Origin of the sequence: Paraburkholderia sp. J11-2, from assembly GCF_905220185.1 — a bacterium.
Lineage (GTDB): Bacteria > Pseudomonadota > Gammaproteobacteria > Burkholderiales > Burkholderiaceae > Paraburkholderia.
This window is the reverse complement of record NZ_CAJMYY010000008.1, coordinates 112,804-306,152: the sequence shown is the minus strand read 5'-3', so window position 1 is coordinate 306,152 and position 193,349 is coordinate 112,804. Positions and strand designations below refer to the sequence as shown.

Below are 193,349 nucleotides of genomic sequence, written 5' to 3'. Positions count from 1 at the left end.
AGCGTTGGCCGTGCGGTTCAGGTTGAAGCTGAACTCCATTAGCGGCCTCCGTTAGCGAGTACAAGCGTGGGCGCGAGCGCCCCGGCGCAGGCGCGCGCTGCGCGGCGGGTCGTTCGCAATGTGTGGTTGAACTGGTTCATGTCGAAGCACCGGCGTTGGGTTTATTGCGTGAACCCCTCGCGCGGCGCGTATGGCCGGCCGGGCCGGCTCGGCATACGCGCGGGGGTTCGTGTACATCTCGTCTGATTCAGACCCGAAACACGCGCGCTCGCAGGTCTCGCCAGCGCGCGGCGAGTCGCGATTCCCGGCAGGGCGGCGGGGCGCTCGCGCGCTCACGCGCGCCGAGCACATCGGGATGGAGGGAGTGCTGCGTGTGCTGCAGTTGCGACAGGTGCGGCAAAAGAAGGCCGAAGTTCATACTGGTTCTCCTGGCGTCACAGGGGACGCATCGGGGAGGAAAGCCAGCAGACCCGGCAGAGCGCAATCTTTCAGCGCGCGGCGGCTCGCGTCTGCCCGCTTTCCTCAGTGCAATTCAAAAGGAAGCGGCATAACGGATAACTGTCACTGTCAGACATCGGAACTCCTTATCGTCACGGCGGCTGCCCTCGGGCGCTTGCCTCGAGCCGGCGGCCCGAACGCGAAGCGCCTGGCAGGCGCGCATGTGTCGATCCGCGCGTCGCGCAAGAGGGCGCAACGAACGAACCGTGCCGCAAGCGCGCATCGATCAGGGCGGGCTTACGGCGCGATGTCGGCCATCCGCGACGCTCGATACGTTCGAGTCGCTGCGGCGTCGGTCGACGCTAATCAAGAGTGCACGAGGATGTACTGCTAGACGCGCACCATCTGCCTGGCTGGCAAGACGGCGGCTGAAAGAAAGGGAGCGCGGACGTCCTGCCGGTCAGGCAGCGAAACTGTTCGAAGATCGACAACTGCTACTGTCCAAGGCGTCAGCCCCTTTTGTTAAGACGGGCGAATTTTAGGCGCGCCACCTGTCCGAAGTCAACACGATTCGCGTCCGGCGTCAAATCTCGTGCCAATGTCGCCACAGCGCCGGCTGGTGGCGCGAATCGCGGCGTCAATTGCGCCATCCATTGGGCTGCCAATCGCGTCGATCCGCTCGCCTCTCAAAAACAGGGATCGTTCACTTTACCCTACTGCTTACTGCCTCAACCCGGCCGCAATGCGCATACCCGCCGCGCCCACGTCACGCGCTTTTGCGCAATGCCTGCTGGCTGGTTTCACCGGCGCCCATGCGCTCGAGCCGCTCGCTTGCCTCGGTCAACGCCCACAGCGGCGCGCTTTGCAACTGCCGGTCGTATACCGCCACGAGCTGCGCGACCGCCTCGAAACCCGCTTCGTCCAGCTGCCAGCCGCCGCCCGTGTTGCCGCATTCGAAGCAGGCGATCAGCGCGGCATCGGCCGAGCGCACCTTTTCCGGTTCCAGAATGCCGTATCCGGCCTCCGCAATCGATTGCGCGAGCACGTGTGCATGGAGCAAGGCGCGTGCGTCGTCGCCCGTGCCGCCGCGGCGGATCGCAGCGAGCGCGAGATGCACTTGCAGTGCGAGTTCGTTGGCGACCGCGTGCGGGATCGGCAGCAGCATCGACTTGCTGCGTCGGGGGCGACCGGCTTGCGAGCGCTGCGGAAAAGGGATGGTCCTGGCCATGGAAGGGCAAGTAAGAGTCTGTTCCGTGCAATAACGGCACGCCGCGCCGAAGGTTAAGCGTCGAGGCGCAAATCGAATGTAACGATCAGTGACAGACATGCGCCGCGCATCTGCTGGCGAAAGGACGGCACGTTGACCGTGGCCCCGCGGTGACAGCGCTTTAGCGCGGGCTGCCCTCGCCCCCAACCTCGCCGCCGGCCTGCCCGCGCCGCGCGGCCATGAACGCCTCGATATGGGCGATGGCCTGCTCGCATTGCTCGAGCGTCAGGAGATGAATCGACGGATTGGGCAGGTCGAAGCCCAGTTCCTCCCCCAGCCAGCGGATGGCCTTGCCGCGCGCTTCGAAGGCGTTGACCTTGTCGCGCCGCATCTTCGCGGCCACCAGCGGTTCGAGCGCGTCGTGCAGACGGCTCTTGGCGTCGCGCAGGGCGGCGTTGGCAAGCCGGCCGAGCGGCACGTTGCGCGTGCTGCGCGCGGGCACGCCAATCCAGGCCTCACAGGGCGTGCAGACCCACAGCGGGCCGTGATCGTCGCGGTACGGGTAGGCTTCGTCGGCAAAGCGCGCGAGCACCGCTTTCGCGCCACAGTAATCGCACAGTGGCTGCGGCAGCGCCTTGACGGGACGGCCTACGCGCATGCGGCGCTCCTCGGGGCGATGGTCGATGAATGCATGACTTGACGGGTGGATGAGCGAAACGGTGGCTCGCTGCGAGCGGGCCCCGGAGAAAGGATAACGGCAAACACCGGCGCGCGGCATCGGCGGGACGGCGCGCCGCAGCCCGCGGCGCGCGTATGAACAGGCCCTAGTTCGCGCTCTCGGTGGCGCGTGTTTCTTCGCGTTCGAGCGAGCGCGTGTCGCGCAGGGCCGGAAAAAGCCGCATCCATAGCAGCGCAACGCAGATCGTCGCCACGCCGCCCACGAGGACGGCGCGCTGCGCCCCCCACCAGCCCGCCGTGAGCCCCGATTCGAACTCGCCAAGCTGGTTCGATGTGCCGATGAAGAGCGAATTGACCGCGCTCACGCGGCCGAGCGTTTCGTTGGGCGTGCGCAACTGCACGAGCGACGTGCGCACGACCACGCTCACCACGTCCGAGGCGCCCAGCACCGCCAGCGCCATGAGCGACACGACGATGTTGTGCGAGAGCCCGAAGGCGATCGTCGCGCAGCCGAACACGATCACGCCGCCGAACATCGCAAGGCCCGGCCGGCGCCGCAGCGGAAAGTGCGCGAGCCAGATCGAGCCCGCCAGCGCGCCCGCGGCCGTCGCCGAGCGCAAGAGCCCGAGCGCGATGGGCCCGGCGTGCAGGATGTCGCGCGCAAACACCGGCAAGAGTGCCGTCGCGCCGCCGAACAGCACCGCGAACAGATCGAGCGACAACGCGCCGAGAATAACGGGCTGCGAACGGATGAACGCGATGCCCGAGAACACCGATTCGAGCGTGACAGGCGTGCGCGCGGGCGGTTTTGCGCGCATCGGAATCGTGCCCGAAAGCGTGGCCGCCGCCGCGAACGCGAGCGAGCAGGCCGCGTAGGCCGGCGTCGCGCCGATGCCGTAAAGCAGCCCGCCCAGCGCCGGGCCGACGATGTTCGCGGTCTGGTTCGCCGAGGTCGACCAGGCGGTTGCATTAGGGAGTTGAGCGCGCGGCACGACGCCCGGGAGCAAGGACGAAATGGCGGGCGACTCGAACGCGCGCGCGGCGCCCACGCACGCGGCGAGCACGTAAATGAGCGGCGCGCTCAGCCAGCCGCCGATCGTGCCGGCCGCGAAGGTCAGCGCGGCGGCGCATTCGATGAGCTGGCATACGGACGCGATGCGTCTGCGGTCGTAGCGGTCCGCCACGTGGCCGACGACGAGTGTGAGGCAGAACATCGGCAGGAACTGCGCGAGGCCGACGAGACCGAGCGCGAACGCGCTATGCGTGAGCGCGTAGATGTGCCAGCCCATGGCGACGGCGAGCATCTGGAACGCGAGCGACGACAGCACGCGCGCGCCGTAGAAGCGCTGGAAACCGCGATTGCGCGAAAGACTGGGCGGGTCGTCGGACGCCGCCTCGGGAGAGGGTGTGGTCATTGAACAGCGGAAAAAAGCGAAAAACGGGTGCGTGCGCAACGAGGCAAAAGCGAGGCGCAAAACGGCAATTCTAGTTCATACGGCTTGGAGCCACAGAAACATGACGCCGTGCGATTCATGCGCTGCGTCTCTAAATCGTTATATCCTATAGAATACAACGAACGAACATCCAGCAGACGGAGGCCGCAAGTGGCGAGTAGTCGGCGCCTCGTAAGCGCAACATCGATATCGCAGGCGCGTGGCGCACCCGCGCCAGCCGGCGCGGACGGCTTCGCAGCCACGATCACCACGCTGCGTCCCGCGTCGGGGCACGAGCGTGCGGAATTGATCCGCGACGTGATCGACGCGTTCCGGCGGTTGCGCAACAGCATCGAGCGCTTCGAGCGCATGCTCGCGCGCGGCGACGCCGGCTCTGGCGGTCCTGGCGCCGGCAGCGCTCACGCCGCGCACGTCGGCGCTTCGCTGCAGCCGCTCCTTCTCGCGCTCTCGCGGCGCATCGATCTTGCCCGCTTCGCCCGCCAGCGCGAACTCAAGCGCGCCATTCGCGACGCGCGGCGCCTCGACAAGACGCGCGATGCGCTTTTCAGCGACGCATTCTGTCTCGATACCGAAGCGCTGCGCCGCACCGTGGCCGAACTCGAGCGGCTCGACGCGGCTTTCGTCGGACTCGGCGTCGAGCATGTCCTCGCGCAGCACGCGAATGCGGCCAATGCGCGTTCAGAAGCGCATGCATGCGAGGCGGTGGCGGACCGCTCTGCCGCCAAAGCCCAAGCCATCGCTGTCACCGCCGTTGCGACAGCGCTCGTGCGCGAACCTGCCGCCTGAAGCGCACGCCCCGGCCGACAGCCGATAGTCGTTATATTCCATGGTATATTGCGCTGAAGGCGTGAGCAGCCGGAGGCGCCTGGCCGCGTCGAGGCACGCTCGCCGCGTACGCCCATGCACAGCCCCGTGTCGCGCACCGGATCAGAGGTCACCATGCACGCACCGCCGTTCCGCCTCGCCCGCACACCGGGCGGCACTCCTGCCGAAGAGACCACGCTGCGCGCCCTGGGAAGCGCAGACTGCTGCGGCCCTTCGCAAGCCGAACTCGCCCGCGCGCGGCAGCGCACGCGCCTGGCCGAACTCGACGCCCATCTGCACTGCTCCATCATCGGCACCTGCCTGAGCACGCACGAGCTGCGCAAGCTCGTCCCGAAATTCGCCCGGCTCGACGCCCAGCACGCGAGCGATCTCGAGATCCACCATGCCGCGGTCGAGCTGGCGATAGAAGGCGGCGCGGGCGCCAAGGCATTGCAAAAAGCGCTCGACACGCGCTATGCAGGCGCGTTGCGCCGTTTCGCCACTGCGCGCGACGCACAGGCCGTGCTCACGCTCTGGAATGAATCGCTCGCGAACGGCGACATCCCGCCTGCGTACTGGGCGCTGATGACACATCCGGCCACGACGATGGAAGTGCGCCAGGCCGCGTTCGGGGAGTTGCACATGCTCTCGCACCTGGTTGGCGCCGCCAATCGCGCCGACTTGCGCCGCCTCGTCGCGCTGGAAGCCGAGAACGCCGAACTACAGGCCAGGATCGAGCGCCAGCAGGCGCGTCTGCATGAGATGAGCCGTGAACGCGATGCGGCGCGCCATGCCCTCGATGCACAAACCGCGCAACTGGCGGCGCAGCGCGAGACAACACCGCAGCAGGCGCAGCTCGAAGCGCTGCAGGAAGCGCTCGCGGCACGCGACGCGCGGGTCGCGCTGCATACGAGCCGCCGCGAAATCGCCGAGCAGCGCGCGAATGCGGACGCCGCCGCGCTCCACACACTGCGCGCGCAACTCGACGAAGCCCATGCGTTGATCGACGCCTTGCGCGCCGAGGTCCACGCCATGGAGCAGACAACGCAAGCGCACGAAGACCCACAGGCCCAACACGCGCTTCCCGAGAATGCGCTCAGGGGCCGCCGCATCGTCTACGTGGGTGGCAGGCCCGGTTCGAATCACGCGCTCAGGCGCTGGGTGGAGTCGGCGGGAGGCGAACTGACGGTGCACGACGGCGGCGTGGAGGATCGCAAGGGGCTGCTCGCAGCGGCGCTTGCGAACGCGGATCTGGCGGTGTTTCCCGTGGACTGCATCGACCACGATTCAATGAGCACGCTCAAGCGCGTGTGCGAACGGCATCAGGTAACGTGGCACCCGCTGCGCACGGCAAGCCTTGCCAGCTTCGTCGAGTTGATGGTGCGGCTGCATGCGAACGCAACGCCCACGCTCACCGCGGTGCCCGTCTCGCGTTTCTGCTTGCGCCACGGCTAAGCGCCTGACGCTGGCGGCAGTGCGCCGCCGCGTTACGCCAACTCAGCTTTTGATGAGTTTGACGAGTGATTCGATCTCGGACTCGCAAACCGTTGCGGCGCGCGCCTCGATGCTGCGATACAGGCGAACGATTTCTTCGCCGACCGGCGTGAGCATGCTGCCACCGCCGCTCTGCCCGCCATGCTCCGAAACCGTGGCTGGCGACTCCAGCGCGCGGTTGAGTTCGTCCATCAACAGCCACGCGCGCCGGTACGACATGTTCATGCTGCGCGCCGCAGCCGAGATCGAGCCATGCTCGCGAACGGCTTCGAGCAGCGACACCTTGCCCGGCCCGAGCGCGATCGTGCCGTCCTGAATGATGCGCATACGAAAACGCACCTCGGGTTCACCCGGTTTCTGCGCCTGTGCGGTCGCGGGGGCGTCGGTACGCGGTTGATCGTTGGGGGACTTGGTCATGCGCGCAAGCATACACGATGCGTGCCGCGCGCCGCTCCCCTGGACGGCTAACGCCCGGCGGGAAAGCAGAAACCGAAGTCCTCGCAGCCGGGGCAGCCAGGCGCAGGACCTGGCGTGGTGCCCGATGCCCGCGCGAGTTCGCGCGCCAGCAGTTTCTTCCAGCGCAAGCCTTCCACGTTGCGCGCCACGACTTCGGGGAAAAAGCGCTCCAGCATGCGCGTCACGTCATCGCGGCCACGCAGGCCAAGATCGCGCCAAAGATGATCGGGCCGCAGACACGCATGGGCAATGATTGCAGCGAGGCAACGCACATCGTCGGGGTTGGCTTGCGGCGCGGCAAGCGCAACGAGAAAGGCATGCATTGCCGTGGCGAATGCAGCATGCGACGCCTCTGTCACAGCGTGCGCGTGCAGCGCATCATTCGTCACCGTACACACGAAATGCCGTGCGCCGAGCGCCTCGATCTGCGCGCGTGATAACCCAAGCAACGGCAATTCGCCGCGCACCTCGCGCGCCGCAACGAGCCGCGCGAAGAGCCAGGCATCCGGCGTACGCGACGCCGCTGGCGCACCCGTCAGGGCGTCACAGCGCGCCGCGGCCAGTGCATCGAAATCGCGCGACGGCGGCGGCGCAGCGGATTCGTCACTCATCGCGCTCACGTGCGATTGCAGCCGCGCATCAACCGTCTACACCGACGATCACACTCGATGCCTTGAAGAGCGCCGCAGCCTGCTTGCCCGCCGCGAGGCCGAGACGATCGACGCTGTCGTTCGTCACGATGGCTGCGATTTGCGCGCCGCCCGGGGCCGCGAGCACGACTTCCGCATTCACCGCGCCCTTCGTGACCGACGAAACCGTACCGGCGACGACATTGCGCGTGGACACCTTGCTCGTATCGCCGTCGACCATCAGGATCACCGACGATGCCTTCACGAGTGCGAAGGCCGGCTTGCCGGCGGCAAGACCCAGCGAAGCGGCGCTGCCATGCGTGATGATCGCGACGATCTCGAGGCCGCCGTCGGCCTGCAGCGTGACTTCGTCGTTGACGGCGCCGGCCTTGACCGCGCTGATCTGGCCGGAGAAATGATTACGGGCGCTGGTACGCATGAGGGCCTCCACAATTGAACAGGACATTGAACCGGGAAAAGAACTGGACCCTCAGTTTAGCCGTGTCAGTGTGACGCGCACAGGCATGGATCGCCAAAATAGCCATTTGGATAAGCACATGATCACAGCAGTCCATCGTAATATATTGGCCTTTATAACGAACGGGGTGTCGAACATGTTTATCCGCAAGCTGGTGGCCTCAGTCGTCGTGATGAGCGGTGTGATGGGTGCAATGGGTGCAAGCACCAACGCATTCGCCGACGAATCCGATGTCAATGTGCTCTATGCAGGCTCGCTCGTGAACCTCATGGAAAAGAGCGTGGGCCCCGCGTTCGAAAAGGAAACGGGCCTGCATTTCAAGGGCTATGCAGCGGGCTCGAACAAGATCGCCAATGAAATAAAGGGCAAGCTGCGCCGCGGCGATGTGTTCATCAGCGCGAGCCCGAAGGTCAACGCGAGCCTCATGGGCGAGGCCAACGGCAATCACGTGACGTGGTACGTGAATTTCGCCGAATCGCCGCTCTTGATCGGCTACAACCCGAAGAGCCGTTTCGCCAACGACTTCAAGACGAAGAAGTGGGATCAGGTGCTGCAGGAACCGGGCATTCGCCTTGGCCGCACCGACCCCAAGCTCGACCCGAAGGGCGCCTTCACGGTGGAACTCATGACGAAGGCCGCGCAGGCGTACAACCAGCCTGACCTCGTCGAGAAGACGCTTGGCTCGCCGGACAATCCCGAGCAGGTGCTGCCGGAAGAAACGCTCGTTGGCCGTCTGCAGTCGGGTCAGCTCGACGCGGGCTTCTTCTATTCGACCGAAACCTCCGACCTGAAGATTCCGGCGATCCACCCCGCGCCCGAACTGAAGATCAAGGCGAACTACACGCTCACGATCCTGAACGACGCCCCCAACAGCGCCGGCGCTGCGCGCTTCGTGAACTTCCTGCTTTCGGCAGAAGGCCGCAAGCTGCTCGCCGAGCACGGCGTGGACGTGACGAAGCCTGCCGTCAACGGTCAGGGCCAGGCAATCCCGCCGTCGGTCCAGGCCGTGATCGACGCCGCACAGCAATGACACAAGCCGCGCAGGTTACTGCGAACGTTGCAGTGAAGCGCTCGCAGCCGCTCTGGTGGCTCGGCGCGCTGCTCGCGGTCTACCTGTGCGCGCCGTTCGTCGCAAGCATTCCGCAGATCGGCCAGGCGGACTGGGCCGGCGTCGACTGGCACGCCACCTGGTCTGCGGTCGGCGTATCGGTGGCGAGCGCGAGCGTGGCCACGCTCGTCATCTTGCTGGGCGGCGTGCCGCTCGGCTACTGGCTCGCACGTTCGCGCGCGCGCGGCATCGCGCTCGTCGGCTTCGTCGTGCAGTTGCCGCTCGCGCTGCCGCCGCTCACGAGCGGCGTGCTGCTGCTGTTTCTGATCGGGCCGTATAGCAGCATCGGCCAGCTTTTCGGCGGCTCGCTCACCGACTCGTTCACGGGCATCGTGCTTGCTGAGACCTTTGTGGCCGCGCCCTTCCTGATCGTCGCGGCGCGCTCGGCGTTCAACGCCGTCGATCCCGTATACGACGACGTCGCCGCCACGCTCGGCCATCATGCCGCCAGCCGTTTCTTTCGCGTCACGTTGCCCATTGCGTGGCCCGCCATCCGCGCGGGGCTCGCCCTCGCCTGGCTGCGCGCGTTCGGCGAGTTCGGCGCGACCGTGATGGTCGCGTATCACCCGTATTCGCTGCCTGTTTATACCTATGTCGTGTTTGGCGGCCAGGGCCTGCCAGCGATGATGCCGCTCCTCTTGCCCACGCTCGGCATTGCGATCATCTGCGCGGTGCTTTCCGTCTATAGCCGTGGTGCGCGCTCGACGCTGGCGGTGAACCTCGACAACGGCGACGAACTCACCAGTATCACGCCAGGCGCCACCGCGTCTGATAGCGCCGACCTGCGTCTCGCCTTCGCGGCGCGCCGGCACCTCGGCGCGTTCACGCTCGACGTTTCGTGGCAGCCGCAAACCCGCCGGCTCGCGATCATCGGCCCTTCGGGCTCGGGCAAGTCGCTCGCGCTGCGCATCGTCGCCGGGCTCGAACGCAACGACGCGGGCTGGGTCACGCTCGGCAAGACCGACCTCGGCGCGCTGGCGCCCGAGCGCCGCCAGATCGGCTACATGCCGCAGGACTACGGACTCTTTCCGCACATGACGGTGGCGCAGCAGCTCGCGTTTCCCGTCGATGCCGATGCGGCCAGCGCACGCTACTGGCTCGCGCACCTGGGCCTCGACGCGCTCACCGAGCGCCTGCCGCACCAGCTCTCGTTCGGCCAGCGCCAGCGCGTGGCGCTTGCGCGTGCGCTCACGCGGCACACGCAACTGCTGCTGTTCGACGAGCCGTTCGCCGCGCTCGACACGCCGCGCCGCCGCCGCCTGCAGCAATCGTTGCGGGCGCTGCAGCGCGAGGTCGGCGCCGTGACGGTGATCGTCACGCACGACCCCGACGAAGCCGCCCTGCTCGCCGACGAAGTGCTCGTGCTCGAACAAGGGCGCGTGCTGCAGGCGGGCGCCGTGGCCGACGTGTTCCAGCAGCCCGCCACGCTGCGCGTAGCCGAATTGCTCGGCCTGCACAATGTAGGCGAGGGCATCGTGCGAGCGGGCGGCACGATCGAAACGCCGACGGGACTGCGCCTGCCGTGTGCCGATCCGTCGCTCGCGGTGGGCTCGCGCGTGATGTGGCGGGTCTCGCCGCGCGCGCTCGTCGCGACGCAGGAGGGCGCGTGGCAAGGGCGCATGGCGGGCACGTCGCTGCGTCACGGCGACCGCTACGTTGCCGTCGAGATCGCGGGCGTTACCTTCGATATCGCCGCTGAAGATGCGCCGGCGTCGCAATCCGGCGACCTGCGCTTCACCATCGACGCGAACGGCGTGCTCGCGTGGCCGGCGCACGGCGCCTGACCCACGACTCCTGAAAACGCTCACCTTTCGCGCCGAAGTGCGAGGCCCGATGTCGAGGTCGAAGACGAAAAAGCCCCTTTTCAAGGGGCTTTTTGCTTAAACGGTTAGCGATTCGAAGCGCAATTTTGCACCGTTGCTCACGGGTCCCGAAAACGCTCACCTCTTCGCCTCTCTCGCTCACTCGCGCAAGGTTTCGATTGCTAACACCTGGTACTCAGCAATATTCGCATCCCTTAACCTGGGACTACCAGGAAAATCTTGCGCGCTGGAACCAGGCTCTCCTGCACTTCGGGATCACGAAACGTCCGCGGCAGACAGGCGGCCACGGTGATGACGACATGCTTTGTCAACGAACCGTCGCAATCCCCCGCACACCGCTCCCGAATCTTCTCACCTATGACCGTACGGCCGCGCTCAGATCATGAAGCGGCTGTCTTCGACGAGCACGCGCGGCAACGGTTGAAGATCGGTGCGCGCGAAGCGCACCAGTGAGAACGCGCGCAAACCCTGCGGGCTCGCCGGCAGGTGCGCGAGAGGAAATATGATCGAGGCGCTGTTGTCCGGGCCGCCATTCGGAAGCAGGACGTTCATCGGACTCAGGCAGATCTCGCGCATTTCGACGTTTGTGTACTGCGCGGGATTCGCGAGTACGTTGCAGATCACCGAAAGCTGGTGTTCGAGCGCTTCGCTCTTCAGGCCGAGCGCGGCGATCTCGCGCTCGTTCTGCGCGATCTGCGCCTCGACCTTCGCCACTTCGGCGACGTTTTGCGTGGCTTGCTCGCCCAGCATGCGTTGCGTGCCCGCGCCGTGACGCGTGAGCAGTTGCAGGCGCGTTCTGAGCAGCGCGCGCTCCTGTTCCAGCACGTCGCGGCGCGACTCGTCGGCGCCGATCTGCGCGAGGCCTTCGAGTGCGATCTGCTCGACAACGCGCTCCACGATCTGCTCGCGAAGTTCACTTTCGGTTTCGCCGCACACGCGCACCTGGTGGTCGTCGAAACTCAGCGTAGTCTGCATGACATCGGTGTGCACCTCGTCGCCATACTGCTCGACACCGAAGGCACGGCGCTCGTTCAGCGCCATGCTGAGTACCGCGTAGGTCTCGCGCGCAAGCGGATGGCTCTCGAACCATGCATGCAGTTCAGGCGAGCGGCTCAGCACATGGGCAACCTCGTCGGGCGCAGCGAAAAACGCGTGGATATAGGGGTCGCTCGACCATGTAGCGGCGCTCGCTTCGTGTGCGTGCGGCATGCGGTCCACCACGTCGCGCACGTATGCGACGGACTGAGCCAGTGCCGGCGCAAGCCGCTCGCGCCACTCGGGCACAAGCCTGAGCGTAGGGCTGAGCACGAGCAGACGCTCGATCAGCGTCTGGATTTGTGGCGATTGCGGCACCTGCTTCGCGCGGGCACGCGGCCAAAGCCTGTCCAGGATACCCATGGAAAACTCCGTTGCAGACCGCTTACGCGCGGTGGCGGTGAAGCGCAGGGCGCATAACGAACCCTCTTGTCGCAAATGACTATACCGCGAATCACAACCCGCTCGCGGCGCCGCTGCCGCAGCGCAGCAACGGCTCGCGTTGCGTTCATGCTCCCGGAAACACTCACCTTTGCGTGAGCTCACACGGGCCGCATCGGCTGAGCCGGTCCGCCGACGTGCGAAACGGTGCGACGAAAAATCGCGCGCCGCACACTGCAGTGAGCCCACTCTCCCGCATATGCTCACCTTCAGTTTTCCTTACGTTGCTCGCCTTGCAACGCATGTTTGTGCCGTGCTTCGGCGCCGCTGTTCCCGTAAGCGCAGAACGCTCAGCATTCGGCGCAAGCCTTCTCGCACCTATTTTTACCGCCAAACAGCGCGTGCACATTAGTTTGCTATCCGAATCAATTACCCGGCTACTGATTCGCCACCGTCGAGCGCCGCCTCGTGGCGCGAACGTTCGCTACGCCCATCGGCCTTGCGGCATGTTCCGCCATCCTCTAGCAGGTGTTTGCGCCCCGCGAGAGCAAAGGTGAGGCTTTTCGGGAGGAGCGCAGCGAGTTCAACTCCTGGAACTCCTCACCTATCGTTGTATCGGTGAACTCACGATGCGGCGAATGACTCACCGCCGCACGCGCTCAACGATATTTTTTCAGCTCGGCATCGGTAATCGGTTGCGCGGGCAGATTCAGCATGCCCGGCAGGTCGTTCAGTTTCGGCAAGCCGCTGACATTGGCCCAGCGGCCGCCCGATCCCTGATAAATCAGCGTAGGCGTACCGTCGAAACCGAGGTCCTGAAAGAGCTTGATGTTGTTGTCGAGCTTGTTCTTGTCGGCCGCGGGAATGTGTGCGAGCGGTGCGATGCCGCCCGATTCGTCCTTCTCCGAGTAGTGCGTTTCGAGTTCCTTGAGCAGCGCGGCGCCATCTTTCGCTTCCAGCAGCGCGGCCGCTTTGCCCGCCGAATCGGCCTTCAGAAAGCCCATAGGAATCCAATGCACCTGCAGGCCCGCCGCTTCATACGGTTGCAGCGCTTTCCACACCAGGTGACAGTAAATACAGTTTGGGTCCATGAAGACATAAAGCGTCGACTTCACGTTCGACCCATTCGCACCTTCGACGATCGCACTTGCATTCTGCAAACTCGCGGCGGCCGTTGCGGGCAACCAGGTGGGTTCAGGTGCGTCGGCCGCCATGGCGCCAGCGCTCAGGGCCAGTGCGCCTGCGGCGATCAGCATGCGAGTGAACTTCTTCATCCTTTTCCTTTGACGTGGGTAGCGCGTCGCGTCTCGCGCCCGGTAAAGCGAAGGCTCGTATCTTAGGGTCAGGCCGTGGCGCGCGCCTGACGCCAATATGACAAAGGCGTCAGGTTATCAGCAAAGGTGAGAGTTTGCGGGAGGACGTCGAGCCCTAGAACTTGAAGCGCAACTGAAACCCGATGGTGAAGGGAAGATCGTCAGAAGGTATCGGCGGAATGACGATGAAGTTCACGCCCACGCGCTTGTACGCGACCATCACGATCGGCGCGACCACGGGCCCGATCGTATGGTCGTGGCCAAGGCCCCAGTTGCCGTAGTTGTAGCCGGAGATGATGCCGCCCATCGCCGCGAGCCTCACAAAGCCCCAATGCAGGAATTCGGGCGCCCACACCGCGCCGCCATAGTACGAGGGCCGGCGCAGCGAATTGCGAAAACCGCCGGCCGTGAGCGCCCACGTGTCGCCTGGCCAGCATTCAATGCCGAGGCCCGGGTTGAACTGTTCGAAGTCCTTGTCGGGATGAATGTGGTACGAGCCGACCATTGCGTCCACCCACAGGCCCGAACTACACCAGTTTGCCGCATGCGCCGACTGCGCGGTGCCGAACAGCAGCAGCGGCAAGAGCAGCAAAGCTGCAGTCGCGCCGCGTTTCGTTTGCTTCGCTTTCGTTGTCGCCTTCGTTGTCGCCTTCGTTGTCGCCTTCGTCGCCGCGCCCGTTATCGTTTTCGTTGCTGCGCCAGCTTGCTTCTGCCAAAACCGCATGGGCTCTCCGTCCTTTATTGCGCCGATCCGCGAGGGCGGTCGTCTGTTTTCTGATTGCTGGTTCGCGGTGAATGACGAACTGTACCGCAACCCGATGCGTGCGCAATGGAGCCCTGGCTCGGATCGGGCGACTCGTTCGCCGCTGGCATGGTGCCACCGGCGCGAGTCGTTCCGATGAAAGCGAAGCGTCAGAGGCCGAGGTCGGAGAGACCCGGATGGTCGTCGGGACGGCGCCCGAGCGGCCAATGATAGAGGCGATCCGCCTCGCGGATCGGCAGGTCGTTGATCGATGCGTGACGGTGCGCCATCAGGCCGTTCGCGTCGAATTCCCAGTTTTCGTTGCCGTACGAGCGGAACCAGCTGCCCGAATCGTCATGCCACTCATAGGCAAAACGCACCGCGATGCGATTCTCCGTGTACGCCCATAGCTCCTTGATCAGGCGATAGTCGAGTTCGCGCGCCCATTTGCGCGCGAGAAATTCGACGATCGCCGCGCGGCCCGTCACAAACTCGGCGCGATTGCGCCACACGCTTTGCGGCGTGTACGCAAGCGAAACGCGTTGCGGGTCGCGCGTATTCCAGCCGTCTTCGGCGGCGCGCACTTTCTGCATGGCGCTCTCGCGCGTGAACGGCGGCAGCGGCGGGCGCACTTCGGGCGAATCACTCATGGTCTTGCTCCTTGCGTTGGGCAGTGCGCCGGGATGGTGCGCGTCATGTAGATCGGCTTTCGGAACGGTTGCGGGATTCGGCAGCGCTTTTTGGCGCGAGGGCTTCGAGCAACGATCGGCCTGCCGCGCGCGCATCGAGCGCCGCATCGGCGTCACCGCTCACGAGCGCCACGCCGATCGCGCCATCGATCAGGATCAGCCATTGGCGCGCGAGGCGTGCGGCGACACGGCGATCGACGCCGACGCTCGCGGCCCACGCATCGCTTTGTTCGCGCACGAAGTCGAGCAGGCGCGCCTTGTGTTCTCGCGCGACCACGCGCGCGGGGTCGTCGGGCGAAGCGATTTCGCCAGCCGCGTTGAGAAACGCACAACCGTGAAAGCCTTCGGACGTGAACCACTCGCGCAATACGTCGAACATGCCGATGAGGCGTGCCTGCGGCGTGCGTCCGCGCGCGAGCGTGCCGGCGATGAACCAGCGCATCCAGCGTTCGTCGCGCCGTGAGAGCGCGGCCGCAACCAGCGCGTCCTTTGATTCGAAATACGTGTAGAAGCTCTTGCGCGCCGCCCCTGCCGCGCGAACGATCGCATCGACGCCCGTTGCGTGAATGCCGCCCGCGTAGATCAGCGCCTCGGCGGCGTCGAGCAGGCGCGCGCGCGCGTCGAGCTGCGGCGCTTCCGTGTTCGCTTCTGTGTTCGGTTCGCGGTTCGCTACAGCGGGCGGGCTCATGGCTAGTCTCGTTTCAGTGGGAGAATGATCGTTCTCCGATCCCGTAATGTAGAACGATCATTCTCCCAAGTCAAGACACCTTGCTGTTGCGCGTGCCGCGCAGCGCGCTGATGCGATTCCAAAGTGCGCGCCCCGAAACCGCGAACACGGCGGCCACGACCAGCGTGAGGCCCAGCACGCGCGTGGGAGTCAGCGGCTCGCCGAGCAGCACCGTGGCAAGCGCCACGCTCGACACGGGCGCCACGGCTGTGAAGACCGCAGCCTCGCCGCCTGGCACTCGCGCAGCGCCTGCGTACCAGAGCCAGAATCCGCCGACTGTCGGCACGAGCGCGTAGTAGGCCACGCCGAGCACGGCATGCAACGGCACGGTGTGGGCCGCGCCAAGCCAGCCGGGTAACGCACACAGGCCCGATACGACGAAGCCGATCCCCGTCATCGCGCTAGCCTGCGCGAGTGGCGGCCACGGCCGCGAAAGCCTTTTGTTTAGCAGGACGAACAGGCTTTCGCACACGACCGCACCAAGTATCATCGCGTCGCCCGTGAGCGAGCGCACGCCATCGCGGTGTTCCCCAGGCGCAAGCGTGACCAACGCCACGCCGAAACTCGCGATCGTCACCGAAACGAGCGTGCTCGCGCGCAGCCGCTCGCCCAGCACCAGCGCCGCCGTCAACGCGCACACGGCGGGAAGCGTGCCGAGGATAATGCCGGCGGCGCTCGCGGAAGTCCGCTGCGTGCCCGCAATCAGCAAGACCGTATAGCCGACGCTGCCAACGGCAGCCTGCGCGACGAGCAACAGCGCGTCGCGCAGGCCAGGACGCGGGAACCTCGTGCCGGTCAGACGCATGAGCAGCAGAAAGACCGGCAACGCAATGGCAAAGCGCAGCGCGGTGCCGGACAGCGGATCGAGCCCGGCGCCAATGGCCTTGCTGGCAATGACCGTGCTGCCCACGGTAAGCATGGCCGCCGTCAATTGCCAATGGGCGACGGATCGGGGGGAGAAGGTTAAGCGCCGCGCGCTTTCGCGCGACGGCAATCGTATCGACATGGAGCGCTCCTCGTGGTGATACGCCTGTATAGGCTCACCACGGCGCGCCGTCTTGGATCGTTGTGCGTCAGCGCTCGAGGCGCATGGGACTCATGCTGCGCGCGCGAGCCGGTAGCGCCCCGGCGAAACACCGAACTGCCGCGCGAAGGCGCGGTTCAGGTGGCTCTGGTCGCAGAAACCGGCGGCCAGCGCGGTCTGCGCGGGCGCCGTGCCCGCCTTGAGCAAACGCCGCGCGAGCGCCACGCGGCGATGCAGGATGTAGCCGTGCGGCGCGACGCCGAACGCACGCAGAAAGCCGCGATGGAGTTGGAATCGGCTCAGCCCCGCCGCCTGCGCGAGTTGCGCGAGCGAGAACGGCCGGGCCGGATCGGTGTCGATCATGTCGCGCACGCGCGCAAGCGATGCCGGCGAGCACTGCGCCAGCGCGCGGCGGTGGCCGAGCGCCTCGACGAGACGCGTCATGACTTCGAGCGTGGCGGCGTCGAAAGCCATGTGGGAGAGGTCGCCGTTTTCGTCAGTGACGTGGGCGAAGGCCGCATTGAACAGCGCACGCCAATGCGGCTCCCTGATCACCGGCGCGTGCAGCGCGAAAGCGGCGTCGTCGCCCTGCGTGATGTCGCCTTGCAGCGCGTCGACCCAGCGCGGCTCGAAATACAGCATGCGCCACGTGCGCCCGGCGGCGTCGAGCGGGCGGCCGTCGTGCACCTCGCCCGGATTGACGAGGATGAGGTCGCCCGGCACGGCCTCGACCTCGCCCGCGTCGCTCAACGAGACATGACCGCCTCGATCGATTACGCCAATGCCGTACTGATCGTGCGTGTGACGCCCGAACGAGCGCACGGTCGCGGCGGTCATCGCGTCGACGTCGCGCACGAGCGTGGCGTGAAAACACACGGCGTGGTTCGTGGCTGGCATGGATCGGCTCTCCGCGCTTCGGGCTCCAATGGGCGTATGAAACCCGAGTTTCGCGCGGCGCGCAATATGCGCGTGACCGGGACGGGCAGCGCGATCCGTCCCCGTCGCGTTATGCTTCGCGAAGCGCGTGGAAGAAACACGCGCCGTCAAACGTACTGACGAGTATCGACGAGTTAAAGGGAGCAGAGATGAAAGACCGGACGCCTGTGTCGCTTGCGCGCCTCGTTTGCGGCACGCGCCGTGCCTTCTTGATGGCACTGTGTGCTGCGAGCCTCGCCGCGTGCACGCCGCTGCGCGTGGTCACGCACAGCGTGAGCCGCACGGAAGCCGACGTGCCAGCGGGGCGCTACGCGATGGACGCGCATCACTGGAGCGTCGTATTCGACGTCGATCATCTCCATTACTCGCGCTTCGTCATGCGCTTCGACCGCGCGCAGGCAACGCTCGACTGGACGGCAGGCGGCCTCGAAACCGCCACGCTCGACGCGGTGATCGACGCCACGAGCCTGAACACCAACGTCAGCGCGCTCGACGCCATGGTGAAGGGCCCACAGATGCTCGACGTGCAACGCTATCCGGAGATTCGTTTCACGAGCACGCACTTCACGCGCACGGGCGAGGCGCGCGGCACGCTCACGGGCAATCTCACGATACGCGGCGTGACCCAGCCGGTCACGCTCGACGTCACCTTGAACGGCTACGCGCCCAATCCGCTCACCAAGCAGCCCACGCTAGGCTTTGCCGCTACCGGTCATTTCAACCGCTCGGCGTTCGGGTTGACGAGCTGGTATCCCGCCGTGGGCGACGAGATCGGCGTACGCATCGAGGCCGAATTCGCGCAGCCGGTGCCGGAACAGCCGCAGTAAAACCGCCGCGCGTTCAGGCCGCGGTCCAGTCGAGAATCACCTTGCCGCTTTCGCCCGAGAGCATGGCCGCGAAACCCTTCTCATAGTCGTCCACGCTGAAGCGGTGCGTGATGATGGGCGAAAGATCGAGCCCGCTTTGCAGCATGGCGACCATCTTGTACCAGGTCTCGAACATCTCGCGGCCGTAAATGCCCTTGATTTCCAGCCCCTTGAAGATCACCTGGTTCCAGTCGATGGCGGTTTGCGCGGGCGGAATGCCGAGCAGCGCGACCTTGCCGCCGTGGTTCATCGACTCGAGCAGCGCCGTGAACGCGCTCGGCACACCCGACATTTCGAGGCCCACGTCGAAGCCTTCGGTCATGTGCAGTTCGTTCATCACATCGCGCAGCGACTCGCGCGCAACGTTCACGGCGCGCGTCGCGCCCATCTTGCGCGCGAGTTCGAGCCGGTAGTCGTTGACATCGGTGATGACGACGTTGCGCGCACCCACGTGCTTCGCGATCGCCACAGCCATGATGCCGATTGGCCCCGCGCCCGTAATCAGCACGTCTTCGCCCACGAGGTTGAACGACAGCGCCGTGTGCGTGGCATTGCCGAACGGATCGAAGATCGCCGCGAGCTCGTCGGAGATCTCGGGCGGAATCTTGAACGCGTTGAAGGCCGGAATCACCAGGTATTCGGCAAACGCGCCTTCGCGGTTCACGCCCACGCCCGTGGTGTTGCGGCACAGGTGGCGCCGCCCCGCGCGGCAATTGCGGCAAAAGCCGCAGGTGATGTGCCCTTCGCCCGACACGCGGTCGCCGATCTGGAAGCCGCGCACCTCCTGGCCCATCTCGACGATCTCTCCCACGTACTCGTGGCCCACGTGCATCGGCACCGGAATGGTTTTCTGCGCCCAGTCGTCCCATTTCCAGATATGGATGTCCGTGCCGCAAATCGCCGTCTTGCGGATCTTGATCATCACGTCGTTGTGCCCGACTTCGGGCTTCTTCACGCGCGTGAGCGTGAGGCCAGGCGCGCGTTCGAGTTTGGCAAGTGCTTTCATTTGATTCGCAATCCTTGTTAAATCACACCGAGCTCTCTGCCAACGCGCGCAAATGCATCGACGGCGCGCCCGATCTGCTCGGGCGTGTGCGCTGCGCTCATTTGCGTGCGAATGCGCGCGCGGCCCTTGGGCACGACGGGATACGAAAAGCCGATGACGTAGACGCCCTCGTGCAGGAGCGCGTCAGCCATTTTCGTGGCGACCTGTGCGTCGCCGAGCATCACGGGAATGATCGGGTGCTCGCCGGGCACGAGCGTGAAGCCGAGCGCGCTCATGTCGCGGCGAAACTGGGCGCCATTCTCGCGTACGCGGCGGCGCAGTTGCGCACCTTCGTCGCTCGCAATCAACTCGAGCACGGCAAGCGATGCGGCCGCAATGCTCGGCGTAAGCGTGTTCGAGAAAAGATAGGGACGCGAGCGCTGGCGCAGCAGGTCGATCACTTCCTGCTTCGCCGCGATATAGCCGCCCGATGCGCCGCCCAATGCTTTGCCCAGCGTGCCGGTGATGATGTCCACGCGCTCAAGGACGCCGCAGTGTTCGGGCGTACCGCGCCCATGCTCGCCGATGAAGCCCACCGCGTGCGAGTCATCGACCATCACGAGTGCGTCATAGCGGTCCGCGAGATCGCAAATGCCCTTGAGGTCGGCAATGATGCCGTCCATCGAGAACACGCCATCGGTGGCGATGAGCTTGTAGCGAGCGCCCGCTGCGTCGGCTTCCTTCAGCTTTGCTTCGAGGTCCGAAAGATCGTTGTTCTTGTAGCGATAGCGGCGCGCTTTCGAAAGACGCACGCCGTCGATGATGCTCGCGTGATTGAGTTCGTCGCTAATGATGGCGTCGTCTTCGCCGAGCAGCGTTTCGAAGAGGCCGCCGTTCGCGTCGAAACAGCTGGAATAGAGAATGCAGTCCTCGGTTTTCAGGAATGTCGCGAGTGCGCTTTCGAGCTGCTTGTGCACGGTTTGCGTGCCGCAGATGAAACGCACCGACGCCATGCCGAAACCATCGCGCTCGAGGCCGTCTTTGGCGGCGGCGATGAGGCGTGCATCGTTGGCGAGGCCGAGGTAGTTGTTTGCGCAGAAGTTGAGCACATCGCTACCGTCTGCGAGCCGGATGTCGGCCGACTGCGGCGTGGCGATCACGCGCTCGTTCTTGTAAAAGCCATCCGCGCGGATCTGGTCGAGCGTCGCGCGCAAGTGGTCGAGATACGGGGTACGCATGAATCGTGCTCCTCACATAGCTGCGGACTACCGCGGTTTTGCCTGCGGTTTGCTATAGTCGCCGTCAGCTGTTAGCGAAAAATTCCGTTATTTCGAACTCATGTTCGATATGTCGAACGCACTCTAATCGATGAGGCCGTGAATGGCAAGCACCCGTAAATCGCGCGCCGCACCGGCGAACGCTCTTCCTGACGCGAGCGCGTCGGCTGCAACTGGCACCCTGCCTGCGTCGGCCGTATCCGCCGCCGCGCCGCCGCGCGTGGGCGAGCAAATCCAGCGGCTGCGCTCCGAGCGCAAGATGACACTCGACGACCTCTCGCGCGCGGCGGGCGTCTCAAAATCCATGCTATCGGAAATTGAGCGCGACAAGGCGAACCCGACCATTGCGGTGGCCTGGCGGCTCACGAATGCGCTGGGCGTCAAGCTCGATTCGCTGTTCGCCGCCCCGAAGGCGCCCGAGGCGATCGCCGTGGCCGGGCCGCACGACATCCCGACGCTGCACGGCCACGACGCCGGTTACCAGTTGCGTGTGTGGGGACCGATCGAGCTGGCCGGCAACTTCGAGTGGTATGAGCTGACGCTCAAGCCGGGCGGAGCGCTGGTTTCGGCCGCGCACGAACCGGGCACGCGCGAACATCTGACGGTGCTGCAGGGGAGCATCGAGGTGGAAGCGGCTGGCACCAAAGCGCGCCTGAAGGCCGCAGACACGGCGCGCTATATCGCCGACCAGCCGCACGCCATCCGCAACGCGGGCAAGGGCGAAGCGTGCGCGCTGCTGGTGGTGATTCACGGCTGACCGAGCGCCTCACCGCTAGCTTTAGCCGAACGGACGAGGCTGCGCGATCGGTCCGACTACTGTATATTTATACAGTAAAAGACCGACCGGAGCCGTCGATGTCCCTCCCAACCGAACTGCCGCGCGAGCACGATCTGGCGGCCTTGCGCTTTCAGGCCGCCGCGCGCGACCTCGAACTGATCGTGCGCAACATCTCGCAGCGCTATATCACGCGGCAGGTGCCGCTCACCTGGCGGCTGCTGCATGCCATCGAGGCAGAAGCGCTTGCGGATCTCGGCTTCGCCAGCCGCCACGACGCCCTCATGCTCGGCCTCTTTCAACGGCCCGGCGACCTTGCCTGGCCGGAAACCGACGAAACTGTCGACTTCGGGCAATCCAACGCATTGCCAGCGGTATTCGCATTCGCGGTCTCGGCCTATGAGCGCGCCGCGCAACGCGCGGAAGAATCGCGCCGACACGCGAAGCACAACGACGCTGGGCGGCGTGCCAGGCCTTGGGGTGGTTGATCGCTGGCCGCGGACGCATCGCGCGGAACGAATTCAGTGCGATGGTCATTCGATCGCTATAATGGGCTCGTAACGCAACTAACGGAATGATAGAGATGGCGTCCTCCACTTCCTCACGCGACCTCTTCGACCAGCAACGCCAGGACTGGCAGCGCGACCCCGTCGCCGCATTCGACGCATGGCTCGCCTCGCAAGACTTGCGCCGGTCCTCCGCCGAGGTCTATCGCGTGCAGTGGGGACGCTTTCTGGAATGGCTCGCGCTCAAGCGCAAGACCGTCATGACCGTGGATACCGGCACGATCGCCGAATTCGTTGCAAGCCTCAATGTGAAGAAGCCGCAGCGTCTTCGCTACCTGCGGCTCATCGAGCGCGTACTCGATCACGTGCGCGAAATCGAACTCGCCTCCACGAACCCGGCGCGCTTCATCGCCCAGGACGGCGAAGCCGCGTGGCGCAACGCACGCGAGAACGAGCCGACGGGTTTTCTTGGTGCCGTCGAGCGCGCCGCGATCATCGGCCAATTGTTCTCGCCGCTCGTCGAGCCTTCTGCGGCAAAACGATGGCGCGAACGCCGCGACCGGGCGCTCGTTGCCATCTTCCTGGGCGGTGGATTGAAAACGGGTGACGCCATTTCACTCACGCTCGACTGCGTGGCGATCGGCTCGGAATGGGTCACGATCGAAGCCGCCAACCCGGCATTTACGCGCGTCACGCGACTGACGCCATTTGCCGTCGATGTGCTCGGCGCCTGGCTCGAAGCACGCAGACTGGCCGGACTGCCAGGACAACTGGTGTTTCCGGGCTCGCCGTCCGGACGTCCCATGCACAAGGCCACCGTGCTTCGCGCCATCGACGCATTGATGGAAGCCGCCGGCGTGGCCGAAACGCGCGCCGAGCGCGCGAGTCCCCAAACCTTGCGCAACACGTTCGCGGCGGACCTGTTCGAGCGCGGCGTGGATACGGATCAGGTAGGGCAGTGGCTCGGTTTCCTGCAGCCGATCTCCGCGGGGCGGTTGCATCGCGCATGGAAAACGTGGGCGGAACGCGAGGCAGCGCAACACGCTTCGGCAGAAAGCGATAAGACGTGAAACGTCGCGTCGGCGCGTGGTTCAGTAGTTGCCGAACGCGTACGCGTCTCCCGTAAAAGCTCACGTCTCCAGGCCGGGCTGGCTTGGCGCATCGTCCAGTCAGCGCTCAGGAAGTCTGTTCGTGCGAATGCTTGCCGGCCATGAAGCGCGCGTACGCCGCAAGCTTCGACGCCCCCGTTCCCGAGGTGTGCTCGCACTCGGGGCAAGTGAATTCGAAACCATCGTCCACTTCGGACAACTCCGGCTCTCCTTCGTGACAGTTCGGGCAACGCGCCGGCAACGCCACGTGACCATCGACCGAGGTGCCGAGGCTCGCCAGATCGGTTTCGCCCAACCGGCCCGAGGCGGCGAGTGAACAGAGCACGGCCGCGATCGACGCGTCGAGTCCTTGCTGGCCGCGCAATACCGTGACTTGCCGGGTGAGCACGTCCACTTCGTCAGACCGTTCGCGCAGCACGGCGTCCAGCCGGTCGGCGCGGGCCTTCGCCGTCGCCAGTTGCTGGATGAAATCGAACTCCTTCTTGCTGGCATCGCGCTGCGCCGCCTGCCAGGTCGACGACATCGAGCGCAACGAATCCAGTTCGACCAGCATGGGCTTGACGCGCCGTTCGGCCTCGGCAAGCGCATCCTTGATCTGCTGCGCGTAGTGCTCGGTGCTCTTGCGCATCTCTTCGTGCAAACCGTCAATGCGATCGCGCAAACCCGCGTTGGTCGTCTGTTCCACCTCGACGCGCTTGCGCAGCGCGTCGTTTTCCGTCTCCAGACGCTGTATCAGGACTTCGCGGTTGCCATGCGCCGCGGCGCCATGCGCGGATGCAGCGGCAAGCTGACTTTCGAGTTCACGCACCCGCTCATAGGCTGCTTCCACGCGAGATTCGCTGCGTTGCAGCATTTCATCGGCGGCCGAGCGACGGGCTTCGGCCTCCCGGGTCGCCTGCTCGGCATCGAGGCGACCGGCCTCGAATTCCGTGCGTTCTGCCTGCAGGGCATCGCCTGCGAGCGCCAGTGCTTCCTCGAAAAGCGCACCGAGCAGTTCGCCTGCGCGTTCCTCGAGTGCGGGCGGAATCGCTCCGGCGCCCACACGCACTTTTGACGTCGCGCGAATGCGCTGCCAGAAAAGATCGATGTCCTTGGGGATGTCGCTTGCACTGCCTGTCTGGGTCAGTTCCCGAACGGCAGCCATCGACGGCTTGATTTCGAAATCGAAGAACAAGCGTTTGCAGGCATGTAAGGAAAGCTCCTGCCTGCGCGCGCCGTTGTGGCGCAAATTCTCGATTTCTTCGCGGATTGCCTGGCGGTCTTGGTCTCGCATATTCGTCTTCTCGGCAGGGGAGTGGACGAATAATAACAAATTACGTTCTATTTGCTACGTTTTTAAGTGTCGATACTGCTGGAGGTGGCCAAAGGTCATTGCGCAGGCGTTTTCTGACGATGCAAGACGAGATCGACTGGGTCTTTCCGTGAAACAAATCGAAGTTTGTTTCATAAGCCCTTGTAAATGCGCGTTTTTTTGGCCTTATTTTACGGCTATCCAATGTTTCACGCGAGCGGACTTGTGGACGTCGTCAAGGTGGTTGGATTGGGATGTGGATATCTCCAATCGCTCGCGGGGGGATTCTTGCTTGAGAGATATAAAAGTAAACACCCTTGATACCGGTTAAAAACGTTAACGCCACGGCAAATCCTTACCTGGCGGGGCTTTCCGGGCGATGAGGTGAAGCTTTACGGGACCCTGGGTGAGTGCCTGCGGGAAAGTTCGGTGACGGGCTTCGGGAATACCGGTGAGCCACTGCAGGAAAGGACGTGAGCGGGTTCGGGAGCGGGGGGATTCTTGACTTCCCGGCAAGGGTGAGGCAATGCGGGAGGCCATGGGCGGACAGGTCGCGCGTAGCTGGGCTCGACGGCGATGTTACGGGAAATGCAACGGTGAGCGGGTTCGGGAGCACGAATTTGCGCCATTTTTCGGCTAAATCGAGGGGCTGCAACGCTTGGGGTGAGAAGTATCGGGAAAAAATGCGGATCGAAGGTGAAGTTTTTCGGGAGCCGGAGCCCGAAATCGGGCGAAATGGGGGCTTCGAGGGTCCAAAGGTGAGCCTTTACGGGGGCGTGTACGCGAGCCGGGCGGATTTCCCGGCTGCCTGTCACGCGTTGCCGGGGATTTTTCTCGTCTAAAGGTGAGAATTTTCGGGAGATTTCCGCAGTGCCGCGAAACTAGCTGCGGCCGTCCGGTCAAGTTCGATAAGGTGAGGCTTTTCGGGGGCCTTTTTTTGCGGATTTCACGGCCAAGGTGAGCAAATTCGGGAGAAAGTTGGTGTTCACTGCGTTGCAGACGCCGAAAATACGCGGGTGCGGGTGGTGCTTCTCTCCATTGGAATCCTGCATGGGTGAGATTATTCAGGAGCACACTTTTGGCAAGCGCGCATCTGTCCGAACGTACTGTGTTCGCCTGAGGTGAGGTAATACGGGAGTCGATATCGCCTTCCCGGGTCCGCCGCGCATGTGGATAAGTCCCGGAATTCATTGATTTTTTCTTTCTGATGCCCTATGAGGTGAGAGTTTCCGGGAGGCGCCGTGACGGTGCAGCGCAACCGTGCCGGAATGCGAAAGGTGAGGACTTTCGGGAGCTGTTGCGGGCTGACTGCAGCAACGACGGCCTTTGGGAGCGGGTCGATGTGTTCAGTCAACACGGCAAAAGGTGAGTGTTTCCGGGAGACATCGGGGCACGCAACGGCGAACCTCGACAATTTTGACCTTCGATTGCCGTGGCGCGTAGTTTTTGGCTTCGCAATCTGGACTTTCTGCCTGCCTTGCACGTGCGACGCGCGTGTTTTGCTGCGGTGCGATCGCTTTGCAGCAGATTTTTTGGCCAGCGACCGCTCCGAAGCCCGGATTTCGCTGCCTGCGACGCACTTTTATCACTGGCTGCACGAAAATATTTAAGGTGAGCGAATACGGGAACAGATGGCGACCCTTGGGAGGCCATCGGAAATACAGGATCGGGCCGGACCACGCATGACGCAAAGCGCCCCGCTGGATGGGCGTCTGGCCAAAGGTGAGGCAATACGGGAAGGCGTCGCGGTGAGCGGCGCGCGCGATATGCGCATCACCGGCAATGGTGAGAGAGGCCCTATAGACGCCTATCACCACAGACGGTATCCTTTCGCGAAATTCTCTCCTCGACCCGACGCATGGCCACGAAGCGCGTGAAAAAGACCGATGTGGTAAGCCCCAGCTCGGCGGAATTGCGCAAGGCCGTCGAGGCGATCGCGATCCAGCCGAAGAGTGGCAAGATCACCCTGCTGACTCGCAAGCTGTTCAACGTCCTGCTGGCCGTCGCCCAGCAGGCCGACGAGTCCGGCGATACCTACCGTGCGCTGCTTTCCGACATCGTCGCCAACTCGGCGTTCGATTCGAACGATACAGCGCTCGTGAAGGAGCACCTGCGCCGTATGGTGTCGGTGCAGGTCGAATGGAGCCAGGGCACGTCGAGCCAGAAGCCCGGTCGCAAGTGGGGGATTTCCACGCTGATAGCGGATGCGGAAATTCTCGAGGACCCGCAAACCCGCCGTGTCTGGGTGGAGTTTTCGTTCGCGCCGAAGATCAAGAAGAAGCTGCTGGATCCGGTCCAGTACGCCCGCCTTAGCCTGCAGTTCCAGAGCCAGTTGCGCAGCAGCGCGGGACTTGCGCTCTATGAGATTTGCGTGCGCTATTTGACCAACCCCAGCCATCTGACGATGCGCGAGACCTGGGAGTGGTGGCGCCCGATCCTTTCCGGTACCCCGGATACCGAAGCGGGCGACGAAGCCAAACGCGAGTACAAGTATTTCAAACGCGATTATCTGCGGCCTGCCATCGCCGAAGTCAACGCGGTGACGAACATCTTCGTCGAGTTGATCGAGCATCGCGAAGGGCGCCGTGTTGCCGAAATCCAGTTTCGCGTAACCGAGCGCAAGCAGCCGATGCTCGCGCTCGACGAGCATCCGAATGTGTTCGACAGCACGCTTGTCGATCGCATGGTGAAGATCGGGATTCCGCTCAAGGAAGCGCAGTCGCTTTACGCCGACAGCGAGGAAAACCGCATTCGCGCCGCGTTGCAATTGACCGAACAGCGTATGCGCAGCACGAGCCTGCCGCCGGTGCGCAGCGCTGCGGCGCTGTTCAAGGACGCGCTGAAGAAGGGCTATGCGCCGCCGGTCGAGACTGCGGCAGGCGCCACACCGGCCGTTGGCCGCGGCGCGTCGGCAGCTGTTGCCGCCGATGATCCGAAGGCGCGACTGCTCGATGAATATGCCGCCTATCGGCGCAAGGAAGCCCGCTCGCTCTACGAGGAGCAGGGCGACATGGAGCGCGAGCTTGCGCGTCAGTCATTCGAGACGGATGAACTGCCAGGGCTGGGTTCGCATTTGCGCGATGACTGGCGTCGTCGCGGACTGGAATCGAAACTGGCCGATACGGCGTTTTTCGACTGGCTCGCGCGCAAGACCTGGGGCGAACCGACCGACGGCGACCTGCTCGCGTTCACGCTGAGCCAGACGCGCGCGGCCTGACCGTCATGCAAGGCCGGCCCGCGCAAGGCGGGGCGGTGGGGGTGGGGCTTTGGCCGATTCGAGCGACGTAGAACGCCCCCCGTCTCATTGTCGACGGTCTGCCCGATGCGTGGCAGTCGTCGACAAATTTTCCAAACTTATTTCGTCTTCAGGATCTGCTCGATCTGCTGAAGAATCGCGTCGCGTCGATCTTTTGCGAGTCCCTTCAGGCGCAACTCGAGGCGGTCGTCCCCGTATGACTTCAGGTCACCGACAGCCACGCCGTCCAGTTTGATCTCCAGCCGTTGCGCGTAGCGTTGCCGCCCAGCCGGCTTCGGGCTTTCCTGCGCGCTCGCCCGGCCTTTCACGATATCCGCCACCTGGCGCGTGCTGAGGTCGTCGGCAACGATGCGGTTGATGAGACGCAGCGTGGCGTCCGTGCCGCGCGCGCCGTGATAACGGCCAACCTGATAGGCCATGTTCGAGCCAAACCGGTCCGGGCGCGCCACCATTTCCTGCATGACCAGCTCCGGCAACTTGCCGATCGACAGCGCAACCGCAACCGTCGATTCGTCGAGGCCGAGGTGATCGGCAAGCTCGCGCTGACTCTGAAAGTGCTTTTCATCGATGAATCGCTTCCACACCACCGCGTTATCGAACACGGTTTGCGAATCACGCTGAACGTTCAGGTCGTAACCGAGCTTGTAGCTCTGAATGCCGATCGGCAGATCGATGACGATTGCCTTGACGACTTCCTTGTTTGCTTCTTTCAGCGCACGCACGCGACGGCCGCCATCGCTCACGTAGTAGCTGCCCGGCGCTGCGTAGTCAGGAATCACATGGATTGCCTGCTGCTGCCCTTGCTTCGCGAGATTGACAGCCAGTTCTGCGATCGAAGCCTTCAAATAGAAGTGACGCGGATTGAAGGGGCTCGGCTTGATGTCCTTGAGCGGCAACTCGATGATCTGCCCGGGACGGTAGCTGTGTGCGATACGCCAGGCGTGATACTCGGCCGACTCGTTTTCGAGGCCCGGTGCTTCGTCGAGAACGGGCTCGACCGCAGATTCAAGGCCAGTCACAAGGGCGGGCTGACTCGAGCGCCCAGCCACCTCTCGCGTCTTTGGCTTGTCCTGGACGAGTCCGTCGATGGCGTTGAGGCGGTCGAGTGCCGTGCGCTTTTCGCTGCTCGTCGTATCAGGCCGAGCCTGGAAGCCTTTGGCGAATTGGGAGGGTTTCATTCAGGGTCCTTTATGCGCATAAAGTCAGGGGAGCATGGCCGCAATCTCGTCGGCGCATGCGCGCACTTCCACTGCGGCGAGGCGAGCGCCGCGGTCGTTCATTTGCAGAACTGTCTGGCCGAGTGCCATTGCCTGCTTGTATGCCTCACGTGTGGGAATCTGCGTTCTGAGCAGTGGGAAACCGAGTTCTTCAAGGGCGCGCTTCAACTCGCGAGTCAGCATGCGCTTTTCTTCGGTCTTGTTCAGCAGGAATACGGCGCGCAGATCTTCGTTCATGACCTGGGCCTGCTGGATGAGCTTCACGAGGCCAACGCTCGACCAGTAATCGGCGGGAGAGGACGAAGTCGGAATGACGGCAACAGTAGCGGCCAGCAGCACCACGCCGGAGACCTTCTCAGTGATCGACGGCGGGCAGTCCACCACGATCACGTCGTAGTCGTTGACGAACTTCTTGATCTCCCGGTGAATCTGGCCACCGGCTTCGGAGAGATTGACGACCGGGAACGGGATACCCGTGTCGCCATCGGCTGACGCACTGGCCCAATGGACCAACGTGTTTTGACCATCGGCATCCACAACCAGCACCCGCTTCCCCTTCTCGTGGAAGGCCGCGCCGAGATGCATCGCGATCGTGCTCTTACCGACCCCGCCCTTTTGTTGCGTGACTGCGATTATCTCTGCTGCCAATTGGTATTCTCCTTTTTGCTATTAGCATGGGATTTTACCTGGAATGTTTTTCAGTTCAATGATTTTTGGTGTAATTCGCAACTGAATTAGCCATTCGGACAAGGTTTATGCGCATAAAGCTCGTGCGAAGGTCAGTGGATGCCGCATCGCGGTCGCTTTGGGTTATGAAGCCCCATCGATCACACGCTAGATGCATGGCGGACCTGGGAGAAATACTCGTGCACTCAAAGACGACCGCACGCAGGTCACCGCTCTTTATGCGCATAAAGTCAGTCCCTATCCCCCTATCGCATCTCGCCCCTCACAAGCGCGCGACCGGAAGATCTCACCGCGAATCCCAAGTGCAGCCACATGGCTGCAATACGTGTTAAAGGCGTCAGGCCTTCGTCGACTGAGGCTTCATACGTCTACCCGCCCACCCTCGGTAAAATCACAGCGAATCCACGGCCTCACCGAGGCTCACCCACCACTCCCCTCTCGTACAGCAGACCCCATGATCACGATCTACCATAACCCTCGCTGCTCCAAATCCCGCGCGGCTTGCGAACTGGTGTCCACCTCGAAGGCGAATGAGCCTGTCGAGGTGATTGAATACCTGAAGCAGCCGCTCACCGTCGACCAACTGAAGGCGCTGCACGCGATGCTGGGCGGCCCGCTGCTCGACATGATCCGCACTGGCGAAACCGAGTACTCAGAGCTTGGTCTGGATGCGCCTGGTGTGACAGATGATCAGTTATACGAAGCAATTGTGCGGCATCCGATTCTGCTTCAACGACCCATCGTCGTACGCGACGGACGCGCCGTGATCGGCCGCCCAACTGAAAACGTCGCAGCGTTGCTCGGTTGAAATCGCCGGTTCGCTCACGCACGACAAGCGGGCGAAAACGCGAGCGTAGGAGCCAGCGTGCAAGGGCGAGACGCAATCAACGCCATGCACGCACCGGAATTGCACATTTGCTAACCTGCAGACGAATCCCACGCGAGGCCCGTATCTACCGGCCCTTCGCGCAAGTTGTCCACAAGCTTATCGACAAAAACTGTGGATAAAATCGCGCTACCCCTGGTTATCCACAGCGGTGCACGGCGCGTGGCCAGGCGCGCGCGCATCGCGAGAACTCGCGCGCGTCTATGATGATGTTTCCTTTCACTGCGCTTCGCGCGCACCTCCGAGGAAACCGAAATGGCTTACAAGATCGCAGTTGTGGTCGGCAGTCTGCGCAAGGAATCATTCAACCGGCAACTCGCGCACGCGGTGACGTCGCTGGCCCCCGCGGATTTCACTTTCGAGTATCTCGACATCGGCGTGCTGCCGCTCTACAGCCAGGAATACGACGCAGACTATCCCGAGGTGGCGCGCCGTTTCAAGCAACAGATCGAAGCCGCCGACGGGTTGCTCTTTGTCACGCCCGAATACAACCGCTCGATTCCGGGTGGGCTGAAAAACGCGCTCGACTGGGGGTCGCGGCCGTGGGGCACGAATTCGTGGCGCGGCAAGCCGGGCGCGGTGCTCGGCACGTCGCTGGGAGCGACCGGCACGGCGCTCGCGCAACAACATCTGCGCAACGTCCTCGCCTATCTCGACGTCGCCGTGCTCGGTCAGCCCGAGATGTTCATCAAGCACGACGCGAGCCGCATCAACGAGAAAGGCGAGATCGTCAGCGAGGACACGCGCAAGTTCCTGCAGGGCTTCGTTGACACGTACGTGGCCTGGGTCAAGCGCCAGCTTGGCCGCTGACGCCTGATCACACCAAACGTACCTCACACGCCGTATTGCGTGGGCGGCCTCAATGTAACGTGCGACGCTGCCCCGGCATGTCCTTGTCGTGCTCGGGCGTGTCTTCCTCGTACTCGAGGAATTCGTCCGGAATCTGCGGCGCGGCGCCGGCGGCGGGTCGCGTTGCTTCGGGCGCGGCTGGAACATCCACATGATGCGCGCCCATCACCGCTCCGGCGCCGGGCGCACTCGCAGAAGTGAGCACGGTCGCCTCGGCCTCGCTCGTCGGCCGTATCGGTTCGGCGGTGGAGGCGAACGTAGGCTCGTCAGCGGGGTGTTTGCGCGCTGCTTCCGTTTGCGCCGCACGGCGTCGCAGGGCGTCGGCGAACTCGGAGAGCCCCAGTTCATCGAGCGCCGAGTGCTCGCGCGCGACTGGACTGTCCGTCGCTGGCCATGCCCATGGTGAGCCGCGTAGCACAACGTCCGTCGCGTGCTCCTCGCGCAGCGTTTCGTAGGCGAGATTGGCGTGCGCCTCGTCGCTCACATGCACGCCGATGCGCACCGGCTCGCCCGGCGGCGGCGTCATGCCGGTCTGGGCCTCGGTGGTTCGGCGCACGTCGCCCGTCGTCGAGAAAAAACCTCCCACGAGCCGCTCGATGCCAGCCAGCACGCCCTCAGTGCGCGCCGGCAGGTCGATGTCGCCCGCCGCGAAGCCGCGTTGCAGCAGCGCGTCCTGCGCGTGACGTGCTTCGTCGTAGGTTGGGAAAACGCCGGTCACGGTTTGTTTCATGGCAGCCTCCTTCGCCAGATGGCGACGCCCGCTCACATCATGCGCCGATTGTGCATGGATGGTGCATCGGTCGGCGCATGCTGGGCGTGACGTCTAACCGCCTGATTCTGCGGGTCGCGCTGCCTGCCGCAAGCCTCGTGCCGCGAGGCGGGTCACGCGTGTCCGGTCATGCCCGCGGGCTCTGGAGTGTCGTGTCGTGCTCGCGCTTTGCACGCGCCTGGCGGTCCTCGCGAATCGCCTCGAGCATTTTCTCCAGCAACGCGATGTCGAACGGCTTCGACAGTACACGCACATCGGCATTGCGCGTGCGCTCGAGTTCCTCCGCGTAACCCGTCACGAGGATCACGGGTAGCTCCGGCTCGAGCCCCTGCAGCGCCTCGGCCAGATCGATGCCGTTCATCGTCCCCGGCATGTGGATGTCGGAAAGCACGAGGTCGAAGCGCGGCGCGTGCTCACCCTCGGCAAGCGGCGCTTCGACGCGCTGCAGCGCACTCGCGGCGTCGCTTGCGCAGGTCACGCGGTGGCCCATCATCTGCAGGAGTGCCTCGGTGCCGGCCGCGACTTCGTCGTTGTCCTCCACGAGCAGCACGTTCAGCCCAAGCTGGACCTGGGCGCTCTCCTCGCGCGGCTCGCCCGGACGCTGCGCGGGCGGCTCGGCGAGCGAGCGCGGCAGATACAGATGCACTGTCGTGCCCGCGCCGATTGCGCTGTCGATCGCGGCGAGGCCGCCGGTGCGCTCGCAGAACGCAAACACTTGCGGGAGTCCGAGGCCGGTGCCCGTGCCCTTCGATTTGGTCGTGTAGAGCGGTTCGAACGCGCGCGCGAGCACGTCCGGCGGCATGCCTGTGCCCGTGTCTTCGAGCGCAATGTGCACGAAGTCGCCGTCGAGCGGGAAACCTTCGTCGGGCCGGAAGCTGATGTTGCGCGCACGCACGGTGAAGCGGCCGCCGTTGGGCATCGCGTCGCGCGCATTCACGGCCAGATTGATCAGTGCAAGCTCGAATTCGGCCACATCGACGAGCACGGGCCACACATCGTCATCGACTTCGACGACGAGCGACACCTTCGCGCCCAGCGACGCGCGCAACAACTCGCGGGCCGCCGGCAGCCAGCGCCCCACATGGATCGTCTCGTTGCGCAGCGGCTGCTTGCGCGCCACGCCGAGCAGCTGGCGCGTGAGCGACTGGCCGCTCTTGAGCGCGCGCTCGACCGCCGAGAGTTCGCGCTCGAAGCCCGCCGCGCCGCGCCGCCGCGCGATCTGCACGTTGGCCGACACGATCATCAGCAGGTTGTTGAAATCGTGCGCGACGCTGCCCACGAGGTTGCCGAGCGCTTCCATCTTGCGCGATTGCCGGTAGGCGGATTCGATCGAGCGGCGCATCGAGGCTTCGGCCTGCCAGCGCTCCCACGCCTCCTCTTCGGCGGCGAGTCGGCGCAGCGAAAGCCAGATCACGCACCACAGCGCGATCGACGGCGTGAACATCGAGATGATCAGCACGCTCAGGTGCCGGTACCAGGCCGCCCAGATCGCCGGCGTGCGATACGCGCAGGTCACGTAGACCGGGTACGCGCCCACGCGCCGGAACGCGAGGATCACGTTGCTGTCGAGCAGCGTGGAATGCATGCGCACGACGCCGGACTCCGTGCCACGCATGAGCGCGGCGCCGAGCGGCGAGCGCGGCGTGATGACCGACGCGTCGGCGCGCGGCGGCGGATCGAAGGCGAGGATCGTGCCGTCGCTGCGCACGAGGCCGAGCGACATCGGCGAACCGGGACCGAGCAGGTCGCGGTAGAACGAGCTGAAATAGCCGGGGCGCAAGGCGACCGAGACGAGACCCGCGAACTCGCCGGCGTCGTTCAGGCGCGCCACGCCCATGTTGAACACGGTCTCGCCGCTCACCTGGCCCTGCATCACGCGCGAGACGTGGTCGATCACGCGGCCGTCGCGGATGCCGGTGAAGTCGTCGCGCGCGGCAATCGACACCGGCGGTGGCGGCGAGTAGCGGCTGCTCGCGAGCAGATCGCCGTCGCCCCCGAAAATCGACACGGCGGCCACTTGCGGGTATCCGCCGCCGATCGCGTCGAGTTTTTCGTGGATCTGCGCCTCGCTGGCGCGGATGCCGTCGTCGTTCAGGCCGCGCACGAGGTCGACCACGCGCGCGTCGAGCGCCTCGTTCATGTCGAACACCTTGAGTGCATGCTCTTCGGCCACGCGCACGGTGCGCAGCGTGGTGTCGGTGGCGTCGGCTTCGCGCGCGCGCAGGTCGTTGTACGCCATGGCGGCCACGTAGAGGCACGGCAGCACGATCGCCGCGACGAGCAGCGCGAGCAGCGTGCGCCGGCGCACCGTGAAGTCGTGACCCGGCGCGGCCGGAAACGGCGTGTCGTCGGCGGGGGGCGGCAGGGAGGGGCGTTCGTCTGGCCGCTCGGGCCGGTCAGCAATCATCGTACGGAAAAACAGGGAAAAGACGGCTGGGCATGCGACATGATAAACGACCGCGATGACGCCCCGACGGCCAGCGGATCCCCGGCGTGCTGCAAAAATCGGCTGGCAAGCGCGCTGCCCAGGGGGTTTCCTCTCGCTTCATGCCGAATTCGCGAAAATCGGCGAAGCGCAAACGTACCACAAAGGGATAATCGACGTCCTTCATTTAAGGGATTGATCATTTATTTCCATAAATTAGTCGAAATGAGTCGATTTTGTTCGTTGATTGATTAACGGCGAGTTGCATTTGATTCAATTTGATTCGAGAATCGCGGACACGAGATAAATAACGCATTCGCATGTGAGCCATGCCAGCCGACCAGGCGCATGGCCATGCTACGGGGTGGCTGCAGGCATGCAGACGAGGGCCTTCATGACCGGCGCACGGGTTGCCGGTATCCATTGGGCGGCGGCAGAGCGATGGCGCGGCCATGCGCCTTGCGCCGACGTGCCAGCGCGCGGATCCGTTCATGCGTTATGCATTATTCGGCGGGTTCGCAATTTTCTTTGAAGTTTTCCCTAAAGTAATTGCCCGTGCCGCCGTTAATCCGTCGAAACGCACTCCGTCCAACGCACACTCATTCAGCATATCCATGTCCTTGCCCATCGTGATCGCCGATGACTCGCTGTTAGCCCGCAAGGTGCTCACGAAGGCGCTGCCCGAGGACTGGGACGTTTCGATTTCGTACGCGGCGAACGGGCACGAAGCGCTTGCGCATTACCGCGCCGGCCGTGCGGCTGTCATGTTCCTCGACCTCACGATGCCCGACATGACGGGCTTCCAGGTCCTCGAAGCGTTGCAGCACGAAGACCTCAACACGTTCGTGATCGTCGTTTCAGCGGACGTCCAGCCTCGTGCCCGTGAGCGCGTGCAGGCGCTCGGCGCGGCGGCGTTCGTCGCAAAGCCGGTAACCCAGGAGGCGCTGCTGCCCATCCTGAAGGAGTACGGGTTGTATGCCTGATCGAGTGTTCACGGAACTCCAGCGCGACGCGCTCCAGGAGATCGCCAATCTCGGCATGGGGCAGGCAGCGACGCGACTGTCGGGGCTGCTCAACGCCTTCATCGAACTTTCGGTGCCGCGCGTGCGCGTGGTCGCCGTATCCGAGGCCGCGGCGGCGCTGCGCGAGATGACCGGCATCGACGGTCCGGTCGCGGCCGTGCGCCAGGGCTTTCGCTCGGAGATCAAGGGCGAGGCGCTGGTGATCTGCCGCAGCGGCGAGATCGCCGAGCTGGGGAGCCTTGTAGGCGGCCCCTACGCCACGATCGGCGACGACGCGCTCACCGAAGAAGAACTGATGTTCGACGTCGCCAACGCGCTCACGGGCGCGTGTGTCTCGTCGATGCTCGACCAGCTCGGGCGCATGCCGGTGTTTTCGCAGCCGGGTCTTCTCGGCGAGGCGATCATGCTCGACGAGGTGTTCCAGCCCGGCCTGCTCGCCTGGGACGTCGCGCTGCTCGTCGAAGTCAATTTCGCGCTGGAAGACCAGCGCTTTCGCGCCCACCTCGTCATGCTGATGGCCGAGGAGTCGATCCATGTCGTGAGCCGGGCCATCGACGCGTTGTTGCATAGCCTATGAACGAGCCATCCGGATTGCCATCGCTATCGGACCTCGTTGTCGAACGGGTGGGTTTCGGCATTTTCGTGGTCGATCGCGACATGAACGTGCTGAGCTGGAACCGCTTCATGCAGGACCACAGCGGTGTCACGGCCGAGGACGTGATCGGCCGCTCCATCTTCGAACGCTTCCCCGATCTGCCGCGCGCGTGGCTCACGCGCAAGGTCGAGAGCGTGTTCCAGCTGGGCAGCTTCGCGTTCAGCTCGTGGGAGCAGCGCCCGTATCTGTTCCAGTTCGACCACGACCGGCCGATCACGGGCGGTGTGGACTACATGCAGCAGGACTGCACCTTCATGCCGCTCATGCGCGGGCGTGACGTGATCGCCGTGTGCGTGACCCTCTCGGATGTCACGCACGTGAGCGTCATGCAGCGCGAGCGCGAGGAGGCCGTGGCCAAGCTGCGCGAATACGCCGATCGCGACGGCCTGACCGGCATTGCGAACCGCCGCTATTTCGAAACACGCCTCGCCGACGAATTCCTGCGCTGGCAACGCTATGGCGGCGAGCTTTCGATGCTGCTGTTCGACCTCGACCACTTCAAGCGCATCAACGACGAATTCGGCCACGTGGCCGGCGACACGGTGCTGCGCTCGATGGCGCAGCGCGTGTCGGGCGTCGTGCGCAAGCAGGATGTGTTCGGGCGCTTCGGCGGCGAGGAATTCGCGTTGCTGTTGCCGTGCACGCCGCTGGACGACGCGCTCTATGTGGCGGAGAAGATTCGCCGCACGATCGGCGACGAGCCGATCGAGGTGCAAGGCGTGATCGTGCCCGTGACGGCCAGCGTGGGCGCCGCCACCGCGCGCACGGGGGCGCCCGACTACGAAGGCATGATCAACGAGGCGGACGCCGCCCTCTACACCGCGAAACGCCAGGGGCGCAACCGCTCGGTCGCGCTGGCCTGAGACTTGCCCGGGCCGCAGGCGGCTGCGGCCTCGATCCGTCTCATCGCCCCGTGCTTCGGGGTACGCACTCGCATGCTATGCGCCCCGACTCAACTGCGGCGCCCCTCAAAGGTTGATATACTTTTGCCCGTTTCCGGCCTTGCGCGCCCCCTGGCGGGCAATTTTAGGGTCGGGTGCCTCGCGCGTGTCCGCGCGCGCGGGCGACCCGCGGCAATGCGGGCCCGAATAGAGTCGAACGCCCGTTGAGGGCGCCCCCAGCGGAGATCGTCTTGGCTGTTTCCAATCTCGTCGTGGACGATACACAACAAACCGACGCCGCCGCCGCTTCGTCGGGCAGCTCGTTTTATCTGGCGATGCGGATCCTGCCTCCTGCGCAGCGCGACGCCATGTATCAGGTCTACGCCTTTTGCCGCGCTGTCGACGACATCGCGGACAGCGACCTGCCGCGCGCCGAGCGTGCGGCGGGGCTCGATCAATGGCGCGCCGACATCGATGCGTGCTATGCCGGCACGCCGCGCGCCTCGCTCGCGGCGCTCACGCGTCACATCCATACGTTCGGGCTTCAGCGCGAAGACTTCCACGCGATGATCGACGGCATGGCCATGGACGCCGCCGAGGACATCTGCGCGCCCGACGAGGACACGCTCGACCTGTACTGCGACCGCGTGGCGAGCGCCGCGGGCCGCCTGTCGGTGAGAATTTTCGGGATGCAGGAGGAGCCGGGCCGCCTGCTGTCGCACCATCTGGGGCGCGCGCTGCAGCTCACCAACATCCTGCGCGACATCGACGAAGACGCGGACATCAACCGCTGCTACCTGCCGCGCGAGCTGCTCGCGCGCGAAGGCATCGCGGCGGGCAATCCGCACACGATCGCCGCCGACCCGTCGCTGCCGCGCGTGTGCGAGACGCTCGTGCAACGCGCCCGCGCGCACTTCGCGCAAGCCGACGCGATCATGGACGCCGCGCCCCGTGCGCAGGTGAAAGCGCCGCGCATCATGTCGGGCGTCTACCGCGTGCTGCTCGAGCGCACCGTGGAGCGCGGCTTCGACCTGCCGCGCACGAAAGTCAGCAAGCCGCGCGCACGGCTGATGTGGATCGTGGCGCGTTACGCGCTGTTCTGATGCCGCGGCTAGTCCACGTCATCGGCGCTGGGCTTGCGGGCCTCGCGACGGCCGTGCGGCTTCAGCGGCGCGGCGTGCAGGTGGCGCTCTACGAGGCCGCCGGCCAGGCAGGTGGACGCTGCCGCTCGTACTACGACCGCACGCTTTCGGCGACGCTCGATACGGGCAACCATCTGGTGCTGGCGGGTCATGCGCGCACACTCGAATACGTGCGCACGATCGGCGCCGGCGACGCGCTTTCCGGCCCCACCGAGCCCGGCTTCGCGTTCATGGATATCGCGGCGCGCTCGCGCTGGACGGTGCGCTTCTCGCGCTCGCGCATGCCGTTCTGGATTGGCGACGCGCGCTCGCGCGTGCCGGGTACGCGCGCCGCTGACTATCTGGGGCTGCTGCCGCTCCTGTTCGCCAAGCCAGGCCGCACGATGGCGCAGACCATGCGCTGCGAAGGCGTGCTGTGGGACCGGCTGCTGCACCCGTTTTTTCTCACGGCGCTCAATGTCGAGCCGCGCGTGGGCAGCGCGGAACTGGCGGGCGCCATGCTGCGCGAGTCGCTCGCAGCGGGCGGCGAGTCGTTCCGGCCGCTGGCGGCGCGCGGCGGACTTTCGAGCGCGTTCGTCGATCCGGCCTTGCGCATGCTTCAGCACGGCGGCGCGGCGATTCGCCTTGACTCTCCGCTCAGGGAGATCGTGTACGACGACGCGGCGGGCCGTGTCGCCGCACTCGATTTTCCAGACGGGCGTATAACGCTCGCTCACGACGAAGCCGTGGTGCTGGCCGTGCCCGGCGCGGCCGCCGCCGCGCTCGTGCCGGCGCTGCAGACGCCGCAGCGCCACAATGCGATCGTCACGGTGCACTACGCCGTGCCGGCGCCGCCGGGCCTCGTCACGCCGATGGCGCTCGTCAACGGCACGGCCCACTGGCTGTGCACGGCCGAAGGGCGACTCTCGGCGACGATCCACGACGCGCACGACGTGCTCGACCTCGATCCCGAGGTCATCGCGCGCCGCGTGTGGGCCGACGTGGCCGAGGCGGCTTCGCTGCCGCTCGAGCCGCTGCCCGCCTGGCGCGTGTGCGCCGATGCGCGCGCGACTTTCGCCGCGGTGCCCGACGAAGAGTGGCGGCGCCCCGCGACGCGCACGCGCTGGAACAATCTGATGCTTGCAGGCGACTGGACGGCTACCGGTCTGCCCGCGACGATCGAAGGAGCGATCCGCTCGGGCCGCAAGGCCGCCGAGCTGCTCCTGACCGAAAATTTGGAACGTAGATGAACGATTTATCCCAAGCCATGCCGACCGAAGACCTCGCCAGCCCCCTCACGGGCGCTGACGTTGCCGACGCGCCGGCCGTGGCGATGCCCGCTCCCACGTTTGCCGGTGAGACGGCCGCTCCGGTCGCCGCACCGCTGGTCCCGCTCGCATCGCTCGACGCCGCCGTCGCGCGCGCGACCGACGCGATCCTCGCCGACCAGCGTGCCGATGGCCATTGGGTCTACGAACTCGAAGCGGACGCGACGATTCCGGCCGAATACGTACTGCTTGTGCACTACCTCGGCGAAGAAGCGAACCTCGAGCTCGAACAGAAGATCGCGAGCTACCTGCGCCGCATCCAGTTGCCGGAAGGCGGCTGGCCGCTCTTCACCGACGGCGCCATGGACGTGAGCGCGAGCGTGAAGGCTTACTTCGCACTCAAGATGATCGGCGACGCGGAAGACGCCGAGCACATGGTGCGTGCACGCGAGGCGATTCTCGCGGCGGGCGGCGCGGAGCAGGTCAACGTGTTCACTCGCATCCTGCTCGCGCTCTTTGGCGTGGTGACATGGTACGCAGTCCCGATGATGCCCGTCGAGATCACGTTGCTGCCGCAGTGGTTCCCGTTCCATCTTTCGAAGGTGTCGTACTGGGCGCGCACGGTGATCGTGCCGCTGCTCGTGCTGGGCGCGAAGCGCCCGGTCGCGCGCAACCCGCGCGGCGTGCGCATCGACGAGTTGTTCCGCGGCGCGCCGGTGAGCGTAGGCCTGAACGCCCGCTCCCCGCATCAGAGCAAGGGCTGGTTCGGCTTCTTCCGCGCCGTGGACGGCGTGCTGCGCGTGACCGATCCGCTCTTTCCGAATTACCTGCGCCAACGCGCGATCGACGCCGCGGTGGCGTTCGTGGACGAGCGGCTGAATGGCGAGGACGGTCTGGGCGCGATCTTCCCGGCCATGGCCAACGCCGTGATGATGTACGACGTGCTCGGCTATCCCGCCGATCATCCGCATCGCGCCATCGCGCGCCAGTCGCTCGAAAAGCTCGTGACGGTTCACACCGAGGAAGCGTACGTCCAGCCCTGCCTTTCGCCGGTGTGGGACACGTCGCTTGCGGCGCACGCGTTGCTGGAGACTGGCGAGGCGCGCGCCGAGGAAGCCGCGCGCCGCGGCCTCGAATGGCTGCGTCCGCTGCAGATTCTCGACGTGCGCGGCGACTGGATCTCGCGCCGTGAGGCGGTGCGTCCGGGCGGCTGGGCGTTCCAGTATGCCAACCCGCACTACCCCGACGTCGACGACACGGCCGTGGTCGTGGCCGCGATGGACCGCGTGGACAAGCTCGACAACACGAAGGCCTACGACGCCCCCATCGCCCGTGCGCGCGAATGGGTGGTCGGCATGCAGAGCAGCAACGGCGGCTGGGGCGCATTCGAGCCGGAAAACACCCAGTACTACCTGAACAACATCCCGTTCTCGGACCACGGCGCATTGCTCGATCCGCCGACCGCCGACGTCTCGGGCCGCTGCCTCTCGATGCTCGCGCAGCTCGGCGAACTGCCGGCCGCGAGCGAGCATGCGCTGCGTGCATACAACTACCTGCTCGACGAGCAGGAGGCCGACGGCAGCTGGTACGGCCGCTGGGGCATGAACTACATCTACGGCACGTGGACGGCGCTGTGTGCGCTCAACGCGGCCGGCCTCGCGCACGACGACCCGCGCATGAAGCGCGCGGTGCAGTGGCTCGTGCAGATCCAGAACGACGACGGCGGCTGGGGCGAAGACGGCACGAGCTACAAGCTCGAATACCGCGGCTACGAGCGCGCGACGAGCACCGCTTCGCAAACGGCGTGGGCGCTGCTCGGCCTGATGGCCGCGGGTGCAGTCGATCATCCGGCGGTCGCGCGCGGTATCGACTATCTGCAGAATACGCAGCAGGTCCACGGCCTCTGGGACGAAACGCGCTTCACGGCTACGGGTTTTCCGCGCGTGTTCTATCTGCGCTACCACGGCTATCGCAAGTTCTTTCCGCTGTGGGCGCTCGCGCGCTACCGCAACCTCAAGCGCGCGGGCGTGACGCGCGTCACGGTCGGTCTGTGAGCGTGGCGGCTGGTGTCAAGGCGCGCGCCTTGCCTGTGATCGCGGTGGCGGGCATGGCCTTCGAGGCGGGCATTGCCGCGGGTAAAGGCCAGGACGGCGTGCGCGCCGTCTACGCCGCGCGCGCGGATCTGCTACAGAGCGCGCTCGCGGCGGCGCTCAAGGACGGTGCGGCCGGCATCGTCAGCTTCGGCACGGCGGGCGGTCTTGCGCCCGATCTCGAGCCGGGCACCCTGGTGATCGCGCAAGCGATCGACGGCCCGTTCGGGCGCGTCGCGACCGATCCCGCCTGGAGCGCGCGCATGGCCGACGCGTTGATGGCCTCGCCGCTCGCGGCGAAAACCCGGCGCGGCGTGGAGGCAGCCGTTGCCGCGCCGCTTACCGGCGCGGCGGACAAGGCGGCGCTGTTCGGTGCTTGCGGGGCGCTCGCCGTCGACATGGAGTCGCATCTGGCCGCGGCAGCGGCAGCCGCGCATGGCGTGCCGTTCGCGGTGTGCCGCGCGATTGTCGATCCGGCCTGGCGCAGCTTGCCAAAGGCAGCAATGGCAGGCTTGCGCGACGACGGCACGACCGCAGTGCTCCCTGTCCTGCGCGAGCTGGCGCGCGACCCGTCGCAACTAGGCGGCCTGCTGCGCGTGGCGGCCGATGCAAAAGCGGCACGCCAGTCGCTCAGCGCCGCGCGGCAGGTGCTGACGGCCAGCGGCGCTTTTTTCCCGGAATGACCTTGGCGGGTTATTGAAATACCTAGGGTAAACCCCTATCTCTGGTAACATCTCAGTGTTAACCCTATATTTGTTTCCACGAATTGGGGGCGAATCACATTTCGGGGAGTTACCAGCCATGAATTTTCATACTCGCAAGTGGGTCAAGCCTGAAGACCTGAATCCGAACGGCACGTTGTTCGGCGGCAGTCTGCTGCGCTGGATCGACGAAGAAGCGGCGATCTACGCGATCTGCCAGCTCGACAACCAGCGCGTGGTGACCAAGTTCATGTCTGAGATCAACTTCGTGAGTTCGGCGCGTCAGGGCGACATCATCGAGCTTGGGATAACGGCCACGGAGTTCGGCCGCACGTCGATCACGCTGCGCGCCGAAGTGCGCAACAAGATCACGCGCAAGAGCATTTTGACGATCGAAAAGATGGTGTTCGTGAACCTCGGCGCGGACGGCGTGCCCGCCCCGCACGGCCGCGAACGCATCCGCTACGCCGACGAAGCGTACGAACGCTATCGCGAGACCGTGCAGACGTCGGCGGACGCCACGGCGTTGGCGGCGGCAAACGAGGCCGAGCGCCTGGCCGAGAGCGAAGACGCTTCGGTGCACTGAGCGGTATGCACGGATGAATGAAAAACCCGGCAATCTGAAAAGGTTGCCGGGTTTTTTTTGCGTTTGCATGCTGCCCGCCAGAAGCAGGCCGTCGCTATACCGGGTTCAGGGCGCCGACGCCGGTGTCGCAGGCACCGCCGTCACACCCGAAGCCGGCGCGGCAGCCGAAGCCGCAACCGGCGCCGATGCCGTAGCCGGTGCGGAAGCGGCCGTACCCGCCGTCGCAGCAGCACCCGCACCGGCGACAGCCGCTGTTGCAGCCGTGCTCCCCTCGCCCGGATCGTCGTAATTCGGCAGACCATTATTTGAAGCGCCAGTCGCGCCAGTGGCAGCACCACCCGCACCGCCCGACTCGCCTGGATCCTCATAATTGGGCGCGCCGTTCTCGTTCGGCTTGCCCTCGCCACCTTCGTCGCCCGGCTCGCCGTAATTGGGCAGCGGCGCATTGTTGCCGGCACGTCCGCCGCGAATCAGCGATTCGCGCTGCTGGCGGTACGCGTCGCGCACGAACGAATACGGGTCGAGCGCCGCCTGCTTGAGCAGGTCGGTTGCGCCGAGCAGGTCCGCCCGCGCGCTGATGAACTGCGCGAGATACATCGGATTGCGCACCGCTGGCTCAAAGTAGTTGATGACGTTGAACTTCACGTCCACGGCCATGCCGATACCGTCGCGCACCGAGCTTGGCCCGAACAGCGGCAGCACGAGATACGGGCCGGCCGGCATCCCGTAGTGGCCCATCGTGAGGCCGAAGTCCTGATGATGCTTGGGCAGCCCCGCTGCCGTCGCGAAGTCGATCAGGCCGCCCAGACCGAAGGTCGTGTTCATCGCGATACGCATGAGATCCTCGACGGCGTCGGTGATCTTCAGCTGCAGCACGTTATTTGCGAAGTTGTCGACGTCTCCGATGTTCGAGAAGAAGTTCGTGATCGCCTGGCGCAGCGGCTGCGGCGTCACCTTCTGGTAGCCCTTGGCGACCGGCTGCGCAATGTAGGTGTCGAGTTTGTCGTTAAACGTGAAAATCGCGCGATTCGCGGGCTCGAACGGATCGCCCGGCTTGCGGTCGGGGCCCGTGGCGCAACCCGACGTCACGAGGAGCGCCAGGCCCGCCGCCGCCATGGTGAGCGCGGCTTGTTTCTTCTTCATTGATCGATCCCCTGAATTTCAGCTCTCGCGCGTTTTGCGCGCGGTTTGCCCATCAGCACCGGCTGGAACACCACGGCGCCGATCAGCGTACAGAACAAGGACAGCGCGAGCAGCTTGCCCATGCTCGAGGTGCCCGGATGATGCGATAGCCACAGGCTCCCGAACGCCGTGGCCGTGGTCGCGGCGGAAAAGAGCACCGCGTGCGTGAGGCTCGAATGCAGGAGGCCGGTTTGCCCCGCGCGCCAGGCCATCACGAAATAGATTTTGAACGCGACGCCGACGCCGAGCATCAGGGGAAGCGCGATGATGTTCGCGAAATTTAGCTGAATTCCAAACACGACGCACAGTTCGAGCGTAACGAGCGCCGATACCAGCAGAGGAATGAGCGTGCGCAGCACGTCGCCGAAATTGCGCAGCGTGATCCAGAGGAGCGCCGTGATCAGCAGGACCGACCACCCCGCCGCCTGGAAGAACGCGAGGATGATCACGTTCGCCGAGTGCAGGATCGAGATCGGGCCACCGATCGCGTTCGGTTCCGCCGCCTTCACAGCGTGTGCAAAGCGCGCGAGCATCGCGTCGTCGTTGGAATCGACACCGGGCGGCACGCGCGGCGCCACGTCCACGATTGCCTGGCCAGTCGGCGCCACCCAGTCGCGCACCATCTCGGGCGGCAGATTTTCACGCGTGATTTCCGAGGGTTGCAAGAGGCGCGCGAGCTGCGCAAACGCGAGCTTGAGCGTGAGGCTGAAAGCGGTTTCCGCGCGGTCTCGCGTGGCCGGGCTCGCGCTTGCGAGCTTGTTGAGCGAGTCGGACAGATGCTTCGCCTCGGCCGCGCCCGGCCCGGGATGGTCGCTCGCGGCGAGCGAGAGCTGGTTGGCCGCGCGCTTGAGCGTCTGCACACGCACCTCGTCGGTCACGGGCGTGGACGGCTGCTGCGTGAGCGCAGGCAGAAGCTGCTGCGCGGCGCTCGAGATCAGCATGAGCTTTTGCTGCTGATCGTCGGGAATGAGCGTGCTGAGCGTCGTCGCACGCGCCACTTCCGGCAGCTTCGAGAGCCGCGCGGCGATCTTGTCGGCTTCTTCGAGCGACGGCGCGAGCACGCTCACGTCGTTGATCGAGATGACGGGCGAGTCCTTCAGCGCGAGCAGCGTCGCCATCGACTCGGTATGCGGATCCTTCAAATGCAGCGGATTGAAGTCGAAGCGCAGATGCAGCAGCAAGGGCGTCGCGCCCACGATGACGACGAGCGTGGTGAGCAGCACCGGCTTGCGATGCTCGGCGAGCCATTTGTCGACCGGTGCGAGGAACGCGAAGCCAGGCGAGGCGCGCTCGCCCTTCGGGTTGAACACGCGAATGAGCGCAGGCAGCACCGTCATGTTGCAGATGTACGCCACGAACATGCCCACGCCCGCGATCTGTCCGAGTTCCGAGAGGCCCTTGTACGCGGTTGGGAGGAAGGAAAAGAAACTTTCGGCCACGGCGATCGCCGCGAGCGTGAGCGGCACGCCGATGGTGCGCGCGGTCTTGAGGAGCGCGGCGTCGAGCCGCTCGTCCTGAAAGCGCTCCTCGCGATACTTCACGCCGAACTGCACGCCGAAATCGACGCCTAGCCCCACGAACAGCACCATGAACGCGACCGAGAGCATGTTGAACGAGCCGATCATCATGAGGCCGAGCGCGGCCGTGATGACGAGGCCGATCACGAGCGTGATGAGCGTGGCGCCGATCAGCTTGCCCGAGCGCAGCGCGAGCCACAGGATGGCGAGCACGACGATGATCGTGATCACGCCGTTGAGCGCGGCGCCGTCCTGCACCGAGGCGAATTCGTCGTCGGCGAGCGGCTGTTCGCCCGTGAGGCGCACGCGCGCGCCGAATTCGGTGTCGAGATGAAGCGAGGCGGCGGTCTCGCGGATCGCCTGCGCTGCGTTCGCGCCCGCCTTGAGTGCGGCGAAATTGAGCACCGGCTGCACGGTGATGAATGCGAACGCGGGCTTCGTGGCCGAGTCCTTGTCGACGAGCGCGCGCCACGAGAACGCAGCGGGCTTGCCGGCCAGGACGTCGTCGACGACATTGGCGGCGCTGCCCAGCAGGCTTGCCATTTGCGGCAATTTGATCTGGCCGATCGTGAGCGGCAACTGCAGCGTGGTCGTGAGCGTGCCGGCCAGACCCGCGAGGCTTGGGTCCTTCGCGAGCTGGTTCACGAGCGGGCGCGCCTGCACGAGCTGGCCCGTGGTCGAGAGCACGGTGGCGGTGGACGGAAAAAGCAGGCCGTTGTGCTGGAAGAACGGGCCGCCCGCGGGCTGCGAGACGGCGCTGAATTCGCGCGAGTCGGCTTTGAGCGCCTGCGCGAGCTTGTCGGCGGCGGCGTCGGCGAGCTCGGGCGCGTCGGCCTCGACAACCACGAGCAGCGAGCTTGCACGCTGCGGGAACGCCTTGTCCTTGGCTTCGCTCAACGCGGCCCATTCGGCCGTGTTCTCGACGAGACCGCTGACGTCGGTGTTGATCTTGAAATGCCTTGCGACGTACACGCCGCTCAGCACGGCGAGCACGATCGCAAGTGCGATCACCCACGCCGCGCGGCGCACCGACCAGGCGACGAGGCTAATGATGAATGGCTTCAGCATACAGGCGAGGGGGCCCTGTCAATGGGGTTCTTTGACGCGAAACGCACAAGTATACCGGCCCCGCCCGTCCTGGCGCGGCTCATGCACGCCGAGCGTGAGGCGGCGCCCCGGCAGCGTGTGCGCCAAAGCCGTTATACTGGCTCAGCCGGCCGCGCGACAGTTGCGTGAATGCGCGCAAAGCGCACGCACCGAACCGCACTGAATCGCACTGTACCGGCGCCTGAATTTCACTGTTCCAGAAGAGCGTATGAAACGTTACCTGACCGCATTTATCGTCGCCGCCTGTTTCACGGGCGTTTCGGGCGCCGCGTTCGCGCAGACCTCGCCGGACGCCACCGTCAAGGCTGCCGTGGAAGGCACCGTGAAGGCGATGCAGGCCGACCCGCAGGCACGCGGCGGCGACATGAACAAGATCACCCAGGTGGTCGAGACCCATTTCGTTCCCGCCACCGACTTCAAACGCACCACGCGTATCGCCGTTGGCAAACCCTGGGCGACGGCCACGCCCGAACAGCAGCAGAAGCTGTATGAGCAATTTCAACTCCTGCTCGTGAAAACGTACGCTTCGTCGCTCTCGCAACTTCGCGATACGCAGGTGAACTTCAAGTTCGCGCCGTCGAACACGGGTGCGGGCGCAAAGGACACCGTGGTGCAGTCGCATGTGATCAGCAACGGCGGCGACGACGCCATCGACTACCGCCTCACGCAAACACCGAGCGGCTGGAAGATTTACGACATCAACATGATGGGCGCGTGGTTGATCCAGGTCTACCAGACGCAGTTTGCCGACCAGATCGCCAAGGGCGGCATCGACGGCCTTATCAAGTTCCTCGTCGACCACAACGCGCGCAGCTGATCGCCAATCTGTGGTTGCACACGCATTGTGCCTCTGAGGGCGCTTCGGTTGATCCGAAGCGCCCTTTTCACTTCCTGCGGTGCTCCACCGCGAACTTGATCAACTCCGCCTGGCCTTCGATCTCCAGCTTGCGCTTGAGATTGAGCCGGTGGGTTTCCACTGTGCGCACCGAGAGCCCCTCGCGCTGCGCGATCTGCTTGCTCGATAGCCCTTGTGCCAGTGCGTCGAGAATGTCCCGCTCGCGCGGCGTGAGCCGCTCCACCGGCGTGCTGCGCGCCGACGCCTGGATCATGCGTGCACTCAACCCCGCGCTGAAATACGTGCGGCCGGCCAGCACCGCCTCGATCGCCCGGATGATCTCGGTGGCCGGCGAATCCTTTAGCACGTAACCGCTCGCGCCCGCGCGCACCGCCTCGGTCACGTATTCGACGTTGTCGTGCATCGAAAGCATGAGCACGCGGATGGCCGGAAAGCGCTCGTGGAAGAGGCCCGCAAGCGCGATGCCGTTCACGCCGGCCATGCCCACGTCCATCAGCACGAGATCGGGTTCGAGCGACGCGGCGAGCGCGATGGCCTCGTCGGCGTTGCCGGCCTCGCCTGCCACCTCGAAACCCGGCACGGCTTCGAGCCGTGCGCGCAGGCCGTCGCGCACGAGCGGATGGTCGTCCACGAGGATGAGGCGCGCGGGCCTCGCGTCGGGGCTCTTTGATTCGTTCACGTTTGCATTCGTCATCGTCATGTCGGCGTTCTGGATACGGCGGCGGCTTTCGGCGCGGCATTAGGCGCAACAGGCACCCATGCGGTGACGAGCGTATGGCCAGGCTGCGAGGTGATGTCGAGGCGGCCGCCCAGCGACTCCAGCCGCTCGCGCATGTTGCGCAGGCCCAGGCCCGCGCGCGGGTCGGCCAGTGCGTGCGCCACGTCGAAGCCGCGGCCATTGTCGGCGATGCCGAGCGTCACGCCGTTCGCCGCGACTTCGAGCGTGAGCGCGGCGCGCGCCGCCTGCGCGTGCCGCACGATGTTGGTGAGCGCTTCCTGCGCAATGCGAAAGAGCACCGTGTTGACGGCGTCGGGCAGCGCGCTCGCTTGCGCCTTTTTGCTCGCAGGCTTCGGCGCGGCTTGCGTGAAGGCGATCTCGATACCCGTTTGCTCGGCCATTTCGCGCGTGAGTTGCTCGAGCGCCGCGGCGAGGCCCAGGTCGTCGAGCATCGAGGGGCGCAGTGCGTGCGAGATGCTGCGCACTTCGCGCAGCGTGTCCGAAAGCCGCGAGAGACCGGTGGCGAGCGACGCTTCGGCGGCGGGCACCCGCGTTTCGCCGCGCTCGAAGCGCGCGAGCGCCGACTCGAGCAGCAGCTTCACCGAAACGAGCATCTGGCTAATGCCGTCGTGCAATTCGCGCGAGAGCCGCGCGCGCTCCTGCTCCTGGGACTCGACCACCTGCTGCGCGAGGCGCTTGAGCTTGGCGTCGGTGCTGCGGTGCTCGCTCACATTGAGCACAAGCGCGCCGAGCGCGATCACGAGCACGCCCGCGAGCGCGATCACGCCGAGCCACTGAATGGTGTGCCTGATATTCGCGGAGGCGCGCTCGTCGATGTGCGCGAGCGTCGAATCGACGTCGTCGAGATAGATGCCGGTGCCGATCATCCAGCCCCAGCGCGGCAGCGGCACCACGTAACCGAGCTTCGGCGCAAGCTTGCCGGTGGACGGCCGGTGCCACATGTAGCGCACGTAGCCGCCGCCGCGCTGGGCCGCGGCAATCAGCTGCTGGATCGTGAGCGCGCCTTGCGGGTCGCGCAGGTTCCAGAGATCCTGGCCGACGAGCGCGGGCTCGCGCGGATGCATGAGCGAGCGGCCGTGCATGTCGTACACGAAGAAGTAGCCGTCGGGGCCGAAGTCCATCTTTTGCAGCACGGCTAGCGCGGCTAGCTGGCGATCGGCTTCGTCGGCGGGCGCGGGCAACGCGGTGCTGGCGTTCTCCTCGGGCGCGTAGAGCGGCGCGATGGCGCTCGTGGCCAGCTCCACGTAGTGGCGCAGCTCGATCTCCTTGCTCGACAGATAGGCGCTTTGCATGGTCGCGTGCTGCGTTTGCGCGAGCTGCGTGGCCTGCTGGCGCACGCCGATCCCAATGCCGGCAATGGCAGCGAGGAACGGCACGACCGCAAGCAGGAAGATTTTCGTCTTCAGGCGGCGGTCGGCGAAGAAAAATGGGGCGGGCATGACGGTGTTCGGGGGCTGAGTCTGCAAGCATAACCGGGCGCGCGCGGCGGGGCCGGCAATCCACGCGGTGTTTAAAAGCGCGGGTCTTCAAATGATGGAGATTGTTGAGCGGCGATGATAGCGATTCTTCCGCCGTTTCCCGGGAACCGGTCATGATCCATCCGATGCCGGTCGATACCCGGCTTGGCTGCGCTGTGCTTTCGTCGATCGTTGAGCGCGCAACGAATCGTTGCTCTGCCTACGTAGTTCTACGTAGCGCGCTTACGTAGTTGTCCGGTTGTGGCTGTCGGTCTGAAAGCGAATACTAGCGCCCACAGCATGGCGCAATGCGTCATGCATGCGCTGGCACTCACCGGCGCGCCTGGGCCCGGTCCTGACGCTGGGCAAAAAGCCAAAACCATAAATGCTTTGCATGAGACCAGAGTCAGCGCTTAGGCGCTAACACTGGTCGACACAGGAGACACCGCATGAGTCGGACATCCAGTTTTGTCGTCTGGACGCTGGTCGCGCTGCTTGGCGCCTTCGCGTTCGGCACCATCGCGCTCGCGCACGGCGAGCGAATCAGCGCACTGTGGATCGTGATCTGCGCCGTGTGCGTCTACCTGATCGCGTATCGCTTCTACAGCCGTTTCATCGCAAGCACCGTCCTGCAACTGGACGGACTGCGCATGACGCCGGCCGTGCGTCACAACGACGGGCTCGACTTCGTGCCCACCAACAAGTACGTGCTGTTCGGTCATCACTTCGCGGCGATCGCGGGCGCGGGTCCGCTCGTGGGCCCGGTACTCGCCGCGCAGATGGGCTACATGCCCGGCATGCTGTGGATTCTCGCGGGCGTGGTGTTCGCGGGCGCCGTGCAGGACTTCGTGGTGCTGTTCCTCTCCACGCGCCGCGATGGCCGCTCGCTCGGCGACCTCGTGAAGATGGAACTGGGCCCCGTGCCTGGCGTGATCGCCCTCTTCGGCACCTTCCTCATCATGATCATCATTCTCGCGGTGCTCGCGCTGATCGTGGTGAAGGCGCTCACGAACTCGCCGTGGGGCACGTTCACCGTGGCCGCGACGATTCCCATCGCGATCTTCATGGGCCTCTATGTTCGCTACATCCGCCCGGGCAAGATCGGCGAGATCTCGATCATTGGTTTCGTGCTGCTGATGGCGTCCATCGCCTTCGGCCAGCACGTGCACGATTCGCCCACGCTCGCCGCCTGGTTCACGTTCACGGGCACGCAGCTCACGTGGATTCTGATCGGCTATGGCTTTGTCGCTTCGGTGCTGCCAGTGTGGCTGCTGCTCGCGCCGCGCGACTATCTCTCGACGTTCCTGAAAATCGGCACGATCCTCGCGCTCGCGATCGGCATTCTGATCGTCGCGCCGGAACTGAAGATGCCGGCCTTCACGAAGTTCATCGACGGCACGGGTCCGGTCTGGTCGGGCAACCTGTTCCCGTTCCTCTTCATCACGATCGCGTGCGGCTCGGTGTCGGGCTTCCATGCGCTGATCTCGTCGGGCACGACGCCCAAGCTGCTCGATAACGAAACCAACGCGCGCTTCATCGGTTACGGCGCGATGCTGATGGAGTCGTTCGTCGCGATCATGGCGCTCGTGGCTGCTTCGGTGATCGAACCGGGCGTGTACTTCGCGATGAACGCTCCGCTCGCCGTGCTCGGCACGACGCCGGACGCCGTGGCGCACACCGTCGGCCAGTGGGGCTTCATGCTCACGCCGGAGATGCTCACGCACACCGCGCAGGCCGTAGGCGAGACGACCATCGTCGCGCGTGCGGGCGGCGCGCCCACGCTGGCCGTGGGCATGGCGCAGATCCTGCACCAGGTGATCGGCGGCGAAGCGATGATGGCGTTCTGGTATCACTTCGCCATCCTGTTCGAAGCGCTCTTCATCCTGACCGCCGTCGACGCGGGCACGCGCGCGGGCCGCTTCATGCTGCAAGACCTGCTCGGCACGTTCCACCCCTCGCTCAAGCGCACGGAGTCGCTGCCGGCCAACCTGATCGCCACGGGCTTGTGCGTGGCTGCGTGGGGCTACTTCCTGTATCAAGGCGTGGTCGATCCGCTTGGCGGCATCAACACGCTGTGGCCGCTCTTTGGCATCTCGAACCAGATGCTCGCCGGAATCGCGCTGATGCTCGGCACCGTCGTGCTCTTCAAGATGAAGCGCGAGAAGTTCGCATGGGTGACCGCCGTGCCGACGCTCTGGCTGCTCATCTGCACGCTCACGGCTGGCTGGCAAAAGATTTTCGACAGCAACCCGAAGGTGAGCTTCGTTGCGCACGCGCAGAAGCTTTCGGCGGCGATCGCAGAAGGCAAGATCGTCGCGCCCGCGAAGTCGCTCGAGCAGATGCAACGCATGGTGTTCAACGACTATGTGGATGCCGCGCTTTCGGGCCTGTTCATCTTCGTGGTGGTGAGCATTGTCGTGTACGGGCTGATCGCGATTGCGCGTGCACGCCGCATGGACCGCCCGACCGTGCAGGAAACGCCTTACCAGGCGATGCCGGCTGGCGGCGCTGCGGTCGCGGCGAATCGCGTGCACTGATCGGCGTTACGCCACTGAACGGAGCACACCATGTTCTCGGGACTTCGCGACAACGTACAAACGGCTGGGCGCTATCTCGGCCAGGCCATGCGTTTGATGGTCGGATTGCCCGACTATGAGGGCTACGTCGCGCATATGCGCGCGACGCATCCCGACCGCCCGGTGATGACCTACGAAGAGTTCTTCCGCGAGCGGCAAAACGCGCGGTATGGCTCGGGCGCCGGGAAGTGCTGCTAACGCGCGACTGAGCGGATACGTTCAAAGCAAGGCGCGACGGCGAAGGCCGCCGCGCCTTTTTTTACGCCTGTAATCTGCCCGGATCGGGGCGCAATCAAAAAGCGCTCAATTCTCGCCGCGCGGCTGCCGTTAACTTTTACGAAGCCCGTGGTGACGACATCGCACTCTCAACACCTGCACCGTAAGGTCTACGAATCAAAGAATCTTTCATGATCTTTCATCGAATCGGCGCAGCATGGCTCACGGCCGCCCTCACCGCAACGGTTGCGCCCGTTTGCGAAGCGCAATACACCACCGACTGGATTGCGAACACCTACGGCGCCAACGCGACGCACGTGGGCAACGTGGCACGCTCGATGTGGGTCGCGCCCGAAGGCGTGATCTATACGTCGTCGATGTGGGATGAAAACGAAGGCGGCGTGGCGATCTACCAGAACGGCCAGAGCCTCGGCTCGATCGGCGGCCACGGCGACTTCCAGGGCGGCGCGATTACTGGCAACACGACCTCGCTGTTCGTCGCGATGCAGTACAACACCACGTATGGCAGCGGCAACGTCGGGCGATACAACCGCGCGAGCGGCGCGCGCGACCTGCTGATCGCCGTGAGCGCCGATACGACCGAAAAGCTTGCCGATGTCATCACCGGACTCGCGACCTCCGGCTCGCTGCTCTATGCAAGCGATTTTCCCGGCAACCGCGTGCGCGTGTACACCACGGATGGCGTCTGGCAACGCGACATCGGCGTGGCGGGTCCTGGCGCGCTGGCGCTCGACGCGAGCGGCAATCTGTGGGTCGCGCAAAAAAGCGCGGGCGCCGTGCTCGAATTCAGTGCCGGCGGCCAGCTCCTGAACACGATCCAGTTGGCATCCACGGCGCGGCCATCGTCGCTGTACTTCGATTCGCAGACCTCACAGTTGATGATCGGCGACTCGGGTCCCGACATGAACATCAAGAACTTCAGCGTAACAGGCGCGCCTTCCCAAACGGGCACGTTCGGCATTCGGGGCGGCTACCTCGACACGACCACGGGCATCAAGGGGCAGGTAGGCGACAAGCGCTTTACGCGCGTGGTCGGTCTCGGCAAGGATTCCGCGGGCACGCTTTACGTGCTGAACAATCCATGGGGCGGCTCGTGGGACCTGGGCCGCAACGGCGGCACGGATCTGCAGGCTTACGATGGCACCGGCACGCTGCGCTGGAAGCTCCAGTCGCTCAACTTCGAAGGCAATGCGGCACCGGACCCGGGAACCGACGGCGCGACGTTCTACGGTGGCATGAACATCTATTCGGGCACGGCTGGCGGCACTTTCGTCGCCAACACGATCGACCCGTTCACCTATCCCTCCGACCCGCGCATCAATCTCGCAGACGCCGCGCGCGGCGAGCATTTCGCGCAAGTGGCGAGTGTGGGTGGGCAGCGCATTCTCGTGGCCGCCGGTCAGAATCCCGATACGTTCTATTTCCTCCACTTCAACGCGGCAAGCGGCTATATCGCCATTCCCGATTACACGCTGCCGGGGGCGGCGTTCAATACGGCGGCCCCGGTGCGAAACGGCTTTTGCCTCGACAGCAAAGGCGACCTCTGGGTGGGCCTCGACAAGACCAACGTCATTTCCCATTACCCGCTAACCGGCTTCGACTCGACCGGCAAGCCGCTCTGGGGCGCCGCGCTCACTACGCCCATTCCCGCCACGATCTCGCGGCTCACGCGCATTGTCTACCTGCCCGAAAGCGACACGATGATACTCACGGGAGAAGACGCCGGCATTACCGACTGGACTGCGATCGGCACGCGAGTGGAGGTGTATCACGGCTGGCTGGCGGGCAACACGAGCGCGCCGAATCCGGTGATTACGCTCACGAGCGCGAATCCCAAGTCGATTACAGCCGCCGGCAACTATCTGTTCGTGGGTTACGTGCACACCGTGCCCAACATTGATGCCTTCAACCTCACCACCGGCGCGATCGACACGACGCTCATCAATAGCAATCCGAATGCGGTGTACGTGGGCAACGATGTGGATTCGATGTATGGCCTGCGTGCCTATCTGCGCTCGACTGGCGAGTACGTCGTGACGAAGGACAACTACAACGCCGCGAGCGTCGTGGTGTATCGATGGACGCCTGCGGCGTCGAGCGCGACAGCGGCGGCGACAACGGTATCGCCTTTCTAGCCCGAAGTGGCGCATGAAGGGCGCGCTCGTTTCATTGCGCGTCGTCTTCGGCCTCGTGCAAGTGCGCGTGCTTCAGGTCCTCCAGAAACGCCCGCACGATCGGGCTATGCCGATTGCGCTTTTGCGTGACCACATGAAACGTGACCTCGTAGCTCAGCTGCTTTGGATTGAGCGCGACGAGCAGGCCACGCCGCACATGCGGCGCCGCGAACTGCTCGGGCAGGTAACCGAGATGGTGTCCGGAGAGAATCAGCAGGGCAACGGCCTCCATGTTGTCGGCCTGCGCGGTGACCTTGCTTTGTGTCGTCGAGTGCTGGGCCTCGGGTGTGGGATACGTGCGCCATACCCATTCGAATTCCGCGGCCTCTAGCGGATCGAGTTGCCCCGCGCGTTCGAACAGCGCATGCCCGCGTCCGCAATACGCGATCTGCCGCTCGATGAAAAGCGGCGTGTATTCGAGCGTCGGTACGCGGTGCCAGAAATAGCCGACCGCAATTTGCGTCGCGCCGTTGAGCAGTTGTTCCTCCAGCTCGCCCGGCGACTTCACCGAAATCGAGAAACGCACCGCTTCGTCGCGTTGCCGGAACGAAGCGATCGCCTCGCTGATGCGCGCGTTCTGACTGGTCGGCGTATGGCCGATCAAGCCGATGCTCAAGGTCCCCACGAGCTTGCGGTCCAGGTGCCGCGCCTTGAGCGTGAACTCTTCGGCGGCGGCGAGCAGCGTGGTCGCCAGTTCGTAAAGGCGCGCCCCTTTTTCCGTCAGCCTGAAACCGCTGCGCCCGCGCTCGCAGAGCCGGTAGCCGAGCCGCGTTTCGAGCGTCGAGAGCTGCGCGCTGATGGTGGGCTGGCTCACGTTCAGCGTGGTCTGCGCAATGCTCACGCCGCCGGCATCCGTCACGGCAACGAAGACGCGCAGCAGGCGCAGGTCGAGATCGGTCAGGCTGCCGAGCATGGATTCTCCAGGGGAAAACTTCGATACATAGACTGAAGTCTATGTGAACAACGACGAGATCGTTATTCATCTTTCATGGACGCGCGCTTACAACTGCGGCTATGGCCGTTTCGAATGATACGGCACGGTAAATGAAAGTGGAGCGCCATAATGTCTGATCAATACTTCCAGCCGCTCAGCGGCAATGCCATGCCCCGCTGCGGCGGGATCGCGACGATGATGCGCTTGCCGCAGGTCGAGAACGCATCGGGCCTCGACGCCTGCTTCGTGGGCGTGCCGTTCGACCTCGGCACCTCGAACCGCACTGGCGCGCGCTTTGGCCCGCGTCAGGTTCGCTCGGAGTCCGTGCTGCTGCGCCCGTACAACATGGCGACGCGCGCGGCGCCGTTCGATTCGCTGCGCGTGGCCGACATCGGCGACGTCGCGACGAATCCCTACAATCTCGCCGACTCGATCACACGCATCGAAGCCGCCTACGACGCGATCCTCGAACACGATTGCCGCCCGATCTCGCTCGGCGGCGATCACACGATCACGCTGCCGATCCTGCGCGCGATTCATCGCAAGCATGGTCGCGTGGGCCTCATCCATGTGGACGCGCACGCCGACGTCAACGACACGATGTTCGGCGAAAAGATCGCGCACGGCACGCCGTTTCGTCGCGCCGTGGAGGAAGGGCTGCTCGACTGCGATCGCGTCGTGCAGATCGGCTTGCGCGGGACCGGCTACGAGGCCGAGGACTTCGACTGGTGCCGCCAGCAAGGCTTCAAGGTCGTGCAGGCCGAGGAATGCTGGAACCGTTCGCTGGCGCCGCTGATGGAAGAAGTGCGCGAGCGCGTGCAGGGCGGTCCGGTCTACCTGAGCTTCGACATCGACGGCATCGATCCCGCCTATGCGCCGGGCACCGGCACGCCGGAGATCGCCGGGCTGACCGTGCCGCAGGCGCTCGAGATCATCCGCGGTTCGTGGGGGCTCGATATCGTCGGCGCGGATCTCGTGGAAGTGGCGCCGCCGTACGACCCGTTCGGCACCACGGCGCTGCTCGGGGCCAATCTCGCCTTCGAAATGCTTTGCGTGCTGCCGGGCGTGAAGCGCCGCGACTGAGCGCTCGCGCCCCTGCGCCGCCTGAACACACTACGAATATCTGGAGACAAGCAGCATGAATGTTCACGAAAACGCCGGCCTCGCGGCCGAGACGGCCGGGCTCGAAATCGAGAGCCGGTCGATCGACTACATTCCCGAGCGCGAGCGTCACGCGAAACTGAGCAGCCAGGGGCCGTTCTGGTTTCTCGGTAACTTCCACTTCTTCACGATCTCGATCGGCTTCGTCGGCCCGAGCATGGGCCTTTCGGCCGGCTGGACCACGCTCGGCGGCGCACTCGGCATCATGTTCGGCACCATCTTCATGGCGTTCCACGGCTCGCAAGGCCCGGAGATGGGCCTGCCGCAAATGATCCAGTCGCGCGCGCAGTTCGGCTATCGCGGCGTGGCGCTCGCGCTGCTGGCCACGCTCTTCGTGTTCGTGGGCTTCAACGTCGTGAACATCTCGCTGATCATGGACGGCCTGAAGAACGTGTTCGGCGTGAACCCTGCCGTGGTGGCGATCGTGGCGTCGCTCGCGGGCGGCGTGCTCGCGATCTACGGCCACGACCTCATGCACAAGGCGTTCAAGTGGGCGCTGATCGTGACGCTGCCGCTCTATGCGTTAGTGACGATCGCGCTTGCGTTCGGCGCGGGCAAGGGCGCCGCTGTCGTTCCCGCCGTGACCGCTGCCGCGCATCCTGGCTTCAGCTGGGTCGCATTCCTCACGCAGTTCGCGATTGGCGCGAGCTACAACATCTCGTACGCGCCGTATGTCTCCGACTATTCGCGCTATCTGCCGAAGCACACGAGCCGTGCGAAGCTGATCTCCGCGATTTTCCTCGGCGCCTCGCTCTCGGGTGCCTGGATGATTGGTCTCGGCGCATGGCTCGCGCAGCAGCTGAAGGCCTCGGATGCACTCGTCGCGCTGAATCAGGTGGGCTCGTCGCTGTTTCCGGGCTGCGGAAGCCTGCTTGTCATCGTATCCGTGGCGGGCTTCTTGCCGATCATCGCGCTCAATACGTACAGCGCGATGCTCACGCTGCTCACGGGCGTCGACTCGTTCCGCAAGATCAAGCCCACGCGCCGCGCCCGCATTGGCGCGGTGATGACGATCAGCGCGATCCTGTTGGTCTGCACGCTTTCGATCAAGGGTAACGGCGTCGCGCTGCTCAACACGTTCCTCGTGCTGATGCTGTACTTCCTCGTGCCGTGGACCGCCGTGAATCTCGTCGATTACTTCTTCGTTCGTAAAGGGCGTTACGCGATCTCGCACTTCTTCACGCCGCAGGGCATCTACGGCGCGTGGCAGGCGCGTGGGATTGCTGCGTATCTGATCGGCTTCGCGGCAATGGTTCCGTTCTTCGCCATCGTCGATAACGAATCGGGCAAGGAGATCTTCGTGGGTTACTTCGCTCACCTGATGGACGGCATCGACCTTGCATGGCTCGTCGGGCTGATCGTGGCGGGCGCGAGCTACTATGTGCTGAGTCGCTCGCTCGATCTGCGTGCGGAAGAGAAGGTGATTCGCACCATCAAGGAAAGCGACATCGTTGCGATGGCGCGGCAGTCGGCAGGGCATTGAAAGGGCACGCGGCGCGCAGATGTGCGCCGCAAAAAGACAAAGGGCGCAACGGTCATAACCGTTGCGCCCTTTTCGCTTTCGCGCCTTGCGGCGCGAAAAGGCGTATTAGCTCGCCGCGACCGTAACCGGCTTCTTCGTCTTGGCCGCGTTCTTGATCTCGTCGAGCTTGATCTCGACGTGGCGGGAGAACACGTACTCAGCCGGACGCTGACCATCCAGCGAAATATCCTTCGCGAACGCGCCTTGCGTGCGCGGACCCGTAAGGGCGACGCGCGCGGCCTTGAGCGGATGCGCCACCGTGTCCATCACGGCGGTCGCTTCGAAGCCGCAGTGGACCATGCAGTCCGCGCACTTCTCGTACTTGCCCGTGCCGTACTTGTCCCAGTCGGTGGTTTCCATCAGTTCCTTGAAGGTCTTCACATAACCTTCGCCGACCAGATAGCAGGGCTTTTGCCAGCCGAACACCGTGCGCGCCGGGTTGCCCCACGGCGTGCACTGGTACGTCTGGTTGCCCGCCAGGAAGTCGAGGAACAGGCTCGACTGGCTGAACGACCACTTCTTGCCGTTGTTGCCGCGCTTGAAGATCTCGCGGAACAGGTTCTTGGTCTTCTCGCGGTTCAGGAAGTGCTGCTGATCCGGCGCGCGCTCATAGGCATAGCCCGGCGAAACCGTGATACCGTCCACGCCGATCTCGCCGACCGTGTCGAAGAACTTCGCCACGCGCTCGGGCACGGCGTCGTTGAACAGCGTGCAGTTGATGTTCACGCGGAAGCCGCGGCGCTTCGCTTCCTTGATGGCCGCGACGGCCTTGTCGTAGACGCCTTCCTGCGAGACCGAGTGGTCGTGCGCTTCGCGGTCGCCGTCAAGGTGCACCGACCAGACGAAGTACGGGTTCGGCTGGTAGTCGTCCATCTTCTTTTCCATGAGCAGCGCATTCGTGCAGAGATACACGAACTTCTTGCGCGCCATGATGCCCTTCACGATCTGCGGCATTTCCTTGTGCAGCAGCGGCTCGCCGCCTGCGATGGAAACGACTGGCGCGCCGCACTCATCGACGGCTTCCAGGCATTCCTCCAGCGACAGGCGCTGGTTCAGGATGGGATCCGGATAGTCGATCTTGCCGCAGCCATTGCAGGCGAGATTGCAGCGGAACAGCGGCTCGAGCATGAGCGCGAGCGGATAGCGCTTGTTGCCGCTGAAATGCTGGCGAAAGATGTACGAGCCAACGCGGACTTTTTGTAGCAGCGGAATAGACAAAGCGTGTCCTCCTTAAACTTCGCGCGCGACGAGCGGTTGCAAGAGCTTCGACGGCAGCTTGAATTCGACTTTTTCTTCACGGCCCGCCATCGTCGACACCTCGACAGGCCCCAACGCGCGAAGCGCGTCAATCACGTTCTCAACCATTTCTTCAGGCGCCGATGCGCCGGCCGTGATGCCGACCGTTTGCACATTGGCGAACCACTCGGACTTCACTTCCGAGCCGTCGGCCACGAGATAGCTCGGCACACCCGTTTCGCTGCCGATTTCGCGCAGACGATTCGAGTTCGAGCTGTTCGTTGCGCCCACGACGAGCAGCACGTCCACCTGATCAGACAGTTCGCGCACCGCAGCCTGGCGGTTCTGCGTCGCGTAGCAGATGTCGCGCGTGTCCGGGCCGACAATGTCGGAGAACCGCGCGAGCAACGCGTCGATGATGCCGCGCGTGTCGTCCACCGAAAGGGTGGTTTGCGTCACGTACGCGAGCGGTGCATCGAGCGGCAGATCGAGCTTCGAAACATCGGCTTCGCTCTGCACGAGCAGCACGGTGCCGGGAATCTGGCCGATCGTGCCTTCCACTTCGGGGTGACCGGCGTGGCCGATCAGGATCAGCGTGCGGCCCGCCGCAACGTACTGGCGGCCCTGCACATGAACCTTCGTGACGAGCGGGCAAGTGGCGTCGAGCACGTCGAGGTCGCGTTCCTCGGCGGCACGTTCCACCGTCTTCGCCACGCCGTGAGCACTGAAGATCGCCACGGCGCCTTCCGGCACTTCGTCGAGCTCTTCCACGAAACGCGCGCCCTTGTTGCGCAGGTTTTCGACCACGTGACGGTTGTGGACGATTTCATGGCGCACGTAGACCGGCGCGCCGTGTTTCTGCAGTGCGCGATCGACGATTTCGATGGCGCGGACAACCCCCGCGCAAAAGCCGCGGGGTTGGGCAAGGATCACTCGCATAAGGTGGCGAACTCCGACTGCCGCGTCAGGCGAGCGAATCGGTAAAAATGACCTGATCGCCGGCGGCTGTCTAATTATTAAGGATGCAAAAAGTCCGCCAAAGGGTGACGGAGTAAAAACTAGACGCGCATTTTAACCCCTTCGCCTTTCGTTTGCTGTGCAGCGCACTCGCGGGTGCTGCGTGCGCGCGACGGTGGCGCCCGGGCCGCGTCTATTTTTTCCCGAAAAGCCCCCCGCGTGGCGCTCTTGCGGCATGCGTCACGGCCTGCGCAAAGCGTGTCGCGCCTGCCGCACAGAACGGTACGCGAAGCCGGTGCGTCGGCGTTGCGCGGTGCAACATGCTCCGGGAACCCTTAAAATATCGCGTCCTGCGGGTCGCCTGGATGGCGCCCGAGGATACGACCCCATTCTGGACGCCTCGATGGAACCCGACCACTACGACGATTTTCCGGTAGCGCGCGTACTGCTGCCGAAGGTGCTGCGTGCGCCTGTCGGCGTGATCTACCACGTCGCGCGCACGCTCGATGACATCGCGGACGAAGGCGACTGGAGCCCCGAAGAGCGCCACATGCGCCTCGCCGATTTTCGCGAGGGCCTGAACGCGGTGGCCGAAGGCCGCCCGGCGCGCGTCCATCCCATGCTGTTCGCGAAGCTCGCCGAGGTGGTGCGCGAGTGCCGCCTGCCGCTCGCACCGTTTTACGATCTCGTCGCGGCGTTCGACCAGGATATCGACATCACACGTTATGCCGACCGCTTCGAGCTGCTGGACTTTTGCCGGCGCTCGGCGAATCCGGTCGGCCATCTGATGCTGCATCTGATCCACGAAGCGACGCCCGACAATCTCGCCGATTCCGACGCGATCTGCACCGCCTTGCAGCTCGTCACGTTCTTGCAGGACGTGAGCGCCGACTGGGCGCGCGGCCGCATTTACCTGCCGCTCGCCGACCGCGAGCGCTTTGGCGTGACCGAAGCGCAGATCGCCGCCGGCAAGGTGGACGACGCCTGGCGCGCGCTGATGGCGCACGAGGTGGCGTGCGCGCGCTCGCTCATGTTGAGCGGCGCGCCGCTCGCGCTGCGCGTGCCGGGGCGCTTCGGCCTCGAGCTGTGCAGCGTCGTGCATGGCGGACTGCGCGTGCTCGAAATCATCGAGCGCGGCGGCTACGATGTGTTCCGCGCGCGGCCTGCGCTGCGCGCGCCCGACTGGGCCGTGGTGCTCCTGCGCACGGCGGCCATGTGGCTGTCGCGCCGCGTGGGCGCGCGCGCACCTTCGATCGAGAGTAACAACGCATGATTACGACCATTCTGTTTGCCGTTTCCTGTCTCTCGCTGCTGATCTGGCTCGTGCTGCTGTTCGGGCGCGGCGGCTTCTGGCGCGCCCGCCCGGCCGCACCGCTGCCGATCGTCGAGCCCGCGGCCGGCTGGCCTGCCGCGTGCGCGGTCGTGCCGGCGCGCAACGAGGCCGACGCGATTGGCGAGGCCGTCAGCTCGCTGCTCCAGCAGGATTACGGCGGCGAGTTCCACGTCATCGTGATCGACGACCACAGCACCGACGGCACCGCCGAAGCCGCCCGCGCCGCCGCGCTCGCGCTGCAGTGCCCGGAAAAGCTCAGCGTGATTACGGCGAAGCCGCTGCCGGCAGGCTGGTCGGGCAAGGTCTGGGCGCAGTCGCAGGGCATCGAGGCCGTGCGCACGCTCAAGCTGCCCGCGGACTACTTGCTCCTCACCGACGCCGACATCGGCCATCCGCCCGAAGCGCTCGCGCAGCTTGTGGTGCGCGCGCAGGCCGAAGGCCGCGACCTCGTCTCGCTGATGGTGCGGCTGCGCTGCGATTCCTTCTGGGAAAAGGCGCTGATCCCGGCGTTCGTGTTCTTCTTCGCGAAGCTCTACCCGTTCTCGTGGGTCAACAACCCGAAGAACCGCACGGCGGCCGCGGCCGGTGGCTGCATGTTGGTGCGCCGCCAGGCGCTCGAAGAGGCAGGCGGCATCGAGTCGATCCGCGCCGAGCTGATCGACGACTGCAGCCTCGCCGCGCGGATCAAGCATCGCGGCGAAGGGCATCATCCGATCCGGCTCGACGTCGCCGCGAAGAGCGTGTCGCTGCGCCCGTACGATTCGTGGAAGGACATCTGGAACATGATCGCGCGCACGGCGTTCACGCAGCTGCATTACTCGGCGTGGCAGCTCGCGGGCACGCTGCTCGGCATGACGATCATCTATCTCGCGCCGCCCGTGGTCGCGCTCGTGCTCGGGCCGAAGGGCTGGCCCGCGTGGATTGCCTGGGCGCTGATGTGCTGCGCTTACTCGCCCATGCTCGCCTACTACCGGCGCTCGCCGCTGTGGGCGCCGTTGCTGCCGCTCGTCGCGCTGTTCTATGTAGGCGCGACGTTCGCTTCGGCCTGGCGCTTCTGGCGGGGCAAGGGCGGTCAGTGGAAGGCGCGCGTGCAGGCGCCGGTGCAGGGGCGTTGATCTAGTCAATTTGATCCAAAATGGTTACTTTGCACCAAATTGACTTCTTTGGATCATTTGGTCTATTCTGTTTTGCAGCCGGGCATCGTGCACGTGAAGGGCATGGCTCTGCAGTCTTTGCGCTAGGTCCAAGTGGCACACGTTGAGTTCGCGCCGTCGCCCGATTAATCGATAAATTAATCGGGCCAGGCTCAGGACCACGCGCGGTCAAGCGCGGCGAATATCCCCTGAGAGAGGCAGCTATGAATAGCACTACCCTCGTAACTTACAGTGCGAGGGACGCCAAGACCCGTTTCGGCGAAGTTCTGGACGAAGCCCTTGGCCGCCCCGTAGGCATCACGAGGCACGAGCGGCTAACCGCATACGTGGTGTCGAAGCGCGACTTCGAAAGTCTGCGTGCGCGTGTCCAGGAGCTGGAAGAAAAGCTTTGGCTGATCGAAGCCGAGATCGCTCGCAGGGAAGGTTTCACGAGCAGCGACGAGGTTGCGGCGTTCCTGCGCGATGCCAGGAACTCAGTGAATGAACCTAAGGATCACGAAGCACGCACTGAAGGCCTGCCAAAGCCTTGATGCGAAGCAGTACCGCCAGGTCGTTTCCGCGATTCTTGCGCTTTTGAGCAATCCGGAACCCCACGACAGCCAGCCATTGCGTGGCGCAAACGCGGGCGAACGCAGGCTCGATGTTGGCGAATATCGTGTGGTGTACGCCATTGCCGGCGAAACGGTCGAGGTGCTCGTCGTGGGCAAACGCAACGGCGACGAAGTCTACAAAATCTGGCAACGCATGTCGTAATCGCAAAGAAGGGCGCCTCGGCGCCCTTTCTCTTTTGCTGTCCGCCCGCGCGTTAGCGCTGTGTGAGCATCATGTACATCTGCACGGCGATATCGGGCGAGAACGTGAACGGCACCCAGCCGTGGCCCGTGTGGCGCAACACCAGCAGGCGGTCGCCGTTGGATTGTTTCTGCACGGCCATCATCGGATTCTTCGTCGATGCGAAACGCCAGCCTTGCGGAATGCCCGGCGGCGGTTCGGGCTGCATCGAGGCGCGCGCGTTCGACAGCTCCTCGATCATCTGGCCGACCTGCAGCGCGTTGAGCGTTACCGTCTGGCCGCCGATCGTCAGCGTGATCTCGTTCTGCGACGGGCGCGCAACGTGCAGTTCGGGCTGCGCGGGCGCAGCGTTCGTCGCTTCGTTGGCCGCCTCGGCAGCGGGTTCGATGGCTTCGGCGGTTTCGGTCACGGTTGCACTTGCAGCTTCAACGGCTTCAACGGTTTCTGCGGCCGCGGGCGCGGCGGCGTCGGCATGGCGGTCAGCATCAACCGCGGCCGTATCGACGGCAACGGTTTGCGGCTGCTCAGCGACGGCTTGCTCCGCTTCGCTGCTTGCAACGGGAGATTCCTGCTGGGGAACTGCGGCGGCGCGTTCATCGGCGCGCGGTGCGTGCGCGGCGGCGGCGGCCTGAAGGAGCTGATCGACGCCCGCTTCGAGCACGCCAATCTGGTCTTGAAGATTCATGCGAGCTTCTCAGGTAAGACCCGCGATTCTACCCGTAGCTCACGCGCATTGCCCTTCAGGCGTTGTACGCATGTTGCAAGAAAAGTTGTAACAGTTTCCTCAGCCTGGCTCATTTCGCGTTCATTTCGCGCTTATTTCGCGTTCAGGTATCCCGCTTCGCGGAACCACGCGAGCGCATCCTTCAAGCCCTCGCGATACGGCCGCGCGCGATAACCGAGCTCGCGCTCCGCCTTCGCCGACGTGAAATACATCTTGTTTTTCGACATCTTGAGTGCGTCGACGGTCACGAACGGCTCGCGCTTCGTGAAGCGCGCCACGGCTTCCGCGCCCATCGCAAGCGGATAGAGCGGCCAGCGCGGCAGCGCGATCGTCGGCGGTTTGCGGCCCACCATGCCGGCGATGTCGGCGAGCATCTGCTGCAGCGGCAAATTCTCCCCGCCGAGGATATAGCGCTCGCCAATGCGCCCGCGCTCCAGCGCGAGGAAGTGGCCGTTCGCCACGTCGTCCACGTGCGCGAGATTCAGGCCGGTGTCGACGAAGGCGGGGATCTTGCCCGTCGCCGCTTCGACGATGATGCGGCCCGTGGGCGTGGGTTTCACGTCGCGCGGGCCGATGGGCGTGGACGGATTGACGATCACGGCGGGCAGGCCGTCGCGCTCGATCATGCGCTCCACGGCGCGCTCGGACAGCACCTTGCTGCGCTTGTACACGCCAATGGCCTGCTCGGGGGTGAGCGGCGAGGTTTCGTCGGCGGAGTTGCCCGAGCTCGTGACCTTGAGCGTGGCCACGCTGCTCGTATAGACGATGCGCTCCACGCCCGCGTCGAGCGCCGCGCGCATGGTGGCTTCGGCGCCTTCGAGGTTGGCGCGTTCGATTTCGTGCGGATCGGGCGCCCACAGGCGATAGTCGGCGGCCACATGAAAGAGGTAGCGCACACCGGCCAGGGCCTGGCGCATGGAGGCGGCGTCGCGCATGTCGCCGGTGACGATCTCGGCGTCGAGCGCTTCGAGGTTCTTGCGCGGGCTCGTCGCGCGCACCAGCACGCGCACGGCAAAGCCCTTTTCCTGCGCGATGCGGGCGACGGCCGAGCCGACGAAGCCGGACGCGCCGGTGATCAGGACGAGATCGCGGTTGGCGCGGGAGGTGTCGGTCATTACAGGGTCGTTTCCATGTTCGGTGATGGCGCTGCGGCGTGGCACGGATTGTACGTGGCGCGAGCCCGGCGCGTGTGCGCGTTGGCGTCTACAATGCCGACCGTAAAGCATGCATGGAGAAACGAACAATGAGCGAACCGGATCTGGATACGCGCCTCGAAACGTACTACGTGCGCGTGCGCGGGACGGTGCAGGGCGTGGGTTTTCGTCACGCGACAGTGCGCCAGGCGCACGCGCTGCGCATTCGCGGCTACGTCGCGAACATGGAGGACGGCTCGGTCGAAGCCGTGATCCAGGGCACGGCGAACCAGGTGGACCGCATGCTTTCGTGGCTGCGCCACGGGCCGCCGGCCGCACGCGTGAGTTCGGTGGAAAGCGAGGAGCGTGTGACCGAAAAACGTTACGAACGCTTCGAGCAACACTGAGAATCGCGCAATAAAAAAGCGGTGCGCCAGGTAACTGGCGCACCGCTTTTTCGTTCCTGGCGCCGCTTACTTCACGGCGAGCAGGCTCTCCGCGAATCCCCATTCCTTCTCGACCCACTGGCGCGTGCATGCGAAGCCCGCGTCGGCGGCGATCGCCGGGATTTCATCGGCGTGGTACTTGTGGCTGCTCTCGGTCCAGATCGTCTCGCCTGCACCGATCTCGACGGCGAGATTCGCCGCGTGCACCTCGGCGTGCACGTCGCGCTTCGCGCGCAGATGCATCTCGATGCTGCGCACGTCCGGATTGAAGCGCGCGACGTGCTCGAAGTCGCGCAGGTCGAAGTCGCCGTCCAGTTCGCGGTTGATGCGCGCAAGCAGGTTCAGGTTGAACGCGGCCGTCGCGCCAATGGCGTCGTCGTAGGCGGCGATCAGCGTATCGACGGGCTTCACGAGGTCGGTGCCGAGCAAGAGCGTGTCGCCGGGGCGCAGCATCGCGCGGATGTCGCGCAGGAAGCGCGTGGCCGCAAGGCGCGCGAAGTTGCCAATCGTGCTGCCGAGAAAGAGCACGAGCAGTTGCTCGCCTTCTTTGCGCTGGCGGCTCACCTCGGATAAACCAGCGAGATAGTCGCGCTCGTAACCGACGATCGAAATGCGCTCGATATCGGCCAGTTCGCGCCGGCACAGCTGCAGGGCGGTGCGCGAAATCTCGATCGGGCAGTAGGACGTTGGGCGCTTGCGGCACAGCGCTTCGAGAATGCGGCGCGTCTTGCGGCCGCTGCCGCTGCCGAGTTCGGCGACTTTCACGTCGGAGGGCAGCGCCTCGACGATCTCGGCCGCGTAGCGCGTGAGCAGACGCTCTTCGCTGCGCGTGACGCCGTACTCGGGCAGCACGGTGATGACTTCGAAGAGGGCCGAGCCGACTTCGTCATACAAATATTTCGAAGGCAATTCCTTTTGCGGCGAGCGCGTCAAACCCGCACGCACTTCGGCGGCGAATGTGCTGGCGGCGGGGGAAAGGGCGAATGCGCGGGCGGGGTCGACAACGGCGGGGCGGGGCGCAGAACGTAGCATGCGGGCTCCAGGGGGCGTTGGACGTTAGGGACGGCGTCGTGAAGCGTGAATCGCGGCGACCGGCGAAGGCGTGGCGCTCCGGGACAAGCGAGGCGCGGCTCCAGCGGCCCCGGTGAAATCTCGCTCGTCGAAGCGAATTCCAGCCGCGAATGCCAGCCAGTCAAGGCGCTGGCGGGCTGGCATGGCGAGACTTACGTTCTAGTCCATCGTTGCGCGATCTGCCGGACTAAATTCCTCGGCCAGTGCCTGGCCCGCAAGCGCGCACGGCATGTGCCCGCCTTGTCCGGCACGGGTTTGCGCCGCCTGCCGGCGTCAAAACGCGACTAGAATGCGGTCTCGCCGACGGCAACGCCGGCACGCGCCTTATTCAATAGCCAATTCAAATGACAACGTTTTTACCCGCGCGCGCGAAATTTACGCGCCGCGCCGCTCGCGATCTCTCCGCTTTTGCTTTCCTTACCCGCGTGTTCCGATGAACCAGTACGAACCCGGGCGCGGTATTGCGCTTTCCGTGGGCGCTTCGGCGCTGTTCGCGCTGATGTCGGCGTACACGCTCCTGCTCGCGCCGCTCGGCGGCCTCGATATTTTCGCGTGGCGCGTGATCTGGACCGCGCCTGGCGCGCTGGCCCTGCTGGTGCTGCGCCAGCGCGCGCCGCAATTGCGTGCGCTCGTCGCGCGCATGGTGCGAGAGCCGCGCACCGCGCTCGCGCTGGTGGCGAGCGCCGCGCTGCTGGGCTCGCAGCTGTGGGTGTTTCTGTGGGCGCCGCTACACGGACGCATGCTGGAGGTGTCGCTCGGCTACTTTCTGCTGCCGCTCATCATGGTGCTGGTGGGGCGCTTTTACTATCACGAGCGCCTCGAACCGCTGCAATGGCTCGCCGTGGCGTGCGCCGCCGTGGGCGTGGCGCACGAGTTGTGGGCCACGCACGCGTTCTCCTGGCCCACGCTGCTCGTCGCGTTCGGCTATCCGCCGTATTTCGTGCTGCGCCGCAAGATTCACGCGGACTCGCTCGTCACCTTTGCCGTGGAGATGCTGCTGCTCGTGCCGGTGGCGGTGCTCGAAGTGCGTGCGGGCGGCTCGCTCGCGCTGCTCGACGCGCACAAGTTTCTCGCCTTCGTGCTGCTGCCCGGACTCGGCGTGCTCAGCACCGTCGCGCTTGCGTCATACCTGAAAGCGAGCCGTCTGCTGCCGATGGCGCTCTTCGGCATCCTCGGCTATGTCGAGCCGGTGCTCCTCGTCATCGTTTCGGTCACGCTGCTGGGCGAGCATCTCGGCATGCGCCAGCTCGGGACTTACGTGCCGATCTGGCTCGCCGTCGCGCTCACGGCGGTGCACGCGGCGCGGCTCATACGGTTCGAGCGCTGAGGCTCGCTCAACGGCCGGTCACTGCCGCGCTTCCTGAGCGCGCGGCGGGTTGATGCGCGTAGGTCCCACCTTCGCCTCGATAGCCGCACGCAGCTGCGGGCGCCAGCCGAAGCTGAACAGCGCTTCGGCGAGCACGAAAAGCGGGCCGATGATGAGGCCGATGAGATCGTCGACGAAGGCCGGCTTGCGATGCTCCCACGCAATGTGCCCGACGAACTGGAAGATCCAGCCAACCACGAACAGGCCCACGCCGCCGGTTAGCCACGCGGCGGTGCCTTGCTGCGCGAGCCATGCGCCGAACGCCACGCACGCGGCGGAGACGACCGCCATCATGAGTCCGAGCGGCACGTCCAGCACGAGGTAGTAGATCGTTGCAGCGCCGAACAGCAGCCACGCAGGCGACACCGGAACCGGGAGGCCAAACGCCGCGAGCGCGATTGCCGGGCGCGAAAGCAGCACCGCAAGCGCGAGCACGATGAGCGGAATGCCGACGAAATGCGTACCGATGTTGCGCGCGTCGCGGTGATACGCCGCGTACTGGGTGAGTTGCTCGGTCAGGTTACGCATGGGTGTCTCTCTGTCTCCAAAATCATTATGATCGTCGGGCTTACGGGCGCAAACCTTCGGCTAGCCGACAATTGCGCCGATTGCGCCGCTTTTTGTGGGCCGCCTGGCCCGCTTGACCTGCCCCGATGCCTTCACGTTCCACCCCGCCAACCACCGCCAGTTCACCGTCCGCTGTCGCCGCGCTCGAGCGCAGCGCGTGGTTCCGCGGCGCGCCCGCACCGTTGCGCGACGCGCTGCGCGCGGCAGGGCGCGTGCGCACGCTGCAGGCAGGCGAGCGTCTCTTCATGCGCGGCGACCCGGACGACGGCATTTACTGCGTGCTGGAAGGCGCGGTGCGCGTGGGGGCGGCAAGCGTGGCGGGCCGCGAGGCGCTGCTCGCCGTTGTTGGGCCCGCACACTGGTTCGGCGAGATCACGCTCTTCGACGGCGGCGCGCGCACGCACGACGCCTACGCCGAGCGCGACGCCACGCTCTTTCACGTGCCGCGCGCGGCGCTCGTGGCGCTGCTCGACGCAACGCCTGCGTACTGGCACGCGTTCGGCTTGCTGCTCGCGCAAAAGCTGCGGCTGGCGTTCGACGCCATTGAGGAAAGCGCGCTGCTGGGTGCTTCCGCGCGCGTGGCGCGCCGGTTACTACTGCTCTCGAACGAATACGGGGAGGCGGCTGCCGCGCACGGCGCGGCGCGCGCGCGCCTCGTGATCAACGTGCCGCAGGAGGATCTCGCGCTGATGCTCGCGCTCTCGCGGCAAACCGTGAACCAGATCCTGCGCCAGTTCGAGCGCGAAGGGTGGCTCGCGTTGCGCTACGGCGAAATCGAGATCGTCGATGCCGCGGGCCTCGCGACACAAGCACAGTGATGCCAATGTTTCAGCATCAATACGCGTCCATATCGATTCACATTGATGAATTACATCAATATCAACGGAGCACTCGCACTTCGTTTGCAGCCACATCGCGTTTGCGCCGACAATGACGCGCGTTCGGCGCGCCCGGCCGCGTCGCCTTTCTCTTCCACGCACTGCTGATATCGCTTCATGAACGACCGCGTCATCGCCGCATTCGACTTTGATGGCACCATCACCACGACCGACAGCTTTCGCGCCTTCATGCTCGACGCCGCCGGCCCCGCCCGCTTCGCCGTCGCCGCGCTGCGCTGCCTGCCTTCGCTGATCGGCGTTCCGCTCGGCTGGTCGCCGCGCGGGCCGACCAAGGCGCGCTTCCTGTACGCCGCCATGGGGCCCGTGCGGCGCGAGGCGCTCGAAGCCGCTGCGCAGCGCTTCGTCGAGCGCCGTCTGCCCGCGCTGCTGCGCCCCGAAATGCTCGCGCGCGTGGCCGAACACCAGGCGCTCGGGCACGAGGTCGTGCTCGTGAGTGCGTCGCCGTCGATCTATCTGCGCATCTGGGCAAAGACGGTCGGCATCGACACCGTGCTTTCGAGCGAGCTCGAATGGCGCGATAGCGTGTATACGGGCCGTCTGGCGGGCAACAACTGCTGGGGCCCGGAAAAGGTCGCGCGACTGCGCGCGTGGTGGGGCAAGCATGCGCCCGCCACGCTCTACGCTTATGGCGACAGCCGCGGCGACAAGGAAATGGCCGAACTTGCACAGTACGCGTGGATACGCGGCGATTCGGCGTTGCCGCCGCTCGCGGCGGCGGGCGGCTTCGACACGGCGTGAAGGGTTCGGCGCGCTGCATCGGCGCGAGATCGACGCTAACCTAGCGCAACTAACCAGGACGAACGGAGGAGACACACCAATGAACGGACAATGGACCCAGGTGAAGTCGCATGACGGCGGCGAATTTCGCGCCTACACGGCGCTGCCGCCCGAGGGCAGCGGTCCCGGCCTCGTGCTGCTGCAGGAGATCTTCGGCGTCAACGGCTACATGCGCGCGCTCGCCGACCGCTACGCCGAGGAAGGCTACGTCGTGATGGTGCCGGACCTGTTCTGGCGTCTGGAGCCGAACGTCGATCTCGGCTACGAAGGCGCCGACGCGCAAAAGGCGTTCTCGCTCTACGAGCGCTTCGATGTCGACCTCGCGATGCAAGACGTGGCGCAAACGCTCGCCGCGCTGCGCGCGCATCCGCAGCATCGCGGCAAGGTCGGCACGGTGGGTTTCTGCCTGGGCGGCAAGCTCGCGTACCTGAGCGCGACGCGCACCGATGTCGATTGCGCGATCGGCTACTACGCCGTGGGGCTCGAAAACAATCTGGACGAAGCCGCGCGCATCACGCGCCCGCTCATGCTGCACTTCGGCGCCGACGACGCCTACTGCGACGCCGCCGCGCGCGAACGCATTGCAGCGGCGCTCTCGGACAAGCCGGGCGTCGAGCTGTATACGTACCCGGGCTGCGATCACGCGTTCGCTTCGCCGGCCCGCCCGCAGTACAACAAGCCGGCTACGATGATGGCGTACTCGCGCACGCTCGCCATGCTGCGCCGCGTGCTTGGCCCGATCTACGACTTCAACGCGCTGTGGGAAGAGCACTGCTATCACGAGTTCGTCGCGCGCAACCCGAGCGACGTGATGCCGACGATGGTCGCGCAACCCTACGTCAACCACATTCCCACGATGACGGGCGGTGTGGGCCACGACGAGCTCAAGCGCTTCTACACGCACCACTTCGTGCATTCGAACCCGGAAGACACGCGCCTGATCCCGATCTCGCGCACGATCGGCTCGGACCGCGTGGTGGACGAGTTCATCTTCTGCTGCACGCACGACCGCGAAATCGACTGGCTGCTGCCGGGCCTCGCGCCCACGGGAAAATACTTCGAAGTGCCGATGCTTGCGGTGATCTGCTTTCGCGGCAACAAGCTCTATAACGAGCACATCTACTGGGACCAGGCGTCGGTGCTCGCGCAGATCGGCGCGATCGATCCCACCGGCCTGCCGATCGCGGGCGCGCAAAGCGCGAAGAAGCTGCTCGACGAAACGCTGCCCTCGAACACGCTCATGGCGCGCGCCTGGAGCGAGAGCGAAGGCAAGCCGTTCTAACGCGCGCTGCGCGTAAGTGTTATCAATTGAACGGATTGTCGACGACGCCGGGCTTCTCGTCCGGCTCGTCGGCGACCTTCGCGGGCAGGTGCGGCTCGGCCTGCAGTTTCTTCACGACGTCGTCGAGCGCCGCCTTTAGCGCCAGTGCGGCGGCAAGGCCGCGCTTGTCGCGCGTAAGCTCCAGCGTGCCGGCAAGCGTCACGCGCGTCGTGCCGTTCGTGAGCGTGAGTGCGTCGCCTTGTACGTTGAGCACGTCGCTGTCGTTTGCGTATGGGTCGAACACCGTTTGATCCTCCTTCTGCGTGACGGGGGCGCGCCCCCTGGTAGCGGCGCGATGTCGGGGCCCGCATTATAGGGAGCCTGACGCGCCACCTTCAATTCTCTTCATCGATTCCTGTCTGTCGCTTCGTTTTTTCTGCCTAAGTTTGTGGCGGACTTGTCGCGTCAATGTCAAAGCCACACGCATACACGCCGCGCGCGCTGATGCAGGTCAATTCGCTCGCGCTAAACCACGGCATCCACAGGCAAACCAACGATGATGACGCACCCGCGCCCGCAAGCGCGGACGGTCTGTTTCAGTGCGAGCAAGGGAGTCATCGATGGGAATTCTGGATAAGGTATCTGAAAATGCGGGAGCGGACACGGCGGACAACGCCGCTCCGCAGGCCTGACGATGCGCGGCCAGCATCAAGAGGCCACGCAGCGCGCCATGGCCTCGCGCGTCGTAGTCGGCGCGACGCTCGCATTAGCCATCGCGCTTGAATTCACATTGAGCGGCTGCACGATCACGCCGTGGCGTACCGCAGCAAGCGACGAGGCCGGAACGGCCGCGGACACCGGCGTCACGACGACCGCCGTGCCGCCTCCGGCGGTTGCCGCGTCGACGTTGCCTGCGAAGCCCGCTGCGGCCGAGGCGAGCCCCTCCGGCTTGTATCGCGTGAAGTCGGGCGACACGCTCTATCACATCGCGAAAGCCTCGGGCCAGCGCCCGGCCGACCTCGTGAGCTGGAACAAGCTGCCCGCCGACGGAAAGGTCCAGGTGGGGCAGCTCTTGCGCGTTGCGCCGCCCGCGGCCACCGCAGCAACCACCGTCGCGCCCGCGAATACGCCCGCGAAGCCTTCCGCCGCGCAAGCGACCAAACCGGCAGCCACGCCCGCAACCGCAACGGCCACCGCAGCGAGCGCGCCGCCCGCCGTCACACCGAAGCCCGCCGCCGCGCGCAGCAACGCCCGTTTCATCTGGCCGATCGAGGGCAGCGTTGCGCAGCCCTTCAAGGGGAAATCGAAGGGTGTGGTGATCGCCGGGCCGCCGGGCCAACAGGTGAAAGCAGCGGCGTCGGGGCGCGTGGTCTATGCCGGGAGTGGCATGCAGGCGTACGGCAAGCTCGTCATCGTGAAGCACGACGCGCGTCTAGTCACGGCCTACGGGCGCAACGCCAGGCTGCTCGTGAAGGAGGGCGACGCGGTGAAGCAGGGCCAGGCGATTGCCGTGAGCGGCACGGACGGCGCTGGCATCTCCACCCTCATGTTCGAGGTGCGCGAGAACGGCAAGCCCGTCGATCCGCTCGCACAGTTGCCCAAGGCACCTCAATAATTACGCAGGATACCGAATCAAGATGAAGAGAAGGGAATTCCTCACCGGCTCGCTGGCCATTGCCGGATGGCTCGCGGCGAGCGCGGGCTGCACGACGACCTCGGGTTCCGCCGATGCCGATCCCGCTACCGAGAATGCCGTTGCGCGCCGTGAGATCGACACGGGCATCGACGAAACACTCGCACGCCTTTATCGCACCGTGCCGGGCGCGCGTGAACTCATTGCCAAGGCGCGTGGCGTGCTCGTGTTCCCAGAAGTCGTAGGCGCGGGTTTCGTGATTGGCGCCGAATACGGACGCGGCGCGCTGCGCGTGGAAGGCCGCACGCTGGGCTACTTCACGACGATGGGCGGCTCGTTCGGCGCCCAGATCGGGGCACAGTCGCGCGCCGTCGTTTATGCGTTCATGACGCGCTCCTCGCTCGACCGCTTCAAGCGCAGCAGCGGCTGGAGCGCGGGCGCGGATGCCACCGTCGCGCTCGTGAAAATGGGCGCCAACGGCAAGATCGATACCTCGACGGCGGTGAATCCCATCGAAGCGTTCGTGCTGACGAACGGCGGCTTGATGGCGGGCGTTTCGCTGGAAGGCTCGAAAGTCTCGCGGCTCGATATCTAACGCTTCAGCAGCGCCGCCACCGCCTTACCCAGTTACCAGCCCCATTTGCTCACGGCAAAGCCGCGGCCGTTGAACGAGACCTTTTCCTTCGCCGCGACATCCGCCGGAATACCCGGGAACGCAATGCCGCTCTGCGATTCGAGGTCGCGCACCGAGCGCACGTCATAGCGGTCGACAGCCGTATTGTCGGCGACGATGGCGAACGCGAGCTGCTGCGAAGGCACGTACACGACCTTGAAGATCTGCGTGGGGACGAGCACGCGCGTCGCGCCGATGGTCTGCAACTGCGCGCCCGTGAAGAGCGGGCCGGTCACGACATAAGCTTCGCCATACTTCGATGCGAGCTTGCGTACGGCGGTTTCGATATGCGCCCAAAGGCGCTGGTTATTGTCGCGATTCTGCGGAACGATATTGGCGAGCGAAAACGATTCCGCCATCGCCTGCGCATTCCAGCGGTTGCCTGCCGGGCTCATGTGGCCGCGGTCGAAACCGCTGCGCTTGTAGTCGGCGAGCGTCGCGCCTTCACCTTCGGGCAGGCGGTCGTCTTCGAAAAAGCGGTTCGTGCGCGTCATGTCCTTCGCGGCTTCGAGGTGATCGCGCGTGAGATGCTCGGCGGACCACAGCGGACCGTGCGTGACGCCCGAATGCAGCACGACGAAATCCGAGTAGCAAAGCATGCGCGTCTTCGGCGCCATGCGTTGATTCGTGAGCGTCGGGAACTGGCCGCCGGGCACGAATTGCGAACAGGCCGGCGCGGCGTAAGCGTGGCTGGCGGCGGCGAGCACCAGCGAGGAAATCAGTGAGGCGAACAGCTTCTTCATCTAGGGGGCTGGCGGGAACGGGGTGGTATCGAGCGGGCGATAAAGCGGGCTGAAAGTATAGCGGGCGCATGGACGCACTTGAAGGCGGGAGCAAAGCGCGGCGCAAAAAAACGTGCGCCCGCCGGGTGGGCGGGCGCAAGCAAGACGTGAAACAGAATCAGATGCAATGAGCGCGGCAGCGTTGCGTTGCTGCGCGAGGAGCGCGGCGGCAAATGATGCCGCCTGCATTCAATCGATTACGTCATCAACCACCATTCAGCCTGCAAAAAGCGAATGCTCGGCGTGGACCATCTGGCGGTCCACCGCCTGGAGGCGCCATTGGCCTTCCATCGGCGAGTGTGAGGATTCGCACGACCAGGTCGCGTCGCCGTGTGCGGAACTGATTTCCTGGCGGCGATTCACGTGCAGACCGCGTAGCGTGCACAGCGGCTCGTTTTCGAGCGGCGCGCATAGCGACGTGACACCATTCACGTCGCGCAATTCACCCCATTCTGGCAGGTCGATCCCTTCATGAGACTCGCGGGACCAGCGTTGCTGGTCGGTGTCGAGCCAAAGCACTGCATAGTCGTGATTGACGGTCGGATCGGAACCGTTGATCAGGATCGTAAGTCGCATGGCATCTCCGCAAAGTTGATCGGGTGCGTCGGCAAATTCAAAGTCTAGGACGACTCCGCTCGCGCGCAAAGTGAAGAGTGCAGGACAGATCGTCGCGCGCACGACGCGTGCCTGGACTGGCCCCGTTTATGCAGGTTGGTGCCCGAGTAAACCCGGCTACGCTATCGCGAGGATTGAAATTCACAATTGGGAACGCAAACGCCGCAACCTAGATTAATAGTGCGGCGGAGTCGCCCCCCCATGCTGCATTGCACGAAGGCGAATTGCGTCGCGTCCCCACATTTCAGGTCGAACCATGGAGGCACAGATGTCACAGCTAAAGGGCTCGAAGACGGAACAGAACCTCAAGGATGCATTCGCCGGTGAATCACAGGCCAACCGCCGTTATCTGTATTTCGCAGCCAAGGCCGACGTAGAGGGACAAAACGATGTCGCGGCGCTGTTTCGCTCGACCGCCGAAGGCGAAACCGGCCACGCGCACGGCCACCTCGAATATCTGGAAGCGGTAGGCGATCCGGCCACCGGGCTGCCGTTCGGCAGCTCGCGTTTGAATCTGCAGTCGGCGATTGCAGGCGAAACGCATGAATACACCGACATGTACCCCGGCATGGCCAAGGTCGCGCGCGACGAAGGCTTCGACGAAATCGCGAACTGGTTCGAGACACTAGCCAAGGCGGAGCGCAGTCACGCCAACCGCTATACGAAGGCGCTGGAAGTGCTGGCGGATTGAGCATCGACGCGTGCTTCCCGGCACGCATCCATGACGCGCGCGCTTTTGTTTCGCGTGCCGGGCAAGCACCGGCGCGCGTACGCGCGCGCTCGCCCGGCCGCGTATTTGGCTGATAAATAAAAGAAGGAGACGTCATGCCCCACAAGGAAGGCAGTCTCGAAGCGCCCACGCGCCATCCGCTCGACTGGCGCTCCGACGCTTTTTACGACCAGGGCCAGCTCGATACGGAACTCGCGCGCGTGTTCGATATCTGTGCGGGCTGCCGGCGCTGCGTGTCGTTATGCGGTGCGTTTCCGGCGCTCTTCGATCTCGTCGACGAAACCGAGAGCGGCGAAGCGCACGACGTCGACAAGGCGTCGTTCGACAAGGTCGTCGACCAGTGCTATCTGTGCGATCTCTGCTACATGACGAAGTGCCCCTATGTGCCGCCGCATCCGTGGAATGTGGACTTTCCGCATCTCATGCTGCGGGCCAAAGCGGTTCACTACCGCAAGGGCGAAGTGAAGCTGCGCGACCGCGTGCTTTCGAACACCGACGCACTCGGTCAGATCGCCGGCATTCCGGTCGTCACGCAAACAGTCAATGCGATCAACCACACGAAGGCGATGCGTGGCGCGATGGAAGACATGCTGGGCGTCGATCGCAAAGCGTGGCTGCCCGACTTCGCGACGCACAAGTTTCGTAACGTTGCAAAACGCGCGGCATCGAGCGAGGTGCGCGACGGCGAGCGCACGCCGGGCAAGGTCGCCATTTACGCGACCTGCTACGTGAATTTCAACGAGCCCGGCATTGGCCACGATCTGCTCGCGGTGCTCGACCACAACGAGATTCCCTACGAACTGGTGAAGAGCGAATGGTGCTGCGGCATGCCGCTGCTGGAGCAGGGCAATCTGGAGGGCGTGGCGCACAAGCAGTCGCAGAACATGCCGATGCTCGCGCGTTACGCGCGCGACGGTTACGCGCTGATCGGCGCGGTGCCGAGCTGTGTGCTCATGTACAAGCACGAACTACCGCTGATGTTCCCTGACGACGCCAACACGAAAGCCGTGAGCGACGCGTTCTGGGACCCGTTCGAGTATCTCGTGGCACGTCATCGCGACGGCCTGCTGAAGACCGATTTCCGCGCGCCGCTTGGCAACGTGTCGTATCACGTGCCGTGTCACGCGCGCGTGCAGAACATTGGCCGCAAGACCTTCGACCTGCTTTCGCTCGTGCCGGAAACGAAAGTGACGGTGGTCGAGCGCTGTTCGGGCCACGCCGGGACGTTCGGCGTGAAGAAGGAATTCCACGCCATGTCGATGAAGATCGGCACGCCCGTATTCAAGCAGATGGGTCAGGCCCAGCCCAACTTCATCTCGTCCGATTGCCAGCTTGCGGGGCATCACATTGCGCAGGGCATGGAAGAGAACCAGCTCGGCGAGCCGCCGCTCGCGCACCCCATTACCCTGCTGCGCCGCGCCTATGGCATCTAGGCCCCGGCGCAAACACGCAACCTACACGAGGCACGACTCATGACGATCGCGAGAAATTCGTTGTTGACGCTGGAAGCCTACGCCCGCGTGCGGGGCGATATGCGCAAACGCATCATCGAACACAAGAAGCAGCGCGCGGTGCCGCTCGGCAATCACCTCACGTTCCTGTTCGAGGACGAAACCACGATTCGCTATCAGATCCAGGAAATGCTGCACATCGAAAAGATCTTCGACGAAGACGGCATTCAGGGCGAACTCGCGGCCTATCTGCCGCTCGTGCCCGACGGCGGCAACCTGAAGGCGACCATGCAGCTCGAATATGAAAGCGAAGTCGAGCGGCGCGCTGCGCTCGCGCGGCTCATCGGCATCGAGGACAAGGTGTTCGTTCAGGTGGAAGGCGAGCCGCCCGTCTACGCGATCGCCGACGAAGACCTCGAACGCGAAAACGCTGAAAAGACCTCGGCGGTGCACTTCGTGCGTTTCGAACTCACGCCGCAGATGAAAACGCGGCTGCGCGAAGGCGCCGCGCTCACGATAGGCTGCGATCATCCGAATTACCGCGTGCCGACGCAGACCATCGACGGTGAAGTGCGCGCCTCGCTGCTCAAGGATCTAGCCTGAGGTGCTTCAAACGTCCTTGCGGTACATGACGAAGCCAGGCTTCACGGCCACGTCGTCGTAAAGCCGCATTGCCGTGTGATTCGTCTCGTGCGTGTGCCAGTACACGCGCGACGAATTCGACGCCTTCGCGTGCGCATACACGGCTTCGATCAGCGCGCGGCCCACGCCCTGGCCGCGCGCATCCTCCACGGTGAAGAGATCCTGCAAATAGCAGATCGGCCCTTCCAGAATCGTGTTGCGGTGATAGATGAAATGCACAAGACCGAGCACGCGCTCGCCGCGCACGGCGATGAACGCGTGCATGGGCTCGTAGCCGTCGAAGAAGCGCGACCACGTTGTGCGCGTGATGTGCTCCGGCAGCGCGGTTGCTTCGAAGCGGCCGTAAAAGCGGTTATAGCCGTCCCATAGCGGCAGCCATGCGTCGAAATCGTCGGGTGCGACGGCGCGGACTTGAAGCGTCGTGTCGGTCATGCGTTGTCTCCTCGTTTGCAGGCTTGCCCAAACCCCCAAGCGTAAGCGACTTGTGGCACCATTGTTAGTCCCACCGAAATCGAAAACTATGGAGCCACGGGATTGGACTACGCGTTGATGATGGCGGCCTATGCGAAACGCGCCGTGCGCAAGCTCACGCAGCAGGACCTGCTTTACGAGAGCCTGCGCCGCGCGATTCTCGACGGCGACATTGGCCGCGGCACGCGCCTCGCGTCGAGCCGTGCGCTCGCAGAGCAACTCGGCATTGCGCGCAATTCGGTGCTCTATGCGTACGAGCGGCTCGTGGAAGAGGGCTTTGTCAGCGCTACGCGCCACGGCTCGGTCGTCAACGCGGTCAATGCGACTGCGGCGGCAACGCCTGCGCAGTCCGCGCTGCGCGAAGATCCTGCGCCTGCGCCTGCGCTCGCGCGCCGCGTGCGCAACCTGCCGCCGCGCCGCATGGGCCGCGACGGTCCCAAGGCGCTGCGCCCGGGCGTGCCCGCGCTCGACGCGTTTCCGTACGCGCAATGGCGCGCCGCCGTCGAGCGCGCGCTGCGCGAGTTGCGTGCGCATGACCTCGGTTATGGCGACAGTGCGGGCATGCCGGCGCTGCGCCAGGCCATTGCGCAATATGTGCGGGTGTCACGCGGCGTGCGCTGCCAGCCCGGCCAGGTGTTCGTCACGGATGGCACGCAGTCGAGCCTCGACTTGTGCGCGCGTCTCTTCGCGGACGAGGGCGAGCGCGCGTGGATCGAAAATCCCGGCTATCTCGGCGCGCGCGTGGCGTTTGCCGCTGCGGGCCTGCAGCTCGTGCCGATGAGCGTGGATGCGGCGGGCATGGCGGCCCGCGCCGAAGACTGGCGCGAGCGGCCGCCGCGCCTCGTTTATCTCACGCCGTCGCACCAGTATCCGCTTGGCTGCGTGCTGAGCCTCGAGCGGCGGCTCGCGCTGATCGAGCAGGCGCGTGCGTGCGGCGCGTGGATCGTCGAAGACGACTACGACAGCGAGCTGCGCCACGATGGACCGCCGCTGCCGTCGATCCAGGGCCTGGCCGACGACGCACCCGTGATCTATCTCGGCACGTTCAGCAAGACGCTCTTTCCGGCCCTGCGCATCGGCTTCATGATCGTGCCGCAGCGTGTGGCGGCGCAATTCGCGCAGGCGCATCACACGCTCATGCGCCAGGGTCGCGTGGCGGAGCAACTGGCGCTGGCGGAATTCATCGAAAGCGGGCGCTACGCGCGCCACTTGCGGCGCATGCGCAAGCTTTACGAAGAGCGCCGCGACGGCCTCGTCGCGGCAATCGACAAACATCTGGCCGGCATGATGACGGTGTCGGCGGACGCGGGCGGCATGCATTTGAGCGTGCGCCTCGACGTGCCGCTCAGCGACGCCGAGGTGAGCGAAGCGGCGCGCGCACAGGGGTTGCATCTCTCGCCATTGAGTGCGTATTGCGTCGATGCCCCGGACGCCACGCGCTACAACGGCTTCCTGCTCGGCTATGCGGAAACGCCGCCGTACGTTGCCGACACGCTCATGCAGACGCTCGCGCGCATTGTGCGCGAACGTCTGGCAGCGGCCTCGCCACTTACTGATGACCCGCGATCACATGAGGCAGATAAGGCGCTTCAAGCGTCTTGATCTCATCGCTGGAGAGCTTGAGCGAGAGGGCGGCGATGGCGTCTTCGAGATGCTGCGGCTTCGAGGCGCCGATGATCGGCGAAGTGATGCCGGGCTTGTGGAGCAGCCACGCGAGCGCGACCTGTGCGCGCGAGACGTTGTGCGTACGCGCGATGGTTGCGACCGCAGCGATAATGGCTTTATCCGCGTCGGCGCCGTAGAGCGTCTTGCCGAACTTGTCGGTTGCCTCGCGTTCGCTCGTTTCGTTCCAGTCGCGCGTGAGGCGGCCGCGCGCGAGCGGGCTCCACGGCATCACGGCAATGCCCTGATCGGCGCACAGCGGCAGCATTTCGCGCTCTTCCTCGCGGTAGAGCAGGTTCACGTGGTCCTGCATGCTCACGAACTCGGTCCAGCCGTGCAGGCGCGACGTGTAGAGCGCCTTGCTGAACTGCCACGCGTGCATGGACGAAGCGCCGATGTAACGCGCCTTGCCTGCCTTCACCACGTCGTGCAGCGCTTCGAGCGTTTCTTCGATCGGCGTGTCGTAGTCCCAGCGATGGATCTGATAGAGATCGACATAATCGGTGCCCAGGCGCTTGAGACTATGATCGATTTCCGTGAGGATGGCCTTGCGCGACAGGCCCTGGCCGTTCGGACCGGGACGCATGCGGTTGTACACCTTCGTGGCAAGCACGATGTCGTCGCGCTTGACGAAGTCGCGCAGCGCACGCCCGACGATCTCCTCAGAGGTGCCGTCCGAGTACGTGTTCGCGGTGTCGAAGAAGTTGATGCCGGCGTCGAGCGCCTGGCGGATGAGCGGACGGCTGGCTTCTTCGCCGAGCGTCCATGGGTGCGTGCCGCGCTCGGGCACGCCGTAAGTCATGCAACCGAGGCAAAGACGCGAAACCTGCAGCCCTGTCGAGCCGAACCTGACGTAATCCATTGCTGTTGCTCCTGGCGAAAAGGCGATTCAAGCAGAAGAAGTGCGTGCGCCGCGCGAGCGCGGCGGACTTTCGCAAGGGTATAACAGGCGGGGAGAACGTGCAGAGCGTGCCGCTTCAGAACATTTCCATTACACGGTGATAAAGCATGCCGACTTCGAGCGCGGGCCGCCGCCACGCGGGGCCGCCGGGGAAGCGCGCGTGCCGCAGTTGCGCGAACAGATCGAACGAGGCGCGCTCGCCCACGATGGCCTGCGCAACGAGACGCCCCGCAATGCCCGTGAGCGCCACACCGTGCCCCGAAAAACCTTGCACGTAGTAATAATTCGGGTCGATCGCGCCGAAGTCGGGCGCGCGGTTGCGCGTGACATCGACAAAGCCGCCCCAGGCGTATTCCACGCGCGCCGCGGCGAGTTGCGGGAACGTGTCGCTCATGCGCGTTTGCATGGCCGCGGTCAGGCGCTCGGGCGCGGCGCCAGTCGAATCGGCGCGGCCGCCGAACAGCATGCGGTCATCCGCCGAGACGCGGAAATAGTCCAGAAAGAAGTTGTTGTCGCACACGGCTGCACGTTGCGCGATCAACGAGTCGGCCAACTCGCGCCCGAGCGGTTCGGTCGCGATGATGTACGACGCGATCGGCGCAATGCGTGCGGCCACGGCGCCTGGCAAGACGCCGCCCGGCGCGGCGTTGCTGCACGACACCACGAAGCGGCAGCGCACTTCCCCGCGCGCGGTTTTGACCACGGGCCGCTCGCCGCGCACGACTTCGAGCGCGCGCGTATGGGCGAACAGTTGCGCGCCTTCGCGGCGCGCGGCGGCAGCAAGGCCAAGACAGTACTTGAGCGGATGAAGATGCCCCGAAACCGGATCGTAGACGCCCGCGATATAGCGCTGCGACGCCACACGGGCGCGCGTGGCGTCGGTGTCGAGCCATTCGAGGCGGTCGTAGCCCCAGCGCGTGCGCGCCGCCTCCATCCACGCGCGCAGATCGGGCACGCGCTTGGCTTTCGTCGCGACGGTCAGATAGCCCGGCGTGAAATCGCAATCGATGCCGTAGCGCGCAATGCGCTCGCGCACGAGGCTCACGCCTTCGATGGAAAGCGCCCACGCCGCGCGTATGCCCTGCGCGCCGAGCTGCTTTTCGAGCACTTCGTCTTTCGCGAAGCCCACGAGCGTTTGGCCGCCATTGCGGCCCGAGGCGCCCCAGCCGGGACGATGCGCGTCGAGCACCACCACCGAAAGGCCGCGTGCACGGCACTCCAGCGCGACCGACAGCCCGGCGAAGCCCGCGCCGATCACGCACACGTCGGCGTCGAGCGCGCCTTCCAGCACGGGGTCGTCGTCGGCGGGGCGCGTGGCGGTGGCTTCGTAGTACGAGTGGCGGGCGAGAGCGTCCGCCTGGGCGTCGAGGTCGAGTGTCATCAAAGCAGGTCCTTCATTCGATACCATGCCATCGCGAGCACGAGGGCAGGGGTTCGCAGTGTAGCGCCGCCGGGGAAATCGCGGTGACGGATCTTGCCGAACAGGTCGAAGCGCGCGGCCTGGCCGTGAATGGCTTCGGCGATCAGCGTGCCCGCGAGCCCCGTGGTGTTCACGCCGTGGCCCGAGAAGCCCTGCGCGAAATACACCGTGGGCGAGAGGCGGCCGAAGTGCGGCGCGCGGTTCATCGTGATGTCCACGTAGCCGCCCCACGCGTAATCCACCTTCACATCGGCGAGTTGCGGAAACGTCTTCAGCATGTCGCGGCGCATGGCTTCGCCCAAATTAGGCGGCGCGAACGTGGAATAGCTCACTTTACCGCCCCAAAGCAGACGCGTGTCCGGCGCCGGACGGAAGTAGTCGAGCACGAAGCGGCTGTCGCATACGGCAGTCTGAGCGGGCATCAGCGTATTCATGCGCTCGGCACCCAGCTTTTCGGTCGCGATCACATAGGTGCCAACGGGCATGATCTTGCGCGAGAGCGCCGGTGCGAGATCGCCCAGATACGTATTGCATGCGAGCACAACGAATTTCGCGCGCACGTTGCCACGCGCGGTTTCGACTACATGCCCGCCGTTTTCTTCGCGCAGGCGCGTGACGGGACTGTTCTCGTACACGCGCACGCCGGCTTCGGCGGCCGCGCGCGCGAGGCCGAGCGTGTAGTTGAGCGGATGCAGATGGCCGCTATCGGGATCGTAGAGGCCGCCCGCGTAGCGCGACGACTGCACGTAATTCCCGACGCCGCCGCCATCGACGTAACGGAAGCGGTCGTAACCGAAGCGGCTTGCCGCCTCGTCGCGCCAGCGCTTGAGCGAATCCACGTCGCGCGCCTTGTTGGCGGCGGTGAAATAGCCTTCGGTGAGCGCGCAATCGATATTGTGCTGCTTGACGCGGCGCTTCACGATGTCGAGTGTTTCGAGGCCCATGTCCCAGACCTGACGGACCTCGGCTTCGGGCATGAACTGCGCGAACGTGTCGATATCGCAGGCAAACCCGCCAATCAGCTGCCCGCCGTTACGCCCGCTCGCGGCCCATCCGACCCGCGACGCTTCCACGAGCGCGACGCGATAGCCGCGTTCGGCGAGATTGAGTGCGGCGGAAACGCCCGTAAGGCCCGCGCCGACCACGCAGACATCGGCGTCGATCGCGCCTTCCAGCGCGGGGTGCGCCGTGGTGTCGTTGGCGGTGGCCGCGTACCAGGACGGGGCATGTGGCTGATTGGCGAATTTGAGCATAAAGAGAGCGTAGAAACAAAAAGCGGGCGACGGCCAGGAACCCTGAATGCCGCCGCCCGCCCCAACTTCATCAGAACGAGTAGATGAACTGCGCGCCCAGCAAGTCGTTGCTCTTGCCGTACGAACCGTCGTCGTGCAGGAACACGCGCTGCGTGGCCCAGTCGTGGCGGTATTCCACCTTGACCGTGATCTGCTGCGTCGGGAAGAACAGCAGGTCGAGCGCCACGTCCTGGCGCGTCGCGCCCTTGCACTCGAAGCCGAAGCCGCCGCCCGCCTGCGAATTCGCCAGGCAGTCCGCACCAATGCCGAAGCCGTTGGCCGTGTCCATGCCGTTCGAATTCAGCACGATGCCGCCGCCACCGCCGCCGTTCTTGCTGTCGACGAGCAGGTCGTAGCGTGCGGTCACGCCCATGCGGCCCACCACCGGCGCGTTGAACTTGCGGTGCGCGAGCAGCGAGAAGCCGTACCACTGCGCGTTGCCGCCGTTGAACGCCGCGCGCTGCTGCTGGCCGTAATCGACTTCGGCGTTGTACTGGATGTCCGCCTGCGTGTAGGTCGCATCCACTTCGCCAAACAAGAAGTAGCCGCCCGAGCTCGATGCCTGGCCACCCACGCCGTACACGGCCTGGCCCGTCGTCGAGTCGAATGCGCTCGGCAGCGTCTGGCGGCCAATGTTGAACGAGCCGCCAATATCGAGTGCGCTCGACCACGTGTAGTCGGCACGCGCCGTGAACGTCGGGATCTTGTTGCTCGTGGTGATCGGGTCGCCCAGCGCGTTCTGGCCCGTCTGCACGACCGCGCCATTGGTGCGGTACTGCTCGTTGCCAACCATGAACTTGAACGCCCACTGGCTGCCGTCCGGCGTGTAGTTCCAGCCGACGCCCACATAGCTGCCCGGATCGGAGAAATCGTAGAGCAGGTTGTGCGTGAGCGTGAGCATCTGGTTCGACTGCTGCACCTCGTAGCCGCCAAAGCTCGGCATGAGACCGGCGACGAACGTACCCGTGGAGGTCACCGGCACGGTGACGACCGCGGTATTCAGGATGTTGTTGCCGATCTCGCCATGCTCGTTCTGCAGCAGCGTGATGCCGTTGCCGCGGTTGGGCATGAGCGTGATTTCGGCCGAAGGCGCCATCGGGCCCACCCCGAAGGTCTTCTTGATGTCGAGGTAGACATCGCCGAACGTGCTGTTGAAGTAGTTATACGCGCCCGTATGGTTCGCGAACAGGAACGACGAGGTGCCCGGCGCGCGGTTGTAGATATACGTCGGGTCGATATAGCCGGTGATCGAAAGCCCGGCGAGCGGACCGGTATTGGCGGCGTCGGTAAGCGAATCGACCTTGAGCTGCTGGCTCGCGATCTGCTGCTTCATCGCATCGACCTGGTCGTTGGTCAGGTTCGCCTGCGCCTTGCCGTAATCGGGCGAACTGATGTCCACGACCGGAGCGGCGGCGGTGGCCGGGACGACCGGCCCTGCGGCTGCGGCCTTCGTTGTCGTCTTCGATTGCGCCAGTTCGGTCTTGAGCGATTTCACCTCTTTTTGCAGGGCGTTCAGCTGCGCCTGCAGGGCCTTGATCTGATCGCTGGTCGAGTCCGCTAGCGCGAGCCCTGGCAGCGCCCCGGCCACCAGCAGACAGATTAACTTCTTCTTCATTGAAATTCTCCTTGTTGGTCGTTATTGCAGCTACTTCAACGTGCGGGTACGGGACGGCGGGCGGCGTACACCGTCCCGCTAAATGTGTTCGTTATTCGACAGGCGCCATCACGCCGCGCGCCGGCCAATCGGCGCACCCACCGCGCCGGCAGGGGCGGCCGGCGTCAGGGCTTCGGCGGGCTCGGGCTGGACGAAAGCGAGTTGCATGTCGCGCAGGCGCTTTCTCTCGCGGGCCGCCATGATCTGGTTGGCCGCGATCACGCCGATCGTCACCGCGCTGATAAAGAGCGTGGCGAGCGCGTTCATCTCCGGATTCAGACCCAGACGCACGCGCGAGAACACCACGAGCGGCAGCGTGGTCGAGCCCGGGCCCGAGAGGAACGCGGAGAGCACGAGGTCGTCGATCGAGAGCGTGAACGAGAGCAGCCAGCCCGAAATGAGCGCTTGCGAGATCAGCGGCAGCGTGATCACGAAGAACACCTTGAAGGGCGTCGCGCCCAGATCGAGCGCGGCCTCCTCGAGCGACTGGTTCATCTCCTTCACGCGCGACTGCACGATGATCGCCACGTACGACACGCACAGCATCACGTGGCCGATCCACATGGTCAGCACGCCGCGGCCCTTCGGCCAGCCGAGGAACTGCTCCATTGCGACGAACAGCAGCAGAAGCGAAATGCCCTGAATGACTTCGGGAATCACGAGCGGCGCGTTGATCATGCCGGCGAAGAGCGCGAAGCCCCTGAAGCGGCCCATGCGCGCGAGCACGTAGCCGGCCCACGTGCCGATCACGACGGAGGCGAAGGCCGTCATCAGGCCGATCTTCAGCGACAGCCAGGCGGCGCTCAGCAGCTCGTCGTCCTGCAGCAGCGCGGCATACCACTTCAGCGAGAAGCCGGACCACACCGTGACGAGCTTCGACTCGTTGAACGAGTAGACGATGAGGCTGATGATCGGGATGTAGAGGAACAGAAACCCGAGTGTGAGAACGCCGGTGGAGAGCGTACGGTTGGGCTTGATCATTTGCCTTCCTCCAGTTGCTTGACCTGGTTGTGCTGGAAGAGCGCCATCGGCACGAGCAGCAGCAGCACCATCGCGACCGTGACGGCGGAGGCCATCGGCCAGTCCATGTTGTTGAAGAACTCGTCCCACATCACGCGGCCGATCATCAGTGTGTCGGCGCCCCCGAGCAGTTCGGGGATCACGTACTCGCCCACGGCCGGAATGAACACGAGCAGGCTGCCCGCGATGATCCCGTTCTTCGAGAGCGGCAGCGTGATTCGCGTGAACGCGACCCAGGGCTTCGCGCCGAGGTCATAGGCGGCCTCGAGCAGCGTGAGGTCCATCTTCACGAGGTGCGCGTAGAGCGGCATCACCATGAACGGCAGGTACGAATAGACCATGCCGATATAGACGCCCGCGTCGCTGTGATAGAGGCGCAGCGGTGAATGGATGAGGCCGATGGCCATGAGCGTGTGATTGAGCAGGCCGTCGTCCTTGAGGATGCCGATCCACGCGTACACGCGAATCAGGAACGACGTCCAGAACGGCAGCATCACGCCCATCATGAGCAGGTTGCGCGTGGCGGGATTCGAGCGCGCGATGTAGTAGGCGATCGGATAGCCGAGCAAGAGGCAGAAGAGGGTGGAGACGGCCGCCATCTTCAGCGAGCTGATGTAGGTGGCGATGTACAGGTCGTCCTGCAGCAGGAAGGCGTAGTGGCCGAGCTGCAGGGCGAAGTGCACGACGCCGTCCTTCATCTGGACGAGGTTCGTATAGGGCGGCACCGCCATCATCTGGTCGGCGAAGCTGATCTTGAACACGAGCACGAACGGCACGGCGAAGAACAGCGTGAGCCACACGAACGGCACGCCGATCACGGTGGTGCGGCCCGAGGGCACGAAGCGCGAGAAGAAGCGCGCGAGCGTGCCGCGGCGAGCGTCTGCGGCTGCCCGGCCTGACCCAGGCGTGGTGGGAATAGTGGTACTCATGATTCGGGCCTCCTTACTGCGTGAGCACGACGCCGCTGGCCGGCGACCAGGACACGTAAACATCGTCATTCCAGGCGGGCGCGCCCTCATTCATGAGGTGCGAGCTCGAGAGGTTCGAGACGACGACCTTGCCGCCTGGCAGACGCACGTGATAGAGCGAATAGCTGCCCATGTAGGCGACGTCCGTGACCACGCCACGCGCCCAGTTGTGCTGCGTGCCGGGTCTTTCGCGCGTCACGCGCACACGCTCCGGGCGCACCGAAATGCCAACGGGCATGCCGAGCGGCCCGGTCACGCCGTGGCTCACGTACATGCGCGTTTCGAGATCTTCGCTTTCCACGAAGATGTGATCGGGCTCGTCCTCGACGACCTTGCCTTCGAACAGGTTGGTCGAGCCGATGAATTCGGCCGAGAAACGGCTGTTGGGGAATTCGTAGACTTCGCTCGGCGAGCCGATCTGCACGATGCGGCCTTCGCTCATCACGGCAAGGCGGTTGGCCATGGTCATGGCCTCTTCCTGATCGTGCGTGACCATCACACAGGTGACATCGACTTTCTCGATGATGTTCACGAGTTCGAGCTGGGTCTTCTGGCGGATCTTCTTGTCGAGCGCCGACATCGGTTCGTCGAGCAGCAGGAGCTTGGGGCGCTTCACTAGCGAACGTGCAAGCGCCACGCGCTGCTGCTGGCCGCCGGAAAGCTGATGCGGTTTGCGCTTCGCGTAGCGGCCCATCTGCACGAGGTTGAGGGCGTCGGCCACGCGCTCGCGAATCTCGTTCTTCGGCACGCCTTCCTGCTTGAGGCCGAACGCGACGTTCGACTCCACGCTCATGTGCGGAAAGAGCGCATACGACTGGAACATCATGTTGACGGGGCGGCGATACGGGGGCAGCGACGCGAGGTCTTCGCCGTCGACGTAGATGCGGCCCGACGTGGCCGTTTCGAGGCCCGCGAGCATGCGCAGCAGGGTGGACTTGCCGCAGCCGGAGCTGCCGAGCAGCGCAAAAAGCTCGTTCTTGGCGATGTTCAGGCTCACGTTGTCCACGGCGGTGCTGTCACCGAACTTCTTGACGACGTTCTCGATACGCACGAACGCGTCGTTCTTTGCCGGGTTCGCGTTGGCGCGCAGAGCTTCTGGGGCGTTGACTTTAGACGTCGAATTCATGATCTGATCTGGGTTCCTATCTGATCGCAGTACTCGGTTTTCAGGCGCGAGGCGACCCGCACGGGGCGCACGGGGCGACTCGCGATTAGTACTGCGAACGGAGCTCGGGAATGGCTCGCGCGCGTCGTCAAAAAAGGGGGGCGGCGCTGCGCGGCCGGACTTCGGAATTGCGCACTTCAGGCGGAGAGGGGTCGAGCGATCCCTCTTCCGCGTTGTCTCCTTCTTGTTTCCTTCAGGGGATGATCGGGGTCTCAGTGGCCCGTTTTCAACTGGGCCCACAGGCGGTTTTCAAGGCGCAGGATGTCAGCCGGCATCGGCTTCATCAGCGTCATCTTCTTGAGCACGTCTTCCGGCGGGTACACCGTCGCGTCCTGCGCCACTGCCGGGGTGACGAACTGGCGCGCGGCCTTGTTCGCGGTCGGGTAGAACACTTCGTTGGTGATTTGCGCGTTGACCTTCGGGTCCGAGATGTAGTTGATCCACTTCATCGCGTTCTCGGGGTGCGGGGCGTCCTTCGGGATGACCATCACGTCGAACCACAGCAGGCCGCCTTCTTTCACGTTCGAGAACTTGACGTCATACGAGCGCTTGGCTTCCTCGGCGCGGCGGTGCGCAATGCCAACGTCGCCCGACCATGCCACGGCAACGCAGATATCGTTGTTCACGAGGTCGTTGATATAGCCCGACGAATTGAACTGGGTGATATACGGGCGGACTTTCTTCAGCACTTCGAACGCGGCCTGGTAGTCGGCGGGGTTCGTGCTGTTGGGGTCCTTGTGCATGTATTGCAGCGTCGCGGCGAAGACGTCCACGGCCTGGTCGAGGAACGACACGCCGCAGCCCTTGAGCTTCGAGAGATTTTGCGGATCGAGCACGAGCGCCCAGCTATCCACGGGCGCGTTCGGACCGAGCGCCTTTTCCACCGCTTGCTTGTTGTAGCCGATGCCGTCGGTGCCGAACGCCCAGGGCACGCCGTACTGATTGCCCGGATCGGCGTCGGCGATCATGTGCATGAGCACGGGATCGAGGTTCGCGAGGTTGGGGATCTTCGACTTGTCGAGCTTCTGGTACACGCCGGCCTGAATCTGCTTGGCCATGTAATTCGAGGTGGGCACAACGATGTCATAGCCCGAGCTGCCGGCGAGCAGTTTGGCTTGCAGCGTGTCGTCGCTGTCGTAGTTATCGTACTTGACCTTGATGCCCGCTTCTTTTTCGAAGTTCGGGATCGTGTCCTTCGCAATGTAGTCGGACCAGTTGTAGACGTTCAAATCGCCGTCGGCCGCGTGCGCGGTCTGGCTCGACACGGCCGTGAGGCCTGCACACGCTGCGAGGGCCGCAAGCGCGACCGCATGACGAAGATGACTAACACTCATGTTGCTTTCCCCTGAAGATGAAAATTGGCGGGAGGCCCAGCACCCCGTTGCGCCGCCCGCCTTGGACAAGTCGCGTTAAGAAAGACCCAGTTGTTGCGCAGTTGCGTCGATGGCTTTCTTGGCCTTCGACACGATTTCATCGATCTCTGCCCGCGTGACGACGAGCGGCGGCGAGAGCAGCATGCGATCGCCCGTGGCGCGCATGATGAGGTTGCCGTTGAAGCAGAAGTCGCGGCAGAGCGTGCCCACGTCGCCGCCATTCGCAAAACGCTTGCGCGCCTTCGGATCTTCCGCGAGTTGCAGACCCGCTACGAGGCCCGCACCCGAGATGTCACCGATGATCGGATGATTGCCGAAGGTTTCGCGCAGGCGCTGCTGGAAGTACGGGCCCGTGTCGTTCTTCACGCGCGTCACGATGCCTTCGTCGCGCAGCAGCTTGAGGTTCGCAACGGCCACCGCGGCGGCGACGGGATGCCCTGAGTACGTGAGGCCGTGATTGAAGTCGCCGTTCTCGATGAGCGCTTTGGCCACGCGGTCGTGAATGCCCACCGCACCCATCGGCACATAGCCGCTCGTGAGGCCCTTGGCCATCGTGATGAGATCCGGCTCGAAGCCGAAGTGCTGATGCGCGAACCACTCGCCGGTGCGGCCAAAGCCGCCGATCACTTCGTCGGCGCAGAGCAGGATGTCGTACTTGCGGCAAATGCGCTGAATTTCCGGCCAGTAGGTTGAGGGCGGGAAGATCACGCCGCCTGCGCCCTGGAACGGCTCGCCGATAAAGGCGGCCACGTTCTCCGCGCCCACTTCGAGAATCTTCGCTTCAAGCTGTTGTGCACGCGCGAGACCGAACTCTTCGGGCGACATGTTGCCTTGCGCTTCGCCATAGAAGTACGGCTGGTCGATATGCACGATGTTCTCGACCTTCGAAGGCATCTGCTCGTGCATGTAGCCCATGCCGCCCAGCGTGCCGCCCGCGATCGTCGAACCGTGATAGGCGTTCTTTCGCGAGATGACGACTTTCTTCGAGGGCTTGCCTTGCGTGAGCCAGTACTGATGCACGATGCGCAGCACCGTGTCGTTGCCTTCGGAGCCGCTGTTGCAATAGAAGAAGTGGTTGAACGGCTCGGGCGAAAGCTGCGCGAGCAGCGCCGACAGTTCGATGACCGGCGGGTGCGTGGTCTTGAAGAACGTGTTGTAGAACGGCAGTTCCTGCATTTGCTCGTAGGCGGCGTCGGCCAGTTCCTTGCGGCCATAGCCCACGTTCACGCACCAGAGCCCGGCCATGCCGTCGATGATCTGGTTGCCTTCCGAGTCCCACAGGTACACGCCTTTCGCCTTCACGATCACACGGCTGCCCGCCTTGTTCAGCGAGCCCATGTCCGAAAACGGGTGAATGTGGTGCGCAGCGTCCAGCGCGCGGTATTCGCTCGTCGAGCGCGTCGTGCGTGCGGCCTGGGCGCGCAGCGTCGTCGGCGCTTCCTGCAGCGCGCTGGCGGGGGCGTCGATTCGATAGTTCATTGCTGTGTCTCCTTTCGTTTACACGTGCAGCAGCAGGTGCTTGCGTTCCCACGAACTGATCACGCGGAAATACGCTTCGTATTCGGTTTCTTTCAGGGCGAGGTAGGCGCGCACGAACTTCTCGCCCAGGATGCCCATGAGCGGTTCGCTCGCGCTCATCAACGTGAGGCCTTCTTCCAGATTGCGCGGCAACTGGTAGGGCAGCGAATAGCCGTCGCTCACGAGCGGTTCCGTGGGCTTGAGGTGCTGCGTCATGCCCAGATAGCCGGCCGCGAGCGTCGCGGCGATCGCGAGGTACGGATTGGTGTCCACGCCCGGAATGCGGTTTTCCACCCGGCGTGCGGCCGGCGACGAGTACGGCACGCGAAAGCCCACGGTGCGGTTGTCGTAGCCCCACGCCACGTTGATCGGCGCGGCCATGAAGCGCGAAAGGCGGCGATACGAGTTGATGTACGGCGCGAAGATCGGCATCAGCGCGGGCGTGTACTTCTGCTGACCGGCGATATACGCGTAGAACATGTCGGTCGGTTTGCCGTCCGGGCCGGTGAAGAGGTTCTGGCCGCTTTCCGCCGAGACGAGGCTCTGGTGAATGTGCATGGCCGAGCCCGGCTCGTTCTCCATGGGCTTCGCCATGAAGGTGGCGTACATGTGGTGGCGCAGCGCCGCTTCACGCACCGTGCGCTTGAAGAGAAACACGCGGTCGGCGAGGTTCAACGGATCGCCGTGCAGGAAGTTGATCTCCATCTGCGCCGCGCCCACTTCGTGAATGAGCGTATCGACTTCGAGGCCCTGAATATCGCAGTACTCGTAGATATCTTCGAAGAGCGGATCGAACTCGTTCACTGCTTCGATCGAATACGCCTGGCGGCCCGTTTCCGGACGGCCCGTACGGCCGATCGGCGGCGTGAGCGGAATGTCCGGGTCCTTGTTCATGTCGACGAGATAGAACTCGAGCTCCGGCGCAATGACGGGCTTCCAGCCCTTTGCCTCGTAGAGTTCGAGCACGCGGCGCAGCACGCGGCGCGGCGAGATTTCAACGGGCGAGCCGTCGAAGTGCACGCAATCGTGGATCACCTGCGCGGTGGGATCGATGGCCCACGGAATGATGCGGATCGTCGAGGGATCGGGCACGCACACCATGTCGGGATCGGTGACGCCGGTGAGGCTGCCGTCTTCGGGGTAGTCGCCCGTCACGGTCTGGATCATCACGGCTTGCGGCAAGCGCATCGATTCACCCGATTCGAACTTGCTGCGCGGGATGATCTTGCCGCGCGCAATGCCCGCCATGTCGGGGATGATCGCTTCGATTTCGGTGATGTGGTGCTTTTTCAGGAATTCGTCGATTTCATGCATGATCTTTCTCTCTGTTCTGTATGGGCCGGCATCAGGCGTGGGCGGCGCGTGGCGCGTGCGCCACGTCGTGTCCGGCCCCGCCCGGTATTCGGGCCAGCATGTGGTTGCGGCAGGCCTCGCCGAACGCGTGGAAGATGGCGGTGGAGAGCGCGTCGTCGGCGTGTTTCCACTCGGGGTGCCATTGCACGCCAAGCGCGAAACTGTGCGCGTTCGCCGCGCTCACGGCTTCGATGAGCCCGTCGGGTGCGAATGCCTCGGCCACGAGGCCCGCACCCAGCCGCTCGATGCCCTGGCCGTGCAGTGAATTCACGCGTGCTTCGCGTGCGCCACCCGCGAGCCGTTGCAGCAGACCGCCTTCCACGAGCTTCAACGCGTGCGCCGGACCGTATTGCGTGTCGAGCGGATCGTCCTTGTTCTCGCGATGGTCGTCGTAGCGTGCAACGTTATGCACCTGCTGATGCAGCGTGCCGCCGAACACCACGTTCATCTCCTGGAAGCCGCGGCAGATGGCGAGCACCGGCACGCCCGCCTCGATCGCGGCGCGCATGAGCGGCAGCGTGGTGGCGTCGCGAGCGGGGTCGTGCAACGTGCCGGCCTCGCTCGCCGGGCCGCCATAACGATGCGGCTCGACGTTCGAATAGCTGCCCGTGAAAAGCAGTCCGTCCACGGCTTCGAGAATGTCGGACGCAGCCTGCCGCTCGCCAAGGGCGGGCAGCACGAAGGCGAGCGCGCCTGCGCCATCCACCGCTGCGGCGATGTACTTCTCGCCGGCAACGTGTGATGCGTGCGCTCCCATCATCGTGCGGTCGGCGGTGACGCCAACTAATGGTCTGGTTCGCATGACTAATGATTCGCTTGCTTGCCCGTGCGGGACATATGAATGCGACGGGCGTGACATGACCTTGCAGCCTTGCGGGACGCAAAACTACAAACCCTGTGTGCTCCGCGCGAGCGACGCTAACGGATGGCGCTGCGCGTGGAGATCATGTAAGCGGTTCGCTTCTTGCCGTTGTGAGGCGCGACTGTGTTCAGGCGTGCACAGCTACATCGTGCAGGCGCGACGAAACACCTCGCAACCCAACGACGGCGAAGAAAACGAACAGCGCAGGAACGAGAGGCGCTAGGGCAGGAGCGACGCGACTTCATCCGTGTGGACGGCAATGAAGGCGCGTGCGGAGACCGAGTTGTGACGCCGCACAGAGCGGCGGGAAAGGATCGTGAAGACGGACAGGAACAGGCGAGAGGCAAGCCTGCCGCTACTGCCGTCGGCGATGGCGGTGCAGTCACTGCGAAGACACCTCGCATGACTACGATCCCACCTCACCAGAGGGCCACGGACTCTCACAATAACACTCGACTGGTTGCGTTGAAAAAGACGTTTGGTCCAAGCATTCGAGGTCGTCAATTTGAGCGAAGCTTTAAACATTGAGCGACTTCGATGTATTGCTTTCCAAACTCAGCCGACTCGCTATGTTTCTCGCATAAAACGCGTTTTTTGCGTTGCAACGCGGCAGAAACGATGCAGTGTTCGACCTGTGGTTCAGCATATACGAGCCAAAAAGGGCGTCAATTATTTTTTCAAGTTTTTGATGTCAGCACTTTCCCCGAGGGCCTCGAGAAATAGCACGCTGTGCGAAATATTGGCCCCTGTCCTTATATTTCGAATAACTTACAGGGGTTTGTACTGACGCAAAATAAAGCAAACTGATTAGAATATTCAACACGTCCACCGCGTCACCTGCACGCCCTGCTAACGGTCCTTCATCGTGTCCGAGTCTGCCTCTGTTTCATCCGAAGTCGCCACGCGTCTGCGCTACGTTCGCAAACGTTATGGTTTGTCGCAGCGCGAACTCGCCAAGCGTGCGGGTGTGACCAATGGCGCGATCTCGCTGATCGAGCAAAGTCGCGTCAGCCCGTCCGTCGGTTCGCTCAAGAAGCTGCTCGAATGCATTCCGATGAGCCTTGCCGAATTCTTCACATTTGATCTGAGCGAGGGGACAGAAGTCGTGTCGCGGCGCGGCGAAATGCCGAACCTCGGCAACGAGTCGATCGAGTTCTATCTGGCCGGCGCGAGCATGAAGGACCGCAACATGGGCATCATGCGCGAGGTCTATCAGCCGCTGGCCGACACTGGCCCCGAAATGCTGGTGCATGCGGGGCACGAAGGCGGCGTGGTGGTCGCCGGGCAACTCGAGCTGACCGTGGAAGGCACGACCTGGCTGCTCGACCCCGGAGACAGCTACTACTTCGAAAGCCGCTTCCCGCACCGGTTTCGCAATCCCAGCGCGAACGAAGTCTGCGAAGTGGTGTCGGCCAATTCGCCGCCCACCTTCTGACTCCCTGATCGCGCGAACCCGTTTCACCTGGCGCCGCGGTGCGGCGCGCAAGGTGGATCGCAAATCATTGAGGCATCCTGATGGAAAAGAAAACTCTCGCTTATTGGCAGGACAAGGCCGCGACGCTATCGATCGAAGGCCGCGCATTCATCGACGGCACGTACCGTGACGCGTATTCGGGCCGCACGTTCGACTGTGTGAGCCCGATCGACGGCCGGGTGCTCGCAAGCGTCGCCGATTGCGGCGCAGCCGACGTCGACGCCGCGGTAGGCGCCGCGCGCCGCGCGTTCGACGAAGGTGTATGGGCAGGCCTGAATCCGCGTGCGCGCAAGGCCGTATTGCTGCGCTGGGCTGCGCTCATGCGCGAACATCTCGACGAACTGGCGCTGCTCGAAACGCTCGATGCAGGCAAGCCGATTGGCGACACGACCACCGTAGACGTGCCGGGTGCCGCCTACTGCGTGGAATGGTTCGCTGAAGCCATCGACAAGGTCGGCGGCGAAGTCGTGCCCGCCGATCATCATCTCGTGGGCCTCGTCACGCGCGAACCCATTGGCGTGGTAGCCGCGGTCGTGCCGTGGAATTTCCCGATCCTGATGGCTTCGTGGAAGTTCGGCCCTGCGCTCGCCGCGGGCAATAGCGTCGTCCTCAAGCCTTCGGAGAAGTCGCCGCTCACGGCCATTCGCGTGGCGCAGCTTGCGCACGAGGCGGGCATTCCTGCGGGCGTGTTCAACGTGCTGCCGGGCGGCGGGGAGCCTGGGAAGCTGCTTGGCCTGCATCGCGACGTGGACTGCATTGCGTTCACCGGATCGACGAACGTGGGCAAGCAGATCATGCAGTACGCAGGGCAGTCGAACCTCAAGCGCGTGTGGCTCGAACTGGGCGGCAAGTCGCCCAATATCGTGCTGCACGATTGCCCGGATCTCGACCGTGCGGCAAACGCAGCGGCAGGCGCCATCTTCTACAACATGGGCGAGATGTGCACGGCGGGCTCGCGCCTGCTCGTTCATCACGAAATCAAGGACGTGTTCCTCGCGAAACTTGTCGAGGCCGCGAAAGCATACAAGCCTGGCAATCCTCTCGATCCGCAAGTGTCGATGGGCGCGATCATCGACAAGATTCAGCTGGATCGGGTGCTGAGCTATATCGAGGCCGGCCGCAAGGATTCGAAGCTGCTGACAGGCGGTGAACGCGTGAATGCGGAGGGCGGCGGCTTCTACGTGCAGCCCACGGTGTTCGACACGCACCACGACACGAAGATCGCGCGCGAGGAAATTTTCGGACCGGTGCTCTCGGTCATCACGTTCAGCACGATCGACGAGGCGGTGCGTATTGCCAACGACAGCGACTACGGGCTCGCGGCGGCCGTGTGGACCGCGAACCTCACGCACGCGCATGAAATTTCGCGCCGCCTGCGTGCCGGCACCGTGTGGGTGAACTGCTACGACGAAGGCGGCGACATGAACTTCCCGTTCGGCGGCTTCAAGGAGTCGGGCAACGGCCGCGACAAGTCATTGCACGCGCTCGAAAAGTACACGGAACTCAAGTCCACGCTCGTGCGGCTGCGCTAACGCTCGTTACCGCTCCACCAGCGCGCCGAGATTGGCGCGCACTCTCTGCAGCATCGCACTGAACTGCTCAGCTTCTTCAGGCGTGAAGCCCGCCAGGGCTTCCGCCTGCACCTCGTCGCCCACGCGGCGTGCGCCCGTGAGCACGCCTTCCGCCTTGGGCGTGAGGCTCACCAGCAATTCGCGGCGGTCGTCCGGGTTGGGCGTGCGCTCGACCCAGCCGCCTTCTTCCATGCGCTCCAGCAGCCGCCCCGCGGATATGGGCGCCACTTCCAGCAGCTCGGCAAGACGTGCCTGGTTCATGTCGCCGTAGTGCGCCAGGTACGCGATCATGCGGCACTGCGCGCGCGTGAGTTCGAGCGATGACTTCGCAAGCTCGTCGTAACGTTTGCCGTAGAGCCGGCCCACGTCGACGACCAGGAAGCCAAAGCGCCTTTCGAGGTCGGTAGTCATCGCGCGATTATACGGGCGTGTGGCTTGCGCCTTCGCGCGAGCGTCCTCCGGCTGTCGATACCGATTGCGTCCACAGGTGCGAGTCGTATAATAAGCAGGCTTATTAATTCGACGCGCTCCGCCCCCAATCTAAGACAGCCGCAAGACAACCGCACGATGACCGCAGTCATGCAGGACGGTTCCGCCGCGCAGCATCGGGCGGAGCCGCGCAAGGAAGCCCCGCTCAATCGCGGCATGATCACGCTCTCGATCATGCTAGCCACGCTCATGCAGACGCTGGACAGCACGATCGCCAATGTCGCGCTGCCGCATATGCAGGGCACACTGTCCGCCTCGCAGGACGAGATCACCTGGGTGCTCACGTCGTACATCGTCGCGGCGGCCATTGCCACGCCGCTCACGGGGTGGCTCGCCGATCGCTTCGGCGTAAAGCGCCTGTTAGGCGTGGCGATTGCGGGTTTCACCGTGGCCTCGGCGCTATGCGGGCTGTCCGAAACGCTCGGGGAGATCGTTGCTTCGCGGCTCTTGCAGGGCGTGTTCGGCGCGTCGCTCGTGCCGCTCTCGCAGTCCATTCTTCTCGACATCAACCCGCGTGAGCGCCAGGGCCAGGCGATGGCGGTCTGGGGCATGGGCGTGATGGTCGGCCCGGTGCTCGGGCCCACGCTGGGCGGCTGGCTAACCGATAGCTACAACTGGCGCTGGGTGTTCTTCATCAACGTGCCTGTGGGGCTGTTCGCGTTCTTTGGCGTCTCGACCTTCATGCCCGCGCGTGCGCCGGGCCGCACGCAGCGCTTCGACGTGTTCGGCTTCGCCACGCTCGCGCTCGCCATCGGCGCGCTGCAGGCCTTGCTCGACCGCGGCGAGCAGCTCGACTGGTTCGGTTCGCTGGAAATACGCATCGAAGCACTGGTGGCGGCGATTGCCTTCGCGTTCTTCATCGTGCATACGGCAACGTCAGGGCCCGGCACGTTCTTTCGCTACCAGCTGCTCAAGGACCGCAACTTCGCGACGGGCACGCTCTTCATTTTCGTGATTGGCGCGGTGCTCTACGCCACGCGCGCACTGCTGCCGCCCATGCTGCAGAACCTCATGGGCTATCCGGTCGCCACCACGGGGCTCGTTACCGCGCCAAGCGGCGCGGGCACGATGGTTGCCATGCTGATAGCGGGGCGCATGCTGAAGCGCGTGGACGCGCGCGTCATGCTGCTGTTTGGCTTCGTGGTGTCCGCTTATGCGCTATGGCAGATGATGCAGTACACGCTCGTGCTGTCGCCCTCGGATATCGTGTGGCCCGGCGTGGTGCAGGGGTTTGGCCTCGGCTTCGTATTCGTGCCGCTTTCCGCGCTGACTTTCTCGACGCTTACGCCGCAACTGCGCGCGGACGGCACGGCCACGTATAGCCTCATGCGCAATATCGGCAGCAGTATCGGCATTTCGATCGTGCAGACCTTAGTCACGCGTAGCACCCAGATCGCGCATTCGGACCTCGCCGCGAACATCACGCCGTTCAATCCGGCGGTTCAACAGATGCTCGAAAGTGGTTCGCGGTACGATCTCGCCGTGCTCAACCAGTCGATCACGCAGCAGGCCCAGATGATCGCGTACCTCAACGACTTCAAGATGATGTTCGTGGCCACGCTGCTCGTCATTCCGCTGCTCTTTCTGATCCGCACCGGCCCGAGCGCCGCCACCGTCGATACGAGTCACGCGGCGATGGACTAGCGCAACCGTTTGTCTTTCGTTTCACCCTGGCGCGCGGCACGTCCGCGCGCTTTGCATTCACGAATCCCGATGCTTTCTGCCGTTTCCATTCTCCTGCCCGTTTTCGGCCTCATATTCGCGGGCTTCGCCTGCCGTCGCACGAATGTACTCGGCCCCGCCGCGGCATCCGAGTTGAACCGCTTCGTCGTGTGGCTCGCGCTGCCCGCGCTGCTCTTCGATATCCTTGCGCACGCAACGTGGCACGAGCTGTATCAGCCCGCATTCGTTGCGGCGTTCGGTCTTGCCGGGCTCGCGGTGTTCGCGGCCGTCGTGGGCGTGCGCGTGTTCCTCGGCCGACCGCTCGCGGATGCGAGCATCGATGGGCTCGCCGCCGCGTATCCGAATACCGGCTACGTGGGCTTCCCGCTGTGCATGATCGCATTCGGGCGGTCGAGCCTCACGCCCACGACCATCGCGACGATCCTCGTGGTCTGCGTGTTGTTCGCCATCGCGATCGTGCTGATCGAAACGGGCCTGCAAAGCGAGCGGCGTCCGCACCGGCTCGCCATCAAGGTCGTGCGCTCGCTCCTGCGCAATCCGCTACTGGTCGCGCCGGCGCTGGGGGCGGTGGTTTCCGCCGCGCACGTCACGCTGCCTGCGAGCGCGGAAACGTTCCTCAAGCTGCTGGGCGGCGCGGCGAGTCCGTGCGCGCTCGTGAGCCTCGGGCTCTTTCTGGCCGAGCGCCGTGCGAGTGGTGACGCGCCGCGCGAGTCGTCGTGGTGGCTCACGCTCTCCAAGCTGGTCGCGCAGCCGCTTATCACCTGGTGGCTGGCAGAGCGTGTATTCGGGCTGTCCGACCAGCTCGTGGAAATCGCGGTGCTGCTAGCGGCGCTGCCCACGGGTACCGGCCCGTTCATGCTCGCCGAGTACTACCGCCGCGAGGCGCACGTGACTTCGCGCACCATTTTGCATTCCACGCTGGGCTCGCTCGTTACGCTCACGCTGATCCTGCTGCATCTGCACCACGGCTGAAAGCCGCCGCGGCACGATGCTTGCTGGCATGTAAGCCACAACCATCGATCAGGAGAATCGACGATGAACTGGCTACGTCGCTTAAGCGCCGCGCGCGCCTCACTCGTCATTACCGTCGTGTTCACTGCGGCTGGCATGGGGGCCTGTACGCTGGGCGGCGCCGCCGCGGGCGGTTATGTCGGCAACCGGGCCACCAACGGCAGCGCGGTCGGTACCGTAGGCGGCGCCGTGGCCGGCGGCGTGATCGGACATGAACTGAGCAAGTAGGCGAAGTCTCGCGCATCTCGAGATGTTGCGCCCCCACGCGTGCGAGGGGGCGCCGCGCGTCTGTCTGCAGCGAGACAGGTGATTCAATTAATCGATCGAAATTCCACGCAATTCTAATTGCGAAAAATGCAAACGGGAGTTTTTCGTCTAGCCGATGAAATAAGAATTTGAGTTCTCTGAATGAAGATGAATTGAAATTTGCAGTCGCTCTGAATTAACCCAATCCTGTTGTGAAATGGCTGTGCTTGGCCAATATCAAGCACAACAAATTGCTGGGCTCCGCCGATCTGGCTGGTGACCGGAGGGCTTGAACCGGGCATGACACGGGCGTGGGACGCGCCTGCGGTGCGCAGCGCCATGAAGCCTTCTGTCGAAGAACGGGTGTGCTTCTTTGACGATCCTTAATCGTCATCAAACCGCATTTTTCTTTGCGAATTTAAAATATTTTGCTGATTAATGTTTTCGCGCGCACTGACAGATTTCTGTTTAATCAGGTGACTATTTGCCAAATAGATTTGGCTAGCCTATGTGCGTCCCGTTTCAACACGTCACTTCGACGCCAGCTCACAAAGGATACTCATGCAAGACGTAAGATCCAAGGCTTTCGCAATGCCGATCACCAACCCGGCGTATCCGATAGGCCCTTACAAGTTTGTGGACCGGGAGTTCCTGATCATCACCTATCGCACCGACCTCGAAAGTCTGCGCAAGGTCGTGCCCGAGCCGCTCGAGGTCACCAACCCGATCGTTAGCTACGAATTCATCCGCATGCCCGACTCGACCGGTTTTGGCAACTACACGGAAAGTGGCCAGGTTATCCCCGTCACGTATCAGGGCCAGCCGGGCACCTATACGCATGCGATGTACCTCGACGACCATCCGCCCATTGCCGGTGGCCGGGAGCTTTGGGGTTTTCCGAAGAAGCTCGCTTCGCCCACGCTTGCGGTTCACTCCGACACGCTGGTCGGCACGCTCGACTACGGTCCCGTTCGTGTCGCCACTGGCACGATGGGCTACAAGCACCGCGAACTCGACCTGGCCGACCAGGCAAAGCGCCTTGGCGCGCCCAACTATCTGCTCAAGATCGTGCCGCACGTGGACGGCTCGCCGCGCGTATGCGAACTCGTGCGCTACTACTTGAAGGACATCAAGCTCAAAGGCGCATGGACAGGGCCTGCCGCGCTCCATCTCACGCCACACGCGCTCGCGCCCGTCGCGGAATTGCCTGTACTCGAAATCATCGAAGCCCGTCATCTGGTCGCGGACTTGACCCTGGGCCTCGGTGAAGTCGTGTACGACTATCTCGCGAAGTAATTCACAGTCCGATTACTTCACCGCGCCAAGTGCGAGCCCCTTCACCATGTAGCGCTGCAGCCAGGCGAACACGACCGAAACCGGCAGCGTGGCCGCGAGCGTCGCCGCCATGACGAGCTGCCATTCCACGGTGTACTTGCCGGCCACCATGTCGGTGACCTGCACCGTGAGTGTCTTGTTTTCGGGCGAGCGGATCAGCGTGTAGACCACGGCGAATTCGTTCCACGCGCTGATGAATGTGAAGATCGCCGTGACCACCACGGCCGGCACCGCGAGCGGCAGGAACACGCGGAACACGGCGCCGGTACGGCTGCAGCCTTCGAGCCATGCCGATTCCTCCAGATCGCGCGGTACGGTCTGGAAGTACGACGAGAGCATCCACACGGCAAACGCAATGTTGAAAGCGGCGTACGAGACGATCACGCCGATCTTCGAGTCGACGAGATTGCCGTCGCCATACGGAATCATCGCGGCGAGCCGGAACAGGCCGACCACGAGCAGGATGGGCGAGAGCATCTGCGTGACGAGCAGGAACTGGCGATAAAGGCCGCGCCCGCGGAACGGGAAGCGCGCGAGCGCGTAGGCGGCCGGCAGACTCACGGCGAGCGCGAGCGCCGTGGAAAGGCAACTCACCACAATGCTGTTGCGCAGCGCGACACCGAAGTTCGCGGCCTGCCACATGTCGACGTAGTTTTGCCAGCGCCACTGCATGGGCAGCCAGCGCGCCGGATAGACGAACACTTCCGAAGCCGGCTTGAACGAGGTGAAGAACATCACCGCGAACGGGAACAGTACGGCCACGACGAGCGGCGAGAGCGCGAGCCAGCACCAGATCGAACGTTTGAGCTTGCGGTTCATGCGAGGTCTCCTTCGGCGCCGCCGCGTTTGGCCTGCAGGCGCAGGTAGACCACCGAGAACGCGAACAGGATTACGAGCATGATGAGCGAGACGGCAGCGGCTTCGCCTGGTCGTCCTAACCGGAAGCCGAGTTCGTAAAGGTACGTGACGAGAATGTGCGTGCTGTCGTCGGGGCCGCCTTGCGTCATGACCCAGATGATCGGGAACGAGTTGAACACGTAGATCACGTTCAGCAGGATCGCCATGTTGATGAACGGCTTGAGCAGCGGCAGCGTGAGCTGGCGGAACTGCTGCCAGGCACTCGCGCCGTCGATGCGCGCGGCTTCGTAAATATCGCCCGGCACCGAGGAAAGGCCGCCCAGCAGGATCGTGGTCGTGAACGGTATCGACACGAGTATGCCCACGCAGATCTCGACCGGGAACGCATACTCGGGCGTCGCAAGCCAGTGGATCGGCCCGGAAACGAGCCCGAGCCGCTGCAGCGTGACGTTGACCATGCCGTAGTCGTCGTTGAACGCCCAGCGCCAGACCACGGCCGTCATCGTGAGCGAGACGGACCACGGCAGCATGACGATCGTGCGCGCAATGCCGCGGCCGTAGAAGTCCTGGTTGAGCACGAGCGCGACGGGCACGGAAATTCCCACGGTGCCCACCACGACGAAGAATGTCCAGATCAGCGTGTTCCTGAGGGCGCTCATGAACACCCGATCGCCGAACACGTTATAGAAGTTCTGCAGACCGCTGAAGCCGCGGATCTGCCCGAAGCGCGATACATCGTGCAGCGACTGATACACGATGTTGAAGATCGGATAGCTGATGATGAAGAGCGCGAGCACGAGACTCGGCACGATCAGGAGCCAGGGCGCGCGGGGCGCGGAAACGGCGCGGGGTAGTCGGCTCATGCGATTTCGTGCGCGTGATCGGTCGGGGGCATCGCCGGCCGCTGCGGTGGCGGGCGAGGGCTTCAGGGGACCCGTAGTCATGTCGAATCGTCAGTGCTTCGAAACGTCGGTTCTCAGGCGTTGCGGCGCGCGCCGGGAACTTCGGGCGCGCGCCGGTTTTGCCGTTAAGGCTTGCTTGCAGACTGGTTTGCCAGACTTACTTGCCGAGCGACTTGTTCGCTTCGGTGGCCGCCTGGTTCAGCGCGTCGGCAGGCTTGGCCTTGCCGAGGTACACCGACTGCATGGCGTTGGTCACGGCCTTCGCGGTGTCTTCCCAGCCGGTCACGGTCGGCGCGAACTTCGCATGCGGCAGCAGTGCGATAAAGGCCTTCGTGTCGGGATCCTGGAACACCGGGTCGGTCGCTTCAGCCTTGGTGGTCGGCAGGAAGCCTTCCGTGCTCGTGAACTGCACGCGCGGCTCCTTCGTGAACAGGAAGTCCAGGAACTTCCAGGCGCTCTGCTTAACCTTGGAGTTCTTGAACATCATGATCGAGTCGGTCACCGCATAGGTGGCCGGCGTCGTTGCAACCGGGATCGGGTCGATGCCGTACTTGATGTTCGGGGCTTCCTTCTTCAGCTGCTTGGCGAGGAACGGCGCCGAGATCATCATCGCCACGCGGCCCTGCTTGAAGAGGTTCTGCACGTCTTCACGGCTGTAGCCCGTCACGCCCGGCTGCGTAAGACCTTCGTCGATCATGGTCTTGTAGAGCGTCGCGGCCTTCACGCCAGCGGGCGAGTTGAACGCCGCCTTGCCGTCCTTGCCCACCACTTCGCCGCCGTGGGTCCACAGTGCGTAGTAGTAGTACACGTCGGTTTCGATTTCCTTGCCCTGCAGACCGAAGCCCGCAATACCCTTCGCCTTGAGCTTCTTCGAGGCGTCGACCACGTCGTTCCAGGTCTTCGGGCCGTCCGGATAGCCAACCGAAGCCAGCATGTCCTTGTTGTAGTACAGCGCGCGCGCCGAAGCGGCGATCGGCAGGCCGTAGGTCTTGCCGTTGATCTGACCCGGAGCGAGGAACGGACCGATGAAGCGGCCCTTGAAGTTCGCGTCCATGTACGGGTCGAGCGGTTCGGCGATGTCGTCCTTCACGAAGTCGAGCAGCCAGCGCGTGCCGATGATCGCAAGGTCGGCGTTGGCGCCGCCGGAGATGTCCGTTTGCAGCTTCTGTTGCAGCGAGTCCCAGTTCACGTCTTCGATCTTGATCGTGATGCCGGGGTTGGCGGCCTCGAACTGCTTGGCCATTTTCTCGAAGTAAGGGGCGGTGGCGTCGCTGTAGTGGGCGACGGTCACGCGGACCGTGTCGGCGTGCGCCGCGGCGGTGATGCCGGCGAACGCTAGCGCGACGGCGAGCTTGCCGAGCATGGTGGTTGCACGTGCCTGAAACGACATTCTCTCTCTCCTTGTCGATGGGAGTTGGCGCTTTAGCGCTTGGTCCCATCCCATGCGGGGTTGTTGTTGCTGGTGGTTTTTCCTGCTTATGCCGCCGCCTTGACCCGGCTGCTGGGTTGCGTTGTTTGAAAAAATCCTACAGGATGAAAAAAGCGTTGTCACCTGGTAATCTCGATATTGTTTCGGGTGCCGGAATTTGCATAACATGCTGTAAAACAGGGGAAATTCATGCGCCGCAGCAGCGCGGTGTGGTTGGTATAAACCCGCATACGGGCAACCGCACGTCATTCGTATGTAGGAAATTTTCAGGCTTGCTGGCAGGACTGGCGGGCCTCATGGAGAGTCGACATGAGCCGGGTGGTGCTGGTGACGGGGGCGAGCGGCGGCATAGGCCGCGCGCTGTGCAAACGGTTTCTGGAAGCGGGTGACACGGTGCTCGCGCTCGACCGCGACGCTGCGCTCGTGCAACAACTCGCGGCGGAATTCGGCGCACCGGGCGCGGCGCGCCTCGAGCCGCTCGTGGCCGACGTGAGCGATCAGGCCGCTGTGGCCCAGGCCGTGGCGCGCGGCGTGGCGGCGCGCGGCCCGGTGGACGTGGCGGTGGCGAACGCGGGCGGCGCGCTCGGCACGACGCTCGCGCACACCGACGCCGCGAGCTGGCGGCGCGACATCGACCTGAACCTGAACGGGACCTACTACACGGTCGAAGCCGTGCGCGCCTCGATGATCGAACGCCGGCGCGGCGCGCTCGTGCTGATCGGCTCGGTCAACGGGCTTTCGGCGCTCGGCCACCCCGCGTACAGCGCGGCGAAGGCGGGCCTCGTGAGCTACACGAAGGCGCTCGCGATGGAGCTGGGGCCGCACGGCATACGTGCGAACATCGTCTGCCCGGGCACGGTGAAAACGCCTGCATGGCGCGCGCGCGTCGAGCAGCATCCGAAGATCTTCGAAGAACTAAGCAAGTGGTATCCGCTCGGCGACGTGGCCACGCCCGAGGATATCGCCGACGCCGTGCAGTTTCTCGCTTCGCCGCAAGCGCGCGTCATTACGGGCGTGGCGCTGCCCGTGGACGCGGGCCTCATGGCCGGTAACCGGCTCATGGCGAACGAACTGACGCTCGACCCGTTCTGAGGCGCGCACGCGGGCGCTTTGACCTGGTAAGACCTGAAAAGACTTCACGCAAACGAGGAAAGCATGGCAGCGGTACAACTGAACGGCATCTACAAGCGCTATGGCGACACCCAGGTCGTGCACGGCGTTGATCTCGACATCGAAGACGGTGAATTCGTCGTGCTCGTCGGCCCCTCGGGTTGCGGCAAGACCACGGTGATGCGCATGATCGCCGGTCTCGAAGACATCTCCGGCGGCGACCTGACCATCGGCGGCACGCGCGCGAATGCGCTGCCGCCGCAGCAGCGCAACATCTCGATGGTGTTCCAGAGCTACGCGCTCTACCCGCATCTCTCGGTGTACGACAACATCGCGTTCGGTCCGCGCATTCGCAAGGAGCGCGAGGACGGGTTCAAGCCGCGCATCGAAGCCGCCGCGAAAATGCTCAACCTGTCGAGCTACCTGGAGCGCTTGCCGCGCGCGCTTTCGGGCGGTCAGCGCCAGCGCGTCGCCATGGGCCGCGCAGTGGTGCGCGAGCCTGCGCTCTTTCTCTTCGACGAGCCGCTGTCGAACCTCGACGCCAAGCTGCGCGTGCAGATGCGCACTGAGATCAAGGCGCTGCACCAGCGCCTGCGCAACACGGTGGTGTACGTGACGCACGACCAGATCGAGGCGATGACGATGGCCGACCGGATCGTCGTGATGAACGCGGGGCGTATCGAACAGATTGGCCGGCCGCTCGACCTTTACGACAGGCCGGGCAACCTGTTCGTGGCGAGCTTCCTCGGCTCGCCCTCGATGAACTTCGCGCAAGGCACGGTGATGAGCGACGCGCGCGGCACCGCGCTCGTGCTCGAAGACGGCGTGCGCATCCCGCTGCCGGAAGGCAAGGCGCAAGCGGGCGCGCGCGTGACGCTCGGCGTGCGGCCCGAGCACATCGAGGCGGGCGGCGACGTGCCGTTCACGGTCGACGTGATCGAGCCGACTGGCGCGGAGACCCATATGTACGGGAAAATAGGCGACACCACATGGTGCGTCACGACTCGCGCGCGCCCGGACGTCAATCCGGGCCAGCGCATGACGCTAGGTTTGCCTTTGGCGCACCTGCATCTGTTCGATACTGAAAGCGGCAAGCGGCTCGATTGAAGCGGAAGCACGCATCGAAATACGGATAGCGGGCCAAGGGTCTGCTCACATGAATAACAGGCTTGCGAACGTGCCTGGCCGCCAGAAGGGCCGATCGCTGCGTCATGCTCCTCACGAATACGTTGAGTATTCGCTTCGTCGCAGTCCTTGCGCTCGGCCCTTCTGGCGGCCAGCGCAAGCCTGTTATTCATGTGAGCAGACCCTCGTACCTTTGACGGGAAAAACAGCTTGCCGGTCTCCAACCTGATCCATCACATCCGCAACGTCGCGGAGTCGCTGCGTCCCGCCGAGCGCAAGGTCGCGGAGATGGTGCTTGCCGACATCGACTTCGCCATGCGCGCGAGCATCACCGAGCTCGCGTTGCGCGCGGACGTGTCCGAGCCATCCGTCACGCGCTTTTGCCGCGCGGTGGGTGCGCACGGCCTGCGCGACTTCAAGATGCGGCTCGCGCAGAGCGCGGCGGGCAACGTGCCCTTCGCACTCGCCACGGAGATGACGGGCGGCGAAGCGGGCGGCGCGCAGTGGGCCGGCGAGGTCGGCACCTTGCTCGACAAGGTGACGGAATCGGTCGTCCAGGGCGTGACGCATGCGCGCGCTTCGCTCGATACGGCCGTGTTCGAGGCTGCGGTGGCGGCGCTCGCGAGCGCGCGGCGCGTGTACTTTTTCGGCGTGGGCGCGGGTTCGGGCCTCGTTGCGCAAGACGCGGCGCTGCGCCTGCTGCGGCTCGACATCGCCGCGAGTGCGTTCACGGACGCGCATTTGCAGCGCCTTTACGCGGCGCTGCTCGAACCGGGCGACGTGGCGTTCGCGATCTCGCAGTCGGGGCGCAGTGTGGAGGTGAACGAGAGCATCCAGATCGCGAAGGAGCGTGGGGCGACCACCATCGCACTCACGAGCGCGGGCTCGCGCCTCGCGTGGGTGGTGGACATTCCGCTGCTGCTGCGCGTGCCCGCGGCGGCGGATGCGCATGCGCCCGCCGTGGTGCGCATCGCGCATCTCGCGGTGCTCGATGCGCTGGCGCTGGGCGTGTCGCTCGGGCTCGGGCCCAAGGCGCTCGAGAAGATGCGCGACGCGCAGGCGCGCAGCGAAGGCGAAAGCCCCGGTACAGAGAACCTTGGATCGCCGCCGGGCGCAGCCTGAGCTTCGCCGCCAACTGTCTGGCTCGTCAGTTGGACTTCATCAGCTTGATCACCAGCGTGCGATTGTCGCGCAGAACGCTCACCTGGCCGGTAGCCGGGTTGGACAGCAGCTCGATCGTGGGGCCAAGGTCCAGCTTCGCAACGGATGTCTGGCCCACCTGAGTGATCAGGTCGCCGACCTTGGCGCCGCTGCGGGCCAGCCTGCCGTCCGGCGCGAGCGAGGCGATTTCATAGCGCTCGCCCGCGCGCAGCAGGACGGAACTTGGCGGCGTAATCGCGCTGTCGCGCGGCGCGGCGGGAAGATCGAAGCAGAACCGGTTGCGGCGGAAATCCAGTTCGAAGCGGTCCATTTTTTCCAGCGTGCCAAGCCCAATGCGCGGATCTTGCGAAGCGTCGCTCACCACGAGCTTCGGCAACGTCTTCTGGCCGATGGTGAGGCCGGCAAGCAGACCCTGCCGGTTATGACTAACGCGATTCGTCACGTCAATGCCGGACACCGTGCCGACATTGGGGAACCGCTTCGCTTGCACGAGGACGTCGAACATGTCGGCCGGTATCGCCACGTCGGCGTCGTAGCCGGTGTCCAGGATGAAAAATCTGGACTCGCCGTCGAGCGAGAGGCTGATGATCGGCGTGCGCTGTTGCGGATCCAGCGCCATGAACGTGCATTGCTGCCACTCGTGGGCAGGGGCTTCATTGCTGTAGGCCGTGAGATGGCCATCGACGTAATCCGCGCGCCACGTCAGGTTGCGCATGGTTTCGCTTCCGATAATGCCCTTGACGGGCGCATCGTCCACCGACGCTACGCGGCCCAGATCTCCCAGGAGGGCCGGCGCGCCCGCGGGCATGGACCAGTTCTGGATGCGCAGCGCGGGGGAAATGCCCAACTTGAATTGCCTGGGATCACTGAGCGTTCCGGCTGACAGGGTTCCGTCGCCGGTCGGGCTGTTCAGCGCCCCTTGCTTGAGGAGCGCGGCTTCGGTTTCCTTGGTGATCGGCGTTGCGGCCAGCGGTCCTTGCTCCGGCAACGCGTTCAGCGTTGCACCGGTATCGAGCAGCAGCGGCAAAGACCGATTGTCCGCGCCTTGCGCCTCCACGACCCACTGTCCGTTACGCTGGAGCGGGATGGAAAGCAGCGGCGTGCTGGCGGCGGTTGCAGCCGGTGCGGTTTGGGCATCCTGCTTGCTGTGACAGCCGAGGAGCAGCGTGCAGAGCACGAGACCGGCGCTCGCGCGTTTCAGGTTGGGGAGATTGGCATACTTGAGCATGGACGCGGTGCCTGACGGTCGTTTGAAAGGCGATCACGATAGTCGGTGGCGCGCGTCTTGAATTCGGTGTCTTAAGTTTTGTTGTGCACTGTCAAATCCGCAGATTCAGACGCCTTGTTCGCCCTTTTCGCGCGGTTTGAGCCGTACCGGCATCGTGTCGGGCACCATCGTGAATGCCTGCACCTCCTGAATCTTCGCGGGATCGATCGCCAGTTCGATCGTGAACGACTTCATCAGCATCGAGAGCGCAAGGCGCATTTCCACGGTCGCGAGATGGCGGCCCGGGCACACGCGCGGCCCCGCGCCGAATTGCAGATACGCGCGCACGTCGTGGGCTTTTCCATCATCGGATTCGCGTTCTGAGCGCTTCATCCAGCGCCACGGATCGTAGCGCTGCGGATCGGCGAAGTTTTTCGCATCGAGCATGGCGGGGCGCGCGACGAAGAACATGCGCGTGCCCTTGGGCAGCGCCACGTTGTCCACCACCACATCCTCCAGCGGCTCGAACGAATGCACGGACGCCACCGGGCGCAAACGCGTCGCCTCGATACAGATCGCCTCGAAAATATCGAGGTCTTTCAACGTCGCGTAGTCGGGGCAGACCGGCGAATGTCCGAGCACGCGCGAAGCTTCGTCGCCGAGATGCTGCTGTAGCGCTGCATCGGCGGCGACGTAGGGCAGCGTCCATGCGATGGAATCGGCCGTCGTGTCTTCGCCCGCGATCAGGAGCGTGAGCACGTTGGCGCGGATCTGCGCGTCGCTGATCGACGCGGCGCCGCCCGGCGCCTGCTGCTGCGCGAGCATCGCTTCTAGCAGATTGCGTGGCGTTTCGGAGGGCTCGTCGCGCATGCGCTCGCGAGCGCGCGCCATCATCGCGTTGACGTAGCGGTGCACTTCCTCTAGCGACCGCTCGAGCTTGCGGTCGGATGGCAGCTTGACGTATCGCCAGTATGGAAAGAGCGCGTTGGTGCGCCTCATCACGCCCGGCAGGATGCGCTCCAGATGCTCCTGGATCACGCCGTGGTCGCGCTCCAGCGTGCGCGGGTCCTCGCCGAACGCGAGCGCGCTCGTCACGTCCACTGTGTAGCGTTTGAGGTCGTCGGTCATCTCGACGGTCTCGCCGCGTTCGGCCGCACGTTGCCAGCGGGTGTGAAGCCGCTGCGTGATCTCGGCGAGCGTCGGGTAGAACGCCTTGATGTTGGGGATCGAGAGCGCTTGCATCACGAGCTTGCGCTGCGGTTCCCACGCTACGCCTTCCGCCGAGAAAAGCCCGTTGAAGCCCATCTCCTCGAACACGGCTTCGATCGGCTGGTAGCGCCGGAAGCGGTGCGGCCGCTCGCGCATGATCTGCTGGATCAGCTCGGTGTCGGTCCAGATCGTGATGGGGATGCCGCCCACCTGGAAGCGGTAGGGCGCACCGAGTTCGGCGGCCCATTGTTCGAGGATCAAATGCAGACGCGGCGGCGAAAGCTGCAGCAGATTGCCGAGCAGCGGCAGGCCGCGCGGGCAGGGCAGGTCGGCGATCTGGCGCAACGTTTGTCCGGTCGATGCCGTGCTCATGGGGCGGTTCTCATTAGTTGAGCTTGATGTTTCGGGATTGCGCGTGAAAGGCGCTTACAGCGGCGCGGCCGCCGCGCCTTCCATGTAGCCGAAGCGGCGCGAGAGGCGCTGCGCGGCGGCGATCAGCAGTTGCGCTGCCGTGCCTTCGCGCGCGATGTCGAGGCTGCCCGAAGGGCCCATGACCGCGAGCACGAGGCACACGCTGCCCGTGTGGTCGAACACGGGCGCGGTCACGGTGCTGATGCCGGGAATGGGCTTGTCGAGCGCCGTGTCGACCCCTTCTGCGCGAATGGCGGCCAGGCGCGCGAGGTAGGCGGGCGTGGTGCCTTCGCGCGGCTTCGCGCCCGCGAGCCGCAGTTCGTCCTGGGCGAGGAGGGCTGCGCGCACGTCGTCGTCGACCCATGCAGAGAACACGCGTCCGATCGACGTGTTCACGAGCGACATCACCGTGCCGGGGCGCAGGCTTACGTGCAGCGGCAGCGCCGATTCTTCGAGACGCACGACGGTCGGGCCGAGCGGCCCTGGCACCGCGAGCGCGACGCTCATCGCGGTGGCGGCGGCGAGGCCGACCAGTTCGGCGTCGGCCTCGCGCACCGGCGAAAGGCGCGCGAGGCCGATCAGGCCGAGTTCGAGGCTGAGCGGCCCCGCTTCATAGCGGCCCGCCGCGTCGCGCGCCAGCAGCCCGATCTTCTGGAGGCTCACGAGGTGCGGGAAGGCCTTGGCGGGCGCCATGCCGGCGGCAGCGGCCAGGTCGCGCAGCGGCAAAGGTGTGCCGGCCGCAACGAGCGCGGCGAGCAGTTCACCCGTGATATCGAGCGACTGGATGCCGCGCTGCGGTTTGTCGGCTTCGGGCGTGACGTTGGCCGCGACGTCGGTGCTCGTGTCGTCGCGTGGGGGCTTGGAGCTTACTCGGGGCATGTCGGTGTCGATGGAAAGGCGGCGGCTGCGATTTCGGCAGCGGCGTCGCGCAGCGCACGCACGACCGCGCCTTCCGCGCGCACGTCGAGCGTGCCGCTCGCGCCAATTGCCGTGAGCAGGAGGCTCGGTTCGCGCTGCGGCCCGAGTATGGCCACGCACACGCTGCTCACGCCGGGGCTGGGTGCGTCGATGGCGAGTTCGTAGCCACGCGCGCGGATGGCGTCGAGCGAGGCGAGGAAGCCGGCGTCGGGCGTGCCTTCCGGCGGCGCGCTGGCGGCACTCGCCGCGTGGCTGGTGCCGCGCCACACCGGCTGGGCGGTTTGCGCGGCCCATACGGCTTCGAGCGCCTCGGTCCCGAGGTACGCACAGAACGCGCGGCCGGTGGCCGTGGCCCGCAGCGACATTACCGTGCCGACGTGCAGGTTCACGTGCAGCGGGAGGCTCGCGTGCTCGTAGCGCACGATGGTCGGCCCCTGCGGCCCGGCAATACAGAGCGCGACGCTGCAGTTCAGCGCCTGCGCGAGCGCGGCCGCGCGCGGCACCGCCTCGCGCAGTGCGGGCTGCTGCGCGAGATGCAGGAGGCCCAGGCGCAGCGCGAGCGGGCCGGGCTCATAGCGCCCCGAAAGCGCGTCGCGCTTGATGAGCCCGAGGCGCGTCAAGCTCACGAGATAGGCGTGCGCCTGGCTCGACGGAATGTCGCCGATCGCCGCGAGATCGGTGGCGCCAAGCGGCGCGCGCGCGTCGGCGAGGGCGCGCAGCAGGCGTCCGCCCACCTCGACGCTCTGAATGCCGCGCTGCGTGCGTGCCGCCGCTGCGCTGCCTTCCGGCGCGGACGCGGCGCTGTCGTTGCGACGTCTCATTGGCGCTTTTCTCTGGCTGAAAAAGGGTCCATGTTAACTGAACGGCGGCGTGCATTGGCAGCGGACGCGATCTCGTCATGCCATTCAGCCGGGCACGGCAAGAAATTAGCGTATGGCAATATGATTCGCTATTGACAAATAAAAAGCACGAGGCCTATGATGGCCTAACCTCGGCATAACAGTGGTTCAGCTACATTCAAAACGGGGCGAGACAACGAGGCTGGCGCGTGCGCCAGGCCTGCCCGCGCTTCGCCCGCCCTCAATACGGAGACTCAACATGGCAAAGGCGTTCGCATCCCAGGCCGACCTCGAAGAAAAGAAGGTCACGTTCACGCAGCTCTCGGAAAACGCATACGCGTACACCACGGAAGGCGACCCCAACTCGGGCGTCATCATCGGCGACGACGGCGTGCTGATCGTCGACACCACGGCTACGCCCGCCATGGCGCAGGACCTCATCGCGAAAATCCGCACGGTCACGGACAAGCCCATCAAGTACGTCGTGCTCTCGCACTATCACGCCGTGCGCGTGCTGGGCGCTTCGGCGTACTTCAAGGAAGGCGCGCAGCAGATCATCGCGAGCCGCGGCACGTATGAAATGATCGTCGAGCGCGGCGAAGCCGACATGAAGTCGGAAATCGAGCGCTTCCCGCGCCTCTTTGCGGGTGTCGAAACGGTGCCGGGCCTCACGTGGCCCACGCTCGTGTTCGAGAAGGAAATCACGCTGTTCCTCGGCAAGCTCGAAGTGAAGATCGCGCACCTCGGCTCGGGCCACACGAAGGGCGACACCGTGGTGTGGCTGCCGCAGCAGAAGGTGCTGTTCTCGGGCGACCTCGTCGAATACGACGCCGCGTGCTATTGCGGCGATGCCCAGCTCGCCGACTGGCCCGCCACGCTCGAAGCGCTGCGCTCGCTTGGCGCCGAAAAGCTCGTGCCGGGCCGCGGCCCCGCGCTGCTCAACCCGGCCGAAGTCAACAAGGGTCTCGACTACACGAAGGACTTCGTGACCACGCTGCTCGCACAGGGCCGCGCGGCCGTTGAGCAGAAGCTCGACCTGAAGGGTGCGATGGCGCTCACGCGTGAAGCGATGGACCCGAAGTTCGGCCATGTGTTCATCTACGAGCATTGCCTGCCGTTCGACGTGACCCGCGCGTATGACGAAGCGAGCGGCATGACGCATCCGCGCATCTGGACGGCGCAGCGCGACAAGGAGATGTGGGACGCGTTGCAGGATTGAAGCGACAACGCGCATAGAGATACGTGGCACCTTGCCTGGGATCGCAGTAAGCGCTAAAGCGCTAACTGCGACCGACAGCGGCATGGGACCAGAGTAAGTGCTGAAGCACTAACTCTGGTCGACAGGAGACAAAACGATGATCGACTATCAAACGCTGACCTTCGACTACGCGCGATGCAGCGAACAAACCCCGGACGCCGCCGCCTGCGTGCGTCCGGTCGTGGTGGTCGGCGCGGGGCCGGTGGGCCTTGCGACGGCCATCGACCTCGCGCGGCAAGGTGTGCAGGTGGTGCTCGTGGACGACGACTGCACGCTTTCCACGGGCTCGCGCGCCATCTGTTTTTCCAAGCGCTCGCTCGATATCTTCGACCGCCTCGGCTGCGGCGAGCGCATGGTCGAAAAGGGCGTGAGCTGGAACGTGGGCAAAGTGTTCCGTAAGGACGAGCTTGTCTACACGTTCAACCTGCTGCCTGAAAGCGGTCACCATCGGCCGGCTTTCGTCAATCTTCAGCAGTACTACGTGGAGGGCTATCTGCTCGAACGCGCGCAGGAACTGCCCAACCTCGAAATCCGCTGGAAGAACAAGGTAACGGGCGTGGCGCAGCATGGCACGCCGGGTTCGAACGATGCGCACGTCGCGCTCGAAATCGACACGCCCGATGGTCCGTACACGCTGCTCGCGCGCTACGTGGTGGCCGCCGACGGCTCGCGCAGCCCGCTGCGCAAGCTGCTCGGCCTCGACAGCCACGGCCGCACGTTCAAGGACCGCTTCCTCATCGCCGACGTGAAGATGGAAGCCGACTTCCCCACCGAACGCTGGTTCTGGTTCGATCCGCCGTTCCATCCGAACCAGTCGGTGCTGCTGCATCGCCAGCCCGATAACGTGTGGCGCATCGACTTCCAGCTCGGCTGGGACGCCGACCCGGTGCTCGAGAAAACGCCCGAGCGCGTGATCCCGCGTGTGCGCGCACTGCTCGGCCCCGATGTGAAGTTCGAGCTGGAGTGGGTGAGCATCTACACGTTCTCGTGCCTGCGTATGGACAGCTTCCGCCAGGGCAACGTGCTGTTCGCGGGCGACTCGGCGCATCTGGTTTCGCCGTTTGGCGCGCGCGGCGCGAATAGCGGCTTCCAGGACGGCGAGAACCTCGCATGGAAGCTCGCCATGGTGCTGGAGAATCACGCGCCCGACGCGCTGCTCGACACCTATGCAAGCGAGCGCGAATACGCGGCTGACGAAAACATCCGCAACTCCACGCGTTCGACTGACTTCATCACGCCGAAGAGCGCGGTGAGCCGCGTGTTCCGCGACGCCGTGCTCACGCTCGCTCGCGAGCATGCCTTCGCGCGGCAGCTGGTGAACAGCGGCCGGCTTTCCGTGCCGGCGGTGCTGCGCGAATCGACCTTGAACACGCCCGACGAAGACACGTTCGACGGCAAGATGGAGCCGGGCGCTTCGTGTGCGGATGCGCCGGTGCTAAGCGCAGCGGGTGACGAGAGCTGGCTGCTTGCGCATCTGGGCGACCAGTTCGCGGGCCTCGTGTTCAGCCGCGCGGGCTCGGCATTCGATACCGCGACGCTCGACACGCTGCAGACGCTCTCGCGTTCAGCGGTGCCGCTCAAGTTCGTGGTGATGCTCGAAGGCGACGCGGCCGTGCCCGCGGGTCTGCCTGCATCGACGGTGGTGTTGCGCGACGTGCAAGGGTTGGCGGCGCAGCGCTACGGCGCGCAGGAGGGGGCGTTCTATCTGATTCGTCCGGACCAGCACGTGAGCGCACGCTGGCGGCGCGCCGACGCAGCGCGCGTGGAAAGCGCGCTCAAGCGCTCGCTTTGCGTGCAAGGCACGGCATAAAGGACGAGGAGACAACCATGCTGAACACTCAACCGAACCTGGCAAGACCGGACGACTTTTACGAAGCGCTCATCGACATGCATCGCGATCTCGACGAGGCGCAGAGTCAATCGGCCAACGCGCAACTCATTCTGCTGCTAGCGAATCACATCGGCGAACACGAAACGCTGATGCAAGCGCTTCGCTTCGCGCGCGCAGGCGTGAGTGCGCCGGCGAGCCACGGCGCGACGGGAAAACTCGCGGCGTGAATGCGCCACTGCGTCGACGCGAGCGGCTGGATGCCTGCCGGCCGCTCGCTCGCCGTCACACCTGCATGGACGGCACATCCTTCATGCAGCGCAAGGCGAACATCGACCGGCCGTGACGAATGCTCGAGATGCGATAGAGCTTCTCGCGCAGGAAACGCTCGTAGCCTGCGGTGCCGTCCACTGCCACCTTGATCCAGTAGTCGTACTCGCCGGAGACGAGATAGGCCTCGAGCACTTCGGGCAGCGCCGCGAGTTCGGCGCCGAAGCGCGCGAGCGCGTCGTCTTCGTGGCGGTCGAGCGTCACTTCCAGAATCACGATGTCGGCGTAGCCCAGCTTCTGCTGGTTCACGAGCGCGACATAGCCGTCGATGTAACCGTCGGCTTCGAGCTGGCGCGTGCGATTCCAGCACGCGGTGGTGGACATGCCCACTTGCTCGGCCAGTTCGGCATTCGACAGACGGGCGTTCTTTTGCAGGGCGCTGAGGATCTTCCGGTCCTGATTGTCGAGCGCTTTGGGCGCGCGTTCACGAGGGCTCATGGCGAAAAAGAAACTTGTACAGGTAGGATCGATTTTAGCGGAAGAAGATTCCGTATAACGTCGGTTTCTATCTGAAAACCGGAAGCCTAATCCGGCTATTCACCGGTATATTTTCCACATGCCTTCTTGCCTGGCACGACCCACGCGGCCACCTCCCCGCGTTGGGGAGCGCCGCCGCAGCCACAAGCCGCGGTGGTCCGTCAGGGCCGGTTTCCGTTGCACCCTGCGGCGGCTACCGGGCGTTGCGCGCGTACACCACGCAGCCAGCAATGTCCGGTCAGGCAGATGGCATTTGAAAACCGCGCTTCTGCGCGGTTTTTTGTTGCCCGTTTTCGATGTCTTTCACTAACCCGAGCCCCCGAGCGCCGTCCGTCACAACGTCTTCGCCAGCACGCCCAGCAATGTCGATCCAGCTGTATCTATCTTTTCTCGCCGCCGCGCTCGTACTCGTCTACACCCCCGGTCCCGTCAACGTGCTCACCATGAGCCAGGCGCTTCACGCCGGCTGGCGCCGCGCGCTGCCCTGCGTCTGGGGCGGTACGCTCGCGGTACTGCTCCAGCTCGCGTTGACGGCGCTTTGCCTCAATTCGCTGCTGCTCATTAGTGAGCATTCACTTACGTTGCTGCGTTGGCTGGGCGCGGCCTATCTCGTCTGGCTGGGCTGCAAGCAGTGGCGCAGCCGCTCGCTGGCCGGTACGGATGCGCCTGCCGAGGCTGCCGATAGCGCAAGCCGTCGTGATTTGTTCTGGCGCGGATTTACGACTTCGGGGCTCAATCCGAAGACCTTGCTGTTCTTCCCGTCGTTTTTCCCGCAGTTCATGAGCGCCGACGCGCCCTGGAGCGCCAACCGCCAGTATTTGCTGTTGGCGGCGACGTTCGCTCTGCTGTTTGCGGGCGGCGTGGCTTCGATGGCGCTGTTCTCGCACCGGCTGCGCCATGTGCTGCAGCGGCCGAGGCGCATGCGCGCCGTGAATCGCCTGATGGGCAGTCTGCTCGTGGGAATGGGCGCGATGATGGCCGGCTTGCGCTGAGCGCGCAGGCGGCGCATGGCTCGCGCGCGGCTGTGCGCGAGCCGGTTGGCGTGACGCCGGTTCAGCGCGCCGCTTAGGGCGTGATCGCGGTGCCGGTGGCCGACACGGTCGGCGTAGCCGCGGTGCCCTGCGTGGTGGCGGTGCCGGAGCTTGCCGAGGTGGACGCGAGCGTTTGCGCCGGCGCAGCGCTAGCTGACGCCGCAACGGGGGCAGACGCCGCATTGTGAGTGGTCACACTCGCCGCGAGCCCCGCAGCCTGCGGGCTTTCCGGAGCCGTCACGGGGACGCCCATGATCGCGGCCGCAGCCGCCGTGGCGTGGTCGACCGGCGCGGAGGCGCCCGGCGCCGAAGCTGCGGGCGCGGGCGCAGCCGTTGGGGCAGACGCCGCCGTGGGCGCGGCCGCAGGCGCCGTCACCACCGGCGCGGCCGGCAGCGTGGTGCTGTGCAACACCGCCGCACCCGTTGCCGCAGCCGCTGCCGCAGCAGCCGGCGCTGCCGAGCCCACCGTGGTCGCGGCAGGCGCGGCGCTCGCCGCGACCGGCTCGATGGGCGGCGGCAGCGGCGAAATCTTGATCGCGCCGGTGGCCGGCACGGCCTCGCTGCGCGCCGCAGCGTTCAAATACTGCCCCACCAGCTCGAAGAAGCGCGAGTAAAACGGCCCCGACTGGATCGTCTCGCTCGAAATTTTCACCATCTCGTCGCTGTTCGAGCGAATGGGCAGCGAAACCGACCCCAGAATCGAGAGCCCCACGCTCGCCGAGGTATCGCTCTTCTTGAGCGCATAGCCGTTCTGCACGGCGTTCACGTACACCATGCTCGTATTGCTCGCGTCGCCGGGCGTGCAGACCACGTGCACCTCCACGACGATGTGCTGATCCATCGTCGGCTGGAAGTTCTTGGTGGCGTCGACGGTGTCGTTGCGCGTCATCGTCGTCATGTAGCCCTGGCTCAGCAGCGCGCGGCGCGACGATTCACAGGCGTCCGTGCTCGCGTAGTTGAAGCTGCGCGAGAACTGGCTGGGCGCGGTGCTCAGCAACTGATCTTCCTGGAACTTGGGCTTGGGCGACGAGCACGCGCCGAGTGCAGCGGCCAGCGTCACCGTGGTGACGGCGAGGGCGGCGCTGCGCAGCGGGACGGGCAAACGAGGGAAAACTTTCGAAAAACGGGACATGTTCGGGGCAAACAGGGCAGCAATGCGGCATTGCATCGGACGGCATGATTGTAGTTCGGTTCCGCTGCGCACGACCGAACGCTCGTTTTTTCGAGGCTTTTCGAAAGCCGGACGAAGGCGTTTCGAAGCTTACATTCCGTATGGCGAAAAAAAACGGGCTTCCGCCCAACGCGAAAGCCCGTGTCAACCCGGCGCCCGGGGCAGCGAGCGGAGAAGCGAACTCGCTGGCGTGCGCCGCAGCCGGGTACCGCCGGCTGTTCCAGTGCGCGATGCGCAAAATCGTGGGGGCCACACTTGCCGCCGCGCCCGCAACGCGGCGTTAGTGTGGGCTCACTTCATCGGCCAACTGCGTCGGCTTACTTCGTGCCGACCGTCGTGAGCGGCTGCCACTTGCCGTTCACGACCTTGTAGACCGTCACGCCGCCGTACTTGAGGTCGCCGTACTGGTCGTAGGCCAGTTCGTTCGTGGTCACGCCCTTCATGTTGGTCGCCTTGAGCGAGGCGAGGTAGATGTGCGGATCGGTCGAGTTCGCCTTCTTCATGGCGGCGATCACGGCGCGCGTGCCGTCATACGCGTACGGCGAATACAGTTCGACCGGCTTGTTGAAGCGCTTCGTGTAGCTCTCGACATAAGCCTTGCCGCCCGGCATCTGGTCGAGCGGGCTGCCGCCCGACGAAGCGAGCGCGCCTTCCGCCGCCGGACCGGCGATTTTGATCAGTTCGTCCGAGTGCATCATGTCGGGGCCGATCAGCGTGGCCTTGATCGCGAGCGACTTCATCTGCTTGAGCATCGGCGCGGCCTGGGTGTCGGCGCCGCCGTAGAAGATCGCGTCGGCGTCGGCCGACTTGATGTGCGTGAGGATCGAGCGGAAGTCCACGGCCTTGTCGTTCGTGAACTCCTGCGCGACCACCGTGCCGCCCGCCGCCTTCACGGCCTTGGCGAACTCTTCGGCCACGCCCTGACCGTAAGCCGTGCGGTCGTCGATCACGGCGAAGCGCTTGAACTTCAGGTCCTTCACGACGTACTCGCCGAGCACGCCGCCTTGCTGCGAGTCGGAGGTCACGAGGCGGAATGTGGTGGGCAGACCCTGACGCGTATAGGTGGGCGCAGTGGCCGTCGCGATTTCGGGAATGCCGGCCTTCGCATAGATCGGCGCGGCCGGAATGCTGGTGCCCGAGTTGAAGTGGCCGATCACGGCGGAAACGCCGTCGTCCACGAGCTTTTGCGCGACGGTCGTGCCGGTGCGCGGGTCGGCCTGGTCGTCGTAGGCGTCGAGCACGAAGCGCACCGGCTTGCCGCCGATGGTCGGGTTCGTGGCGTTCTCGTCGTCGATCGCCATCTGCACGCCGCTGCGGAAGTCCGCGCCGTAGTGGGCCTGACCGCCGGTGAGCGGGGCGGCGAAGCCGATCTTGACGTCGGTGGCCTGGGCGAGCGCACCGGCGCTCCACAGGGCCGCCACGGCGGCAAGAACGGCGGGCGCGCGCAGGCGCAGTCGCATTTGCGTGTTTCGGTTGCTTGGGTTCATCCTGGTTCTCTCCTCAGCGGTCTACGTTTTTCATGGGCGCAAGCGGGCCCGCACCGCGTTCGGAGCGCGCGGCGTGCCTTTTTGCGCAGGGGTGAAGCAAAAGAAATCGGCCGCCAGACGGCGGTTTGCCAATCGAATCCGTTGCGCACGCAACGGCCTCGGGCCGACCCGGTGGATACGCTAAAATTGCTTGGTTTTCAGATGCTTACAGAAACCTATACAGTCTCCCGACAAGGACACGGCACAGTGGGAACGGCTGGCGGATCCGTCTTGCCAGCTTAAATATCCAGAAGCGATTGGATTGTATCCAATTCTGGCAGGCAAAAATATTGACGACAACACTTTTTCGTCGGACGGCGTTCGTCCGTCCGGCGCCCACGAGCTCATGACGACAGTGCAGGCCAAGGAAGACCAGCGATCGCTGCCCCAGACGATCCGCGACCAGCTGCGCGACGAGATCCTGCGCGGCGTGCTGCCGCCCGGTGCGCAGCTACGCCAGGAAAGCCTGGCGGAGCGCTTCGGCGCGAGCCGCATTCCCGTGCGCGAGGCGCTGCGCCAGCTCGAGGCCGAAGGGCTTGTGAGCTACCAGCTCAATCGCGGTGCGGTGGTGATCGCCATGTCGACGCAGGAGATCTGCGAGCTGCTCGACATTCGCGCGGCACTGGAGACCTATGCGGCGAAGCTCGCGGTGCCGAACATGGTGGCCGGCGACATCGACGTGATGAAGCGCATTCTCGCGGCGTACGACGCCGCTTCGTCGCCCGCCGAGTGGGCCGAATGCAACCGCCAGTTCCATCTCGCGCTGTGCGCGCCCGCGAACAACACGCGTTTGCGCAAGATGATCGAGGAGTACTGCCTGAGCACGACGAATCGATATCCGCATCTGCGCATGTCGCTCGATACGGAGAAGAACGAGGTGCAAAGCGATCACTACGCGATCGTCGATGCCTGCAAGCGGCGCGCCGTGGATGAAGTGGTGGCGCTGATCGAGCGGCATATTCTCGATACCAAGCGCGAGGTGATGGCCGCCGCGCGACTGGCGGGGCTGGATAGCTGAGCAGTTCTTTTCGCTGCATTGGATACAAAAACGGCGAGCGCCCCATAAGGGACGCTCGCCGTTTTGTTTGAAGCGGAACTAGCTGTGAAGTGCTTCGCTCACACCGCCATTTCCGGCGGCGCCTGGCGGAAGCAGCGCGTGATCCAGCCGAGGTACGCGAGGCCGAGCACGAACCAGACGATGCCGAGCACGATCGCCGTCTTTTCGAGGCTGCACAGCAGCCAGATATCGGTCACGGCGCCGATCAGCGGGAATACCAGGCCGCCGAGGAACCCAAAGCCACGCGTGCCTGCCGCGCCGCTGAAGTACTGGCGGATCACGCACAGGTTCACCGAAGTGAACGCGAGGAACGCACCGAAGTTGATGAACGAAGTCGACGTGGCCACGTCGAGCTTCAGCGCGATCAAACCTACGACACCGGCAATCGCAATGTTGATCGCAGGCGTGCGGAAACGTGGGTGGATGTAGCCGAAAATCGACTTGGGCAGCACTTCATCGCGGCCCATTGCATAGAGCAGGCGCCCCACGCTGGCCTGCGCCGAGATGCCCGAGGCAAACTGCGCGAGGATCAGGCCTGCGAGGAAAATCGTCACGAAGATATCGCCGCCCACTTTGCGCGCGATTTCGAACGCGGCCGAATCGGGGTCCTTGAACACGGCGCCCGGATGCGCGAGTTGCAGCGTGTACGCCGCGATCACGAAGATCGCGCCGCCCACCAGCGCGATCAGCACGATGGCGCGCGGAATGGTCTTTTCGGGCTCGATGGTTTCCTCGGTGAGCGTGGAAACGGCGTCGAAGCCGAGGTACGAATATGCGGCGATCGCAGCACCCGCCATCGTGGCCGAAAGCGGCACGTGCGGCTGGAAGAACGGCTGCGCCGCGATGAGTCCGCCCGGGCCCGCGGCCGCGGAGGCGTAGTGCACACACAGGACTACGAACATTGCCGTAATGCCGAGCTGCACGATCATCAGCACGATGTTGAAGCGCGCGGCGAGTTCGATGCCGACGATGTTCAGCGCGCTCGTGAACACGATGAACGCGACAATCCAGATCCACGTGGGCACGCTCGGGAACGCAGCGCCAAGATAGGCTGCGCCGATCAGCCAGATGACCATCGGCAGGAAGAAGTAATCGAGCAGCGTGGCCCAGCCGATCATGAAGCCCAGGTGCGCATTGAAGCTCTTGCGCGTGTACGTGTAGGCCGAACCTGCCACAGGGAAAAGGCGCGCGAGCTTGCCGTAGCTGAGCGCCGTGAACACGATTGCGATGAGGGCAATGAGATACGCGAGGGCGGCCGTGTCCTGGCTCGCGCCTGCGAGCACGCCATAGGTGCCGTAGACGATCAGCGGCGCCATGTAGGCGAGGCCGAACAGGAGCACGGACGGCAGGCCGAGCGTGCGCTTCAGGTGAGGTACGTGAGTGCCGCGTTCATGCGATGGCGAGGCAGGATTCATGATGCAGTTGTCTCCAGGGTGCTGCGGTTCTGGCAGGCGTAAGCGGGCCCGGCTAGCCACGAGAAGCGGCTTGCCGGAACGCTTGTTGCCGGGTTTTGCTGCTTGGCGCGCTTAACGCCCTTAATGTCTTTAGCGCGTGCGCGAGCGGATATTGAGCGAGCGGCGGCCTTGCGCGTCGTTCTCGTCCACGAGATTGAGCGCAATGCGTGCGTCGTGCAGATAGCTGTAATGCTCGCGGCTTTGCGCGAGGAGCGCGCGATCAACCTTCGCGTGCAGCACTGCGTCTTCGTCCTTCAACTCGCAGAGCACGTCGCCGAACGGGCTCACGAGCGCCGTTTCGCCGGGGAACGTGAGGTTGTCGTCGCCGTCGCCGGTGCGGTTCACGAGCGCCGCGAACATCTGGTTCTCCATGGCGCGCGCGACGATTGCGCGGCGATGCACAGGGCCGAATGGATCCATGTTGCCGTTCGTGACGACGAGCATTTCCGCGCCGAGCGAGGCGACGGCGCGCGCCGTTTCGGGAAACTCGATGTCGTAGCAGATCAGCAGACCAACGGTCGTGCCCTTGAATTCGCACACCTCGTAGCGCTCGCCCGGCGTGAACACGCCCACGTCCGAGGCCCACAGGTGCGTCTTGCGGTAACGCAGTGCGATGTCGCCGCGTTCGTCGATCAGCACGGTGGTGTTGTAGAAGCGATCGCCTTCGCGCTCGGCGAGGCCCACGGCAACGCCGATATTGGCTGCACGTGCGGCGTCGCGCACTTTGGAGAGCGAGGGGCCTTCGAGCGTTTCGGCAATGTCGCGCACATTTTCGCGCGTGGGAAAGCCGGTGAGCGTGGCTTCGGGAAAGACGATGAGATCGCTGCCTTCGCGGCGCTTGCCAATCGTGTCGAGCACGCGGGCGAGGTTGGGCGCGACAGCGCCGTCCACGACCGGGATCTGCGCGAGTTCGAGTTGCATGCCTGTCTCCTTCCTTATGTATTACGTAAAGCACCGCGTGGGCGTCAGGAGCGGCTATTATCTCCACGTTATTTTTGTCGAGAAATTACCCTGCAGGGGTACCCTGATCGGAGGACTCATGGAGCCCCTAATGGAACTGGACTGGCAGGACCGCGCGTTCCATCACCATATCGCGACGCTGATCGACGCCCTCGACGGCCCCGACTTCTGGACCCGCATGACGCGCGTAATCGAGCGCTTCGTGGCGTTCGACAACTGGGTTGCGCTCGTCTTCCGGCGCGATCGCGCGCCGCTCGTGTGCGCCGAGTCGCCCATGCCCGACGGCACCGTGGATCTCTTGTTCCGCGCGTATCTGGAGGGGATGTACCTGCTCGATCCGTTCTATCTGAACGCGAGCGAAAAGCCGCGCGCAGGCCTCGTCACGCTCGCCGAAGTCGCGCCCGATAATTTCCGCATGACGGACTATTACCAGCGCTACTTCAAGAGCAACATCATCGGCGACGAAGTGCAGTTCAACTTGCCTCTGGACGAAGCCCACACGCTGATTTTCTCGCTGGGCGCAAAGCACCATTACACGGAGCGCGATATTGCGTTGTTCGCGATGTTCGCGCCGTGGGTCGTCGCGCTCATGAAGCAGCGGCTTGCGCATGAGACGTTTGCCGAGGGCGTTGCCGAGGCGGTTGCCTCGGATTCAGTTGAAGCCGAAAGCGCGGCGCAGCAGGGGCAGTTGAGCGAGGCGGGGTTCGCTAGCCGCATCGAAACGGTCACGCAGCAAAGCGGACGCGTGCCGCTCACCGCGCGCGAGATCGAAGTGGTGCGTTTGAGCTTGAGCGGCTTTTCCACGCGCGCGATTGCGGAACGGCTCGAAATCTCGTTCGAGACCGTGCGCGCGCACAAGAAGCATATTTACGCGAAGCTCGGCGTGAGCTCGCAGTCGGAGCTGTTTGCGCTGTTCTACGAGCCGCTCGGACGCGCGGGCGTGTGAGCGCCGCGCGCCGCTAGCGGTGCGCGTTAGAACTCGACGAGCGCGAAGTCTTCTTTGCCCACGTCGCAAAGCGGGCAGCGCCAGTCGTCGGGCACGTCGGCCCAGCGGGTGCCGGGGGCGAGGCCGTCGTCGGGGGCGCCTGCCGCTTCGTCGTACACCCAGCCGCAGATCACGCAGACCCATTGCTTGAGGCCGTCGTCGGCGCCCGCAGCAGCCGTTGAGGCGCTTGCAGGGGCTTCGGGCGCGGCGCTTTCGCGCGGCGTGTCGAGCGCGACGACGAGCGGCGCTGCGGTGCTTTCGCGTGCCGCGAGCTTCGTTTGCAGCGTGGCAAGCAGCGCGGCGGCTTCGTCGGCGGTGAGGTCGATCCAGTACGGGTCGCCTGCGCCGTCATTCAGGCGTTCGGGAGAGAACTGGATTTCGAGGGCGACGCCTTTCTTGTACATAAGCGAAAACGGTTGGCTTAGTGCCCCGCGCGCGCTGCGCTCACAGGAAGTAGCGGAACAGCAGCGAGGCCGCAATGCCGCCAGCCGCGATCAGCGCGAGCATTTGCAGGAGCGTGATGGACTTGCTGGACTTGGCGTTCGAAGCGGCGGGACGGGTGGTGGTGTTCATAGGGTGAAATTGCGGCGGCGTGGGTTGCGTTCTCGGGTTGCATTCGCGATTGCGCCCTGTAATGTCGCCATGTTTTGCATGGCGTCGGCAGAGCGCGGCGGGGGAGTTTCGCACGATTTCGTGTCGACGGGGGTATTTGCGCGGCGACTGCGCGCACGCGCCGCAGATTTCGCCCCCGGCAACCTGGCCGCACAGCGGTAAGGATTATCGCCGCTAACGCGGGCCAGATTCCTGAGCGCCCGGAGATGGATTATTTCGTATGCGTTGAGAGACGGCCCTTACGCATGCAGCCAGCGTTGCTCGATATACGAGAACAGCCAACTGACCGGCACCGCGCAGGCCATGCCGATGCCCACCTGCGCCACGCGAAAGAGCGCGACGTCCCATACCGGCCCGTTCATGGGCACGAGGAGCACGATGGTGGTGGTGATCGCGCCCAGCCGCGCGGCGGTGCTCACACTCAGGCACCAGCAGCCGATGATCACCACGCTCACCGCTACGAGATAGGCCGCGAGATTCTCCGGGCCGAACGCCGCCGTTGCGAAGCCCACCACGCCGCCCGCAATCGCGCCAATGAACTGGTCGCGCGACTGGGCGAGCGTATCGGCGTAATCGTGCTGGGTGACGGCGATCGCCGTAATCGCGGCCCAGAACGCCTGTTCGGTGTGGAGCGCGCGGCCGATGCTGTACGCAAGCCCCGCCGCGCATACGGCGCGCAGCGCCATGAGCGTGCCTTGCACGGCGCGGCTCTTGAGCGGCAGGCGCTTGAGCGCGCTCAGCGCCGATTGCTGGAGCGAAGTGAGGTACGCGTAGAGGTTGTCTTGTGGATCGTGCATCGCGCGTAATGGGTCGTAAGGAGAACGTGAGGCCTGGCGGGCGCGCTGCCAAGCATATCAAGCCGGGTCTGCCGTGTGCGGATCGTCGGGCAGGCAATGCAGGCGCAGCGGCTTGGCCGCGTGGCGCAGGTCGCGCTCGACGGCGCGCCGCGCGCCTGGTGCGTCGCGGCGTTTGAGCCGCCGCATCAGGCCTTCGTGTGCTGCGTTGAGCGTGCGCGCAAAGCCGGGCTCGTCGAACAGCAGGTTCGAGATCGGCCCCACCTGGAGCCACACCGTTTCGATCAGATCCACGAGCAGCGGCGAGCCGCTCGCGCGATAGAGCATGAGGTGGAAGTCTTCGTTGGCGTCGAGATAGTGCGCGCGCTTGTTCTGCTTCAGCGCCTCGGCCATCTGTGCGCATAGGGCGTCGAGCTGCGCGATTTCGCTGGAGGTGAGGCGCGTGGCGGCGAGAAACGCCGCTTCGCCTTCGAGCATCACGCGCACGTTGAGCACGTCGTCGAACTGCGCGCGCGTGAGTTGCGGCACGACTACACCTCGGTTAGGCAGGTTCACGAGCGCAGACTCGCCTGCCAGACGCACGAGCGCCGCGCGCACCGGCATCTCGCCCACGCCCAGTTGCTCAGCGAGCGCGTGAATGCGCAAACGCTCGCCCGGCACGAAGCGCCCGAGGCTCAGCCAGCGGCGCAGCGTGGCGTAGGTCTCGTCCTGCAGCGATTGATGCGCGCGTGTTTTCATCGTCCGGTCAGTGCGCTTAGTTCGCTCAAGCAGGCTTCGAATGCGGCGAGCAGGCGGTCGACGTCGGCCTCGGTCGTTTCCGGGCACACGAGCATCATGTTGTGGAACGGCGTGATGAGCACGCCGCGATTGAGTAGATACAGATGCAGCAGGTGCTCGAGTTCGTCGTCCATGGCGGAGCGCGCCTCGCTGCCGTTGCGCGGCGGCACGGCGCAGAACTGGAACTCGGTGCGTGCGCCCACCCGCGTCACGCACCACGGCAGCGCATGGCGCGCGATCGTCGCTGCGAGCCCGTTGGCGAGCCGCTCGGCCAACGCGAACATGTGCGTGTAGGCGGCGTCGGTCATGACTTCGCTGAGCGTTGCGCGCATTGCGCTCATCGAAAGCGCGTTCGCCGTGAGCGTCGTGCCGATGCCTGAATGGCCCGGCGGCGCATCGAATTTCGCCTGCTGTGCACGCGCGGCGAACTCGGCGGAGAAGCCGTAGACCGCGCAAGGCACGCCGCCGCCTACCGGCTTGCCGAGCACGAAGAGGTCGGGCTCGATGCCATGCTCGCGCGCGTAGCCGCGCGGCCCGCTGCTGATCGTATGCGTTTCGTCGATCAACAGCAGCGTGCCGTGCCGCTTCATGAGCGCCTGCGCCTCGCGCCAGAAGCCGGGCTCGGGCAGCACCATGCCCACGTTCGTCATGGCGGGCTCTGCGAGCACGCAGGCGACGTCGTTGCCGGCGAGTGCGCGCGCGAGCGCTTCGAGATTGTTGAACTCGACTACGCGCGTAGTTGGCAGCAGGTCGTGAACCTGCCCGAGCAGGCTCGCGCGCTGCGTGGGCTGGCCATCGACGAGATCGACGAACACATCGTCGACGGTGCCGTGATAGCAGCCGTTGAACACGAGTATCGTGTGTCGCCCTGTGGCCGCGCGCGCCCAGCGGACGGCGAAGCGGTTGGCGTCGCTTGCGGTCATGGCGAACTGCCAGAAGGGCAGGCCGAAACGCTGCGCGAGCGCTTCGCCCACGGCCACGGCGTCTTCGCCCGGCAACATCGTCGTGAAGCCGCGCTGAGCCTGAGCCGCGAGCGCGCGCGCCACGGGCTGCGGCGCATGGCCGAACATCGCGCCCGTGTCGCCGAGGCAGAAGTCGGTGTAGCGGTGGCCGTCCACGTCGGTGAAGGCTGCGCCGCGCGCGGCATCCACGTACAGCGAGAAGGGCGTGGACCAATCGTTCATCCAGTGCAGCGGCACCCCGAACAGCAGATGGTGTGCGGCTTGCGCGGACAATGCCTGCGACTTCGGGCGCGCGGTGGCGAAGGCTTCGCGTTCCCGGGCGAGGACGTGCTGCGCACGGTCCCAGTTCACGCCTTGACGGGTTTGCATGCGTGTCTCCTTGTGATTTGATCAAATCTTCGCATGAGCAAACGGGGAAGTAAATTTGATCAAATTGCTGGCGACGCAAAAAAAGCGCGATGCCTTGCAGCATCGCGCCTTTCTACAGCCCGAGAAAACGGTGCGTTACTTCCTGTCGATCGAGATCCGCCCCGGACCCGTTACCGCGAGTGCGAGCAAGCCGCCGGCGATGCTGATGTTCTTGTAGAAGTTGATCATGTTCATCATCTGGTCTGCACCGGTCATGGTCCAGAAGTGATGGCCGATGAACGCCGTCGCGACCGTATAGATCGCGAGCAGCACGGCGAGTGGCCGCGTATAGAACCCCACGAGCAGCAAAATGCCAACCGCGAACTCCATGATCACGGCGATGACGGCCGAGAGCATCGGCACGGGCGCGCCCACGTGCGCCATGTAGTCGACGGTGCCCGAAAAGCCGGTGATCTTGGACCAACCGAACAGGATGAACAGGGAAGTCAGCAGAACGCGCGAGACCAGAAGCACGACGTCGTTGCCCGGCCCGAACAGGTTGTATCGCATGGTTTTCTCCGAAGAAGTTTTAAGCAGTTCACTACGTATCAGTTCGCGCTTCGCCGGACGGCGGCCCGCTTTCGCTTTCAGTAAGCGGGCCGCCGCGTGCCGGTGTGCGCCAGCATAACCTCAGACGCCGCGCCGAAGTTAAGACCAGAGCTCCGACACTTCGATATTACGCAGATCGAACACCAGGACCTCTGCATCGTGTCCGTCGCTGAAGGCAAGCTCGCGCTCGGAGCGGATGCGCGCGCCGTCGCCTTCGCCAAGTTCCACGCCGTTCAGCTTCACGCTGCCGCGCGCCACATGAACGTAGGCGTAGCGGTCGGCGCCGACTTCAACCTTCGCCGTTTCCGCGCCGTCGAGGCGTCCGGCATACACGCGTGCGTCCTGGCGCAGCAACAGCGAGTCTTCGGCGCCGTCCGGCGAGAGGATCAGGCGAAACTTGCCGCGCTTTTGTTCATCGGCGATGTTCTTCTGCTGGTAGCGCGGCTGCGCGCCCTTCACGTTCGGTGCAATCCAGATCTGCAGGAAGTGCACCCCTTCGTCGGCCGAGTGGTTGAACTCGCTGTGCGCGACGCCCGTACCGGCGCTCATCAGTTGCACGTCGCCGGGGACGATCACCGAGCCCGTGCCCATCGAGTCCTTGTGCTCGAGCGCGCCTTCCAGCACGTACGAGAAGATTTCCATGTCGCGGTGCGGGTGCTTGCCGAAGCCGCGCGCCGGGGCTACGCGGTCGTCGTTGATCACAAGCAGGTCCGAAAAGCCGACTTGCTTCGGATCGTAGTAATTGGCAAACGAAAACGTGTGACGCGAGCTGAGCCAGCCATGTTCACCGCGGCCGCGTTGGTCTGCCTTGCGAACTTCGATCATTTTCGTCTCTCCGTGTGAATCGTTTCGATTCAGTGTTGGTTGCGATGGAAAGAATTTTAGGTCAATTAAATCGACTGGAATCGCCGTAAAATACGACTCACTGTCACATTGAAGTGGACAATCGACATGCAACTCGACGACATGCGGATCTTCGTGAACACCGTGGATGCCGGCAATTTCACGGCGGCGGCGCACCGGCTGCGGCTTTCCAAGCAGTTCGTGAGCCGGCGCGTGGCGGCGCTGGAGGCCGATCTGGGCGCGCGCCTGCTCGTGCGCAACACGCGCAAGCTGGCGGTCACGGACCTCGGCCAGGACTTCTACGAGCGCGCCAAGCGCATCCTTGCGGACGTGTCCGAGGCCGAGCAGGCCATGTCGGACCGCCGCAGCGAACCACGCGGCCTCCTGAAAGTGAGCGCGCCGATGTCGTTCGGCATGGCGCACCTTTCGCCGCTCGTTGCCGAATTTCTGCGCGAGCACCCGGACGTCCGCTTCGACATGGACTTAAGCGACCGCAATGTCGATGTGATCGGCGAGGGTTTCGATATGGCGTTGCGCATTGGCCGGCTGGCGGATTCCACGCTGGTCGTGCAAAAGCTCATCGACGTGCGCATGATCGCCTGCTGCAGCCCCGGCTACCGACGCCGCCGCCGAGCGCCGCAAACGCCTGCCGATCTCGCGCAGCACGCCTGCCTGCCGTATGGGCAGCAGGGCCGCGCGCCGTGGGAGTTCATCGTCGATGGCGTGCGCACGCCTTTCGACGTGCACGGGCCGCTGCGCGCGAACAACGGCGAAGTGATCCGCGATGCAGCCATTGCCGGGCTCGGCATCTGCTATCTGCCGGACTTCATCGTGGCGGGATCGGTGGATGCGGGGCTGCTGGTCGAGGTGCTCGAGCCGTTCATGCCGCCGCCCAACGCGCTGCACGCGCTGTACCCGCAGCATCGTGAAGCTTCCGTGACGATCCGCGCGTTCACGCAATATTTGCGCGAGCGGCTGGCGGCGCGTGCAGCAACCGCGCGCGGCGGGGCGCTCTGACGCAGCATGCACGCAGCAAGCGCGCAGCCCTTGCAGAAAGGCCGTTGCGCCTGCATCTAAGGGGTAGCGCCTCGCGGATGCACCACGAAAGGGCGGGCATGTGAGGCGCATTGTCGCAGTTGTGTTGTATGCTCACCGCCCGGAAGGTTGCCCCGGCCGCGCGATGCGGGCGCGGAACCCCATGCAGACGGGCTTTGACGGCCGCTATGGGGTCCGATAGGCAGGGTTAATACCCGCGATCAAAGCAACCAATTTTTCAAACGGGCGCGGTTCCCGTAACCTTCGTCCATACCTTTTCCCAACCCAGAGCGAGGAAACAACGCATGTCTCTCATCAACACGCAAGTCAAGCCGTTCAACGCAACCGCATACCACAACGGTAAGTTCGTTCCGGTCTCTGAAGAAAACCTGAAGGGCAAGTGGTCGGTTGTCGTGTTCTACCCGGCCGACTTCACTTTCGTGTGCCCGACGGAACTCGGCGACCTGGCTGACCAGTACGCAGAATTCCAGAAGCTGGGCGTTGAAATCTACGGTGTGTCGACCGACACGCACTTCACGCACAAGGCATGGCACGACACGTCGGACACGATCGCCAAGATCAAGTACCCGCTGGTCGGCGACCCGACGGGCGCAATCACGCGCAACTTCGACGTCATGATCGAAGAAGAAGGCCTGGCACTGCGCGGCACGTTCGTGATCAACCCGGAAGGCGAGATCAAGCTGTGCGAAATCCACGACAACGGCATCGGCCGTGACGCCAAGGAACTGCTGCGCAAGGTGCAAGCTGCCCAGTACGTGGCATCGCACCCGGGTGAAGTTTGCCCCGCCAAGTGGACGCCGGGCGCTGAAACGCTCAAACCGTCGCTCGACCTCGTCGGCAAGATCTAAGCGTCGCTGTTCACATGCGATCGCCCTGATCGCATGACGCCCAAGTCTCATTAGCTGTATCCCCGGGCCGCGCCCACGCGGCTGCGGCCCGGGAACCCTGCTCGCCTCGTCACGCCATAAGCGGAACGGCGAAATTGCCAGGCATTACTTAGAATTCCCCCGCTTCTTCTCTAGCCGGAAAAATACGCCATGCTCGACGCCAACATCAAAGATCAACTCAAAAGTTACCTCGAAAAAGTCACGCAGTCGATCGAGATCGTTGCGTACCTGGACGACGGCGAGAAGTCGCAAGAACTGCAGCAACTGCTGCAGGATGTCGCATCGCTCTCGAATCGCATCTCCTACGAAGAACGCCGTGGCGCCGCTGCTGGCGACGCGCGTACCCCTTCGTTCGACATCAAGCGCGCGAACTCCGACGTGAAAGTCACGTTCGCGGGCATTCCGATGGGCCACGAATTCACGTCGCTCGTGCTTGCATTGCTCCAGGTGGGCGGCCACCCGGTCAAGCTCGAGAACGACACGATCGAACAGGTGAAGGCGCTCGACGGCGTGTTCTCGTTCGAAGTCTATATGTCGCTGTCGTGCCAGAACTGCCCGGAAGTCGTGCAGTCGATCAACGCGATGGCCACGCTCAACCCCAACGTGCAGATCGTCACCATCGACGGCGCGCTGTATCAGGACGAAGTCGAGAAGCGCCAGATCATGGCCGTGCCGACCATCTACCTGAACGGCGAAGTGTTCGGCCAGGGCCGCATGGGCGTGGAAGAGATTCTCGCGAAGCTCGACACCGGCGCATCGTCGCGTGCGGCCGAGAAGCTGAACCAGAAGGATATTTTCGACATGCTGATCGTCGGCGGCGGTCCCGCTGGCGCGGCGGCTGCGATCTACGCGGCGCGCAAGGGCATTCGCACCGGCGTGCTCGCCGAGCGCTTCGGCGGCCAGGTGCTCGACACGATGTCGATCGAGAACTTCGTCTCGGTCACGGAAACGGAAGGGCCGAAGTTCGCCACGGCGCTGGAGCAGCACGTGCGCGCCTACGACGTCGACATCATGAATCTGCAGCGCGCCGAAGCGCTCGTGCCCACCGGCAACGGCTTCGAAGTGCGCACGCAAAGCGGCGCGACGCTGCGCGCGAAGAGCGTGGTGCTCGCAACCGGTGCGCGCTGGCGCAACGTGGATGTGCCGGGCGAGCAGCAGTACAAGAACAAGGGTGTGGCCTACTGCCCGCACTGCGACGGCCCGCTCTTCAAGGGCAAGCGCGTGGCGGTGATCGGCGGCGGCAACTCGGGTGTGGAAGCGGCGATCGACCTGGCCGGTATCGTGAGTCATGTCACGCTGCTCGAATTCGGCACGCAACTGCGCGCGGACGAAGTGTTGCAACGCAAACTGCGCAGCCTGCCGAACGTCACGGTGCACGTGAACGCGCAAACCACCGAGATTTCCGGCGACGGCCAGAAGGTCACGGGTCTCGCGTATCTCGAGCGCACGTCGGGCGAAAAGCGTCACGTCGAACTCGAAGGCGTGTTCGTGCAGATCGGCCTCGTGCCGAACACCGAGTTTCTCAAGGGCACGGTGGCGCTGTCGAAACACGGCGAGATCGAAGTGGACGCGAAGGGCCAAACGTCGGTGCCGGGCGTGTTCGCCGCGGGCGACGTGACGACCGTGCCGTTCAAGCAGATCGTGATTGCCGTGGGCGAAGGCGCGAAGGCATCGCTTGGCGCGTTCGATTACCTGATCCGCTCGTCGGTCGAGCAGGAAGAAGACGCGAAGGCGGCGCCCGTAGTGGCCTGAGTCGTCGCCTGGTCGAAGATTGAAAGCAGTCTCTCTTTACGCCGGCTTACGCCGGCGTTTTTTTATGCCTTCGCGGGATCAGAGAGGGCTCAGTCCTGCACGAGCGGGCTGCCATACGCGAAGCTGGCCGCCGGTTCGGCATGCTTTTGGCGATGCGCGTTGCGCAATGGTTTGAGCACGAATACGGCGAGCAACGCGGAGACCGCCGCCATGCCCGCGGCGAGCATGAACACCGCGTGCCAGCTGCCGGTTGCCGCGGTGATCACGCTCGTGAACGGCACCAGCAGTGCGGCAGTGCCCTTCGCGGTGTAAAGCAGGCCCGCGTTGGTCGCGGCGAACTTCGGTCCGTAGGTGTCGCCGCAGGTGGCGGGAAAAAGGCTGTAGATCTCGCCCCACGCGAAGAACACGATGCCGGTAAGCACGACGAACGCCGTCGGCGTGTGGCCGTATTGCGAGAGCAGCACGATGCCGACCGCCTCGATGCCGAACGCGACGAACATCGTGTTCTCGCGGCCGATGCGGTCCGACACCCAGCCGAAGAAGGGCCGCGTGAGACCGTTGAGCACGCGGTCGATGGTCAGCGCGAACGTGAGCGCGGGCAGCGTGAGGCCGAGCAGCGAAACGGGCGAGTCGTGCAGGCCGAAGTCCTTCGCGATCGGGCCGAGCTGCGCGGTTGCCATCAGGCCGCCGGCGGCCATCATCACGAACATGGCGTACATCACCCAGAAGATGGGCGACGCAATCACCTCGCGCGGACTCGCGTTGTAGACGGCGCTCGCACTTTGCGCAACTTGCTTCGCCGCTTGTCCGATGGCGCGTTTCGCTGCGGCGACGCCGTGCGAGGCGGGCGCGCTAAGCGCGAAACCGAGCACGAGCACGACGATCCCTTGCCCCAGACCGAACCAGAGGAACGTGGACTCATATCCGCTGCTCTTGATCATGTTGGCGATAGGCACGACGGTCGCCGCCGAACCCGCACCGAAACCCGCCGCGGTAATGCCCGCCGCGAGCCCGCGCCGGGTCGGAAACCACTTGAGCGCGTTGCCGACGCAGGTGCCGTAAACGGCCCCCGCACCGAGCCCGCCGATCGCCGCCGCGATATAGAGCACCGGCAGCGACGCGGCCACCGAGTTGAGCACCCAGGCAACGGCGCACAACAGCCCGCCGCCCACGACCACGGGACGCGGCCCGTACTTGTCGACGAGCCAGCCTTCCACGGGTACAAGCCAGGTTTCGGTGACGACGAAGATCGTGAACGCGACCTGAATCGCGGCGCGCCCCCAGTGGTACTTTTCGTTGATGGGATTGACGAACAGCGTCCAGCCGTACTGCATGTTGGCGATCATCGCCATGCAGATGACGCCGAGCACGAGTTGCGTCCACGGCGACGCGAATCGCGACGCCCCTCCTTGCCGATGCTCCATGTGTGTCTCCGGTTTCTTCGAATGAACGGCCTTGCGCGAAGAGCGCTTTCTGCCCGAATCGCGGTCAGCGAATCCTGTCGTTTGCCTGACAGTCGTTTACACAATATGTAATATATCAACGAAGTCAAGCGGAAGACATCTCAGGGCTTCCACTACCTCTGCGCATTGATGAGTATGGTTTTTGAAAGCTTCCGACCGATGCCGCGTACGCCGAAAAAAAGCCCGCCGGCTAGGCCAGGCGGGCTGAGGCATGTGCGAGATAGCGGAAATCGCGACATGTGATGTCGTTATAGGCGAAAGCTTTTAGTAATGTAAGGGGGAATTTTTCGAAAGCCTTTCACGTCGATTTGAGTGAAAGGTTGGCCGGGATGCCTGCAGGGGAGTGGGCGGTCCGGCGGGAGGCCAAGTCGTGCAGCGCGTTGGCGTGCGTGCCAAACTGGCCGATGGCGCGTCGACACCGTCGAGCGAGGAGACGAATCATGCAGCGCGAAACATTCATCCGCAGCCTGGCCGATGAAGGCTTTCCCGAACCCGTTGTCGTGACGCGCGAAGCCGGCGTCATGGAGGTCCATTCGCATCCGTTCGAAGCGAAGGCGCTCGTCATCGAAGGCGATCTGCACATTCGCGTGGGCGACGAAGAGCGGCACTACAAGGCCGGCGACGTGTTCCATCTCGCCGCCAATCTGCCGCACGCCGAGCGCTACGGGCCGCAGGGCGTGCAGTATCTCGTCGCGAGAAAGTAAGCGTGGGGCGCGACTTCACCCCCGCGCCGCAATTTCCTTCTTCCATCCCGCGATGATCTTCGCGGCAAGCGCGTTGTAGTCGCCGTCGAAGTGATGGTCGCCGCTCGTCTTGACGACGTCGATGCCGGTATTCACGAGCGCCGGGCACAGCGTGTCTTTCTCGCCCGCGCCATACACGCATTGCACGATCGAAGGCGGCACCTTCGCGAGTTCCGGGCGCACCTGCAGCGCCTTGTCGCTGGCGGGCATGCCGAGCCAGCCCGTCACGCGGATCTGGAAGTCGGCGTCCGGCGCGAAGCCGAGCAGCGACATGTACGACACCTTCGCGCGCAGCGCGTCGGGCAGACGGTTGTAGGCGAACGGCATGACGTCCGCGCCAAACGAGTAGCCCACGAGCGCAATGTGCTGCGCATGCCAGCGCGAGCCGTAAGTCTTCAGCACGCGTGCGAGATCGTGGCTCGTTTGTGCCGGCGTCTTTTCGCTCCAGAAGTAACGCAGCGCGTCCCAGCCGATCACCGAAATGCCCTGCTTTTGCAGCGCTTCCGCAATCGTCTTGTCGAGATCGCGCCAGCCGCCGTCACCCGAGATCACCACCGCGAGCATGTCGGTCGCGTGCGCCGCGGGCAGTTCGACGAGCGGCAGATCCGACACGTCCTCTTCGCTTTCCGTCGAGACGCGCAGATGGTTCGAGGTGAGCGCAACGATCTTGTCGGCGTCGGCTACACCGGGGGCAAAGGTGCGCGGCGCGCCAGCATTCGTTGCGTGCGCATCTTTCGTCGTCACGCCCTGCTCGAAGAAGCCGGGCAGCCCGGTGCCGCGCGACAGCGTGGGGTCGGCCGGGCACGGTGAGAAGCGCGCGTCGAGCTGCGCGGCGGGATCGAGCGACACGGCGCCTGCCATCGTGTTCGCGGGCGCCTGCGAGAGCATGCGCTGAGCGATGAGCGCGCCTTCGCCGCTGCCGATGGCGATCGGCGCGTAGTACTCACTCGCGCCCAGCTGGCGTTCGAGCTGATGGCTCAGCGCTTCGGCGTCGCCGTAGAGCTTGTGGCAGGTTTCGTTCTTTACGGCCGCGAGGTTCTGCGCGTAGCGCTCCGTATCCACACCCACGACGAGCGCGCCATGCTGCGCGAGCGCGTCGGCGCGTTGCTGGTCGGCGGCGCTCCAGTGCTTGTCCGCGGAAAACAGCACGGTGAAGCCGCGGATCGTGCCGGTCGGTTTCGTCACTGCGACATCGCCGTAACGGCCGCCGGAAACGCGCATCGTCGCGGCGGAAGCCGGCGCCGAGGCGGACGGTGAAGCGGAAGTCGAAGCGGGCATCGAAGCCGCGTTTGCGTGAGCGGTGAAAAACGCGAGCACAGCGGCGCCCGCTGCCGTGCCTGCGAGGCGCGGCAGCCTGGTGATACGGAATGTCATGAGCGCCAGCCTCCTGCCAGCAGCGATAGATCGGCGAGGGTGATGAACACGCTGATCGAGCCCGAAGCGGCCAGATAGCGCGGTTCCCAGCGCGGCGCGAACTTGTTCTTGAAGCCGCGCAGCCCCCGGAAGTTATAGAAGCGGCCGCCGAAGCGCCAGATGAAGCCCGCGAGCCGGTGCCACGACGAAGCAAGCGGCGTGGGACCCATGCCCGAGAGCGGCGCCATGCCGAGCGAGAGCGACTGGTAGCCGGCGGCCTTCAGATGCAGTGCGAGCTGCGTGAACAGATACTCCATCGCGTAGGGCGAGGCGCCGGGCAAATGGCGCATGACGCCCACCGTCGCGTCGGTATTCAGATCGGTCGTCATGAAGGTGACGAACGCGAGCGGCTCGCCGTTCTGGCGGATCAGCAGCACGGACTGCGCGGCGAGATAGTCGTCGTCGAACGCGGCCACCGAGAAGCTCTTTTCGCGCGCTTCGCGGTCCTGCAGCCAGGCGTCGGAGATCGCGCGCAGCACCGGCAGGCTCGCGCCCATCTGCGTGGGCTCGATGTGTTCGATCGAAAAGCCGTCGCGTTCGCCGCGCTTGAGCGCGTAGCGCAAATGCGCGCGCTGTGGACCCTTCAGGTCGAATTCCTGCAGCATCACGCGCGCTTCCTCGCCGAGCTTCATCAGCGTGAGGCCGGCGTCGAGATAGAGCGGCAGCGCGTCGGCGCGCACCTGGTAGAACGCCGCGCGGCCGTTGTGCGCGTGCGCGAGTGTGACGAATTCGCGGATCAGCGCCGGCCATTCTTCGCGCGGGCCGACCGGGTCGTGCAGCGCCGCCCACGTGCGGCCGCGCTTCGCGTACATCAGGAATGCCTTGCGCGAGGCGGAGAAGAGGAAGCTCTTGTCGCCCATCAGCGCGAGGCCCGCGTCGCTGCGCTCCTGCGCACGCACGATGCGCGCGGCCTCTTCGAGGTCTTCGCTCGGCGGCATCACGAAGCGGCCCGCGGCGGGGCGCAACAGTTGCCACAGCGCGAGCGCGGCGGCGAACACGCCTGCGCCGAGCGTGGCGCGCAGTGCGCGCGGGGCGCGGCTGTGGAAGGCGAATTGCCACCAGAGACTCTGCGAGTACTGCACGTCGCGGAACGCGAACAGCAGCACCCATACGGCAAGCGCGATCACGCAGCCGACCGAGGCGAGCCAGGCCGGCGTGAAGCGCTCGGAGAACATCGACGAATGGCGGTTAAAGCGCTTGCGCGTAGCGAGGAGCAGCACGATCAGCACGCACAGCACGCCCGCTTCGACGAAGGCGAGGCCCTTGGCAAGCGAGAGCGCGAGGTTGGCCACGGCGATCACGAGCGCGAGCCACCAGGCGGCGTCGAGGCGCCGCAGCAGGCCGCGCGCGACGAAGAGGAGCAGCACGCCGAAGAGGCTGCCCATCAATTGCGAGCTTTCGAGCACCCACAGCGGCACGATGGTTTGCAGCAGCGCGATGCGCTTGGAGAACGCGGGCGTGGCGCCCGAGATCACGAGCATGCTGCCGGTCACGAACGTGACGATGGCGAGAAAGAGCGGCGCGAGCTGCGAGACGCCGTCGGCGCCGCGCTTCGCAAAGCGGGCGCTGAGCGGAGTTTTGAGCGCGCGGCCTTCGAATACCGCGAGCACGCCCGCCGCGAGCGCGAGCGGCGCGCCGAAATAGATCGCGCGATAGGCGAGCAGCGCGGCTAGCACCTTGGAGGTCGGCACGCTCGGGCCGAGCGCGTAGACCATGGCGGCTTCGAACACGCCGATGCCGCCGGGCGTGTGGCCGATCAGGCCGAGCAGCATGGCGGCGCAATAGACGGTGAGGAAGTCGGTGAAGCCGAGGAGTGCGTGCGGCATGACCGACCAGAGCGCGAGCCCGGCGCCGACCACGTCGAGCGCGGCCAGCAGCAATTGCGCAACGAGGTCGCGCCGCGCCGGCACGGAAAAGCGCAGCCATGCGCGGCCAAACGGCTCGATCTCTTGTGCGTGGGCCGGGCAGAGGATCACGAGCACCGCGCCGCAGCCGAGCACCACGCCGCCGATCAGGCGCAATTCGTCGGGCGAGAGATGCAGCAGGCCGGAGAGCGTGCCGGCAGCGCCCACCATGCCGAGCGCGGTCATGAGCACGAGTGCGAGGGCGAGCGTGACGCTCGTGAACACCGTCATGCGGCCGATCTGCGCGGGCGTGACGCCGGCGCCACCATACACGCGGCAGCGCACGGCGCCGCCTGTGAGCGCGCCGAAGCCGGTGACGTTGCCAAGCGCCGAGCCGGCGATCGCGCCGGCCCACAGCGCGCCGCGCGAGACGCGCGCGCCGAGGTAGCGCAGGCCCACGGCGTCGCGTCCGACCAGCGCGACGAAGCTCACGGCCGTGGCGGCGAGCGCGCCGGCCCATTGCGCTGGCGTGAGCGTCCAGAGCTGGCGGATCACCGAGTGGTAGTCGACCGTGCGCGAGAGGTGCTGGAACACGACCAGCAGCAGCGCGCAGATGCCGAGCGCGAACGCCGGCGCGACAAAGCGCTGCAGGCGCAGGGCTCCGGCACGGCGGCGCAGCGCCTCGAGGGCGCGCGCCGCGCGTGAAGAATGCGATTGAGACATGGATCGGTCTGGTGGCTCTCTGCGGTGTCGCCGTATCGACTGTTACAGCTTCCCCGGCGGTGACATCGCGTTTATTCGCGTTCTGCGTTTACGTTCTTGCGAGGCCGGTTCTCGCGCACCTCGCGCCGCGAACCGGAAATTCGAGTCGAATCGTAATCGTTCGGAAAGGACTAGTTAAGCTCAGCAAACGCATAGGACTACCCGCCGGTTGACGCCCCGGCACAAGAAACCGCTTTTGGGTACGGATCGATCGGGCGCAATGCTGCATCCTAACTAGCGGATTTAATTGGGGAATTATCTCGTGTCGATTAATGTTTGCAAAGCCTAATTAACAGATAAGTTGAAGCGATAAGGTGATCGTTAAGTTATGAGCAATGCGGGCTTGTATATCACATATTGAAACGCTCGCCGGTTTGGTCGGTTCTCCGAAAGCCTTGCCTGGCGGGCGTTGCAGGAGGGCGATCAGTGCATTGTTTCGCAGCGGGAGATAATGTTTCGGCAGTTATCCAGGCGCTTCGTGAAACCGCTGTCACTAATTCGAGACAGCTTGTTTAATCCTTTTACATTGCTCGACGGGCGAGTTAGTCTGCTTTGGTCAAGAGTTGTTTTACTGCGCCGGGAGAAAGACGTGAACAGACTAGCCTTGACTTCCCTTTCGCTTGCCGCGCTCGGGGTTGCCGGCATGGCTCAGGCACAGACCAGCGTGACGCTGTACGGGACCATCGACACCTCGATCACGTACGTCAACCACGCCGAAGGCAGCAACAACCTCTGGGCGCTCGGCAACAGCAGCAATGGCAATCTCTCCGGCTCGCGATGGGGTTTGAAGGGCGCCGAAGATCTCGGCGGCGGCCTCAAGGCAATCTTTCAGTTGGAAAACGGCTTCAACCCGTCGACAGGCTCGCTCGCGCAAGGCGGCAGGCTGTTCGGGCGGCAGGCGTACGTGGGCTTGACGGCTGAGCAGTACGGTTCGCTAACGCTGGGGCGGCAGTACGACCCGCTCATCGATCTCGTGCAGGGGATCACGGCCGACAACTATTTCGGCTCCGTGTTCGCAACGGCGGGCGACGTCGACAACTACGACAACAGCTTCCGCGTGAACAATGCCGTCAAGTACACGACGCCCGTGTGGAGCGGCCTGCAGGTCGCGGCGATGTACTCGTTTGGCGGCGTGGCGGGCTCGACCGGCGCCGAGCAGTCGTACTCGGCGGCGGTCAACTACACCAACGGCCCGCTCGCGCTCGCCGGCGGTTACTTCTACGCGACGAACAGCCAGGCGGTGAACGGCATTCGCACCGACGGCTGGACGAGCACCTCGGACGGCACCTTCGACGGCCCGATCAACTCCGGCTACGCCACGGCGCACTCGCTCACCATTGCGCGCGCGGCGGCGCAGTACCAGCTCGGCCAGTTCACCTTCGGCCTCGGCTACAGCAATGCGCGCTACTCGCCGGACGGCAGCTCGGTGTTCCTCAACACCCAGAAGTACAACACCGGCCAGGGCTTCCTGAACTATCAGCTGACCCCCGCGCTGCTCCTGGGTCTTGGCTACAGCTATACGCATGCCAATGGCGATACGACGGCGAGCTACAACCAGGTCTCGCTCGGCGCGGACTACAGCCTCTCGAAGCGCACCGACCTGTACATGACGGCGGCGTGGCAGCACGCGAGCGGCGATACGGGCAACGGCTCGGGCGGCTCGATGCCGGCCGAGGCTTCGATCGGTTCGTATGGCTACGCGGGCACGTCGAACCAAACCATCGTGAACCTCGGGCTGCGGCACAAGTTCTGAGTCAGCGCCCGTCTTACGACGCCGGATGCGCCCATTGAGCGGCGTATCCGGCGTTTTGGCGTGTGCGGCCCTGGCTTCGGCTCAAAGCGCATCCGGCGCGCGGGCTTCACGCCTCGGGCGAGCGCCGTAGCGTGAGCAGCGCAAGCCAGGCGGCAAGGCGTTCCCTACAGCGCTGCACGCCCGCAAACGGCGGCTGCCATGCGCTCGTGATGCTCACGCGCGCCGGCAAAACAGCCTCGGTGCTGAGCCAGATGCGCTCGCCGCGTTCGAGGCGCAGCGTCTCGCCCGGCTGCAGCCAGTGGTCGTAGGGCGAGCGGGCGCGCGTGACCCACACCTGGGCTGATTGAACCCGCAGCGTGGCTGACGCATTCACGCGCCACGTGAGCGTGCGCATGGGCGGCACGGCGAAGTGGACCGACTGCGAGGGCAACGGGTCGTCGAAGCGGTCGGTTGCGTCTGCAACGGTCAGCGGAGCGGGTTGCGCGGTGGGCTGTGAAGTGGACTGTAAAGCGGCTTGTGAAGCGGGCTGTGAAGCTGCCTGAAATGCGTCATCCATCGTGTTCTCCATTTTTTGGAGCCGACGAACGGAGCGCTGCCACCCAGAAAAACAAAAAGCCCCGTCGATGCCGGCGGGGCTTGTGATTTGCGTGACGACAGACTGCTAGTACGCACACCATCCCCGTGGACGACCCATATGGGTTTTCCACGGATGATTCATCGTGTTTGCGATGACGAGGCGGGTGACGGAAGTGTGCATGGGTCGAGTGTGCGGGGTGGCTCGCCGCGCTGTCAACCTGAAATGCTTAAATAGCTTTGGCGGCCGTAGTGTGTGTTGCGCGCGAGTCTCGTTCACACGTTTGCCTGACGCGATCGTGCCCTTCGATGCCGTATCCTCTTGCGGGCCGTACCGGTTTCTCACTAGCATGGGTTGTTTTTCATAGATATACGGTCGACTGTACCCATAATGTGGGAGCGCACCCCCTGCTGAGCCCCGGAAGCATCGAAGTGTTGTGCGGAAACGACTGCATCTGATATATCACATACAGAATATTGCTTTCTGCCGCAACGCAGCATATGATTGAGTTATTCGATTACTCAATCATGCGGAGCTTCAAATGGATTTCGTTTCTCTCGCACTTTTCGGTGCTGCGGTTGTGGGTCTGGGTGCGGCTGCTACGGTCATGATCGCCAGGTGGCTGCCGCAGTCTGCTATTGAGCAAGCTGCACAGCATGGCCGGTACGTCGGTTTGGGCGAAGCGCCGCGCGCGAAGGCGGTGCGTCGTGCACAATTCGGTCCGCGAATCCGTCCGCAGGTCGGAAAAGAGGTAATCAATGTCGTCAGAACAAACTGAAGTAGTAGCAAGCCGGGAAGCGGCGCCGCTCAAGCTGGCGCTGCAGCCCATCAACGCAACACTGAGCCTGCGCGATCAGGCTTACGCCATGCTGCGCCAGGCCATTGCCGACGCCGACATCTACCAGACACGCGAAGAAATCCGGCTCGACGAGCGCGTGCTGAGTGAGTCGCTCGGCGTGAGCCGCACGCCCGTGCGCGAGGCCATGACGCTGCTCGAGCAGGAAGGCTTCCTGCGCATGGTGCCCCGCCGTGGCATCTATATTGTGCGCAAGAGCAAGCGCGAGATCGTGGAGATGATCCAGATGTGGGCGGCGCTCGAAAGCATGGCCGCACGCCTCGCCACGGTTCACGCCACCGACGAGGAAATCGCGCGGCTGCGCCACATGTTCGACGACTTCCGCGACAGCACGCCGGCCGAGCATATCGCCGAGTACTCGGACGCCAACATCGCGTTCCACCAGGCGATTGTCGAGCTTTCCAAGTCGCAGATCATTCTCGACACCATCAAGAACATCTTCGTGCACGTGCGCGCCATTCGCCGCATGACGATCTCGCAGAGCGACCGGGCCTCGCGCTCGATCGTCGACCATCTGCGCATTATCGAGGCGCTCGAGAAGCGCGACACCGAGCTGGCGGAAAAGCTCGTGCGCCAGCATTCGCTCGATCTCGCGGTTTACGTCGAGAAGAACTGCGATTTCCTTGACTGAAGTGCGCAACTAGCGCCGCGGTTAGTGCAAAACGGGAGACCTTCGGGTCTCCCGTTTTGCATGCAGTAACGTCCCAGCGCGTCCCGGTGGCTCAAAGGCCTCCACCGGCCGACTTTATGCGCATCAACCCCTGGCATCCCTGACCAAATCGCGGGCCCTTACAGCCATCCTTCACACGGAATCTGGCATATCAGGCGCGATAGATTCTCGGGGTTTTCCCTCGTGTGCACCGCGTCAACGACGTCGAACTTGCGCGAAAGCCAGGCTGGGCAAGGCTTTGACGCGATTCTAATGGCATTCCCGATGAGCAATTCCCCTCTTGCCTCGTTCTGATATATCACATACCGTATTGCTCAAGGACGCAGATGTCGCGCCATGGCGCGAAACGCCTCTGCCCACGCAACCCCACCGATTTTCGAAAACTCGCCCGGCCACGATTAGATAAGGAGATATGACATGGGCAAGGCATTGAACGGCGTGCGCATCCTCGATTTCACGCATGTGCAGTCGGGACCCACCTGCACGCAACTGCTCGCCTGGTTCGGCGCGGACGTGATCAAGGTAGAGCGTGCAGGCGCTGGCGACATCACGCGGGAACAGCTGCGCGACCTGCCGGACGCAGACAGCCTCTACTTCACGATGCTCAACGGCAACAAGCGTTCGCTCACGCTCGACACGAAGAACCCGCAAGGCAAGCGGGTGCTCGAGCGGCTCATTCGCGACTGCGACGTGCTGGTCGAGAACTTCGCGCCGGGTGCGCTCGAGCGCATGGGCTTCAGCTGGGAACATATCCAGACACTGAACCCGCGCATGATTGTCGCCTCGGTGAAGGGCTTCGGTCCTGGGCCCTATGAGGACTGCAAGGTCTACGAGAACGTTGCGCAGTGCGTGGGCGGTGCGGCTTCGACGACCGGCTTCGACGACGGTCCGCCGGTCGTTTCGGGCGCGCAGATCGGCGACAGCGGCACTGGCCTGCATCTCGCGCTCGGCATCGTCACGGCGCTCTATCAGCGCACGCATACGGGGCGCGGCCAAAAGGTGCTCGCAGCCATGCAGGACGGCGTGCTCAACCTGTGCCGCGTGAAGCTGCGCGACCAGCAGCGGCTCGAACGCACCGGCGTCATGAAGGAGTACCCGCAGTACCCCAACGACAGTTTCGGTGAAGCGGTGCCGCGCGCCGGCAATGCGTCGGGTGGCGGGCAGCCGGGCTGGATTCTCAAGTGCAAGGGGTGGGAGACCGACCCGAACGCTTATATCTACTTCATCGCGCAGGCACCGGTGTGGGACCGGATCTGCAAGCTGATCGGACGCGAGGAGTGGATCGACGACCCGGACTACGCCACGCCGAATGCGCGTCTGCCGCGCTTGAAGGCGATCTTCGACGAAATCGAGCACTGGACCATGCACCGCACGAAGTTCGACGCGATGGCCTTGCTCAACCGCTACGACATTCCATGCGGCCCGATTCTTTCGATGAAGGAGATCGCGGGCGACGAATCGCTGCGCGCGAGCGGAACGATCGTCGAGGTGGATCACCCGGTGCGGGGCAAGTACCTCACGGTGGGCAACCCGATCAAGCTCTCGGACAGCCCGACCGAAGTCACGCGTTCTCCGCTGCTCGGCGAACACACCGACGAGGTGCTCGCTGAATTCGGCTACACGAAGGACGAGATTCACTCGCTGCGCGTGTCTGGCGCCGTTTGAAACCAGGGAGCGAAAACATGGAAACGTGGATGCGTTTGATGGCGAGCGACGGGAGCATTGTGTTCGGCCGCGTCGAGAACGGTTACCTGCACGAATACGAAGGGCTCGATCAGCCGGTGCCCACCGGCGCAGTGCTGTCGCTGCGCGCGCTCACGCCGCTTGCGCCTTGCGCGCCCGGCAAGGTGGTCGCGCTCTGGAACAATTTTCACGCGCTCGCCGCGAAGCTGGAAAAGCCGGTGCCTTCGCACCCGCTTTTCCTCATCAAGCCGGCGGCTTCGGTGATCGGCTCTGCGGAATTGATTCGGCGTCCTGCCCACTATGCGGGAAAAATCGTGTTCGAAGGCGAACTCGGCATCGTGATCGGCAAGCGCTGCCGCGACGCGAGCGTCCAGGAGGCCGAGTCGGCGATCTTCGGCTACACGATCGTCAACGACGTCACGGCTGCGGGCCTCATCACCGAGAATCCGCACTTCCCGCAATGGTGCCGAGCCAAAGGTTTCGATACGTTCTGTTGTCTGGGCCCGGCGATCGTTTCCGGGTTCGACTGGCAGCGCGCACGCGTTGTCACGAAACTCGATGGTGTGGAGCGCCAGAATTATCCGCTCGACGACATGGTGTTTTCGCCGGCGCAGCAGGTGAGCCTCATTTCGCAGGATCTGACGCTCGAACCGGGTGACGTGATTGCGTGCGGGACTTCACTCGGCGTAGGCTCGATCGTTGATGGCGCAACTGTCGAGGTCACCATCGAAGGGATTGGCACGTTGAGCAATATGTTGGGCACCGCATGCGCGCAGAGCGAGTCGCTTGCTGCCGTAGAGAGCGGGGCCTGATGGCGTAAAACCAAAGACGCGCGGCAGACATGCCGCGCGAGGAGGAGAGATGCCGGAGCAACTGGCTGGCGACCTGGCGTGGCTGGGTGTGGGTGCGCTATTCGCATGGCTCGTCTGTGCATTTGCACAATTAGCGGCGCTCGCGCCGGTCCGTGCATGGTCGTCGTCACGTTCCCGTGCCGCGCTGCGCTGTGCAAAGCGTGCTGCTGCGCCGCACAAGCATCGGCTCGCCTTCGCCATTTCGTTCGCATTGCTGTTGACCGTGCCGCCCGGCTTGATCGCCGCGGGCTGGATGCAGTCGCCCGTTGCGACGGTCGCTGTCGAAGCGGGTGTGCTGGGCGGTCTGTGCCTCGCGGGCCGGCGCGACCTCACGCGACGTGCGCGGACGGCCGCGCTGCTCGGCGGTGTTTCGGGCGCGAGTGTGTTGATCGGCGCTTTCATTGGCTACGTGTTGCAGCCTGAGCGTAGTCCGATCGAGCGCGTGGCGCTGTTCATCGCGGTGGCGACCGGCGCGTTGCTGGTCGGCGGTGCGCTGAGTCTGTTCAGCCGTGGCGCACGAGCGAGTGGCGCGGCTCGAAGGCGCGTGCCGTTCGGCCGTGGCGACCGCGTCGTTCATGTCATGGCGCTGCTGCTTGCAGCGGCGCTCGGCTATGGGTTCCTGAGCGTGCGTGCTTGCCCCGACGTCGAAATCTCCATACTGGTAGCGGCGAGCGTGCTGTGTGCGGCACTGGGCGCGCGGCTCATGAGCGGCGCGAGGCGGCCGCGGCTCGCGCGTACGGGCGCGGTCGAGGCGTCACTGTCAAGCGAGCCCTTCAGTGCAATATTCAACGCGAGCTTCGCGGGTGTGCCGGACGAACTGCTGGTCGCGGCCTGCGGCGGCGGCGCCTTCGAACCGGCGTGGCTGGCCGCGAACGACGCGCCGCATGGCGGCCCGGGGCGCGCGGGTCATCACGCGTCACAGGACTTGCCACGGCGGCGGCGCAGCCGGGGCGGCGCGTTGCGGCAGCGGCAAGGGCCGCACTGAGGCAGCCCGCCAAAGGCATCACAAGATCATCTACGGGAGCAGGGGAACACGACAGAACGCGCAACACGACGCGAATGATTAGCCATGCGTGATAGTTTTTGGCGTAGGTATAAAACCTTACTTATGCAAACTTGCTTCTGACACTTTTGTAATGTTCTCGATGAGCGCGGCGCCTTCCTCCATGAGGAAGCGCTTGAACGCGAGCGCGACGGGCGGCAGGCGCTTGTTTTTCCGGTGCACGACGTACCAGTTGAGCATGACCGGGAAGCCTTCGACGTCGAGCACCGTGAGGTGGCCGACCTGCAATTCGAGGCTGATGGTGTGCGCCGAGAGAAACGCGATGCCCATGCCCGCGATCACGGCCTGCTTGATCGTTTCGGTGCTTTGAATCTCCATGGCGATCTTGAGGTTCGTGATCTTCCCGGCGAAGCCTTCTTCCATCGAATTCCATGTGTCCGAGCCGCGCTCGCGCACGATGAACGCCTCGTTGGCGAGCGTGCTGAGCTTGATGGCGCGCTTGTGCGCAAGCGGATGCGAGGGCGCCGCGACGATCACGTACGGGTGCGGCGCAAACGGCTCGTTGATGGCGTCGGTTGCGTGGGGCGGCCGCACCATCACGGCGAGATCGGTCTGGTTGGTGGCGAGCTGCTGGAGCAGCTGCTCGCGGTTGTGCACGGAGAGATTGAGCGCGACGCCCTTGTAGCGGCGCGTGAACTCAGCCAGCAGGCGCGGAAAGAAGTAATCGCCGGCGCTAATGACGGCCACGTTGAGCTTGCCGCCCGAGACGCCCTTTAGCTGGCTCATCGCCTCGTCGACTTCGTGGAACTGCTGCATGATCGCGCGGCTGTAGTGGAGCATCTCCGTGCCCGCGGGCGTGAGATAGATCTTCTTGCCGAGCTGCTCGAAGAGCGGCAGGCCTGCGTGATCTTCGAGCTGCCGAACCTGCGTAGAAACGGCCGGCTGGGTGAGATGCAGCTCTTCCGCAGCACGCGAAAAACTGAGGTGGCGCGCCACGGTCTCGAAGACCTTGAGCTGGCGCAGCGTGGCGTTTCGCATCGTCATGGCCGAACCATAAAGGATACTGAATCCACATAATAACAAACTTTAATTGTGAGTAATTCAGCAATCACCCTAGCATAGTTGAAAGGCATCCGAATGCCGTGCGACGTGCTCGAATCTATGTTCGGGTTAACGCTCGGAAATACGATTTCATAAGGGACAACACGTAGAAAAGCCCTTGTTTAACGATGTTTTAAGGGGTTTGCTGTACGGTCAGGGTGAATGAGGATTGACGAATTTTAATTCGAATATCTGATTCATCTGGCCAATAAAAAACAGCATCTGGAAGTGAAAAAGATAAAACCATAAGCCTGAATTTATGCAGACCCGCAATTGCGCGGCTGCAATGAATAGATAGCGGAGACAAGCGATATGAATGCAATCGGTCAGAGGAGCGAGAGCGGTCCGTTCTGGACGAACCGCTGGTTTCAACTGGTGGTGGGCATGCTATGCATGGCGCTCGTTGCCAACCTGCAATACGCATGGACGCTGTTCGTCGCACCGATGAACTCGCGTCACCACTGGGGCCAGGCGGAGATTCAACTGGCGTTCTCGATCTTTATTCTGACCGAGACCTGGCTCGTGCCGGTGGAAGGCTGGCTCGTCGACAAGTTTGGCCCGCGTCCGGTCGTGGCAGGCGGCGCGGTTTGCGCAGGCCTCGCCTGGGTGATCAACTCCTACGTCACGACGCTGCCGATGCTCTACGTTTCTGCCGTGATCGCGGGTATCGGCGCGGGCGGCGTGTATGGCACCTGCGTGGGCAACGCGCTCAAGTGGTTCCCGGACCGCCGCGGTCTCGCCGCCGGTCTCACGGCCGCGGGCTTCGGCGCCGGCGCTGCCGTGACGGTAATTCCGATTGCGAACATGATCACGCGCTCAGGCTACGAGCACACGTTCTTCTTCTTCGGCGTGTTGCAGGGCGTGTCGATCCTCGTGCTCTCGTTCCTGCTCGTAAAGCCGGTGCCGCCGCGCTCCTTCGTCGTGGCTGGCCGCAGTCTCGTCTCGCGCGTCGATTACACGCCGGGGCAGATGGTCAAGCAGCCGGTGTTCTGGGTGATCTACATCTGCTTCGTCGCGGTGGCCGCTGGCGGCCTGATGGCAACGGCGCAGATCGGACCGATCGCCAAGGACTGGGGCCTCGCCCGCATTCCGATGACGGTATTCGGCATGACGCTGCCGCTGCTCACGCTCACGCTCTCGATCGACAACATCTGCAACGGCTTTACGCGTCCGCTGTGCGGTTTCATTTCCGACAAGATCGGCCGTGAGAACGCGATGTTCCTGATCTTCGTGGGCGAAGGGCTCGCGCTGCTCGGCATGATGCAGTTCGGCACGAACCCGTATGCATTCATGGTCTTCGCTGCGCTGATCTTCCTGTTCTGGGGTGAGATCTTCTCGATCTTTCCGGCCATCTGCGCGGACACGTTCGGCAGCAAGTACGCCGCCTCCAATGCCGGCACGCTGTACACCGCGAAGGGCACCGCCGCGCTGCTCGTGCCGGTAGCCTCGGTGCTGTCTGCCACGGGCGGCTGGAGCGCCGTGTTCATCGCGGCTGCGGTCATCACGATCGCGGCGGGCGTGAGCGCCAAGTTCTTCCTCGCACCGATGCGCAAGCGCCTGATCGAACAAAGCAGCGAAGCAAGCAACGAAGCAGGCAGCGAGCCCAACGTCACGCTGGCAACGAATACGGGCGCGGGATTGCCGCACTGGTCCAACCAAAGCGGCGAATGAAGCGCGCGGGCCCGCCATGTCGATGAACGTATCGCTCCAGCAACTCAAGGTGTTCGTCGCGGTGGCGCGGGCGCGCAGCTTCACACGCGCCGCGCGCGAGTTCGGGCTCACGCAGTCGGCGGTGAGCCGCTGCGTGCGCGAACTGGAAGAAGCGGTCGAACTCAAGCTCTTCGACCGCACCACGCGCCAGGTCGAGCTCACGCTCGCGGGCAGCGGCTTCGAGCGGCGCATCGGCCGCCTGCTCGACGAGATCGAGATGGCGCTCAGCGAGGGCCGCGACGCGCACCAGTCGCATAGCGGCGTGGTGCTCGTGGCGAGCAACCCGGTGCTCTCGTCGACCTGGGTGCCCGCCGCGCTCGCGCGCTGCGCCGCGGCCTTTCCTTCGCTCACGCTGCAATTGCAGGACTTGCCGCAGGCGGCTGTGCTGCAGGCGGTCGAGCAGGGCGAGGCCGATTTCGGCGTGATCGCCGAAAGCGTGCCGTTCGCGAGCGGCAATCTCGACGTGCAGCCGCTTTCCGCCACACCGCTATGCGCGCTCTTGCCCGCGCACCATCCGCTTGCGCTACAGGGGGCGCTGCGATGGGACGATCTCGCGCGCGAGCCGCTCGTCACGCTCAATCGCGACGCGGGCTGCCGCGGTGCGGTGATGCGCGCGCTGGACGGTCTGCGGCCCGAGGGGAGGCCGCTGCAGGAGTTCGCGCACGTGGCGGGCGTGGCGCGCATGGCGCAGCTCGGCATGGGCATCGGCGTGCTGCCGGTGTGCGTGGAGGGCGCGCGCGCAGGGCATGCGCATCGCTCAGGGGAAGTTGCGCACGCAACGTGTCACTGGCCTGCGCCTGCGGGGCCGCTCGTTACGCGTTTGCTGCATCCTGTCGTCAACGTGACGACGATGCTCGTGCGCCGCCGCCATCGTTCGCTGCGGCCTTGCGCTCAGGCGGCGTGGTCGCAGTTTATGGCGGACAGCGCGGCGCCAGACGGTTCGGACGCGGAGGCTTCGTCGCAGGACAACGAAGCGCTGCCGGAAACCTCCATCGACGGCTCGCCGATGCGCGGCTCGAACGGCGCGCCGATGCGCGTCGCGCTGCGCAGCGCCGATGCGCCGCCGCCGCTGCAAGTGACCCGCACACACGCGCGCATCGAATAGCGCGTGTTTCCTTCTGCTGCAAAGCAAAAACGGATCGCTCGATGCGATCCGTTTTGCTTTTCCAGGCTCCGCAATCCCGCAAAAAAAGGCGGCGCACGCGCCGCCCCTTCGCCGTGACTTAAGCCGCCTGCATGGCCATGCGCTCACGCTGCTTGATCAACGCGAGCACCGTGTCGATGGCCGGCGTCGGCTCGCCAACCAGCTTGCCCATTTCCTGCACGACGGTGATCAGCGGATCGATCTCCATCGGCCGGCCGGTTTCGAGGTCGACGAGCATCGAGGTCTTGTGCGCGCCCACCGCGCCCGCGCCGTCGATGCGCCGCTCCACGTCCACGCGGAAATTCACGCCGAACTGCTCGGCAATACGCTTGCCTTCGAGCATCATCGTGCGCGCCACGGCGCGCGTGGCCGGGTCGCTCGTGATGACGTCGAGTGTGGCGTGCGTGAGCGCGCTGATCGGGTTGAAGCAGAGATTGCCCCACAGCTTGAGCCAGATTTCGTCGCGAATGTTCTCGCGGATCGGCGCATCGAACCCGGCGGCCTGCATGGCTTCATGGAGCTGGACGATGCGCGGGGTGCGCTCGCCCGAAGGCTCGCCAATCGGAAACTTCTTGCCGTACACATGGCGGATCACGCCGGGCGCGTCGATTTCGGCGGCCGGGTAGAGGACGCAGCCAATCGCGCGCTCGGGCGTGAGGCGGTTCCATTGCGAGCCGTCCGGGTCGACGCTTTCGAGCCGCGTGCCCGCGAACTTGCCGCCGTGCTGGTAGAAGTACCAGTAGGGAATGCCGTTGGTGCCGGTGACGATGGCCGTATGCTTGCCGAGGAGCGGCTGCATCGAGTCGATCACGCCCGCCACGGAATGCGCCTTGAGCGTGATGATGACGACGTCCTGCACACCGAGTTCGCGCGGGTCGGACGTGCAGCGCACCTTCGCCACGTACTCCTCACCGTCCATCAGCAGGCGAGCGCCGTTTTCGCGCATGGCGGCCAGATGCGGGCCGCGGGCAACGAAGCTCACGTCGGCGCCTGCGCGTGCGAGTTGCACGCCCATCATGCCTCCAATGGCGCCCGCTCCAAAGATGCAGATCTTCATGTTGAAACCCCAATGACGTTGAAAACCGCTTGTCCGTGGGCGTTTCAGAGAGCGTTGGGGAAAAGCCAGGCGCTCGCCGCGACCCCGGACGATGGTTTGAGCATAGGGGCTGCTGTCGATTAACGACAGTTAAAGTTTCTCGCGAAAATCATCAAGAGAAACTTATGGATAAAGCGTTGCGCAACGAGGCCTTCAGGCGCGCCGCACAAGCAGAAAACTCACGCCGATCAGGCCGAGAAACGCGCCGCAGGTGCGATTGAACCAGCGGCGCACGGTGGTGCGCGTGAGCCAGCGGCCGAGGTACATGCCGGCAAGCGAATAGAGCGCGATGGCCACGCATTCGAGCACGAGAAAGCTCGCGCCGAGCACGCCGAACTGCGGCGCGATGGGCTTCGCGACATCGACGAATTGCGGCAGGAAGGCCGTGAAAACGAGAATCGCCTTGGGGTTGCCCGCCGCAACAAGACACTCGCGCCACGCAAGGCGCGCGAGCGAGGCGTCGCTGTCCGTGCTCTCGCCGATCGGGTTGGCGTCGCTGCGCCAAAGCTGCACGGCGAGCCACACGAGGTAAGCGGCGCCCGCCAGTTTGATGACGAAAAAGACCGCCTCGGAGGCGCGCAGCACGACGGCAAGCCCGGTGGCCGCGAGCGCGATCATGGCGGCGAACGACACGAGCCGCCCCGCGCCGCCAAGGAACGCGCGCAGGAAGCCGTGCCGCGCGGCGACGTTGATGGAGAGAAGATTGTTCGGCCCCGGCGCCATGTTCAGTGCGAAACAGGCGGGCAGAAAGAAGAGCCAGGCAGTGAGGGACATAGTGACGCTCGAACGTTGGCGCCGTGCGCGGCGCGCCGTGAATCGCATCATTCTAGCGCGGTTGGCGTGAGGCGCCCTGCCGCTCAATGGAAAATCGGCAGCAGGAGAAAGAGCTTGATGGTGATCGCGTTGGCAATGTCGATAAAGAACGCGGCCACCATCGGCACCACGAGAAACGCGAGATGGGAATGGCCAAAGCGGGCCGTGACCGCCTGCATGTTCGCGATCGCCGTGGGCGTGGCGCCGAGGCCGAAACCGCAGTGGCCGGCCGCAAGCACGACAGCGTCGTAGTCTGCGCCCATCACGCGGAACGTCACGAAGATCGCGTAGATCACCATGAGCAGCGTTTGCGCGGCGAGGATCGTGAACACCGGCAGCGCGAGCGCGGCGAGGTCCCACAGGCGCAGCGTCATGAGCGCCATGGCGAGAAAGAGCGCGAGGCTCACGTTGCCGATCAGCGCGACGGCGTGCTCGGCCACGGGGCGCCCGAGGAGCGCGAGCCCATTGGCGAGCAGCACGCCTACGAACAGCACGCACACGAAGGTGGGCAATTCGAACGCGGTGCCCGCGATGAGCCCGGAGAGCGCGTCGCCCACAGCTAGGCTGATGGCGATGAGCGTGAGCGTGTTGATGAACGCGCCCGGCGTGGTGGGCTGCTCGGCTTTCGGTTCTTCGAATGCGTACGGGTCGGGCGTTGCCGCGCCGCTTGCGTCGGGCGCCGCGTCGCCAGCCGGCGTGCCGATGCGCTTCATCAGATGCTGCGCCACCGGGCCGCCCAGAATGCCGCCCATGATCAGCCCGAACGTGGCGCAGGCAATGGCCGCTTCGGTGGCGGACTGCAGCCCGTGATGCTCGGTGAACACCGCGCCCCACGCGGCGCCCGTGCCATGCCCGCCCGCGAGCGACACCGAGCCGCCCAGCAGCCCGTACAGCGGATCGACGCCGAACGCCATGGCGAGCGCAATGCCCAGCACGTTTTGCAGCACGAGAAGCGCGACCACCACGGCGAGAAAGCGCACGAGCACAGGGCCGCCGTGTTTCAGGTTGGCGAGGTTCGCATTGAGGCCGATGGTGGCGAAGAATGCTTGCATGAGCGGCGCTTGCAGCGAGGTGTCGAAGACCACGTCCATGTGCGCGAAGCTGTGCAGACCGAACACGATCAGCGCGGCGACGATGCCGCCCGCCACGGGCTCCGGTATTGTCCATTTGCGCAAGATTGGCACGGCGGCGACGAGCCACTGTCCGGCCAGCAGCACGAGCGATGCGACGACGAGCGTTCCGTAGACTGTGACGTTCATGGCGGGTGTCCGGCGGGGCGGTGAGAGCGCGAGGCGTGCGGCGCATCTTTCGCGCACGGTACACCACGCGCTCGCGCGTTGCGCGCATGGTGCGCAGAGGTGTACAACCGCGCGCCGGTTCCGGCCACGTTGCTTGCACGAAACGGGGCCCCACGCTTAAATACGCAAGCGGAACGCCAACGTTTCCGCCGCGGCCACCGCGCGCGAGGCCGCCGCTCATGCAGGACGAATATCCCCCGAGTCTGGCCGTCTGCGAGGACGGCGCGAGACCGTACAAGAACCGGAGAAGGTCATGAATGGGAGCACCGTTGCTGAACGCGAGGCGGCCGGGCGTGCCGTGCGCGAGCGCTCGAAACGTTCGAGCCACAAGGAAACCGGCACCTTCAAGCGCGATCCGCTAGCCCTCCTGCGCGCAAGCAGCGAAGGCCGCGTGTCGAACCTCGTGCAACTGCGCTACGGGCGCATGATCGTCTCGCCGTTCACGTTCTTTCGCGGCAGCGCGATTCTCCAGGCGCACGATCTCGCCGGCGTGCCCAACACCGGCATGGCAATGGAAATTTGCGGCGACGCGCATCTGCTGAACTTCGGCGGCTTCGCCACGCCCGAGCGCCAGCTCGTGTTCGATCTCAACGACTTCGACGAGGTGGCGCCCGGCCCGTGGGAGTGGGACGTGAAGCGCCTCGTGGCGAGCTTCGTCGTGGCGGCGCGGCACATGCGCTACTCGCGCGGCGTGGCCGAGGAACTGGTGATGGCGGCCGTGACCAGCTATCGCGACCGCCTGCGCCAATATGCCGAGTACGGCGCGCTCGATCTCTGGTACGACAAAATCACCTTCGATCGCATGGTCGAAACCGCGCTCACGCCCGAAGGCCGACGCCTGATCCGGCGCGGCATGGAGAAGGCCGCGAACCGCACGCACGAGAACCTGCTCGAAAAGCTAGCGGAGCGCGACGGTGATCACTGGACGATTCACGACGTGCCGCCCGCGCTCTTTCACGTGCACGGCGTGAACACGTTATTCGACCCGGAAGACGACTGGTTCACGCTCGGCGACTGGCGCACACTGATCGAGCCGATGTACGAGGAATACACGAAAACGCTCGCGCCCGACCGGCGCGAACTGCTCGATCACTTCGCGATTCAGGATCTGGTGTTCAAGGTCGTGGGCGTGGGCAGCGTGGGCACGCGCTGCCTCGTGATGCTGCTCGTCGATCATCACGAGAAACCGCTCTTTCTGCAGGTGAAAGAGGCACGGCGCTCGGTTGTTTCGCAGTACTTCAAGTCGCCTTCGATCAAGCACGAAGGTGCGCGTGTCGTGCACGGCCAGCGTCTTCTGCAGGCGGCGAGCGACATCTTTCTTGGCTGGACCACGGGGCCCGCGGGGCGCCATTTTTACGTGCGCCAGTTGCGCGACATGAAGCTTTCAATCGATCTCCAGCTGCTCGACAGCACGCTGCTGTGCGGCTATGCGAGGCTGTGCGGCTGGGCGCTCGCTCGCGCGCATGCGAAGTCGGGCAGCTCGGCTATCGAAATCTCTTCGTACATTGGCCGCAGCGACCTGTTCGCGGAGGCGCTCACGACCTACGCGTTCAGCTATGCCGACCAGGTGGAGCGCGATTACGACGTGTTCGTCAAGGCCGCGCGCAGCGGCGAGATTGTCGCGCGCAGCGAAGAGGACATGGCGTCCGATTTCCGCGTTTGAACCACGTTTGAGCCGCATTTGATCCGCATTTGGCTTCAGGCCCGAACGCGCTATCCTTGCGGTTTTCTTTCGTCACGCCGCGCATGAACGCATGTGCGGCATGCGCCCCATGCGTCTACGTCATATCGAAGTCTTTCACGCGATCATGCGCACCGGCTCGCTCTCCAAAGCGGCAGAGCTGCTGTGCGTGTCCCAGCCCGCGGTCAGCAAGGTGCTCGCGCATGCGGAGCGCAGCGCGGGTCTGAAGCTCTTCAGCCGCGCGCACGGCCGCCTGCAGCCCACGCGCGAGGCGGAATTGCTGTTCGCCGAGACGCAGAAGCTGCAATCGAACCTCGACGGCATTCGCGATCTCGCGCGCAATCTCGCGCTGCGTCCGCAAGGGCTGTTGCGCATCGGCTGTCTGCCCAGCCTTGGCATGAGCCTGATTCCGGCTGCCGTGCAGTCGTTTCGCGCGGGCTATCCCGATGTGTCGCTCAAGATCCAGACGCGCCACACGGCAGAACTGCTCAACGCGCTGCTCACGCGCGAACTCGATCTGGGCGTCGCGCTCAATCCGCCCGCGCGGCCGGGCATTGCCGCCGTCGAACTCGCGCGCACGGCCGTGGTCTGCGTCGCGCCGCCCGACGACCCCACGCCGGAACATGCGCCGCTCGCGTTGCGCGATCTGGTCGACGGCGAGTGGATCAGCATCGGCAACGTCGACCCGCTCGGCGAGGCGATTGGCAACCTGCTCGAAGCCGAAGGCGTGGACGACCGGCTCGCGGCAGTCGAGGCGCAAACGTGGCACGTCGCGCGCGCACTTGCGGCACGCGGCGTCGGCCGCGTGCTGCTCGACGAACTCAGCGCGCGCGGGGCGGGCGAGCCCGTGGCGATCCGGCGTGTCGAACCGGCGCTCACGGTCGGCGTGTTCGCCATGTGGCGCGAAGGCGGCCTGGACTCGCAGGCGGGCAACGCGTTCGTGGAAGTGCTGCGCGCAAGCCTCGCGCATTCTTGCGCGGTGTGAAGGCGCGAGCCGCCACGGGCCACCGGTACAATTGCGCGCAGGGGGAAGCGGCGCGGTGCGCGCTTCAAGCGAACGAATGAGCGATCCACAGGAGAGACGGTTGAAGCGCGAGTCAAAGCCGCTGGGCATCGCCGGAACACCGAGTGGCTCCATGCGGCGCGGCAGCATGGCGCGCGCGCTCCTGGCCATGCGCTGCGCGGCGCTCGCGTGCGCCTGCGCGTCTGCGGGCGCGGTGCATGCCGATGAACTGGAAAGCCCCACGCTGCGCAAGATTCGCGACACCGGCACGATCGCCATTGGCGTGCGCGATGCGACCGTGCCTTTCTCCTATATGGCCGGCGGCGGGCACGCAACGGGCTACTCGTACGAGATTACCGAGCGCATCGTGGAAAGCGTGCGCGAAACACTGAAGCTTCCGACGCTGCGCGTGCGCGAAGTGATCGTCACGCCGCAAAACCGCATCATGCTCGTGCAGAACGGCACGATCGATCTCGAGTGCAGCACGACGACCCATACGCGCGAGCGCGAGAACGACGTCGCATTCTCGAACAGCTTTTTCGAGTACGGCGTGCGCATGCTCGTGAAGCGCGGCTCGCCAGTCAAGGACTTCGGCGATCTCGCGGGCCGCACCGTGGTCACGACCGCGGGCACTTCGGAAGAGCGCCTGTTGCGCCGCTGGAACCTGGAGCGCGCGATGAACATGCACATCGTCGTAGCGAAGACTCATGGCGATTCGGTCGAAGCCGTGCGCTCGGGACGCGCCGTTGCCTTCGTGATGGATGAGCCGCTGCTGCATGCCGCGCTCGCAACCGGCTACATGGCGAGCGAGACGCCGGGTGCGCCGGTGGCGCAAAGCGCGAATGCCATGAGCGACGCGCACGCTTACGCGATCGTTGGCACCCCGGCCAGGTCGGAGGTCTACGGCTGCATGTTCAGGCGCGGCGACACCGCGTTCAAGCGCATTGCCGACGACACCATCGCGAAGATGGAGCGCTCGGGCGAAGCGCTCGCGCTTTACCGGCGCTGGTTCGAGTCGCCCATTCCGCCTGCGGGCGTGAATCTCGACTATCCGATGTCGGAGCCGATGAAAGCGCTCTTCGCGAATCCCAACGACCAGCCGCTCGACTGAAGGCTCAACCGAAAGCAAGAGGCAACGATGAGTGATACGCAACAACGCAAAATCGCACTGGTGACGGGCGCGGGCAGCGGCATTGGCCGCGCGTGCGCGCGCCGGCTGCTGGCCAATGGCTTCGCCGTTGTGCTGGCGGGCAGGCGGGCCGAGCCGCTTGAAGCGCTCGCCGGCGAGGCGCGCGCGCGTGGCGAAGAGGCGCTGGCGGCGCCCTGCGATGTGACCGACGCGGCGGCCGTCGAGGCGCTCTTCGAGACGATCCGCGCGCGCTACGGCCGGCTCGATCTGCTCTTCAACAACGCGGGCCGCAACGCGCCGGCCGTGGACATCGACGAGCTTTCGGTGGACGACTGGCGCGCCGTGGTCGATACAAACCTCACCGGCGTGTTCCTGTGCACGCGCGCGGCGTTCGGGCTCATGAAGCGGCAGACGCCGCGCGGCGGGCGCATCATCAACAACGGCTCGATTTCCGCGCATGCGCCGCGGCCGTTCAGCATCGCCTATACGGCCACCAAGCACGCCATCACCGGCCTGACGAAAACCGTTTCGCTCGACGGCCGGCGCTACGACATCGCGTGCGGGCAAATCGATATCGGCAACGCGGCGACGGAGATGGCCGAGCGCATGGCGCGCGGCGTGCCGCAGGCGAACGGCGAGATTGCCGTCGAGCCGCTGATGGACGTGGAACGCGTGGCCGATGCGCTGCTGCACATGGCGCAACTGCCGCTCGAAGCGAATGTGCAGTTCATGACGATCATGGCGACGAAGATGCCGTTCGTGGGCCGAGGCTGAGCGCAACAGACGGGCGCAAACGGATGTGAGCGGGCGCAGGCGCGTCCGCACGCGCTCGCGCGCAGTCCCGTATACTGGCCGCTGAACCACCACGCCGCCTGAGCGCCCATGTCTTTGCCCCCGCGTCCGGACGACGATCCGCGTCCCCAGCCGCCCGCATGTCCCGATAACGACGACTGCTGCCATAGCGGCTGCGACCCCTGCATCTTCGATCTATACGACGAGGAATTCGGCCGGTATCGCGCCGCGCTGGCTGCGTGGGAAGCGCGCGAAGCCGAGCGCGCGGCGCAGGCGAAAGCCTCGCGCAAGCCAGCCGCGAAATCCACCGAATCGCGCGGCAAGCCCTCGCACTGAACTGCATTGCTACCCGCCGCCATGACCGACCCCATCCTCGCTCCCAGCGCTCCCGTTCTCGATGCCGCCGCGCTCGACGCACTGCAGGCGTTCGTCGAGCGCCATCCGCGCCTGTTCGTGCTGACCGGCGCGGGCATCAGCACGGATTCGGGCATTCCGGGCTACCGCGACGAGAACGGCGCCTGGAAGCGCTCGCCGCCCATCACGCTGCAGGAATTCCTCGGCTCCGAGAGCATGCGTCGGCGCTACTGGGCGCGCAGCCTGATCGGCTGGCCCACGGTGGGTCTCGCGCAGCCCAACGGCGCACACCGCGCGCTCGCGCGCCTCGGTGCGGCGGGCTACGCGCGCACGCTCGTCACGCAGAACGTGGATGGGCTGCATCAGCGCGCAGGCAGCCGCGACGTGATCGAACTGCACGGCAGCATCGCGCACGTGCATTGCCTCGACTGCGGCGCGCAGTATTCGCGCGCCTCGATCCAGCCGGAACTCGTGGCGCGCAATCCGGACATTGCCGGCGCGATCGCGGAACCCGCCGCCGACGGCGACGCCCATCTCGACTTCGACGGCGCCAACGCCTTCCACGTGCCCGCATGCGCGGCGTGTGGCGGCCTGCTCAAGCCTTCGGTGGTGTTCTTCGGCGAGAACGTGCCGCGCGAGCGCGTGGCCAGCGCCTCGAACGCGCTCGACGAGGCCGACGCCGTGCTCGTGGTCGGCTCCTCGCTCATGGTGTATTCCGGCTATCGTTTCTGCGCCTGGGCGCAGCAGCGCGGCAAGCCCGTGGCCGCGATCAACATGGGCAAGACGCGCGCCGACCCGCTCCTCGCGCTGAAGCTCGAAGCGCCCTGCGCCGCCGTGCTCGACGCACTGGGCGCGCGACTCGTCCCCTGACACGCCACGATTACACGGAACCGACGCCATGCTGACCACGCTAGCCGACCTCGAAGCCCACTACGGCACGCCGCACGAACGCGCGTTGCGCAAGGAAATCGATCACGTCAACGCGGACTATCGGCGCTTCATCGAAAGCTCGCCGTTCGTCGTGCTCGCCACGGGCGGCCCGGAAGGTCTCGACTGCTCGCCGCGCGGCGACGCACCCGGTTTCGTGCACATTCTCGATGAGCGCACGCTTGCGTTGCCCGACCGCCCCGGCAACAACCGGGTGGACAGCCTGCGCAACGTGGTCGCGTCGTCGCAGGTGGGACTGCTTTTCATGGTGCCGGGCGTGGGCGAGATGCTGCGCGTGAACGGACGCGGCCGCGTGAGCACCGACCCCGAACTCGTCGCGAGCTTCGCCGTGGATGGCAAGCCGCCGCGCTCGGTGCTCGTGATCGACGTGGAAAGCGTGTACTTCCATTGCTCCAAGGCCATCGTGCGCTCGAAGCTGTGGGACCCGTCGCACCACGTCGAACGCTCGCATCTGCCGAGCGCCGGCGAGATGCTGCGCCGCGTGAACGAGGAGCAATATGGCGAGACGTTCGACGCCGAGACCTACGAAGCCGGTCTCGCCGAACGCATCAAGACCACGCTGTACTGAGTGAACGCCGGTTCAACGCCGATTCAACGCTGAAGAGAACGCAACACGATGAACGACCCGCAATCCGCGCAACGTCTTTCCGCCCCCGCCGCCGCGCGCAACGCCGCGCCGATCCTGGAGGTGCTGCGCGGCGCGCTGCCCGCGCGGGGCACGGTGCTCGAAATCGCGAGCGGCACCGGCCAGCATGCGGTCCATTTCGCCGCCGCGTTTGCCGACCTCGTGTGGCAGCCGAGCGATGCCGACGCGCGCGCCCGCGCTTCGATCGACGCCTGGCGCGAGCACACGGGTCTGGCTAACCTGCGCGCGCCGCTCGATCTCGACGTGCGACGCGAGCCTTGGCCGATCGACTTGGTGGACGCCGTCGTTTGCATCAACATGATTCACATCGCGCCATGGGAGGCCGCGCAAGCGCTGATGAAAGGCGCGGGCGCGCGCCTGGCTTCTGGGGGCGCGCTCGTGCTGTACGGGCCGTACCGGCGCGAAGGCGCGCACACGGCGCCGAGCAACGAGGCCTTCGACGCCGACTTGCGCGCGCGCGACCCGTCCTGGGGCGTGCGCGACATGGAGGCCGTGGAGGCGCTGGCGCTGGCGCAAGGCTTCGACTGCGAAGCGCGCGTGGCGATGCCGGCGAACAATTTCAGCCTGGTGTTCCGAAAACGCTAAGCAGGTAGGGAAACATGAGCCGCATTGCGCGCGTGCGCGCGGCTCCAGGGCGTTTCCCTTATGCTTGCACGGTTGGCGCCCCGTTGCGGCGCCGTCTATGAATGAAGTGGAGAAACAACATGAGCAAACAGCCAATCGGCGTTGTGGGTCTGGCCGTGATGGGTAGCAATCTGGCGCTCAACATCGAAAGCCGCGGCCATGCGGTCTCGGTGTTCAACCGCAGCCGCGCCCGAACCGACGAGCTGATCGCTGAGTATCCGGATCGCAAGCTCGTGCCGGCGTACACGCTCGAAGAGTTCGTGGATTCGCTCGAAAAACCGCGCCGCATTCTGATGATGGTGAAGGCCGGCGCGCCCACCGACGACACCATCGCCGCGCTCAAGCCGCTGCTCGAGAAGGGCGACATCCTGATCGACGGCGGCAATACGCACTTCACCGATACCATCCGCCGCAATCAGGAACTCGCGAAGTCGGGCCTGCACTTCATCGGCACGGGCGTGTCGGGCGGCGAGGAAGGCGCGCTCAAAGGCCCGTCGATCATGCCGGGCGGCCAGCGCGATGCTTACGATCTCGTTGCACCGATCCTGACCGAAATCTCCGCGAAGGCGCCGGACGGCGAGCCGTGCGTGGCCTACATGGGTCCGGACGGCGCGGGCCATTTCGTGAAGATGGTGCACAACGGCATCGAGTACGGCGACATGCAGCTGATCGCCGAAAGCTACGCGGTGCTCAAGCAGGTGGTCGGCCTCTCGAATGAGGAACTGGCCAAGGTTTACACCGAATGGAACGAGGGCGAGCTCGACAGCTACCTGATCGAAATCACCTCGAAGATCTTCACCAAGAAGGACGAGGAAACGGGCAAGGATCTCGTCGACGTGATTCTCGACCGCGCCGCGCAAAAGGGCACCGGCAAGTGGACCAGCCAGAACGCGCTCGATCTCGGCGCGCCGCTGCCGCTCATCACCGAAGCCGTGTTCGCGCGCGTGCTCTCGTCGCTCAAGACGCAGCGCGTGGCGGCGAGCAAGGTGCTCTCGGGCCCGGACACGAAGCCGTTCTCGGGCGACCGCAAGGCGTTCATCGAGTCGGTGCGCCGCGCGCTGTACTTCTCGAAGGTCATTTCGTACGCGCAAGGCTTCGCGCAACTGCGCGCCGCCTCCGACGAGTACAAGTGGGACCTGCAGTACGGCACGATCGCCAAGATTTTCCGCGCCGGCTGCATCATCCGCGCGCGCTTCCTGCAGAAGATCATGGACGCCTACGCGAAGAACCCGCAGCTCGATAACCTGCTGCTCGATCCCTATTTCCGTGACATCGCGGCCAACTATCAGTCGGCGCTGCGCGACGTGGTGATCCAGGCGGTGAGCGCGGGCGTGCCGGTGCCGGCGTTCTCGTCGGCGGTGGCCTACTTCGACGGCTACCGCTCGGAGCGCGTGCCCGCCAACCTCGTGCAGGCGCAGCGCGACTTCTTCGGCGCGCACACGTTCGAGCGCATCGACAAGCCGGGCAGCTTCCACGCCGACTGGTCGTAAGGAAATTGCAAGACAAAAGACCGCAATGTCGTTGCGGTCTTTGTTGGAATCGAAAGGTGAGTCCTTGGGACTCACCTTTTTTTATTGCGAGAATTGCAACGGTGTTTTGACGAATAAGGGTTTTCCCTATATGAGCCGGAGGCCTACACTGTATTCAACGGCTGACGAACACGGTGTTCCGAAGCCGACATAAAACAGATGGAGGTCCGATCATGAACAAGCTTATTTCCGCAGCCGTTGTTGCCGCCGCTCTTGCTGTTCCGGCAATCTCGTTCGCCCAGTCGAGCGAGCAAGGCCTGACCCGCGCTCAAGTGCGCGCAGAACTGGTTCAACTCGAGAAGGCTGGCTACAACCCGTCGGCTGACCATGTGAACTACCCGGAAAACCTGCAGGCCGCTCAAGCCCGCGTGACCGAGGAAAAGCTCGCCGCCGGCGACACCAGCGGCTACGGCGCACCGGCAGTCGGCACGTCGCAGTCGGGCGCAGCGGTGCAACCGGCGCAAGTCGCACCGAACCAACGCATTTACTTCGGCCACTAAGCCCTGACCGAACGGAACCGCTCCCGGCGGTTCCGGCAAGCTACCCCCTGTAGTGAGTTGTCGCTGTACGTAGTTGGTAGTTGCAGCAGAAGTTGTAGTTTGAGTCGTTGCAGTACGCAGTGAGTTGTTGCGGTAGAAGTTGCAGTCGCAGTACGTAGAGAGCGGTTGCAGTAGAAGTGGCAGTTCGCAGTGTGCAGTTGCAATACGCAGTAGGCAGTACGCAGGTCAGTTGTTGCAGTGAAGCAGTTGCAGTACGCAGAGAGAGCAGAAGGTAGTTGAAGTTGGCTGGCGCAGTGAGAGGTGCAGCCGTGCAGTAGCAGTACGCATGATGTGTAGCAGGCAGTACGCAGTACGTTGTTGCAAAAGGCAGTCCAGCGCGGGCCGGTTCTCCACCGGCCCGTACTTTTTTGTGGCGCGTTTTCCGCTGTCTAAGGACGCCGTAGCAAACATTGACGGGTCCGGACGCCACTCCTATGATCGGTCGGCAGTTTCCATAACAGTTGCCCAGCGACAGGAGACGCCCCGCCATGACCCGCTCCACCCGCAAGCCCTTGCGCAGCCAGGCCTGGTTCGGCAAAGCCGACAAGGACGGCTTCATCCACCGCTCGTGGATGAAGAATCAGGGCATCCCTCACGACGCATTCGACGGCCGCCCCGTCATCGGCATCTGCAATACGTGGTCGGAACTCACGCCGTGCAACGCGCATTTTCGCGAGCTCGCGCAGTACGTGAAGAAGGGCGTGTACGAAGCCGGTGGCCTGCCGCTCGAATTTCCCGTGATGTCGCTTGGCGAGTCGAACCTGCGGCCCACCGCGATGCTGTTTCGCAACCTCGCTTCAATGGACGTCGAAGAGTCGATTCGCGGCAATCCGATCGACGGCACGATTTTGCTCGTCGGCTGCGACAAGACCACGCCGGCGTTGCTGATGGGCGCAGCGTCGTGCGACTTGCCCGCGCTCGCCGTGTCGGGCGGCCCGATGCTCAACGGACGTTTTCGCGGCCACGAAATCGGCTCGGGCACGGGCGTGTGGCAAATGTCCGAGGAAGTGCGCGCGGGGACGATGTCGCAGGCCGAATTCGTCGAGGCGGAGTCGTGCATGAACCGCTCGCGCGGCCACTGCATGACCATGGGCACCGCGTCCACGATGGCCTCGATGGTCGAGTCGCTCGGCATGGGGCTGCCGCACAATGCGGCCATCCCCGCTGTCGATGCGCGCCGCCAGGTGCTCGCGCAACTCGCCGGCCGGCGCATCGTCGAGATGGTGCGCGAAGACCTCACGATGTCGAAGATCCTCACGCGCGCGGCATTCGAAAATGCGATCCGCACCAACGCGGCCATCGGCGGCTCGACCAATGCCGTCGTGCATCTGCTCGCGCTCGCGCGGCGCATTGGCGTGCCGCTTTCGCTCGACGACTGGGAACTCGGCTCGGACATACCGTGCCTCGTAAATCTGCAGCCTTCAGGCCACTTCCTGATGGAGGACTTCTATTACGCGGGCGGCTTGCCCGCGGTGCTGCGCCAACTCGGCGAACAAGGGCTGCTGCATCGGGACGCGTTGACCGTCAACGGTAAAACCATCTGGGAAAACGTGGCCGAGGCGCCGAACTACAACGCCGAAGTCATTACCTCGTTTGCGCAGCCGTTCAAGCCCAAAGCGGGAATCGCCGTGCTCAAGGGCAACCTCGCGCCCGACGGCGCGGTCATCAAGCCTTCTGCCGCCACGCCCGCGCTGCTGCGTCATCGCGGCCGCGCGGTGGTGTTCGAGAACGTCGAGGAACTGCACGCAAAGGTCGACGACGCTTCGCTCGATATCGACGAGCATTGCGTCATGGTCCTCAAGGGCGCCGGGCCCAAGGGCTACCCCGGTTTCGCCGAGGTCGGCAACATGCCGCTGCCGAAGAAGGTGCTGCAAAAGGGCATTACCGACATGGTGCGCATCTCGGATGGCCGCATGAGCGGCACGGCGTATGGCGCGGTCGTGCTGCACGTGTCGCCCGAAGCGGCGGCGGGCGGTCCGCTCGCGCTCGTGCGCACGGGCGACATGATCGAGCTGGACGTCGCGGCGCGGCGCCTGCACCTGGAAGTCTCCGACGAGGAACTCGCGCGCCGCAAGGCTGAATGGAAGGCGCCCGAGCTGCCCGAGCGCGGCTATTACCGGCTTTACGTCGAACACGTGCTGCAGGCCGACAAGGGCGCCGACCTGGACTTTCTCGTTGGCGCGAGCGGTGCGGCCGTGCCGCGCGACTCGCACTGATCGTGCCGGAGGCAGCGATGGCAGCGCCTGCCACATCCGTCGGCGACATTGCCGGCATCTATCCGATCCTCTACGCGTTCTTCGATCGCGAAAACCGCCTCGACCGCGCGGCCATGCGCCGCCAGGTCGAAGCGGCCGTGCGCGGCGGGGCGCCGGGCATGGCGGTGCTCGGGCTCGCGACCGAGGTCAACAAGCTTTCGCGCGCCGAACGCGAGCAGGTGATCGACTGGGCGCAGGAGGACAGCGGCGGCGCGCTGCCGCTTGCCGTCACGGTGAGCGGTCCCACGGTGGCGGCGCAGCGCGAATTCGCGCAATTCGCCATCGAGCGCGGCGCGGCGTGGCTGATCCTCCAGCCGCCGGCGCGCGCGCAGGGCGAAAGCGCACAGCCCGAATCGTTCTATTTCGACTTCTTCGCTGGCGTGATGACGGGGCTGGATGTGACGGTCGGCATTCAGAACGCGCCGGAGTATCTGGGCGTCGGGCTTTCGCCGGGCAGTTTGCGCGCGCTTGCGGCGCAATGTCCGAACTTCCGTGTGCTCAAAGGTGAAGGCCCCGCGGTGACGATTGCCGAAACGATCGCGCAGATCGGCGACCTGATGCCCGTGCTCAACGGGCGCGGCGGCATGGAATTGCTCGATAACCTGCGCGCCGGCTGCGCGGGCATGATCGTCGCGCCCGACTGCTTCGACTGGCAGCAGCAGATTTACACGGCGTTCCGTTCAGGCGATATCGAGCGCGCGCAGACCCTTTACCAGCAGGTGCTGCCTGCCATCGTCTTCGTCATGCAGTCGCTCGATACGCTGATTGGCTACGGCAAGCGCATCGCGGCGTGGCGCATGGGCATCGACGTCGAGTACGAGCGCGACGTCAAGCTGGCGCCGAGCCGCTTCGGCCTGGAAGCCGCCCGGCGATTCGCGCGGCAACTGGGCCCGCTTGCGTGATCACCGCGCATGCAGATGCGGCACGCCCTCGCTCGTCGCGACCTTGAGCTGATGCAGCGCCCGGTGTGCCTTGTTCAACTGCGCCTGCGCGGCGATGCGCTGCGCCTCCAGCTGAGCGACTTCCTTGCGCACCTGACTCTGGCGGCCCGTCACCGTCACCTCCTGTTCCGCGTGGCGCTGCAGGTCCACGCGCAGGCGTTCGGCCTGGGCTTCCGACTCCTCGATTTGCCGCGAGAGTTCCGCGTTTTGCGCAACGAGCTGCACGCGGCGCGTTTCGCCGTCGGCGAGGCGCGTGGCTTGCTCCTGCATCAAGTGAAACGCCGAGCCGGCCGCGTCGAGATCGTTGGCTTTCAGCGCGCGCCACAGTACGCTTTCCTGATGTAGCGCGACGAAGTAGCCGAGCGTGGGCGCATGGAAGAAGAGGCTAACCGTATACGCGAAGCAGCGGTACACGCGGAACGTCATCAACTCGTCGGCGGCGTGGAGCGCTTCGAACGCGGCGCCGTCGGCGATCTGCACCGGGCGGCCGTTCAGGTGCGCGGGCATGACCGGCACCGGATGGAGTGTGGACACCGTTCGCGTTCCGCCGGCGCCCTCGGATACCACGGTCGCCTCCGCGCGCGACTCGATCTCGACGGTGGTCTCGGTTGGCGTCACTGCGGAATCGGCGGGATTGGCCGCGGATTGCGGCGCGCGGCTGGCAGCTTCACTTGCGACGGCGCGTTGCGTGGCGGCATCATGGGCCACGGCAAGGATGCGCGATGGTGCGCCAGAGAGCGCGGTGTTACGGCGGTTCAAAATGGATTTCACGGCGGTTCCCCCAGTTTGGCGCGCCAAAAACGAGGCGCTCCGCGCGCGGCAGCGTGGCACACAGGCGCCAGCGCGCAGGCAAATGGGGCGGGCGATGCGGGTAGGGCGCCGTCCGCTCCGGGTTCGTGTACTAGTGAAGCAGGCGCGGCCGGCGTGCAATGTCGTCGAAGAGCGCACGGCCGGGTTCGAGTGCGAAAAGCCACGTTTCGTCATAGCCGCTCAGGGTGTCGAGCGCATCGCGCAGGCGCTCGATGACTACGGCGGGAATTTCCACGCACGCCTGGGTGGCGCCGGAAAGCCGCGCGATGCTGGCGTGCTGCACCAGTTCGTCGGCGGCCTCGGCCACGTCGGCTGCGAAGATGAGATGGTTGTTCAACAATTCGACGAGGCCCGGCGACGACGTGACATCTTCGACGTTGAGCTGCAGCGAAAGAAAGGTGGCTTTGTTCATTCTCGGATCCCTCAGGGCCATTGGGACTGCAGCGAGAGGCCTTTCATCTGATTATCGGGTGACGCGTGAACCAGTATAGGCGTTGACCCGCGCAAACGCAGGCGGGGCGCGCATGCCGGCTAAAAAAGGCGGTTCGGGCATGAACGATATAATGGGGGACGTTCGCCATTTCCGGCCTGGCATCGATGCAATTCGCGCGGAATGTGGCGCGCAAGCGAACGCCTGCGGCCCGCCGCGCATCCCCTACGCGTATTTTTTCTTCATACGCGAGGACCAAGCGAGGAACAGCAAGATGAATCGACAACGGCGAAACCCGGGCGCGTATGCGGCGCTGGCCGCCCTTACGCTCGTCTGCAGCGCCTGTAGCAGCACCTTCACGCCGTGGGCGGAGTCCCCGAGCGCGCCTCCAGTGTCCACGAGCGGCGTGCCGGCGGGCTACTACCGCGTCAATCCGGGCGACACACTCGCGCGCGTCGCCGGGGCCTTCGGCCAGCGTCCGCAGGACATCGCGATCTGGAACCAGCTGCCTTCAGCCAACGTGCAGATCCTGCCCGGCCAGGTGCTGCGCGTCGCCCCCCCACCCAACTACCCGGCGCCCACGCCACCTGGGCAGGCGCAGACGCCCAGCGCCCCCGCCGCAGCCGGCGTAGCCATGCCCGCGCCCGTCGCGCCCGCCATCGCGCTCGCGTGGCCCGCACGCGGCCCGATCCTGCAGCGCTTCGTGCCGGGCAAGTCCACCGGCATCGTGATCGGCGGCACGCCCGGCGAGGAGGTCAAGGCCGCTGCCGCTGGCCGGGTGGTCTACGCGGGCACGGGTATCGAGGCCTACGGACCGCTCGTGATCATCAAGCACAACGACCAGGTCGTCACGGCCTATGGCCGCAACGGCAGGCTGCTCGTGAAGGAAGACGACGCCGTCTCGCAAGGCCAGCCGATCGCGGAAATGGGCTCCGGCGGCGTTCAGTTCGAAGTCCGCAGCGACGGCAAGCCCGTCGATCCGCTGCCGCTGCTCGCGCACTAGCCGCGGCGCGAGCGCCCCGGCATTGCGCTGGGCCGCCGTTTGAAAATACACTCGATGGTTCTCACGCCGCGAGAGCGCGCGCCCGACAAGGCGCGCGCACGTTTGCCGCGCGCGTGCTTCAACCACGAGGATTTCATCGCAATGATCGACCTGCGCAGCGACACCGTCACCCGTCCGAGCGAAGCCATGCTCGCCGCCATGACCCGCGCCGAAACCGGCGACGACGTGTGGGGCGACGACCCGACCGTGCTGCGCCTGCAGGCGCGCATGGCGCAGGAGGCGGGCAAGGAGGCGGGGCTATTTTTCCCGAGCGGCACGCAAAGCAACCTCGCCGCGCTGATGGCGCATTGCGCGCGCGGCGACGAGTACATCGTCGGCCAGGCGGCGCACACCTATAAGTACGAGGGCGGCGGCGCGGCCGTGCTGGGCAGCATCCAGCCGCAGCCGCTCGACAACGCCGAAGACGGTTCGATCCCGCTCGAACGCATCGCCGCCGCGATCAAGCCGTTCGACGACCACTTCGCGCGTACGCGCCTGCTCGCGCTCGAAAACACCATCGGCGGCAAGGTGCTGCCGGCGGATTACGTCGCGAAGGCCACGCAGCTCGCGCATGAGCGCGGGCTTGCCACGCACCTCGACGGCGCGCGCGTGTACAACGCGGCGGTCGCTTCGGGCCAGCCGCTCGAGGCGCTCACGGCGGGCTTCGACTCGGTGTCGATCTGCTTTTCGAAGGGCCTGGGCACGCCGGTGGGGTCGGTGCTGGTGGGCAGCCGCGCGCTCATCGACGCCGCGCATCGCTGGCGCAAGGTGCTGGGCGGCGGGATGCGCCAGTCGGGCGTGCTCGCGGCCGCGTGCCTTTACGCGCTCGATCACAACGTTGCGCGTCTGGCCGACGACCACGCGAACGCCGCGCGTCTTGCCGCCGGTCTCGCGCAGATCGATCAGGTCAAGGTCATGTCGCAAGCCACGAACATGGTGTTCGTGCAGTTCCCGCAGGAGCACTGCGCGCCCCTGGAGGCGTATCTGAAGGAGCGCGGCATCCTCACGCAGATGCTGTACGCGTCGCGCTTCGTGACGCACCTCGACGTCACGGCCGCCGATATCGATACGTTCGTGGCGGCGGTGAAGGGTTACTTCGCGCGCTGAGCCGATAGATCGGCTCGCAAAGGCGCGCTTCACCAGCGCGTCTTTGCCTCAGGCCTCAGCGGGCTGCATCGCACGCACTACCTGCACTACCTGAATTACCCGCCCTGCACCGCCCGGTGCGAGGGCGCGAAGAGCCTCAGCCCGCTCGCAATGGCCGCCGCGCCCGCAAAGGCGCAACCAAGGCCCAACGCGAGCGTCGGGCCGTGCCGGCCCACGATCCCGAAGCACAGCGCGACCAACGCCGCGCCGGTGGTCTGCCCGAGCAGACGCGAGACGGCGATGGTGCCGCTCGCGCCGCCGCTGCGCTCGGGCGGCGCGCTCGCCATGATCGCCCGCAGGTTGGGCGACTGGAAAAAGCCGAAGCCCGCGCCGCAGATCGCCATGCGCACGACGATATCCGTCACCGAAGGGTGCGCAGGCAGCAACGCGAGCGACGCCATGCCGGCCGAGAGGATCGCGAGACCGATCGCGCCGAGCAGGCCCGGCGGATAGCGGTCGGAGAGGCGTCCCGCAATGGGCGCCGCGGCGGCCACGACCACGGGCCAGGGTGTCATCAGGAAGCCGGTCTCCACCTGGCTGCGCATCAGCACGGTTTCGAAATAGAACGGCAGCGAAACGAACGCGAGGCCCTGGGCCGCGAACGAGCAGATCGCGGTGACCGACGAAAGCGCGAATACCGGCCGGCGGAACAGATCCACGGGCAGCATCGGCGCGGGATGTCCGGCTTCACGTCGGATCAGCAGCGCGCCGAACACCAGCGCCACGACGGCGGCAATGGCCACTTCGACGCCGGGCGCGCGCTGCGCGGCTTCGCCGAGCGCGAAGATCAGCGCCGCGAAGGTAATGACGTTGAGCACCGCCGCGACGGGATCGAACGCGTGCTTGCCGCGCGCCGTTTGCGGCAGCGCCGGCAGCGCGAACACGAGCGCGACCACGCCGAGCGGCACGTTGATCGCGAAGAGCCACGGCCAGGTGCCCGCGGAGAGGATTAGCGATGCCATGGTCGGGCCCACGGCGAACGAAACGCCCACGACCAGCGCGTTCATGCCGAGCCCGCGCCCCAGCCGGTGCGGCGGGTAAAGAAACCGGATCAGCGCCGTGTTTACGCTCATGATGGCGCTCGCACCGAGCCCCTGCAGCACGCGCGCGCCGGCGAGCGCGGTGAGCGTGGGCGCGAGCGCGCAGGCGAGCGAAGCGACCGTGAAGATCGCGAGGCCGCTGATATAGATGCGCCGGTGGCCGATGATGTCGCCGAGCGCCGCGAGCGGCAGCAACGTGGCGACCATCGCGAGCTGGTACGCGTTGATGATCCACACCGAGGCGGCGGGGGCCGCGTGCAGATCGGTGGCGATGGCGGGCAGCGCCGTGTTGGCGATGGCGGTGTCGAGCGTGGCGAGCGCGACGGCGAGCATCACCGCGCCCATGGCGCGGCGGGTCTTCGCGGACATGGGCGCGTCGGGGGGCTCGGAATGGCCGGTATTGCGGGATTCGCGCGCCGCGGAAAGGGTTTCGGACAAGACAGTCTCGGGCGGGTGGGACGATGAAGGCTGCGGCGCGGGCCGCACGGACGAACTTTGCGATTGTTACAGAGCCCGGCTGGTTTTGCAGGAGACGCTTCAGAGCGTGGGGTGACTGTAAGGCTTTGGGCCGCGCGCAATCGTCGTCAAATGCCATCGAGCGCCGTCATATCGCAACTAACTGCCAGTCCCGTCGCGCGCACGCGTGCCGCCGCGCGGCGCGCGCGGAGCCGTCCGCATGGCAAGGGATCGAGGCGGTCGGCGGGTTCCGCCTGCCGGGCGGCTAGCGTCCGCGCGCGATTTGCGCGCCGCCGCACACGATTTGAAAATGCACTACTCTGCAAATTGATCTGCGCTCGCTGGCGAGCGGTGCCGGCCTTTTGCGCCGCGACGCCGATGCGTCATCGTCCCGTTCCGCCCCGCGCGGCGCAGGCCCGGAACAACCGCGCGTCCTGCACCATTTTGGGACGCTCTGCTTCTTCGACAGGAGTCGTCGATGACAGCCATCGGTCTCGAGTTCGATCAGTTGCAAAGCAGCGTCGAAGCGCTGCGCCGTTCCCTCTCCAATCGCCTGATGTACGGTGTCGGCAAGGACGCCGTCACGGCGCGTCCGCAAGACTGGCTGCACGCCGCGGCGCTCGCCGTGCGCGACCGCCTCGTCGAGCGCTGGATGATCACCACGCGCCGCCAGTACGATCAGGACGTCAAACGCGTCTATTACCTGTCGATGGAGTTTCTCATCGGCCGCACGTTCTCGAACGCGCTGATCGCACTCGGCATTCACGAGCAGATGAAAGAGGCGCTCGCGAGTGTGGGCGTCGACATGGAGACCGTGCTCGATTACGAGCCCGACGCCGCGCTCGGCAACGGTGGCCTCGGCCGGCTGGCGGCGTGCTTTCTCGATTCGATGGCGACGCTCGGCATTCCGGGCTTTGGCTATGGCATTCGCTACGACTACGGCATGTTCCGCCAGCAGATCGTGAACGGCGAGCAGGTCGAAGCGCCTGACTACTGGCTGCGCTACGGCAACCCCTGGGAGTTTCCGCGGCCCGAGGTCCAGTACCCCGTGCATTTTGGCGGCCGCACCTTGCAGCGCAACGGGCATGTGGAGTGGGTCGACACGCAGCATGTGAACGCCATGGCCTACGACACGGTGATTCCCGGCTACGCCACGAGCGCGACCAACACGCTGCGGCTGTGGTCCGCGCGCGCGGATGAAGAACTCGATCTTTCGGCGTTCAACCAGGGCGACTATCAGCGCGCCGTGGAAGCGCGCAACATCTCCGAGAACGTCTCGCGCCTGCTCTATCCCGACGACTCGACGATGGCCGGGCGCGAGTTGCGCCTGCGCCAGGAGTATTTCTTCGTCTCGGCGACGATGCAGGACCTGATTCGCCGCTACCTGCGCACACACAGCACGTTCGGGCGCTTCTCCGAAAAGGTCGCGGTGCACCTGAACGACACGCACCCGGTGCTGGCGATTCCTGAATTGATCCGCCTGCTCGTGGACGTGCATCATCTGCCGTGGGACGATGCGATGGCCCACGTGCGCCGCGTGTTCTCGTACACCAACCATACGCTGATGCCCGAAGCGCTGGAAACCTGGGACGTCGAACTATTGGCGCGTTTGCTGCCGCGCCACCTCGAAATCATCTTCGACATCAACGCGGCGTTCCTGCGCGAAGCGAGCGACCGCGGCGCGCACGATCTCGACCAGATCCGCCGCATCTCGCTCGTGGACGAATACGGCCAGCGCCGCGTGCGCATGGCCTATCTCGCGATCGTGGCGAGCCAAAAGGTGAATGGCGTCTCGAAGTTGCACTCGCAACTGATGACGCGCGATATCTTCGCCGACTTCGCGCGCCTTTTTCCCGACCGCTTCACGAATGTGACCAACGGCATCACGCCGCGCCGCTGGCTCGCGCAGGCGAACCCGCCACTCGCGCACCTCGTGGACGAAGCGATCGGGCCGCGTTGGCGCAGCGATCTCTTCGAATTGGGCGCGCTGCGCAAGCTGCGTGGCGATGCCGCGTTCGAAGCCGCGTTCCGCGCGGCCAAGCGCAGCAACAAGGTGCGCCTCGCACACCGCGCGTTGCAGCGCACGGGCATTGTCTTCAATCCCGACGCGCTGTTCGACATGCAGGTCAAGCGCATTCACGAGTACAAGCGTCAGTTGCTCAACGTGCTGCACGTGATCACACGCTACAACCGCATTCTGGAAGCGCCGGAGCGCGACTGGGTGCCGCGCGTCGTGCTGTTCGCGGGCAAGGCCGCCTCGGCCTACCGCATGGCGAAGATGATCATTCACCTGATCAACGACGTGGCCGCGAAGATCAACAACGATCCCGTGGTGGGCGATCGCCTCAAGGTGGTGTTCGTGCCGAACTACGGTGTGAGCGTGGCCGAAATGCTGATACCCGCGGCGGACCTTTCGGAGCAGATCTCGACGGCGGGCACCGAAGCGTCGGGCACCGGCAACATGAAGCTCGCGCTCAACGGCGCGCTCACGATGGGCACGCTGGACGGTGCGAACATCGAGATCGGCGAGGCCGTGGGGCAGGACAACATCTTCATCTTCGGGCACACGTCCGATCAGGTCGACCAGTTGCGTTGCGCGGGCTACCGGCCGCGCCAGGTCTACGAGGAAAACGCCGAGTTGCGCCGCGCGCTCGACCAGATCCGCACGGGCTTCTTTTCGCCGCAAGATACGGCGCGCTACACGGATATCTTCCACACACTCGTGGACTGGGGCGACCACTACCTCGTGCTGGCCGACTACTCGGCGTTCATCGAGGCCCAGGAAGCCGCCGACCAGCGCTTCATGGACGTGCCGGCGTGGACCGCGAGCGCGATCGAAAACGTGGCGGGAATGGGAAAATTCTCATCGGACCGTGCGATCGCGGAGTACGCCCGCGATATCTGGCACGTGAAATCGATCGAGATGGAGTGAGGGGCAGGTCTGCCGTGCCACCGGCAGAATCAGGGCGCCGTTGGCCGCGTCGTGCCGCCTTCGGCCTGGGCCGCTTGTGCGGCCTTGGCGATGCGTACTGCCTCGACCACGCGTTCGAGGAATGCCGGGTCGAGGCTCGTGACTGCCTCGCGCGATTCTCCGCCCGTCACGACATAGAGCCGATGGATGGCCTCTTGCCAGAGCCACGCGAGCCAGCCCACCACGATCACCATCACGCCGCACGCGAGACCGGCCGCCGAGCCGAGCACGCCGCCCACGACAGCGCCGGCGGCACCGACGAGGCTGATCGCGACGGGCACGGCGCGGCTGCGCCGCCCGATGACGATGCGCACGTCTTCGATGTCGCGCATGGGGAAGACCTGGCCGGCTGCGGAGAGCGCGTTGCGCGTGACCGAGACGGCGGCTTCGTTGAAAGGGAGTTCCATCGGTTCGATAGCTGCGAGGTGAGAGAGCGCAGCGTACCAGAAGCGGGGCCAGGGTGGGGCCGTGGCGGGCATAACGTCGCAGGCCGCACGCATGGCCAGCCGCTATACTTGCGCGCTTTTATTGCCCAAGTCGGCACCAGGGATTCACCATGAGCGCATTGCCACGCTGTCCGAAATGCAATTCCGAGTTCACCTACGAAGATGGCGACGTCTACATCTGCCCGGAGTGTGCGCACGAATGGTCGCGGCAAGCCGCCGCGCCGGCCGAAACGGCGGGCAGGGTGTATCGCGACTCGGCGGGCAATGTCCTTCAGGACGGCGATACCGTCACGGTCATCAAGGACCTGAAACTCAAGGGTTCCGGTGGCGTGATCAAGATGGGCACCAAAGTGAAGAATATCCGCCTGGTGGACAGCGACCACGATATCGATTGCAAGATAGACGGCTTTGGCGCGATGAGCCTCAAGTCGGAGTTCGTCAAGAAGGCGTGACGAAGGGCGTCCAGCGCCCGCCGGTTTTGCCCTTGCGCCGCGGCAGAACTGCGATGAACCAAAAAAAAGCGGGGCATCCCAAGGGATGCCCCGTCCGGTAAGGCGCGGCGTGCAGCGTGCGCTGCGGCGCGCCGAGCAGAGCCGGCGGGATGAGCCGCCGGCTGCCGCTGTTGCTTAGAACTTGTGGCGGATACCGACGCGAACCGCGACTTGATCCTGCGAACCCGTGCCCGACGGCTGGAAAATGTTCGAGCCCGAGTCGCCGATCTGCGCCTGAACCTTCTGGCCGTTCGCGAGCGTGCCCGACGCGTCCTGGTACGACACGAGGCCGTACACGTCGGTGCGCTTGCTGAGCGCGTAGTCAAGCGATGCGTTGACCTGGTTCCAGTGAGCCGTCTGGCTGCCCGAGGTGCGCGAGTACGTGTAGCCAAGGCCTGCCGACAGAGCCGGCGTGAAGGCGTACTTGCCGCCTGCTTCGTACGCGTTGTAGAGCGTCGACGAACCGGCGATCGGCGAGAGCAGCGTGTTGGTCCACAGGGCCCACAGCGTTGCCGGGCCGACGATGTAGCGGCCACCCACGCCGAACGAGCGCAGGTCGCGCAGCGTGCCCTGCGGCACGTTGGCGATCGTCGTCGTCGTCGACGGCGTGGTCTGGCCCGGGTACGTGATGTTCGTGTACGCAGCGCCGAGGCTGAACGGGCCGTAGCCGTAGTTCGCGCCGAAGCTGTATGCGCGCGACGAGCCGGCGACCGGGTTGGCCGTCGTGCCCGTTGCCGGTGCGCCGGCGAACGAGGTCGAGTTCGAGAAGCCATACAGACCGCCGAACGTGAAGCCCGAGAAGTTCACGCTCTGGAACTTGACCGCATTGTTGATGCGGCTCGAGGTCAGCTGGTCGATATCGTTGAAGTGGTAGGCCCAGTTACCCGAAACCGTGTTGCCACCCGTCGAGTACTGCGAGCCGAGAATGTCCGTGTTGAACGAGTATTGACGGCCGAACGTCAGCGAACCGATGTTCGATTGCGTCAGACCGACGAACGCTTGACGGCCGAACATCGCGCCGCCCTGGCCAGCCGTGCCGTTACCGCTGTTGAAGCCGTTTTCGAGCACGAAGATCGCCTTCAGGCCGCCGCCCAGGTCTTCCGTGCCGCGCAGGCCCCAACGGCTGCCTTGAGCTACGCCGTCACCATACGAGAACTGATGCGAGCTGCCGTTCGTCGCATTCTTCACGTTGCTGATGTAGTTCACACCCGCGTCGATCACGCCGTACAGCGTCACGCTGCTTTGTGCGTGGGCAACGCCTGCAATCGAGGCAAGAATAGCGGTGGTCAGAATTTTCTTTTTCAACTGTTTCTCCGGGTAAAGGAAAGATGACTACTCCAGCCTCTTATGGGCCGGTCAATGCGACGGGCTGCAATTTAAGGGTCGACAACGAAAGGAATGTGACAGTAAGGCTTTGTAGGGAAATTGTCGTCGTTCTGTTGTGTGGATGCGACACACGGCTTGCGCGCGGGAAGAACGGCGCATGAGGCCCGCCAATACTGGGTTCGCGGCCGATTTTCCTGTCAATTTGAAAGGCCGGATTGCGGCATTCGGCCATATAAAATTTTTTTCTAAGCTTTCTTCTATTTGCCGGGTTAATCGATCTTTTGAATCTGGCTTCAAGTTGGAATTGATTAATCTCAAGAACGCATTAACGGCCGATCAATGCGCGCTTTACATGGCTGATTGCCATCGATTCATGGAAGTTTGAAATTAGCTATCCGAAATAATTGAAATAACGGGGAAAGCTCATGAAAAAAGGGCTCGCACCGGTGGTGCGAGCCCTTTTACGGTAAGGCGTTGCCGTTACAGCGAGAGGAGCGAGCCGCTGCGAATGGGCTTTTCACCGGCAATGCGTGCGACCTCCATGCCGGCCGTCGCGAAGCGCGCGCTGTGGCGTGCGTACATCACGCCGCTCACGCCCGCATGCAGCGTTGTCACGGTGTCGGCGAGCGGGTCGATGACATCGGCAATTGCCGCGCCCCGCTCCACCCACGTGCCGCAATCCACGCGGAACACGAGCACGCCGCTGGCAGGCGCCACGATCGGCTCCGTGCCCGCGAGCGGCGTGGCCGCATGGGCGAGCGGCGGCAGCGGCGCCGCCGTGCCTTCGATCACGCCGCGCCCGATCAGATAGTCGACGATGGCCTGGGCGTCGTGTTCGGCGAGCTCGTGCGAAACGTCGCGCTGGCCGCGCAGCTCTACCGTGACCGAAATCGAGCCGTACGGAATGGGATAGCGCTTGCCGAAATGTTCGCGCAGCTCCGACCAGCAGAAGCTGTGAATCTCGTCGAACGGATTGCCGATCGAGTTGAGCGCGAGGAGCGACGCCTTCGCGTCGAGATAGCGCGCGAGCGGTTCGACATCGGGCCACAGCTCGGGGTTCGTGTAAATGTGCATGGCGGCTTCCCAGTCGCAATGCAGGTCCAGCACGATGTCGGCGTCGTACGAAAGGCGTTGGAGCGCGAGCCGCATCGAATCGAGTTCGGTCTTCGGCTGCTGCGTGGCCAGCGCTTCACCCATGGCCGCGCGGATGGCCGTACGGTTCGCGGCTTCGTCGGAGCCGAGACGCGCCTCGATATTGGGCATCACGAGCGCGGTGAGCTCATGGAAATTGCGGTTGAAGTTCTGCGCCGTGTTCGATTCGAAGCGGCCGATCATGTGCCCGAGCCAGTGCTGATTCAGGCCCACGGGGTTGGGCACCGGCACGATCACGATTTCGCCGCGCAGGCGGCCCGCGGCTTCCAGCTCCGCGAGCTTGCGGCGCAGCGCCCACGAGACGAGCATGCCCGGCAGCTCGTCGGCGTGCAGCGAGGACTGGATGTAGACCTTCTGGTTAGCGCCGGCTTTGCCGTAGTGGAAACTGACAAGTTCCCGCGCGGTACCGAGGGCGGGCGCGATCAACGGGTGGTTTCGGGTTTGCATGATGAATGCGCGAGGCGCGTCGGCCCGCAAAAGGTGTTGGAGTGAATGTGGCCCCGCAGGAACACGCAGGGGCCGTAGACCGATCTTAGCCGATTCAGCGCGGCGCCGGAACCAGCCCGCCTGAGCGCATGTCCGGCATCGCCCATAAAATACGGAATCCGAAATAAAAATCCGCAAAAGAAAAAACCCGGACGCTAGTCCGGGCTTCGTGCGCCGTGATGCAGCGCCGGCGCGATGCGGTGCTTAGGGTGCTTAGCCGCCGTACACGTCGAAGTCGAAGTACTTGGCTTCGATCTTCTTGTACGTGCCGTCCTTGATCATGTCGGCGATCGCCTTGTCGATCTTCGTCTTCAGGTCGGCGTCTTCCTTGCGCAGGCCGATAGCGGCGGCGCCCGTCGGGATTTCCTTGCCGGCGAACTGGAAGCCAGCGCCGCGCGGGGTCTTCAGGAAGCCCAGATCCGCTTGCACTTCATCCTGCAGCGCTGCGTCCAGACGGCCCGAGATCAGGTCGGCATAGACCTGGTCCTGGTTCTGGTAAGGAACGACGTTCACGCCCTTCGGTGCCCAGTTTTCCTTGGCATAGGTTTCCTGGATCGTGCCTTGTTCGACGCCAACCGACTTGCCCTTGAGCGAGTCAGCGCTCGGCGCGAGGCTCGAGCCCTTCTTGGCGACGAGGCGCGTCGGCGTGTTGAACAGCTTCGCCGAGAAGGCGATCTGCTGCTCGCGCTGCGGGGTGATCGTCATCGACGAGAGCACGCCGTCGAACTTCTTGGCCTTCAGGCCCGGGATCATGCCGTCGAAGTCTTGCTCGACCCACACGCACTTGGCGTTCAGGCGCTTGCAGATTTCGTTGCCGAGGTCGATGTCGAAGCCGACCAGCTTGCCATCGGGTGCTTTGGATTCGAACGGTGCGTAGCTGGCGTCGACGCCGAAACGCACGGTGGACCAGTCCTTCGCGTGGGCGACGCCGGCCGAGACGGCGAGCAGGGCAACCGAGAGGGTGGCAAGCAGTTTCTTCACTATGGGTACTCCTCGAGATGGTTCAGGGCGCGCCGCGTGCGGTCGTGCCGCCAAGGCGCATTTTCCGGCGCGGCTCGCGCTGGATTATTGTTGGACCCGCCAGCCTGCAGCCAGCAAAGCGCGGCAAGCTTACCAGGTCAAAATTGCTGCGTCGCTAGTGTAATACCGGATAGCGGGAAAGTGACCCGCTAAGTGTACGCCCGTGCGCTTGTACGATTTAACGCAAAGCCTTGTGGGATAAGGCGTACGAGCCAGTACGGGCGGGCCGTTGCGAGGCGCTTTAGAGGGGTTGCACGATGCTCGGCCGCAACAGTCGGAGGAATGCGAGGCGGCGTGAGCGCGGCGTCGTCAACGATATGAAGGGAGATTGAAATCGAATCGATGGCGCGCCGTCGGCTTTCGGTCTGGATGAAGCCAACCGGCGCGCCGTTTTTGTCGCGGTGCAGCAGATCGAGCGGCTGCACCGCGTCAACTCCGTCAGACCACGCGCACACCTGCGCGCCACGTCGCGCGCGGCACGGGCAGCGTGTCGAGCATGGTCACGCGCACGAAGTCCGCGCGCAGGCCCGGCTCGATCGCGCCGCGGTCGTGCAGGCCCGACTTGCTGGCGGGTTCCCACGAGACCGTGGCGAGCGCGCGCGGCAGCGTCCAGTCTGCCTTGGTCACGAGGTCGAACGCGGCGGTCAGGAGGCTCGACGGCACGTAGTCGGAAGAGAGGATATCGAGCAGGTCGGCCTGCGCCAGTTCCAGCGCCGAGACGTTGCCCGAGTGCGAGCCGCCGCGCACGACATTCGGCGCACCCATGATCGTCGCGATGCCGCGCTTTTTCGCTTCCTCGGCGGCGACGCGCGTGGTCGGGAATTCGGCGAGCACGATGCCTTCGGCGGCGGCTTGCTCGACGTGCTCCACGAGCGTGTCGTCGTGGCTCGCGAGCGGGATGCCGCGCGCGCGGCAACGCTGCACGATCTCGAGACGGTGCGCGTCGGCGTAGCGCTCCTGCTCAGTGGCCATTTCGGCGAGCATGGTGTTCGTTTGCTCGTCGGTCCACTTGCCGTGGCGCTCCTGAAATTTGCGCCACTGCTCGCGGTCGTGCCACTGGCGCTGGCCCGGCGTGTGGTCCATCACCGAGGCGAGGCGCAGCAGCGGGTGGCCGCTGAGCGTGTCGAATAGCTCGATCACGTCTTCGGTGGCGATTTCGCAGCGCAGATGCAGGAAGTGCTCCGCGCGCAGCAGGTTGCGCTCGGAAAAGCGCTTGAGGGCGTTGGCGCTCGCAAGCTGCACGTCGCGGCCGCGCACGCCCACGGCGAGGCGCGTGCCGATGGCGAGCGCGTCGAATACCGTGGTGATGCCGGCGGCCGCGATCTGCGCGTCGTGAATGACGAATGCGGCGTCGGTGTTCCAGTGCACGCCGGGGCGCGGCGCGAGGTGCTTTTCCAGGTTGTCGGTGTGCAGTTCGACGAGGCCGGGCAGCAGGAAGTCGCCTTCCCAGTCTTCGGCTTCGCTCGCGGCGGTCGAGCCGCGCGAGATGTCGCGGATCTTGCCGTCTTCCACGCTTAGCGTGCCGGTGAAAACTTCGTCTCGCGTCACGATGCGAGCGTTTTTGATCAACATCGTCAGGCTCCGTATCAGATATCGGTTGGTGCCGTTCAGGCGGTATTCAGGCTGCAGCGGTGAGCGGCGCATCGTTTGCGCTCGCGCGCGGCGCGGTGAGTTCGAGCACGCGTGTGGCGACGCGCGCGCGCGTGTCCTCGTCGTGGAACACGCCGACGATCGCCGCGCCGCGCTCGCGCGCCTCGCCAATCAGGCTCGCGACGACTTCGCGATTTTCCGCGTCGAGCGAGGCCGTGGGTTCGTCGAGCAGCAGCACGCGGTGCTGCGCGATCAGGCCCCGCGCGATGTTCACGCGCTGCTGCTCGCCGCCCGAGAACGTGGCGGGCGCGAGCGGCCAGAGGCGCTGCGGCACGTTCAGGCGTGCAAGCAGAGTTTGCGCGCGCTCGCGCGCTTCGTCTTCCTCCACACCGCGCGAAACGAGCGGCGCGGCCACGAGGTCGAGCGCACTCACGCGCGGAATCACGCGCAAAAACTGGCTCACGTAGCCCACCACGTTGCGGCGCAGGCGCAGGATGTCATGAGGCGCTGCGCCCGTGATTTCCAGATGCTCGAGCGGCGCGCCCTCGTCGCGGATGGCGATCGAGCCGCCGCTTGCGAGATAGTTGCCGTACAGGCAGCGCAAAAACGTGCTCTTGCCCGCGCCCGACGGTCCGACCAGAACGATGCATTCGCCGCGCTCCACGTCGAGCGAAACGCCTGCGAGCGCTTCGATGCCGATGCCGCCCTGGCCGTGCAGCGTGAAGGTCTTGCGCACGTCTTCGGCGCGCAGCATGAGCGCGGGGCGTTCGATGAACGCGCGCGTGCCGCGGCCTTCGCGCGCCGCCGACGATTCAGCCGATGATGAAGTGAAAGTCATGTCGATCATCCTAGACCGGCAGCACGGAGGCCACCAGCGTCTGCGTATAGGGATGTTGCGGGTCGTCCAGCACCTGGTCGGTCAGGCCCGATTCGACCACCGTGCCGCCTTGCATCACCATCAAGCGATGCGCGAGCAGGCGCGCCACGCCAATGTCGTGCGTGACGATCAGCACCGAAAGATGCAGCGTGCTCGTGAGCGTGCGCAGCAGGTCGAGCAGGCGCGCCTGCACGGACACGTCGAGACCGGCCGTGGGTTCGTCCATGAAGACGAGGCGCGGCCCCGTGACGAGGTTGCGCGCGATTTGCAGGCGCTGCTGCATGCCGCCCGAAAACGCCGAGGGCAAGTCGTCGATGCGCTGGGCGTCCAGCTCCACGCGCTGCATCCATTGCTGCGCCGTGTGGCGGATCTGCCCGTAGTGGCGCGCGCCCACGGCCATCAAAGGCTCGCCGATATTGGCGCCCGCGGAAACGCCGGCACGCAGGCCGTCGCGCGGATTCTGCTGCACGAAGCCCCATTCGGTGCGCGCTAGCAGGCGCCGGCGCGGCTCGGAAAGCGTGCGCAGGTCGAGCGTTTCGCCATTCGAGTTCGTGTAGTGCAGCGTGCCCGAGTCGGACTCCGTGCACAGCGCGAGCGCGTTGAGCAGCGTGGTCTTGCCCGAGCCCGATTCGCCGACGATGCACAGCACCTCGCCGGGATACAGGTCGAAGCTCACGTCGCGGCAGCCGTTTCGGCCGCCGTACTGCTTCGTGAGCGATCTTGCGCTTAGCAGCGGCGTCATGCGTTTTCTCCTGCTTCGTTCGTTGCGTGCGCATCGAGATCTTCGCGGCGGTCGTGGCAGTAGTCGCTGTCCGAGCACACGAACATGCGCTTGCCCGCGTCGTCGACGATCATCTCGTCGAGGAAGCTTTCGCGCGAGCCGCACAGCGCGCATGCATGCTCCCAGCGCTGCACTTCGAATGGATGGTCGTCGAAGTCGAGGCTCTTTACCGGCGTGTACGGCGGAATCGCGTAGATGCGGCGCTCGCGGCCCGCGCCGAACAACTGCAGCGCGGCGTTCATATGGAGCTTGGGGTTGTCGAACTTCGGAATCGGCGAGGGCGACGTGAGATAGCGGCCATTCACCGTGACCGGGTAGTCGTACGTGGTGGCGATACTGCCGTGCTGCACGATGTCCTCGTAAAGCTTCACGCTGATGAGGCCATAGTCGGCGAGCGCATGCAGTTTCTTGCATTCGGCCACGCGCGGCTCCAGGCGGAACAGCGGCTCGGGCATCGGCACCTGGTACACGAGGATTTGCTTGTCGGTGAGCGGCGTTTCGGGAATGCGGTGCCGCGTCTGGACGATCGACGCCTCGCTCGTGCGGCGCGTGGTGGCCACGCCCGTGGTGCGCGCGAAGAAGCGGCGGATGTTCACGGCGTTCGTGGTGTCGTCCGAGCCCTGGTCGATGACCTTGAGCGTGTCCTTCGCGCCGATGATCGCCGCCGTCACCTGAATGCCGCCCGTGCCCCAGCCATACGGCAGCGGCATTTCGCGCGAGGCGAACGGCACCTGGTAGCCCGGCACGGCCACGGCCTTGAGCAGCGCGCGGCGCAGCATGCGCTTGGTCTGCTCGTCGAGGTACGCGAAGTTATAGCCCGAGACGGCCTGTGTTTCGTGCGACGCGAGTTCGGCTGCGGGAGATTGCAAGGTATCGGGCGCGTTCATGCGGCCTCCTTGTTTTGCGCTTCGGCGTCGACATCGGCGCCGCTTTCGTGCTGTGCGCGCAGCTTGCGCACGAGTTCCAGCTCCGCCTGAAAATCTACGTAGTGCGGCAGCTTCAGGTGTTGAACGAAGCCCGAGGCTTCCACGTTGTCGCTGTGCGAGAGCATGAATTCGATGTCCTGAGTCGGCGAGGCGATCGTCTCGCCCAGCTCCTCGGCGCGCAGCGCGCGGTCGACGAGCGCCATCGCCATGGCCTTGCGCTCCGCGTGCCCGAACGCGAGGCCATAGCCTTGCGTGAATTGCGGCGGCACGTCTTTCGCGCCCGCGAACTGGTTGATCATCTGGCACTCGGTCAGATCGATCTCGCCCATTTCGACGGGCTCATCGAGTTCGTCCAGCATCATTTCTACGCAGACCGAACCAAAACGGATCTCGCCCGCGAACGGGTGCGAATGCGCGTAGCCGCGCTGCGTGGCATAGCCCATCGCGAGCAGGAAACCCTCGTCGCCGCGGGCGAGATTCTGCAGGCGCACGGTGCGATCGGCAGGAAACGCCAGCGGCTCGCGCGAGAGGTCGCCGGGTTCGCGCGCTTGCGGCGAGCGCGTTTCCTGTTCGATCAGGCCTTCCTTGTCGAGCAGCGAGACCACGCGCGGCATGGCCTCTGCGGGCGGCGTTGCGCGCGGCGCCTCGGGCGTGGCGGTCTCCGCGCTGTCGCCTTCGGCCAGCAGCGCGAAGTCGAGCAGGCGCTGCGTGTAGTCGTAGGTCGCGCCGAGCACCTGGCCGCCGGGCACATCCTTGAAGGTCGCGGAAATGCGGCGCTCCACCACCATGTTTTCCGTTTCGACCGGTTGCGTATAGCCAAAGCGCGGCAGCGTGGTGCGATAGGCGCGCAGCAAGAAGATCGCTTCGACGAGATCGCCTGCTGCCTGCTTGATCGCGAGCGCGGCGAGTTCTTCGTCGTAGACCGAACCTTCGGCCATCACGCGCGCCACGGCGAGGCGCATCTGTTCGCGGATCTGCGCAACGCTCAGCTCGGGCACGCGCGTGTCGCCGCGGCGTGCTTCGTCGAGCAGACGCCACGACGCTTCGATCGCGCGTTCCCCTCCTTTGACGGCGACGTACATCAGTGCATCTCCACGAGTGTGGTGCGCGGCAGGCCCATCAGACGGTCGCCACACACGAGATAGAAGTCGATGCCGCACGGGAAGTGCGGTGCGAGGGCGGCGCGTTCGCGCCAGAAGCGCTCGGGCAGGCCGGCGGGCGCGATGCTGCAGGTCGTTTCGATGCCAGGGCCGCGCAGCGTGAGCGGCGCGCCGCCCGTGAGCGAATCGACGCGCACGAACACGGTGGCCGACTGCTCCGGCGATTCGGGCGTGCCGCACGCGAAGGCTTCGAGCGGCGGCAGCGCGGCCGCGTTATGAACGTAGGCGAACGCGGCTTCGCGCGCTTCCTGCGCAAACGGCGCGCCTGCGTGAAAGCGCAGCGCGGCTGCGAGCGCGGCGTCGGGCTGGGCGAGCCAGACCGGCGTCGCGTAGTCCGCGAGTGCGAGCAGCGAGGCGAAGGCGGCGAGGCCGGCGCGCGCGGGCGAGGCATTCGCCGCCGTGGCCGCGGGCAGCGGCGTTTCGATGACGCCGATCGTGCCGGGGCGCGCGAGCGCGTCGAGCAGTGTGCGGAACACGGTCTGCGTGTCGTGAACGGGATCGCCGAAGCCGGGCGCGAGCGCCGCGAGCAAATCGGGCGTCATGGCATTGCGTTCGTTGCTCATGCATCACCTCGAACCATCGTGAAGAACTCGACCCGCGTGCTGGCGGCGTCGGCGCGGCGTGCGTCGCGTCGTGCGGCGAGGCGCGCCGCGAGCGGTTCGATCAGCTGCACGCGCAACTGGTCGTGGCGTGCGGGCAGCTGCAGCAGCGCGTCGGCGAGCGCGGCCAGCTCGGCGCGGCGTTTATCGCGGCCCAGATGGCAGGCCACGCCGACCGGGCCGGGCGCATTGGCATCGGCGCCTTCAATGCCATTGGCGTTTGAGGCGCGCAGGCGCAGCGTGGCGCGCGTGACGGTGGCTTCGCCCAGATTGAAGGCGTCGCCGGTGCCGCCAATGCGCCCGCGGACCATGGCGAGTCCGGTTTGTGGCGGACGCAGCCAGTCGAAAGCGGGCTCGGGTGCACCGGCGAGCGCGTCGCTGAGCGCCGCTTCAAGCTCGGCGCGCGGGGTGTGCGCGAGAACGGCCATCCATGCGCGCCGGGTGGCCGTCGCGGAGGATGGGGTGGAGGAAGCGTTCATCGGAGTTCCTGTGTCGTGAACGGGTGAGAACGGACATGGCAACTGCGCCTGGCGAACAGCCCGGGTCTGCACATCGATTGAACCATCTATTCATCTAAACGTCTAGACGTTTAGTGGTACAGTCGTCCAACGCGAGCGCAACGGAGGTTTTCATATTTCCATCACGCCCTGCGCACTACAATGCACAAAACGCTATTGGAACCGAGAGGAATGACAGCACCATGACATCGAACGACGAGGCGCCGTCGAGCCTGCTTGAGCGCGGCGCGGGGGTGGCGGTGTGGCGGCAGATCGAACAGATCCTCGCGGCGGAGATCGCTGCGAAGGGCTTCGGCGAAGACGGCCGGCTGCCTAGCGAGGGCGAGCTTGCGCGCCGCTTCGACGTGAACCGCCACACGGTGCGGCGCGCGATGCTGGGCCTCGCGGCGCTGGGCCTCGTGAGCGTGGAGCAGGGGCGCGGCACCTTCGTGCAGCCCGGCGCAATCGATTACACCATCGGCAAGCGCACGCGCTTTACGGAGAATCTGAAGCGTCATCAGCATGCGGCGGCGGGCAAGCTTCTCGCGTCGTCGCGCGGCAAGGCGGACCCCACGGTCGCCAAGGCGCTCGGGCTGCGCGCGGGCGCGCTCGTGTACCGGCTCGAAACGCTGCACGAGTCGGACGGCGTGCCGCTCACGTATGCGCGCAGCTGGTATCCCGCCGCGCGCTTCGCCGATCTGCCCGTCGTCATGGAACGTGTCGACAGTACGTCGAAGGCGCTCGCCGAATACGGCGTGACGGACTATCTGCGCAAGTGGAGCCGTATTGGCAGCGTGCTGCCCGATGCCGAAGTGGCGCGCCGCCTGAACATCAACCGGCAGCAGCCGGTGCTGTGGGTCGAGAACGTCGACGTCGATCTCGATGGCGTGCCGATCAAGTACGGCGTCACGCACTTCGCCGCCGACCGCGTGCAGCTGATGGTGGAGCACGACCTATGAGCGTGCTGCACGAAGCCTGGAGCGAAGCCGCGCGCTTCGCGCTTTACTATGCGCCGCCGCGCGAGTCGGCGTGGTGGCAGGCGGGCTGCGCGTGGCTTGGCCGCGATCCGGAAACGGGCGACACCCTCGCGCCGCCGCCGTGGCTCACCGGCTTGCCGCAGCCGCTGGAAACGCTCTCGGTCGCGCCACGCCGCTATGGCTGGCACGGCACCCTTGTGCCGCCATTCCGTCTGTCGCGAGGCGTGACGCCCACGGCGCTCCTTGCCGCCGCGCAGCAGTGGGCGCAGGAGCAGGCGCGCTTCGAAGCCCACGTCGAAGCGGCGTTGCTCGGCCGCTTCGTGGCGCTGCGCCCCGCCGACGACGCCGGCGAAGCCGCACTGCGCGAACTGGCAGCCAACGCACTGCGCGCGCTCGGTTCGCTGCGCGCTCCACAAACGCCCGCCGAACTTGCGAAGCGCCTGGACGCGCCGCTCACGTCGCGCCAGCGCGCGTACGTCGAAGCGTGGGGCTACCCGTACGTGTTCGAAGAATTCCGCTTTCACATGACGCTATCCGATTCGCTGAACGACGCGCAAACGTGCGCACAACTCGTCGATGCCTGGAACACGCGGATGCGCGATGCCGGCCCGCTGCCGGTGCAGGGCGCGGCGCTCTTCGTCGAACCCGAGCCGGGCGCGCCGTTCGTGCTGTGGCGCCGCCTGCCGTTCGCGGGGGAGCGCGCATGAAGGGCGGTCTGATCTACGTCATGGGGCCTTCGGGCGCGGGTAAGGACACGCTGCTGCGGTACGCGCGCGAGCGCCTGTCCGGTCAGGACGTCGTGTTTGCGCATCGCTACATCACGCGCGAGGACAGCGGCGGCGAGAACCACGTCGCGCTCACCGAAACCGAGTTCGAGGCGCGCTCGCAGCGCGGCCTCTTCGCGCTGCAATGGCGCAGCCATGCATTGCACTACGGCGTGGGCGTCGAGATCGACCAGTGGATGGCGCTTGGCTGCACCGTCGTGGTGAACGGCTCGCGTGCCTACGCTGGCGAGGCGTTCGAGCGCTACCCGCGCATGACGCTCGTGCATATCGAAGCCGCGCAGCACGTGCTGGCCGCGCGCCTCGCTTCCCGCGCGCGCGAAACGCCCGAGCAGGTTGCGGCGCGCCTCGCGCGGCGCGCGCCGTTCGAGGTGCCGGCGGGCGCGGCGTTCGCGCGTATCGACAACTCCGGGCATCTGGAGGAAGCGGGCGAGGCGTTCGTCGAACTCGTGCGGCAGGCGGCGGCGGGGTAGCCAGCGCCGCGCTTAACAGCCGCTTAAGGGCTCGACCGGGCTGGGGGATTTTTGGTTGGGTGCGGTTGCCGTGAGAAGATTCAGGCGACCCGAGAACTCAACGAGAATGCCCTTGGACCGTTTCCAGGAGATGCAGATTTTCACGCGCATCGTCGACCGCCGCAGCTTCACGCAGGCGGCCGAGGATCTGAACCTGCCGCGCGCGACGGTCACCAATTCGATCAAGCGTCTCGAAGCGCGCCTGGGCGTGCGCCTGCTCGAGCGCACCACGCGCCAGGTGAAGCCGACGCTCGACGGCGACGCCTATTACCAGCGCTGCATGCGCCTGCTCGCCGACCTCGAGGAAACCGAGGAGGCGTTTCGCGACACCGATCCGCAGGGGCGTTTGCGCGTGAACATGCAGGGCACGCTCACGCAGTATTTCGTGATGCCGCGCCTGCCCGACTTTCTCGCGCGCTACCCGCGCATCGAGCTTTTTATCGGCTCGGGCGACCACTTTGTCGATCTCGTGCGCGAGGGCGTGGACTGCGTGCTGCGCGCGGGCGAGCTGGCCGACTCGTCGATGATCGCGCGGCGCGTGGCGCTGCTCGAGCAGGTGACCTGTGCGAGCCCCGCGTACCTTGAACGGCACGGCGACCCGGAGTCGATCGAGGCGCTCGCGGGCACACGCACGGAACATCCTGGCCGCGCAGGTCATCGGGCCGTGAACTATGTTTCGCCGGCTACGGGCCGTGCACTTCCGCTCGAATTCACGACACCCGAAGGTGTTGTCAACGTGACGCTGCCGGGTCCGGTCGCCGTGAATGGCGCGGAACTCTACACGTCGGGCGCGCTGGCGGGGCTCGGTATCGTGCAGGTGCCGCGCTATCGCGTGCGCGAACTGCTCGCCAACGGCGAGCTTTGCGTGGTGCTGCCTGACCACCCGCCGCCGCCGTTGCCAGTTTCGGTGCTGTATCCGCAGAACCGCCAGCTGTCGCTGCGCGTGCGCGCTTTCGCGGACTGGCTCGTGCAGGTGTTTGCCGAGGTCGCCTGAACTGGCTTCGAGCGCGCCGGGCGGCGCGCTCAGTTGCGAGAAGTGGCGGGAAGCGGCGAACAGTCGCCTTCAGGTGCGCCGCGCGACCATGCCGGACACGCGCGCCGCGGCTTGCTGGAGCGGATCGAGGAAGGTCTTCACCATCTGCTTGGCGGAAGTGCGCTGCGCGTTGCCGCTGATGTTCATCGCGGCGATCACGCGGCCTTGCCGGTTGCGAATGGGCGCGGAGATCGAGATGAGCCCGCCTTCCAGTTCCTGATCGACGATCGCCCAGCCCTGCTGGCGCACCTGCGCGATGATCTTCTTGAGTTCGCCGACGTCGGTGACCGTGCGCGCCGTATGCGCGTAGAGCGGCGAGGAGCCGAGCGTTTCGTCGAGCGCGGCGTCGTCGAGCGAGGCGAGCAGCACACGCCCCATCGAGGTGCAATACGCAGGCAGGCGGCTGCCGATCGAGAGGTTGATCGTCATGATCTTGTGCGTGGGCACGCGCAGCACGTAGACGATCTCGGTGCGGTCGAGCACGGCCGCCGAGCAGCTCTCGTGCACCTCCTGCGAAAGCGCTTCCATCACCGGCTCGGCGAGATTCCAGAACGGCATCGACGTGAGGTACGCGAAGCCGAGGTCGAGAATGCGCGGAGTGAGGCGAAAGAGCCGCCCCTCCGCTTCGACGTAGCCGAGCGTTTGCAGCGTGAGCAGAATTCGGCGCGCCCCGGCGCGCGTGAGGCCCGTGGCGGCGGCGACGTCGGTCAAGGTCTGCTCGGGATGCTCGGCGTTGAACGCGCGGATGACCGAAAGCCCGCGCGCGAACGACTGCACATAGGAGTCGCCCGGCTTTTCGGGGATCTCCTGCTGGTCGGCGGAGCGGTTTGGCGAGGCACTGGAAGCGGAATTCATGGGCGTGGCGGTCGATCTTGCTGCGGCGCTTGGATAGGCTATCAAGATAGCGCAAGCGATCGGTTTCGCCAACAAGCGGCGGGGTCGAAGGGGGCACAAACCTTCGGGGCGGGGCGCCCGAGCAAACGTCGATCGCGCGGTGCGCCATGACATGCGTCAAATGCGCACATTGGATCAATTGACATTCAATTATTTGATTTCAGTCAATTAGCTGTGGTCGAGAAATATTGACGTATGAGCCGATTATTTAAGTCTGAATATTGGCATGTCATGACATTAAAATCAGGATAAAAGCGACGTCGAAATTCGAATGAATTGGCATATTTTCTGACAATTCATCGATCGCACCGCGCATCGCTTCGATCCCCTCCTTTGCCTGCGCGCGCGCTGGGTGTCGCGCTGAAACCGCCGCACCGTGGTCGTTTGCGAGATGAAAGCTATTAGAAAGATAATTGCGGCTTTCCGTCGCGCTTGCCTGGGCGAGCTTTGTCCCGCTCGCGAATCCTTAGCAAAGATCAAATTTTGAGATTGGTGCTTTCCGTAGAATCGCGCTGAATACGATACGGGTGCATTTTGCGTGGCGAATTTGCGATGCAAATGTGTTGGGTGTTTCGCGTTTTGGTGGACAACGGAAGAACAGGCAAACATGAAAGACAGAAAAGCCTTTAAAAGGTGGTTAATCCCCCTCGGCAGCGGGCTGCTCGTTTCTCTTGCGGGGTGCAGCGGCAATTTCGCCGTGCTGGACCCGAAGGGCAGCGTGGGCGCGGCCGAGAAGTCGCTCATCCTCACGGCCACGTGGGCCATGCTGCTGGTCGTGGTGCCCGTCATCATCCTGACGCTCGTGTTCGCGTGGCGCTACCGCGCTTCGAACCGCAACGCGACCTACGCGCCGAAGTGGGCCCACTCCACGGTGATCGAAGTGGTGGTCTGGGCCATTCCGGCCGCGATCATCCTGTTCCTCGCCATCCTCACGTGGCGCACCTCGCACGAGCTCGATCCGTACAAGCCGCTGGAGTCGAGTGTGAAGCCCATCAACGTCGAAGTCGTCGCGCTCGACTGGAAGTGGCTCTTCATCTACCCGGACCTCGGCATCGCCACGGTGAACCAGCTTGCCGTGCCGGTGGGCACGCCGGTCAACTTCCGCATCACGTCGGACGCGGTGATGAACTCGTTCTTCATCCCGCAGCTGGGCACCCAGGTCTACGCCATGGCGGGCATGCAAACGCGTCTGCACCTGATCGCCGACGAAGCCGGCGATTTCGACGGTCTCTCGTCCAACTACAGCGGCAAGGGCTTCTCGGACATGAAGTTCCGCACGCTCGCCACGAGCCAGCAGGACTTCGACGCGTGGGTGCAGAAGGTGAAGGCGTCGTCCACCCAGCTTTCGATGGACGAGTACGCAACGGTTTCGCAGCCGCAGGAGAAAGCGCCGGTGCAGTACTTCTCGACCGTCGACCCGAAGCTCTTCAATAACATCATCGCGAAGTACAACAACGGGCACGTCACGAATTTCGACCCGTCTTGCGTGACCAAGGGGTAAGCAGCATGTTCGGAAAACTCACATTAGAGGCGATCCCGTTCGATCAGCCCATCATTGTGATCGCGGCGGCGTTCATGGCGCTGATCGTGATCAGCGCGCTCGGTCTCGTTACGGTGACTGGCAAGTGGAAGTACATCTGGACCGAGTGGCTCACCAGCGTGGACCACAAACGCATTGGCGTGATGTACATGATCGTGGCGGTGCTCATGCTCGTGCGCGGCTTCACCGACGCGGTCATGATGCGCGTGCAGCAGGCCCTGGCGTTCAATTCGCCCGGCTACCTGCCGCCACACCACTTCGACCAGATCTTCACGGCGCACGGCGTCATCATGATCTTCTTCATGGCGATGGCGCTCATGGTCGGTTTCTTCAACCTTATCGTGCCCCAGCAGATCGGCGCGCGCGACGTGGCGTTCCCGTTCCTGAACTCGCTCTCGTTCTGGATGACGGTGTTCAGCGCGATCCTCATTAACCTCTCGCTCGTGATCGGTGAGTTCGCGAAGGTGGGCTGGCTTGCGTATCCGCCGCTTTCTGAGCTGCAGTTCAGTCCGGACGTGGGGGTGGATTACTACATCTGGGCGGTCCAGCTCTCTGGCGTCGGCACCTTGATCACGGGCGTGAACTTCTTCGTCACGATCATCAAGATGCGCGCGCCGGGCATGACGCTCATGAAGATGCCGGTGTTCACGTGGACGGCGCTGTGCTCGAACGTGCTCATCATGGCCACGTTCCCGATCCTCACGATCGCCGTGGCGCTGCTCGGCCTCGACCGCTACGTCGGCACGCACTTCTTCACGAACGACGGCGGCGGCAACGCCATGCTGTATCTGAACCTGATCTGGGCGTGGGGCCACCCCGAGGTGTACATCCTCGTGCTGCCTGCGTTCGGCATCTATTCGGAAGTGATGGCCACGTTCTGCAAGAAGCCGCTGTTTGGCTACAAGACGATGGTCTACGCCTCGTGCGCGATCATGGTGCTGGCGTTCCTCGTGTGGGCGCACCACTTCTTCACGATGGGCTCCGGTGCTGACGTCAACGCGTTCTTCGGCATCGCGACGATGATTATCGCCATTCCAACCGGCGTGAAGATCTTCAACTGGCTGTTCACGATGTACCGCGGCCGCGTCCACTTCACCGCGCCGGTGCTCTGGACCATCGGCTTCATGGTGACGTTCTCGATCGGCGGCATGACCGGCGTGATGATGGCGATTCCGGGTGCGGACTTCGTGCTGCACAACTCGCTATTCCTCGTCGCGCACTTCCATAACGCCATTATCGGCGGCGTGGTGTTTGGTTACCTCGCGGGTCTGCAGTACTGGTTCCCGAAGGTGTTTGGCCTGAAGCCCAGCGAAAAGCTCGGCAAGGCGTCGTTCTGGTGCTGGTTCATCGGCTTCTACGTGGCTTTCGTGCCTATCTATGTGCTCGGCTTCATGGGCGCCACGCGCCGCACGAATCACTACGACGTGCCGGAATGGCATCCGTACTTCGTC

Annotated in this window: 182 protein-coding genes (1 of these 182 running past the window's edge); 89 read left to right on the top strand and 93 right to left on the bottom strand. The window is 64.9% G+C overall.

The window, feature by feature from the left end; genetic code table 11:
• Window positions 1–247: 247 nt before the first annotated feature.
• From U5A57_RS14215 to U5A57_RS14200, 4 genes are all read right to left on the bottom strand, one after another.
• Window positions 248–418: a hypothetical protein gene (locus U5A57_RS14215; RefSeq protein ID WP_321911765.1), complete on the bottom strand. Its 171-nt coding sequence runs from the start codon at window positions 416–418 to the stop codon at window positions 248–250.
• A gap of 786 nt (window positions 419–1,204) precedes the next feature.
• On the bottom strand, window positions 1,205–1,603 hold the full coding sequence (locus U5A57_RS14210) for a hypothetical protein (protein ID WP_321911764.1): 399 nt from the start codon (window positions 1,601–1,603) through the stop codon (window positions 1,205–1,207).
• A 223-nt stretch (window positions 1,604–1,826) separates the two neighbouring features.
• Window positions 1,827–2,303, bottom strand: coding sequence for a zinc-finger-containing protein (locus U5A57_RS14205; protein WP_321911763.1), 477 nt, complete (start codon window positions 2,301–2,303; stop codon window positions 1,827–1,829).
• A gap of 166 nt (window positions 2,304–2,469) precedes the next feature.
• A complete protein-coding gene (locus U5A57_RS14200) occupies window positions 2,470–3,738 on the bottom strand; it encodes an MFS transporter (protein WP_321911762.1) in 1,269 nt (422 codons plus the stop codon).
• A 189-nt stretch (window positions 3,739–3,927) separates the two neighbouring features.
• Here U5A57_RS14200 and U5A57_RS14195 point away from each other — a divergent pair, with 189 nt between their 5' ends.
• The gene (locus U5A57_RS14195) at window positions 3,928–4,563 is read left to right on the top strand and encodes a hypothetical protein (RefSeq protein ID WP_321911760.1); all 636 of its coding nucleotides are present in this window, start codon (window positions 3,928–3,930) and stop codon (window positions 4,561–4,563) included.
• Window positions 4,564–4,716: 153 nt separating this feature from the next.
• Window positions 4,717–6,036, top strand: coding sequence for a DUF2325 domain-containing protein (locus U5A57_RS14190; RefSeq protein WP_321911758.1), 1,320 nt, complete (start codon window positions 4,717–4,719; stop codon window positions 6,034–6,036).
• Window positions 6,037–6,078: 42 nt separating this feature from the next.
• Here the strand turns inward: U5A57_RS14190 and U5A57_RS14185 are convergent, their stop codons facing one another.
• From U5A57_RS14185 to U5A57_RS14175, 3 genes are read right to left on the bottom strand one after another with little or no spacing between them, the layout of a single operon-like run.
• Complete coding sequence (locus U5A57_RS14185; protein ID WP_415764439.1) at window positions 6,079–6,492, bottom strand: winged helix-turn-helix domain-containing protein; 414 nt, start codon at window positions 6,490–6,492, stop codon at window positions 6,079–6,081.
• A gap of 47 nt (window positions 6,493–6,539) precedes the next feature.
• Window positions 6,540–7,142, bottom strand: coding sequence for a nitrogen fixation protein NifQ (locus U5A57_RS14180; RefSeq protein ID WP_321911756.1), 603 nt, complete (start codon window positions 7,140–7,142; stop codon window positions 6,540–6,542).
• 28 nt (window positions 7,143–7,170) lie between these two features.
• Window positions 7,171–7,599 (bottom strand): TOBE domain-containing protein, encoded by a 429-nt coding sequence (locus U5A57_RS14175; RefSeq protein ID WP_321911755.1) that lies wholly within the window; start codon window positions 7,597–7,599, stop codon window positions 7,171–7,173.
• A gap of 175 nt (window positions 7,600–7,774) precedes the next feature.
• Here U5A57_RS14175 and U5A57_RS14170 point away from each other — a divergent pair, with 175 nt between their 5' ends.
• Both U5A57_RS14170 and U5A57_RS14165 read left to right on the top strand, forming a co-directional pair.
• Window positions 7,775–8,668, top strand: a complete 894-nt coding sequence (locus U5A57_RS14170; RefSeq protein ID WP_415774621.1) for an extracellular solute-binding protein — start codon at window positions 7,775–7,777, stop codon at window positions 8,666–8,668.
• Window positions 8,665–10,530: an ATP-binding cassette domain-containing protein gene (locus U5A57_RS14165; RefSeq protein WP_415773466.1), complete on the top strand. Its 1,866-nt coding sequence runs from the start codon at window positions 8,665–8,667 to the stop codon at window positions 10,528–10,530. Before U5A57_RS14170 ends, U5A57_RS14165 begins: the two co-directional genes overlap by 4 nt.
• A 414-nt stretch (window positions 10,531–10,944) precedes the next feature.
• Here U5A57_RS14165 and U5A57_RS14160 read toward each other — a convergent pair whose 3' ends face one another.
• The 7 genes from U5A57_RS14160 to U5A57_RS14130 form a co-directional block, all read right to left on the bottom strand.
• A complete protein-coding gene (locus U5A57_RS14160; protein WP_321911751.1) occupies window positions 10,945–11,967 on the bottom strand; it encodes a hypothetical protein in 1,023 nt (340 codons plus the stop codon).
• Window positions 11,968–12,644: 677 nt separating this feature from the next.
• Window positions 12,645–13,259, bottom strand: coding sequence for a thioredoxin fold domain-containing protein (locus tag U5A57_RS14155; protein ID WP_321911750.1), 615 nt, complete (start codon window positions 13,257–13,259; stop codon window positions 12,645–12,647).
• Between the two features lie 154 nt (window positions 13,260–13,413).
• A complete protein-coding gene (locus U5A57_RS14150; protein WP_321911749.1) occupies window positions 13,414–14,022 on the bottom strand; it encodes a hypothetical protein in 609 nt (202 codons plus the stop codon).
• Window positions 14,023–14,210: 188 nt separating this feature from the next.
• Window positions 14,211–14,690 carry a nuclear transport factor 2 family protein gene (locus U5A57_RS14145; protein WP_321911747.1) on the bottom strand — a complete coding sequence of 160 codons (480 nt, stop codon included), beginning with the start codon at window positions 14,688–14,690 and terminating at the stop codon, window positions 14,211–14,213.
• 43 nt (window positions 14,691–14,733) lie between these two features.
• The gene (locus U5A57_RS14140; RefSeq protein WP_321911746.1) at window positions 14,734–15,417 is read right to left on the bottom strand and encodes a TetR/AcrR family transcriptional regulator; all 684 of its coding nucleotides are present in this window, start codon (window positions 15,415–15,417) and stop codon (window positions 14,734–14,736) included.
• A 70-nt stretch (window positions 15,418–15,487) separates the two neighbouring features.
• Window positions 15,488–16,462 carry a DMT family transporter gene (locus U5A57_RS14135; protein ID WP_321911744.1) on the bottom strand — a complete coding sequence of 325 codons (975 nt, stop codon included), beginning with the start codon at window positions 16,460–16,462 and terminating at the stop codon, window positions 15,488–15,490.
• 90 nt (window positions 16,463–16,552) lie between these two features.
• The gene (locus U5A57_RS14130; RefSeq protein WP_321911742.1) at window positions 16,553–17,377 is read right to left on the bottom strand and encodes an AraC family transcriptional regulator; all 825 of its coding nucleotides are present in this window, start codon (window positions 17,375–17,377) and stop codon (window positions 16,553–16,555) included.
• Between the two features lie 188 nt (window positions 17,378–17,565).
• On the opposite strand from U5A57_RS14130, the gene U5A57_RS14125 reads away from it, so the two are divergent.
• Window positions 17,566–18,243, top strand: coding sequence for a YceI family protein (locus U5A57_RS14125; RefSeq protein ID WP_415774620.1), 678 nt, complete (start codon window positions 17,566–17,568; stop codon window positions 18,241–18,243).
• Between the two features lie 13 nt (window positions 18,244–18,256).
• Here the strand turns inward: U5A57_RS14125 and tdh are convergent, their stop codons facing one another.
• Window positions 18,257–19,288 (bottom strand): L-threonine 3-dehydrogenase, encoded by a 1,032-nt coding sequence (gene tdh, locus U5A57_RS14120; RefSeq protein WP_321911740.1) that lies wholly within the window; start codon window positions 19,286–19,288, stop codon window positions 18,257–18,259.
• A 17-nt stretch (window positions 19,289–19,305) separates the two neighbouring features.
• Entirely contained in the window at window positions 19,306–20,505 is a 1,200-nt protein-coding gene (locus U5A57_RS14115; protein WP_321911738.1) for a glycine C-acetyltransferase, read from the bottom strand.
• A 142-nt stretch (window positions 20,506–20,647) separates the two neighbouring features.
• On the opposite strand from U5A57_RS14115, the gene U5A57_RS14110 reads away from it, so the two are divergent.
• The 3 genes from U5A57_RS14110 to U5A57_RS14100 all read left to right on the top strand — a co-directional run bounded on the left by U5A57_RS14110 (window position 20,648) and on the right by U5A57_RS14100 (window position 22,895).
• Window positions 20,648–21,301, top strand: a complete 654-nt coding sequence (locus U5A57_RS14110) for an XRE family transcriptional regulator (RefSeq protein ID WP_321911737.1) — start codon at window positions 20,648–20,650, stop codon at window positions 21,299–21,301.
• A gap of 98 nt (window positions 21,302–21,399) precedes the next feature.
• Complete coding sequence (locus U5A57_RS14105) at window positions 21,400–21,807, top strand: DUF2471 family protein (protein WP_321911736.1); 408 nt, start codon at window positions 21,400–21,402, stop codon at window positions 21,805–21,807.
• Window positions 21,808–21,902: 95 nt separating this feature from the next.
• Complete coding sequence (locus U5A57_RS14100; protein ID WP_321911734.1) at window positions 21,903–22,895, top strand: tyrosine-type recombinase/integrase; 993 nt, start codon at window positions 21,903–21,905, stop codon at window positions 22,893–22,895.
• 106 nt (window positions 22,896–23,001) lie between these two features.
• On the opposite strand, the gene U5A57_RS14095 is transcribed toward U5A57_RS14100, so the two are convergent.
• Together U5A57_RS14095 and U5A57_RS14090 are read right to left on the bottom strand one after the other, a co-directional pair.
• The gene (locus U5A57_RS14095; RefSeq protein ID WP_321911732.1) at window positions 23,002–24,207 is read right to left on the bottom strand and encodes a DNA-binding protein; all 1,206 of its coding nucleotides are present in this window, start codon (window positions 24,205–24,207) and stop codon (window positions 23,002–23,004) included.
• A gap of 1,364 nt (window positions 24,208–25,571) precedes the next feature.
• Window positions 25,572–26,042: a hypothetical protein gene (locus U5A57_RS14090; protein WP_321911730.1), complete on the bottom strand. Its 471-nt coding sequence runs from the start codon at window positions 26,040–26,042 to the stop codon at window positions 25,572–25,574.
• A 41-nt stretch (window positions 26,043–26,083) separates the two neighbouring features.
• Here U5A57_RS14090 and U5A57_RS14085 point away from each other — a divergent pair, with 41 nt between their 5' ends.
• Window positions 26,084–27,442, top strand: coding sequence for a replication initiation protein (locus U5A57_RS14085; RefSeq protein WP_158760779.1), 1,359 nt, complete (start codon window positions 26,084–26,086; stop codon window positions 27,440–27,442).
• A gap of 137 nt (window positions 27,443–27,579) precedes the next feature.
• Here the strand turns inward: U5A57_RS14085 and U5A57_RS14080 are convergent, their stop codons facing one another.
• Together U5A57_RS14080 and parA are read right to left on the bottom strand one after the other, a co-directional pair.
• Window positions 27,580–28,659, bottom strand: coding sequence for a ParB/RepB/Spo0J family partition protein (locus U5A57_RS14080; RefSeq protein WP_321911726.1), 1,080 nt, complete (start codon window positions 28,657–28,659; stop codon window positions 27,580–27,582).
• 24 nt (window positions 28,660–28,683) lie between these two features.
• The gene (gene parA / locus U5A57_RS14075) at window positions 28,684–29,346 is read right to left on the bottom strand and encodes a ParA family partition ATPase (protein WP_042271984.1); all 663 of its coding nucleotides are present in this window, start codon (window positions 29,344–29,346) and stop codon (window positions 28,684–28,686) included.
• 493 nt (window positions 29,347–29,839) lie between these two features.
• Here parA and arsC point away from each other — a divergent pair, with 493 nt between their 5' ends.
• Both arsC and U5A57_RS14065 read left to right on the top strand, forming a co-directional pair.
• Window positions 29,840–30,193, top strand: coding sequence for an arsenate reductase (glutaredoxin) (gene arsC / locus U5A57_RS14070; protein WP_321911724.1), 354 nt, complete (start codon window positions 29,840–29,842; stop codon window positions 30,191–30,193).
• Window positions 30,194–30,526: 333 nt separating this feature from the next.
• Window positions 30,527–31,081, top strand: coding sequence for an NAD(P)H-dependent oxidoreductase (locus U5A57_RS14065; RefSeq protein ID WP_321911721.1), 555 nt, complete (start codon window positions 30,527–30,529; stop codon window positions 31,079–31,081).
• 49 nt (window positions 31,082–31,130) lie between these two features.
• Here the strand turns inward: U5A57_RS14065 and U5A57_RS14060 are convergent, their stop codons facing one another.
• The 3 genes from U5A57_RS14060 to U5A57_RS14050 all read right to left on the bottom strand — a co-directional run bounded on the left by U5A57_RS14060 (window position 31,131) and on the right by U5A57_RS14050 (window position 34,501).
• A complete protein-coding gene (locus U5A57_RS14060; protein ID WP_321911719.1) occupies window positions 31,131–31,850 on the bottom strand; it encodes a hypothetical protein in 720 nt (239 codons plus the stop codon).
• A gap of 166 nt (window positions 31,851–32,016) precedes the next feature.
• Window positions 32,017–34,296, bottom strand: coding sequence for a hybrid sensor histidine kinase/response regulator (locus tag U5A57_RS14055; RefSeq protein WP_321911718.1), 2,280 nt, complete (start codon window positions 34,294–34,296; stop codon window positions 32,017–32,019).
• Complete coding sequence (locus U5A57_RS14050; RefSeq protein ID WP_321911717.1) at window positions 34,286–34,501, bottom strand: hypothetical protein; 216 nt, start codon at window positions 34,499–34,501, stop codon at window positions 34,286–34,288. Before U5A57_RS14050 ends, U5A57_RS14055 begins: the two co-directional genes overlap by 11 nt.
• 427 nt (window positions 34,502–34,928) lie before the next feature.
• On the opposite strand from U5A57_RS14050, the gene U5A57_RS14045 reads away from it, so the two are divergent.
• The 8 genes from U5A57_RS14045 to U5A57_RS14010 all read left to right on the top strand — a co-directional run bounded on the left by U5A57_RS14045 (window position 34,929) and on the right by U5A57_RS14010 (window position 42,638).
• The gene (locus tag U5A57_RS14045) at window positions 34,929–35,297 is read left to right on the top strand and encodes a response regulator (protein ID WP_321911715.1); all 369 of its coding nucleotides are present in this window, start codon (window positions 34,929–34,931) and stop codon (window positions 35,295–35,297) included.
• Window positions 35,290–35,913, top strand: a complete 624-nt coding sequence (locus tag U5A57_RS14040) for a chemotaxis protein CheC (RefSeq protein ID WP_110383369.1) — start codon at window positions 35,290–35,292, stop codon at window positions 35,911–35,913. The genes U5A57_RS14045 and U5A57_RS14040 overlap by 8 nt, the downstream gene beginning before the upstream one ends.
• Window positions 35,910–36,854 carry a diguanylate cyclase gene (locus U5A57_RS14035; protein WP_321911713.1) on the top strand — a complete coding sequence of 315 codons (945 nt, stop codon included), beginning with the start codon at window positions 35,910–35,912 and terminating at the stop codon, window positions 36,852–36,854. Before U5A57_RS14040 ends, U5A57_RS14035 begins: the two co-directional genes overlap by 4 nt.
• A gap of 269 nt (window positions 36,855–37,123) precedes the next feature.
• Complete coding sequence (gene hpnD, locus U5A57_RS14030; RefSeq protein ID WP_321911712.1) at window positions 37,124–37,975, top strand: presqualene diphosphate synthase HpnD; 852 nt, start codon at window positions 37,124–37,126, stop codon at window positions 37,973–37,975.
• Entirely contained in the window at window positions 37,975–39,243 is a 1,269-nt protein-coding gene (gene hpnE / locus U5A57_RS14025) for a hydroxysqualene dehydroxylase HpnE (RefSeq protein WP_321911711.1), read from the top strand. Before hpnD ends, hpnE begins: the two co-directional genes overlap by 1 nt.
• A complete protein-coding gene (gene shc, locus U5A57_RS14020) occupies window positions 39,240–41,315 on the top strand; it encodes a squalene--hopene cyclase (protein ID WP_415774619.1) in 2,076 nt (691 codons plus the stop codon). The genes hpnE and shc overlap by 4 nt, the downstream gene beginning before the upstream one ends.
• Window positions 41,316–41,368: 53 nt before the next feature.
• Entirely contained in the window at window positions 41,369–42,034 is a 666-nt protein-coding gene (locus U5A57_RS14015) for a phosphorylase (protein WP_321911793.1), read from the top strand.
• Between the two features lie 118 nt (window positions 42,035–42,152).
• Window positions 42,153–42,638 (top strand): acyl-CoA thioesterase, encoded by a 486-nt coding sequence (locus tag U5A57_RS14010; RefSeq protein ID WP_321911710.1) that lies wholly within the window; start codon window positions 42,153–42,155, stop codon window positions 42,636–42,638.
• A gap of 105 nt (window positions 42,639–42,743) precedes the next feature.
• Here the strand turns inward: U5A57_RS14010 and U5A57_RS14005 are convergent, their stop codons facing one another.
• Window positions 42,744–43,781, bottom strand: coding sequence for a VacJ family lipoprotein (locus U5A57_RS14005; RefSeq protein ID WP_321911709.1), 1,038 nt, complete (start codon window positions 43,779–43,781; stop codon window positions 42,744–42,746).
• Window positions 43,778–46,405: an MMPL family transporter gene (locus U5A57_RS14000; protein ID WP_321911707.1), complete on the bottom strand. Its 2,628-nt coding sequence runs from the start codon at window positions 46,403–46,405 to the stop codon at window positions 43,778–43,780. The genes U5A57_RS14005 and U5A57_RS14000 overlap by 4 nt, the downstream gene beginning before the upstream one ends.
• 247 nt (window positions 46,406–46,652) lie before the next feature.
• Here U5A57_RS14000 and U5A57_RS13995 point away from each other — a divergent pair, with 247 nt between their 5' ends.
• Window positions 46,653–47,261 (top strand): ABC transporter substrate-binding protein, encoded by a 609-nt coding sequence (locus U5A57_RS13995; protein ID WP_321911706.1) that lies wholly within the window; start codon window positions 46,653–46,655, stop codon window positions 47,259–47,261.
• 67 nt (window positions 47,262–47,328) lie between these two features.
• Here U5A57_RS13995 and U5A57_RS13990 read toward each other — a convergent pair whose 3' ends face one another.
• Together U5A57_RS13990 and U5A57_RS13985 are read right to left on the bottom strand one after the other, a co-directional pair.
• Entirely contained in the window at window positions 47,329–47,979 is a 651-nt protein-coding gene (locus U5A57_RS13990; RefSeq protein ID WP_415764425.1) for a response regulator, read from the bottom strand.
• Window positions 47,980–47,996: 17 nt separating this feature from the next.
• Window positions 47,997–49,478 (bottom strand): cache domain-containing protein, encoded by a 1,482-nt coding sequence (locus U5A57_RS13985; RefSeq protein ID WP_321911704.1) that lies wholly within the window; start codon window positions 49,476–49,478, stop codon window positions 47,997–47,999.
• 467 nt (window positions 49,479–49,945) lie between these two features.
• On the opposite strand from U5A57_RS13985, the gene U5A57_RS13980 reads away from it, so the two are divergent.
• The 3 genes from U5A57_RS13980 (at window position 49,946) to U5A57_RS13970 (ending at window position 54,444) form a co-directional block, all read left to right on the top strand.
• Window positions 49,946–52,033 (top strand): carbon starvation CstA family protein, encoded by a 2,088-nt coding sequence (locus U5A57_RS13980; protein ID WP_321911703.1) that lies wholly within the window; start codon window positions 49,946–49,948, stop codon window positions 52,031–52,033.
• 30 nt (window positions 52,034–52,063) lie between these two features.
• Window positions 52,064–52,270 (top strand): YbdD/YjiX family protein, encoded by a 207-nt coding sequence (locus U5A57_RS13975; RefSeq protein WP_321911701.1) that lies wholly within the window; start codon window positions 52,064–52,066, stop codon window positions 52,268–52,270.
• A 209-nt stretch (window positions 52,271–52,479) separates the two neighbouring features.
• Window positions 52,480–54,444 (top strand): SMP-30/gluconolactonase/LRE family protein, encoded by a 1,965-nt coding sequence (locus U5A57_RS13970; RefSeq protein ID WP_321911700.1) that lies wholly within the window; start codon window positions 52,480–52,482, stop codon window positions 54,442–54,444.
• A 31-nt stretch (window positions 54,445–54,475) separates the two neighbouring features.
• Here U5A57_RS13970 and U5A57_RS13965 read toward each other — a convergent pair whose 3' ends face one another.
• A complete protein-coding gene (locus tag U5A57_RS13965) occupies window positions 54,476–55,396 on the bottom strand; it encodes a LysR family transcriptional regulator (RefSeq protein ID WP_321911699.1) in 921 nt (306 codons plus the stop codon).
• Between the two features lie 150 nt (window positions 55,397–55,546).
• Here U5A57_RS13965 and speB point away from each other — a divergent pair, with 150 nt between their 5' ends.
• Both speB and U5A57_RS13955 read left to right on the top strand, forming a co-directional pair.
• Complete coding sequence (gene speB, locus U5A57_RS13960; RefSeq protein WP_321911697.1) at window positions 55,547–56,500, top strand: agmatinase; 954 nt, start codon at window positions 55,547–55,549, stop codon at window positions 56,498–56,500.
• A gap of 55 nt (window positions 56,501–56,555) precedes the next feature.
• Window positions 56,556–58,061: a purine-cytosine permease family protein gene (locus U5A57_RS13955; RefSeq protein ID WP_321911695.1), complete on the top strand. Its 1,506-nt coding sequence runs from the start codon at window positions 56,556–56,558 to the stop codon at window positions 58,059–58,061.
• A 105-nt stretch (window positions 58,062–58,166) separates the two neighbouring features.
• Here U5A57_RS13955 and hpnH read toward each other — a convergent pair whose 3' ends face one another.
• Complete coding sequence (hpnH, locus tag U5A57_RS13950) at window positions 58,167–59,318, bottom strand: adenosyl-hopene transferase HpnH (protein WP_321911694.1); 1,152 nt, start codon at window positions 59,316–59,318, stop codon at window positions 58,167–58,169.
• A 12-nt stretch (window positions 59,319–59,330) separates the two neighbouring features.
• Window positions 59,331–60,275 (bottom strand): 4-hydroxy-3-methylbut-2-enyl diphosphate reductase, encoded by a 945-nt coding sequence (gene ispH, locus U5A57_RS13945; RefSeq protein ID WP_158760806.1) that lies wholly within the window; start codon window positions 60,273–60,275, stop codon window positions 59,331–59,333.
• Between the two features lie 421 nt (window positions 60,276–60,696).
• Here ispH and hpnC point away from each other — a divergent pair, with 421 nt between their 5' ends.
• The 4 genes from hpnC to U5A57_RS13930 all read left to right on the top strand — a co-directional run bounded on the left by hpnC (window position 60,697) and on the right by U5A57_RS13930 (window position 63,533).
• Entirely contained in the window at window positions 60,697–61,566 is an 870-nt protein-coding gene (gene hpnC, locus U5A57_RS13940; protein WP_321911692.1) for a squalene synthase HpnC, read from the top strand.
• A complete protein-coding gene (locus U5A57_RS13935; RefSeq protein WP_321911689.1) occupies window positions 61,563–62,741 on the top strand; it encodes a glycosyltransferase in 1,179 nt (392 codons plus the stop codon). Before hpnC ends, U5A57_RS13935 begins: the two co-directional genes overlap by 4 nt.
• 242 nt (window positions 62,742–62,983) lie before the next feature.
• On the top strand, window positions 62,984–63,310 hold the full coding sequence (locus U5A57_RS41680) for a type II toxin-antitoxin system Phd/YefM family antitoxin (RefSeq protein WP_415774618.1): 327 nt from the start codon (window positions 62,984–62,986) through the stop codon (window positions 63,308–63,310).
• On the top strand, window positions 63,261–63,533 hold the full coding sequence (locus U5A57_RS13930; RefSeq protein ID WP_321911687.1) for a type II toxin-antitoxin system RelE/ParE family toxin: 273 nt from the start codon (window positions 63,261–63,263) through the stop codon (window positions 63,531–63,533). The genes U5A57_RS41680 and U5A57_RS13930 overlap by 50 nt, the downstream gene beginning before the upstream one ends.
• A gap of 52 nt (window positions 63,534–63,585) precedes the next feature.
• Here the strand turns inward: U5A57_RS13930 and U5A57_RS13925 are convergent, their stop codons facing one another.
• Both U5A57_RS13925 and hpnA read right to left on the bottom strand, forming a co-directional pair.
• Window positions 63,586–64,257 carry a hypothetical protein gene (locus U5A57_RS13925; RefSeq protein ID WP_321911685.1) on the bottom strand — a complete coding sequence of 224 codons (672 nt, stop codon included), beginning with the start codon at window positions 64,255–64,257 and terminating at the stop codon, window positions 63,586–63,588.
• A 131-nt stretch (window positions 64,258–64,388) separates the two neighbouring features.
• On the bottom strand, window positions 64,389–65,411 hold the full coding sequence (gene hpnA / locus U5A57_RS13920) for a hopanoid-associated sugar epimerase (RefSeq protein WP_321911684.1): 1,023 nt from the start codon (window positions 65,409–65,411) through the stop codon (window positions 64,389–64,391).
• A 128-nt stretch (window positions 65,412–65,539) separates the two neighbouring features.
• On the opposite strand from hpnA, the gene U5A57_RS13915 reads away from it, so the two are divergent.
• Window positions 65,540–65,836, top strand: coding sequence for an acylphosphatase (locus tag U5A57_RS13915; RefSeq protein WP_158760811.1), 297 nt, complete (start codon window positions 65,540–65,542; stop codon window positions 65,834–65,836).
• 66 nt (window positions 65,837–65,902) lie between these two features.
• Here U5A57_RS13915 and egtD read toward each other — a convergent pair whose 3' ends face one another.
• A complete protein-coding gene (gene egtD, locus U5A57_RS13910; RefSeq protein ID WP_321911680.1) occupies window positions 65,903–66,907 on the bottom strand; it encodes an L-histidine N(alpha)-methyltransferase in 1,005 nt (334 codons plus the stop codon).
• A gap of 472 nt (window positions 66,908–67,379) precedes the next feature.
• On the opposite strand from egtD, the gene rarD reads away from it, so the two are divergent.
• Entirely contained in the window at window positions 67,380–68,273 is an 894-nt protein-coding gene (gene rarD / locus U5A57_RS13905) for an EamA family transporter RarD (protein ID WP_321911678.1), read from the top strand.
• An 18-nt stretch (window positions 68,274–68,291) separates the two neighbouring features.
• On the opposite strand, the gene U5A57_RS13900 is transcribed toward rarD, so the two are convergent.
• Window positions 68,292–68,840, bottom strand: coding sequence for a DUF962 domain-containing protein (locus U5A57_RS13900; protein WP_321911677.1), 549 nt, complete (start codon window positions 68,838–68,840; stop codon window positions 68,292–68,294).
• Between the two features lie 125 nt (window positions 68,841–68,965).
• Here U5A57_RS13900 and U5A57_RS13895 point away from each other — a divergent pair, with 125 nt between their 5' ends.
• The 3 genes from U5A57_RS13895 to U5A57_RS13885 all read left to right on the top strand — a co-directional run bounded on the left by U5A57_RS13895 (window position 68,966) and on the right by U5A57_RS13885 (window position 71,837).
• Complete coding sequence (locus U5A57_RS13895; protein WP_321911676.1) at window positions 68,966–69,697, top strand: Crp/Fnr family transcriptional regulator; 732 nt, start codon at window positions 68,966–68,968, stop codon at window positions 69,695–69,697.
• Between the two features lie 177 nt (window positions 69,698–69,874).
• A complete protein-coding gene (locus U5A57_RS13890) occupies window positions 69,875–70,516 on the top strand; it encodes an HAD family hydrolase (RefSeq protein ID WP_321911674.1) in 642 nt (213 codons plus the stop codon).
• A 79-nt stretch (window positions 70,517–70,595) separates the two neighbouring features.
• Window positions 70,596–71,837 (top strand): dienelactone hydrolase family protein, encoded by a 1,242-nt coding sequence (locus U5A57_RS13885; RefSeq protein WP_321911671.1) that lies wholly within the window; start codon window positions 70,596–70,598, stop codon window positions 71,835–71,837.
• A gap of 22 nt (window positions 71,838–71,859) precedes the next feature.
• Here the strand turns inward: U5A57_RS13885 and U5A57_RS13880 are convergent, their stop codons facing one another.
• Window positions 71,860–72,120: a hypothetical protein gene (locus tag U5A57_RS13880; protein WP_321911669.1), complete on the bottom strand. Its 261-nt coding sequence runs from the start codon at window positions 72,118–72,120 to the stop codon at window positions 71,860–71,862.
• A 426-nt stretch (window positions 72,121–72,546) separates the two neighbouring features.
• Between U5A57_RS13880 and U5A57_RS13875 the strand changes: the two genes are divergently transcribed.
• Both U5A57_RS13875 and U5A57_RS13870 read left to right on the top strand, forming a co-directional pair.
• Window positions 72,547–73,431: a peptidoglycan DD-metalloendopeptidase family protein gene (locus tag U5A57_RS13875; protein WP_321911668.1), complete on the top strand. Its 885-nt coding sequence runs from the start codon at window positions 72,547–72,549 to the stop codon at window positions 73,429–73,431.
• Between the two features lie 22 nt (window positions 73,432–73,453).
• Window positions 73,454–74,044, top strand: coding sequence for a YSC84-related protein (locus tag U5A57_RS13870; protein ID WP_321911667.1), 591 nt, complete (start codon window positions 73,454–73,456; stop codon window positions 74,042–74,044).
• 32 nt (window positions 74,045–74,076) lie between these two features.
• Here U5A57_RS13870 and U5A57_RS13865 read toward each other — a convergent pair whose 3' ends face one another.
• The gene (locus U5A57_RS13865; RefSeq protein WP_321911665.1) at window positions 74,077–74,865 is read right to left on the bottom strand and encodes a DNA/RNA non-specific endonuclease; all 789 of its coding nucleotides are present in this window, start codon (window positions 74,863–74,865) and stop codon (window positions 74,077–74,079) included.
• Between the two features lie 255 nt (window positions 74,866–75,120).
• Window positions 75,121–75,480 carry a DUF3564 domain-containing protein gene (locus U5A57_RS13860; RefSeq protein ID WP_321911663.1) on the bottom strand — a complete coding sequence of 120 codons (360 nt, stop codon included), beginning with the start codon at window positions 75,478–75,480 and terminating at the stop codon, window positions 75,121–75,123.
• 307 nt (window positions 75,481–75,787) lie between these two features.
• Here U5A57_RS13860 and U5A57_RS13855 point away from each other — a divergent pair, with 307 nt between their 5' ends.
• From U5A57_RS13855 to U5A57_RS13845, 3 genes are all read left to right on the top strand, one after another.
• Window positions 75,788–76,210 carry a rubrerythrin family protein gene (locus U5A57_RS13855; RefSeq protein WP_321911662.1) on the top strand — a complete coding sequence of 141 codons (423 nt, stop codon included), beginning with the start codon at window positions 75,788–75,790 and terminating at the stop codon, window positions 76,208–76,210.
• Between the two features lie 134 nt (window positions 76,211–76,344).
• Entirely contained in the window at window positions 76,345–77,682 is a 1,338-nt protein-coding gene (locus tag U5A57_RS13850) for a heterodisulfide reductase-related iron-sulfur binding cluster (protein WP_321911660.1), read from the top strand.
• 39 nt (window positions 77,683–77,721) lie between these two features.
• Complete coding sequence (locus tag U5A57_RS13845; protein WP_321911658.1) at window positions 77,722–78,303, top strand: DUF3501 family protein; 582 nt, start codon at window positions 77,722–77,724, stop codon at window positions 78,301–78,303.
• 6 nt (window positions 78,304–78,309) lie between these two features.
• On the opposite strand, the gene U5A57_RS13840 is transcribed toward U5A57_RS13845, so the two are convergent.
• The gene (locus U5A57_RS13840; protein WP_321911657.1) at window positions 78,310–78,774 is read right to left on the bottom strand and encodes a GNAT family N-acetyltransferase; all 465 of its coding nucleotides are present in this window, start codon (window positions 78,772–78,774) and stop codon (window positions 78,310–78,312) included.
• 102 nt (window positions 78,775–78,876) lie between these two features.
• On the opposite strand from U5A57_RS13840, the gene U5A57_RS13835 reads away from it, so the two are divergent.
• Window positions 78,877–80,415, top strand: coding sequence for a PLP-dependent aminotransferase family protein (locus tag U5A57_RS13835; protein ID WP_321911655.1), 1,539 nt, complete (start codon window positions 78,877–78,879; stop codon window positions 80,413–80,415).
• Here the strand turns inward: U5A57_RS13835 and U5A57_RS13830 are convergent.
• The 12 genes from U5A57_RS13830 to U5A57_RS13775 form a co-directional block, all read right to left on the bottom strand.
• Window positions 80,363–81,337, bottom strand: coding sequence for an aldo/keto reductase (locus tag U5A57_RS13830; RefSeq protein ID WP_321911654.1), 975 nt, complete (start codon window positions 81,335–81,337; stop codon window positions 80,363–80,365). The two genes, U5A57_RS13835 and U5A57_RS13830, sit on opposite strands and share 53 nt — an antisense overlap.
• Window positions 81,338–81,452: 115 nt before the next feature.
• The gene (locus U5A57_RS13825) at window positions 81,453–82,757 is read right to left on the bottom strand and encodes an FAD-binding oxidoreductase (protein ID WP_321911653.1); all 1,305 of its coding nucleotides are present in this window, start codon (window positions 82,755–82,757) and stop codon (window positions 81,453–81,455) included.
• Window positions 82,757–84,049: an FAD-binding oxidoreductase gene (locus U5A57_RS13820; protein ID WP_321911651.1), complete on the bottom strand. Its 1,293-nt coding sequence runs from the start codon at window positions 84,047–84,049 to the stop codon at window positions 82,757–82,759. Before U5A57_RS13820 ends, U5A57_RS13825 begins: the two co-directional genes overlap by 1 nt.
• 70 nt (window positions 84,050–84,119) lie before the next feature.
• Window positions 84,120–85,703 (bottom strand): DUF3138 family protein, encoded by a 1,584-nt coding sequence (locus U5A57_RS13815; protein ID WP_321911649.1) that lies wholly within the window; start codon window positions 85,701–85,703, stop codon window positions 84,120–84,122.
• A gap of 108 nt (window positions 85,704–85,811) precedes the next feature.
• On the bottom strand, window positions 85,812–86,723 hold the full coding sequence (locus U5A57_RS13810) for an ABC transporter permease subunit (protein ID WP_321911647.1): 912 nt from the start codon (window positions 86,721–86,723) through the stop codon (window positions 85,812–85,814).
• Complete coding sequence (locus tag U5A57_RS13805; RefSeq protein ID WP_415764414.1) at window positions 86,720–87,691, bottom strand: ABC transporter permease subunit; 972 nt, start codon at window positions 87,689–87,691, stop codon at window positions 86,720–86,722. Before U5A57_RS13805 ends, U5A57_RS13810 begins: the two co-directional genes overlap by 4 nt.
• A gap of 13 nt (window positions 87,692–87,704) precedes the next feature.
• Window positions 87,705–88,856, bottom strand: coding sequence for an ABC transporter ATP-binding protein (locus tag U5A57_RS13800; protein ID WP_321911645.1), 1,152 nt, complete (start codon window positions 88,854–88,856; stop codon window positions 87,705–87,707).
• Between the two features lie 251 nt (window positions 88,857–89,107).
• A complete protein-coding gene (locus U5A57_RS13795) occupies window positions 89,108–90,229 on the bottom strand; it encodes a polyamine ABC transporter substrate-binding protein (protein ID WP_321911644.1) in 1,122 nt (373 codons plus the stop codon).
• Between the two features lie 75 nt (window positions 90,230–90,304).
• Complete coding sequence (locus tag U5A57_RS13790; RefSeq protein ID WP_321911642.1) at window positions 90,305–91,747, bottom strand: aspartate aminotransferase family protein; 1,443 nt, start codon at window positions 91,745–91,747, stop codon at window positions 90,305–90,307.
• 18 nt (window positions 91,748–91,765) lie between these two features.
• Entirely contained in the window at window positions 91,766–93,100 is a 1,335-nt protein-coding gene (locus tag U5A57_RS13785) for a glutamine synthetase family protein (RefSeq protein WP_321911641.1), read from the bottom strand.
• Between the two features lie 31 nt (window positions 93,101–93,131).
• On the bottom strand, window positions 93,132–93,941 hold the full coding sequence (locus U5A57_RS13780; RefSeq protein ID WP_321911640.1) for a gamma-glutamyl-gamma-aminobutyrate hydrolase family protein: 810 nt from the start codon (window positions 93,939–93,941) through the stop codon (window positions 93,132–93,134).
• Between the two features lie 279 nt (window positions 93,942–94,220).
• Window positions 94,221–94,445 (bottom strand): hypothetical protein, encoded by a 225-nt coding sequence (locus U5A57_RS13775; protein WP_236596917.1) that lies wholly within the window; start codon window positions 94,443–94,445, stop codon window positions 94,221–94,223.
• Between the two features lie 421 nt (window positions 94,446–94,866).
• On the opposite strand from U5A57_RS13775, the gene U5A57_RS13770 reads away from it, so the two are divergent.
• The gene (locus U5A57_RS13770; RefSeq protein WP_321911638.1) at window positions 94,867–95,436 is read left to right on the top strand and encodes a cupin domain-containing protein; all 570 of its coding nucleotides are present in this window, start codon (window positions 94,867–94,869) and stop codon (window positions 95,434–95,436) included.
• A gap of 80 nt (window positions 95,437–95,516) precedes the next feature.
• The gene (locus U5A57_RS13765; protein WP_321911637.1) at window positions 95,517–97,007 is read left to right on the top strand and encodes an aldehyde dehydrogenase; all 1,491 of its coding nucleotides are present in this window, start codon (window positions 95,517–95,519) and stop codon (window positions 97,005–97,007) included.
• Window positions 97,008–97,013: 6 nt separating this feature from the next.
• Here U5A57_RS13765 and U5A57_RS13760 read toward each other — a convergent pair whose 3' ends face one another.
• Window positions 97,014–97,457 (bottom strand): MarR family transcriptional regulator, encoded by a 444-nt coding sequence (locus tag U5A57_RS13760; RefSeq protein ID WP_321911636.1) that lies wholly within the window; start codon window positions 97,455–97,457, stop codon window positions 97,014–97,016.
• A gap of 234 nt (window positions 97,458–97,691) precedes the next feature.
• Between U5A57_RS13760 and U5A57_RS13755 the strand changes: the two genes are divergently transcribed.
• The 4 genes from U5A57_RS13755 to U5A57_RS13740 all read left to right on the top strand — a co-directional run bounded on the left by U5A57_RS13755 (window position 97,692) and on the right by U5A57_RS13740 (window position 101,771).
• Window positions 97,692–99,179, top strand: a complete 1,488-nt coding sequence (locus U5A57_RS13755) for a DHA2 family efflux MFS transporter permease subunit (protein WP_321911785.1) — start codon at window positions 97,692–97,694, stop codon at window positions 99,177–99,179.
• A 69-nt stretch (window positions 99,180–99,248) separates the two neighbouring features.
• Window positions 99,249–100,190: an AEC family transporter gene (locus U5A57_RS13750; RefSeq protein ID WP_321911634.1), complete on the top strand. Its 942-nt coding sequence runs from the start codon at window positions 99,249–99,251 to the stop codon at window positions 100,188–100,190.
• A gap of 63 nt (window positions 100,191–100,253) precedes the next feature.
• Window positions 100,254–100,457, top strand: a complete 204-nt coding sequence (locus tag U5A57_RS13745; RefSeq protein ID WP_321911632.1) for a glycine zipper 2TM domain-containing protein — start codon at window positions 100,254–100,256, stop codon at window positions 100,455–100,457.
• Between the two features lie 579 nt (window positions 100,458–101,036).
• Entirely contained in the window at window positions 101,037–101,771 is a 735-nt protein-coding gene (locus tag U5A57_RS13740) for an acetoacetate decarboxylase (RefSeq protein WP_415774617.1), read from the top strand.
• A gap of 12 nt (window positions 101,772–101,783) precedes the next feature.
• On the opposite strand, the gene U5A57_RS13735 is transcribed toward U5A57_RS13740, so the two are convergent.
• The 3 genes from U5A57_RS13735 to U5A57_RS13725 form a co-directional block, all read right to left on the bottom strand.
• Complete coding sequence (locus U5A57_RS13735) at window positions 101,784–102,629, bottom strand: carbohydrate ABC transporter permease (protein ID WP_091995905.1); 846 nt, start codon at window positions 102,627–102,629, stop codon at window positions 101,784–101,786.
• The gene (locus tag U5A57_RS13730; protein ID WP_321911628.1) at window positions 102,626–103,531 is read right to left on the bottom strand and encodes a sugar ABC transporter permease; all 906 of its coding nucleotides are present in this window, start codon (window positions 103,529–103,531) and stop codon (window positions 102,626–102,628) included. Before U5A57_RS13730 ends, U5A57_RS13735 begins: the two co-directional genes overlap by 4 nt.
• Before the next feature lie 196 nt (window positions 103,532–103,727).
• Window positions 103,728–104,960 (bottom strand): sugar ABC transporter substrate-binding protein, encoded by a 1,233-nt coding sequence (locus U5A57_RS13725; protein ID WP_321911626.1) that lies wholly within the window; start codon window positions 104,958–104,960, stop codon window positions 103,728–103,730.
• Between the two features lie 348 nt (window positions 104,961–105,308).
• Here U5A57_RS13725 and U5A57_RS13720 point away from each other — a divergent pair, with 348 nt between their 5' ends.
• The 3 genes from U5A57_RS13720 (at window position 105,309) to U5A57_RS13710 (ending at window position 108,356) form a co-directional block, all read left to right on the top strand.
• Window positions 105,309–106,091: an SDR family oxidoreductase gene (locus U5A57_RS13720; RefSeq protein ID WP_321911624.1), complete on the top strand. Its 783-nt coding sequence runs from the start codon at window positions 105,309–105,311 to the stop codon at window positions 106,089–106,091.
• Window positions 106,092–106,154: 63 nt separating this feature from the next.
• Complete coding sequence (locus tag U5A57_RS13715) at window positions 106,155–107,216, top strand: sn-glycerol-3-phosphate ABC transporter ATP-binding protein UgpC (RefSeq protein WP_321911621.1); 1,062 nt, start codon at window positions 106,155–106,157, stop codon at window positions 107,214–107,216.
• Between the two features lie 228 nt (window positions 107,217–107,444).
• Entirely contained in the window at window positions 107,445–108,356 is a 912-nt protein-coding gene (locus U5A57_RS13710; protein WP_321911620.1) for a MurR/RpiR family transcriptional regulator, read from the top strand.
• A gap of 25 nt (window positions 108,357–108,381) precedes the next feature.
• Here U5A57_RS13710 and U5A57_RS13705 read toward each other — a convergent pair whose 3' ends face one another.
• The 4 genes from U5A57_RS13705 to U5A57_RS13690 all read right to left on the bottom strand — a co-directional run bounded on the left by U5A57_RS13705 (window position 108,382) and on the right by U5A57_RS13690 (window position 112,961).
• Window positions 108,382–109,572, bottom strand: coding sequence for a hypothetical protein (locus U5A57_RS13705; protein WP_321911618.1), 1,191 nt, complete (start codon window positions 109,570–109,572; stop codon window positions 108,382–108,384).
• A gap of 156 nt (window positions 109,573–109,728) precedes the next feature.
• A complete protein-coding gene (locus tag U5A57_RS13700) occupies window positions 109,729–111,183 on the bottom strand; it encodes a cytochrome P450 (protein ID WP_321911616.1) in 1,455 nt (484 codons plus the stop codon).
• A gap of 54 nt (window positions 111,184–111,237) precedes the next feature.
• The gene (locus tag U5A57_RS13695) at window positions 111,238–112,101 is read right to left on the bottom strand and encodes an IclR family transcriptional regulator (RefSeq protein WP_321911614.1); all 864 of its coding nucleotides are present in this window, start codon (window positions 112,099–112,101) and stop codon (window positions 111,238–111,240) included.
• On the bottom strand, window positions 112,089–112,961 hold the full coding sequence (locus U5A57_RS13690; protein WP_321911612.1) for an IclR family transcriptional regulator: 873 nt from the start codon (window positions 112,959–112,961) through the stop codon (window positions 112,089–112,091). Before U5A57_RS13690 ends, U5A57_RS13695 begins: the two co-directional genes overlap by 13 nt.
• 277 nt (window positions 112,962–113,238) lie before the next feature.
• Between U5A57_RS13690 and U5A57_RS13685 the strand changes: the two genes are divergently transcribed.
• From U5A57_RS13685 to U5A57_RS13675, 3 genes are all read left to right on the top strand, one after another.
• A complete protein-coding gene (locus U5A57_RS13685) occupies window positions 113,239–114,198 on the top strand; it encodes an MBL fold metallo-hydrolase (RefSeq protein WP_321911611.1) in 960 nt (319 codons plus the stop codon).
• 136 nt (window positions 114,199–114,334) lie between these two features.
• On the top strand, window positions 114,335–116,047 hold the full coding sequence (locus U5A57_RS13680) for an FAD-dependent oxidoreductase (RefSeq protein ID WP_321911610.1): 1,713 nt from the start codon (window positions 114,335–114,337) through the stop codon (window positions 116,045–116,047).
• Between the two features lie 17 nt (window positions 116,048–116,064).
• Entirely contained in the window at window positions 116,065–116,295 is a 231-nt protein-coding gene (locus tag U5A57_RS13675; RefSeq protein ID WP_321911608.1) for a DUF2783 domain-containing protein, read from the top strand.
• Window positions 116,296–116,350: 55 nt separating this feature from the next.
• On the opposite strand, the gene U5A57_RS13670 is transcribed toward U5A57_RS13675, so the two are convergent.
• Window positions 116,351–116,833, bottom strand: a complete 483-nt coding sequence (locus tag U5A57_RS13670; protein ID WP_321911606.1) for an Lrp/AsnC family transcriptional regulator — start codon at window positions 116,831–116,833, stop codon at window positions 116,351–116,353.
• A gap of 401 nt (window positions 116,834–117,234) precedes the next feature.
• Between U5A57_RS13670 and U5A57_RS13665 the strand changes: the two genes are divergently transcribed.
• Window positions 117,235–117,864, top strand: coding sequence for a LysE family translocator (locus tag U5A57_RS13665; RefSeq protein WP_321911604.1), 630 nt, complete (start codon window positions 117,235–117,237; stop codon window positions 117,862–117,864).
• A gap of 73 nt (window positions 117,865–117,937) precedes the next feature.
• On the opposite strand, the gene U5A57_RS13660 is transcribed toward U5A57_RS13665, so the two are convergent.
• On the bottom strand, window positions 117,938–119,005 hold the full coding sequence (locus U5A57_RS13660; protein WP_321911602.1) for a DUF2242 domain-containing protein: 1,068 nt from the start codon (window positions 119,003–119,005) through the stop codon (window positions 117,938–117,940).
• A gap of 386 nt (window positions 119,006–119,391) precedes the next feature.
• On the bottom strand, window positions 119,392–120,534 hold the full coding sequence (locus U5A57_RS13655) for a branched-chain amino acid ABC transporter substrate-binding protein (protein ID WP_321911781.1): 1,143 nt from the start codon (window positions 120,532–120,534) through the stop codon (window positions 119,392–119,394).
• 412 nt (window positions 120,535–120,946) lie between these two features.
• On the opposite strand from U5A57_RS13655, the gene U5A57_RS13650 reads away from it, so the two are divergent.
• A complete protein-coding gene (locus tag U5A57_RS13650) occupies window positions 120,947–121,618 on the top strand; it encodes a GntR family transcriptional regulator (protein WP_321911601.1) in 672 nt (223 codons plus the stop codon).
• A 98-nt stretch (window positions 121,619–121,716) separates the two neighbouring features.
• On the opposite strand, the gene U5A57_RS13645 is transcribed toward U5A57_RS13650, so the two are convergent.
• Together U5A57_RS13645 and U5A57_RS13640 are read right to left on the bottom strand one after the other, a co-directional pair.
• Window positions 121,717–123,072 (bottom strand): APC family permease, encoded by a 1,356-nt coding sequence (locus U5A57_RS13645; protein WP_321911600.1) that lies wholly within the window; start codon window positions 123,070–123,072, stop codon window positions 121,717–121,719.
• Window positions 123,073–123,201: 129 nt separating this feature from the next.
• Window positions 123,202–124,032, bottom strand: coding sequence for a carbon-nitrogen hydrolase family protein (locus tag U5A57_RS13640; RefSeq protein WP_321911598.1), 831 nt, complete (start codon window positions 124,030–124,032; stop codon window positions 123,202–123,204).
• Between the two features lie 130 nt (window positions 124,033–124,162).
• On the opposite strand from U5A57_RS13640, the gene U5A57_RS13635 reads away from it, so the two are divergent.
• Window positions 124,163–125,017 carry a helix-turn-helix transcriptional regulator gene (locus U5A57_RS13635; protein ID WP_321911779.1) on the top strand — a complete coding sequence of 285 codons (855 nt, stop codon included), beginning with the start codon at window positions 124,163–124,165 and terminating at the stop codon, window positions 125,015–125,017.
• Window positions 125,018–125,043: 26 nt separating this feature from the next.
• Here the strand turns inward: U5A57_RS13635 and U5A57_RS13630 are convergent, their stop codons facing one another.
• The 7 genes from U5A57_RS13630 to U5A57_RS13600 all read right to left on the bottom strand — a co-directional run bounded on the left by U5A57_RS13630 (window position 125,044) and on the right by U5A57_RS13600 (window position 129,983).
• Complete coding sequence (locus U5A57_RS13630) at window positions 125,044–125,460, bottom strand: rubredoxin (protein WP_321911596.1); 417 nt, start codon at window positions 125,458–125,460, stop codon at window positions 125,044–125,046.
• A gap of 40 nt (window positions 125,461–125,500) precedes the next feature.
• Window positions 125,501–125,629, bottom strand: coding sequence for a hypothetical protein (locus tag U5A57_RS13625; protein WP_266227690.1), 129 nt, complete (start codon window positions 125,627–125,629; stop codon window positions 125,501–125,503).
• Between the two features lie 278 nt (window positions 125,630–125,907).
• Window positions 125,908–126,465 carry an FUSC family protein gene (locus U5A57_RS13620; protein ID WP_321911592.1) on the bottom strand — a complete coding sequence of 186 codons (558 nt, stop codon included), beginning with the start codon at window positions 126,463–126,465 and terminating at the stop codon, window positions 125,908–125,910.
• Between the two features lie 57 nt (window positions 126,466–126,522).
• Window positions 126,523–127,200, bottom strand: coding sequence for a GntR family transcriptional regulator (locus U5A57_RS13615; protein ID WP_321911590.1), 678 nt, complete (start codon window positions 127,198–127,200; stop codon window positions 126,523–126,525).
• Window positions 127,197–128,570: an aspartate aminotransferase family protein gene (locus U5A57_RS13610; protein WP_321911589.1), complete on the bottom strand. Its 1,374-nt coding sequence runs from the start codon at window positions 128,568–128,570 to the stop codon at window positions 127,197–127,199. The genes U5A57_RS13615 and U5A57_RS13610 overlap by 4 nt, the downstream gene beginning before the upstream one ends.
• A 135-nt stretch (window positions 128,571–128,705) precedes the next feature.
• The gene (locus U5A57_RS13605) at window positions 128,706–129,119 is read right to left on the bottom strand and encodes a DoxX family protein (protein ID WP_233884136.1); all 414 of its coding nucleotides are present in this window, start codon (window positions 129,117–129,119) and stop codon (window positions 128,706–128,708) included.
• 138 nt (window positions 129,120–129,257) lie between these two features.
• On the bottom strand, window positions 129,258–129,983 hold the full coding sequence (locus U5A57_RS13600) for a pirin family protein (RefSeq protein ID WP_321911587.1): 726 nt from the start codon (window positions 129,981–129,983) through the stop codon (window positions 129,258–129,260).
• A 126-nt stretch (window positions 129,984–130,109) separates the two neighbouring features.
• On the opposite strand from U5A57_RS13600, the gene U5A57_RS13595 reads away from it, so the two are divergent.
• The 3 genes from U5A57_RS13595 (at window position 130,110) to ahpF (ending at window position 133,696) form a co-directional block, all read left to right on the top strand.
• Complete coding sequence (locus tag U5A57_RS13595; RefSeq protein ID WP_321911585.1) at window positions 130,110–131,018, top strand: LysR family transcriptional regulator; 909 nt, start codon at window positions 130,110–130,112, stop codon at window positions 131,016–131,018.
• A gap of 323 nt (window positions 131,019–131,341) precedes the next feature.
• Entirely contained in the window at window positions 131,342–131,905 is a 564-nt protein-coding gene (gene ahpC / locus U5A57_RS13590) for an alkyl hydroperoxide reductase subunit C (RefSeq protein WP_321911584.1), read from the top strand.
• A gap of 189 nt (window positions 131,906–132,094) precedes the next feature.
• Window positions 132,095–133,696, top strand: coding sequence for an alkyl hydroperoxide reductase subunit F (gene ahpF, locus U5A57_RS13585; protein WP_321911582.1), 1,602 nt, complete (start codon window positions 132,095–132,097; stop codon window positions 133,694–133,696).
• Between the two features lie 89 nt (window positions 133,697–133,785).
• Here ahpF and oxlT (U5A57_RS13580) read toward each other — a convergent pair whose 3' ends face one another.
• Window positions 133,786–135,120 carry an oxalate/formate MFS antiporter gene (oxlT, locus tag U5A57_RS13580; RefSeq protein WP_321911581.1) on the bottom strand — a complete coding sequence of 445 codons (1,335 nt, stop codon included), beginning with the start codon at window positions 135,118–135,120 and terminating at the stop codon, window positions 133,786–133,788.
• 479 nt (window positions 135,121–135,599) lie between these two features.
• Between oxlT (U5A57_RS13580) and U5A57_RS13575 the strand changes: the two genes are divergently transcribed.
• Complete coding sequence (locus U5A57_RS13575) at window positions 135,600–135,863, top strand: cupin domain-containing protein (RefSeq protein WP_321911579.1); 264 nt, start codon at window positions 135,600–135,602, stop codon at window positions 135,861–135,863.
• 15 nt (window positions 135,864–135,878) lie between these two features.
• On the opposite strand, the gene U5A57_RS13570 is transcribed toward U5A57_RS13575, so the two are convergent.
• Complete coding sequence (locus U5A57_RS13570; protein ID WP_321911778.1) at window positions 135,879–137,180, bottom strand: virulence factor family protein; 1,302 nt, start codon at window positions 137,178–137,180, stop codon at window positions 135,879–135,881.
• A 92-nt stretch (window positions 137,181–137,272) separates the two neighbouring features.
• Window positions 137,273–139,882: a bifunctional lysylphosphatidylglycerol flippase/synthetase MprF gene (mprF, locus tag U5A57_RS13565; protein ID WP_321911577.1), complete on the bottom strand. Its 2,610-nt coding sequence runs from the start codon at window positions 139,880–139,882 to the stop codon at window positions 137,273–137,275.
• A 628-nt stretch (window positions 139,883–140,510) separates the two neighbouring features.
• Between mprF and U5A57_RS13560 the strand changes: the two genes are divergently transcribed.
• Window positions 140,511–141,674: a porin gene (locus U5A57_RS13560; RefSeq protein WP_321911576.1), complete on the top strand. Its 1,164-nt coding sequence runs from the start codon at window positions 140,511–140,513 to the stop codon at window positions 141,672–141,674.
• A 106-nt stretch (window positions 141,675–141,780) separates the two neighbouring features.
• Here the strand turns inward: U5A57_RS13560 and U5A57_RS13555 are convergent, their stop codons facing one another.
• Window positions 141,781–142,230, bottom strand: a complete 450-nt coding sequence (locus U5A57_RS13555) for a DUF2917 domain-containing protein (RefSeq protein WP_321911575.1) — start codon at window positions 142,228–142,230, stop codon at window positions 141,781–141,783.
• 559 nt (window positions 142,231–142,789) lie between these two features.
• Here U5A57_RS13555 and U5A57_RS13550 point away from each other — a divergent pair.
• The 5 genes from U5A57_RS13550 (at window position 142,790) to U5A57_RS13530 (ending at window position 147,293) form a co-directional block, all read left to right on the top strand.
• Entirely contained in the window at window positions 142,790–143,026 is a 237-nt protein-coding gene (locus U5A57_RS13550) for a hypothetical protein (RefSeq protein WP_321911574.1), read from the top strand.
• Window positions 143,007–143,735, top strand: coding sequence for a GntR family transcriptional regulator (locus U5A57_RS13545; protein ID WP_321911573.1), 729 nt, complete (start codon window positions 143,007–143,009; stop codon window positions 143,733–143,735). The genes U5A57_RS13550 and U5A57_RS13545 overlap by 20 nt, the downstream gene beginning before the upstream one ends.
• Before the next feature lie 456 nt (window positions 143,736–144,191).
• A complete protein-coding gene (frc, locus tag U5A57_RS13540) occupies window positions 144,192–145,439 on the top strand; it encodes a formyl-CoA transferase (protein ID WP_321911572.1) in 1,248 nt (415 codons plus the stop codon).
• Between the two features lie 17 nt (window positions 145,440–145,456).
• The gene (locus tag U5A57_RS13535; protein WP_321911570.1) at window positions 145,457–146,269 is read left to right on the top strand and encodes a fumarylacetoacetate hydrolase family protein; all 813 of its coding nucleotides are present in this window, start codon (window positions 145,457–145,459) and stop codon (window positions 146,267–146,269) included.
• Window positions 146,270–146,318: 49 nt separating this feature from the next.
• Window positions 146,319–147,293, top strand: a complete 975-nt coding sequence (locus U5A57_RS13530) for a hypothetical protein (protein ID WP_321911568.1) — start codon at window positions 146,319–146,321, stop codon at window positions 147,291–147,293.
• A gap of 117 nt (window positions 147,294–147,410) precedes the next feature.
• On the opposite strand, the gene U5A57_RS13525 is transcribed toward U5A57_RS13530, so the two are convergent.
• The gene (locus tag U5A57_RS13525; protein ID WP_321911566.1) at window positions 147,411–148,355 is read right to left on the bottom strand and encodes a LysR family transcriptional regulator; all 945 of its coding nucleotides are present in this window, start codon (window positions 148,353–148,355) and stop codon (window positions 147,411–147,413) included.
• Window positions 148,356–148,724: 369 nt separating this feature from the next.
• Here U5A57_RS13525 and oxlT (U5A57_RS13520) point away from each other — a divergent pair, with 369 nt between their 5' ends.
• Both oxlT (U5A57_RS13520) and U5A57_RS13515 read left to right on the top strand, forming a co-directional pair.
• Complete coding sequence (oxlT, locus tag U5A57_RS13520) at window positions 148,725–150,083, top strand: oxalate/formate MFS antiporter (protein ID WP_321911564.1); 1,359 nt, start codon at window positions 148,725–148,727, stop codon at window positions 150,081–150,083.
• 22 nt (window positions 150,084–150,105) lie between these two features.
• Entirely contained in the window at window positions 150,106–151,227 is a 1,122-nt protein-coding gene (locus U5A57_RS13515) for a LysR family transcriptional regulator (RefSeq protein WP_321911563.1), read from the top strand.
• A gap of 118 nt (window positions 151,228–151,345) precedes the next feature.
• Here the strand turns inward: U5A57_RS13515 and U5A57_RS13510 are convergent, their stop codons facing one another.
• From U5A57_RS13510 to gltS, 3 genes are all read right to left on the bottom strand, one after another.
• Window positions 151,346–152,323 carry a 2-dehydropantoate 2-reductase gene (locus U5A57_RS13510; protein ID WP_321911562.1) on the bottom strand — a complete coding sequence of 326 codons (978 nt, stop codon included), beginning with the start codon at window positions 152,321–152,323 and terminating at the stop codon, window positions 151,346–151,348.
• Window positions 152,324–152,515: 192 nt separating this feature from the next.
• Window positions 152,516–153,136 carry a LysE family translocator gene (locus U5A57_RS13505; RefSeq protein ID WP_321911561.1) on the bottom strand — a complete coding sequence of 207 codons (621 nt, stop codon included), beginning with the start codon at window positions 153,134–153,136 and terminating at the stop codon, window positions 152,516–152,518.
• Between the two features lie 83 nt (window positions 153,137–153,219).
• The gene (gene gltS / locus U5A57_RS13500; RefSeq protein ID WP_321911560.1) at window positions 153,220–154,434 is read right to left on the bottom strand and encodes a sodium/glutamate symporter; all 1,215 of its coding nucleotides are present in this window, start codon (window positions 154,432–154,434) and stop codon (window positions 153,220–153,222) included.
• 292 nt (window positions 154,435–154,726) lie between these two features.
• Between gltS and U5A57_RS13495 the strand changes: the two genes are divergently transcribed.
• The 12 genes from U5A57_RS13495 to U5A57_RS13440 all read left to right on the top strand — a co-directional run bounded on the left by U5A57_RS13495 (window position 154,727) and on the right by U5A57_RS13440 (window position 166,875).
• A complete protein-coding gene (locus U5A57_RS13495) occupies window positions 154,727–156,136 on the top strand; it encodes a DUF2252 domain-containing protein (RefSeq protein ID WP_321911559.1) in 1,410 nt (469 codons plus the stop codon).
• 109 nt (window positions 156,137–156,245) lie between these two features.
• On the top strand, window positions 156,246–157,139 hold the full coding sequence (locus U5A57_RS13490) for a LysR family transcriptional regulator (RefSeq protein WP_321911558.1): 894 nt from the start codon (window positions 156,246–156,248) through the stop codon (window positions 157,137–157,139).
• A gap of 187 nt (window positions 157,140–157,326) precedes the next feature.
• Entirely contained in the window at window positions 157,327–158,268 is a 942-nt protein-coding gene (locus U5A57_RS13485; RefSeq protein WP_321911776.1) for a transporter substrate-binding domain-containing protein, read from the top strand.
• Between the two features lie 27 nt (window positions 158,269–158,295).
• Window positions 158,296–159,060, top strand: coding sequence for an SDR family oxidoreductase (locus tag U5A57_RS13480; RefSeq protein WP_321911557.1), 765 nt, complete (start codon window positions 158,296–158,298; stop codon window positions 159,058–159,060).
• Window positions 159,061–159,168: 108 nt separating this feature from the next.
• Window positions 159,169–159,414 (top strand): oxidoreductase-like domain-containing protein, encoded by a 246-nt coding sequence (locus tag U5A57_RS13475; RefSeq protein WP_321911556.1) that lies wholly within the window; start codon window positions 159,169–159,171, stop codon window positions 159,412–159,414.
• Between the two features lie 21 nt (window positions 159,415–159,435).
• Window positions 159,436–160,302 (top strand): NAD-dependent protein deacetylase, encoded by an 867-nt coding sequence (locus U5A57_RS13470; protein ID WP_321911555.1) that lies wholly within the window; start codon window positions 159,436–159,438, stop codon window positions 160,300–160,302.
• 28 nt (window positions 160,303–160,330) lie between these two features.
• Entirely contained in the window at window positions 160,331–160,948 is a 618-nt protein-coding gene (locus U5A57_RS13465) for a pyridoxamine 5'-phosphate oxidase family protein (protein WP_321911554.1), read from the top strand.
• 48 nt (window positions 160,949–160,996) lie between these two features.
• Entirely contained in the window at window positions 160,997–161,611 is a 615-nt protein-coding gene (locus tag U5A57_RS13460; protein ID WP_321911552.1) for a DUF938 domain-containing protein, read from the top strand.
• A gap of 119 nt (window positions 161,612–161,730) precedes the next feature.
• Window positions 161,731–163,140: an NADP-dependent phosphogluconate dehydrogenase gene (gndA, locus tag U5A57_RS13455; RefSeq protein ID WP_321911550.1), complete on the top strand. Its 1,410-nt coding sequence runs from the start codon at window positions 161,731–161,733 to the stop codon at window positions 163,138–163,140.
• Between the two features lie 212 nt (window positions 163,141–163,352).
• Window positions 163,353–163,679, top strand: a complete 327-nt coding sequence (locus U5A57_RS13450) for a DUF4148 domain-containing protein (RefSeq protein ID WP_158760898.1) — start codon at window positions 163,353–163,355, stop codon at window positions 163,677–163,679.
• 527 nt (window positions 163,680–164,206) lie between these two features.
• Window positions 164,207–165,934, top strand: a complete 1,728-nt coding sequence (locus U5A57_RS13445) for an IlvD/Edd family dehydratase (RefSeq protein WP_321911547.1) — start codon at window positions 164,207–164,209, stop codon at window positions 165,932–165,934.
• A 17-nt stretch (window positions 165,935–165,951) separates the two neighbouring features.
• The gene (locus U5A57_RS13440; RefSeq protein WP_321911545.1) at window positions 165,952–166,875 is read left to right on the top strand and encodes a dihydrodipicolinate synthase family protein; all 924 of its coding nucleotides are present in this window, start codon (window positions 165,952–165,954) and stop codon (window positions 166,873–166,875) included.
• Here the strand turns inward: U5A57_RS13440 and U5A57_RS13435 are convergent, their stop codons facing one another.
• Together U5A57_RS13435 and U5A57_RS13430 are read right to left on the bottom strand one after the other, a co-directional pair.
• Window positions 166,876–167,685, bottom strand: a complete 810-nt coding sequence (locus U5A57_RS13435; RefSeq protein WP_321911544.1) for a DUF2968 domain-containing protein — start codon at window positions 167,683–167,685, stop codon at window positions 166,876–166,878.
• Between the two features lie 130 nt (window positions 167,686–167,815).
• Complete coding sequence (locus tag U5A57_RS13430) at window positions 167,816–168,136, bottom strand: hypothetical protein (RefSeq protein WP_254316654.1); 321 nt, start codon at window positions 168,134–168,136, stop codon at window positions 167,816–167,818.
• 292 nt (window positions 168,137–168,428) lie between these two features.
• Here U5A57_RS13430 and U5A57_RS13425 point away from each other — a divergent pair, with 292 nt between their 5' ends.
• On the top strand, window positions 168,429–169,157 hold the full coding sequence (locus U5A57_RS13425) for a peptidoglycan DD-metalloendopeptidase family protein (RefSeq protein WP_321911539.1): 729 nt from the start codon (window positions 168,429–168,431) through the stop codon (window positions 169,155–169,157).
• A 141-nt stretch (window positions 169,158–169,298) separates the two neighbouring features.
• Window positions 169,299–170,303 carry a low-specificity L-threonine aldolase gene (gene ltaE / locus U5A57_RS13420; RefSeq protein ID WP_321911775.1) on the top strand — a complete coding sequence of 335 codons (1,005 nt, stop codon included), beginning with the start codon at window positions 169,299–169,301 and terminating at the stop codon, window positions 170,301–170,303.
• Between the two features lie 95 nt (window positions 170,304–170,398).
• Here the strand turns inward: ltaE and U5A57_RS13415 are convergent, their stop codons facing one another.
• Complete coding sequence (locus U5A57_RS13415) at window positions 170,399–171,751, bottom strand: MFS transporter (protein WP_415774622.1); 1,353 nt, start codon at window positions 171,749–171,751, stop codon at window positions 170,399–170,401.
• 565 nt (window positions 171,752–172,316) lie between these two features.
• On the opposite strand from U5A57_RS13415, the gene U5A57_RS13410 reads away from it, so the two are divergent.
• Window positions 172,317–174,770 carry a glycogen/starch/alpha-glucan phosphorylase gene (locus U5A57_RS13410; RefSeq protein WP_321911535.1) on the top strand — a complete coding sequence of 818 codons (2,454 nt, stop codon included), beginning with the start codon at window positions 172,317–172,319 and terminating at the stop codon, window positions 174,768–174,770.
• Between the two features lie 29 nt (window positions 174,771–174,799).
• On the opposite strand, the gene U5A57_RS13405 is transcribed toward U5A57_RS13410, so the two are convergent.
• Window positions 174,800–175,216 (bottom strand): DUF6232 family protein, encoded by a 417-nt coding sequence (locus U5A57_RS13405; RefSeq protein WP_321911533.1) that lies wholly within the window; start codon window positions 175,214–175,216, stop codon window positions 174,800–174,802.
• A gap of 149 nt (window positions 175,217–175,365) precedes the next feature.
• On the opposite strand from U5A57_RS13405, the gene U5A57_RS13400 reads away from it, so the two are divergent.
• Window positions 175,366–175,707 carry a zinc ribbon domain-containing protein YjdM gene (locus U5A57_RS13400; protein WP_321911531.1) on the top strand — a complete coding sequence of 114 codons (342 nt, stop codon included), beginning with the start codon at window positions 175,366–175,368 and terminating at the stop codon, window positions 175,705–175,707.
• Between the two features lie 174 nt (window positions 175,708–175,881).
• Here U5A57_RS13400 and U5A57_RS13395 read toward each other — a convergent pair whose 3' ends face one another.
• The 10 genes from U5A57_RS13395 to phnG form a co-directional block, all read right to left on the bottom strand.
• Entirely contained in the window at window positions 175,882–177,051 is a 1,170-nt protein-coding gene (locus tag U5A57_RS13395) for a porin (protein WP_321911528.1), read from the bottom strand.
• 501 nt (window positions 177,052–177,552) lie between these two features.
• Window positions 177,553–178,671, bottom strand: a complete 1,119-nt coding sequence (locus U5A57_RS13390; RefSeq protein WP_321911526.1) for a succinylglutamate desuccinylase/aspartoacylase family protein — start codon at window positions 178,669–178,671, stop codon at window positions 177,553–177,555.
• Between the two features lie 252 nt (window positions 178,672–178,923).
• Entirely contained in the window at window positions 178,924–179,691 is a 768-nt protein-coding gene (locus U5A57_RS13385; protein ID WP_321911524.1) for an ABC transporter substrate-binding protein, read from the bottom strand.
• A 477-nt stretch (window positions 179,692–180,168) separates the two neighbouring features.
• Window positions 180,169–181,302 (bottom strand): alpha-D-ribose 1-methylphosphonate 5-triphosphate diphosphatase, encoded by a 1,134-nt coding sequence (locus U5A57_RS13380; RefSeq protein ID WP_321911523.1) that lies wholly within the window; start codon window positions 181,300–181,302, stop codon window positions 180,169–180,171.
• 46 nt (window positions 181,303–181,348) lie between these two features.
• A complete protein-coding gene (phnL, locus tag U5A57_RS13375) occupies window positions 181,349–182,158 on the bottom strand; it encodes a phosphonate C-P lyase system protein PhnL (RefSeq protein WP_321911522.1) in 810 nt (269 codons plus the stop codon).
• 10 nt (window positions 182,159–182,168) lie between these two features.
• A complete protein-coding gene (phnK, locus tag U5A57_RS13370) occupies window positions 182,169–182,939 on the bottom strand; it encodes a phosphonate C-P lyase system protein PhnK (protein ID WP_321911520.1) in 771 nt (256 codons plus the stop codon).
• Entirely contained in the window at window positions 182,936–183,865 is a 930-nt protein-coding gene (locus tag U5A57_RS13365) for an alpha-D-ribose 1-methylphosphonate 5-phosphate C-P-lyase PhnJ (protein WP_321911518.1), read from the bottom strand. The genes phnK and U5A57_RS13365 overlap by 4 nt, the downstream gene beginning before the upstream one ends.
• The gene (locus U5A57_RS13360) at window positions 183,862–184,986 is read right to left on the bottom strand and encodes a carbon-phosphorus lyase complex subunit PhnI (protein WP_321911516.1); all 1,125 of its coding nucleotides are present in this window, start codon (window positions 184,984–184,986) and stop codon (window positions 183,862–183,864) included. The genes U5A57_RS13365 and U5A57_RS13360 overlap by 4 nt, the downstream gene beginning before the upstream one ends.
• Entirely contained in the window at window positions 184,986–185,627 is a 642-nt protein-coding gene (phnH, locus tag U5A57_RS13355; RefSeq protein ID WP_321911515.1) for a phosphonate C-P lyase system protein PhnH, read from the bottom strand. The genes U5A57_RS13360 and phnH overlap by 1 nt, the downstream gene beginning before the upstream one ends.
• On the bottom strand, window positions 185,624–186,142 hold the full coding sequence (gene phnG, locus U5A57_RS13350) for a phosphonate C-P lyase system protein PhnG (protein ID WP_321911514.1): 519 nt from the start codon (window positions 186,140–186,142) through the stop codon (window positions 185,624–185,626). Before phnG ends, phnH begins: the two co-directional genes overlap by 4 nt.
• Window positions 186,143–186,363: 221 nt before the next feature.
• On the opposite strand from phnG, the gene phnF reads away from it, so the two are divergent.
• From phnF to U5A57_RS13330, 4 genes are all read left to right on the top strand, one after another.
• Window positions 186,364–187,119, top strand: a complete 756-nt coding sequence (gene phnF / locus U5A57_RS13345) for a phosphonate metabolism transcriptional regulator PhnF (protein ID WP_321911513.1) — start codon at window positions 186,364–186,366, stop codon at window positions 187,117–187,119.
• Window positions 187,116–187,844, top strand: a complete 729-nt coding sequence (locus tag U5A57_RS13340; protein ID WP_321911512.1) for a DUF1045 domain-containing protein — start codon at window positions 187,116–187,118, stop codon at window positions 187,842–187,844. The genes phnF and U5A57_RS13340 overlap by 4 nt, the downstream gene beginning before the upstream one ends.
• Window positions 187,841–188,392, top strand: a complete 552-nt coding sequence (gene phnN, locus U5A57_RS13335) for a phosphonate metabolism protein/1,5-bisphosphokinase (PRPP-forming) PhnN (RefSeq protein ID WP_321911510.1) — start codon at window positions 187,841–187,843, stop codon at window positions 188,390–188,392. Before U5A57_RS13340 ends, phnN begins: the two co-directional genes overlap by 4 nt.
• Window positions 188,393–188,504: 112 nt before the next feature.
• A complete protein-coding gene (locus U5A57_RS13330; protein ID WP_321911508.1) occupies window positions 188,505–189,425 on the top strand; it encodes a LysR family transcriptional regulator in 921 nt (306 codons plus the stop codon).
• 69 nt (window positions 189,426–189,494) lie between these two features.
• Here U5A57_RS13330 and U5A57_RS13325 read toward each other — a convergent pair whose 3' ends face one another.
• Window positions 189,495–190,319: an IclR family transcriptional regulator gene (locus tag U5A57_RS13325; RefSeq protein WP_321911506.1), complete on the bottom strand. Its 825-nt coding sequence runs from the start codon at window positions 190,317–190,319 to the stop codon at window positions 189,495–189,497.
• 646 nt (window positions 190,320–190,965) lie between these two features.
• On the opposite strand from U5A57_RS13325, the gene cyoA reads away from it, so the two are divergent.
• Both cyoA and cyoB read left to right on the top strand, forming a co-directional pair.
• Window positions 190,966–191,859: a ubiquinol oxidase subunit II gene (gene cyoA, locus U5A57_RS13320; RefSeq protein WP_321911505.1), complete on the top strand. Its 894-nt coding sequence runs from the start codon at window positions 190,966–190,968 to the stop codon at window positions 191,857–191,859.
• 5 nt (window positions 191,860–191,864) lie between these two features.
• Window positions 191,865–193,349 carry the 5' portion of a cytochrome o ubiquinol oxidase subunit I gene (gene cyoB / locus U5A57_RS13315; RefSeq protein WP_321911503.1) on the top strand. The gene runs 525 nt beyond the window's last position, so only the first 1,485 of its 2,010 coding nucleotides appear in the window; it begins with the start codon at window positions 191,865–191,867; its stop codon lies off the right edge, out of view.

Coding starts and splice junctions, on each gene's coding strand:
- U5A57_RS14180 (WP_321911756.1), bottom strand. CDS start 7,142: ATGAGTGACGAATCCGCTGCGCCGCCGCCGTCGCGCGATTTCGATGCA.
- U5A57_RS13615 (WP_321911590.1), bottom strand. CDS start 127,200: ATGAAAACACGCGCGCATCAATCGCTGCAGGACGAGACCTACGCCACG.
- U5A57_RS41680 (WP_415774618.1), top strand. CDS start 62,984: ATGAATAGCACTACCCTCGTAACTTACAGTGCGAGGGACGCCAAGACC.
- U5A57_RS13515 (WP_321911563.1), top strand. CDS start 150,106: ATGAACGTATCGCTCCAGCAACTCAAGGTGTTCGTCGCGGTGGCGCGG.
- U5A57_RS13380 (WP_321911523.1), bottom strand. CDS start 181,302: ATGTTGATCAAAAACGCTCGCATCGTGACGCGAGACGAAGTTTTCACC.
- U5A57_RS13745 (WP_321911632.1), top strand. CDS start 100,254: ATGAACTGGCTACGTCGCTTAAGCGCCGCGCGCGCCTCACTCGTCATT.
- U5A57_RS14005 (WP_321911709.1), bottom strand. CDS start 43,781: ATGAAGAAGAAACAAGCCGCGCTCACCATGGCGGCGGCGGGCCTGGCG.
- U5A57_RS13975 (WP_321911701.1), top strand. CDS start 52,064: ATGTTCTCGGGACTTCGCGACAACGTACAAACGGCTGGGCGCTATCTC.
- U5A57_RS13930 (WP_321911687.1), top strand. CDS start 63,261: ATGAACCTAAGGATCACGAAGCACGCACTGAAGGCCTGCCAAAGCCTT.
- U5A57_RS13505 (WP_321911561.1), bottom strand. CDS start 153,136: ATGTCCCTCACTGCCTGGCTCTTCTTTCTGCCCGCCTGTTTCGCACTG.
- U5A57_RS13415 (WP_415774622.1), bottom strand. CDS start 171,751: ATGTCCGCGAAGACCCGCCGCGCCATGGGCGCGGTGATGCTCGCCGTC.
- U5A57_RS13485 (WP_321911776.1), top strand. CDS start 157,327: ATGCGCTGCGCGGCGCTCGCGTGCGCCTGCGCGTCTGCGGGCGCGGTG.
- U5A57_RS13425 (WP_321911539.1), top strand. CDS start 168,429: ATGAATCGACAACGGCGAAACCCGGGCGCGTATGCGGCGCTGGCCGCC.
- U5A57_RS14215 (WP_321911765.1), bottom strand. CDS start 418: ATGAACTTCGGCCTTCTTTTGCCGCACCTGTCGCAACTGCAGCACACG.
- U5A57_RS13820 (WP_321911651.1), bottom strand. CDS start 84,049: ATGCTCAAATTCGCCAATCAGCCACATGCCCCGTCCTGGTACGCGGCC.
- phnN (WP_321911510.1), top strand. CDS start 187,841: ATGAAGGGCGGTCTGATCTACGTCATGGGGCCTTCGGGCGCGGGTAAG.
- U5A57_RS13980 (WP_321911703.1), top strand. CDS start 49,946: ATGAGTCGGACATCCAGTTTTGTCGTCTGGACGCTGGTCGCGCTGCTT.
- U5A57_RS13805 (WP_415764414.1), bottom strand. CDS start 87,691: ATGAGTACCACTATTCCCACCACGCCTGGGTCAGGCCGGGCAGCCGCA.
- U5A57_RS13845 (WP_321911658.1), top strand. CDS start 77,722: ATGACGATCGCGAGAAATTCGTTGTTGACGCTGGAAGCCTACGCCCGC.
- U5A57_RS13400 (WP_321911531.1), top strand. CDS start 175,366: ATGAGCGCATTGCCACGCTGTCCGAAATGCAATTCCGAGTTCACCTAC.
- U5A57_RS13750 (WP_321911634.1), top strand. CDS start 99,249: ATGCTTTCTGCCGTTTCCATTCTCCTGCCCGTTTTCGGCCTCATATTC.
- U5A57_RS13790 (WP_321911642.1), bottom strand. CDS start 91,747: ATGAACTATCGAATCGACGCCCCCGCCAGCGCGCTGCAGGAAGCGCCG.
- U5A57_RS13550 (WP_321911574.1), top strand. CDS start 142,790: ATGGATTTCGTTTCTCTCGCACTTTTCGGTGCTGCGGTTGTGGGTCTG.
- U5A57_RS13760 (WP_321911636.1), bottom strand. CDS start 97,457: ATGACTACCGACCTCGAAAGGCGCTTTGGCTTCCTGGTCGTCGACGTG.
- U5A57_RS13450 (WP_158760898.1), top strand. CDS start 163,353: ATGAACAAGCTTATTTCCGCAGCCGTTGTTGCCGCCGCTCTTGCTGTT.
- U5A57_RS13890 (WP_321911674.1), top strand. CDS start 69,875: ATGAACGACCGCGTCATCGCCGCATTCGACTTTGATGGCACCATCACC.
- hpnE (WP_321911711.1), top strand. CDS start 37,975: ATGCCGCGGCTAGTCCACGTCATCGGCGCTGGGCTTGCGGGCCTCGCG.
- oxlT (WP_321911581.1), bottom strand. CDS start 135,120: ATGGAGCATCGGCAAGGAGGGGCGTCGCGATTCGCGTCGCCGTGGACG.
- U5A57_RS13730 (WP_321911628.1), bottom strand. CDS start 103,531: ATGAGCCGACTACCCCGCGCCGTTTCCGCGCCCCGCGCGCCCTGGCTC.
- U5A57_RS14085 (WP_158760779.1), top strand. CDS start 26,084: ATGGCCACGAAGCGCGTGAAAAAGACCGATGTGGTAAGCCCCAGCTCG.
- U5A57_RS13885 (WP_321911671.1), top strand. CDS start 70,596: ATGAACGGACAATGGACCCAGGTGAAGTCGCATGACGGCGGCGAATTT.
- U5A57_RS13495 (WP_321911559.1), top strand. CDS start 154,727: ATGAATGGGAGCACCGTTGCTGAACGCGAGGCGGCCGGGCGTGCCGTG.
- U5A57_RS13895 (WP_321911676.1), top strand. CDS start 68,966: ATGCCTTCACGTTCCACCCCGCCAACCACCGCCAGTTCACCGTCCGCT.
- U5A57_RS13595 (WP_321911585.1), top strand. CDS start 130,110: ATGCAACTCGACGACATGCGGATCTTCGTGAACACCGTGGATGCCGGC.
- hpnA (WP_321911684.1), bottom strand. CDS start 65,411: ATGACCGACACCTCCCGCGCCAACCGCGATCTCGTCCTGATCACCGGC.
- U5A57_RS13765 (WP_321911637.1), top strand. CDS start 95,517: ATGGAAAAGAAAACTCTCGCTTATTGGCAGGACAAGGCCGCGACGCTA.
- frc (WP_321911572.1), top strand. CDS start 144,192: ATGGGCAAGGCATTGAACGGCGTGCGCATCCTCGATTTCACGCATGTG.
- U5A57_RS13640 (WP_321911598.1), bottom strand. CDS start 124,032: ATGCAACTCGAACTCGCGCAGATCCCGGTCGTGGACGGCGCTGTCGCG.
- U5A57_RS14115 (WP_321911738.1), bottom strand. CDS start 20,505: ATGCGTACCCCGTATCTCGACCACTTGCGCGCGACGCTCGACCAGATC.
- U5A57_RS13840 (WP_321911657.1), bottom strand. CDS start 78,774: ATGACCGACACGACGCTTCAAGTCCGCGCCGTCGCACCCGACGATTTC.
- U5A57_RS13630 (WP_321911596.1), bottom strand. CDS start 125,460: ATGTACAAGAAAGGCGTCGCCCTCGAAATCCAGTTCTCTCCCGAACGC.
- U5A57_RS13665 (WP_321911604.1), top strand. CDS start 117,235: ATGTCGATCCAGCTGTATCTATCTTTTCTCGCCGCCGCGCTCGTACTC.
- U5A57_RS14130 (WP_321911742.1), bottom strand. CDS start 17,377: ATGCCAGCCACGAACCACGCCGTGTGTTTTCACGCCACGCTCGTGCGC.
- U5A57_RS13440 (WP_321911545.1), top strand. CDS start 165,952: ATGGCAGCGCCTGCCACATCCGTCGGCGACATTGCCGGCATCTATCCG.
- ahpC (WP_321911584.1), top strand. CDS start 131,342: ATGTCTCTCATCAACACGCAAGTCAAGCCGTTCAACGCAACCGCATAC.
- U5A57_RS14055 (WP_321911718.1), bottom strand. CDS start 34,296: ATGATTGCTGACCGGCCCGAGCGGCCAGACGAACGCCCCTCCCTGCCG.
- U5A57_RS13695 (WP_321911614.1), bottom strand. CDS start 112,101: ATGCCCCGAGTAAGCTCCAAGCCCCCACGCGACGACACGAGCACCGAC.
- U5A57_RS13740 (WP_415774617.1), top strand. CDS start 101,037: ATGCAAGACGTAAGATCCAAGGCTTTCGCAATGCCGATCACCAACCCG.
- U5A57_RS14160 (WP_321911751.1), bottom strand. CDS start 11,967: ATGGGTATCCTGGACAGGCTTTGGCCGCGTGCCCGCGCGAAGCAGGTG.
- U5A57_RS14110 (WP_321911737.1), top strand. CDS start 20,648: ATGGCAAGCACCCGTAAATCGCGCGCCGCACCGGCGAACGCTCTTCCT.
- arsC (WP_321911724.1), top strand. CDS start 29,840: ATGATCACGATCTACCATAACCCTCGCTGCTCCAAATCCCGCGCGGCT.
- ispH (WP_158760806.1), bottom strand. CDS start 60,275: ATGCGAGTGATCCTTGCCCAACCCCGCGGCTTTTGCGCGGGGGTTGTC.
- tdh (WP_321911740.1), bottom strand. CDS start 19,288: ATGAAAGCACTTGCCAAACTCGAACGCGCGCCTGGCCTCACGCTCACG.
- U5A57_RS13865 (WP_321911665.1), bottom strand. CDS start 74,865: ATGAAGAAGCTGTTCGCCTCACTGATTTCCTCGCTGGTGCTCGCCGCC.
- U5A57_RS13735 (WP_091995905.1), bottom strand. CDS start 102,629: ATGAACCGCAAGCTCAAACGTTCGATCTGGTGCTGGCTCGCGCTCTCG.
- U5A57_RS14210 (WP_321911764.1), bottom strand. CDS start 1,603: ATGCTGCTGCCGATCCCGCACGCGGTCGCCAACGAACTCGCACTGCAA.
- U5A57_RS13915 (WP_158760811.1), top strand. CDS start 65,540: ATGAGCGAACCGGATCTGGATACGCGCCTCGAAACGTACTACGTGCGC.
- U5A57_RS13650 (WP_321911601.1), top strand. CDS start 120,947: ATGACGACAGTGCAGGCCAAGGAAGACCAGCGATCGCTGCCCCAGACG.
- U5A57_RS13785 (WP_321911641.1), bottom strand. CDS start 93,100: ATGCATGAAATCGACGAATTCCTGAAAAAGCACCACATCACCGAAATC.
- U5A57_RS13715 (WP_321911621.1), top strand. CDS start 106,155: ATGGCAGCGGTACAACTGAACGGCATCTACAAGCGCTATGGCGACACC.
- U5A57_RS13645 (WP_321911600.1), bottom strand. CDS start 123,072: ATGAATCCTGCCTCGCCATCGCATGAACGCGGCACTCACGTACCTCAC.
- rarD (WP_321911678.1), top strand. CDS start 67,380: ATGAACCAGTACGAACCCGGGCGCGGTATTGCGCTTTCCGTGGGCGCT.
- U5A57_RS13825 (WP_321911653.1), bottom strand. CDS start 82,757: ATGACACTCGACCTCGACGCCCAGGCGGACGCTCTCGCCCGCCACTCG.
- U5A57_RS13855 (WP_321911662.1), top strand. CDS start 75,788: ATGTCACAGCTAAAGGGCTCGAAGACGGAACAGAACCTCAAGGATGCA.
- U5A57_RS14185 (WP_415764439.1), bottom strand. CDS start 6,492: ATGACCAAGTCCCCCAACGATCAACCGCGTACCGACGCCCCCGCGACC.
- gndA (WP_321911550.1), top strand. CDS start 161,731: ATGAGCAAACAGCCAATCGGCGTTGTGGGTCTGGCCGTGATGGGTAGC.
- U5A57_RS13410 (WP_321911535.1), top strand. CDS start 172,317: ATGACAGCCATCGGTCTCGAGTTCGATCAGTTGCAAAGCAGCGTCGAA.
- U5A57_RS13830 (WP_321911654.1), bottom strand. CDS start 81,337: ATGGATTACGTCAGGTTCGGCTCGACAGGGCTGCAGGTTTCGCGTCTT.
- U5A57_RS13600 (WP_321911587.1), bottom strand. CDS start 129,983: ATGATCGAAGTTCGCAAGGCAGACCAACGCGGCCGCGGTGAACATGGC.
- hpnC (WP_321911692.1), top strand. CDS start 60,697: ATGGAACCCGACCACTACGACGATTTTCCGGTAGCGCGCGTACTGCTG.
- U5A57_RS13620 (WP_321911592.1), bottom strand. CDS start 126,465: ATGCACGATCCACAAGACAACCTCTACGCGTACCTCACTTCGCTCCAG.
- U5A57_RS14135 (WP_321911744.1), bottom strand. CDS start 16,462: ATGTCGATACGATTGCCGTCGCGCGAAAGCGCGCGGCGCTTAACCTTC.
- U5A57_RS14080 (WP_321911726.1), bottom strand. CDS start 28,659: ATGAAACCCTCCCAATTCGCCAAAGGCTTCCAGGCTCGGCCTGATACG.
- U5A57_RS13925 (WP_321911685.1), bottom strand. CDS start 64,257: ATGAATCTTCAAGACCAGATTGGCGTGCTCGAAGCGGGCGTCGATCAG.
- U5A57_RS14170 (WP_415774621.1), top strand. CDS start 7,775: ATGTTTATCCGCAAGCTGGTGGCCTCAGTCGTCGTGATGAGCGGTGTG.
- U5A57_RS14095 (WP_321911732.1), bottom strand. CDS start 24,207: ATGCGAGACCAAGACCGCCAGGCAATCCGCGAAGAAATCGAGAATTTG.
- U5A57_RS14140 (WP_321911746.1), bottom strand. CDS start 15,417: ATGAGCCCGCCCGCTGTAGCGAACCGCGAACCGAACACAGAAGCGAAC.
- U5A57_RS13470 (WP_321911555.1), top strand. CDS start 159,436: ATGACCGACCCCATCCTCGCTCCCAGCGCTCCCGTTCTCGATGCCGCC.
- U5A57_RS13815 (WP_321911649.1), bottom strand. CDS start 85,703: ATGAAGAAGAAGTTAATCTGTCTGCTGGTGGCCGGGGCGCTGCCAGGG.
- U5A57_RS14050 (WP_321911717.1), bottom strand. CDS start 34,501: ATGAAGGACGTCGATTATCCCTTTGTGGTACGTTTGCGCTTCGCCGAT.
- U5A57_RS13575 (WP_321911579.1), top strand. CDS start 135,600: ATGCAGCGCGAAACATTCATCCGCAGCCTGGCCGATGAAGGCTTTCCC.
- U5A57_RS13475 (WP_321911556.1), top strand. CDS start 159,169: ATGTCTTTGCCCCCGCGTCCGGACGACGATCCGCGTCCCCAGCCGCCC.
- U5A57_RS13875 (WP_321911668.1), top strand. CDS start 72,547: ATGGCCTCGCGCGTCGTAGTCGGCGCGACGCTCGCATTAGCCATCGCG.
- U5A57_RS14150 (WP_321911749.1), bottom strand. CDS start 14,022: ATGCGGTTTTGGCAGAAGCAAGCTGGCGCAGCAACGAAAACGATAACG.
- U5A57_RS13325 (WP_321911506.1), bottom strand. CDS start 190,319: ATGAATTCCGCTTCCAGTGCCTCGCCAAACCGCTCCGCCGACCAGCAG.
- U5A57_RS13780 (WP_321911640.1), bottom strand. CDS start 93,941: ATGCGAACCAGACCATTAGTTGGCGTCACCGCCGACCGCACGATGATG.
- mprF (WP_321911577.1), bottom strand. CDS start 139,882: ATGTCTCAATCGCATTCTTCACGCGCGGCGCGCGCCCTCGAGGCGCTG.
- U5A57_RS14045 (WP_321911715.1), top strand. CDS start 34,929: ATGTCCTTGCCCATCGTGATCGCCGATGACTCGCTGTTAGCCCGCAAG.
- U5A57_RS13365 (WP_321911518.1), bottom strand. CDS start 183,865: ATGAACGCGCCCGATACCTTGCAATCTCCCGCAGCCGAACTCGCGTCG.
- cyoA (WP_321911505.1), top strand. CDS start 190,966: ATGAAAGACAGAAAAGCCTTTAAAAGGTGGTTAATCCCCCTCGGCAGC.
- U5A57_RS14100 (WP_321911734.1), top strand. CDS start 21,903: ATGGCGTCCTCCACTTCCTCACGCGACCTCTTCGACCAGCAACGCCAG.
- U5A57_RS13605 (WP_233884136.1), bottom strand. CDS start 129,119: ATGCGATACAACCTGTTCGGGCCGGGCAACGACGTCGTGCTTCTGGTC.
- U5A57_RS13755 (WP_321911785.1), top strand. CDS start 97,692: ATGATCACGCTCTCGATCATGCTAGCCACGCTCATGCAGACGCTGGAC.
- U5A57_RS13340 (WP_321911512.1), top strand. CDS start 187,116: ATGAGCGTGCTGCACGAAGCCTGGAGCGAAGCCGCGCGCTTCGCGCTT.
- oxlT (WP_321911564.1), top strand. CDS start 148,725: ATGAATGCAATCGGTCAGAGGAGCGAGAGCGGTCCGTTCTGGACGAAC.
- U5A57_RS13860 (WP_321911663.1), bottom strand. CDS start 75,480: ATGCGACTTACGATCCTGATCAACGGTTCCGATCCGACCGTCAATCAC.
- U5A57_RS14065 (WP_321911721.1), top strand. CDS start 30,527: ATGGCTTACAAGATCGCAGTTGTGGTCGGCAGTCTGCGCAAGGAATCA.
- U5A57_RS14155 (WP_321911750.1), bottom strand. CDS start 13,259: ATGAAGAAGTTCACTCGCATGCTGATCGCCGCAGGCGCACTGGCCCTG.
- U5A57_RS14165 (WP_415773466.1), top strand. CDS start 8,665: ATGACACAAGCCGCGCAGGTTACTGCGAACGTTGCAGTGAAGCGCTCG.
- phnK (WP_321911520.1), bottom strand. CDS start 182,939: ATGACGCCGCTGCTAAGCGCAAGATCGCTCACGAAGCAGTACGGCGGC.
- U5A57_RS14125 (WP_415774620.1), top strand. CDS start 17,566: ATGAAAGACCGGACGCCTGTGTCGCTTGCGCGCCTCGTTTGCGGCACG.
- U5A57_RS14010 (WP_321911710.1), top strand. CDS start 42,153: ATGAATTTTCATACTCGCAAGTGGGTCAAGCCTGAAGACCTGAATCCG.
- U5A57_RS13700 (WP_321911616.1), bottom strand. CDS start 111,183: ATGAGCACGGCATCGACCGGACAAACGTTGCGCCAGATCGCCGACCTG.
- U5A57_RS13955 (WP_321911695.1), top strand. CDS start 56,556: ATGAATGTTCACGAAAACGCCGGCCTCGCGGCCGAGACGGCCGGGCTC.
- U5A57_RS13690 (WP_321911612.1), bottom strand. CDS start 112,961: ATGAGACGTCGCAACGACAGCGCCGCGTCCGCGCCGGAAGGCAGCGCA.
- U5A57_RS13545 (WP_321911573.1), top strand. CDS start 143,007: ATGTCGTCAGAACAAACTGAAGTAGTAGCAAGCCGGGAAGCGGCGCCG.
- U5A57_RS14205 (WP_321911763.1), bottom strand. CDS start 2,303: ATGCGCGTAGGCCGTCCCGTCAAGGCGCTGCCGCAGCCACTGTGCGAT.
- U5A57_RS13850 (WP_321911660.1), top strand. CDS start 76,345: ATGCCCCACAAGGAAGGCAGTCTCGAAGCGCCCACGCGCCATCCGCTC.
- U5A57_RS14040 (WP_110383369.1), top strand. CDS start 35,290: ATGCCTGATCGAGTGTTCACGGAACTCCAGCGCGACGCGCTCCAGGAG.
- phnH (WP_321911515.1), bottom strand. CDS start 185,627: ATGAGCAACGAACGCAATGCCATGACGCCCGATTTGCTCGCGGCGCTC.
- U5A57_RS13970 (WP_321911700.1), top strand. CDS start 52,480: ATGATCTTTCATCGAATCGGCGCAGCATGGCTCACGGCCGCCCTCACC.
- U5A57_RS14175 (WP_321911755.1), bottom strand. CDS start 7,599: ATGCGTACCAGCGCCCGTAATCATTTCTCCGGCCAGATCAGCGCGGTC.
- U5A57_RS13555 (WP_321911575.1), bottom strand. CDS start 142,230: ATGGATGACGCATTTCAGGCAGCTTCACAGCCCGCTTCACAAGCCGCT.
- U5A57_RS14105 (WP_321911736.1), top strand. CDS start 21,400: ATGTCCCTCCCAACCGAACTGCCGCGCGAGCACGATCTGGCGGCCTTG.
- U5A57_RS13360 (WP_321911516.1), bottom strand. CDS start 184,986: ATGTACGTCGCCGTCAAAGGAGGGGAACGCGCGATCGAAGCGTCGTGG.
- U5A57_RS14190 (WP_321911758.1), top strand. CDS start 4,717: ATGCACGCACCGCCGTTCCGCCTCGCCCGCACACCGGGCGGCACTCCT.
- U5A57_RS14035 (WP_321911713.1), top strand. CDS start 35,910: ATGAACGAGCCATCCGGATTGCCATCGCTATCGGACCTCGTTGTCGAA.
- U5A57_RS13570 (WP_321911778.1), bottom strand. CDS start 137,180: ATGCCCGCTTCGACTTCCGCTTCACCGTCCGCCTCGGCGCCGGCTTCC.
- U5A57_RS13390 (WP_321911526.1), bottom strand. CDS start 178,671: ATGCAAACCCGAAACCACCCGTTGATCGCGCCCGCCCTCGGTACCGCG.
- U5A57_RS13675 (WP_321911608.1), top strand. CDS start 116,065: ATGCTGAACACTCAACCGAACCTGGCAAGACCGGACGACTTTTACGAA.
- U5A57_RS14145 (WP_321911747.1), bottom strand. CDS start 14,690: ATGAGTGATTCGCCCGAAGTGCGCCCGCCGCTGCCGCCGTTCACGCGC.
- speB (WP_321911697.1), top strand. CDS start 55,547: ATGTCTGATCAATACTTCCAGCCGCTCAGCGGCAATGCCATGCCCCGC.
- U5A57_RS14060 (WP_321911719.1), bottom strand. CDS start 31,850: ATGAAACAAACCGTGACCGGCGTTTTCCCAACCTACGACGAAGCACGT.
- U5A57_RS13510 (WP_321911562.1), bottom strand. CDS start 152,323: ATGAAGATCTGCATCTTTGGAGCGGGCGCCATTGGAGGCATGATGGGC.
- U5A57_RS13725 (WP_321911626.1), bottom strand. CDS start 104,960: ATGTCGTTTCAGGCACGTGCAACCACCATGCTCGGCAAGCTCGCCGTC.
- U5A57_RS13965 (WP_321911699.1), bottom strand. CDS start 55,396: ATGCTCGGCAGCCTGACCGATCTCGACCTGCGCCTGCTGCGCGTCTTC.
- U5A57_RS13535 (WP_321911570.1), top strand. CDS start 145,457: ATGGAAACGTGGATGCGTTTGATGGCGAGCGACGGGAGCATTGTGTTC.
- U5A57_RS13490 (WP_321911558.1), top strand. CDS start 156,246: ATGCGTCTACGTCATATCGAAGTCTTTCACGCGATCATGCGCACCGGC.
- U5A57_RS13610 (WP_321911589.1), bottom strand. CDS start 128,570: ATGCAAACCCGTCAAGGCGTGAACTGGGACCGTGCGCAGCACGTCCTC.
- U5A57_RS13465 (WP_321911554.1), top strand. CDS start 160,331: ATGCTGACCACGCTAGCCGACCTCGAAGCCCACTACGGCACGCCGCAC.
- phnG (WP_321911514.1), bottom strand. CDS start 186,142: ATGAACGCTTCCTCCACCCCATCCTCCGCGACGGCCACCCGGCGCGCA.
- U5A57_RS13405 (WP_321911533.1), bottom strand. CDS start 175,216: ATGGAACTCCCTTTCAACGAAGCCGCCGTCTCGGTCACGCGCAACGCG.
- U5A57_RS13625 (WP_266227690.1), bottom strand. CDS start 125,629: ATGAACACCACCACCCGTCCCGCCGCTTCGAACGCCAAGTCCAGCAAG.
- U5A57_RS13995 (WP_321911706.1), top strand. CDS start 46,653: ATGAAACGTTACCTGACCGCATTTATCGTCGCCGCCTGTTTCACGGGC.
- U5A57_RS13445 (WP_321911547.1), top strand. CDS start 164,207: ATGACCCGCTCCACCCGCAAGCCCTTGCGCAGCCAGGCCTGGTTCGGC.
- U5A57_RS13525 (WP_321911566.1), bottom strand. CDS start 148,355: ATGACGATGCGAAACGCCACGCTGCGCCAGCTCAAGGTCTTCGAGACC.
- U5A57_RS13685 (WP_321911611.1), top strand. CDS start 113,239: ATGGCAAAGGCGTTCGCATCCCAGGCCGACCTCGAAGAAAAGAAGGTC.
- U5A57_RS14200 (WP_321911762.1), bottom strand. CDS start 3,738: ATGACCACACCCTCTCCCGAGGCGGCGTCCGACGACCCGCCCAGTCTT.
- U5A57_RS14015 (WP_321911793.1), top strand. CDS start 41,369: ATGGCCTTCGAGGCGGGCATTGCCGCGGGTAAAGGCCAGGACGGCGTG.
- U5A57_RS13935 (WP_321911689.1), top strand. CDS start 61,563: ATGATTACGACCATTCTGTTTGCCGTTTCCTGTCTCTCGCTGCTGATC.
- U5A57_RS13720 (WP_321911624.1), top strand. CDS start 105,309: ATGAGCCGGGTGGTGCTGGTGACGGGGGCGAGCGGCGGCATAGGCCGC.
- U5A57_RS13985 (WP_321911704.1), bottom strand. CDS start 49,478: ATGCCCGCCCCATTTTTCTTCGCCGACCGCCGCCTGAAGACGAAAATC.
- U5A57_RS13810 (WP_321911647.1), bottom strand. CDS start 86,723: ATGATCAAGCCCAACCGTACGCTCTCCACCGGCGTTCTCACACTCGGG.
- U5A57_RS13870 (WP_321911667.1), top strand. CDS start 73,454: ATGAAGAGAAGGGAATTCCTCACCGGCTCGCTGGCCATTGCCGGATGG.
- U5A57_RS13635 (WP_321911779.1), top strand. CDS start 124,163: ATGGAACTGGACTGGCAGGACCGCGCGTTCCATCACCATATCGCGACG.
- U5A57_RS13530 (WP_321911568.1), top strand. CDS start 146,319: ATGCCGGAGCAACTGGCTGGCGACCTGGCGTGGCTGGGTGTGGGTGCG.
- ahpF (WP_321911582.1), top strand. CDS start 132,095: ATGCTCGACGCCAACATCAAAGATCAACTCAAAAGTTACCTCGAAAAA.
- ltaE (WP_321911775.1), top strand. CDS start 169,299: ATGATCGACCTGCGCAGCGACACCGTCACCCGTCCGAGCGAAGCCATG.
- phnF (WP_321911513.1), top strand. CDS start 186,364: ATGACATCGAACGACGAGGCGCCGTCGAGCCTGCTTGAGCGCGGCGCG.
- U5A57_RS13655 (WP_321911781.1), bottom strand. CDS start 120,534: ATGCGACTGCGCCTGCGCGCGCCCGCCGTTCTTGCCGCCGTGGCGGCC.
- shc (WP_415774619.1), top strand. CDS start 39,240: ATGAACGATTTATCCCAAGCCATGCCGACCGAAGACCTCGCCAGCCCC.
- U5A57_RS13670 (WP_321911606.1), bottom strand. CDS start 116,833: ATGAGCCCTCGTGAACGCGCGCCCAAAGCGCTCGACAATCAGGACCGG.
- phnL (WP_321911522.1), bottom strand. CDS start 182,158: ATGACTTTCACTTCATCATCGGCTGAATCGTCGGCGGCGCGCGAAGGC.
- U5A57_RS13900 (WP_321911677.1), bottom strand. CDS start 68,840: ATGCGTAACCTGACCGAGCAACTCACCCAGTACGCGGCGTATCACCGC.
- U5A57_RS13430 (WP_254316654.1), bottom strand. CDS start 168,136: ATGAACAAAGCCACCTTTCTTTCGCTGCAGCTCAACGTCGAAGATGTC.
- U5A57_RS13460 (WP_321911552.1), top strand. CDS start 160,997: ATGAACGACCCGCAATCCGCGCAACGTCTTTCCGCCCCCGCCGCCGCG.
- U5A57_RS13795 (WP_321911644.1), bottom strand. CDS start 90,229: ATGAGTGTTAGTCATCTTCGTCATGCGGTCGCGCTTGCGGCCCTCGCA.
- U5A57_RS13680 (WP_321911610.1), top strand. CDS start 114,335: ATGATCGACTATCAAACGCTGACCTTCGACTACGCGCGATGCAGCGAA.
- gltS (WP_321911560.1), bottom strand. CDS start 154,434: ATGAACGTCACAGTCTACGGAACGCTCGTCGTCGCATCGCTCGTGCTG.
- U5A57_RS13480 (WP_321911557.1), top strand. CDS start 158,296: ATGAGTGATACGCAACAACGCAAAATCGCACTGGTGACGGGCGCGGGC.
- U5A57_RS13800 (WP_321911645.1), bottom strand. CDS start 88,856: ATGAATTCGACGTCTAAAGTCAACGCCCCAGAAGCTCTGCGCGCCAAC.
- egtD (WP_321911680.1), bottom strand. CDS start 66,907: ATGCTACGTTCTGCGCCCCGCCCCGCCGTTGTCGACCCCGCCCGCGCA.
- U5A57_RS14000 (WP_321911707.1), bottom strand. CDS start 46,405: ATGCTGAAGCCATTCATCATTAGCCTCGTCGCCTGGTCGGTGCGCCGC.